Consider the following 228,194-nt stretch of genomic DNA (forward strand, 5'->3'; position numbering starts at 1 on the left):
TTTAATACAGATTCATATTCCAGCGCAAGGGTCGTCTCGGACAGAGGCCCCCGACCGGGTCAGGCGGAGGCCGGACCCGGTCGCGTCGAGCCCTGGTCGCCGGTGAGCGCAGGGACGGTGACCCGGACCAGACTGACCAGCGTGTCGCCGAGCATCCGCTCCAGATGCCCTCGAGGAGCGTCCGCACTGAGCAGCCAGCGCCGGGTCACAGTCGTCGCGAAAGCCGAATAGCCGTGGAGCGCCGTCCTCACGGCCGGGTGCTCACGGACCGCATGCAGCCCGGCAAGCTCGCAGATCTGGTCCACCATACGCTCGATGTAGTCCTCCAGGATCTTCGAGATCTCCTCATCGCGGGACTCACCGACGAAGCCGGAGACGGCAAGCCAGGCGTCCTTGCGAGCGACGACCATGTCGACCCACTCGGCCACGCTGCGGCCGATTCGGTCCTCGACGGTTGCCCCCTCGACGTACGCAGGCATCGGGAGTCGCGGCACGTCGACCAAGCGGCCGATGACGGCGAGGTAGAGATCTCGCTTGGTCGGGAAGTAGTGACTGAGCAAGCCTCGACTGACTCCGCAGGCTCGGGCGAGCTCCGTGGTGGAGACGTCGTCGTAGCGACGCTCAGCGAAGACGTGCGCCGCCGCCGCGACGATCAGGTCGCGCCGTCGGTCGGCCTGCATGCGCACTCGCGGAGTTGCCATCGCCCCATCCTCCCTCAGTCGAGCCAGCCACGCCGTCCCGACACACTTTATCGGCACATTGCCAATTGCTACTGGCAGTTTGCCGATAGTGGCTCTACGCTATCAGGGCCGAAGTGACACGGATCACTTCGAGGACTCGATGATGAGGAGTGGTGGCAATGGCAGACCTCAGCAGACGAAAGCTCTTGATCACGGGCGGAGCGGTAGGCGCCGCCGCGTTGACCGCGCCGCTGTGGACCTGGCCCGTATCGGCGTCGATCGCACGGGTCGGGGCAGGCGCCGACCCGGCGACGGTGTGGGACCCCGAGGCCGACCAGGTGGTCGCCGACCTGATTCAGCACGGCGACGTGGATGCCGTCAACGACGCCCTGCGCGGCTGGACACGCAACGATCAGCCGACCCCGACCTCGCTGCCCAGCGATCTGTACGCCTTCATCGAGTCGGCACGACAGCTTCCGCCATGGGCGAATCAGGCCAAGCTCGCCGACGCCTTCGAGTTCACCGAGCGCTGGGGGCTCTACCTCGGCGTCCTCTACGGGATGAACAGCGGCATGATGTCGACCGCGATCCCCCGCGAGGCACGGGCGGTCTACTACTCCTACGGCGGCAGCGACATGCGCGACCGGATCAAGAAGACCGCCAAGCTGGGCTACGACATCGGCGTCGACGGCCCCTACGGCCCGCGCGGCGAGATGATCGTGACCTGCGTGAAGACGCGCCTGATCCACGCTGCCGTCCGCCACCTCCTCCCCCAGTCGCCGCACTGGGTGGCGGCCGCCGACGAGGAGATCCCGATCAGCCAGCGCGACATCATGGTGACCTGGCACAGCCTGGCCTCCTCGGTGTGGCAGAAGCTCGACGAGTGGGAGGTCGAGCGGCCCGCCGACCTCAGTGAGGGCTACCTACACGTGTGGCAGGTGACGGCTCACATGCTGGGCGTCCGCGACGAGTACATCCCCGCGACCTGGGCCGACGCGCTCAGCCAGCGCGAGCAGGTGCTGGTCCCGCTGCTCGCCCACACCGAGGAGGGCGTCGCGCTCGCCGACATCCTGCTCGACTTCGGCGCCGAGATCGACGGCACCCTCTTCACCCGCCCCGCCCTGGAGTCGATGAGCCGGTTCATGCTCGGCGACCAGGTCGCCGAGTGGCTCGAGCTCCCCCGCCACCCCGCCCTCGACACGACCATCAAGGTCGGCTGGCCCGTGTTCGTCGCCTTCCGCGAGTCCGGCCAGCCACTCTCGCTCGCACCCCCGACCTACTGGATGTTCGACGAGTTCCTCCGCAAGGCCGTGCTGCTCTTCCTCGCTCGCGGCGAGCAGATCAGCATCGAGATCCCCACCGGCAACAACCCCAACTACCCCAGCTGACCGAGGAGCATCATGCACGAGCTCAGCCGACGTAAGTTCCTGATCGCCTCCAGCATCGCCGCCGGGACGGTCGCCTCCCTGGGCGGCCCCATGGCGGCGGCGCGGGCCGCCGTCCCCTGGACCTGGGACCCGGCTCTGTCCGTGGCCGGGACCGGCACCGGCATCGACCCTCAATGGCTGTGGGACGACGAGATCGACCACCTCATGGGCGCCGTCCTCGATCGTGGCGACGTACCCGCCATCAACGCAGCCATCCTCGGCTGGAACCACAACAGCCAGCCGCTCCCCGACGGGCTGCCCGGTGACGTACGTGACTGGATGGCTCGGGCACGCCGCCTGCCCGAGTGGGCGGACATGGCCAAGCTGCGCGCCGCCGCGGCGTTCAACACGTCTAACGGCCTGCTCCTGAACCTCTGCAACGGGCCCGGCGGTGGGATGCTCTCGACCGCGATCCCGCGTGAGGCCAGAGCTGTCTACTACTCCAAGGGCGGGGCGGACATGGAGGACCGGGTCGCCAAGACCAGCATGCTCGGCTTCGCTGTCGGTGACCCCAACGCGTACGAGCCCGACGGCAAGGCCCAGGCGCAGGCCGTCAAGACCCGGATGGTGCACGCGGCCGTACGCAACCTGCTGCCCGAGTCGCCGCACTGGGTCGAGACCAGCGGCGGGCAGCAGATCCCGATCTCGATCGGCGACATCCTGATCACCTGGCACAGCCTGGCGACCTGGACGATGCGCAAGCTCGTCGACTGGGATCTGGACATGACCTCCGCACAGAAGGAGGGTTACCTGCACAACTGGCAGGTCAACGCCTACATGCTCGGTGTCCCCGCCGAGTACATCCCCGCAACCTGGGCAGCCGCGAACCAGCAGTCCGACCAGCTGCTCGACCCGGTCCTGGGCCCGACCTCGGAGGGCGTGGTTCTGACCGACATCTTGCTCGGGCAGCTCGCCGAGCAGACCAGCCCTGGCTCGTTCTCGCGGCCGGCTGTGGACGCTTTGGCCAGGTTCCTGGTCGGGGACCGGGTCGCCGACTGGGACGGCATCGACCGGCATCCGTTCTGGGAGTCGGCGATCCGGACCGCCTGGCCGTGGTTCATCAAGATCCGCCAGGGTGCGGTCAGCCTGCCGTTGGCGCCGGCGCTGGCCTGGACCATCGACGAGGTCGCCCGGCGGTACCTGATGTTCTACCTGACCAAGGGACAGGGCACCGCGATCACCATCCCCGACGGCAACCGCGGCTTCTGACCGTGGAGCAGCTGCGCAGACGCACCTTCCTCGGCTATGTGCTCGCCGCCCCGACGCTCGTCGCGGCGGCCGAGCTCGGCCTGGCCGAGCCCGCCGGGGCGACCAGTCCGGCCACCGACGGCATCCCGTGGCCCGAGCCGACCGAGATCCTCGACCTCAACGACATGATGACGGTCGCCACGATCCCCACGGCGAGCCTGATCACCGTCGAGGTCGGCACCGACGGCACGGTGAGCTTCGCGCTCCCTCGCGCCGAGGTGGGCCAGGGGATCACCACCTCCTCGGCGATGCTGATCGCCGAGGAGCTCGGTGTGCCGCTCGACCGGGTCCATGTCACCCTCGCCGACGCCCGGCCCGAGCTGCTCTTCAACCAGCTCACCGGCGCGTCGAACACCACCATCGCCACCTACATCCCGATCCGGGTCGCCGCGGGAATCGCCCGCGCCCGACTGCTGGCGGCCGCCGCGGCCGAGCTCGGCACCCGCACCGCGGCGCTGACGATCACCGACGGCGTGGTCGTGGGCGGCAGCCGGCGGATCTCGATCGGCGACCTGGCGGCTCGGGCCGCGAGCGTACGCACCGAACAGGTGAACGTGACCCTCAAGCCCGACGCCGACTTCACGGTGATCGGCACTCCGCGCAACCGGGTCGACGCCCGGGCCGCCGTGACGGGGCACAAGAAGTTCACGATGGACCTCGAGGTGCCCGACGCGCTGCCGACGATGGTCTGTCGCCCTCCGACCATCAACGGCACCGTCCGCTCGGTGGCCAACGCCGAGGACGTTCGCACGATGCCCGGCGTCACCGACGTCGTCACGATCTCCACCGGGGTCGCCGTCCGGGCACGCACCTTCGGCCAGTGCATCGACGCGGTTCGGGCGCTGAGGGTGACCTGGGGAGCAGGCACCGCCGAGGGCAAGGACGACGACGCGGTGCTCGAGGAGTTGCGACGCGCCGAGGCGCCGCTGGGGCCGCCACCGCTGACCCCCACGGTGGAGGCCACCTTCACGTTCCGGTTCCGCTCCAACAGCGCCCTCGACACCAACTGCGCCATCGCCGACGTACGTCGCGACCGAGCCGAGATCTGGTCGTCCCTGAAGTCGCCGATCGTCGCCCAGGAGACCATCGCCGCCCGGCTCGGCCTGCCGGTCCCGGCGGTCAAGGTGCACGTCACCGAGGGCGGCGGGTCGTTCGGCCGCCGGCTCTTCTTCGATGCCGCACTGGAGGCGGCCGAGGTCTCCCAGAAGTTGGGCAAGCCGGTCAAGCTCATGTGGCATCGGGCCGACGACTCTCGTCAGGGCCGCGCCCATCCGATGGCGAGGTCACGGGTGCGGGCGGCGTACGCCGGCAGCACGGTGCTCGCCTATCAGCAGTCCCACACCAGCGTCTCGACCGACCTCGGCCATGGCCTCGGAGAGATCATCACGTCGCTCGCCGCGCAGCTGCCGGTGGGTGACCGGGCCTTCTCCGAGGTCTTCTTCCAGCTCTCCCAGAACATGCCCTACAACCTCGGGCCCGCGACCCGGGTGCTCAACGAGACCGACACCGGGTTCAACACCGGCTCGATGCGCAACGTCTACTCCCCCGACATGACCTGTGCCCGCGAGCTGATCGTCGACCGACTCGCCGCCAGGACCGGCAGGGACCCGTACCGCTTCCGGCGCGACCACCTGCGCAACGCCCGCGACCGCGCGGTCCTGGACCGGGTCGCCGAGGCCGGCGAGTGGGGACGTACGCTCCCGAACGGGGTCACCCAGGGCATCGCCTTCCACGGTGAGTACCACTCCACCAGCGCCGTGCTGGTCGAGATCGACTGCCGCGCGGAGACCGTCGACCGCCAGATCCGCGACGCCGTGACCGGCCCTCGGGTCACCAAGGCGGTCATCGCCGTCGACGTCGGCACCGTGGTCAACCCCCGCGGTCTGGAGGCGCAGATGATGGGTTGCCTGATGGACGGTATCGCCCAGACGCTCACCTCCAGCCTGCACCTGCGCGACGGGCACTTCCTCGAGGCGAGCTGGGACAACTACTTCTACACCCGGCAGTGGAACACCCCGCCGGACGTACGCGTCGTCATCGTGCCCGGCTCCGGCGAGCCCGGTGGCGCCGGCGAGCTCGGCGTGGCCGCCTCGATGGCAGCGGTCGCCTGTGCGTACGGCCGGGCGACCGGAACGATGCCCACCGACTTCCCGATCAACCACGACACGCTCGCTTTCGAGCCCAAGCCGACCGTCCCGCCAGTGCCGGCCTCGCCGACCGACGGCCTCGACCACATCGATTGAGAGACTGAATCCACAAGGAGGGCACGTGCCCACCCACACCTTCCGGGTCAACGGCGAGCAGATCAAGGTCGAGGTCCAGGACGACGTACGCCTGCTCTGGGTGCTCCGCGACCTGCTCGGAGTCACCGGTCCCAAGTACGGCTGCGGGATCAACGTATGCAAGGCCTGCACCTCGCACCTCAACGGCCGCGCCTTCAACCCGTGCGCCGTTCCTGTGTCCGACCTGGGACCCGACGACGAGGTCACCACGATCGAGGGGCTCCCCGCGACCGTCGACGAGGGGCCCGACGGACTGCACCCGATGCAGCAGGCATGGCTCGACCACGACGTGGCCCAGTGCGGCTACTGTCAACCGGGCCAGATCATGGCCGCCGTCGACCTGGTGCGGCGGGTCTCGGCGGAGAGGCGCACCGTCACCGACGCCGACCTCGATACGATCCGCAACATCTGCCGCTGCGGCACCTATCCGCGGATTCGCCGGGCGATCGCCGACGGCGCAGCGCGAATGTGACTCCGGATGTGATTGGCGCCACGAAACTGAATCTGTATTAGAATTTCCCCGTGGCATCGAAGTCGGAGAAGACCCGCAAACGCATCCTGGACGCGGCGGCGACCGTGCTCTCGCAGAGAGGGTACGCCGGGATGCGCCTGGGCGAGGTCGCGGACGTGGCCGGAGTCCAGGCACCGGCGATCTACTACTACTTCGCCTCCCGCGACGAGCTGGTCGAGGAGGTCATGTGGGCCGGCGCGCACGACGTCCGCATCCACGTCGAGGAGGTCGTCGCGGCGCTCCCCGACGGGACCGCTCCCCTCGACCGGATCATGACCGCCATCGACGCCCACCTCCGCTACGAGCTGGAGATCTCCGACTACGCGACCGCCTCGATCCGCAACGCCCGGCACGTGCCCGAGGCGCTGCGGGATCGGCCTGCCGCCGAGGAGTCGCTCTACAGCCACTACTGGCGTGACCTCTTCGACGCGGCCAAGAAGGAGGGCGCGATCCGCGACGACCTCGACGCCACGACCTTCCGGATGCTCCTGCTCGGCTCGCTCAACTGGGTCCTCGAGTGGTGGCGGCCCGAGGTCCGCCCTCTCGAGGAGGTGATCGCCGTCGCCCAGGACATGGTGCGACGGACGGTCACCGGCTCCTGATCACAGTCCGAGGTCGCGGCCGACGATCTCTTTCATGATCTCGGTCGTGCCGCCGTAGATGGTGGTGATGCGGGAGTCGAGGTAGTCCTGCGCGATCCGGTACTCGAGCATGTAGCCGTAGCCGCCGTGCAGCTGGACGCAGCGGCCGACGATCTGGACGTACTGCTCGGTGGCCCAGAACTTCGCGGCTGCGGCGTCGACGGCGCTCAGCTCGCCGCGGGAGTGCCGGGCGAGGAGGTCGTCGATGTAGGAGCGGCTGACCCGGACGGCGGTGACCATGTCGGCCAGCTCGAACCGGGTGTTCTGGAACGACCCGATCGGCTTGCCGAAGGCCTGGCGCTCCTTGACGTACGTCAGGGTGCGCTCGAGCACGCCCTCGGAGGCCGCGACCGCGTTGGCGGCGATCGAGATCCGCTCCTGAGGCAGGTTGCGCATCAGGCCGAGGAACCCGCTGCCCTCCTCTCCGAGCAGATTGGCCACCGGGACGCGTACGTCCTCGAAGAAGAGCTCGCTGGTGTCCTGCGCGTGCAGCCCGACCTTCTCCAGGTTGCGGCCGCGCTTGAAGCCCGGGCTGTCGGCCTCGACAACGAGGAGGCTGATGCCCTTGTGAGGGTCCTCGCCCGTGCGCACCGCGGTGACGATCAGGTCGGCGTTCTGTCCGTTGGAGATGAACACCTTGGAGCCGTTGACGACGTAGTCGTCGCCGTCCCTGACCGCCGACGTGCGGATGCCGGAGAGGTCCGAGCCGGTGCCGGGCTCGGTCATCGCGACCGCCACGACCAGCTCGCCGGCGGCGATGCCCGGGAGCCAGCGGCGCTTCTGCTCGTCGTCGGTCAGATCGGTGAAGTAGGGGATCACGATGTCGTTGGAGAGCCCGACGCCGGCGAGGCCGTCGGAGACCGGGTGTCGGGCGAGCTCCTCGCCGAGGATCGCGTTGAAACGGAAGTCGCGGGTGCCTCCCCCGCCGAACTCCTCGGGGATGTTGAAGCCGAGCACGCCGGCCTTCGCGGCCTCGGTGAACAGCCAGCGGTCGACCTTGCCCTCCCTGCTCCAGCGTTCGGCGTTGGGGGCCGCGTGCTTGTCCACGAACGCGCGGACGGTCTCCCGGAACGCCTCGTGGTCCTCTTCGTACAGGTTGCGATCCGTGGGGATGGCACCGCTCATCAGCTACTCCGATCTGCCGTTTTTTAAATCGTATTAGATTTCAAAACTCTGTCAAGAGAGGGCTGCTTGTCGCCGACCACCGCCGAGGCTGTCGGAGACGACACGATCGCGCCGCCGGCCACGTCGACGCTCGCGATGACGGCCCGGCGGGATTAACGTCGAGAACGAGGCGAGGCCGCCCGGCGCGCCCGCGGTCACGACATGCACAGGAGCGCGAGATGGTCGACCAGGACACCTCCGGCGAGGGGCCCGTGCCCACGGGTGAGTGGAAGCAACGCGACTACCACCATCCGGCAGCCGGCTGGGGTGCGGCGACCTCGGTCATGAAGGTGCTCGGCCGCGAGCACGCCATCGCCTCTGGGACCAGGGCGATGTTCAAGATGAACCACGAGAACGACGGGTTCGACTGTCCCGGCTGCGCCTGGCCCGACGACCTGAAGGGGCTCAAGCTCGACCTGTGCGAGAACGGTATGAAGCACGTCGTCTGGGAGATGACGAGCAAGCGCGTCGACCGCGACTTCTTCGCCGCCCACACGGTCTCGGAGCTGGAGACCTGGTCCGACTTCGAGCTCGAGGATCAGGGCCGGCTGACCGAACCCTTGGTCTACGACGAGGCGAGCGACCGCTACGTCCCGGTCAGCTGGGCCGACGCTTTCGCGCTGGTCGGCGAGACCCTGCGCGGGCTCGACGGCCCTGACGAGGCCGCGTTCTACACCTCGGGCCGGCTCGGCAACGAGGCCACGTTCCTCTACCAGCTGTGGGCACGCGAGTTCGGCACCAACAACCTGCCCGACTGCTCCAACATGTGCCACGAAGCCTCGGGGCGAGCCCTCACCGCCGCGCTCGGCACCGGTAAGGGTACCGCGGACCTCGAGGACTGGGAGACCGCCGAGGCGCTCTTCATCCTCGGCGTCAACGCGGCCTCCAACGCGCCCCGGATGCTCACCGCGCTGACCGAGGCGTACGACCGCGGCGCCCAGATCGTGCACATCAACCCGCTGGTCGAGGCGGCCGCCCGCAAGGCGATCATCCCGCACGAGTTCGTCGACATGGCGCTCAACAAGGCCACCCGCACCAGCACCCTCAACCTGCAGGTCCGCCCCGGTGGCGACCTGGCCCTCCTTCGTGGGATGGCCAAGACGCTGCTCGAGGAGCACCGCACCGACCCGAAGGCGCTCGACGTCGAGTTCATCGAGCGATACACCTCGGGTTTCGAGGCCTACCGGTCCCTGGTCGAGACGACCTCCTGGGCCGACCTCACCCACCAGGCCGGGCTCAGCGAGGCCGACATCCGCAAGGCGGCCGCCGTCTACTCCGCCTCCGACCGTACGCTGATCAGCTGGTGCCTCGGCGTGACCCAGCACGAGCACGGCGTCGACACCGTGCGCGAGATCGTCAACGTCCTCCTCCTGCGCGGCAACCTCGGCCGCGAGGGCGCCGGCCCCTCCCCCGTACGCGGCCACAGCAACGTCCAGGGCAACCGCACCTGCGGCATCGACCACAAGCCGTCCGCCGCGTTCCTCGACCGGCTGGGCGAGGTCTGCGACATCACCCCGCCGCGGAAGCGCGGCCTCGACACCGTCGGCGTCATGCGGGCCATGAACGAGGGCGACGTCAAGGTCTTCGTCGGCATGGGCGGCAACTTCGTCATGGCCGCCCCCGACACCGTCTACACCGCCAGCGGCCTGCGCAGCTGCGAGCTGACCGTCCAGGTGAGCACCAAGCTCAACCGCAGCCACCTCGTCCACGGCCGCAAGGCGCTCATCCTCCCCTGCCTGGGCCGCACCGAGAAGGACCACCAGACCGCTGGTCTCCAGGAGACCTCCGTCGAGGACTCGATGAGCATGGTCCACCTCTCACGCGGGATGAAGCGGCCCGCCTCACCCCACCTGCTCTCCGAGCCCGCGATCATCGCCGGAATGGCGCGGGCGACCCTGCCCTCGAGCACCAGCCCGTGGGAGGCGTGGGTCGAGGACTACGACCGGATCCGGGACGTCATGGCCAAGGCCCTGATCGGGTTCGAGGACTTCAACCGCCGGGTCCGCCTCCCGCTGGGGTTCCGGCTCAAGCAGCCCGCCCGCGAGCTGGTCTTCCACACCCCCACCGGCAAGGCGGAGTTCCTGGCGTCGCCGCTGCCGGACGTGATCCCGGCCGACGACGACGTGCTCGTGCTCCAGACGATGCGCTCCCACGACCAGTGGAACACCACGATCTACTCCGACGACGACCGCTATCGGGGCATCAAGAACCTGCGTACGTTGATCCTCATGCACGAGGACGACATGCGCACGCGCGGGATCACGGAGGGCTCGCTGGTCGACATCGTCGCCACCGCCAAGGACGGCAGTGTCCGGTCGCTTCGCGGCTACCGCGCCCTGCGCTACGACCTTCCTCGCGGCAGCGCCGCGGGCTACATGCCGGAGATGAACGTACTGATCGGGGCCAGCGACTACAGCGTCCAGAGCGACCAGCCGCTGATGAAGAACCTCAAGGTCCGGGTCACCCCGAGCAGCAGCTGACGCTCAGTCGACGGGACTCAGCCGACGGGGACGGCCTCGATGCGGTCGGTTCCTGCGTAGATGTTCATCGAGGATCCGCGCAGGAAACCGACCAGGGTCAGGCCGTTGTCGTCGGCCAGGTCGACGGCGAGCGAGGAGGGGGCCGAGACGGCGGCGAGCAGCGGGATGCCGGCCATCACGGCCTTCTGGACGAGCTCGAAGGAGGCCCGGCCGCTCACCATCAGCATGCTGTTGCGCAGCGGTACCAGACCTTCGCGCAGCGCGTGCCCGATGACCTTGTCGACCGCGTTGTGGCGGCCGACGTCCTCGCGTACGCAGAGCAGGTTGCCGTCCGCGTCGAAGAGGCCGGCCGCGTGCAGACCGCCGGTGCTGTCGAAGACACGCTGCGACTCCCGCAGCCGTTCCGGGAGGGTGGTCAGGAGCTCGGGCGTGACGTGGAGGGTGTCCTCGGCGACCGACCAGGCCGAGGAGGTACGCACCGCCTCGAGCGACGCCTTCCCGCACAGCCCGCACGAGGATGTCGTGTAGAAGCTGCGCTCGAGGGAGGCGTCGGGCGGCGGGACGTGCGCTGCCAGGCCGACGTCGACCACGTTGTAGGTGTTGCCGCCGTCGGCGGTGGCGCCGGCGCAGTAGCGGACGCTCGCGACGTCGTCGGCGGAGTGCACGACGCCCTCGCTGACCAGGAAGCCGATGGCCAGGTCGAAGTCGCCCCCGGGGGTGCGCATCGTGACGGTCAGCGGTCGCCCGTTGACCCTGATCTCCATCGGCTCCTCCGCGGCCAGCGTGTCCGGCCGCCGCGAGATGACGCCGTCGCGTACCCGCAGCACGGGCCGTCCAACTGTCACTCTTCCCATGTCAGCTCCTGTGGTGTGGGGTCGGGTCGTGAGGGGTCATGGTGGGCGTGCCTGGCGGCGTGCACGGCTGCGCCGATGAGCAGGATGAGGCCGATCAGGGCCAAGCCCGCTAGGAGTTCAGGGTATGACGCGGACCTCGCCATGACCGCCAGCAGGAGTGGTGCCAGGAAGCCGCTGTGGGCCACGCCCTGGAACAGAGCCGACACCGTCGGCAGCGCGCCGGGCGGGGCGAGGCGCCCGATCTCGGCCAGCCCGGACTCCAGGGTCAGGCCGTAGCCGGCGCCGAGGAAGACCGCCGCGCCGAGGACCAGGAGCGGCGAGACCTCCTCGATGGCGAGGGCGCCGAGCAGGAGCCCGATGACCACGGTGCCCATCGCGACGAGGGTTGCCCGGGCCGTTCCGGGACGGTCGATCTTCGCCGCTAGCGGCTGCACCGCCAGCCCGACCAGCAGCGTGACCGCGGCGACCAGGCCACTGAAGAGCGGCGCGTGGTCGCGGACGCGGTCGAGGACGAACGGCGGGAGGACGACGTAGGAGACCGTGACCGCCGCGAAGATCGCCGGGCTGGCGGGCAGCACGATCCCGACGAAGCGCGGGTGGGTGATGGCCGACCAGCGGTCGCTCGCCGGCGCGACGGGCGGCGGCCCGGGTATCGAGCACATCTCCGGGATGCGGGCGGTCAGCGCGAGCACCAGCAGCGCGAAGCCGCCGTGCACCAGGCACGGGACCACGGACGGCGCCGGGAGCCAGGCGGCGAGGGTGCCCGCGAGCAGCGGCCCGAGGGCGAAGCCGGCGCCGGTGGCGTACACGGCGAAGCGTGCGCCGCGGTCGGCGCCCGGCGAGAGCGCGCGTAGCCACGCGGCACCGGCCGAGACGATCAGCCCGGCCGCGACCCCGGTCGCCAGCCGGCTCGCGACGACGACCTCGGCAGACACCTCGGCCAGGGCCAGGAGGAGGCTCGCGGCGGCGGTGATCGCCAGGGCGATGCGTACGACCCTGCGGTGGCCGAACCTGTCGGCGGTCCGGCAGCCGAGGAGCAGCGCCGGGACCAGACCGGCCAGGTAGACGGTGAACACCTCGACGACCGACATCGTCGACCAGCCCGCCTCGAGCCGGTAGACCACCGACAATGGCGTGAACTGGTTGGCGCCCCAGCCCGCCGCCACCAGCGCGGCCGCGACCAGGACCCGGTCGGTGCGCGCCGCAGGCGCCATGGTCGCCTCAGGCTTTCCCCCGATCGCACTCACCGCGGCCACCGCCCTTGTCCGCTCAGCCGACCGGCAGAGGAACGCTCGCCTCCGCCGTGTAGGCGAAGAACGTCAGCGACTCCTCGAGGTAGAGCTCGATGCCCTCGGCGTCGTGGGAGGTGTAGCCGATGGACAGGTCCATCCCGAGATGGAGCTCGTGGTCGCCACCGCGGGTCGAGACCAGCAGTGCGCCCTCCAGCGCCGGCGCCCAGACGATCTCACCGTCGAGCAGCCGCGCCAGGTGGTGCAGGATCGGGTAGCCGTGGTCGGTCGTCTCCGAGACGGCGGTGTAGGCCTCCGCGGAGAGCAGCAGGTCGTACGGTCCGTCGACACCGGCCAGCCGCAGCGCGCTGACCGCCTTGGCGACCGCGTCGGGCACCTGCCGCGGGTCGGAGGGCAGCGGCACCGGCGTGTTGGAGCTGGCCGGGGCGATGCCGGAGATCCCGGCAGCCGCGGACCCGTGGAAGATCGCCTGGTCCTCGGCGCCGGCGATCGCGGTGGCGGCGTCCTTGACCGGCTGCCAGTCGGAGTCCTGGGCACCGCGCTCGACGTCGTCGACGGCCCCACGGGTGACCCGGAACGGGGCTCGCAGCTCGACGAGGAGCTGAGCCTGCCGCTGACGCGCAACCACCCCGTCGGCCGGCGCCTCGAGGGGCGTGAGGTGACCGGTGCCGACGGCCGCGAGCTCGCTGCCCGACGGGCCGACCACGTCGACGACGCGGCGGCCGGCGATCAGCCGCTTGAACGTACGCCGTGCCTCCTCCTCGATCTGCCCCCAAGCGGACTCGGAGATGGGGGCGAGCTCCCGATGAAGGTTCCTCATGCGTGATCACTCCTTCCGGCGCTGTGCGCCAAGCTTCCGATGCCGAGCGAGCCGTCGACGGCCGGCTCCGGTTCTGGTTCCTCGGGCCGTGCGGTCGGGGCGAGGAACGGATCGGGGTCCTCGAGGAAGGCCGCGGGCGGAACGAAGAAGAGGCATCCGGTGACGGCCGTGGAGAAGTCGAGGATTCGGTCGTGCCGGCCGGGCGTACGCCCCAGAAACATGTTCCGCAGCATCTCCTCGGTCACGCTCGGGTCGGCGGCGTAGCCGATGAAGTACGTCCCGAACTCCCCTGTCCCCACCGCTCCGAACGGCATGTTGTCGCGCACGATCGCGCGTTCGGTGCCGTCGGGATCGGTGATGGTGTTGAGCGCGACGTGGGAGTCGTCGGGCTTGACCGAGTCGGCCAGCTCGATGTCGCTGAGCTTCTTGCGGCCGACGACCAGCTCCTGCTCCTCGACCGTGAGTTTGTCCCAGGCGTCGAGGTCGTGGAGGTACTTCTGGACGATGACGTAGCTGGCGCCTGCGTACGTCTCCTCGGGGTCGGCCCCGTCGTAACCGACCAGCGCTGCCGGACCGGACTCGGCTGCCGCCGTGGGGCTCTCGGTGCCGTCGACGAAGCCGAGCAGGTCACGCTCGTCCCAGTAGCGGAAGCCGTGGACCTCGTCGACGCAGTCGACGAGCCCGTCGAAGAGCACCATCAGCTGGCGGCCGAGCTCGAAACAGAGATCAGGGCGTCCGGCACGTAGGTGGAAGAGCAGGTCGCCGGGCGTGGAGACCGCCACGTGCTTCTCCCCCGCCAGCGGGCGGAACGGGTGCAGCCCGTCCGGGCGCGGAGCGGCGTACAGCCGGTCCCATGCCTCCGCCCCGATGCCGACCACACAGCTGAGCGCCGCCTCCGGGATGCGGAAGCCGATCGCGCGGGTGATCCCGGCGACGTCCGCGAGCGCGTCGCGCGCCTCCTGCTCCTTCCCGTCCCTGACAGTCACGGTGAGGAAGATGGCCGCCTTCGCGGGTGGTGCCAGTACGTCCTGTGCCCGGTCCTGCGGCGTCACCTGGGTCTCCTGCCTTCTCGCATCTCGGTCATCACTGAGGGACGCAGCCGCGGTGGTTGTTCCGTTCCTGGGCCCGCGCCCGGACGCCGGCGTCGCAGCAGAAGCCGCGACCGCTGCGCTTGAGGCAGAGGAGTCCGACGCACCGGCCGTCCTCGACCACGGCGAGCCGGCGGACGCCGAGTGCGGTCATCCATGTCCAGGTCGACCACAGGTCGGCCCCCGAACCGACCGTCCGGCCCGACAGGGTTCCGAGCGCCGTCGCCGGGTCGGCTTCGCGCACCTCGGTGAGGTCCTGGCGCTCGATGACGGTCAGGAGCCTGTCGCCGTCGGTAACCAGCGCGGCATGGACGTGGTCGTCGTGGAAGAACTCGCGTGCGTCACCACCGGTCGCCGTGGCCGGGAGCAGCTTCGGCCGGCGGACCATGGCGTCGGCCACGGTCGCCTCGCCGGGCGCGTACGCGAGCCGTCCGCCGCCGAACTCGACCCCACCCTCGTTGCGGGTGGTCGACTCCTCGATCCTGCTGAGGGGCACCTGTCCTCTTCTCGTTCGCGCTGCCGGTTCTGGTGGACACCACCGTACGCCGCGCTGGCCGTCCTCGGAGCCCGTGACCAGAGTCGCTGTCGGCTCACACACCGACCGCTGTGGCGGGCGACGACGGGTAGCCTGCTGACGTGAGTCGGACGAGTTCGCACACGCCTCTCCCCTCGGCCGCCGGGGTGCGGCTGGCCGGAGCGCTGCTGGCCGGAGCGCTGACTGCCGCGGCCGGCGTACTCCTCCTCGACGCGCAGATCGGCACTCTTCTCGGGGTGGCCGTCGTCCATGCGGCGTTCGTCGCGTCCGGCTGGATCGCGCTGTGGCCGCTCGATGCCGACACGACCCGCGCCAACACCCGCCGCGAGGACTTCCGGCCCGCGACCGAGGAGCTGGTCGTGGTGGCCATCTCGCTGTGCGGGCTGCTCGGGATCGTGATGCTCCTGGTCGTCGGCCACTCCTCCCAGGGACGTCTCGCCGCGGCGGTCGCGCTCGTCGGCGTCTTCCTGGCCTGGGCGAGCCTGCACCTGATGTACGCCGCGCGCTACGCGCACCTCTACTACGACGGCGACGCCGGCGGGATCGACTTCAACTCAGACGACAAGCCCGCCTACCGCGACTTCTTCTACTTCAGCTACAACCTCGGGATGACCTACCAGGTCTCCGACACCTCGGTGACCAGCTCCCGGATCCGCTCCGTCGTGCTGAGGCACACCTTGCTCTCGTACGTCTTCGGTGCGGTGGTGCTGGCGAGCACGATCAACCTGGTGGCCGGGATCGCAGCGGGCTGACGCCCGGCCGCTTCCGCGCGTGGGTCGCCCACAGCTCGGTCGCTGAGGCGACCCGCAGCGCGTAGGCGGCTGCCGCCAGCTCGGCGACGTCCATCGGCTCGGCCAGGGACCGGCCGGTCAGCTCCTGGATCCGGCGCAGCCGGTTGCGCACCGTGTTGGGGTGGCAGTAGAGCAGGGTGGCGGCGCGTTCGGCGGAGCCGGACTGCTCCAGGTACATGTCGAGGGTCTCGAGCAGCAGCTCGCGGTCCTCGGACGGCTGCCGCAGCACCTCCCCCAAGACGTTCTCCGCGAGCCGGCGACCCTCGGCGGGCTCGTAGACGACCAGCGCCGCCAGCGGGCTGTGGTCGAAGGCTCGCAGCCCGGCGTTACCGGGCTCCAGCCCGGCCAGCGCCGCTCGCGCCAGGCGCAGCGCGCGCGGGGTCTCCGGGAGCGAGGCATAGGGCGGGCTCACCCCGGTCCGAGCGTCGGCGAAGCCGCGCAGCGTCTCCAGGACCTCCTCCTCCCGCTCCTCGGAGAACGAGACGATGCCGAGCTGCTGCGCCGGGGTCAGCCGCCATCCGGAGACGAAGCCCTTCTCGGCGAGGCGCTGCTCGACGTTGACCAGGCTCTCCTTGGCCAGCCCGTTGGTCTCGGCCGCGACCACGATCAGCAGCGCGTCGGCAGGGAAGCCGAGCAGCGCCGCCGCCTCCCAAGGACCCGACTCGGGACCGGGACGCCCGGTGAGCACCGCCTCCACGACCGCCGAGCGTCGTCGCTGCTCGGCGAGCATGAGCTCGGCTGTGGTCGCCCGGTAGGCCTCGGTCAGGACGACGGCGTGCTCGTCGGTGAAGCGCCAGATGACGCCGGCGGTGTCGATCAGGGCATCGGTCAGCGCCGGCTGACGGGTGCCCTGGACGTGCTCGACCAGGGCGTCCCAGAGCGCGGCGAAGCAGATCCGGTAGGCCCGCAGCACCTCCGGGAGCGGCACTCCCTGCTTCGCCCGGCGCCGCCCGGTGCGGTCGGAGGCCTCCAGGTCGAGCTGGGCGTGCGGGTCGCCGATCGCTGCGACCACCGAGCGGAGGTTGTGGGCGAAGGAATGCCGCAGCTCGTCGAGGGAGACCAGCCCGCTCTCCCGGTCGCGGTAGTAGGTCGTGATCCGCTCGGCGACCTGCGCGCACGCCTCGTCGGCGAGCCGGGCGATGTTCTGCTCCGCCCAGGCCGCGAGCCGCGCTCGCCCGTCCTGCCCTGTCACATGCCCTCCTTCGCCGGTCCCGGGACCATCCTGTCATCAGTCGTGCCGCCAGTTGACCCGTCGACTCGGCACGGGATCGCCCAGCCACGTACGATCTGCCTACCTACGACTGGGGCCGGAGGTTCCGTGAACGAAATCCAGCTCAGCGACCTGACCCTGGGACGCCATCTCGCCCAGGGCTCCCAGGGCCGCATCATCGAGCTGGCCGACCACCCCGGGACGGTCGCGAAGCTCTACCGCACGCGGGAGCTCGGCCTCGTGGACGGCCGTGCCCTGGCGGAGCTGGTGCGGATCCGCGGGCTCGTCGAGAGCGAGGGTCTGCAGGTGGACCACTTCGCCGCCTGGCCGCACACGGTCGTGCTCGACGGGCTGCGCACCGCCGGCTTCCTGATGCAGCGGGTCCACGAGCCGTTCCTGGCCGGGTTCGGTCCCGCCACCGCGCTCGCGGAGCTGGGTCTGCTCGTGGACACGGGTGACGTACGCAGTCCCGGGATCTACGAGCGGGTGCTGCTGATGCGGGCGCTGGCCGCGGTGATGGACGCGCTGCACCGGCAGGGGCTCGTCCTCGGCGACCTCTCGCCGCGCAACATCGCCTGGTCGGTGTCGCCGATCCCCCGGGTGATGCTGCTCGACTGCGACGGGATCCGGCCGGCCGGCGAGGACGGCGTGCTGCCACCCGCCGACACCCGCGGCTGGGAGGACCCCACCAACCTCGGCATGCCACCGACCGCCGACAGCGACCGCTTCAAGCTGGCCCTCACGATCGCCCGCGTGCTCACCGGCGACCGCAACGCCGCCCCCGCACTCCGGCCCGACCTGACCTTCGCCGGCGAGGCCGGCATCCTGGTCGGTCCGCTGACCCGGCTGATGGACCAGGCCGCCGGCCCTCCCGGGCTGCGCCCGACCGCCTCACAGTGGGCCACCGTCCTGGACGTACGCAGCCCCTGGGCCGGAACCGCCCCGCCGGTGCCTCCGTCGATGCGCTCGCGCGGTCCGTCTCCCAGCGGGGAGATCCTGCGCCCCTTCCGACGCTCGCGCTGATCCCGAGGCCTCAGGTCGCCGACCAGCCGGACCATCGGGTGACCTCGATGACGATCACCGGGCCTGTCGGCGGCTGCACGCGGTAGTCGGCGTACTTCGCGACCAGCGGGTCGAGGTCGTAGGACGCGTGCACCCGGGCGACGCCGTCGGCGCGCACCCACCACAGCTGGGACCAGTCGTCGTCGTAGGCGTCGACCAGGAGCGACACCGCCGGGTTCGCCGCGATGTCCTCGAGCCGCCGCAGCCGGGTGGTCGACTTGGGCTTGTGGTCGACCGCGGTGATGATCACGTCGTCCACCAGGGCGAACACGATCGGCACGATCCGAGGCGCCGCATCGGCCGAGACCGTCGCCAGCCGTGCCACCCGGGCGCCGGCGAACCGCTCCCTGGCCCACTCCTCCTCGTGTCGCACCGTCCGAGCCTATCCGCGTCGGCGAGGGCGGCCTGGAGACGGATACGGTGTCCCGCATGGCTCCCGAACCTCTCCCACGTGCTGCCTGCTGAGGCCGAGGGGCTGCTCACCGTCGACCTGGTCGAGTGGCTCGCCGATCTGGTCGATCCGGCGCTGCTCCGGCAGGAGTCGCCGAAGGCGCGGCTGCAGGGGCTGCGCAGCGCGGTCGTCCACCGGATCGGGGTCAACGAAGCGTCCGCGCTGCTGCACTTCCGCGACGGGCTCGAGCACAACCCGCTGCCCATGCGCGACCAGGACGGGCTGCGGCTGGTGCTGGTCACCAGCCGCGGCGAGGACCTGGCCGTCGACGACGTCGAGTTCGCCGACTGGAGCCGCGACGACGACTGCCAGCGTTGCCGGACCGCACTGGAGAGCTGGGCGCCGCCTGCCTTCGACAACGGTGCACGGATCACGGCCGTCGGCGGTCTGCACATCGCCTACGACCACGCCGACCGCGCCGGCATGGAGCCCGAGGAGCTTCTGGCCCGGCTCCGGCCGGCGGTCGCCGAGGCCAATGCCGCCCTCGCCACCTGGGACGCCTCGACGGTCGGCGCCTACTGGTATCCCGCCACCGAGACCTGGGCCCACGTCATCCCGCTGACCCTGGACCGGCAGCGCGACCCGGTGGCGGGCGTGCTCATCCGCCACCCGGACGGCTACCACCTCGTCACGATCCTGACGCGGCGTACGGCGTTCTGGAACGTGGTCAGCGTCGGCCAGGTCCCGCCGGCATGGCTGGACAACCCCGAGGATCAGTCCTCCGGGTCGTAGCCCAGGTTCGGCGACAGCCAGCGCTCGGCCTCGGTCATCGTCCAGCCCTTGCGACGGGCGTAGTCGGCGACCTGGTCCTGACCGATACGACCGACGACGAAGTACTGCGAGTCGGGGTGGCCGTAGTAGAGGCCCGAGACCGACGCGCCCGGCCACATCGCCATCGACTCGGTGAGCTCGATGCCGGTGTTCGCCTCGACGTCGAGCAGCGACCAGATGGTCTGCTTCTCGGTGTGGTCGGGACAGGCCGGGTAGCCGGGAGCGGGGCGGATGCCGGAGTACTTCTCGGCGATCAGGTCCTCATTGGGAAGCTTGCCCTCGTCGGCGGCGTAGCCCCAGAACTCGGTGCGTACGCGCTCGTGGAGCCGCTCCGCGAAGGCCTCGGCGAGGCGGTCGGCAAGCGCCTCCAGCAGGATCGCGGAGTAGTCGTCGAGGTCGTCCTTGAACGCCTTGACCCGGTCGGGCAGGCCGATCCCGGCGGTCACCGCGAAGGCACCGACGTGGTCTGCTCCCTCGCCGACCGGCGCGACGAAGTCGGCCATCGACTTGTTGGAGATGCCGTCGCGGTGCTGGCCCTGCTGACGCAGCTGGAACAGCGTGGCCCGCTCCTCGGTGCGCGAGTCGTCGGCATAGACGACCACGTCCTCACCGGTCGAGTTGGCCGGGAAGAGGCCGTAGACGCCGCGTGCCTCGAGCCACTTCTCCTCGATGATCTTGTCGAGCATCTCCTGCGCGTCGTCGTAGAGCTTGCGCGCGGTCTCGCCGGTGGCCGGGTTGTTGAGAATGTCGGGGAAGCGCCCCTTCATCTCCCAGGCGTTGAAGAACGGCTGCCAGTCGATGTAGTCCCGCAGCTCGGCGATCGGGTACTCGAGCAACGTGTGCACGCCGGGCTGCGCCGGCTCGGCCGGCAGCAACGAGAAGTCGATCTCGGGCTTGTTGGCCTTCGCCTGGACGTACGTCAGGGAGACCCGCTCGCGCCGTTCGGCGTGGCGCTCGCGCAGCGAGTCGTAGTCGACCTTGACCTCGGCCATCAGCTTCTCGCGCCGGCCGGCGTCGAGGAGGGCCGCCGCGGTCGGCACCGAGCGGGAGGCGTCCTTGACCCAGACGACGGGGCCGTCGTAGGCCTTGTCGATCTTGACCGCGGTGTGGGCCCGCGAGGTGGTGGCTCCGCCGATGAGCAGCGGCAGGTCGAGCCCGACGCGCTGCATCTCGGTCGCGAAGCCGACCATCTCGTCCAGCGACGGCGTGATCAGGCCGGAGAGGCCGATGATGTCGGCGTCGTGCTCCTTGGCGGCGTCGAGGATCTTCTGCGCAGGCACCATCACGCCGAGGTCGATCACCTCGTAGTTGTTGCACTGCAGCACCACGCCGACGATGTTCTTGCCGATGTCGTGGACGTCGCCCTTGACGGTGGCCATCACGATGGTGCCGTTCTTGGTCTCGGCGTCGCCCGGCTTCTTCTCGGCCTCGATGAACGGGATCAGGTAGGCGACCGCCTTCTTCATCACCCGGGCGCTCTTGACCACCTGCGGCAGGAACATCTTGCCGGCACCGAACAGGTCGCCGACGACGTTCATGCCGTCCATCAGCGGACCCTCGATGACCTCGATCGGACGGCCACCACGAGCCGAGATCTCGGCGCGGAGCTCCTCGGTGTCGGCCTCGACGTACGCATCCAGGCCCTTGACCAGCGCATGGGTGATCCGCTCGCCGACCGGCAGCTCGCGCCAGGCCTCGGCCTTGGCCTCCGCCTCGGGTGAGTCCTTGTTGTACTTCGAGGCGATCTCCAGCAGCCGCTCGGCGGCGTCGGCGCGCCGGTTGAGCACGACGTCCTCGATCCGCTCCCGCAGCTCGGGGTCGACCTCGGAGTAGGGCACCAGGGCGCCGGCGTTGACGATGCCCATGTCCAGGCCCGCCTCGATCGCGTGGTAGAGGAAGACCGCGTGGATCGCCTCGCGCACCGGGTTGTTGCCACGGAAGGAGAAGCTCACGTTGGAGATGCCACCGGAGACCTTCGCCCCGGGGAGGTTCTGCTTGATCCAGCGAACGGCCTCGATGAAGTCCACGCCGTACGCCGCGTGCTCCTCGATCCCGGTCGCGACCGCGAACACGTTGGGGTCGAAGATGATGTCGTCGGGCTCGAAGCCGACCTCGTCGACGAGGATCCGGTAGGCCCGCTCGCACACCGCGATCCGGCGCTCGTAGGAGTCGGCCTGGCCGTCCTCGTCGAAGGCCATCACGACCGCGGCGGCGCCGTAGCGCTTGCACAGCTCGGCGTGCTCGACGAAGGACTCCACGCCCTCCTTGAGCGAGATCGAGTTGACGATCGGCTTGCCCTGGACGAGCTTCAAGCCGGCCTCGATGACCTCCCACTTGGAGGAGTCGATCATGATCGGGACCCGGGAGATGTCGGGCTCGGAGGCGACCAGGGTCAGGAACCGGGTCATCGCCGCGACCCCGTCGATCATGCCCTCGTCCATGTTGACGTCGATGACCTGCGCGCCGTTCTCGACCTGCTGCGCGGCCACGGAGAGCGCGGTGTCGAAGTCGCCGGCCTTGATCAGGTTGCGGAACTTCGCCGACCCGGTGATGTTGGTCCGCTCCCCCACGTTGACGAAGAGGCTCTCCTCGGTCACGGTGAACGGCTCCAGGCCGGAGAGCCGCAGCGCGGGCTCGACCTCGGGGACGTCGCGGGGCGCGACCCCCTCGACCTGCTTGGCGATCTCGGCGATGTGGGCCGGCGTGGTGCCGCAGCAGCCGCCGACCAGGTTCACGAACCCGGCGGTGGCGAACTCGTGGACGTGGCCCGCGGTGTCACTCGGGCCTTCGTCGTACTCGCCGAAGGCGTTCGGGAGCCCCGCGTTGGGGTAGCAGGAGACGAAGGCGTCCGCGACGCGGGCGAGCTCGGCGATGTAGGGGCGCATCTCCTGGGCGCCGAGCGCACAGTTGAGGCCGACCAGGAGCGGGTCGGCGTGGCGTACGGAATCCCAGAACGCCTCGGTGACCTGCCCCGACAGGGTGCGGCCGCTGGCGTCGGTGATCGTCCCTGAGATCACGACCGGCCAGCGGCGGCCGTACTCCTCGAAGACCTGCTGGACAGCGAAGATCGCCGCCTTGGCGTTGAGGGTGTCGAAGATCGTCTCGATGAAGATCAGGTCCGAGCCGCCCTCGAGGAGCGCGCGGGTCGCGTCGGCGTAGGCGTCGCGGAGCTGCTCGTAGGTGACGTTGCGGGCGCCGGGGTCGTTCACGTCCGGGCTGATGGAGGCCGTACGCGTCGTCGGGCCGAGCGCGCCGGCGACGTAGCGCGGCTTCTCGGGGGTCGAGTAGATGTCCGCGGCCGCACGAGCCAGGCGCGCCGCCTCGAAGTTGATCTCGTAGGCGAGGTCGGCCAGGTCGTAGTCGCTCAGCGAGACCGCGTTGGCGTTGAAGGTGTTGGTCTCGATGATGTCGGCGCCGGCTTCGAGGTATTCGCGGTGGATGCCCTCGATGATCTGCGGCTGGGTCAGGTTGAGCAGGTCGTTGTTGCCGATGAGGTCGCTGGGCCAGTCCTTGAACCGCTCGCCGCGATAGCCGGCCTCGTCGGGACGGTCACGTTGGATCGCAGTGCCCATCGCACCGTCGAGCACCATGATCCGCTCCTTCAGGGTGGCGGTCAGGGTCTCGGTGACATCAGGGCGCAGACTCACTCTTGTTTCCTCTCCCGGGCGGGCACGGTGGTGTGCACGGCTTTGCCTGAAACACGCTACGGCGTAGGTGCGCGGGCCATGCCATTTCATTCCGAATCCTGACACCGGCAGTCCACCAGGTGGGAATTGAGAAGGTGTACGCAGGGTGAACGACGCCGACTCCCTGGTCCCGGTGACTAGGGTGGAGGTGTGATCGAGATCGAAGAGACCCGCGACCTGGTCGATCCTGTGGTGATCGCCGCGTTCGAGGGCTGGAACGACGCGGCCGATGCCGCCTCCGGCACGGTTGACCATCTGATGGACGTCTGGCACGCGCGGGTGGTGGCCGAGATCGATCCCGAGGACTTCTACGACTACCAGGTCAACCGTCCGGTCACCAGCGCCGACGAGAACGGCTTCCGTTCCATCACCTGGCCCACCACCCAGGTCGCCGTCTGCTCCCCGCCCGACCTGGACCGCGACATCATCCTGGTGCGCGGCATCGAGCCCAACATGCGCTGGAAGCAGTTCGTCAGCGAGATCCTGGAATGCGTCGACGAGCTCGGCGGCCAGCTCGTGGTGACCCTCGGCGCGCTCCTCGCCGACGCCCCGCACACCCGGCCGATCCCGGTCTCCGGCACCGCCACCGAGCCCGACCTCGTCGACCGGCTCAAGCTCGACTCGCCGTCCTACGAGGGGCCGACCGGCATCGTCGGCGTGCTCCAGGAGGCCTGCATCCAGTCCGACATCCCCGCGGTCTCCTACTGGGCCGCCGTCCCCCACTACGTCGCCGCCCCGCCCTGCCCCAAGGCCACCCTCGCGATCATCAACAAGCTCGAGGACCTCCTGCAGTGCTCCATCCCCCTCGGCGACCTCCCCGAGGACGCCCGAGCCTGGGAGCGCGGCGTCAACGACCTCGCCGAGGAGGACGAGGACGTCTCCGACTACGTACGCTCCCTCGAGGAGGCCCGCGACACCGCCGACCTCCCCGAGGCCAGTGGCGACGCGATCGCCCGGGAGTTCGAGCGCTACCTCAAGCGGCGTACTGACGAGTCGTAAGTCCGGGCGCAGGGATACCCGGTTAACCGGGTATCGCTGCGCTTCTCAGGCAATGCAACACCCGAGAAGCGCAGGAAAAGCCCGAGCGGTGTGACGCATGTGGCCCCTGGGGCCGACGGTCAGAGCTTGATGCCCAGCGCGGCGTCGACGATCTTGGCGATCGTCTCGCCGGCGAGAGCGTCGGAGGTCTCGGCGAGACCGCCCTCACCGAGCGTGGCGGCGACCCAGGCGTCGACGGCCTCGACCGCACGCGGGGCGTCGAGGTCGTCAGCCAGGGCACCGAGGACCGTCTCGACGACTGGGGCGGCAGGAGCGCCGCGGCCGAGAGCGACGGCCTTGCGCCATTCGGCGATCTTGTCGACGGCGTCGAAGAGCTTGGCGTCGGTCCACTCCCAGTCGTCACGGTAGTGGTGGCCCAGCAGCACCAGCCGGATCGCCATCGGGTCGATCTCGGAGTTGCGCAGAGCGGAGACGAAGACCAGGTTGCCGCGCGACTTGGACATCTTGTGGCCGTCGTAGGCCACCATCCCGCCGTGGGTGTAGATCTCGGCGAAGTCCTTGCCTGCCGACCGCGCGTGCGAGCCGGACATCTCGTGGTGCGGGAAGACCAGGTCGGAGCCGCCGGCCTGGACGGTGAACCCGGCACCGAGGTGCTCCAGGGCGATCGCGGTGCACTCGATGTGCCAGCCGGGGCGGCCGGGACCGTAGGGCGAGGGCCAGGACGGCTCGCCGGGGCGCTCGGCGCGCCACAGCAGCGGGTCGAGCGGGTCCTTCTTGCCGGCCCGCTCGGGGTCGCCGCCCCGCTCACCGAAGAGCTCCAGCATCTCCGAACGGCCCAGGCGAGACTCCTCGCCGAACGCGTCGTCGACGGCCACCGAGGCGTAGACGTCCTCGTCGACCTTGTAGATCGCGCCGGCCTCCTCGAGCTCGCCGATCAGCGAGACCACCAGCGGGATCGACTCGACCGCGCCGATGTAGTGCTGCGGCGGCACGACCCGCAGCGCCTCCATGTCCTGCCGGAAGAGCTCGGTCTCGCGCTCGGCGAGCGCCTCCCACTCGATCCCGACCTTGTCGGCCCGCTCGAGCAGCGGGTCGTCGACGTCGGTGACGTTCTGGGTGTAGCCGACCTCGTGGCCGGCGTTGAGCCAGGCCCGGTGGAGCAGGTCGAAGGCGACATAGGTGTTGGCGTGGCCCATGTGGGTCGCGTCGTAGGGCGTGATGCCACAGACGTACAGCGAACGCCGCCCCTGACCCTCCGTCGGGACGACCGCGTCCCGCTGATGGTCATAGAGCTGCACCTCGGGCCCGTTGACGGACAGTTCTGGGACTTCGGGTGCAGACCATGCGCGCATGGGTGCAGCCTACTTGGCGGGGACCACGTGTCTCAGAAGGGCGGCCACGGGATGACATGGCGGTCGTACTCCGGCCGCGGGAAGACCCCCTCGGCGAGCAGGGTCTCGCAGCGCCGGCCGAGCGCGTCGACCTCCCGACCCGTCAGGTACGCAGCCAGCTCCCGCCCCAACGCACCGGCGAGCCCCGCGTGGACCGCCCGGATGCCGGAGAGCTCCTCGTCGGAGAAGCCCTGCCCCCGCCATCCCCACAGGATGGTGCGCAGCTTCGGCTCCTCGTGGAAGGTCAGCCCGTGGTCGCAGCCGTAACGCCGCCCACCGGAGACCGGCAGGACGTGGCCGCCCTTGCGGTCGGCGTTGTTGGTGATCGCGTCGAAGACCGCCATCCGTCGCAGACCGGGCGTGTCCTCGTGGGCCAGGGTGACCACCCGGTCCTGGTCATCGAAGCCGTCGAAGACCCGGAGGTAGCCGTCCGGCACCGCCCCCTCCGGCACGATGGTGACCGGCTCGAAGCTCTCGTCGGCGTGGACCCAGCGCTGGATCATGCCCGGGCCGTGCGGCCCGTCGCCGAGCCATGTCTCGGGGACCACAGACCATCCCAGCGTCTCCGAGACGAGGTGGGCGGCGACCTCGCGGTGCGCGAGCTGCCCGTCGGGGAAGTCCCACAGCGGCCGCTCCCCCGCGATCGGCTTGTAGACCACCTCGGTCTCGCCGATGGTGGCCAGGAAAGTCGCGTTCGAGGCCGTCGTCAGCCGCCCGACGAGCTCCATGGCCCCGTCACTTTCCGGGGCGACGATTCGCTCGCTCATCGGCTCAGACCGGGTCGCGCCGCTTGAACCCGTTCGCCCGGACGCACAGGTGTCCCTCGGGGTCGATCGGGCTGCCGCAGAACGGGCAGTTGGGGCGTCCGGCGCCCAGCACCGCCTCGGCCCGCTTGACGAAGGCACGGGCGTTGCGCGGGGCGATCCGGACCAGGAGCACCTCGTCGGGCTCCGGCTCCTCCAGCTCGATCGCCGCCACCGCGTCCTCGTCGACCAGCTGGCCCGACTCGTCGACCTCGGCGATGATCTCGGTCTCGCTGATCGGGAAGACCTCGAGGACGACCTTGTCCTCGTCGGGGTCCCAGGCCAGCGTCATCGTGCCGGCCCGGAACTCCTCCTCGATCGGCTGCTCCAGCGGGCCGTTGTCGTCGAGGTCGTAGGGAGCGATCGCCGGCACCACGGCGGGCGCCGACTTCATCACCTCGTCGAGGAGCTCGTCGAGCCGTTCGGCGAGCACCGTGACCTGCTGCTTCTCCAGGGCCACGGAGACGACTCGCGCTCCCTCACGCGCCTGGAGGAAGAACGTACGCGCCCCGGGCTCGCCGACGGTGCCGACGACGAATCGCTCGGGCGGGTCGAAGGCGTGCATCACAGGCATGGTCAAACCTTATCCAGACCAGGCTCAGGACCCGAGCCACCGCCCACGACGGCGTCGTCGTTGCGCCGCCGCGACGACTTGCGTCCCTTCTTCGCGGCCGGCTTCGGGGCGAGCCAGGACAGATCGCCGGCGTGCGTGTTCGTGGCCAGGACCGAGGGACGGCCCTCGCCGTAGCGGACGACCGAGATCGAGGCGGGGTCTACGTGCAGCCGCTGGAAGAGGTCCAGGTGCATCCCGAGCGCATCGGCCAGGATCGACTTGATCAGATCGCCGTGGCTCACGCACAGCCAGACCGCCGCGTCGCCGTGCGCGGCCGTGACGGCGGCGTCGTGGCGGCGTACGGCCTCGACTCCTCGGGCCTGCATGGCGGCCATCGACTCGCCACCGGGGAAGGTGACCGCGGAGGGCTGGGTCTGCACCGTCTTCCACAGCTTGCGACGCGCCAGCGTGGTGATCTTCTCCCCCTGCCACTCGCCGTAGTCGCACTCGGAGACGCCGTCCTCGACGACGACGGTGGGCTGCTCGGCGCGACCCTCGAGGATCACCGACAGCGTCTGCTGGCAGCGTTCCATCGGACTGGTCACCGCGAGCGCCAGCGGGACCGGCGCGATCCGCTCGGCGGCTCTGCCCGCCTGCTCCACGCCGCGCTCGTCCAGCCTCACCCCGGGAAGCCGGCCGGCCAGGGTGCCGGATGCGTTCGCCGTCGTACGGCCGTGTCTCACCAGGATCATCGTCGCCACGACTCGCGACCCTATCCACACCGGTGAAGCCGGCCCACAATGCCGGGCAGCATGCCCTAACCTGACAACGTGATCGTCGACAGCGCTCTCTACCGCGGCGGTGCGCGCGACAGGATCGACTGCGCACCCCATGACTACGCCACGCTGCGCAGCGGCGTGAAAGACGAGGGCGACTTCGTCTGGCTCGGGCTCTACCAGCCCAGCCAGTACGAGCTCGAGGAGGTCGCCGAGGCCTTCGGGCTGCATCCGCTCGCCGTCGAGGACGCCCTGATTGCCCACCAGCGGCCCAAGCTGGAGCGCTACGAGGGCGGGATGTTCCTGGTCGTCAAGACGCTCTGGTACGTCGACTCCGAGGACGCCGTCGAGACGGGCGAGGTCGCCTTCTTCATCGGCCCCGACTACGTGATCACGGTCCGCCACGGTCGCGGGACCCGGCTCGCGCCGGCCCGTGAGCTGCTGGAGAACAGCGACGAGCAGCTCCTCACCGAGGGGCCCTACTCCGCAGTCCACGCGGTCGTCGACTACATCGTGGACGGCTACGTGGACGTCGCCACCGAGCTCACCAAGGACGTCGACGAGGTCGAGACCTCGGTCTTCTCCGACGAGCGCACCCACGACTCGGCCCGGATCTACCGGCTCCGCCGGGAGATCGCGGAGGTACGCCGCGCGGTGATGCCTCTGCGCGAGCCGGTGCGCCGCTTCGCCAACGGAGAGGGCGGGATCGACCCCGACCTGCGCCCCTACTTCCGCGACGTCCTCGACCACCTCGCCTCCATCGTGGAGTCGATCGAGAACCTCGAGACGTTGCTGTCCTCAGCCTTCGAGGCCCATCTGGCACAGCTCTCGCTGCAGCAGAACGACGACATGCGCAAGATCTCGGCGGGCGCGGCGATGATCGTGGTGCCGACCCTCATCGCCGGGATCTACGGGATGAACTTCACCCACATGCCCGAGCTCGACTGGAGGTTCGGCTACCCGTTCGCGCTGCTGCTGATGGGTGGCGTGATCACCGGGATGTGGATCTTCTTCCGGAAGTCGGGCTGGTTCTGACCGCGTCGCTACCCTCTGCGCCACGGACGGCGCGGCCGTTGCTCTGCGGCCTCGCGTGCGCACTCTCGGAGCTCGTGGGCCACGGCTCGATACACGGTGGCCCACTGCTCCCCCGTGAGTCCGCCGACCTGAAGGTCACTACTTCTCGCGCTCGTGAAGACCTTTGCGTCTTCGACGTACTTCTGGGCTTTCGCCTCGAGCCACGCTACGTGGTGCGGGGTGGTACTCATTGCCGCCAGTGTTTCACGTTTGGCGAAGTTGGCGCCCGAGATCTTACGCCTGCAGACCCGGCTGACTAGTCGAGCTGCTTGACCGGGCGGGCGTCGAGGTGCTCCCGGTCGCACCACAGCGAGAGGTCGTCGGCGAACTCCGACTCGGCCTCGCCGCCCTGCGAGTCGAGCTGCTCGCCCTGGTTCCACTCGGTCAGCATCGCCGCGTCGTCGTAGCCGGCCGGCATCCGCGGGCCCTGGTAGCGGACCGCGACGACCTCCTTCTCGCGTACCGAGATCATCCACGCCCAACCCACGTCGTCGCCCTTGGCCGGCTGCCAGGCGAAGACCAGCGGGCCCCGTTCGCCCTTCGTGGTGACGCAGTGCTTGCGCAGGGTCGGTGCCGAGCACGGCTCGCGGGTCATCCAGGCGGGCGGCGACGGTGCGGCGAGAACGTCGATGTCGGCATCCGGCATACCGGTGAAGTCAGGCGAGGACCGCTGCAGCAACCGGCCGCCGATGGCATCGGGGCCGAACTGCTTGCGGAGCGGGGACCGGATGACGCCCTTGTAGTAGCCGTAGCCACCTCGACCGCCGACGTAGGCCTGGGCGATGCCGTGGTCGGTGTTGCGAACCCGCTCGTACGCCGCAGGGTCGGGCTCGCCGCCCTCCCAGTCGTCGAGTTCCTCACCGAGGGTGAGGGTCGATGCGGTCGCCTGGTAGCGGAGCCGCGGGTCCTCGACGACGGCGACCAGCTTCTCGACGCTGATCGGCATGTCGAGCCTGCGGGGGTCGCCGGTGATGGTGGGTCCGGAGTAGCCGATCGAGGCGGTCTCGCCGCCCTCGCGCATCAGTACGACCCCGACGCCGCCGGGGTCCTCCTCGGGCTCCTCCTCGGTCCAGCGCAGCTGCATCTCGGCGTTCTTCACCTCGGTCGGCAGGTCGACGCAGTGCTGCCCGAGCTCACGCCGGCAGGCGCCCTCCTCGGGCGGCTGAGCCGAGACGGCGACGCTGACCAGGTCGCCGTCGTACTCGCCGTCGGCGCCGTAGCGAAGGTCGCCCGAGACCTGCTCGGACGGCGTCGACTCGTCGGTGTAGGAGGCGGCCCGGCTGGAGGTGTCGGTCGGCAGGTGCTCGAGCGCGACCGCCGCGACGGCGCGGTGTGTGATCCGGCCGGGATCACCGCCGGCGTCGACGGCCTCGCCGGAGCACCCCGAGACTCCGACCAGCACCCCGACGACGCCGACCACGGCGAAAGGCCTCACGACCTTGGCAGTGAGCATCAGTGCAGGAACGTGAACAGCGGTGAGTCGGGCTCGATCCGCTCGATGAGCAGGTCGCTGGCACCCATCCGCTCGAGCAGCCCGTCGAGGCCGTCGGCGGACTCGAGGTCGATGCCGATCAGCGCGGGGCCGTGCTCGCGGTTGGACTTCTTGACGTACTCGAAGACGACGATGTCCTCGCCGTCGGCCAGCACGTCGTCGAGGAAGCCGCGCAGCGCCCCGGGGGCCTGCGGGAAGGAGACCAGGAAGTAGTGGCGCAGGCCCTGGTGGATCAGGGCACGCTCGAGCACGTCGGAGTAGCGGGAGACGTCGTTGTTGCCGCCGGAGAGGACGGCGCCGACACGTGAGGCGCCGCGCAGGTCGATCTGGCTCAGGGCCGCGACCGCGAGCGCGCCGGCGGGCTCGGCGATGATCCCCTCGGTCTGGTAGAGCTCGAGCATCTCCACACAGATGGCGCCGACCGGCACGGAGACGAGCTCGTCGACGTACTCCTTGACGATCGGGTACGTCACCTTCCCCGCGGTCGCGACCGCGGCGCCGTCCACGAACGTGTCGAGCGTGTCCAGCCGGACCGGCTCACCGGCCTCGATCGCAGCCGCCATCGAGGCGGCGCCCGCGGGCTCGACCCCGATGATCCGGGTCTGCGGCCAGACCTCGCGCACCCAGGTCGCCACGCCCGAGGCGAGCCCACCGCCACCGACCGGCAGCAGCAGCACGTCCAGCGGCTCACTGATCTGGGAGGTCAGCTCGTAGCCGACCGTGCCCTGCCCGGCGATCGTGCGCGGGTCGTCGAAGGCGGAGACGTAGGTGGCGCCGAGCCCGCGTCCGAGCTCGTAGGCATAGGCCGAGGCCTCGTCGTAGGTCGACCCGTGCAGGGTGAGCGTCACGTGCGAGCCGCCGAGGGCGGTGATCCGGTCCCGCTTCTGCTTGGGCGTGTTGGTCGGCACCACGATGTGGCCGGGCACCCCGAGGCGGGCACAGGAGATCGCGACACCCTGGGCATGGTTGCCGGCGCTGGCGCACACGACGCCGCGCTCGAGCTCCTCGGGCGTCAGCGAGCTCATCAGGTTGTAGGCGCCCCGGACCTTGTAGGAGCGCCCCAGCTGCAGGTCCTCCCGCTTGAGCAGGACCTCGGCGGCGTACCTCTCCGAGAGTCTGACCGAGCGTTCGACCGCCGTGCGCGTGGCGATCGTGCGCGCGGCGGCCTCCTCGATGGCAGCGGGTGTTACGGCAGGCTTCTTGCCAGACTCAGACACATGCCTGAGTTTGTCACGATCACCACTCGGTGAGCACACCCGCGCCGAGGAGCCCCAGAACCACGAGACCGAGGACGACCCGGTAGATCACGAACGGGGTGTAGGTGTTGTGGGAGAGGTACTTCAGCAGCCACGCGATCACGGCGTAGCCGAGGACGAACGAGACGATCGTGGCGACGATCGTCGGGCCCCAGCCGTAGAGGTTGGCGCCGTGGGCGATCTCGCCCATCTCGAACAGACCGGCCCCGAAGACCGCCGGCAGCGCCAGCAGGAAGGCGTAGCGGGTCACGGTGGCCCGCTCGTAGCCGAGGGCGCGACCCATCGAGATCGTCGCCCCCGAGCGCGAGACCCCGGGGATCAGCGCACAGGCCTGGGCGCAGCCCATCAGGATCGCGTCGCGCCAGGACAGGTCGTCGAACTGCTTGCGGTTCGCGCCGAGCCGGTCGGCAACGCCGAGGACGATGCCCATCACCACGAGCATGGTGCCGACGACGTACAGGCTGCGCAGGTCGTGCTCGATGATGTCCTTCATCACGAATCCGATCACCACGATCGGGATCGACCCGACGATGATGAACCAGCCCATCCGGGCATCGGTGTGGCTGCGCAGCTCGGCGTTGAAGAGGCTCCGGAACCAGGTCACGATGATGTCGCGGATGTTGCGCCACATGTAGAAGACCACGGCCAGCTCGGTGCCGATCTGGATCACGGCGGTGAAGGCCGCTCCGGGGTCTCCCCAGCCGAGCAGCTCGGGAAAGATGCGCAGGTGCGCGCTGGATGAGATGGGCAGGAACTCGGTGAGTGCCTGAAGAATGCCCAGTGCGATCGCCTGCAGATAATCCACGGGCGGAAACTCTAAGGGGCATGTACGCCGCACCCGACCGCTGCCTCCCCGTCGGTGTGTCCGCCGTCACTGCCAGCGTGTCCGGCCAGGGCCCCAAGCAGGGCACGGATAGATTGGTCTCATGCAGAGCCGACTCCTCGGAGCCACTGGGCTGCGAGTCTCGTCTCTCGCCCTGGGCACCATGACCTGGGGCAGCGTGACCGACGAGCACGAGGCCCGTGAGCAGCTGGCCGGTTTCACCGAGGCCGGCGGCACGCTGGTCGACACCGCCGCGGGCTATGGCGACGGTGCCTCGGAGGCGCTGCTCGGCTCGCTCCTCGAGGAGCGTGTCGTGGCTCGTGACGACGTCGTCCTGGCGACCAAGGGCGGCATCACCTGGCGCGGCGGCACGCGGGGCGTGGACACCTCTCGCGGTGGCCTGCTGACCGGCCTCGACGCCTCACTGAAGCGGCTCGGCGTCGACCACGTCGACCTGTGGCAGGTGCACGTCTGGTCCCCTGAGGTGCCGCTCGAGGAGACGCTCACGGCGCTCGACATGGCGCTGAGCAGCGGCCGGGCCGCCTACGTCGGTGTCTCCAACTACAGCGGGTGGCAGACCGCCCAGGCCGCGACCTGGCAGCGGGCCGTCCCAGGGCGGGCGACCCTGGCCTCGACGCAGGTGGAGTACTCGCTGCTGGCCCGCGACATCGAGTACGAGGTGCTGCCGGCCACCGAGGCGCTGGGGATGGGCCTGCTGGCCTGGTCCCCGCTGGCGGGTGGCGTGCTCACCGGGAAGTACCGCACCGGCATCCCGTCCCACTCCCGCGGCGCCGACCCGAACTTCTCGGCGCGTGTCGACGCCTTCGACGACGAGCGCTCCCGCGGGATCGTCACCGCCGTCGCCAAGGCCGCTGAGGGCTTGGAGTGGACGCCACTGCAGGTCTCGCTGGCCTGGGTACGCGACCGGCCCGGCGTCACCGCGCCGATCCTCGGGGCGCGCACCGCGGCTCAGCTCAAGGAGGCGCTGCAGGTCGCCGACCTCACTCTCCCGCCCGAGATCGCGCTCGCTCTCGACGACGTCTCCGCCGTCTGATTCCCGGGACTGAAAACACCACCCCGAGGGAACATCTCTTCAGGCACACTGGTTCTCCTGAGTAGTCCATCAGAAGGAGTGCTGCCTTGGCTCGAGCCGAACGCCGTCCGCCCCGCCCGGGAGTGATGTGGGAGTACGACAAGGTGATCTTCTCGCGTGAGTTCTCCCGCAACATCGTCACCAAGCTCCTCGTCGAGCGCGCCGAGCACGGCGGCTGGGAGCTCGACCGCGTCCGGATCACCGCCGACGGCACCCGCCGGGTGACGCTTCGGCGCAAGATCATCCGGCAGCGGCTGACGGTCTGAGCGCGTCTCCGCGCTCCTCGCGCGTCCAGATAATAGGGTCCTGCGAGTGATCCATCTCGTACGCCACGGCGAAGCCGCCGGCGGGGACACTGTCGACCCCGGCCTCTCCGATTTCGGCCGACGCCAGGTCCAGGCGCTCGCCAACCGACTCGCGTTCCGTCCCGTCCGCCAGGTCCTGCACGGCCCGAGCAGGCGTACGTCCGAGACGGCCACCGTCCTCACCGAGAACCTCGGCGCCGGCGCTGCCGTCTCCGACCTCCTCGCCGACCGCACCCCGGTGCCGTCACCCGCGCGTAGCGGCGACTACCCGACCCACCGTTGGGAGTGGTTCCACGACGTCCCGGAGGCCGAGCGCGACCTCGACGGCGCCGAGCTCACCGCCGCCTGGCACGAGCTCTGGTTCGAGCACCACGACGAGGAGGTCGTGCTGGTCACCCATGCGTTCGTGGTCGCCTGGTTCGTACGCGAGGTGCTCAACGCCCCGCCTGCGACCTGGATGCGGATCGGTCCGATCGGCAACGCGAACCTGACCAGCATCGGACCCAACCTCGCCGGTGAGCCCGTCGTCGAGACGTTCAACGCCGAGGTCATCCTCCCGATCTGACCTATCCGGGCTCATCTGGGCCGATCTGGATAACCGGCGCCCACAAGGCGCCAACAACATGGACATGTCGCCGCGACACGGCCGTCATGGCTGCCCAGCGCTGGCAGGATCCGCCCGTGATCTCGGCACTCGACACCCTGACCCCCGCCCAGCGCGACCTCCTCGACCAGTGGCTCCCCGGAGCCGAGGTGGTCTCCGACCGCAGCGCACTGCACCGCGCCGGCACCACCGCCCTCGTGCTCTCAGCCGGTGACGACCGGTTCCTGGTGAAGACCACGACAGAAGGCGTACGCCACATCGACCGCGAGCTCGCGGCCCACCGCAGCTGGCTGGCCCCCTGGACCGACGCCGGCCGCGCGCCGAGCCTCGTCGAGGCCGACCTGGACGCCCGCATCATCGTGATGACCCACCTCGACGGCGAGCCCGCGAGCACCTCGGCCGCCATCCACGACCCCGAGATCTACCGTCAGGCGGGCGAGCTGCTGGCGACGTTCCACGGCCAGGCCAGCGTCGAGGACGAGGACTACGAGCCGGAGCTCGACGAGCGCGCCCTCGCCTCGCTGGACGGCGCGGGACTCGGGGCCGATCTCACCGAGCGTCTTCGCACCGAGATCACCTCGTGGCCGACGCCGACGACGGTCCTCGTCCCCACCCACGGCGACTGGCAGCCAACCAGCTGGGTCCTCGACGCGGGCACCCTGCGCGTGATCGACTCCGGCCGGTTCGGCTTCCGCCCCGCCCTCTACGACCTCTCCCGGCTCTCCGCGCAGGACTTCCCCCGCAACGACACCTTCGAGAAGGCCTTCCTCGAGGGCTACGGCTCCGACCCCCGCGAGCCCGAGGCCTGGCACCGCCTCCAGATCCGCGACGCCATCTCGGTCGCCGCCTGGGCCCACCGCACCGGCCACGCCGAGGTCGCCACCCTGAGCGAGAACACCCTCACCGCCCTAGTCCCCTGAACCGACGCCGAGTCGGCTCGTCGTAACGAGCCGACTCGGCGCGATCGGCTCCTCAGACCTGGTCGAGGAAGCGGTCCATGACCCGCGCGCCGAACTGGAGCGCGTCGACGGGCACCCGCTCGTCCACGCCGTGGAAGAGCGCGGTGAAGTCAAGCTCCTCGGGCAGTCTCAGCGGCGCGAAGCCGTACGTCCTCATCCCGAGCCGCTTGAAGTGCTTGGCGTCGGTGCCGGCGGACATGAGGTAGGGGGCGACCAGAGCGTCGGGGTCCTCGGCGATCAGCGAGCGCTCCATGGCGGCGACGAGAGCGCCGTCGTAGGGGGTCTCCCAGGGCATCTGGTTCTGGTCGAACTCGATGTCGATCCCCTCGCCGCACAGCTTGCGCAGCGTCTCGAAGAAGTCGTCCTCGAAGCCGGGCAGGAAGCGGCCGTCGACGTGGGCGGTGGCCTCGGTGGGGATCACGTTGACCTTGTAGCCGGCGCTGGTCATCGTCGGGTTTGTCACGTTGCGCAGGGTGGCTCCGATCATCCTGGCGGCCGGGCCGAACTCCTCTACGAGACGCTCGGCGTTCTCCGGGGTCGGCTCCTCCCCCGCGATCTCACCGACCGCCGCGAGCAGCGTCTGCATCGTCGGGGTCAGCTGCACCGGCCACTCGTGGGCGCCGATGCGGGCGATCGCGCCGGAGAGCCTGGTGATCGGGTTGTCGCGGTTGATCATCGAGCCGTGCCCTGCGGTTCCGCGGGCGGTCAGCTTCATCCAGGCCATGCCCTTCTCGGCGGCCTCGATGAGGTAGAGACGGCGTCCCTTCACCGTGGTCGAGAAGCCACCGACCTCACCGACCGCCTCGGTGCAGTGGGCGAGCAGGTCGGGATGGTCCTCGACGAGCACATGGGCGCCCTTCATCCCGCCGGCCTCCTCGTCGGCGGTGAAGGCGAGCGTGATCGGGCGCTCGGGGATCCGCCCGGTGCGCTGGCGCTCCCGGACGACCGCGAGCAGCATCGCGTCGAAGTCCTTCATGTCGACAGCGCCTCGCCCCCAGACGTACCCGTCCTGGATCTCCCCGGAGAACGGGTCGACCTGCCAGTCGTGCGCCGCGGCGGGGACGACGTCGAGGTGACCGTGGAGGAGCAGCCCGTCACCGGAGGACCCGCCCCACTGCGCGACGACCGAGGCCCGCCCGTGCTCCGACTCGTAGATCTCGGAGGAGATGCCGACCTCGTCGAGCTGCGCCGCGACGTACTCGGCCGCCTTCCGCTCCCCCGGGCCCGGGTCGTTTCCGTAGTTGCTGGTGTCGATGCGGATCAGGTCACGGCAGAGGTCGACGACCTCGGTCTCGGCGCTGGTCATACCGCCACCGTATCGACCGCATGCGACAAACCGCCCCCTGACGTCCACCTATGCGCAACCTGAGGATTTCAGTGCGGTTGGATGCGTGGGTTTCCATTGGCGTATGCAGAAGCGTGCCCTCCTCTCCGCTCACCGTGCCGCGGCGCGTCAGTCGGGGCACCGTGACAACTCCTGGGAGTCGCTTCTGGAGGCCGTGCGGATGGAGGTCGACTACGTCGAGTTCGACGTGCACCGCACCCGCGACGGCGAGTTCGTCCTCCACCACGACGGCCACATCCGCGACCGCATCGGCCGCAGGGTGAAGATCGAGGACCGGACGTACGCAGCGCTCTCGAGGCTCGCACCGTTCCGCCTGGTGCGCTACCGGGAGGCGCTCGAGCTGCTCGCTTCCCACGGCAAGCACGCCCACATCGACCTCAAGTTCGCCTCGCCGTCGAACCACCTCGGCCTCCCGCACGAGGTCGACGCCGCCGAGATCGCCCTCGAGGTGATGAACGAGAGCTTCATCGTGACCACGATGGTCGACGAGTCCGTACGCGTCCTGCGCGACTGGGCCGACCTCCGCGCCCCTGAGACGCTCGTCGGCCTCTCCCTCGGTGGCGTCGACTTCCGCCACCACCCGCTCAAGCTCGTCCGCCTCAAGCTCTCGGAGTTCTTCCCCGAGGGCCGCATCCGCCGCTGCCGCTCCAACCTGGTCGTCGTCGAGCACCGCCTCGCCGACGTCTGGCTGCTGCGCTGGGCCCACCGCCGCAACATCAAGGTCCTCGTCTGGACCGTCGACAACCCCGGCCGCCTGCGCCGTTTCGTGCACGACAAGCGCGTCTGGATGGTCACCAGCAACCACCCCGCCCGCGCCCTCCTCCCGGCCTGATCCTGACAGGTAGGTCGAGCGCAGGCTCAGCGCCGCCGGCGCGACTCCTCATCGAGCCGACGAGCCGCCTCCACCTCAGCCGTGCTCGGACTCGGTCCACCCGCATCTCCCAGCGAGTCCAGGCTCCCTGCCTGGGCTCGTTCCTCCTCGACCTTCGTACGTCCGATCGCACCGACGCCGTCATAGGGCACCCCGTCACCGTCGAGATCCGTCGCACCGTCACCGCGTCCCTGGCGCACCGCAAGTACGACACCGGCCCCGAGCGCCACGACGATGGCGAGGAACCCGATCATCACGATCAGAGAGAGCATCGAACCACCTCCACGAGATCGAGGGCTTGTCTCCCTCGCTGCGTCCAGCGTGCCCCACGCCTCCACACGGGTCTACCCGATTCACCCCCGCGCCCCACTGTCATCATTGGCCCATCCCGCCACAGGCCCCCGATTCGGCACCCCGGCCCCCTCCTGATAATGTTCTTCCTGTTGCGCGCGGGTGGCGGAATAGGCAGACGCGCTAGCTTGAGGTGCTAGTCCACGTATTAGTGGGTGGGGGTTCAAGTCCCCCCTCGCGCACAGAGAGAAACCCCAGGGAGACCTGGGGTTTCTCGCATTTCACGAGAACTTATCGCACCCTATGGGGGCACTATGGGGGCACCAGCGGCCACGACCCCTCTCAAATTGTCCCAGCAGCGTAGCCGACCAGATCGAGTTCAGACGCCCTCTACCAGTCAACGTGGCCGCCGCGCGCCTGGACAACACGTCGCGATCCACACCTGTTCATGCTGTCGGAGCGCGGACTCGACGGATCTTGTCGGAGATGCCCTGGCAAGCTCCGCAGAATTCGAGGTGATGCGCTCAGCGATGCCCCTCGCTGCACGCTTCATGGCCAGCACCGTCGACATTGGACGGCTCAAGGATCCGCGCCAGAGCGGCGGACTTCAAGTCCCCTCGCGCAGTTGGCACGCGCGGTGACCGCGCGTTGGGCAACTCTAATTTTAAACTGGAGGAGCAGGCGCGGAGATGTGTCAACCTCCTACTCGACCGCAATGCCCAAGCCGTCGCCTCGTACCCAGCCTGTAGTGACGCCTGAGCCGAAGTGGCGACTGTCGACCATGTCATGACGTCGTCCTCCTTGGGACGGACAGCGTCGAGATCAAGGGCAGCCCCGCTGAATCGAGACTCAGCACGAATGGCGATCTGTCGCTGTACTGCCGTCGTTCGCTGAACTGCATGCGCGCTGGATGGTGCCGATCCAGGCCCGTCTCGCGCTCGCCCGCAAGGCCTGCCGCCTGATCTACCGGGTGCTGGGGACCCAACACCCGACGCACTCGTCCGATGCCGCACGCCGGTCGTCACTGTTGACTGCCCGCCAGGGCCTGCGGACACTTCAGCGAAGTGGCGTTCTGGGCCTTGCCGGACCGACAGACTCGCGCTCTACCAGCCTGACAGGTAGCTGGATGGCCTTCGAGGCGCCGTTGGAGACGCCGGTGATGATGTCGAGTAGCAGTCGGGCGGCTTCGGCTCCCATCGCGTAGTGGTCGACTGAAACCGTAGTCAGCGGGGGGACGACCAGGTCAGCGGTTGGCACGTCGCTGTAGCCCACGACGCTGATGTCGTCAGGGCATCGGACGCCTAGCGCCCGGAGTTCCTTGAGGACACCGAAGGTGACCAGATCGTTGAAGCCCACGATGGCTGTGCAGTCCGTGTCCTGGACGAGTCGGCGAGCAGCTTCCCGGCCACGGTCGGGGTCGATGTGATCGATCGTCGCGATAAGGGACTGGTCAGGCTCGAGTCCGCGGTCGCACAGCGCGTTGCGGTAGCCGCGGAGACGGGCCAGCGACGTGCTGACCTGCGGCGGTCCGGCGACGAGAGCGATGCGGGAGTGTCCGTGTTCGACCAGATGATTGATGATCTGCCGCATTCCCTGGTCATCGTTGCTGACGACCTCGGGCCCGAGTGAGCCCTCTGCAACACGGAGCAGGCTCACCGTCGGTGCGACGTTCGCGAACCGTTCTGGCCCTTCGGGATCCCCCACGATCGACGTCGTCACGATGAGACCGTCGACACGTTGGGCGTGAAGGTTCCGCAGATGTGTCAGCTCGCGTTTGCGGTCGTTGTCGGTGTCAACGACGAGGGTGCTGTATCCGGCGGCCCAGGCGACGTCGTCGATTCCGCGGATCATCGGCGCGAACAGCGGAACCGCCAAGTCGCCGACGACCACGCCGATGGTCGAGCTCTTGGCGCTCGCCAGGCTCCGGGCGGCGGTGTCTGGAAGGTAGTTCAGCTCTTGAGCCGCTGCGGTCACCCTCTCCAGCGTCTCCTGACTGACGAGGCCGCGGGTGCGCTCGTTGAGTGCGCGAGAGGCTGTCGCTGGATGCACCTTCGCCAGTTTGGCGACATCGGCGAGTCGAGCACGCATCTATTCCTCCGAAGGATCATCGACAGCCGGGGCTGCTAGGGGTGGACCAGTGAGAGCGGCTGCAGATCGAGGCCCAATGATGCCTCATCCGCGCGCGGATTGGCGCAAATTTTCACGCCGATGACCTGCCGATTTCAATTCTGACGCATCTGCACGTTGACAGCAAGCGGTTGCAGAGACATGCTTATGCGAGCGCTTGCAGTGACGAAGCGCACACTGACGACTGAGGAGATGGATGTGTCACAGACCGTGGTTGACGACGTCCCGTTGATGCGTGTGTCCGGGGTCAGCAAGGCCTTCGGTGGCACGCAGGCACTGACCGACGTCTCGATGAAGTTCTACGGCGGTGAGGTGCATGCCCTGCTCGGGGAGAACGGCGCTGGCAAGAGCACGCTGATGAAGATCATCGCCGGTGTGTACGCACCTGACGAAGGCGAGCTGGTGGGCTCCCGCGACGGCGAGCTCGACGTCGCGATGGTTTTCCAGGAGCTTTCGGTAATGCCCGAGATGTCGGTGCGCGAGAACATGGAGCTGAGTCGCCGTGCGGCCCGCGGCCTGCTTGTCGATCACAAGGCGCTTGAGCCGGGCTTGGTCGCTGCACTGGGAGCGGCTGGTCTCGGAGGTGTCGACCCGGACATGCCGGTCGAGGCGCTGCCCCTCGCGCAGCGCCAGCTGCTCGAGATCGCGCGTGGGCTCTATGCCGATGCCAATGTGCTGATCCTCGACGAGCCCACCGCGACGTTGTCCGACGTCGAGATCGAGCGGGTACACGAGGTCGTGCGCAAGCTCGTCGCTCAGGGGCACAGCATTGTCTACATCACTCACAGGCTCGGTGAGGTGTTCACACTTGCTGACCGGATCACGGTCATGCGCTCGGGGAAGGTGGTTGCTACCGGGCCTACAGCCGAGTTCACGATGGACGAGGTCGTCACGATGATGCTCGGCCACGAGCACAGCGCCGAGTCCGCCCAACCCATCGCAGGACTGCCGGCAGTCGAGGAACGGCGCGACCTCACCGTGTCCGGCCTCACTGTCCCGCACCATTTCGGAGACGTGACGTTCACCGCCCGGGCCGGGGAGGTCCTCACTCTCTTCGGCCAGATCGGATCGGGCGCGGATCAGGTGATCCGGGCACTGGCGGGGCTGGCGAACGTCTCAACCGGATCGGTGAGCATCGACGGGCAACGCGTTCGGGTTGGTTCCCGCCCCGCATCGCAGGCCGACGGCATCGCGTACGTCTCCGCCGACCGCACCGTAGAGGGCGTGTTCCTGAACTATCCGGTTGCGGGAAACATCAGCTCCGGTGCGCTCCGGAGAACGTCGCGTCGCGGTGTGATCAGCGGCCGCCGCGAGAGGCGACTGGCCAGAGAGCTGGCGACCAAGGTGGCCTTCGACCCTGACCGAATTGCTACCCCGGTCGGCACTCTGAGCGGAGGCAACCAACAGAAGATCGCCATCGCCCGGGCGCTCGCGACCTTGCCCAAGGTCCTGGTTCTCAACGAGCCCACCCGTGGCGTCGACATCGGAGCCCGAGCAGAGATCTACAAAGCGGTACGCGCCCTCGCACACGAGAACGTCGCCGTCATCGTCTACTCCAGCGACATCGTGGAGCTCCGCGAGCTCGGCGATCGCGTGATCACGATGTTCCGCGGGCGTGTAGTTGCAGATCGACCCACCGGCAGCATCACAGACGCACAGCTGCTGGCCGAGATCCTCCATGGAGGCGCAGCATGACCACCCAGTCCGACTCCGCCGTGCTGGCCACCCCAGTCCCTCGACGCCCCAGGTCTCAACGCCCGTCGCACCGTTCGATGAGCGGGCCGGGAGCGATCGGCGCGGTGACCGCGGTCCTGTTCGTGCTCGCGTGCATCTTCGTCTCTGGATTCGCCTCGGCGAACAACCTCCGAGCATTGATGCTCTCCGTCTCGTTGGTCGGCATCGTCGCCGTGGGGCTGAGCCTGATCACCATGGCCGGCCGGATCTTCTCCCTGTCGCTCAGTGCGGTGGTCGCCACCGCGGCGATCATCTTCGCGGCCAACCTGCACCTCGGACCCTGGATCGCGATGGCGCTCGCGGTTGCTTTCGGTGCCGCCACCGGCCTGGCCCAGGGTGTTCTGGTGGGGCTGGCGCACACCAACCCCATCGTCACCACCATCGCAGCCTCGGCGATCATTCTGGGCGTTGCCCAGCTGGTGACCGGCGGGCTCAACATCACGGGCGAAGGCGACGCCTCGGTGTTCGCGACGATGCTCTTCGGCACGTTGCCACTCGAGGTCCTCGTGTTCTTCGCAGTAACCGCCGCGGCGGCACTGCTCTACCGCTACACCAACCTGGGCCGCACGATCACCCTGATCGGGCTCAACGAAAAGGCCGCCGCGGTCGCGGGGCTGCGATCCTGGCCACGCGTGGTCGCGGCATTCATCATCTCCGGGACCCTTGCGGCCCTGGCTGGCGCGCTGTTGGCCGCGGAGTCCGGCCAGGGCAACCTCACCCTGGGAGCAAGCTACGGCTTCGACGCCATCGTCGCCGTCGTCGTCGGCGGGATCAGCGTCAAAGGCGGACTGGGGAACCCGGTCAACGCCGCCGTCGGCGCGTTCCTCGTCGGGCTCTTGGCCAACATGCTCGTCCTGATGGGGCTCTCCTACGAAGACCAGCTGATCTTCCAGGGCGTCTTGGTGCTCGTCGCCGTGGTCGTCACGGGAGCCAGCGCGAAGCCCGCTGCAGCGGGAAGGCGGTAAACCATGATCAACGTCTACTGGAACATTCGTACGTGGCTGGCCGCGGGCGCCGCGCTCGTCGCGCTGCTCATCGCCATCGGCACGACACCGGGCTACACGAACTCCGGCAACTTGTTCGCTCTCGGTCAGAGCTTCTCGACCCTGGCGCTGGTGGCGTGCGGTCTCGCTGCCGTGATGCTCGCCGGCGAGTTCGATCTGTCCATCGCCGGGGTGATACCGCTGGCCGGGCTCATTGCGGTCAAGATCGGACAGAGTTCGGGGATCGCCGTAGGGATCGTCGTGGCCATCCTCGTCTGTGCGCTCGTTGGGGCGCTGAACGGTTACCTCACCTGGCGGTTCGCCATCCCATCGCTCGCCGTCACCGTGGGCACCCTGGTGGCAACCACCGGGATGGGCTACTGGGTGACAGGTGGCGACGTCGTCACGATGTCGAACTATCAGTTCGGCCTCTGGCTCGACGACCCGGTCGCGGCCGTTCTCTCGCCACGCAGCATCGTGGCGCTGGCACTCACCATCCTGCTGCTGCTCACACTTTCCCGGACGTGGTTCGGCATGAACGTACGCGCTATCGGCAGCGACATCGACAGAGCACGGGTCTCCGGACTCCCCACCGGCCGCACTCTGATCGGCGTATTCGTCATCAGCTCCACCTTCGCCGGCGTGGCCGGATCCTTGCAGGCCCTGTCCCTGGCTGCCGGTCAGCCCGGTGGTGACCTGGACTTCCTCCTGCAAGCGGTAACGGCCGCCATCATCGGCGGGGTCGCCCTCACCGGCGGGAAGGGCCGCCTCATCGGCGTCGTCGCCGGAGCCTTCCTGCTCTCCGTGATCAGCAACGTGCTGAGCTTCCACGGTGCTGCCACCGCCGCGGTGCAGCTGGTATCGGGCGTGATCCTGCTCGTCATCCTCCTGCTTGAGGCTCCACTGGACCGGCTCGTCGCCCGACTGGTGAACCGCGTCTCCGATTCCCTGGAAGAGGCCCCGAATGCAATTGCTTGAACGAACCCGAGCCCTCGGGGCGCTGCTCTGCCTCGTGCTGCTGGCCAGTGTCTCCGCCGGTTGCGGCGCCGCTGAGACGCAGGACGACAACCGAAAGCAGGTCGTGCTGCTCACCGTCTCGCAGACGTGCGACTACTGCGCGAAGCACACCGAAGCCTTCAAGGAAGCGATGGCTGAGGAAGGCGTCGACCTGCGCGTCGTCGTCAACGAGTTCAACGCGGCAGAGCAGGCCCAGCAGGTCACCCAGGCGATCAGCACGAATCCGGACGCCATCGTGGTCTGGCCAGCCGACTCACGAGCGATCATTCCGTCGTTGGTCCGGATCAAGCGTTCCGGGATCCCGGTCGTGGTCTCCAACTCCTATCCGCAGACCGAAGACACCAGCCTGTGGACCGCCTACACCGGCCCGAACGACATCGAGAACGGTCGCGCTGCGGCCCGCGCCATGGTCGAGGGCTTCAAGGCCAAGGGCTATGGGGACTCGGGCAACGTCGTCGCGCTGCTCGGACCACTGGGCGCCCCGCCGACCATCGATCGACTCAAGGGTTTCGAAGCCGAGCTGGCTGAGCGCGCACCAAAGATCAAGGTCGTGGCCTCGCAACCGGGTAACTGGGACCAGACCATCTCGACGTCGGCTTCGGCTGCTCTGTTCACCCAGACCCGAAACGACAACATCGTCGGGATGTACTCCGAGGCCGACAACATGATGGCTGGCGCACTGGTGGCGGCGCGACGTCAAGGAATCGACCCCGCCAAGCTGGTCATGGTCGGGCACAACTGCTCGATCGAGGGCTACCGCGCCATCACTGACGGCACCCAGTACGCGACCGTCCTGCAGGACCCGTTCGAGGACGCCGCCCTCGCCGTCGAGGCGACCAGCGCCATCCTCGCCGAGGAGCAAGTCGAGAACGTCCAGTACCTGACCCCGCGTCCGATCGACAAGAACAACATCGACAGCTGCGACCAGGCCGTCGGAAAGTAGGAAGACACATCGTGAAGAACTGGACCGTCGAGCTTCCCGAGACCGTGGTCGTCACCGGCACCGCCAGCGGCCTCGGCAAGGAGATCTCTCGACAGTTGCTGGACTGCCGCGTACGCGTGATCGGTGTCGACGTCGGCCCTGCCGCTGAAGATGCACCAGATGGATACGTTCATGTGCAAGGGAGCGTCAGCGCACAAAGCACCTGGGACACGGTACGCGACCTCCTCGACCCCGATTCGAGTCTCGGCTACGTCGGCTCCGCAGCTGTCCTCAAGGTGGGCACTCTGCTGGATGAGGACATCAGCACCTGGCGCGACAGCTGGGAGACCAACGTCTTCGGCCAGATCCTCGCCCTGCGCACCTTGTTGCCGGTGATGATCGAGGCCCCGCATGCCGCCGTCGTCGCGGTCAGCAGCATCGACGCCGACTTCGGTGAGCAGCAACTGGCTGCGTACGCCTCCAGCAAGGCTGCGGTCAGCGCCGCGCTTCGTACGATCACACTGGACTATGCGCGCACAAAGGTGCAGTTCAACGTCTTGGCGCCTGGTCCTATGCGAGCCGGCCTGTTCGAGCGTCACCTCGCCTCGGCAGGTGACCCTGACAAGTTCTTGGCGACCCGCGAGGCCCGCCAGCCTCGTGGCCGGATCACCGGGGTCGACCAGGTCGCCAACGCAGCGTTGTATCTGCTGAGCCCAGCCTCCTCAGCGCTGCTCGGGACCACAGTCACCGCCGATGGCGGGCTCACCACCGGCTTCGACTTCCGCACCGGAGCCGAAGGCTCCAGCGCCTGACCGTCACCGCCCACGCGACGCAACCTCAGGAGAAACACGCATGTCCCAGACCACCAGCGACACCGACCACGCGAGCATCGTCGCGGCCGAAGAAGCCCGCTATGCGGCCGCCCTCACCGCAGACGCTGACGCCTTCCGCGCAATTGCTCACCCAAGCCTCACCTACGCCCACTCCGATGGCCGCCGAGACACCCTCGAGGAGTACCTCAGCACGCTGGTCAACGGCGACCTCGACTACCACAACATCGAGCATCCGATCACCGAGATCGTGCTGACCGGAGACACCGCCGTCGTCGTCGGTGAGATGCGCGCCCACCTCACCGTCGGGGGCAAGCAGAAGACGATCGACAACACGTGTATCGCCGTATGGATCAAAGAGGGATCACGGTGGCTACTGCTCGCCTACCAGCCCACCCCGCGTCCGACAGGAGCACCGCGATGACCACCACTACGACATCCTCCGAGACCCTCGTCGACACCGTCGTGGCGAGCTTCGAGCAGACCACAGATCCCCGTCTCAAGGAGATCCTCCAGAGCCTCACGCGGCACGCGCACTCCTTTGTCACCGAGGTCGGCCTCACCTTCGAGGAGTGGGAGAGCGCCATCGATTTCCTCACCCGGACCGGGCAGAAGTGCGACGCCGTGCGTCAGGAGTTCATCCTCCTCTCAGACGTACTGGGTCTGTCGATGCAGGTCGAGACCCTCAACGACGTCGAGCTTCCCGACGCCACCGACTCCACAGTCCTTGGCCCGTTCCACATGGTCGATTCACCCGTTCGAGAGCTGGGCGCGAACATCTCGCCTGCCAGCACCGGCCAGAAGTGCGTCATCCACGGCACCATCCGCGATGAACAGGGCCGCCCGGTGCCGCATGCTCGCGTGGACGTCTGGCAGGCCGATGCCCAAGGGTTCTACGACGTACAGCAGCCGGATCTCCAGCCGCAGGGGAACGGCCGTGGCCTTTTCACTGCGGACGACCAGGGCCGCTTCTACTTCGAGTCGATCGTCCCGGCGCACTACCCGATTCCGACCGACGGGCCCGTCGGTGAGCTGCTCGCCGCCACCGGACGCCATGCGTACCGTCCAGCTCACATCCACTTCATCGTCACGGCGCCCGCTCACCGAGAGCTCACGACGCACATCTTCGTAAACGGCACCGATTACCTCGACTCCGACGCGGTGTTCGCGGTCAAGAGCTCACTGGTCCGCGACTTCGTCCCGCGTACGGCGGGCGTCGCCAACCCGTGTGGGGTCGAGGGCGATTTCGTGGAAGCCCAGATCGACATCACGCTCCACCGCGATGACGAGGAGGCCGCGCGCTGATGCGACCCTTCCTCTACGAAGCGCTCCCGATGCGAGTCCGGTTCGCCGAACATGCCGTCGAGTCGCTGCCCGAGGAGCTGGCAGCCGTCGGCGGAACGAAGGCCGTCGTGGTCACCACGCCCGAACAGGTGGCGCTCGGGGAACGAGTCAACGCGATCCTCGGGGCTGCCGGTGGCGGCGTCTACCCCCGGGCGGTCATGCACGTCCCTGCCGACGCTGCACGCGCTGCACGCGCCCACATCGCCGACGTCGGCGCCGACGCGGTCGTCTGCGTCGGCGGAGGATCGACCACTGGCCTCGGGAAGGCGATCGCACTGGAGTCCGACCTGCCGATCATCGCCGTTCCCACCACCTATGCCGGCTCCGAGATGACCCCTATCTGGGGTCTCACCGAAAACTCGGTCAAGCGGACCGGTCGCGACCCTCGAGTCCTGCCCCGCGCCGTGGTGTACGACCCCACCCTCACCGTGGGCCTCCCGGTAGCCGTGTCGGTGACCAGCGGGATCAACGCCGTAGCGCACGCCGTAGAAGGCCTGTACGCCCCGGACACATCCCCGATGCTGTCTCTGATGGCAGCCGAAGGCGTGGCCACCATGCTGCGATCTCTGCCGTCCGTCGCATCGGACCCGACAGACCTCGACGGCAGGTCCGAGGCCCTGTACGCAGCGTGGCTGTGCGGTGCAGTCCTCGGTGCCACGACCATGGGGCTCCATCACAAGCTCTGCCACATCCTCGGCGGCACCTTCGACCTGCCGCATGCCGAGACCCACGCGGTGGTGCTGCCCTACGTCATGGCCTTCAACCTGCCGGCAGCGCCCGATGCCCAGGCTGCGCTGGTGCGGGCCACCGGCTCACCGTCTCCTGCACGCCTGGTCAGGGAGACCGCACTGCAGCTGGGCGTACCGGATTCGCTTGCGGCGATCGGCATGCCCGAGCACGGCATCGGCGAGGTGGTCCGCCAGGCAGCCGACGCGCCATACAGCAATCCACGACCGGTCAGCAAGCGCGACCTGACGATCCTGCTCGAGGCCGCGTACGCCGGCGCTGCCCTTCCCGACATCGCCACAGAGGAGACCCCGTGAATGCAATGACTGGTGCCCTGGGGTCGACGACCCTCAGCGTCCGCAAGGTCGACGGCGTCATCACCCCTTACGTCCACGATCGGCAGGCAGAGCCGATGGGACCCGGAGACATCACCGTACGGATGAGCTACGTGGGAATCTGCGGAACCGACGCGGAGATCCTGCATGGACGGATGCCGGACACATTCCGGATCAACTACCCACACTCGCTCGGCCACGAGTGGTCCGGAACTGTCGAGGCCGTCGGAGCCGAGGTGACACGTTTCCAGCCCGGCGATCGCGTGCTCGGACACGGACACCTCGGCGGCAACGACTGGTTCGGCGTCACCCACGACGGCGCAGCCGCCGAGCGCTTCACCGTTCCCGCGTCCCTGTGCTTCCATGTCCCTGACAACACCAGCATGCTCAGCGCGGCCGTCATCGAACCGTTCGCCTGCGTCCTCCAGGGCCTCACCAGCACCGGAGGGGTGAACGCCGCCGACACCGTACACATCCATGGCCTCGGCGCCATCGGTCTGAACGCGCTCCTGCAGAGTCACCACGCCGGCGCCCAGGTCGTCGTGTTCGACCCGAGCGAGGTCCGACGCAAGCGTGCCCTCGAGCTGGGCGCGATCGCGGCCCTTGACCCAACCGACGGTGACGTACCCGACCTTGCCGCCACCGCTACCGGTCGACCCCACGCAGACCTCGTCGTCGAGGCGTCCGGGAACCCGTTTGCCCAGGCCAACGCGCTCGAGAGCGCCGACAACGGTGGCCGGGTTCTGCTGATGGGTGTCTCCCGTCCGACGGCCGTGCCCGCTAGGCTCGGCCTGATCCAAGAGCGTGACCTCGTGGTCCGCACCTCCGTCGGCGCCCCGGCTTCGATCTGGCCCACAGCAATCCGCTTCGTACGCAACAGCGGGCTCGATCTCTCGTCGATCGTGTCGGAGATCTTCCCGCTCTCCCGCGGCGTCGAAGCGCTCGCCGCCGCCCAGGACACCGCCACCAACGTCAAGGTGATGCTCGCGCCCGACGAATCCGACGGATCCTCGACATCGCAACCCGAACTGTGAATCACGACGAGCAGGAGAGGCTCCCACATCATGGATACAGGACTCAACGACAAGATCGTCGTCATCACCGGCGCTGCCTCCGGGATCGGCGCGGCCAGCGCCAGGGCCTTCGCAGCGGAGGGGGCACGGCTAGCACTTCTCGATCGTGACGAGGGCGGGCTGATCGCCCTCGCTGAACAACTGGCCCCCACCCAGGTGAGCCACGCCGTCGCCGATCTCAGCACGCTCGAGGGCATGACCTCCGGTCTGGACGCGGCGCTCGCCCCCTACGACGGCCATGTCGACGTGCTCTTCAACAATGTCGGTGCCGGCAGCCTCGGTCTCTTCGACACCCTCACCGACCAGGACTGGGTCGACACCCTGCAACTGAACTTCCTCAGCCAGGTGCGCGCGGCCACGCATCTGTTACCGCGCATGCGGGCAGCCGGTTCCGGCGTCATCATCAACAATGCCTCAGACCTCGGGCGCCAGCCCATCGTCGGCGGCCCTGACTACGCCGCATCGAAGGCAGCAGTCCTCTCCTTCACCACCTCGCTCGCGAAGTCCGAAGGACCCCGCATCCGCGTCAACGCGGTCGCAGCAGGGGCAACGATGTCACCGATGTGGTCGATGCCCGGCGGGCTTGCCGACACCTTCGCCGCGATCCACGACGTTCCCCGCGAGGAGTCGATCGAAGCGGAGATGAAGGCACGCAATCTTCCGCTGGCTCGAATCGGCCAGCCCCAGGAGGTCGCCAACGTCGTCGTGTTCCTCGCCTCCGATCTCGCCTCGTACGTGACCTCCAGCGTGTATGGCGTCGACGGCGGATCGATCGGCAACATCGTCTGATCTGGTCGGGTGAATGCCCGTCGCCGGAGGAAGGATTTTGACCTTCGGCGATCAGGCCAGCGTGCGATGCGCGTTCTGATTGACGCACAGCGCACGCTGGCAAGATCTCGGGGCGGTCTAGCGCGCGAGGCGTGCCGAGTGAAAGATCAGCGGGGATGATGCTGCTTGACGAGCTTCGAGAATCGCCGCAGACCGATCGCGTCGGCAGCAGACGTCGATACGGCATTCACGGCGGACATCATCCTGAGCATCGGGCCGCCCATGACATGGACTCGCTGCCGCTTACGGATCGTTGTGAGGATTTCGCGTGCCACTGCCTCGGGCTCTACGAGGGTGACGCCCATCTCGCGCCACATGTCGAAGAATGCGGACTCCGACTCCGTGTTGGCTGGCGCAGGCCCGAAGAACGAAAGCATCACGTTGGTCCCGGCCAGCTCACGGTTGGAGGCTTGCACGTAGCCGGCCAGTGCGCCGCGGGTCGCCGCATAAGCGCTCATGAACGGGAGGCCCACGCGGCCATCCATGGCGCCGCCGAGGTGGACGACGATGCTGTCGCCGGTCTGCTTGCGCAGCCCGGGGAGGAATGCCTGGGTCACGAAGATGGGCCCCTTCACGTTCACCGCGAGTAGCGAGTCGACGTCGGCCGGCGTGTATTCCTCCATGGCTTTGCGCGGTGAGATGCCCGCGAGATTGACCACCGCATCGATCCGGCCGAGGTGATCAAAGGATGAGGCCACCAGCTTTTCGAGGCTCGCCGGATCGGAGACGTCGGTGCGCACGTAGATCGACGAACCGTCGTTCCGGCCGGTCAGCGCCGCAGCATCGTTCTCGCTCCGTGCCGCGAGCACCAGCCGAAAGCCCTCGTCAGCGAGGAGCTTGGCCAATGCGTGCCCAAATCCTCCAGTGACCCCGATGAGGACGGCCGTGGGCGCGTCCGTGCCCCGCTTTGCTCCGGCGCTGTCAGCGCTCATAGGAGTCTTTGTCTTCCTTGCCATTTTGTGTTCCTTCCTTTGAATATTAGGTACTATAAACGTATCTAATTGAGATAAAAAGAGACCCACCCGGCCCTGAGCTTGGTCATCCAGGTGATGAAGCTAGACAGACCTAGCCCTGATTCGGAGCACCACGTCCGCCAGTGATGTCCGCCGCAGCTCCCCCTCGAGGACCTCCGTAGCCTCAGCCCGCAGGTCGCTCATGACTTGCTTGATGTTGCGGCTCACGACACAGTCCCCGTTTTCGGGATAGGTGTGGATAGCAAACGGTTCTGGTGGAATGACGGCAGAGTAGATGTCCAAGAGAGAAATGCTCTCCGGACTTCGAGCCAAGGCATAGCCGCCCGACTTGCCAACAGTCGAATTGACCAGCTTCGCCTTCGAGAGCTTGACCAGGATTCTTTTGATGAAAATAGGGTTCGCATTCACGCTGCCCGCCAGTTGCTCCGACGTGAAGGTTCCCTCGTGGTGTGCGATCGCCGCCAGCACGTGGACAGCGATCGAGAATTGGGTGTTCGCGCCGGGCATATGTAGATACTACATGAGTATCTTGATACTCGCAAACCAGCAGGGCACCTCTGCTCAGTGGCTGAAGGAGACGCCGCCAACCTGGCATCGATGACGCTGCTAGGGGACGGTGTACCCGCCATCAATGACGAGTTCCGCTCCTGTCATGTAGCTCGACTCATCACTGGCGAGGAAGAGCGCGCCATAGGCGATCTCGAGCGGACGTCCCAGGCGCTTCATGGGGGTCGCGCCAACGACACCGGCCGTGATGGATTCGTCCTGGGCCTCGATCATCGGGGTCTCGATGATGCCCGGGTGCAGGGAATTGACCCTGATGCCGTCATCGACGTAGCTGAGCGCCGCGTTCTTGCTCATCAGTCGGATGGCGCCTTTGCTCGCAGTGTAGGCCGCCACGCCGGCGGCTCCAGCGATACCCCAGATCGAGGAGACGTTGATGATCGAGCCCGCACCGGCGGCGCGCATGACAGGGATCACGGCTCGCATACCGAGGAAGGGCCCAGTCTGATTGAGTTGGATGACGCGGTCCCATGCTTCGAGTGGGATCGTGTCGATCGGCTCGTAGCTTCCGACGGTTCCAGCGTTGTTGAGCAGAATGTCGACGCGGTCGCTCTCGGCCACGACGCGGGCAACGAGCGTCTCCCAGCTCCCGAGATCTGTGACGTCATGCTGGATCCAGGTGATGTTGTCGATGTCCGGCGTGTCCGACAAATCGATGTCGGCCGCGTAGACGTGTGCTCCTTCTGTCGCGAAGAGTTCGGCGCTGGCTCGGCCGATGCCGCGGGCAGCGCCCGTGATGATGGCTGTCTTTCCTTTGAGACGCATGCGGTCTTCCTTCGGCATTGGTGGCGTCGCGGCGGATCAAGTCGTGGCGGTGATGCGGTTCCGCTCCGCCAGCGGGAGTGTCGACTTCGTTCTGCCGGGCGCTGGCAGCCCAGCATCAGGCCTGGGCTCGGGTCCTGGCCTTGCTGACGACGTAGTTGAGGACCAGGGCGGCGAGGATGATCCCGCCGTAGAAGGCTTCGATCCAGTAGGACTTGACCTGGGAGAGGACAAGCAGGTTCTGGATCAGGCCTAGGAGGACGACGCCGCTCATGGCTCCGAACATGCTTCCCTTGCCGCCTTCGAGACTGATGCCACCGATGACGGCCGCCGCGAACACCGTGAAGATCAGGTTCTCGCCCTGGTTGGAGGCGACCGAGGCGATGCGTCCGGTCAGCATGAGGCCGGCGAACGCGGCGATCAGTGCGCCGAACACGAACGCCCCGATCGTCAAGCGCCGCGTTCGGATGCCCGCTGCGGCTGCGGCTGCTTCATTGCCGCCCAGGGCGTAGAGGCGGCGCCCAGTGGGGTGGTGCTTCATGAATGCGGCGGCGAGGACGAAAGCGCCGACGAAGATCCAGACCTGGATGGAGAGGCCGAGCGGTTTGGCGGTGCCGAGGAACTTGAATGCGTCAGGCAGGCCCGACAGGGTTTGGCCTCCAGCAAGGCCAACAGTGACACCGCGCATCAAGATCAGAGTCGCCAGGGTCACGATGAAGGCGTTGAGCTTCAGATAAGAGACGATCGCGCCGTTGAAGAGGCCGATCGCTGCTGCGAGTAAGAACATGGCCGGGATCGCGACCCACGGCGAGAATTCGAATCCCCCACCGCCGGCCGCTGACGGGAGGACGAGCCACACAGCGAACATGGGTGCCAGGCCGACGATCGACTCCAGCGAGAGATCGAACTTGCCGGCGATGAGGATCACCGCCTCGGCGAGAACGACCATGCCGAGCACTGCTGAGGTCACCAGCACGTTGTTGACAAGGTTGTTGACGGTCAGGAAGAACGGCGAGAGGAACGATCCGAGGACGATCGTTGCCGCGATTGCCGGGAGCAGGGCGAGCTCACGAGCCGCGCCGCCGAGGTTGAACTTTCGTTCCGAGGCGATTGAGACGGCCTCTTCAGTTGCTGGTGCGGACACGCTGTTGGCTTTCTGAGTCGAGTGCATTGGTGCCGATACAGGGCCGGCGGCCGATCTGTTGTCGATGGTCATGCTGGCTGAGCCTCCGAACCTTGGATTGCGGCAACGAGGTCCCGTTCGTCCCAGCCGCGGGCGAGCTCGGCGTGCAGCCTGCCGCGGTACATCACGGCCGTTCGGTCGCAGATGGCGAGGTCGTCATCGTCGGAACTGACGATCAGGACGGCGCATCCTTGCTTCTGGAGGGACCGAATCGACGTGTAGATGGACTCTTTGGCGGTGACGTCTACGCCGGCGGTGGGGTGGATGAGCACCAGAACCTTCGGGTCGGCTGCGAGGCCCCTGGCGAGGACGACCTTCTGTTGGTTTCCGCCTGAGAGTTCGGAGATCGCCTGCTGCCGACTGGCAGCTTTGATGCTCCAAGCGGCCGAGAGGACATCGAAGCGCTCGCGCCGTTGCCTTTTGCTGATGAGGCGGGACCATGACCGCAGGTCGTCGAGAACGGTGAGGGTCGCGTTTTCCTCGATCGACATGTCAGGTGCGAACCCGTTGTGGTGGCGGTCTTCGGGGACGTAGCCAAGTCCGGCGCGGATCCCGACTCGGATACTTCCAGGGGGAACGCGCACACCGTCGACGGTTACGACGCCGTCTCGGCCGATCTGCCCGACGATGGCTTGGGCGAGTTGAATATGTCCAGCACCTTCAAGACCAGTGAGTCCTACGGACTCGCCAGCCCGAACGGTGAGGGAGACCTTCCGCACCACCGCCCCGATGTCGATTTCGGTGGCTTCGAGGACCGGGTCGCCCACCCGGCGCTCAATCTCTTGCTCCCCGAGGTCCGCCAGCTTGCTGGCCACGGTCTGGCCGTCACCGCCTGCGAGGACATCGACGATGCCCTCCACGGTGAAGTCATCGACTCTGGCTTCCAGAACATCGCGCCCGTCGCGGAGGATGGTGATCGCGTCACAAACTTTGAAGATCTCATCGAGGTGGTGCGAGACGTAGATGACCGTGACTCCACGCTCGCGCGCCCTGTTGATCTGCGCGAAGAGTTCGTTGCAAGCACCGTCGTCGAGGCCGGCCGTTGGCTCGTCGAGCAGCAGAATTCGTGCGCCCCGCGCTAGCGCCCTGCAGACCTCGACGACCTTCTTCTCCAGCGGCTCGAGGTCCTCGACCCGCTCATCGACGATGTGCTCGTAGCCCCACTCTCGGAGCTGGTCAGCGGCGATGCGTCGCATCTCGGGCCAGTCCACCCGACCGAAGGGCTTGGTGGGATATGCGCCGAGACTGATGTTCTCCGCGACGGTCAAGCCGGTGACCAACGTGCTCTGCTGATAGACGCACGCCACGTTGGAGGAGCCAGGTAGATCGGTCTCGCCGCTGGCCGAGCCACGGATCTCCACCGAACCACTGTCGGGCGTGACCAAGCCCGTGAGCACGCTGATGAGCGTGGATTTGCCGGCGCCATTTCGGCCGAGCAGGGCGTGCGACTCCCCTGTCCTGACCTGGAGGTTCACCCCATCGAGGGCACGGGTTGGGCCGAACGACTTTGTGACCCCGGCGACCGAGATCGCGAAATCGGTGTGGTCAGTCACGTCCACTGCCTTTCGATACTTGCTTGGTTTCGATCTGATGACCCGAGAACCGGGAGGCTGCCTCCTACTTGCCCCCCTCTGCATTTCCCCAGAGGGACTTGTCGTCGACGTTCTCGCGCGTGACTACGGGCGACGGCAGCATGTCGGCCAGGTTGCCCTTATACTCGACGATCTCGCTGTTGTGATCGGTCGGACCGGCCTTGTATTCGACGCCGTCGACCGCGTCCTGCATGTACTCGACACCGAACTTGGCGTAGTCGTTGATCGGCTGGGAGATCGTCGCATCCAGGTAGCCGTCGCGGATCGCATCGAGCGCGGGACCTGACCCGTCGATGCCGACCACGACCTTGTGCTTGTCGTCCCCGGCTGGCACCCACTGACCAAGGTTCTTCATGACTGCCGATACCGCCTCGAGCATCACAGAGTCGCTGGCGAGGAAGACTCCATCGATGTCGTTCGTGCTCAGCACTGCCTGTGCCACATCGCCGGCCTTGGCGCTTTCCCACCCCGTGGGTCGAGCGATGATCTTGATGTCGGGATACTTCTCCGACATGCACTCTGAGAAGCCTTGGTTCCGATCAGCGCCGGAGCTTGTGCCCAGATCACCCTGGATCTCGAGGATGGTGCCCTTCCCGCCGAGCGACTTGCCCATCTGCTCACAGACGCTCTTGCCCATCGCTACGTTGTCGGCTCGGATGTTCATGTAGATGTCGCCGCCGTTGGCTGCGGTGTCGACGGTGATGACCGGGACGTTGGCGTTGTTCGCTGCCTCGACGCCGGGCACGATCGCGTCGGAGTCCCGAGGGATGACGAAGATGCCCTTTGCTCCCTGGGTGACCAGGGTCTGGATGTCGGTGATCTGTTTCGCGGTGTCACCGTCGGCGTTCGCGGTCGGCAGCATCGCGAAGCCGGCGTCTTTCCCGCCGGCCTCGACGGTGTCGACGAGGTGAACCGTGAACGGGTTGTCGAGCACGGCAGCGGAGAAGCCAACCTGCAAGCCGTCGCCGGAATCGCCGCCGGAGTCGCTGCCGCAAGCGCTCAGTGCTGAGAGCGCCAGGATGCCCGTGGCGGCCACGGCGAGCCGTCGTCCTGCGGAGGGCGAGAAGAACTTCATGAGCACTGCCTTCGGGGTGTTTGAGGCGGCTCTACGCCGCGATTTCGTTTGGAGTCCCGGCCGCTTCAATGGCTGGGCTTCGTTTCAGGTGCCCGAGATGCGTACTGCAAGGGTTGAGCGATTTGCCGCAACCGCTTGCATTGCAAGAGTGACTCCCGTCACGCTTTGATGTCAAGGGGATGCGAGGTGAAATGTCGTGCGACCCGGCCTTCTACAAGGCAAAACTTTGAGATCGCTCCAGATGCCTGGACGAGCTCGCACTGTCGCCGCGAACGCAAGGCGCCTTGGAATCTGCTCGCTTGAGGCTTACTCTGGTGCGAGCGCTTGCACAACAAGAAAGGCAGCTGCCACATGAACCGAGACCTACTCGCCACCTGTTGGACTTGGGCAGGAGATACCGCCCCGGCCCGTGACGACGAGTCGAGCCCCATCCCGATCGCCGACCGCGTAGCCGCCGTGGCTGCAGCCGGCTGGAAGGGTGTCGGGATCGTCCACGCGGACGTCGTCAAGATCCGGGAGTCGATCGGCCTCCGGAGCCTGCGTTCGATGCTGGATGATCACGGCATCTCCGAGGTGCAGCTGGAGTTCATCTCGAACTGGTGGACCGACGGCGACCTGCGCCGTGAGTCCGACCGGGTCCGCAACGACCTCTTCGATGCCGCAGCCACCCTCGGAACCACGACCATCAAGGTTGGCGCCGGCCTCCAGGCGTTTGGCGAGGACAACCCGATCGACCTCGGCGCGTTCGCCGAGTCCTTCGATGCACTGGCGACCGACGCCGGCAAGCACGGAGTCCGCGTTGCCTTGGAGCCGATGCCGATGGCCAACATCCGCACCATCGCCGAAGGCGCCAAACTGGTGACCGAGGTCGGCAACGCGCACGGCGGCCTCGTCGTCGACACCTGGCATGTCGGCCGCGCCGGTACCTCGTACGCGGACCTGCCGACGCTCCTGCCCATGGACCATGTCTTTGTCGTCGAGCTCGACGACGCGGACGCGGAGGTCAAGGGGAGCCTCTGGGACGACACGATCAACAACCGCCGCATGCCCGGCGACGGCGCGCTCGACACCGCGGGGTTCATCGCCGCAATGCTCAAGGCCGGCTGGGAGGGCGGCTGGGGCGTGGAGATTATTTCCGACGAGCTACGTGCGCTGCCTGTCGGCCAGGGCGTACAGCAGGTGTTCGACAAGACCCAGGCCGCCATCGATCAGGCTCTCGAGCGGATCTGATCGTCTGCTGGTTGGGGTGGAGCCCGCCAGGCTTCACCCCAACCAGATGAAGGACGAGAACGCATCGGACACGGCTGGGGCACACCCCAGTAGTTGGTCTCGAAAGGCTCGCGAGAAGTGGTCTGATCGCCGATCACGCTGGACGGTCAAGAGCGCCAGCGTTGTTGAGCTCAGTGTTCATGCCTGGCGCCAGACCAGTTGCGGGTCAACGCTGACGTACGAAGATGGCCGTGGGGATCGCCGCGACCAGCAGCGCGACCCCGCCGACGGCGAAGCCGAGATGCAGCGCGTTGGTGAATGCCTCCGGAACGGCCTGATCCAGGAGAGGTCGGAGCGCGGCCGAAACCTCAAGACCGGTGCCTTGAGAGGCTGCGTCGACAATGTCGCGTGCGACACCCGGGCCGAGGCCGGCGCCGGCGAGGTCCCTGGTCAGGTTCTGGGGAAACTGAGTCGTCACGAGAGTCCCGAGGACGCTGACCCCGAGCATCGACCCGAACTGGCGAAACGTGTTGACCGTGGCAGAGGCCATGCCTGCCTGCAGGGAGGAGACGCTGTTGACAGCGGCCGCCGTGGAAGGCCCGACAAGGAGTGCAGATCCGATTCCGAGGGAGAGGATGGCGGGCCACATCGCGTCGTACCCATCGACGACGCCCACGCGAAGCAACGCAAGCGAACCCACGCCCATGAGCACCAGGCCGGCGGTGAGAGTCGCGGCGAACCCCAGGGCTCGAACCACGCGCGCTGCAACTGCGCTCACCACAACGTAGCTCAACATCCACGGAAGCATGTGGACGCCGGTGCTCAACGCGTCCAGGTGCGCGACTCGCTGGAGGTAGAGAATCGCCAACAAGGCGATCCCGACGAAGCCGAACATTGCCGAACCTGCAGCAAGTTGGATGGCTGTGTAGGAAGGGCTGCGGAACAACCGGAGGTCGAGCATCGGGTCGCGGTGCCGCAGCTCGACGGCGACGAACGCGGGAAGACTGACCGCCAGGAGCACGTAAGCAGCGATGCTGGGCGCGGTCGCAAAGCCACGCGAGCCGCCCTCGATGATCGCGAACGCCAACGCAGCGGCGGTGACAGTGCCGAGCACGACGCCGACCGGGTCCAGTCTGCGGCTGGGATGCTTGCCTTCATCGATGAAGACGGGGACGAGTACTGCCCCGACCAGCGCGAGGACCACGTTGATCAAGTACGCACTGTGCCAGGAGAAGGTGTCCAAGAGCGCCCCGGAGATCAGGGGGCCGACTGCCAGCCCGATGCCGGCCGTGCTCGCCCACACGCCGATCGCCCGGACCCTCTCATGTTGGTCGGGAAAGGTGTTGCTGACGATCGATAGTCCCGTCGGCATGGCCGCGGCGGCACCCACGCCCATCACGGCCTGCCCTGTGATCAAGACGCCGGCGTTGCCGGCGAGGAAGGCAATCAGGCTCCCGATCCCGACAAGGACGACTCCGGCGAAGTAGGTGCGGCGACGACCGTACAGCTCGCCGAACGTTCCCGCGGACATGAGCAGGCTCACCATCACCAGCGGGAAGGCACTCGACACCCAGATCAGCGTCGGTCCCGAGATGTGCAGATCCTCCTGGATGAAGGACAGTGCCGAGATCGTGGAGGAGACGTTGACGAACGACATCATCACGCCGATGCAAACGACCGCAACACCGATCCACCGGCGCCGCGAGGCAGGGCCGTCCAGGGCGGAGCTCCCGATGTCGGACACCTGACTATTGGAAGGCATAGGCAGGAGCCTATCCTCTGGCTTTGGTGATGCCAAGCCAGGTCTACAATGGTTTCCATGGTCAACGAAACGGTCACCTCGGCCACTGAGTCCGTCGCGGTCATCGAACGACAAGGCGCGTTCGCCGACCGCGACGCCTGGACCGCCGAGGGCATGTGCCGCATGGAGCGCTCTCTCGCCCTGATCGGCACACGTTCTGCCCTTGTGCTGCTCCGCGAGGTCTTCTTGGGCGCGACACGGTTCGAGGACCTCGTCAATCGATCAGGCCTCAGCGAGGCCGTCGCGGCGGGGCGCCTCAAAGAGCTCGTCACACACGGAGTGCTCACCCGCCGCCCGTATCGGGACCCAGGCTCACGAACACGCCAGGAGTACGTCCTGACCGACCTCGGCAGCCGCCTGTTCCCCGTCCTGGTCTCGATGATCGAATGGGGCGAGCTCCTCGACGACGACCACCACACCGGCGTCGAGCTGATCCACAAACAGTGCGGCTCCCCCATCAAGACCGAGATCACCTGCGACAACGACCATCCAGTGACGCTCGGCGACACCGCGGTTCGACTCAAGCGGGAGCCTCGCACTACGCCCAGAACGCGACCGGGCGCGTCACGCGACCCGAGGTAGATCAAGGCACGGGTGTCCTGCCCCCGAGCGAGTCGGTTCGGGGGCAGGACATCTTTATCCAGGCGGTGAGGTCACCGCTCCACGCCGAGGACGTCGGCGTCTGTCGGGGCTACGGTGGCTCGATTGCCTCGGTCGCCGGTCTCGGGAAGCGTGGTGTAGACCGCGAGGCAGATGGCGACGATGACCGTCATGTAGACCGCCACGAGCATCGGGTGCCCGGCTCCGACGAACGAGGCCGCTATGAGCGGCGCGGTACCGCCCAGGGCGGCGATGACGAGCTGGTGCGCGAAGCCGATCCCAGACACCCGGACCGAGGCCGGGAACAGCTCAGCCTGGATCGTCGGATAGACGGCCTGCCATATGCCTAGCACGACCCATCCGGACGCGGCCACCAGAACGTAGATGCCGAAGCCGGGCACGTTGAGCAGGAGAAGCAAGGGGTAGAAGAGTACGACCATGCCGGCGGCGCCGACGATGGGGAAGATCTTTCGTCGCCCGAGCCGGTCCGAGAGTGCACCGCAGATGGGCACGATGATCACCAGCAGTACGAGTCCGATGACGCTGCCGGCGAGGGTAGCGGAGAGATTGCGTCCGGTCGTCAGGTTCGCGTAGGTGGGTAGGAAGGTGGCCCAGGTGTAGTAAGCGACGGCGGGGGCAGACAGCGCCGCGGCCTGGATCAGTGCCTTGGGGTGCTCGCGGAGAAGGCTCTTGAGCTTCGCGGGCGCGGCTTCCTGGTCGACGGCAGCATTCGCCGTGAACTCAGGGGACTCATCCGCACGGGCCCGCAGGATCAGGCCGACCACACCGAGGAGGCCGCCGATCAGGAAGGGGATTCTCCATGCCCAGGTCTCGACCGCACTCGGCGAGAAGGCGGCCGTGACAGCTGCTGCGGACCCGGTCGCAGCGAGGGTCGCCAGGCCGCTGGCCATGTTGGAGAAGGACCCGAACAGGGCCCGCCTGTTCGGCGGCGCGTGCTCGACCATGAAGGCGATCGCACTCTGCTGCTCGGTGCCGGCGGAGATCCCCTGGAGCACGCGCGCCACCAGGAACAGCGCAGGCGCTGCGTACCCGATCGTCGCGAACGGAGGGGTCAGGGCGATGATCAGGGACCCGATGGCCATTCCGGAGATCGCCAGCGTAAGCACGACTCGGCGGCCGTAGCGGTCGGCCAACGGCGAGAGAATGATTCCGCTGAAGGGTCGTACGACGAAGCCGATCGCGTAGGTGAGCAGCGCAGCGACCAGAGACGCGAATGCGGAGTGGCTCGGGAAGATCTGGGCTGAGAAAACAGCCGCCAGCAATCCGTAGATGTACCAGTCGTACCACTCCACGAAGTGGCCGATCGTGCCTGCTATCATGTTGGTCGGTCGCCGGTTTGCCACCGAGACCTCGGGGGCCCCTGCAGGGGCCGATGTGCCGTGCGGGTTCGTCATGAGAAGTCCTCTTTGTGACGGATTGTCGGTTTTTGCGCGCTGACAGTTGGCGGATCAGGGCACACCGAGGCCCGGTTACCGCGCAGGGCGTTCCGTCGGGTGTTGGGTCACCCGAGTGCGGGGCTTCGGATCAGTTGGACGACTGATTCGAAACCCTGTGACAGGACGAGGTTCCTATCGATTCATCGTGGGGCAGTGTTAGTGGCGTGGCTTGACCACTGGCGACCTCCTTGCTCCTGAGTCGGCAGTCCTGCCGCTTCGAGAATGCGATCGAGCAACCTTTGCGTCGCGACGGCCTCGCGCGCGGATGTCAGGGGCGGCTGCCGGTCCGATACGCGGTCCAAGAAGTGGTGCACCGCTTCGGCGAAGCCAAGAGTCTCGGTGGCAGTGGCCCATCCGAAAGCCTCCGAGCTGAGGTCGCGAGTGGTGGTCACGCCGTCGACGGTGACCGCGACCGATTCCGGCGCTCGCACCTCGGCGGACACCCCGGCTCCGTACGCATCGAGCTTCTCGTTCCACGCCCCGGCGGTTCGGGCCGCAACCAGCACACCGGTGTTGCCGGAGTCGAAACGCACCAGCGCGGCGGAACCGTCCTCTTCCCAGGCATCGTCGCCAGCAGCGTGTGCCGACACGTCTACGGGTTCGCCGCCGCAGTACCAGCGCAGCAGATCGACCATGTGGATGGCGTTCTCGAACGTCGCGCGATACTCCGAACCGGGGCGATTCTTCTGGGCGACGCAGAACGCGGCCCCCGCTTCCCCGAACGCTTTTCGGCCGGCGACGTAGGCGGGCGCGTAGCGACGGTTGAAGTCGACCATGAGGATGCGGCCGTACTCGTCGGCCAGGTCGGCCAAGCGCTCCGCCTCGTCGACGGATGGCGCGAGTGGCTTCTCGCAGAACACGTCGAGCCCGTGCCGTAGGCAAGCCTCGACAGCATGCGCATGCTCCGAGCGCGGCGTGAGGACAAACACCGCGTCCAGCTGCTCCCCGGCCAGCATCTCCTCGACGGTCGGGTACACGGCGCTGAACCCCCATCGCCGCGCCAACGGCCCGGGATCCTGTCGACGTGAGACCAGCGCCGCGAGCTCGACGTCGTCGCGGTTGACCAGGGTCGGGAGCTGGGCGATGGAGGCGATGTTGCCGGCGCCGACAACACCCACCCTTGTCCTGGCAGACGCGCTCATCGGGCACCTCCGACGGCCTCGACCTCGGCGAGAGCGGCGCGAACGACCGCCGCGGACCGGGCGAAGCCCACCGCGGGGTCGGGCAGGTCTTGCGGATGCCAGCGGTACTCGTACTCGAGAGACAGCACATCGTCGTAGCCGAGCCTCGCCAGCGTGGCGAGGATGTCGCCCCACGGCACGACACCATCGCCTACGACACGAGAGCGCACCGCGCGCTCGGAGGCCGCGACGCGAGCGGTCTCGGATGCCTGGAACGGCGCGTCCGGGTCGGTGAACACCAGGTCCTTGACGTGCACGTGGCCGACCAGGTCGCCCTGGACACGCAGTGCCTCGTCGAACGGCTCGTCGTGGGTGAAGGTCAGGTTTGCCTGGTCATAGAGCACAAATACCGCGTCGTGGTCGACCTCGCGTACCAACCGAGCAGTCTCACTCGCGGACTGGGTCATCGTCCCGAAGTGGTTCTCGACGCACAGCCGTACCCCGGCCTGGGAGGCCTCTGGACCCAGCGTCCGCAAGGCCTCGCTGAGCCGCTCCCAATGGGCCTGGTGATCTCGGTCCCCGGGATGCCAGGAACCGGCGTAGACGCGGAGCCGGTCCGCACCCACGATCTGGGCGACCTCGATCGCTCCACGGAACTCGTCGACGGCCGATTGCCACACGTTAGCGTCGAGCGCATTGATACCCGTGGTGTAGGGCGTCAGACCGATGATCGGAACACCCAGAGCGTCCGAGGCTCGCTTGGCCTCTTCAGCCGCGCGGCGGTCGCGCAGGGGCAGCCCGGAGCGGTAGTCGTCTTGGTAGATCACCTCGGCGGCGTCGAGTCCGGCGGTCGCGAACAGTTCGATCGCTTCCGTCACGGTCTGCTCCGGGGTGCCCAGGGTATGGCCCGCAAGGCGCATGGTCACTGGTCCTTTCTGGTCAGGTCTTCTGAGGCTGAGGTCCAGTCGGCGGGTCCGACCAGGCGCGGCGGGTTGGCTACCCGGGATCGGTCGACGATCTCCATGAGCAGCCCCCACGGGGTGAGGAAATAGGTCCACCGGTTGCCGGCGACTCGGGGACTGTCGCCAGCCACCTCCTTGCGGTCACCGAGCAGTCGAACACCCGGGATCTCGCGGAGCACCGCGACGGCCTCGTCCACGTCGTCGACGACGAAGCAGAGGTGATGGCCACCGGCGTCGCTGTGTCGCGGGTGCTCCATGCGTCGCTCCGAGGTGGCCCACTCGAACAGCTCCACGTTGAGGTTCGGTGGCATCCGCAGCATCGCGAGCGTGAGGGCCGCGTCCTGGGGAACGTCGAAGTTCTCGGGCATGAACGTTGCGTCCGGCCCGCGGGTCGAGCGGTAGAGCTCCTCTGCTCCCAGCGCCTCGACGAAGAAGCGCACTGCCTCGTCGAGGTCGGGCACCGTGAGAGCGATGTGGTCGGCCCACCGGACTCCGGGGATACGCGGCAGCTCATCGCCGGCACTCTTCGGCGCCGTCATGAGCGCGGCCCGGTCGTGGAAGCGCGAACCTGCAGCTCGGGCTCGAGGACGAGATGCTCGACCGTACCGTTAGTTGCCTTCTTCTCGGCGAGGTCGATCGCGATCCTGCTCATCTCGGCGGTGGGCTGCTGGATCGTCGTGAGCGCGGGGTTGAAGCGTGCCCCCAGCGCCAGGCCATCGAAGCCGATGACCGAGACGTCTCCTGGGATGTGGAAGCCCTGCGCGGTGAGCCCGGAGATGACCCCGAAGGCGGCCATGTCGTTCGCGGCGATGATCGCGGTCGGACGGTCGGACATGGCTGCGAACTGGGCAGCGGCGCGCTCCCCCGCCTCTGTGTCGGAGCCGCTGTCGAGGACGATCGAGTCACCGTCGACCAAGTCATGATAGGCGTCTATACGCTCGTGTGACGTGTAGGTGCCGGAGATTCCGGATACGTAGGCGATCCTCTGATGCCCGAGCGATCGAAGGTGCTCGAAGGCAAGCTCTATGCCGCGGCGGTTGTCCACCGTGACGCTCGGGACGGGCGCATCCTTTTCGAGATGATCGGTGACGACGACTCGGCGCCCGAACTCGAACTGCGTCAGCTTGTCGATGTCGACCCTGGTGGACGGCGCAACGACGCCGAAGGGCGCGTACAGCGACTGCATGGCCTTCAGGTAGCCATCTGCCTGGACCCGGTCACCGTTCGTGACGCAGAGCATGAGCTGGTACCCACGCTCCCCCGCGGCACTAGTCATCGCCTGCGCGAGCTCGGCGTAGAACGGGTTGCTGACGTTCGGCACGATCAGCGGTACGAAGGTGCTCGTCTTGGAGCGCAGCGCCTGAGCGAGCGGGCTCATGGTGTAACCCAGCTCGGCGGCAACGCGCAGCACGTGTTCTCGGGTCTCGGCCCTGACCGCCTCCGGGCGGGAGAAGGCGCGCGAGACGGTCGAGCGGTGCACACCCGCCGCCTTCGCGACGGCGTCGATGCTGAGATCAGCCATGGTTCAGTGCCTTTCGGTTAGCGCGATAGGCACGCCAGATGATCTGCATGACGTCCTCCAGCTCACCCAGGGTCGGTAAGCCACGAAAGTCATCGTCGAGAGTGCGCGCGACGTGCCTTACGAACGGATCGTAAAGAGGGTCGCTGTCCACGTCGATGGAGGCCCGCTCGGTACGGCCGTCCGTCGACGTGAAGATCGCAGCACCATTGGTGTCGATCGAGGCGAACCCGGCCTCGCCGGCCGAGGAGTAGCTGCAGTAGCGCTTGAGGCCGGACTGGGGAAACGCGTAGCCCACCTCGATGACGGCCCCGCGGTCATCTGCCGTGGTCAGCACAAGGGTCGCGTGGTCCTCGACCTTTCCAGCATGGAGGGCATGCGACAACGTCGCGGCACTCAAGGCAGCGGGTTGGCCGCTCGCCTGCAAGAAGAGGTCGACGAAGTGTGGTCCCAGGTTGGCCAGGCAGCCACCGCCGGCGCGGTCAGGGTCGAGCATCCAGGGGTTGCCGTTGTGGTGGTAGCGCTCCGGCGGACCAGCGACGAACGACAACCGTTGATACACCGGTCGCCCTGCCTTTGCGAGCCAGCTGTCGGTCGGTCCGCCCCGCTGGATCAGCGGCACCGTCGCTGGGACACTCGCTTCTTCTGCGGCGCGGCGTACCACCTGGAGCTGCTCGAGCGAGGTACCGAGAGGCTTCTCGACGACGAACGGGATATTCCGCGCGATCAGGGCCTCACACATCTCAACCATGCCGTCGTGGGGGCCGAAGACGTAGGCGAGCTCGATGTCGGGCAGTTCGAGGAGCGTTCGCCAGTCAGCCTCGACCGCGCCTCCCCACAACTCGGCGAGGGCCTTGGCCACGGCAAGGTTGTCGTCGGAGGTCCCGATGACCTGATGCACGTCGGCGATCGCGGCCGCGTACAACGGCACGTGCCAATGCGACGCACCGAGGACGACGGTGCGCGCTCGACGGGGCTGTGCCTCGACGCGGTCCATGGATGTACTCCGTCCTGAAGAATCAGAGCGAACTCAGATTATGAGATCGGTTGCAGAGATCGATTGCAGAAACGTTAAGCAAGGTGCGATGCTCTGTCAACAGGTTGTTTCGGCCAGGTGTACGCCAGAAGGAGTTCGCATGTACCAAAAGCTTCAGACCCTGCGCACGATCGAGGAGTCGGGCGCTGTCCTCATCGTGCGGCTCGACGACGCAGAGGTCGCGGAGCACGTGGCGCATGCCGCGATCGAAGGCGGCTTCCGGGCTCTCGAGATCACCCTGTCGACGCCCGGTGCCATCGACCTCATCAAGCGGCTAACCGCGCAGTACGCGTCGAGCGGCATTGCGATCGGCGCCGGAACCGTGCTGGACGGGCATGCCGCCTACGAGTCGATCAGGGTCGGCGCGAGGTTCCTCGTGAGCCCCCAGCTCAACCCCGAGATGATCCGCGTCGCCAACCGCTACCAGGTCCCGACGATCAGCGGTGCCTTCACCCCGACGGAGCTCGTCGAGTCGGCAGAGGCGGGGGCGGACATCCTCAAGCTCTTCCCGACCGAGAACGCGGGCATCCCCTATGCCAAGGCCGTGCTTGCACCCTTGGCACACCTGCCGATCATGCCGGCCGGCGGGGTGACGACGGAGAATGTCGCTGACTGGTTCGCGGCCGGCGTCGCCGGCGTCGCCGTGGGCGGCGCCGTGACCAAGGCGTGGCAGCCCGATGGCGACTACACCCGGGTCACCACCGCCGCCCGTGACTTCCTCGACGCAGTGCGAGCAGCGCGCCAGTGACCGAGCTGAGCCTGCACATCGTCATCGGGACCGCTGGTTCCGGTAAGTCGACGACCGCGAAGCGCCTCGCTCGCGATCATGCGGCTGCCTACCTGGACAAGGATGCGATGAGCGCCCGCTTCGTCGAGACCATCCTGACCGCCGCCGGCCACGACCCCAACGAGCGAGAGTCGAACGCCCTCTACCGGGAGCACATCCTGCCGCTCGAGTACGACTCACTACTCGATGTCTCCGGCGACAACCTTCGCCTCGGACGACCGGTGGTCATCGATGCGCCGTTCAGTCCCTACCTCGACGACCCCGACTTCATCACCCGCGCAGCGCAACGCTTCGCCTGGCCGCCAGTGCCGGTCGAGGTGGTCCGGGTCCGCACCTCCCCCGCGGCACTTCGACGGCGGCTGCGTGCCCGAGGCCTAGAGCGGGACAGCTGGAAGCTGGACAACTGGGACACGTACTGGTCGGAGCACGGTGAGAGATCCTGTGCCTGGACCGGCGTACGTGTGACCGAAGTCCACAACGACAAGGACGAGACATGAACGGAGTCCTCGCATGATCTCCGGAAGAACGAGTCTGATCGCCCACCTCGGCTATCCAACCGAGACCTTCAAGTCCCCGATGATCTTCAACCCCTTCTTCGAGAAGTCCGGAGTCGACGCGATCGTCGTACCGATGGCGATCAGCGCGGCAGACTTCCCGAGCTTCCTGCCGGAGCTGTGCAAGATCGGCAATCTGCGTGGCGCGCTCGTGACGATGCCGCACAAGAAGAGTGTCCTCGATCTGGCTGACGAGGTGAGCCCGACCGCTCGGATTGCGGGTGCGGCGAACGCCCTGATGCGGCGCGACGACGGCCGCCTCGTTGCCGACATGTTCGACGGAGCAGGATTCGTCAGAGGCGTACGTCGCTCGGGGCGCGAGCTACAGGGCGCGAGCGCGTTGGTCGTCGGCGCGGGTGGCGTCGGATCGGCGATCGCCGCCTCGCTGGCGGCGGCGGGCGTAAACCGGATGGCGCTGGTCGACACCACTCCGGAGATCACCGACTCGCTCGCCGACCGCCTGTCCGACCACTATCCCGGGATCGAGATACGTACGGGGTCGGCCGACCCGGTCGGCTATGACTTGGTCGTGAACGCGACACCTCTCGGCATGAACGAGGGCGACCCACTGCCCATCGACATGGCGCTGCTGGCCCCGACCACGTTCGTCGGCGAGGTCGTGATGAAGACCGAGGTCACCCCGTTCATACGGGCCGCGCGCGAGCGCGGGTGCAGGACCCAGGTCGGCATCGACATGCTGTACGAACAGATCCCGGCCCTCCTGGAATTCTTCGGGTTCAGCACGACCACGCCCGAAGAACTGCGCGGCCTGGCACAGGTCGAGTACTGATCCTCTACGACGCTTCCATCACCCGTGGCGCTCCAAGTGCGCTGTCATCGATCGCCGACCGGATCGACGCATCCACGTCACCGGCGTAGCTCTGACGATACTCACCAGCGGAGATTCCGAAGACGCGACGGAACTCTCGACCGAGGTGACTGGCGTCGTAGTAGTTCCACCGGTGGGCGATGGCAGCGATCGTCAGGTTGGTGTTGAGCAGGTCGTGCCGTACTGCGGCTACCCGTTGTGCGCGGACCACCGACTTCATGGTGTCGCCGGTGAGCTCAAAGGCCCGATGGATGGTACGGGTCGAGACCCGGTGCTCGGCCGCCAAGTCCTCCAGACGGACGGGACCATCCTTGAGCCGCTCAGCGATCGATCGATCCAGCTGGGCCCGCAGCGCCGGGAGGGCGGACTGGTCATTCACGCCAACCCCCTCCGACTGCACGATGCCCGCAATCAGTGCGATCAGCGCCGTCCGTGCTGCCTCCCTCTCCACGGCAGTCATCTCGGGAAGCCCATCCCAGACCTGACCCAAGAAGGTGTGGAAGATGTTGACCAGGGGACGGTCTGACCCCAGGGCCAGCGCCCGCGGGATCGAGGCACTTCCCGCAGCTCTCAAAGCCGGAGCAGGGATCAACAGCGTGCGCTTTCGCAGGCCCTTCGGCACGCTGAAACTGCCCCGACGCACGCCGTCACCGCTCATGATGAGGAGTGCCCCACGGCCGAGCAACGTGTCGGTTCCGTTAACCGAGATCCGCTCCTCACCGGCGCACCCGGCCATCACGACGGCGACGTCCCGGTCAGCGTCTCCATGCATGGCGCTTCGGGGCAGGTAACCATCCATGGGCGGGCAGTCCCAGTCGGTCAGCAGCAGGTCCGCCAGATCGGCCGACCGCACCTTGCCTGCCCCACGGTCGTCGCGAGAGAGCCGAATCCCCATCGGAGCCAGCCGCTCGCGCATGGTCTGCGCCCACAACTCTTCGCGCTCCTCCAGCAGCGCGCGCTGTCCGACCGCCCCATCGACGGAGTATGACGCCGTAATGGTCATAACCACTCCCTGCCTATGTGCCACCAGCCGGTGACTCGGGTGAGACCACGTGCAGGTGTCGTCGCTACCGAGAGGCGCCCATATTGCACGCACGGTCTGTGTCCAGCCAATTTACATGATTGAAACCGACCTCAACTTCAATGTCAATGCCTTAGTGTTCGAATTTGCCCAAGGGACCAGCTCGCCCAGAGGTGTCAGTCAGGTGTGGCTTCAGCGGCGCGCGCTGACCGAGACGTACGGCATCAGCCCGGCCGAGCAGGGACCTCATACTCGGCCGATTACAAACCAGGTCACCTGTGCACGCCCCAGGTCAGAGGGTTCCGCGCGTTCCGTCGTAGCGCTCGCGCGCCGCGAGGACGTCACCCATTCGGCCTTCCAGCAAGCGGATGAGGCTGAGAATGCGCTCCGCCATCTCGCGCCCGAGCGGGGTCAGCTCGTAGTCCACGCGGGGCGGGTTGGTGGGCTGGGCTTCGCGATGCACGAGCCCGTCGCGCTCTAGCGCGTGCAGCGTCTGCGACAGCATCTTCTCGCTCACTCCATCGACCCGGCGGCGCAACTCGTTGAAGCGCAGCGAGCCTTCGTACAACGCTCCCAGGGTCAGTCCGCCCCAGCGACCCGTCACGTGCTCCAGCGCGCCGCGTGAGGGACAGGCCCTGGCGAACACGTTGAACGAGAGGTCCTGGTCCTCCGCGCGCACGTGGGTGTTGTTCATGCCTCGAGCATACTCGACGGCAGCGCTACCCAGAAGATTGCGCTATCTAGTAGTTAGTGCCATCCTCTGGTTACCGCCTTTGAGCAGCATGTGAGCTGCCATTGCCCTGCGGTCTGAACCTTCGTTTGAGGAGCAAGCATGTCCACTCCCGTTGTCTCCGTCGCTTATCACTCCGGCCACGGCCACACCGCCGTCCTCGCCGAGGCCGTCCGGGCAGGTGCCATCGGCGCCGGTGCCGAGGCTCACCTGATCGAGGTGGATGACATCACCGAGGAGCAGTGGACCCTGCTCGACGGCTCGGACGCGATCGTGTTCGGTTCGCCGACCTACATGGGCACCGCCTCCGGCGCCTTCCATGCCTTCGCCGAGGCGAGCGCCCCGCGCTTCCCCACCCAGGCGTGGAAGGACAAGCTGGCCGCCGGGTTCACCAACTCCGGATCCAAGAGCGGCGACAAGCTGCACACTCTGCAGTTCTTCCAGATCCTGGCCGCGCAGCTCGGCATGCACTGGGTCAGCCTCGGCCTGCTTCCCGGCTGGAACAGCTCCACCGCCTCCGAGCACGACCTGAACCGTCTGGGCTTCTCCCTGGGCGCGGCCGCCCAGACCAATGTCGACGAGGGGCCGGAGGGTGTCCACAAGTCCGACGTGGCGACGGCCGAGCACCTGGGCCAGCGGGTCGCCGAGACCGCGAGGATCTTCCTGGCCGGCCGCGCCCAGGTTGCCTGATCGCTTCTGCGCGCTCCAGGTGCGGTGTGCCCAGATGACAAATTCCAAGGGCTGTCAGTGAGAGTCTCGGCAGCCAAGCGGGCACGTGCAGAGCCCGACGAGTCGCCATCCACAACCGTAGGGGCGGCCCCCTCGAGCAGCACGGTCAACTGAATGGCGAGTCCAGGCGGATCAGGAACTCCAGCCTCGGCCGCGAGCTCGGCAAGCGATTGGCGCCCCGCCCCGGCGCCTAGGAGCGCCAGGAAATCTGCGCGTCCCCATGATCCGCGGAAGTCATCTCGACAGCCGAGTTGATGAAGGAGCATCCTCGGTAACCTGACTACTCGACCCTCGCGAAGGATGTCGAAGGTCGCCAGGATCAGCTCCCGCGCGGCGAGGGTGGTGCACGTCGCTCGACCTCACGCCGACCTCCGCGGCGTTCATCTCGCCACGCCGCTCGAGGTGGCCGCAGCCCGTCCGTCCTTCGAGCCGAAGTTGCGGTGGAGCGACGTAGCGCAAGGCTCGAGGACGGGCGGGCCTCCTCGGTGTCCACAGTGCCGAGGTCTTCATCGGCGTGTTCATCGGTGCGGTGACTTTCACCGGCTCGATCGTCCCACTGTTGTCGGTGACGATGCGCTCGTCGGTCTTCGTCAGCGCGGCGTTGCCGCCGTTGGCGGCAGCCACGTCGACGGTCACCGAGCCGTTGCGCGTGGCGGCGACGATCCCCTCGGTGATCAGCTTCGGGGCGGGCGACCCGGGATCATCGCTGTGGTGATGACGATGTCGGCCCACCTAGCTCCCCGTCGTACATCGCCGCGGTGGCAGCCTCCTGCTCGGCGGTCATCTCTCTCGCGTCGCCGTCGGTGCTGACCTCGCCGGCACTGCTCACCGAGATGATCACCGGACCGAGAGCAGGATCCGGTTGCTCAACAATCCCGTAAGGTTCACCCACGCGGCCAACCGGATCGAACGGTTGCCCGCCAACCTCGGGGAGCCGGGAGCGCACCGCCGGCGTTCTGGCAGAAGAAGGCGACGACCAAGACGTCATCGACCAGCTGTGGTCAGGGAATTGAGATGAGTTCTCCGCCGTCGATCGGAATCAGGGCGCCGGTGATATAGCCGGCGCTTGGGCCGGTCAGGAAGGCAACCAACTCGGCGATCTCCTCGACGCTTCCGATCCTGCCGAGCGGATTCACCGGGAGATCATTGCTCTCCAGGTAGTCCAGGACCGGCCGTGCCATCTTGGTATCGACCAAGCCCGGCACCACCGCGTTCACCCGGATCCGGTGTTTCGCCCACTCGAGCGCGCAGGACCGGGTGAGCATCGCCAGTCCCGCCTTGGTGATGTTGTAGGGACTGAGGCCGACGGCCGGATACAGCGCGGCGGTGCTGGCCACGTTCACAATGGCTCCGCCTTCGATCATCAGCTCCCTCGCCCGGCCCGACAAGTACCACGGAGCGGTCAGATTCACCGCGATGACCGCGTCCCAGTCGTCCTTGCTGATGCGCTCAAGCCGTCGTGCCGGCGGCATCACGCCCGCGTTGTTGACCAGGATGTCCAGTCGGCCCCATCGGTCACGGATTCGGTCAATCAGCGCGTCAATGTCAGCGGTGTCTGTGAGGTCCGTCCGCACTGCCATCGCGTCGTCCCCGAGCTCATTTTCGAGTAGCCACAATGGCTCCAGACTGCGTGCCGCGAGCACGACCGCCGCTCCGTCCGCCGCGATACGACGGGCGATCGCCGCCCCGATCCCCCTGCTCGCACCCGTCACCAACGCCACCCGACCGCTCTGCTGCGGTGCATCACCCAACCCGTGTGCCAGGTCTCCTGCAAGCGTGCTCATGTAGAACTCTCCTTCAGACGTAAGTGGATTCCCGGCTGGCGCGTCACTTGCCTATAGCGCAGACAGTGCCGACCAGCGCCAATTCCAGGACCTTGGTGGGACAGGTGCCGTGCGTCGAAGGCGCGCCGCCGTGAGAACGCCGGCACCTGAGTTCCTCGTCCGAAGACCACGGCTCCAGCGGCGGCATACCGCCCGATCTGGCACGTTTTCGAACGGCGCGGGGCTCGACGTCGAACTCCGCCTAGCATCACGCGACCCGAGAGTGACCTGGTCTCCAGCCAGCGCGAACCGACAGGCCGGGCCGCGACCTTGGGGATCGGTGTAGCCGACAACTGCACTGGTTCGGACACAGTGGCTGCCTCCGGGCATCGCTCAGTAACGGTCAAAGGACTGGAAACCTTGCGGAAGACGCATGCTTTCGTTCCACCTACCCATCACGCCCGAGAGCGTTTCGCAGCGACACGGATGATCAGTTTTCCGAAGTTCTCACCCCTCGGCATCCCGGGAAGGCGGCCGGCGCATTCGCCGCTGGTGCATTCGCCGCCGGTGCATATCGACGACGTCTTCGCGGTGCCGCAAAATCTCTGATCTGCACAGACTGTCACGCGGCGGCACGTGGTGCCCCCGTCGCCATCGATCTGGAGTTCACCTGCGCGTGGGCGGACCTGGGCTTCGCGAGCGCCATGGCACCTCTTCGGGTATGAACCAGCGGTGCCACCTCAGTGCTCCTCGGGCGCCGGTTCCAGAACGAAAACCGGGATCTCCCGGTCCGTCTTCTCCTGGTAGTCGGCATAGTCCGGGAACGCCTCGACGGCGCGAGCCCACCAGATGGCCTTCTCGTCCCCGGTCACCTCGCGTGCCACCATGTCCTGGCGTACCGGGCCGTCCTGAAGTTCCACCCGAGGGTTGGCCTTCACGTTGTAGTACCAGACCGGGTGCTTGGGCGCTCCTCCCAAGGAGGCGACGGCGACGTAGGAGCCGTCGTGCTCCACCCGCATGAGCGGGGACTTGCGGATCTTGCCGCTATTCGCGCCCAGGGTGGTCAGGATGATGACAGGCAGGTCCCGCCCTTTCGGACCCATCAGCTCATTCAGCGTCGTTCCTTCCGTACCACCGGAGCTTTCGTACAGCTCCACGTGGTCACGTACCAACTTCATCGCGCTCGGCTCATACTCGCCTTTAAGTGGCATCGCCAATCTCCATACTGTCGAAGAGTCTTCGTTGCGGCGCGCTTCACCGATCGCGCCGGACCTTTGGGGTTGACCTGCAAGTCGCACGAACAAGATGTGCTGACCGTCAGGCCAAACGTACGAGCACCCGGCCCCAGCGACGTAGGTCGAACCCGCCCAACACTGGTACAGAAATGACACGAACCCAGCCCGAGGACCCCGACATCCGCAATCGGGCGACCGAGCCCGTTGGGGCGTCCGTACCTATTTGACGTAGAGCTCCTCGATCTCCGCTGCGTACTTCCTGACAACGCTTCTGCGCTTGACCTTCATCGTGGGGGTGAGCTCCTCGCTCCCCGGCTGCCAGTCCGCGGCGAGGACCCTGAACTTTTTGATCTGCTCCACGCGTGACAGCTGACTGTTGGCTCGCTCGACACCGGCCGCGACCTCGGCGATCGTGACCGGGTCGTCCACCGACCTCCCGCCGGCACCGTCAGGATCTAGCGTGATCAGCGCGACGTTGTATGGCCGGCCGTCACCGATGCACACCGCCTGGCCGATGTAGGGGCTCGAGGACTTCAAGCAACTCTCGATGCTGGCGGGCGACATGTTCTTGCCCGCCGCGTTGATGATGATCTCCTTCTTCCGGTCGATGAGGCGCACGTAGCCGTCCTCGCCGATCGTCCCGATGTCTCCGGTGTGCAGCCAACCGTCGGGATCGAGGGCCTCGGCGGTTTGCTCAGGCTTGTTGCGATAGCCCTTCATGACGGTCGCGCCTCGCACGAGCAGCTCTCCGTCGTCAGCGACCTTGACCTCGAGGCCTGGGATCGGCCGCCCGACCGTGCCTACCCGTATGCGGTCCGGCGCGTTGGCGGTCATGACGCAAGACGCCTCACTCATGGCCCAGTTCTCGCAGAGCTGGATCCCGGCGGCCGCGAAGAATTCGAACACGTCGGGGGGTGTCGGCGCCGACCCGGTGAGGAACCAAGCAGCCTGGTCCAGCCCGAGCTCGCGGCGGATCTTTGACCCGACGATCGCCGATGCGACCTTTGCCTGCAGCTGCAGCGTCAGAGGTGCAGGCTTGCCCGCCTGCACGACGCGAGCGTTCTTGATGCCGATGTCCATCGCCCAGCGCATCAACTTGCCGCCGATGCCTGGCCGTGACTCGAGATCTGCCTCGAGGCCGGCCTTCGCCTTCTCCCACATGCGGGGCACCAGCAGGAACGCCGTCGGTCGAACCTGCTGCGCGATCTTCATCACTGTGCGCGGATCCGCGCACGACGTCACAGTGAAGCCCCATACCGCCAGCGGCGAATAGTGTCCGGCCCACCGATCACCGATGTGCGCAGCAGGCAAGAACGAGATGGTGCGACCACCAGGCGTGACGGGCAACACCTGCTGCAGGGCCCCGATCTTGCTCATCATGTTGGCGTGTGTCAGCTGCACACCCTTGGGTGGGCCCGTCGTTCCGGACGTGTAGATCAGGGTGAGGATGTCGTCGGGGCTGACCGCGGACCACGCCGCCTCGAAGTCGAAGTCCGAATGGCCGTCGCCGAGCTTCTGCACCTGCTCGAGGCTGATCATGCCACTCGGCTCGCCGTCCACCACCACGATGTGGTCGATCGGCGTACCACCGTCGCGCACAGCAGTGAGTTGCTCGACGAAGTCACGCTCGGTGACGACGATCTTGTTGCCGGCGTCAGCGAAGATGTACTCGATCTGGGCCGGGGCGGACGTGTTGTAGACCGAGAACGCGAGAGCACCCAGGTGCATGACAGCGAGGTCCACAACGTGGAACTCGGGGCGGTTCGTGAGCATGATGCCCACGGTGTCTCCGCGCTTGACGCCCAGTGCCGCGAGACCGGCAGCGACCCGTCGAACCTGGTCGGCGAGGGCGCCGTACGTCAACGAGACACTGTCATCGGGAGCGCGAACAGCAACCTGCTCCGCCTGAGCAGCCGCGGTGATCTGGAAAGCCTCACACACCGTCCGCGCTCGCAGCGCACGTTCGAACGCCTCGCCAACGGCAGCATTGGCGGTACTTGTTGCCTGCATGTGGTGCCTACCCTTCAGTTGTCGCCACGGTGCGAGCGCGTGCTCGATCATCAAGCGGTTCCACACACCCGGAAGGAGTGTCGAGTCCAGCCTCGTCTGGACTCGACGCCGGGTACATGTACAAATCCGTCACAGTTCGGGACTGACGTGCCAGCGGCCGCTCGCCGATCCCCGCTAGGGATCGCCGAGCTCGGGGAGCACACGCCGCCCAGTTCTGGCCGCAGCAGGCCACGACCACGACGTCGTCGACCAGCAGCGGTGATGGCGTGGAAGGCGTGGCGGCGTTCCTTCCTGGGGACGGAAGCCGGACGTTCGTGGGGCGCGCGTCCGCATGCCTGAATTGTGGGAGGACTGGGTGGCGGGTTGAGTGTCGCTCTCAGCGAGTTCGACCTGGGAGTGAGACCGAGCTGGGGCGTGTCACTTCTGTACCGATGTTCGGCAGGTTCCGCCTAGGGCGCTGAGCCGCGGGCTCGTACATTGAATGTGACCAACAACACATTCCATCCGAGCGGCTCATAAGTCGAGATCTGGTGGTACGACGCGATCCGCGAGGCCAGTCCGGGCAGCCGAACGGTCGTGACGGTGCTGACGGCATCCCGTTTCCACACTGACAAGTCCATCAAGTAGACGAAGGAGCACACCATGCCGCTGTGGCAGCTGTTGATCCCGGAGAATGCCTTTACCCCCGCGGAAAAGGCTGATCTGGCCGAACGGATCACGAACATCTACTCGTCTGACTTCTCGCGGGAGAACTTCGGCTTCGAGCTGCCGAAGTTCTACACCTCTGTGGTCTTCCACGAGATCAAGGAGGAGAACTACTACGTGGGCGGCGTGCCGCGCAAGAACTTCGTCCAGATCGAGGTCGTCCACATCGCTCGTTCGAACGAAGGGGCTGCCGCCTCCCAGGGCACCACAGTCGAAGAGATCCTCCGGCGGTACTACGAGAACATCAACGGGTTCCTCAAGCCGTACTTCTTCGACCGCGGCTACGAGGTGGAGTTCCATGCCGAGAACGCGCCCTTCGAGAACTGGCGGATCGACGGCATGACGCCGCCGCCCCCCAACTCCGCGGCAGAGGCGCGCTGGTACAAGGAAAACCGGAGCTCGCCGTACGACGCCGTGGACGCGGACGAGGCCGAGCGGCTGATCGCAAGCCGATGAGTGCTTCGGGCTGAAACGTGCTCGCCTGCCTGAAGGGCCAGGTGATCGCATCAACCTGAACCATGACCCGGGGTGCGTGCCGCGACGCGGCACGCACCCCGGCCATCCCCGTGAACCGTTTACAAGACATTGACTGAAATGAGGAGACGATGCGCGAAGACATCGAGTTCGACGCAGAGGGCGTGACGCTGCGTGGCTGGTTCTACCGACCCGACGGTGTGTCTGGTGAGTTGCCGTGCATCATCCTGAGTCGCGGATATTCGTGCACCAAGGAGATGGGTCACTCGCGTGGGCGTCCCAGTAAGAGAAGCCCGATCGGCTTCCGCGGCGTACTCGACGGCACGGTCGAGGCTCGGAGGGTCTTCGACAGCACGGTCACGCTGGACGAGGTCCCTGACGCCTACCGGTCGATGGATGCGCGCGAGAGCCTGAAGGTCCTCGTCACCTTCTGACGCAGTCGCCACCTGTGTGGCAACGCTGTACCGACATCGGGCAATTTTCTATGACTCGATGGGTGCAGAGCGCTTCCAAACTGAGGGCATGACATCAACCAGGATTCCCCGCCTCCGTCAGGCCACTCTCGTTGCGCGCGATCTTGAGGCGGTCGTCGCGGAACTCCGCGAGGCGCTTCCGCTGGGCGATCCGTTCCGCGACCCGGTGGTAGGCCCATTGTTCGGTATCCACAACGCCGTGATGCCGCTCGGCGACACCTTTGTCGAGGTCATCTCTCCGGTCGAGGAGAACACGACTGCTGGTCGGCACCTCGACCGGCTCGGTGGCGATGGCGGGTACATGGTGCTATTTCAAGTCGATGACCTCGCCGTCGCGCGCGCCCGTATCGCCCGGCTCGGCTTTCGGGTCATCTTCGACTACGAGGATGGGGGCGACACGGACGTTCATATCCACCCGAAGGATGTGCCCGGCGCGATCGTCGCGCTCGACCACATGAAGCGGCCGGAATCCTGGCGCTGGGCCGGCCCGGACTGGATCGAGCAGGCTCCGGCGGTGACGGGTCCGGGCAGGGTCACGGGAGCGACCATGACTGCACTTGAGCCGGCGAAGCTCGCAGCCACATGGGCCGCCGCCCTCGGCACTGAAGCGGACGGGGATCGGATCGTTCTCGACGACGGCGAACTGCGCTTCGTGGCCGGTGAGCGAAACGGACTCGCCGCCTTTCACGCCGAGGGTCTGGAAGCCGATGTCACCATCGGCGGAGTCGACTTCGTTCGCGCCTGACGCTTACCGAGTACGCGGCCCGGTCCCACAGCGAGGCGGTGCACCGCTTTCGGTGCGCCTTGTCCTGCACGTCCGTGAGCGGTCTCGGGCGTAGCGGACTCGTTCTGGAGGCCTCCCAACGTGGCACCCGGCCCGGCATGTCGGCTCTTCAGCGGCTCTCGATCTGGCTGGGCGCGAATTCCTCGAGGCGCAAGCGCAGGAGGCCTCGACCTGGGAGCGAGAACGCTATGGCGCATGTCACATCTGTACCAGTGTTCGGCAGGTTCCGCCTAGGTCGCTTACGCCGCGCGCTCGTAGGTTAGATGTGACCGACCGCACATCTACCCGAGCAGCGCACCATTCGAAATCTGGCTACGACGCGATTCGCGGGGCGCGTTCACAGAGCCGAGCGAATCGGGTCGATGCTGACGGCATGCCCTACACACCGACAGGTTCAGCACACTAGAAGAAGGAGCATCTCATGCCGCTGTGGCAGTTTTTGATTCCGGAGAATGCCTGCACCGCCGAAGAGAAGGCCGAGCTGGCCGAAAAGATCACGAACATCTATTCGTCTGACTTCTCGCGGGAGAACTTCGGCTTCGAGCTGCCGAAGTTCTACACCTCTGTGGTCTTCCACGAGATCAAGGAGGAGAACTACTACGTGGGCGGCGTGCCGCGCAAGAACTTCGTCCAGATCGAGGTCGTCCACATCGCTCGTTCGAACGAAGGGGCTGCCGCCTCCCAGGGCACCACAGTCGAAGAGATCCTCCGGCGGTACTACGAGAACATCAACGGGTTCCTCAAGCCGTACTTCTTCGACCGCGGCTACGAGGTGGAGTTCCATGCCGAGAACGCGCCCTTCGAGAACTGGCGGATCGACGGCATGACGCCGCCGCCCCCCAACTCCGCGGCAGAGGCGCGCTGGTACAAGGAAAACCGGAGCTCGCCGTACGACGCCGTGGACGCGGACGAGGCCGAGCGGCTGATCGCAAGCCGATGAGTGCTTCGGGCTGAAACGTGCTCGCCTGCCTGAAGGGCCAGGTGATCGCATCAACCTGAACCATGACCCGGGGTGCGTGCCGCGACGCGGCACGCACCCCGGCCATCCCCGTGAACCGTTTACAAGACATTGACTGAAATGAGGAGACGATGCGCGAAGACATCGAGTTCGACGCTGAGGGCGTGACGCTGCGTGGCTGGTTCTACCGACCCGACGGTGTGTCTGGTGAGTTGCCGTGCATCATCCTGACGCACGGTTTTTCTTGCACCAAGGAGATGGGTCTGGAGCCCTTCGCCGACGCGTTCGCCGATGCCGGTTTCGCCTGTGTGGTCTATGACCACCGGGGGTTCGGTGCCTCGGACACCGCGCCGGGCAAGCCGCGGCAGGAGATCGACCCGTGGGAGCAGATCCACGATACCCAGCACGCCATCACCTACGCGCACGGCCGGCCCGACGTCGACGCGTCCCGGATCGCGGTGTGGGGGTCCAGCTACGCCGGAGGTAATGCATTCGTGGTCGCTGCCATCGACCGGCGCGTCAAGGCCGTGTGCGGTCAGGTGCCAGCGGTCTCGGGGCGTCGCAACTTCGAGGCAGTTGTGCCCAAGGAGTACTGGCAAATGGCGTGGGACGGGCAGGCGGCCGATCGCCTGGCGCGAGCTCGCGGAGAGGCGCCTGCGATGATTCCCGTGGTCACCGCAGACCCGACCGCGCCAGCGGTGATGGCAACGCGCAATGCCTACGAGTACTTCTCGGCCTACGAGGGGACCGGGTGGCGCAACGAGGTGACGCTGCGGTCGACGGAGCAGGGCTACGAGGCAGGAGAGTTCCTCAAGTTCGTCGCTCCCACGCCATTGCTCATGGTGCTTGCCGAGGACGACAATGTGACCCCGGCTGAGTGGGCTAAGGAGGCCTACAACACCGCGGCGGAGCCCAAGAAACTCGTATGGATGCCGGGCGGCCACTTCGACGCCTACACCGGTGAGGGCTTCAAGGTCGCGTCTGCTGCGGCACTTGAGTTCTTCACCGAGCACTTGTCGCACGAGGTCTCGGACTCGGCACTGGTCTGAACAGGGATCCGCCCGGTGCACCCGCACCGGCCATAGGCCTGCCACAGCGGTCAAGGCCAGGACGAAGCCCCTGTTGGTGTGCTGGCGTGACCGCACCTGGTCGCGGACGCTCATGTCGTGCGTATCTGCTGGCGTCCCGCACCCAAGGCTATGGAATGTGCGGCGACGAAGTTGACGCTGACTCAACCGCTGACTCAGCACGCTGGCTCAGCGGTTGATCAGTTGCCTAGCGAGTCGACAGGTGCGATCCGGGTTGCTTCTGCTCGGCGTACGACCCGGCACCCGAGGACCCGACCAGGGCGCCGGTCACGATCAGCAGATCGTTGCCGAGCAAGAAGCCCGAGGCTGCCGCGGCCCAGCCCGAAATAGGAGTTGAGCATCGACACCACAACCGGCATGTCACCACCACCGATGGAAGCGACGAGGTGCCAGCCCAGGGCCAGGATCGTGAGGACCGCGAGCAGGACGTCGGCGCCGGTGCTGTCTTGGGTGTCGAGGGACACGTAGACGATGGTCAGGATCGCGAACAGCACCAGCGAACCAACGTTGACGACGTTCTTGCCCGGCAACATCAACGGCGCGGAGGAGATCTTCGCGGGCAGTTTCAGGTTGGCCACGATCGAGCCGGTGAAGGTGTCCGCACCGATGAAGATGCCGACGATCTCCTCGTCCAGCCGCGGGTTGAGCATCGCGATCAGAATGGCGCCGGGCTGCAGCCGGTCTCGTTGGGCGAGCGTCGGCGCGTTCACCCCGACGACCGACGACCAAGTCATCGGCCAGCAGGTCGCCCAGCTTGGCACCCGCGGCGAAGTACGCTTCGTCGGTGAAACTGGCCGACTCTCCGGCGCCCGACTCGACCACCACCTCGTAGCCGAGCCTCTGCAGCGCGGCGACGGTCGTCGACGTCGCCGCGACCCGCGTCTCGCCCGTCCGCGCCTCCTTGAGCACCCCGACGGGTCACCGCGTCTCCCCGACCTCGAGATGAGTCACGGCGGCCGGGCGTCGGAGGAAGGCAAGCGTCAGGTTGCCATGTCGGATCCTTTCGATGAGACACCCCCCGGCGGGTGATGCCGGGGCGACGCGTCTTGGTCGACTCGCGTCACAAGCTGTCGGGGTTCACATCGCGACACAGTGCTTCTCGTTGCGCCGCTACGCCGAGCCAGGCGCCGATGCGGGGCAGCTCGTAAGCGAAGAAGTACTTCATCGCTGCGATACGTCCCGGTGCCTCGCTGTGGTCGCTGTGCGTCGCAGCCACAGCGAGGTCGAGGTGGATCCAGGCAGCCACGACGTGCCCGAAGCCTTGGAGGTACGGAGTGGCGTTGGCGAGAGCCTCTGACGGGTCACCGGTTGCCCACGCTTGCTCGGTGGCGACCAGCAGGTCGTCCCAGGCACCAGCAAGCGCGTCCGCTTCTGCGCGCAGGCCAATCCGCTCCGCTGCGTCGATCGTGCCACGGACCTCGACCCCCAGCGCGTCGAGATGTGCACCCTTATCCATACGCACCTTGCGACCCAGCAGGTCGAGCCCCTGGATGCCGTGGGTGCCTTCGTGGATCATGTTAAGTCGCTGGTCGCGCCAGTACATCTCCACCGGCCAGTCTCGCGTGTACCCGGCACCACCGAGCACCTGGATCGCGAGGCTGTTTGCCTCCAGGCACCATTCGCTCGGCCAGCTCTTCACGATCGGTGTCAGGATCTCGAGCAGCACGGAGGCTCGCTCTACCTCGGCGGGCGAGCCAGTCGACTGGTCGTCGAGCAGCCGGGCGGCGTAGAGGGCCAAGGCAGTGCCACCCTCGGCGTACGCCTTCTGCGCGAGCAGCATGCGCTTGACGTCGGCGTGCTCGATGATCGGGACCTGGGGTAGCGACGGGTCTTTGCCGGTCGCTGCTCGGGGTCGGCCCTGACGGCGGTCCTTGGCGTATTCGAGGGCCGTCGCGTAGCCGGCCATACCGAGCGAGGACGCGGCCAGCCCGATCTCGATGCGCGCGGCGTTCATCATGTGGAACATCTGGCGCAGACCATCGCCGGGTCGGCCCACGAGGTAGCCAATGGCGCCCTTGCTCCCGCGAGGTGTGTGTGTGCCGTCCCCGAAGGTGAGTGCGGTGTTGGGAGTACCTCGATGGCCGATCTTGTGGTTGAGGCTGACCAGCGTGACGTCGTTGCGTTCGAGCAGTCGAGAGTCCTCGTCCACCAATACCTTGGGAACGATGAAGAGCGAGATGCCCTTGGTGCTGGGATCGACCGATCCGTCTTCACGGGGGATCTTCGCCAGGACCAGATGGATGATGTTCTCGGTCAGGTCGTGCTCGGCCGCTGAGATCCACATCTTGTTGCCGGTGATCCGGTAGCGCGGGCCGAGAGGCTCAGACTCGTGGTCCTGACCGTCCGGCACAGCGCTCGTCGTGATGTCGGCGAGGGAAGAACCCGCCTGCGACTCGGAGAGGCACATCGTGCCTGTCCAGCGGAACGCCAGCTCTGGCACGGCGAACACTCGCTTCTGCGTCTCCGTGCCGTGCTCGATGAGCAACGAGGCGTTGGCGTCGGTCAGCATCGCAGGTGCGAGGTTGTGCCCCGAAGCGCCGAAAATGACCCTCGACGCCAGGTCGAGCGTCCGCGGCAACTGCATGCCGCCGAACTCGACGTCGTGACTGGCCGCAAGGATGCCCAGGTCCCGGTAGGCCTCGAACGCCAGATGGGTCTCCTTCGGGGTCACCACCCCTCCGTCTGCCATGTATGGCTCCTGCTCGTCGCTGATGCGGTACGCAGGCTCGAACCGGTTCGCGGCGACCTCGGAAGCGGCTTGGAGAAGCTCATCGAAAGTCTCACGACCGTGCTCCTCGAACCGGGGCCGGCTGGTGAGCTCGTCCACCTTCAGCCAGTCGTGCAGCAGGAAGTCCAGGGCCGGCAGCAACTTGCGCTGGAGGACCGTCTTGCCCGTGGTCATGCCTCCCCCTTGGCGTCGTACTCGAAATCCATCAGTGGTTCTCCTTCAGTGCGTCGAGGCCCGCGTCGAGCAACGGAGGGATGGATTCGCCGATGCGGTCGAAGCCCTCGCCGACGGTCTGGCCGCGGAGATAGCGGTAGTGGATGCCCTCGAGGATCGCGGCGAGCTTGAAGGCCGCGAGGCCGAGGTAGAATCCGAAGCCGGAGAGGTCGCGGTCGCTGCCACACGAGTACCGCTCGATGATCGCGCGCTCGTCGAGGAAGCCGGGCGCCGCCGACACGTTGGACACCGCGTCGCCCCCGTCACCCGCCTCTGCGTCGAGACGGAAGTAGACGAGCATCAACGCCAGGTCCGTCAGCGGGTCGCCGAGGGTGGCCATCTCCCAGTCGAGAACGGCCGCCACCTGGTCAGCGTCGTCGACCAAGACGTTGTCGAGCCGGTAGTCGCCGTGCACGATGCCGGCGGCGGACTCAGGCGGCACTGACTCCGCGAGGCGCCGGTGGAGCTCCTCCGCGGCGGGCAGGTCACGGGTGTGCGACGCGTCGAGTTGCTTCTTCCAACGGGCGACCTGGCGTCCGAGGAAGCCCTCAGGGCGGCCGAAGTCACCGAGACCGACTGACGCCGGCTCAACCGCGTGCAACGCGACGAGCGTGTCCACGAGGCGTTCGGAGATCCTCCGGGTTCGCTCGGGGCCAAGGGATTGGAGCTCGGCTGCGTGGCGGTACGGCGTACCGGCGCACCGCTCCATGACGTAGAAGTCCGCGCCCAGCACCGCGGGATCGGTGCACATCGCGAAGGTCCGTGGGACCGGCACGCTGGTGTCCTGGAGCGCCGACATGACGCGGTACTCGCGGGCCATGTCGTGGGCGGTCGCGAGCACGTGGCCGAGCGGCGGTCGTCGGACGATCCACTCCTGCGTGCCGTCGGTCACGACGTAGGTCAGGTTGGACCTCCCGCCGGCGATCAGGGTGGCCCGCAGCTCATCTCCTGCGCCGGGGATCTCGCTCGCGAACCACGCTCCGAGGACGTCGAGGTCGAGGCCCCGGGGCACTTCGGCGGTGGTCATCACGGCACCACGAGGGCGAGCATGTCGACCACGCAGGCCGGCTTGTCGCCGCCGTCCCGCTCGAACGTCACTTTGAGGCCCATCTGGTAGCCCAGCGTGATAGGCGTGACCGAGCTCAGCTCCACGCCCGCCCGGACGCGCGAGCCAACCGGCACCGGCGAAGGGAAGCGCACCTTGTCGGCCCCGTAGTTGACGATCATCTTGACGCCCTCGATCTTGTAGACCTGCCAGGTGAGCATCGGCAGCAGGCTCAGCGTGAGGAAGCCGTGCGCGACGGTCGATCCGAACGGCCCCTCGGTCGCCTGCGCCGGGTCGACGTGGATCCATTGGTGGTCACCAGTGGCGTTGGCGAAGGCATCGATCTGCTCCTGGTCGATCCTGTGCCACTCGGAGTGACCGAGGTGGGATCCCACGGCCTTCTCGAGGTCGGCGACGCCGTCGAAGACTCTCATGCCTTCGGCCCTCCTGCGACGTAGAGCACCTGACCCGAAACGAAGCCCGCGCCCTCACTGGCGAAGAACGACACCGCGTGCGCGATGTCGGCGGGCAGGCCGCCGCGCCCGACGGGGATCTCCTTGACCACGAATGCCTTGAACTCGTCGAAAGACACGCCCATCCTCTCCGCGGTGGCCACGGTCATCTCGGTCTCGATGAATCCCGGTGCGATGGCGTTGGCGGTCACGCCGTACTTGCCGAGCTCGATGGCCAGCGTCTTGGTGAAGCCTTGGACCCCGGCCTTGGCTGCGGAGTAGTTGGCCTGGCCGCGGTTGCCGAGCGCGGACGTGCTGGACAGGTTCACGACGCGACCCCAGCCCGCCTTGGTCATGTAGCCCTGGACGGCGCGGGTCATGAGAAAGGCACCGCGCAGGTGGACGTTCATCACCGCGTCCCAGTCGGTCGCGGTCATCTTGAAGAGCAGGTTGTCGCGGATGATGCCAGCGTTGTTGACCAGGACGGTCGGCTCGCCCAGCTCGGCGGCGACCCGCTCGACCGCAGCCTGGACCGCTTCCTCATCGGCGACGTCGACACCGACTGCGAGTGCCCGGCCACCAGCCGCCTCGATCTCCGCCGCGACGGCCTTGCAGGCGGCCTCATCGAGGTCGAGGACGGCGACGGCAAAACCGTCGGCGGCGAGACGCTGCGAGACACCGGCGCCGATGCCGCGGGCGGCCCCGGTCACGATGGCGGTCCGTGTCGTGGTGGTGGTCATGCGGTGACTCCTTGGGAATGAGAGTTGAGTTCAGGTACCAGCTCGGCCAGAGAGGAACGGGTCGACGGATGATCGACATGAAGCAGGGCCCGCAGGCCCGACGCCCGAGCACCCAGCACGTTGGGGTCGGCGTCATCGATGAAGAGCACACGGTCGGCGGGCACGCCGAGCCGGTCCAGCGCCAGTTCGTAGATGGCAACGTCGGGCTTGCGCAGCCCCACCTCACCGGAGATCACGACCGGGTCGAGCAGAGCGTCGATTCGTGCGCGAGGGTAGGTGTTCCCCCAACTGTTGGAGAGCAGGCCGACCCTCAGGCCTGCCGCGCGCAGCTCCTCAACCAGCGCGAACATCGTGGGGTCGGGCCTCATGCCCGCGAAGAGCCGCCCAAGGATCCCGTCCGGGACGACTGCCCGACCGTCGACCGTCCGCAGCTCGGCCGCGAAGAGGGCCTCGAAACCCGGGATCGTGAGCTCCCCCGTCTCCAGCCGGTGGACCGGCGTACCGTCTTCGGCGTCATGGGAGAGCCACGCACGCAACGTACGCGAGAACGACTCGGGATCGATCACGTCCGCGGCCAGCCAGCGGGCGATCGAGTCCTTCACCGGACCCGTGAGCACACCGCCGTAGTCGAAGAGGACCGCATCGATCTCTCGCACCCGGTCACTCCTCCGCGGCCTGAAGACTGACGCCGCCATCGACGACGACGGTCTGACCGGTGAGCCACCCGGCGTCGTCGGAGAGCAGGTGAGCGACGATGCTGCCGATGTCCTCCGGTGCGCCCAGCCGCTTGAGCGGGTACGCCGCGGTGACCTCATCCTCGCGGCCTTCGTACAGCTTGGCGGCGAACCGCGTCTTCACCACGCCTGGCGCGACGCCGTTGACCCGAATGTCCGGGCCGAGCTCGACGGCCATCAGCTCGGTAAGCGAGTTGAGCATCGCCTTGCTGGCGCCGTAGAACCCGATGCCCGGCGCCGTGCGGACGCTAGAGAGGGAGGAGACGTTGACGATGGCGCCGCCGTGCTGCTTCATCCACGCTCGATGGACCTGCTGGACCCAGGCGACGGCCGCGATGCAGTTGACCTCGACGATCTTGCGAGCAGCTGCCAGATCGAGGTCGATGAGCGGCCCGTACACCGGGTTGATCCCGGTGTTGTTGACGAGGAGGTCGATGCTGCCGAAGGTCTCGATCGCCTGTCGCACCGTGTCGGCCTGGTGGTCCGCGTCGTCGGCGCGGCCCGCGACGGCGAGCGCCACGTCCGGACCGCCGAGCTGGACGACGGCCTCGTCGAGAGCCTCCTTCTTGCGCGCGGTGATCACCACGCGAGCGCCGTCGGCAACCAGCCTCTCGGCGATGGCCAGGCCGATGCCTCGACTGGCTCCGGTGACGATCGCTGTCTTTCCGTCAAAGCGCTTGCTCATTTCGTACCCTTTCAGCTCAGTCGCTCGAAGACGGCGGCCATGCCCATGCCACCGGCCATGCACATCGACTCGACGCCGTACTGCTTGTCGTGCCACTGCAGCGAGTTGATGAGGGTGGAGGTGATGCGGGCGCCGGTCATGCCGTACGGGTGGCCGACCGCGATCGCGCCCCCGTTCACGTTCAACTTGTCCAGCGGGATGCCCAGCTGCTGCGCAGATCCGAGCGCCTGGACCGCGAACGCCTCGTTGATCTCGAACAGATCCATGTCATCCAGGGACATGCCTGCGTTGCGCAGCGCGGCCGGGATCGCCTCGACCGGGCCGAGGCCCATGATCTCCGGCGAGAGGCCCGTCACCGCCGTGGAGACGATCCGCGCCAGGGGCGTGAGTCCCAGCTCCTTGGCTCGCGTGTCGCTCATGACGACCAGCGCGGCGGCACCGTCGTTGAGCGGGCAAGCATTCCCCGCCGTCACGGTGCCGTCGGGGCGGAAGACAGGCTTGAGCTGGCTGACGCCCTCGATCGTCGTGCCCGGCCGCGGACCGTCGTCCGCTGAGACGGCGGTTCCGTCCGGAAGGGTGACCGGCGTGATCTCTCGCGCCCAGAAGCCCTCCTCGATCCGCTGCACGGCGAGGTTCTGGCTACGCACCGCGAACTCGTCCTGCTCCTGGCGAGACATGCCGAGAACCTGCGCCACGTTCTCCGCGGTCTGACCCATCGCGATGTACAGGTCGGGCAGCGCACCCGTGGAACGCGGGTCCGCCCACGTCTCAGCACCGCCACCCGCCCGCTTGTCGCTAACCGCATGCGCGTCGGCGAAAGCAGGATTCCGCCCCACGGGGTCGTCCGCCCAGCCATTGGAGTAGCGGCTGACAGTCTCGACACCGGCCGAGATGTAGGCGTGACCCTCGCCCGCCTTGATCGCATGGAACGCCATCCGCGTCGTCTGCAGACTGCTCGAGCAGTACCGGTTGACGGTGACGCCGGGCACGTGGTCCATCCCACTGAGCACGGCGACGGCACGGCCCAGGTTGTTGCCCGACTCCCCCGCCGGCTGACCCACGCCCAGAACCATGTCGACCACCTCGGCCGGGTCGAGCTCCGGCACCTTGGCCAGCGCAGCTCGCACCATCTGGACCGCAAGGTCGTCCGGACGCATGTCCTTCAACGACCCCTTACCCGCCCGGCCGATCGGCGAACGGGCGGTAGAGACGATGACAGCTTCAGGCATGGATGACGACCTTCCTCGGTAACCTAAGCGATCGCTTAGGTTTGATTTCGTACATGATTGAGCCCTCTTCGATGAGCGAGACTCCTGTGAGCTCCGTGGTCCCGAATCAGCGGGAGGCGGCTCTTTCCGGATACCGGATTCGATCAGGATGGATCGGCGACGTGAATCATTCGCTTGCCGACATTGGTGCCGTTCAGAACTCCGATGAGGCCCTCCGGGGCCTTCTCGATGCCTTCCAGGATGTCCTCGGCCACCGTCAGGGAGCCGTCGTCGAGCCACCCCTGCAGCGCCTGGAATCCCTCGTCGAACCGCTCGGCGTAATCGGTGTAGAGGAAGCCGCGCATCGTGATGCTCTTGATGATCAGCGCCCCGGGCACCCCCCGGGCACCTCGCGCGGGGTTGGTCGTGTCGTACTGCGAGACAACGCCGCAGCACACCACACGGCCGCGGTGGGCCATGATTCGGAGGGCGGTGTCCAGCGTCGCGCCGCCGACGTTGTCGAAGTAGACGTCGATGCCATCGGGACAGGCTTCATTCAACGACTTGCGGAAATCGTCGTCGCGATAGCTGACTGCCGCGTCGAACCCGAGCTCGGAGGTGAGCCACTTCTGCTTCTCCGGGCTCCCGCAGATGCCGACGACACGACACCCCTTGAGTTTGGCGATCTGCCCGACGAGTGCGCCGGTGGCGCCGGCGGCGCCCGAGACGACGACGGTCTCCCCCGGCTTTGCCTCACCGACATCGAGCAGGCCGAAGTACGCGGTCACGCCGGTGATGCCCAGCACGCTGAGATAGTAGGAAAGCTTCTTGGTGGGGACGAGCCGATCCAGTTCGCCCGGTTCGACCACGGCGTAGTCCTGCCAGCCGAGATGTCCAGTGACGATGTCACCGGCAGCGAAGTCCTCGCTGCGGCTCTCGACCACTTGACCGATGGCGAACGCGGGTATCGTGTCGCCGACCTGGACGGCACTGCGATACGTGGCGCCCTGGAGCCACGTACGCTGCGCGGCATCGATGGAGATCCACAGCACCCGGCACAAGACCTGCCCCTCCGGCACGTCCGGCAGATCCACGGTCTCCAGCTCGAAATGCGAGGTCTCGAGATGCTCCGTCGGCATCGCCGCGACACGCCACCGGCGGTTCTTCGGCGCGTTCACGAGACCACCACCCCGGGAATCGCCGGCAGGAACTTCCGCAGACCCTCGTAGTGCATGACCTTGAGGCTGTCGAGGTACTCGACGACCTCGACGATCTTGCCGTCGCGACCTCGCACGACGAACACGTACTCGTTCTCGTAGCCCTCACCGGTCGCCCGCACCTTCAAACGCACCCGGATGCGAGCCACGCTCCTGCCGCCCTCGGCGTCGAACTCCTCATGGATGTCCACGTCTGCGCCCACCGTCCTGTCGTAGGCCGCAAAGGACATCTTGTTCAGCGCTACGACAGCCTCCTTGCCCTCGTGGGTGCCGCCGATGCGGCCGAGGGTCACGGGCAGCGTCCAGCTGATGTCGTCGGCGTACAGCTCCTGCATCGCGGCAACATCGCCCAACGCGTGCGCCAGGTCTCCTGCGAGTGTGCTCATGTTCGGGGTTTCTCCTTGTAATCATGGATGGATTCCTGGCCAGCCCAGTGCTCCTTGCTCCGCCTGCGACTGAGCAACCCGCCGCTGGGCCGGCCAGGACGTAGCAAGGCCTGCGGCTTGCTGACTCGAACTTCAGACAGTGCCGGGCAGCGCCGGGTCGGCGACCGCATGGGACAGGTGCTCGAGGAAGAAATCACGGCGGCGCCCGACGGGATCTCGAAGCGGAAGTGAGCGCATTCTCTGGGCTGAACAACTGCCAAAGAGACATCGGGCACTCCTTGTATACGATGGCGGGCGTGCCGTCGGTCACATCTAACGTAAGGTCCCGTGGCCTCAGCGAGTAGGTCGAACCTGCCGAACACCGGTACAGAACAGACACGATGGCGTCGCCCCGGTCAGGGGGTGACGAGAACCTTCAGGCTCTCGCGCGCGTCCATCGACTTGTAGCCGTCGGGGACCTCGTCGAGCCCGATGGTGCGATCGAAGACCTTTCCGGGCTCGACGGTGCCTTCGAGGACGGCGGGCAGCAGCTCGGCCATGTAGGCGCGGCTCGGCGCGGGGCCCCCGTTGAGGGTGATGTTGCCGGCGAAAAGGCTGCCGAAGCCGATCGGGGCCTTCTCGTACTGCGGGACGCCCACACGACTGATCGTGCCTCCGGGGCGGACCACGCCGTACGATTGCTGGTAGGCCGGCATGTGACCTACCGCCTCCAGGACGATCTCGCTGCCATGCCCGCCGGTCAGCTCTCGGACCTTCGCGATGCCCTCCTCGCCGCGCTCGGCGACGACGTCGGTGGCGCCGAACTCGCGGCCGAGGTCGGTGCGTACGCTGTGCCGGCCCATCAGCACGATCTGCTCGGCGCCCAGCTGTTTCGCCGACAGGACGGCGAGCAGCCCCACCGCGCCGTCCCCGATCACCGTGACGGTGCTGCCCGGCTTCACCCCGCCGATCTTCGCGGCGTGGTACCCGGTCCCGTAGACGTCCGACAGCGTCAGCAGCGACGGCATCAGAGCCGAGTCGGGCGCGACGGGCAGCTTGAACAAGGTCCCGTCGGCGAGCGGGACCCGGATCGCCTCAGCCTGACCGCCCTCCTGGGGCAGCGAGTCCCAGAAGGTGCCGTTCTCGCAGGCGGTCTGCAGCCCGGCACGGCAGAACTGACACGTGCCGCAGGAGAACGCGAACGGCGCGACGACCAGGTCGCCCTTGCTCAGCGTCGAGACGTCCGACCCGGTATCCTCGACGATGCCGATGAACTCGTGGCCCATGTGTGCGGGACCCTTCTCGGCGGACATCCAATGGTAAGGGTGCAGGTCGCTGCCGCAGATGCAGCTGGCAGTGATGCGGACGAGGGCGTCGGTCGGAGTCTCGACCTTCGAGTCGCGGACGTCCTCGACGCGGACGTCGCCCGCTGCGTACATCAGGGTGGCGCGCATTGTGCTTCCTTTCTGGGCGGTGGTCCGCCGCAGGTCTCGCGCAATGGCGCGAACTGTTCTCGGTGCGTTCGGGCGGGATTGACTCCTGTACGGCGGACACGCCGGTCAGTGATGTCAGGCGCGCACGAAGTCGACGCCGCCGATGCTGACATCGGCTTCCAGCCCCTCGATGTGAAAAGCCGTGATGTTGTCCCGTTCACCCGTGACGAAGCGGAGCTCGCCACCGTCCACAGCGATCTGGTCGCCGTCGGCTTCCTTGCCGAGAGCGGCTGCCCACGTGGCTGCAAGCTTCGCCGGCTCGCGGGCTGCCACGGTCGCTCCCGTCACCCTGCCCGGACCCTTCACAGCCGGGGCCTGCGCGATCCACTCTGGACCGGCCCAGCGCCATGATTCCGGCAGCTTCATGTGGTCGAGCGTGATGATCGCGCCGGGCACGTCGTTCGGGTGGATGTGGACGTCCGTGTCGCCCTCGACCTCGTAGTCGAAGATGGTCCGAAGGCCGAGCTTCTCGACGCGCGCGCGGGCGACGTCGAGGTCGTCGACCTGGAACATCGCCATGTACGCGCCGTCGCCCCCGAGCCGGTCGAGGTGCCGGCCGGCGGCCGTGTTGGCCTCGACCGGAGAGATGACCTCCACGAAGGTGTCTCCGAGCGGCATGACGGCGTTGTGAATACCGAAGAAGGGGCCGACCACCGGGTCACGGAACGGATCGCCGAGCGGGAGCGCCTTGCGAAGCTCCTCGACGACTGCTTCGAGGTCGCGCGCCACGAGGGTGGCCTGACGGAGGCGGAGCATGCTGGTTGAGGTCATGTCTCTATCCTTGGAGCGCTCTCTACCAATCGAGTAGTCGAAAAGTGCCTATTCCCGGTACAGCGTTGCCAACAGCCGTTCAGCGCAGTAGGAAGCCCGGTATCCGGTACTCGTTGACGCGCAAGAAGCGGGCCTCTCGCCGAACCTCGCGATCCCATCACGCGTCGGCGCGGTGACGGCGCGCTCGACCAGTGCATCGATCATCTCGACCGTGGGCGGGCCCACCCTCGGCAGCGTTGGAAGGTTCATCGATCGCACGTCGGCGCACTCCCTCGGCGATGATCGCGATCTTCCACATACCCAGGACCTCCCAGAAGGTCAGCGCAGTCAGCTCGCGGCCCGAATCGGCAGCGTAGGTGTCGCAAGTCTCACTCCGAGTCGCGAATCCGGGCAGCCGGGACGCCTCGAACAGGTCGGTCGCAGGATCGGACGGCTCGGGCCAGTACGCCAAGGTGGAGCCGAGGTCAGACAACGGATCACCCAAGGTGGACAACTCCGAGTCGAGCGCGGTGCGCATGCCAGCGGTGAACGGGTCGAGGATGACGTTTCGTTTTGTGCAGATCGCCATGCACGCCGGCGAGCGAGGTGGTGGCCGGGACGTGGTGCTCCAACCAAGCCGTGAGCCGGTCCAGGCTCGGAAAATCGCGCGTGCGGTTTGTATCCCGCTGTCGGCTCCACCGCTTCAGCTGCCTTTGGGCGTACGGCGAGTGGGCTGGCGAGGTCGCCCAGGCCGACGGCGTCGAGGTCGACCGCAGCAGGTTGCCCAGGGGCTGTCGGCGGGCGACCCAGCGGCGGACCGCTTCGTCGGTCAGCTGGTGAGATTCGACTGGCCGAGGCCGATGCGCGTGGCGGAGATCGCTCTGGTGACTGTGATGCCTTGGTTTTCCAGGAAGATCCCCAGAGCCGCCGGGTCCAGCGCGGCTGTGCCCCCTTCCCGTGCCCAGTTCGCCGTCATGCTGGTACCACCCGGCCGAGAAGGGAGGCCAGCTCGGTTCGCGTCGTGTCGGCGTTGCGATGGACGATGCCGGCGATGCCGACCCGGGCAGCGGCCGCGATATTCTGCTCGAGGTCGTCGATCATCACGGTCTCCTCAGGTGCCACCCCAAGGTTGTCGCAGGCGATTCGGTACGCCCGACGCGAAGGTTTCCGGATCCCGATCTCTCCCGAGATCGTGACCGCGTCGAACATCGCGTGCAGGTCGAAGCCGGCGTAGCAGTCGTCCCCGAACGAGTTCGACAGTAGACCGACCGGCCGTCCCGCGGAGCGCAGAGACGCTACCAGCTCGATCATCGCCGGATCCGGACGCAACCCGGCCTGCATCCGCCGGATGAGTCCATCCGGTTCGACCTCGATATTGTGAACAGCCAGGATCTCGGAGAACCCCACTTCGAACTCGTCCTGACGGATCCGCCCTTCTTCAAGGGCGATCAGCAGCTCGCCGCCCCGCTCGCCCTTACCGAAAAGCCGCAACATCAACCCCGGATCGCCGTACGCCGCGCCGAAAGCCCGGAAGGCCGACAGCAGGCTGGTCGTCAACACGCCACCGAAGTCGAACATCACTGCCCGTCTCGCCCCAGGCACGACGTCCTCCTCCTGTGTCGCCGATCGCGTGAACTGGTCCATCGTCTCGCCGACCGCTGGCACCGCAGCGGTGCGGCCGAGCACTTCAGCCGATTCCATTCGAAGTTCCCTTCTCTCACCTGGTTGCCGAAGGGCGCGGGTGTTGCCGCGCACACGGTGCTCAGCTTGCGGCGATTGCCTCTCGCATCCGCTTGAGCTCGACCCGGGCGATGGTCCGCTTGTGCACCTCGTCGGGGCCGTCCGCCAGCCGGAGAGTGCGCTGATGAGCCCAGAAGCTGGCCAGCGGGAAGTCGTCTGTCACCCCGCCGCCTCCATGGACCTGGATAGCGCGGTCGATGATCTTCAGCGCCATCTGGGGACCGGCGACCTTGATCGCGGCGATCTCGATACGTGCCTTCCTGTTGCCAACGGTGTCCATGAGCCACGCCGTCTTGAGGGTCAGAAGGCGGACCATCTCGATCTCGATGCGAGCCTCAGCGATCCAGTCCTGAATGTTCGAGCGGCTGGCGATCGGCTCACCGAAGGTGACGCGGCCCTGGGCCCGCTTGATCATCAGGTCAAGCGCGCGCTCGGCCATGCCGATGGAGCGCATGCAGTGATGAATCCGCCCGGGCCCGAGGCGCGCCTGGCCGATCATGAAGCCATCGCCCTCACCCGCCAACAGAGCAGTGAGAGGGACCCGGACATCCTCGAAGAGGATCTCGGCGTGTCCCTCACGATCCAGGTAACCGAAGACCGGAAGCCCACGCACGATCGTGACCCCCGGCGTGCCGACCGGGACGACCATCATCGACTGCTGCCGGTGCGTCGGTGCCTCGACGTCGGTCTTGCCCATCACGATGAGGACCTTGCAATTGGCGTGGAGCGCGTTCGAGGCGAACCACTTGCGCCCGTTGAGGACGTACTCGTCTCCGTCACGCACCATCGAGAGCTCGACATTGGTGGCATCCGAGCTCGCCACATCCGGCTCAGTCATACAGAACGCCGAGGCGATCTCGCCGGCAAGGAGTGGCTTGAGCCACTTCTCCTTGTGCTCCTCGGTGCCGAAGAGTTGCAGCACCTCCATGTTGCCCGTGTCCGGCGCGTTGCAGTTGCACGCCTCCGGGGCGAGCAGCGGGCTGCGGCCCATGATCTCGGCGAGCGGCGCGTAGTCGAGGTTGCTCAAGCCCGGCGAACCCCACGCCTTGTCCTCGTGCGGGTGGAAGAGGTTCCACAAACCACGCTTGCGCGCCTCGGTCTTGAGCTCCTCGAGGATCGGAGGATGGAAGTGGGGATTGCCCGACTCCGCCATCTGTGCGGCATAGATCCCTTCGGCCGGGTAGATGTGCTCGTCCATGAAGGCAAGCAGCTTCTCTTGGTACTCCTTAGAGCGGTCCGAAAAATTGAAGTCCATGGCATTTCCTCGTCTCATCGTTGGGCGAAATCGTGCTGCTACAGCTCGTCGTGGTCATGCGAGCGGTACTGGTGGCGACGGCGACTTGGTCGTTGTCCTTACGCGGTATCCCCATGCCACCCGATGGGAAAAGTGGGCTTCTCCTTAGCGACGAACGCCCTGACCGCCGCCACGTGGTCTTCGGTCAGGCCGGTGGCCTTGTGCAGGGGCACTTCGACGGACATCGAGGTTGTGAGATCCTCGTGCGGGGCGCGAAGGAGGTTCTGCTTCATCCCATCGAGTGCGTGTGAGGGCCCGTTGGCAAGCTGCGCAGCGATCTCGCTGGTGCGCAGTTCCAGCTCCTCCTCAGGCACCACCCAGTTGATCAGGCCCAGGGCGAGGCATTCCTCGCCCCGGATCCGAGGGTTGAGGAACATGAGTTCACGCGCCTTGGCGGGCCCGACCAGCCGGTCGAGCAGCCATGCAACGCCATAGTCGCCGGCCAGCCCGACGGCCCCGAACGCGGTCGCAAACACGGTCCTTGGTGAACCGATGCGCAGGTCCGCGGCGAGCGCGAGGCCGATGCCGGCTCCGGCCACTGCACCAGAGATGGAGGCGAGAACTGGCTTCCGGCATCGGTAGATGCGGCCGACTGTCTCCTCCTGGTCGCGACGCTGCTGCACAACGGCAACCTGGTCGACTTCGGTGGAGCCGGCCCCCTCACCACCTTGCTCATGAAAGTCCTGGACGTCCCCTCCGGAGCAAAATGCGCCGCCGGCGCCAGTGAGAACTATCGCTCCCACATCGAGGGACGCCTCCATGTCCTTCAAAGCGAGGGTGAGTCCCTCGATCATCCCGTCAGAGAGCGCGTTGCGGCGGTCGGGTCGGTTGAGCGTGATGGTGCCGACGCCGTCGGCGATGTCAGTGAGAACGTCGTCGCTGACCACACGGGGGACCTCAGTAACCATTAGCCACCTCCCGCACGCGCCGTGCGGGACCCGCGGGTGACCCCATAAGCCCGCGCACCGCGCGAGCAGAAAGCCACAGAACTGAAGTTGAACTCATCCTCATATAAAGACAGTACCATGTTGTTCTCACGGATGAGCTTGTCGACGGGAATGTGGGTCGTCCTCCTCGTAGACCTGCGTCCGCGCCCTCAGCGCAGCAGGAAGCCCGGCATCCGGTACCCGTTGATGCGCAAGAAGCGGGCGTCTCGCCGAAGCTCGATGTCCGAGCGGTGCTCGAAGCCAAGGGCGTCAGCGACCCGGTTGACCGTGTTGAAGGCGAAGGCCACGTAGACCGCCTCGGCGAGCGCCGCGTCACCGACGCCTGCGGCTCGAGCCGCGGCCACGAGCTCGGATCCCACGCGATCTGGATCCCTTGTCAGTGCGTCAACGAACTCTGCCGCTGCGATCGCACGGACTCCGAAACGACCGTCTCGCCATGATTCGTCGACAGCGAGGCCCAGCGCCGACCCTGCAATGGCACCGTGTGTGCCCACGCAGAAGGCGCATGAGTTCGCCTGCGACACGACCGCGGCGAACAGCTCACGTTCGCCGACGCTCCAACCCGATCGGCCCCGGAGCGCGAGCTGCGTAAGAGCCATGAACGGGCGGCCGAAGAACTCCGCACGACGCATGGAGACCTTTCCCACGTCGTTGATCGGCGACCCCAGCAGGCCGGTGACAGCGAGGAACGCGCGCTGGGCGGGCCGGCGGCCGGTCTCGTAGCTGGCGAGTCTCATCACTGACCCGCTGCCGGCTCGAGCAACGCCAGGCCGGCGGCCAACCGCCGCTGGCCCTCACCAAGCGCCGCGGCCACGGTGAGCTCGAAGATCGCATCGTCGGACAGCCCGTGCGCGCGAAGCGCGGTGATGTCCGCGTCGGTGATGCGATGAGCGTGTTGGCGCACCTTCGCGACGTACTGCGCGAGCACCGGCTCGTCGACCACACCGTCGTACGCACAGCGACGCAGGTGCCCGGACGTGGTCGCCGAGGTGAGGGCCGGGTCGGCCTCGAGGACGGCATCGTAGAGGCGGCGCGCGGCCTCGGCGAGTCGATCGAGACGCCGACTCGGTCGCATGGCCCAGCGCCGCACTCGGGTTCGCTTGCTCATGGTTCTCCTGCTCCTGGATGTTGACGTGGCTGGGCGGCGGAGAACTGCAGGCTTCAGAGCGTGCGGTGCTCAGCGCGAAAGCTTGCGAAACGTCAAGGGCGCGATATCTACCTGAGCCGATTTCAGAGCCACGGCGATCTCTGACGGTATCGGCGCCACCGAGCCGTCGCGCTCGACATACACATGCACCCAGTGACCGAGGGCGGCGCGTCGTGCCTCGCTTCCTGCAAAGGCTGCCAGGACATAGGTGACACTGCTGGTCCCGATAGCGCCGACGGCGAGGCCGATCGATATCTCCTCCCCGTAGCCCACCTCGGATTCGTAGGAACACGCCGACTCGCCGACGACACCGATGACGTCGGCCTCGCGGGGCACCGCTCCCACCTCGTCGAGGAGCCATCCGTTGATCGCCGAGTCGAACCATTGGTAGTAGACAGCGTTGTTCACGTGCCCGTACATGTCGACATCCGACCAACGGACCTGCATCGGGATACGTACCGGGTAGTCCGCGATCCGAAGGCCGGCCGGCTTTCCGGTCGTGGCGTTCATGCGTTCGGCCCCGACGTCGGCGTGCCGATGTATTGAGTTTCCTGATACTCCTCCAGGCCGCAATCGCCGCCTTCGCGCCCCAGCCCCGATTGCTTGACCCCGCCGAACGGTGCGGCCGGGTTCGAGATGATGCCCGTGTTGAGCCCGACCATGCCGAACTCGAGACGATCCGGGAGGCGATGCGCACGAGAGAGGTCTCGGGTGAAGAGATAGGACGCAAGGCCGTACTCGGTGTCGTTGGCGAGCGCGACAGCCTCGTCCTCGCTGTCGAACCTGATCAAAGGGGCCACCGGGCCGAACACCTCTTCGCGTGCGACCCGAGCATCAGCGGAGACCCCCGCCAGAACGGTCGGCGGATAGAAGTATCCGCGGCCAGCCGGGATCTCCCCGCCCACAAGGGTGCTCGCGCCGGAGTCGATGGCGTTACGGACCGAGGAGTGGATCTCCTGTCTACTCCGTTCGGAGATCATCGGCCCGATATCGGTGCCGGGCTCCGCGCCCGCTCCGAGACGGAGCTTCCCGAATCGGTCGGCGAGTCGACGCGCGAACTCGTCGTGGATCCCGTTCTGGACCAGAAACCTGTTCGCTGCTGTGCAGGCTTCGCCCATGTTCCGCAGCTTCGCAGCGACGGCCCCATCCACCGCCTGGTCAATATCGGCGTCGTCGAACACGATGAACGGCGCGTTCCCACCCAGCTCCATCGATGTTCGCAGTACTCGGTCCGCGGACGTACGCAGCAGGTTCTGCCCCACAGCAGTCGATCCGGTGAACGAGACCTTGCGCAGCCGAGGGTCGCGCAGAAGCGGATTCACAACCTCTGAAGCATTCGTTGTCGGAACGACGTTGAGCACTCCGGCTGGCAGGCCGACCTCGTCGAAGACGCTGGTCAGCAGCAAGGTCGTCAGTGGCGTCAACTGGGCGGGTTTGACCACCACGGTGCAGCCGGCCGCCAAGGCCGGACCAATCTTCCTCGTCGCCATCGCCAACGGGAAGTTCCACGGGGTGATCAGCAAACACGGTCCGACAGGTTTCTTCGTCACCATGATGCGCAGCTTTCCGTCGGGAGACGCTGCGTATCTCCCCGAACCCGCGGTGGCCCGGTCGGCGAACCAGCGCAGGAACTCTGCTCCGTAGTCGACCTCCACCTGGGCTTCCCGCAACGGCTTGCCCATCTCGGCGGTGATCAGGCGTGCGAATTCGTCGCGTCGCTCGACGACGAGGTCGAAGGCATTCCGCAGGATGTCGGCCCGGGTGCGGGATGGAGTTGCACCCCAGCTCTCCTGCGCCTCCGCTGCCGCCGCCATCGCGAGCCCCGCATCCACAGCGTCAGAATCGGCGACCTGGGCGATCTCCAACTCGGTGGCGGGATCGCGGACGGAGAACCGTCGGGCTGATTTCGCCGATGTCCAGCGGCCGGCGATGTAAAGGTCGGTCGGTACGGCGCTGGTTGTGAGGCGCGCGGTGAGCGTCACATGTCCTCCTTGGTCAGGTCGATGATCTGTCGTAGCTCGGTGCCAGCGGCGAGCCGCTCCATCGCGTCATTGATGTCCGAGAGTGGGATGGTCGAGCTGATCAGGTGGTCGACCGGGAGCCGCCCGCGGCGCCAGAGGTCGACGAGGAGCGGCAGATCACGCTCCGGTACGGAGGAACCCAGATAGCTGCCGATGATCGTCTTGCCCTCGCCGACGAGTCCCAGAGGTGAGATCGATGCCAGGTCATCGGGAGCGGGAAGTCCCACCGTGACAGTGGTTCCGCCCGGTGCCGTACACGTCACCGCGAGCTCGAACGCCACAGATCTACCGACTGCCTCGACAACAGCGTCAGCACGCAGCTCGCTCGCCGCCTCCTCCGGTGAGTAGACCCCATGCGCACCGAACGCGACTGCCTGATCGCGCTTGGCACTCGATGAGTCGACGGCGTACACCCGGACTCCGGCGAAAGACAGGGCCGTGAGGAGTGCCGCCATCCCCACCCCTCCCAGACCGATCACGGCGATGCTCATCCCGGGCTGCGGTTTCACAGCGTTGATGACCGCGCCCCCACCAGTGAGGACCGCGCAACCGAGCACCGCTGCGACGGAGGGCGGCACATCGTTCTCGACGGGAACTACCGACCGGCGATCAACGACCGCATGGGTGGCGAACGCGGACACGCCGAGGTGATGTCGGACCGGTACCCCCGAGATACTCAGTCGGCTGCCGCCGGAGAGCATCTCGCCGGCGCCATTCGCTGCCGAGCCCCACACACAGGGGGCCTTGCCGTCGGTCAGACACCCCTTGCACTTCCCACAGCGAGGGAGAAACGTAAGGATTACGCGCTGACCGGGTGAAACATCCGCAACGTCCGGTCCCGTTTCGACGACGATGCCGGCCGCCTCGTGCCCCAGCAACATCGGTACCGGTCTCGGCCGCGAGCCGTTGACAACGGAAAGGTCGGAGTGGCAAACGCTGGCCGCCTCGATGCGTACCAGCAGCTCCGACGCCGCCGGCGGCGCGAGCTCCAGCTCACATACATCGATCGGCTCACTCTTCCCATAGGGCCGGTCGGCCCCTACGGTGCGCAGAACAGCACCTCGGATCTTCATTTCTCGAACCTCTCGTGACGTGACGGTCTCCCCCACCCGCTCGGTGCGGGCTCGCTCAGCAGACCGAAGCGGTGCAGGCCGACTGACGACGCCCTGCAAGACGTTCTGATGGATCCGCTGTGCGTTCTCGTGCTCTCCGGAGAGACCACGCCTGCCCTCACCCTTCGTCCGGCGCGATGTCCGCTGCTGTCTGGCCGGTGTCGCGGTACTGGAGTGCGCTCGCGGCGGAGAACTGCAGGCTCCAGAGGTTGCCGTGATGGGGGTACTTCTCGACCATGCTGGTGACGAGGTCCTCGATGCCCTTGGCGACCTCATAGGCAGCAGCGAAGTCCTGGATGTAGGAACGCGTCTGGGCGATCATGGTGTCGACGGCGTAGTCATCACCGTCTGGCCTGCGGTGTCCGGCCACGATCATGCGAGGGTTCAGGCTCTCCACGAGAGCCACGGTCTCGAGCCAGTTCGACCATTCCTCGGGCGTGGAGAGGCCGACCATCGGGTGGATCTCGTTGTAGATGGAGTCACCGGCAACCACGACGTCGATCTCGGGCACGTGCACGATCGAGGTGGGATGGATATCGGCCTGCTTCACCTCGATGATGTTCACCGGTGACCCGTCGACGAACAGGGTCCGTTCCTGGATCGGGTCCGGCAGCGGGCCCGGCGTCACACAGGCGTCGCCGAAGAGCATCGCCCACTGCTGGGTGTGCAGGTCCATCCCGTCCTTGATGGCGTCGACCACGTCGGGCATGGCCACGCACCTTGCGTCCGGGAATCGCTCGAGCAGCGGCCCGAATCCCGCGTAGTGGTCGGCGTGGGCATGGGTGACGTAGATCGTCGTCAACGCCTTGCCGGTACGCTCGATCAGATCCCCGAGCTCTCGGACGTCGTCCTTCAGGTAGAGGGCGTCGATCAGAACCGCCTCGGTCGGACCGCTGATGAGGGTCGCGCTGGTGGGCGGGAACGTACCGGTCGGCATCTCAGGCCAATCGCCCGCTGGGACGTTGGGCCACCGACCGACAAAGGCCGTGGCGCGGATCGGCGGCGCTGCAACTGGTGATCGCTTGTCAAGGTCCACGACGTACGTCCTCCTGGTTCGACTTGTGTTCCGGTCACACCCAACGTACGAAGGTGCGACGTCCGTCACGTAGGTCGAACCCGCCGCACACCGGTACAGAAATGACACGAATCCGCCCAGCACATGGCCGGTCTCAAAGGAGATCTCGTTTCATCACCTTGCCCGTAGGTGTGCGCGGCAACCGCTCTACGAGCCGAATCTCGCGCGGACACTTGTACCCGGCCAAGTGCGTCCTCAGGTGCATGTTGACGGACTTCAGCCACGCACTCTCGTTCTCGGCCGGACGTACGGGCTCGACGAAGGCCACGACGCGCTGACCCAGGTCCGGGTCCTGATGACCGACGACCGCGACGTCGCGGATGTCGTGGTGGGCCATGAGCGCGTTTTCGACCTCGACCAGGTAGACGTTCTCGCCGCCGGTGATGATCATGAATGCGGCTGTGTCGGTCAGGGCCGAGCTGGAGGAGTCGCTGGCCGCCGGGAAGGTCAAGGCGCTGGTGGCGACGTCGGCGCTCGGGATGGGCTTCGACGCGACCCTCGGGTTACGCCCGCCGCGACCAGCACCCGACGACCTCGTCGATTTGTTTACAGGTTGCCCTCTTCGTCCAGGTAACCGAGATCTTCGACTGAGCACCAACTCTGCGGGGACCGCGACTCCTGAGTCTTCTCCGGGTGGTTGTGGTACACGGAGGGGTGTCGGTCTCCCAGTAGATCTCACCGACTTGGCCCGGTCCCAGCTCACACATGTCCTTGTCGAGGACGTGAGGAGTACCGCTGAGTGGCCTACCCACGGATGTCGGGTGGTCCTTCCATTCCTCGGGCGCGAGTAGCAGGGCCAGCCCTCGATGCTCCGTGGCACTCCGGCAGTCGTACACGATGGACCCGAACCACACGGGATGACGACCGACGCCGTGGCCGCGAATGCGATCATTGCGACGACGCGGAAGGGCGCTGCCAGGACTCCGGTGTCAGTCAGTCGCCACTCGTCGACGACTCACGGCTTCGTGAGGTGGTGTTCGATGCACAACGCGTTGCACCACAGCCGGGTCGCCGTATACACCAGGTCCTCGAACTCGCCGCCGTCGTTGAGCACGAAGGTGGAGTACGCGAACCGGCTGATCATGCCCGAGAGCACACGAGAGGCCAACACGGGATCGACGTCGGGATCGGCGAGTCCTCGCTCCTGAAGCTCTTGTATCCCGCGGGCGTTACGTTCGACGAACACCCAGGCGCGTGCACGTCGCAGTTCCCGCACTTTAGGATCGATGTTCGCGACCTGCTCGAGCAGCCTCATGAGGTTCGCGTTGCGACGATAGCTCTTGAGATAGGCACGGTTGCTAGCCTCGATGATCGCTGCCGGATCATCGACACCGTGGACGTGCTCCATCCCCGGATGGAGCATCTCATTCTTCGCCTCCTCCATGACGGCGGCGAAGATCTCTTCTTTGTCTTTGAAGTATGTATAGAAGGTCCCGGTGGAGCACTTGGCTTCGGAAGTGATGTCTGTCAGCCGCGCATCCAGATAGCCGTCGCGCTCGAAGATGAAGCGTGCAGCAGCGACCAGGGCTTGGCGTGTCCGGATCCCTCGGCCCGTCACCGGCGCCTTGCGAGCAATGTCTTCGGTCACCGAGGTCCCTCTCCCTTTCGCAGCGGCCAGGTCGCATCCCTGGCTTCCCGGAGGTCAATGCGTTTAGTTTGCCCTACTGGGGGCGAACCCCGGCGACCACCCCGGCAAGGCACGCCGTGGCACGGGTGCCCGCCTCGGACGATGGACAGGGGCCTGATGAGCCGGCCGGGATGCGGATCGCGGCCTTCGGTTCCGCCGTCTCGCGGGATCAGGCACCGGCCGCCTCGCTCTGGAGGCGTCGCATTCCGCCCAGCCAACGGTCATAGTCAGATCCTTTGCGTCGGTAGTACTCGAGCACCTCTGGATGCGGGAGCACCAGGAACGTCTCCTCCTCGATCGCCGCCAGCGTGATCGCGGCGACATCCTCGGGTTCCAGCACGCTACCGGCTCTAGCCACCACGTTCGCCCCGAGTTGCGACGCCTCGTCCTCTGAGTTGAGCGCGTCATGATGGATGGCGGTGTTGACACCCATAGGGCAGACGCAACTCACCCGGACCCCTTGGTCCCCATGGGTAACCGACAGCCACTCGCTGAAACCGATGGCCGCATGCTTGGTGACCGAGTACGGCCCGGCGCCGATCTGGGTCAGTAGTCCGGCGGCCGAGGCGGTCGACACGAAGTATCCCGATCCGCGTTCGATCCAGCCCGGTAGCAGCAAGCGTGCAGCCCGGACGTGAGCGAGGAGGTTGATGTCAACGATGCGCTGCCACTCCTCGTCGCTCTCGCCAATGCCGGCCTCCCCCATGATCCCTGCGTTGGCGAAGAAGAGGTCCACCGGCCCGAAGTTGCTTTCGGCGGCAGCGATCATCTCTTTCAGCACCGAGATCTGGGATGCATCCCCAACCACGGCGACTCCGCCCACCGCTGCGGCGACCTTGCCGGTGCTTTCGGGATCGAGATCTGCAATCACGACACGAGCGCCCCGCTCAGCGAGCCCGGCAGCAAGTGCCGCCCCAATACCGCCGCCCGCTCCCGTGACGACGGCGACCTTGCCTGCGACATTCATGACAGGCTCCCCACGGCCGAGCGCCGCCCGACGAGGTTCGACAGCCGGCCAACGGCTGCTGCGGCATCGGCGATGATCGTAGACACGACCTCATTCACGGGGGCGACTTCGTGAATGAGCCCCTGCGTCTGCCCCGCCCACCACATCCCGCCCTCCATCTGACCCTGATCCAGCACTTGAGACCTGCCACGGACGCCCGAAGCGAGGGCTGCGACATCAATGAAAGTCGCGCCCGGCCTACTTCCTATCTCCGCAACTTGCTCAGATATGGAGTTCTTCGCCACCCGTGCACTGTTCTTGAACTCACGAAACACCACGACTGTGTCCAGCTCCGTGTTCGCGACGATCTGATCCTTGACGTTGGAATGGGTCGGGGCTTCGTTCGTCGCCATGAAGCGGGTCCCCATGTTGACGGCGTCAGCACCAAGCGCCAGCGCGGCGGCGAGCCCCTCGCCTGTGGCGATGCCGCCGCTGGCGATGACGGGGACCGAGAGCGCACGCACCGCTGCGGGGATGAGCACAAGTCCCGGCACATCGTCCTCGCCGGGATGGCCCGCGCATTCAAAGCCATCGATGCTGATGGCGTCGACACCCTTTCGTTCCGCCGAGAGAGCGTGACATACAGACGTCGCCTTGTGGATGACCTTCACTCCAGCCCCGCGGAAGTCCGGCATGTGCGGCGCGGGGCTCGATCCGGCGGTCTCCACGATAGTGATGCCCGCTTCGATGATCGCGGCCCGGTACTCGTCGTAGGGAACAGGTTTGATGGTTGGCAGGATGGTGAGATTGGCCCCGAACGTCCGATCGGTCAGCTCGCGGGTTCTGCGTATCTCCTCCACAAGGGCCTCCGGCGTGGGTTGCGTGAGCGCTGTAAGGAAGCCCAAGGCGCCGGCGTTGGCGACCGCGGAGATGAGCGGCGCGGTGCCCAGCCCCGTCATCCCGCCGCAGACCACGGGGTGCTCAACGCCGAACAGCTCGGTGAATCGGGTGCGGAACATCATCCTTCCCTTGATTCTCGACGGCCGACAGCCGCTACCGGATGTCGTGAAATCGTTAATCGAAACTGAGTTCACGTTCATGCTACCTCGGCCGATCCACACTTCGCGAGCAGCTTTTGTGGCATGTGCGTCGTCGATCTGGCACAAGCGCCTACGTCGGGACCGCCTCACACGGTCGTGATCCCGGAGACCAGCCACTGGCCATCACGCAGCGCAAGGCTGGCCTCGACCCGGCTGGTGCTGATCGCCGGCACCTTCGACCCCGATCGCGTTGTCGACTGGGCCACGAAGAGCAGCACCACTGCGCGGTTCGCGGTGGCCGTGACAAGAGATGAGCCGGTGACGGTTGCCTTCGAGACGACCTTGCCCTGGGCTGCGGACTGGCGGAGCTTGCCGTCGACCACGCCGGCGTACTCGGTCGCGAACCGGCCCGTTGTGGATGCCTTGGCTTTGGCGAGGTCGGCGTCGAGTCGGCGATAGTCGTAGGACAAGACGGTTGGGACCAGCGTCTTCGCGCTCTTGACGGCCTCCGCTCGCGCTTCCTCCACACGGTCACCGGAGTGGCGTTCTCGCAGCAAGCCGACGTTGAGGGCCACGAGGGCGATAGCGAGGACGGCGATCGCGGTCCACACCCGCCTGAGACCTGCGGACTTCGGGGCCTGTGAGGTGCTCATGAGACGAACTCCATTCCGCTCACCAGCCAACGCTCGTCGGTGCGCTTCAACGTCACCCGAAGGCGATAGCTGCGTTCTTGTGGCCCGGACGAGACAGTGTTCGACACCGTCCCATCGGCGGCGACCATCACGACGGCCTTCTTCTCGGTGATCGAGGAGATCCCGGCCGCGTTCACTGACCCTTTCGAGGTCACCTTGCCCTGGCGTACGCCTTCACGGAAGGCCGTTGCCTGCTTCTCGAACTGGGCACGGAAGCCTGGCGTGGCGTCCTTCATCATCCGGGAGATGTCGTCATCGAGGTTCTCGGCGCTGACGGTCGTCAACGCGACGACGCTCCGCTGCGCGACCGCCACCGCGTCACGCCGTGCCTCGGTGCGCTCACCCTGGCGATGGATAGCGACGACCTGCACCGGCGCCAGGACCAGGAGGGCGACGAGCCCGAGGTAGGCAATGAATCTGAAGGGCGGCGTACCTGGAACCGCGAGGACCCTCTTGAGATGTGGGGCGGCCAAAGCCTCGGTCAGTGTGCTCATTTCTCCTCCGGCAACAGCAGACGTGTCCAGGGCGCACCTGGCGGGATCGAGACGGCATCCCCGACGCGATACGTGCCGCCTTGGGGTGCCTGGAGATATCCGGTGATCGGGTCATAGGTCGCAACACCGCTCGGCGCCGGCGGCGCATCGGCCTTGGGGACGGTACGCTCCGAGCGCGAGCCCGCACCGAAGCGCAACCCGCATCCCGCCGGTGTCGCTGAGCGCTTGGCCGGATCGTTGGGGCACGGCGAGAACCGGGCGCCGCGTACGCCTTCGGTCGTGTTGTCGGCGATGCAGTGCAGCCCGAGCGGTGTGGAGCGCTTGCTGAGGTCTGAGGGGATGCGTCGCTCCGACTTCGGGATGAAGCCGTCGGTGCACGAGGGCGGGTTGTTCACATTGGTGCGTAGGTCGAGCTTGACCGCGCCGGTGTCGGTGTGTGGCAGCAGCGCTCCTTGGACGGCGGCCATCATCACGGGGTAGACGATGAAGGTCTGCTTGAGGTTGGGCAGATAGACGTTGAGGACCTCGGCCGGAGCTGTGAGGTTTGCCAGCAGTGTCGGCAGCGTCGGGGTGATCCCGAGGACGAGGTCATCGACGGTGCCGGCTGCGGCCGGGATGGTGGTCAGCAGACGGCGCAGGTCGGGGTCGCTGGCCTGGAGCTGCCGGGTGGTGGTCGAGAGCGAGGCGAGCGCTGCGCGCTCCTCTGCTGCCAGATCCCTCTGCGTCTCCAGAAACGGCGAGGCGCCCTCGATCAACGACGTCGTCTGGTCGACGTACGCATTGGCGTCCTCGGCGATCGCGTTGGCATCACCCAGGAGCTGACCGATATCGGGGCCGGCCCCACCGAGACCGGTGTTGGCCTGGTCGAGCACGCGGGTGAGGCGGTCGTTCGGCACCGAGTCCAGCGTGCGGTTGAGGCTGGTGAGCACCGGGCCGATCTGCGGCATCTCACGGGTGTCGGCCGCGGTGATGACCGACCCGTCGGCCAAGTAGGGACCGCCGTCGGCGCGCGGCACAAGGTCGACGTACTGCTCACCGATGGCGGAGGTGCTGTGGATGCTGGCGACGACATCTCGCGGGATCTTCGACGCCGTACGCAGGCTCAGGTCGACCTCGGTCCCTTCGGGTGTGAGCCGGACCGACCGCACGAGTCCGATGTCTGCGCCTCGGTAGGTGACGATCGCCCGGGGGTAGAGGCCGCTGATGTCGGCGAAGCGGGCCGTGACCGTGTAGTGACCGGCTCCGAGGACCTGCGGTAGATCGACGTAGCGGATCGCTGCGAAGACCGTCGCCAGCACGCCGATGATGGTGAAGGCGACCAGCTGCTTCCTGACCAGCCGGGACAACATCAGCAGCCTCCGATCAGATCACGGAGGGTTCCGCATTCGGGTTCCGTGGACGAGCTCGACGAGTCATCGCCACCCGGCTGGCCCGTGTCCTGGTTGGCCGGCGACTTCTGGAAGAGACCTTCACCAGCCCCTCCGTTGGCGCCGCCGGGCAGGTTGCCCAGGATGTCGTCGGCCGGAACGTTGGATGCGCCGGACCCCGAGGAAACGCCGGTCCCGGGCAGGTCACCGAGGAACGCCGCGGTGAGGGACGGCACGGAGACGTCGATGGTGGCGAAGAGGTTCACGTAGTCACCGCGGAACGCGTTCTCCGACGTACCGACCGGGAACGGGACGGTGATGAGGTACTTCAGCGCTTCGGGGATGCTGTCGCCAGCCTTCGCGAGCTCGTTCAGGATCGGGCGCATGGACTCGAGGTTGGCCTCCAGCGAGTCGCGGCTGCGCATGATCACCTCGTTGCCGACCTTGCTCAGGTGACCGACAGCCTCGATCGCGTGCACCAGCCGCTCGCGCTCGATCGAGAGTGCCTTCAGCCCGGGGGCCAGGGCGTCGAGCGCATCGGCCACCATCTCGCGTTCTTTGCGCAGCTTGGCGGCAAGGGAGTCGATCTCGGTGAGCGCTGCTATGAAGTCCTGCCTGCGGCGGTCTGCGACCGCCAGCACCTGGTTCAGCTGTCGGATCAGCTGCCGGGTGTCGGGGATGCGCCCGTTGAGAGATCGGGAGAGCTCGCCGGTGATCGTGCTGAGCTGGGACAGACCGCCGTTGTTCAACAGCAGGGACACTCCGGCAAGGATCTGCTCGGTCTCCGGGTAGACACCGGTGTCGGCCTCGGTGAGCTTCGCGCCGTCGGCGAGCTCTCCGACCGGTTGCACGGGTTGCTGGATCTCGACGTACTGCGCGCCGAGCAGCGTCTTCTGGCCGATCAGCAGTCGTACGTTGGTGGGGAGGGGAACCGAGCGCTTGAGGCGCATCGTCACCTTGGCCTTCCAGTTGCTGACCCCGATCCGGGTGACGGTGCCGATCGTGACGTCGTCTGCCATCACCGCCGAGTTGGGCACCAGGTTCTCTACGTTGTCGAACGTCGCGGTGACCGTATAGCCGTCGCCCCCGACCGCGACCTGCCCAGGCAGCGTGTGGGAGTTGGGGCGAAGGTCGCAGCCCGACGTGAGAACGGCGCAAGCAAGGAGAATCAGCACAGTCGCGAGTCGCGGGTTCATCAGTTCTCCCTGTCGGTCTGGCCCAGCTGGGTCAGCTGTGCGAGCAGATCGTCGGGAGCGGGAGTCCGGGGCGACCCGCTCGATGGCGGTCTGGTCCTGTCGGACTTCTCCTCCGGCCCCGTGGCGACATGGAGCGGAAGCTCGCTGAGTCCGAGCGTGGTCAGGAGTGGCTGAACAGCCTGCTGGCACTGTTCCGCCGTCCCGCCGGTGCCGAGGATCCCGCCGCAGAGCAGCTGCGCGACGCCCTGGAGGTTGTTGAGGGTCGCCCTGCCGGTGACCGCCTGGTCGGAGAAGGTGTTGTAGAAGTTGTTCACAGTGTGCGGCGCGACGTGGAGGATTCCGGCCACCTGATCGGAGCGGTTCGAAACCGTCGCAACGAGCTCGTTGAGCTCCTCGACGCTGGTCCCGAGTGCGCGTTCATTGGTGTCGACGTACGTCTGGACCTGCTTCAGCGCGCCTTGGAGCTCACGCAGGCTGCGCGCGATCGCCTTCCTGTTCGCGGCGAGGACGCCGGAGAACTGCGCCAACTGCGTCGTGAACCTGCGTAGCGCCTGATCGTTGGCCACCAGGTTGGCGATGAAGACGTTGAGGTTCGAGATGGTGTCGAAGAGGTCTTGTCGGCCGGCTGCGAGGGTTTCTGCGGCGCGTCGCATCTCCGTGAGGGAGTTGCGCAGCGAGACGTCGGTTCCACCGTCGAGGTTGGCGTCGACACTGGTGAGGATCCGATCGAGCGCGCCGGTCTTGTCGGTTCCTTGCGGCCCGAGCGCCGTCGCCAGATCGGTCAACTGCTTCTTGACCTCGTCGAAGGAGACCGGCACCGCCGTACGGCTCAGCGGGATCGCCGCACCGTCCGCCATCGCGGGGCCACCGGCGTACGCGGGGAAGATCTGCACGAAACGGCCGCTGACCAGGCTGGGCGAGACGATCGCAGCATTCGCCCCCCGCGGGAACCGCTGGTCGGCATCGACGTCCATCTCGACGCGCACCTTCTTGCCTTCAGGATGGATGGCAGCAACCTTGCCCACTGCCACACCGAGCACCTTGACCTCGTCGCCGGGGTACAGCCCTGTCGACGTCGAGAAGTACGCGGTGACTTGGCGCTCGCGTTGTTGCAGGGCAACCAAGGCGCCTGCGGCGACGAGTGCGACCACCACAGCGATGACCACGTTGCGTGTCTGAAGGACGTTCATTGCAACACCTCCGAGAGGACCGGCGTCAGCGAGCTGGGCGCGGTGAGGTTCTGGATGTAAGCGTCGAAGAACGGCCCGCTGGAGAAGGCCTCGCCCAGCTCGTAGGCATAGCTGTAGAGACCAGCGATGGCCGCGTCGACCTGCTCCTTCTTGTCGTTCAGCAGTGCCACCACCTTGTTGAGATGCTTGAGCGCGGGCGGCGTGTCCTTCTGGAGCCGAGCGATGGTGGTCTGGATCTGCTGCGAGAGAGCAGTCGCATCGTGCAGCAGGGCGATGATCAGCTGCTGGTTGGCGTTGAGCTGCTGGAGCAGGTCCCCGCCCGACCCCAGAAGCGTCGTGATGTCCGAGTTCCGCTCGCTGAGTAGCTCGGAGACCGAGGAGGCGCGATCCAGCAGCTGTCGCAGCTGGTCGTCGTGGCCGGAGATCGTCCGCGCGACCCCGGTGACGCCATCGAGAGCCGGCTTGATCTGGTCCTCGGTGCCGGCGAGTGTGCCGGAGGCGGTGTCGAGCGCCTTCGTCAGGGCCTCGGTGTCGATCTGTTCGGAGGTCGTGGTCAGGTCGGCGAGGGCACTGGTGAGCTCGTAGGGCGAGGATGTCCTGGCGACCGGGATCGCCGCTCCGAGCTTGCCGTCCCCCGCGGAGGTGACCTGGAGGCCGGCCCGGCCGAGCAGGGTCAAGGTCACGATCGCTGCCTTCGACTGGCTGCCGAGATGCACCTCCCCAGGGGTGATCTCGAAGTCCACCCTCACCCGCGTCCCATCCAAGGCGATGGTCTTCACCTCACCTACCGTCATCCCGGAGACGAGGACGTCGTCACCCTCCTCCAGGCCGCCGGCGTCTGCAAAGTAGGCGGTGTGCTGATAGCCGCCGGCAACCAGCGGAAGACTGTCCCAGCGGACCAGGACCGCTACGACGAGCGCCAGCGCGAGAGTCGTCACGATCGCGATCCGGATGGGATCGCGCTCTTGGAAGCTCTTCTCCGCGATCATCTCTCGCAGGGACGTCATGGTTGGCACCTCGCTACATCACTGTTGATCCATGGAGTCGTCACAGGCTTTGCCGTCGGGTCCTCCTCCGGCGTGATCCTCAGCTGGAGGCCGCACAGATAGAAGTTGAAGAAGTTGCCGAACGACCCGGTCGGCATGACTGCCTGGTAGTGGCCGGGGAGCTGGTCGAGGATGCTCGCGAGCTGGTCGTCCTTGCGGTCGAGGTTTCCGGTGACCGAGCGCAGGCCGGCCAGGTCTGCCGCGATGGTCTGGTCGGTGCGTGCGAGCAGGTCCTCGCCGGAGACGGCGACGGTGTCGATCTCGCCGAGTGCCGCGAGGACGGTGGGCGCGTCCTTGTTCAACCCCTTGCTGAGGTCCTTGAGCTGGGTGATGACCTGGCTCAGTTCCTCGCGATGCTGGTCGACGGTCCCCAGCACCGCGTTGAGGTTGTCGATCACCCGTCCGACCAGCTCGCCGCGCTCGGCCACGGTCGTGGTGAAGGAGGCGATGGTGGTGACCAGCGAGGTCACCGCTCCGTTCTGTCCCTGGAGCACCCTGATCAGTTGGGCGGAGAGCGCGTTGATCTGTTTGGGGGCCAGTCCGGCGAAGAGGGGCTTGAATCCGTTGAGGAGAGTGTCCAGGTCGAGAGCGGCCGCCGTCCGGCTGGTCGGGATGGTCCGCTTCTCCCCCATCGGTTGCGACGTTCCGTCGGGCTTGGCAAGCTCCAGGTAGCGGTCGCCGATGAGGTTCTTGTATCTGACCGTCGCACGCGTCGTGAGCGTCAGTGGGATATCTGCGGGGACGTCGAACCCGACCCTGACGGTGTTGCGCGCGCCGATCTTCATCGATTCGACCTTGCCCACCGCGACGCTGGCCACCCGGACCTCGTCTCCCTCTTGCAGGCCGGAGACGTCCTCGAACACTGCCGTGTAGGAGGTCATCGAGTCCGGCGAGGAGTCGCTGACGAGGATCGCCAGGTAGGCCGCGATGGCCGCGGACACGGCCGCGAACACGCTCAGCTTCAGGAGTGTCGTCCGATGCTTGGTGCGATAGGTCATCCGAGGTTCACCACCCCGGCCAGCGCTCCGAAGAAGGTCGTACGAAGCTCCTCGCTCGGGGAGGTCGGACCGGTGTGCTGCGGGTCGGTCCCGGTCTGGAGGCGGGGAGCGAGTGAGGCCGCCTCGTCGTTCGTCACCAAGGGCATACCGCGGCACTCCGGTCCGCTCCGGTCTCCGACGACCGGAAGATCGTTGGGGTATGTGTAGGGCTCGCGCGACGGCCTCAGCCGTGTGTAGGTAGAGATGCCCGCGCGTTGACCTCCTACGGCATCCTCAGCCCATCTCTCCGCCACGACCGTGCCCGCGAGCAGGCAGGGAAGCTCCGAGGAATAGTCCGCGGCGAGGTCGGTGACCGGCTGAAGGAGTTCGAGATCGCGCTCGAGGGGCTTGTTGATCTTCGCGAGCAGTGGGCTGGTGTCGTTGCTGAGCCGGGTGGCTTGGTTCGCGGTGAGTGCCAGCTGGCTCTGCTTCTGCGACAGCGTGCGGCTCGTGGTGGTCGCCTGGTCGAGTGTGGCGAGGAGGTCGGGTGCCATCGAGTCGTACTGTCGGGCCACTGGGGCCGCGGTGGCGAGGTCTCTGTCCAGTGCCTTCCGTGAGCCGTTGACGGTGTCCACCCACTGCGAGCCGGAGCCGATCAGCGAGTTGATCTCGTCGCCACGACCGTTGACGCCGCCGGCGAGCGCGGTGAGCGCGTTGTCCACCTTGTCCGGCTGTGCAGCCGCGAGCACACCGTTGAGGTTCGTGAACGCTTCGTTGACCTCGACAGTCACGTCATCGGCCGCGATCGTCGTGTTCTCTCCGATTCGGGGGGACGACGTCTCCGGGCTCGTCAACGAGACGTACTTCGCGCCGAACGCGGTCGGTGGCACGATGGCGGCCGTCGCGTCGCGCCGAACCCAGTGGGCCTGGTCCTGGTCGATCGTGATCCGCAGCCGCGCCCCGTCGGATGTGGGTTCGACCGCGTCGACGCGGCCGATCTTGACGCCCCGCAGCTTGACGTCGGAGCCGGGCTGCATCGCCAGGCCAGCGCGTGGAGCGTCCACGGTGACGGCAACGGAGCGGCGGAAGTCGCCTCGGTAGAGCGCGAGCACCCCTGCGACGACAACGGCGGCAAGACCGATGCACGAGATGCCGTAGATGAGATGGCGTAGGTTCACGAGGTCACCCCGAGATGTGGACCGACGTCCCGCCCCACAGGGCCAGGCCGAAGGCGAGATCGATGATCATGATCAGGACAAGGGAGGTCCGCACGGCGAGCCCGACCGCCCGGCCGACGCCCGCTGGGCCGCCGGTGGCGTCGTAGCCATAGAAGCAGCAGACCGCCATGATGACGACCGCCATGATCGCCACCTTGAGAAGTGCCAGCGCTAGGTCACCTGGCACCAGGAAGGTGCGGAAGTAGTGGTCGTACGTCCCCGCCGCCTGACCGAACCCGATGGTGACCACCAGCCGAGTGGCCGCGAACGTCATCACGACCGCGATGGCGAAGAGCGGAATGACGGCGATCAGTCCGGCGATGATCCGCGTGGTGACCAGGTACGGGATCGACGGGATCGCCATCACCTCCAGCGCATCGATCTCCTCGCTGACCCGCATCGCCCCGAGCTGAGCCGTGAACCCCGCCCCGACAGTCGCCGTCAACGCGATCGCGGACAGGATCGGCGCCGCCTCACGGGTGTTGAAGTAGGCCGAGAAGAACCCGGACAGGACCTCGACCCCGATGTTTCCGAACGTGGTGTACGCCTGAAGACCCACCTCCACGCCGATGAAGGCGGTGAGGAAGGCGACGACCACGACGGTGCCGCCTATGACTGCGAGCGCCCCGGTGCCGAGACTGACCTCGGCGATCAGTCGAAGGATCTCGCGGCGGTGACCGCGCACTGCCCGCGGCACATGGGCGATCGCCTTGCCGTAGAACTCGAACTGCCGCCCGAGCTCGGAGCACCTGCTGGCCGCTGCCCGTGGCAGCTCCGCTATGCGGTCCATGGTCGCCATATCAGTGCGTCCCGTGGATCTGGAAGTAGATCATGGTGATGATGCTGTTCGCCGCGAACAGCAGCATGAAGGCGTACACGACCGTCTGGTTGACCGCCTCGCCCACACCTTTGGGGCCGCCCTTGGCGTTGAGCCCCAGATAGCACCCGGTCAGGCCGGCCAGCAGCCCGAAGACGGCTGCCTTGATCTCCGACGTCACGAAGTCGGCGGTGCCGACAAGAAGCGTGAGGTTGGAGACGAAGAGGCCTGGCGTGGCTCCCTGCAGGACCACCGAGAAGTAGTAACCGCCGGCGAGACCGACGATGGAGACGAAACCGTTGAGCGCGACGGCGACCACCACCGAAGCGACGATCCGCGGTACGGCGAGGCGATGGATGGGGTTGATCCCGAGAGTGACCATCGCATCGATCTCGTCACGGATCTTGCGTGAGCCGAGGTCGGCGCAGATCGCGGTCGCACCGGCGCCTGCCACCACCAGCACGCTCACCATCGGGCCGATCTCACGTACCACGGCGACCGCCGCGCCCGCACCCGCAAGGTCGATCGCACCGATCTGCACCAGCAACTGGTTGACCTGAAAGATGATGATCACGCACAACGGGATCGCGACCAGGATCGCCGGCCCGACCGAGACCGTGGCGATGAACCACGCCTGGTCGACGAACTCCCGGAACTGGAAGCGTTTCAACACCAGTAGCCGCATCACCTCCAGGCAGAACGCATAGAACTTCCCCAGTTTGCCGATGGCTCCTGCCAGCCAGTTGTCCTCCAGGGCGGCCTGTGCGACCCCAGATCTACGGCTCGGAGCGAGAGATGGGCTAGTCATGCGCCCCTCCCCTGGCGCCTGAACCCACGGCGAGAAGCTGCTTGGGTGTCAACACGAGCGACCCACTTCCTGATCGAAAATCGAAACTTCGCTTACGCCGATCGCTTCCGTCGGCCCGACAAACCGGTCACCCTGTGACATCTCGCCCGATCAGCTGGCGGGCAACGATCCACTGCTGCAGCTCGTTCGCACCTTCGAAGATCTCGAGGATCTTGGCGTCCCGATAGAGCTCCTCGAGCCGCACGGACTCGCCCGTCGCGCCGACGCTCTGCGCGAACCCGAGAGCGCCATACACCTGAATCGCATCGCGGACCAGGTCATTGGCGAGCCGGGTCCCGTACGCCTTCGCCATCGCAGCTTCGATGTCGGCGGTCCCGCCCTGGTCCAGGATCATGGCCGCCTTCTGGTACAGCGACCGGGCGCATTCGATCTCGGTCGCATAGCCCGCCATCTTGAACTGCCAGTGCTGCATCGCACCGAGCGGTGCGCCGAAGACGTGGCGCGTTCTGAGCCTGTCGACCGCGAGATCCATGGCGGCCTGCGCGACCCCGACTCCCGCAGCCCCAATGCCGATGCGGCCACGTACGAGTGCCGACAGAGCGACCTTCATCCCCTGGCCAGCACCGAGCAGGACGTTCTTTGCCGGTACCTCGACACGGTCGAAGATGATGTCTGCGGTGATCTGACCTCGATGTCCCATCTTGATGTCGGGCGAGCCGATGGTGACGCCGGGACTGCTCAGGTCGACGAGGAGCATCGTCGCCCGTCGTCCGTCATGGCCGTCCCTGCACAGAACCGACACCCACCCGGCAACCACGCTGTTCGTGATCCAGCGCTTCCGTCCTGTCACCACGAAGCCGGACTCCGTTCGCTCCGCGATGGTCCCGAGACGCTCGGCCGTCAGATCGGAGCTCGTGTCGGGCTCAGTGGTGGCGAACGAGAAGGCCGTCCTGCCAGAGATGAGCTCAGGGATCAACCGAGCGCGCAACTCCGGCGCTGCGTACGAAAGTGTCTGCGGAACCAGGATGCATTGGCCGTCATAGACGCCTGCCATCGATGAGGACTCGTAGGCGATCTCCTCTGCCGCGGTGCACGTAGCAAGCATCGGATAGGAGAGCGGTTCGCCGAACTCCTCCCCGAACGGGAGGGCGAACAGGCCGGCCTCAGCGAGCCCTCCAAACGCCTTCCACGGGAAGCTCGCTGCCGACTCCGTCGATTGTCCGATGGCGCGGGCGTGCGGCGCCAGGACGTCCCGCACGGCCGAACGGGCTCGTTTGCGGATCTCGACAGTCTCCGCGGGGAGCCACGGTTCCCCGGCCATCCGGTCCTGTGTGCGTTCAACGTCTGACATAGAAGCCCCTCACGCTTGATGTCTCGTGACATCCGTCACTAATGTAACATAACTCATGTTACATTCGCGGCACAGCTCGCTACCGGAGCCAGACCCGAATGCGTACGGATCGCGAGAGCGTCAGACCGCCACCGACCGGCCGACAAACGCACGTCGCGCCAACTCATCGCGCGCCTCGTCGTACTCACGGCGTAGCCGGGTGACGACCCCAGCCACCGACGTGATCTCATCGATGACCCCAACGCCCTGGCCGGATCCCCAGATGTCTCGCCATGCCTTGGCGTCCGTAGTACTGCCCGAACCGAAGTCCATGACGCTCGCGTCCGCGGTCGCAAGGTCGTCGGGGTCCAGCCCGGCCGCCTTGATGCTTCCCCGCAGATAGTTGCCGTGCACGCCAGTGAACAGGTTGCTGTAGACGATGTCGGCGGCCGCGCTGGTCACGACCATCTCCTTGTGCGGCGGCACTACGTTCGCCTCGTGGGTGGCCAAGAATGCGCTCCCGACGTACGCGAAGTCGGCGCCAGCCGCTTGAGCAGCGAGGATGGAGGCGCCATGCGCAATGGCCCCTGAGAGCAGGAGAGGGCCATCGAACCAGGCTCGGATCTCACGCAGCAGCGCAAACGGCGACTGGGTGCCCGCGTGACCGCCCGCCCCGGCAGCGACCGCGATCAAACCATCGGCGCCCTTCTCGATCGCCTTGCGAGCAAACCTGTCGTTGATCACGTCGTGCAATACGACTCCACCGTAGGAGTGGACAGCTTCGTTCACATCCTCGCGCGCGCCGAGCGACGTGATCACGATCGGCACCTTGTGCTTCACACAGGTGGCGACGTCCTCCTCGAGCCGAACGTTCGACTTGTGCACGATCTGATTGACGGCGAACGGAGCGACCGGAGTGGACTGCGCCGACGAAAGCCTCGCGCGCTCGTCGTCGATCTGCGATAGCCAGTCGTCGACCTGCGACGCCGGCCGGGCATTGAGCGCCGGGAAGGATCCGATCACGCCGGCGGCACACTGAGCGATGACCAGCTCGGGGGTGGAGGCGATGAACATCGGCGAACCAACCACCGGGAGCGTCAGGTTCTGGCGAAGCACTGCGGGGAGTGACATGGAGACCTTCCTTACGAGATCTGAAATGGGATCGAGACAGGCGTCAACGGTCGCTGAACTGCGCGGAACGCTTCTCGCGGAATGCTCGCGCACCCTCGTTGAAGTCGGGGGCGAGCAGCAGCCCGAGCTGCCCCTCACGCTCACGAGCGAAGGCGCCGGGAAGTGCGGCGAGCGTTGCCTCATTGACTGCGTGCTTGGTGAGCCGAAGCGCGACCTGCGGCCCGTCGGCCAAGCGCTTGACGACGTCTGCAGCGACACGCTCGAAGGCGGAGGCCTCCTCGACATGAGTCACAAGCCCAGCCGCCAGAGCATCTGCGGCACTCAGCCGCTCGGCGAGCAGTGCCATCCGCATCGCTCGAGAGCGACCGACGGAGGCGGCGACCAGGGCCGATGAGCCGCCATCCGGCATGAGCCCGATGCGAGTGAAGGCAAGCATGAAGTAGGCCGAGTGGTCGCACATGATGAGGTCGCCGGCCAGCGCGATCGGCACACCGACGCCGGCGGCCGCGCCGCGCACGAGGGTGACTACGGGCTTGGGTGCCGCCGTCATTGCCTCGACCAACGCATTCGCGGCATCGATGGTGTCCGCGGCAGCGTCCGCCGTCGCCAGGTTTTCAGCAGTCCCGAGGTCAGCACCCGAGCAGAACGCGGGACCCTCGGCGTCCAGCACGATCACCCGCACCTCGTGGTCCCGTGACCCGAGGTCCACCGCCTCTTTGAGAACCGAGAGCTCGTTCGCGGTCAGTGCATTCATGCGATGCGGGCGGTTCATGGTGAGCGTCAGCACGCCATGGGCCAGATCGGTCCTCATAGTCTCTCCTGGTCAAAGATAATACAACATACGTTATGTTTGAGGCCGACCGCTCTCTAAGAGCGACCGGCATGACGCGACCACCCGCGTCCCGGGGATCAGAGCTCAGCAGGCACGCTGACGCTGAGGCGATGTCGCCGTCTTGGACCCTTTCGCGGGAGCCTCGCCTCGAGCCGCCAACTTGAGAAGTACGAATTCCTCGAACTCGTCAAAGATCGTGGCAAAGTCGGCGTCGGTGACAGGGTGACGCATTTGCTGGAGACCGACGAGCAGGGTCGTCGCCATCACGCCGAGGCTCTTCGCCTCCTCGTCGTCGGCAGCCGCCGGCCGCAGGATGTCGCTCAATGCCTCGATCCGCCGCGCGTCGACAAGGCGCTGCACTGCAGCCACCTTCTCGTTCGTAGATGCCCACGATCTGATCGCCGACTCAGCAGCATGCGGCAACGTCGCAGCAAGCTCCTTCGCAAGGTGGATCCGGTCTGCCGGTTCGGGCGGACGCGTGATGATGTTCGCGATGCGCTCGGTCTGGGTCTCTTCCCAGTACTGCAGGAAGTCTTCGGTGAAGCCGTCGAGACTCCCGAAGTAACCGTAGAACGAGCCGGACGTGACCTTGAGGGCGCGACACAGGGCACTGATCTTCAGCCCGCCCGGCCCCTGTTCGCCAAGGATCGACATTGCGCTCTCGAAGTACTCCTCGCGGGTCACGATGCGTCGCATTGATGCCTCCTTGTTGTTGCTCGCCCGAGGTTGGCACACCCCACCCTCCAAGCCTCCCCCGTCACCCTAGTGCGGGAACCGGTCCAGCTAGCGGATCTGGTCGACGAGGGTACGCTTGACGAGCTTTCCGGTCGGCGTGCGCGGCAGCTCCTCGACGAACTCGACGGCACGAGGCGCTTTGAACGCTGAGACCTTCGTCCGCGCGTACGCGATCAGTTCATCGGCGAGATCGGGACCCGCCACGACACCGTCCCTGACCGCGACGACCGCGGTTACCTGCTCCCCCATCACAGGGTCCGGACGCCCGATCACGGCGACGTCATAGACCGCGGGATGCATCGTCAGTGCGTTCTCGATCTCCTGAGGATAGATGTTCACCCCGCCCGAGATGATCATGAATGACGCTCGATCCGTGAGGTAGAGGTAGCCGTCGTCATCGACGAACCCCACGTCGCCGATCGCGGTCCAGTTCTCATGGCGGGGATGTTCCGCCCCGCGGGTCTTGATCGGGTCGTTGTGGTATTCAAAGGGGCGTTCGTCCCGCTCGAAGTAGACCAGCCCGACCTCGCCCGCGGGCAGTTCCGCGCCAGCGTCACCGCAGATATGGATGGTGCCGATGACCGCGCGACCCACCGATCCGGGCTTGGCCAACCACTCAGGTGACGCGATCATGGTCAGACCGCTCATCTCGGTGGAGGAGTAGTACTCGACGAGGATCGGGCCCCACCAGTCGATCATCGCGTGTTTGACTTCGACCGGACACGGGGCCGCCGCGTGGACGGCCATCCGCAAGCTCGAGATGTCGCACGACTTTCGCAGTTCCTCGGGCAGCTGGAGCATCCGGACGAACATCGTCGGCACCACCTGCGTGAGTGTCACCCTGTGGTCTTGAACGGCGCGGAGGAAGGCCTCGGCGTCGAATCTCTCCTGCACGATGACCGTGCCACCATGCGCTTGCACCGCTCCACACCAACGCAACGGCGCGGCGTGGTAGATCGGCGCAGGCGACAGGTACCGGTCATCGGCGCTGAGACCGAGCATCGAGCCCAGCATCGCCGTGAGCGGATCGCCCGGCTGATCGACGGTGATGGGCAGCAGCGGCGGCTTGATCCCCTTGGGACGTCCCGTCGTACCGGACGAGTAGAGCATGTCGCTGCCACGCGGCTGCACGGCAAGAGTGCGATCTCCGGCGTTGGCCAGCAGCGCCTCGAAGCTCTCGTACCCCGACACCTCACCGCCGAACGAGTACGCCGACTCGAGCCCCGACGACCCAGCCAAGACCCAGTCGGCCAGCCCGTCCAGACGCCCGGAGGCGAACAACACCTTCGCACCGCAGTCGTTGACGATGTACGCCGCCTCATCCGCTGCCAGGTGGCAGTTGACCGCGGTCAGATAGAGACCAGAGCGGAGGGCCGCCCAGTAGATGACAAAGCACTCGGGAGCGTTGTCGCTCAACATGGCGATGACGTCACCCTTGCGCAGCCCGAGATCGTGCAGCGCGACTGCCAGTCGGCGGGACTGATCATCGAGCTCACCGTAGGTGAGCGAACGGCCGGACTCGGCCATCACGACGGCCGGCTTCGAAGGGTCGGTCTTGGCGAAGGTTCCGGGATACATGCGATCTCCTCAGTCGTTCTTGACGCGATGATGCGGGATGTTGTGACCTCGCCTACGACTCAGAAGTCGATCGGCATGCGCTTGATGGCGTTCATGAAGTGCCCCACGACGAACTCGGGCTCGCCGACGGTGAGCGTCGGCACGCGGGTGAGAAGCTCGCGGAACAGGTGTCGCATCTGCATGCGGGTCACGTGCTGCCCCAGGCAGTAGTGCACCCCACCACCACCGAGCCCGACGTGTGGGTTCGGGCTGCGCGAGATGTCGAACTCCCACGGGTTCTCGAACACGCGAGCGTCACGATTCGCCGATCCATAGAACATGACGACCTTGTCCCCCGCGAGCACTTGCTGGCCGGCGAGTTCGACGTCGCGTGTGGCGGTGCGGCGAAATGTCATGACCGGCGTCGCCCAGCGGATGAACTCCTCGATGGCACTCGGGATCATCCGATCGAAGTCGGAGAGCAGGAGCGCCTTCTGCTCCGGGAAGTCGGTCAGCGCCTTGACCGCGTGGCTCGTTGTGTTGCGAGTCGTGTCGCTGCCCGCGATCGCGAGCAGGACGAAGTACGACCGGAGCTCCTCGTCATCGAGACGCGTGCCGTCGATCTCTGCCTGGACCAGGGCGGACATCAGGTCGTCCTGCGGCGCTGAGCGGCGGGCGTCGATGAGGTTCTGAGCGATGTCGTGCAGCTCCCCCATGCCGCCGAGCAGACACATGAACGGATCCCGATCACCGATGTACTCCGGGTCGTTGTGGCCGACCATGTCATCGACCGCCACGACCATGCGCTCACGCTCCTCCACAGGCACGCCAACCATCTCGGAGATAGTCCACAGGGGCAGCCGCTTAGCCACCTTCTCGACGAAGTCGCCGGGCCCGGTCTCGAGAAGGTCATCAACGATGGCCACGGCCTGAGATTGGATCTGCTCCCCGATCCGGCGGATCTGTCGAGGGTTGAACGCCGAGGCGACGAGCGCACGAGTACGCCCGTGCTCCGGCTCGTCCATGGTCAGGATCGACTGCGTGTCGCGCAGGATCTGCTCAGGCACGTTCTCGAACATCACACCGCCGAGGTCCGGCGCCGATGAGAACGTCATGTCGTCCTTGCTGACAAGGGTGACTTCCTCGTGACGTACCGCTGCCCAGTAGCCCTCGTCGTCCGGATCGTCCATCAGAGTTCCGTAGGCGGGCGGCTGCCACGACAGGGGTCGCTGCTCTCGAAGCGCCGCGAAGGAGACGTCGCGATCGCGGACGGTCCTCGACCAGAAGGTCTCACTGGAGAGCTCGATCTCGTCGTACTCGGGCTTCAGGGTCTGGCTCGTCATGACAACTCCTCCTGCGGGTCATTGCGCTTGAACTGTAACATAGATTACATTACATTCACCGCACAACAAGGAGGGCTATAGATGACGACCATCAACACCGAGCGGGAGTCCTCCCTCGCCGCCCGCCTGGAGCTGACCCTCGAGGCCAAGCGGGCCCTGGCGGACGGGGTCACCGAGCTGCTGCTGCGCTCCCCCACGTTGCTCCCCGAATGGCAGCCTGGCGCGCACATCGACCTCGTGCTCGACAGCGGGGTCACCCGCTCGTACTCACTCTGCGGAGATCCAGGCGACCGGTATCACTACAAAGTCGCCGTGCTACGCGAGCCAGAGTCCCGAGGCGGATCCGCCTACGTCCACGAGCAGCTGTCGGTGGGCGACATCGTGCGTGTCGACGGACCACGCAACCACTTCGCACTGGTTGAGTCGCCGGAATACCAGTTCATCGCTGGAGGCATCGGAATCACACCGATCATCGCGATGGTGCGCGCAGTCGAATCCGCCGGTGGGTCCTGGGAACTGCTGTACGGGGGTCGCCGACTCGGGTCCATGGCCTACCTCGATGAGCTTCGGTCCTTCGGTGAGCGGGTTCGCATCCAGCCCGAGGACACGGACGGCAGGCTCGATCTCGACGCCTTGCTGCTGCCGCCTCGGGAGAACACGCTCGTCTACGCCTGCGGGCCGGAACCACTTCTCGCGGCCGTCGAAGAGCGATGTGCCGGCTGGCTCGAAGGCAGCCTGCGTACGGAACGCTTCGCCGCCGCCACGGAAGCGATCAGGAAGGATGACCAGCCGTTCGAGGTGGTCTTCTCACGCAGCGGCGTCACGCGAGCCGTTCCCCCTGGCGCGTCGATCCTCGACGTTGCCACCGAAGCCGGCGTCTTCACCCTGCGCAACTGCAGCGAGGGCGTGTGCGGCACCTGCGAAACCTTGGTCCTCGAGGGCGAGCCGGACCACCGTGACTCCGTGCTCACCGATCAGGACCGCGACGAAGGTGCATTCATGCCCTGCGTCTCCCGCTGCGCTTCCGAGCGCCTTGTCATCGATCTGTGAGGACCACCCTATGAAGAAGTCTCTGGCTGGCGCTCGCGTCGCCATCACCGGCGGTGCCCGTGGAATCGGCCTGGCCACCGCGAAGGAGTTCGCAGCACGCGGCGCTCGTGTGGCGATCGGCGACATCGACGCCGAGCTCAGCAGCCGAGCCGCGGCGGAGATCGGCCCAGACGTACAGGGCCTCAGCCTCGATGTCACCGAACGGACCTCGTACGAGGCGTTCTTGGCGGCTGCCATGTCCGAAGGTCCGCTCGACGTGCTCGTGAACAACGCGGGGGTCATGCCGATCGGACCGTTCACCGGGATGGCCCCGGCCACCTATCAGCGCGCTGTGGAGATCAACGTGCTCGGCTACCTGCACGGCATGCATCTGGCCCTTCCGTCGATGAGCGCGCGCGGAAGCGGTCACATCGTCAACGTCGCGTCGACCGCCGGCAAGGCGGCCATACCTGGGGGCCTCGCGTACTGCGCGACCAAGGCCGCCGTCGTCGCCATGACAGAGACGGCGCGCATCGAGTACGCCGGGACCGGAGTCGACTTCACCTGCGTGATGCCGAACTTCACCAACACCGGCCTGATCGACGGCACCGTAGCGACGAAGCTGTTTCCCCCCGTGGAGGCGTCGGACGTGGCAAGACGCATCGTTGAGGCCGTCGCGAGGGGGAAGAAGGACGTCTATGCCCCTGCGATGATCGGCTCGATGCTCGCCGCCCAGCCACTGATGGGGCGCGGTCTGCGCGACTACGTCAATCGCAAGCTCGGCGCCTATGACACCTTCCTGCACTTCGACCCTGAGGCGCGGCGCGCCTACGACGCCCGCGTCGAGCGCTCCTGAGGAGGAGATCGCGATGAAGAACGACACCGCCGGAGCACCGCCCCTAGCTTCCGCACCCATTGCCGCAGAGAGCAGCGCTACCGAGATCGTCGACGGGACAGCCCGGCTGCGCGCCACTTTCGCGACAGGGCGTACCAGGGACATCGGGTGGAGGCTGGAGCAGCTCGCTGCCGTCGAGCGACTTCTGAGCGAGGGCGAGGAGCGAATCGCGGCCGCCCTGGCCATCGACCTCGGCCGGCCGGCGAACGACACCTTCCTCGGGGACATCGCGCCGGCTGCCGCCGAAGCCCGTTATGCCCGCAAGAACCTCCGTTCCTGGAACCGCCCCAAACGGGTTGGAGTTCCACTGAGCCAGCTTCCCGGTCGCGCCTGGTACGACTACGAACCGCTAGGTGTCGTGACGGTGATCGGTCCATGGAACTACCCGGTGCTGCTGACGCTCGCTCCCGCCATCGCCGCGATAGCCGCTGGCAACTGCGTGGTGCTCAAGCCTTCGGAGCACGCGCCCGCGACCGCCGCGGTTCTTGCCGAGCTGGTCACCGAGCATCTCGATCCCGAAGCGATCATGCTGTTCGAGGGCGGCCCAGAGGTCACCCAGACGATCCTGGCCCAAGGATTGGATCACGCGTTCTTCACCGGAGGGCCGGAGATCGGTAAGGCCATCATGGCTGCCGCAGCTCCACATCTGACTCCCGTCACCTTGGAACTCGGCGGCAAGTGCCCCGCGGTGGTCACCACCGACGCGGATCTCGACGTGACCGCGCGACGGATCGCTTGGACAAAGCTCCTCAACTCGGGCCAGACGTGCATCGCGCCGGACTACGTCATGGTCGAGGCCGGCGTGCGGGACGCCTTCGTAGAGAAGCTGACGAACGCGATCGTCGCACTGAGCCCCCAGGGCGACGGGGGCAAGGCCATGCCGATCGTGAGCGCTCGACACGCTCACCGGCTGGCCGCCTTGCTCGATGGCCATGGTGGCTCGACGGCGCTCGGAGGCTCCGCCAGCCCAGATCAGCGCGAGGTCGACCTGACCGTCGTCGTCGACCCCTCACTCGACAGCAAGCTGATGACCGAGGAGATCTTCGGCCCGGTTCTTCCCGTCGTCACGGTGAGCTCGGGTGACGAGGCGATCGAATACATCGCGCGGGGCACGAAGCCGCTCGCGGCGTACTTGTTCTCGCGCTCGCGCGATCTCCAGCGCCGCTTCCGGCGAAAGGTCTCTGCCGGAGCGGTCGTGAGCAATCACGCAGCCGTCCATTTCTTGGTGCCGGCTCTTCCGTTCGGCGGCGTTGGAACCAGCGGGATGGGGTCCTACCACGGCCGCTTCGGCTTCGAGACGTTCAGCCACCGCAAGTCCCATCTGGCTCGGCCGACCCGACCTGATCCGCGGATCGTCTACCCGCCCTACAGCCCGTTCGCGCAGCGCATGCTCCGCAAGATCTTCTGAGGAGACCCAGATCGATGACCACCTTCAAGAACGCTGACGAGGCGAACGACTACATCGGCGGGATCTTTGCGGCTGGATTCGCACACCCGAAGCTCAGCGCCACTCTCGCGCGATCGGGCCTCATCATGCGCATGAACCTCAGCGAGCCAGACACCGTCATCACGGCGGACCTCATCGCCGGCGAACTCGCTTTCGGGCAGGCCGCACCGGAGCCGAACATGACCCTCACCTTGACCTCCGAGACCGCCAACCGATTCTGGCAGGGAAAGGTGAGCCTCCCCCTGGCCATCGCCCGCGGTCAGATCAAGCTGTCTGGCGAACTGCCGCGTCTCGTCGCTCTGCTGCCCAGCGCCAAATCGATGAACGCCGCATACATCGAGCGTCTCGAGGCCGACGGCCGCGAGGACCTGCTCGCATGAACCCGTCCGAGATGAGTTTCTACCAGCCCGACCACGACGCGTTCCGTGTCAGCGTGCGAGAGTTCGTCCAACGCGAGATCAGCCCCTTCTACCTCGAATGGGAAGAGCAGCACCTCGTCGATCGGACAGCCTTCGCAGCGGCCGGCGCGGCCGGGGTGCTCGGCACCCGCGTCGAGGAGGCGTACGGCGGTGGCGGAACCGACGACTACCGATTCCGGTTCATCGTCGCAGAGGAGCTCGCAAGCGCAGGCGCGGCGTCGTACTCCGCAGGCCTCGCGGTTCAGGAGGACATCGTCATCCCGTACGTCATGGAGCTGGGTTCAGAGGAGCAGAAGCGTCGCTGGCTCCCCGGTCTCACCAGCGGGAACCAGCTCGGCGCGATCGCGATGACCGAGCCGGGGGCAGGGTCCGACCTTCAAGGCACTCGTACCACCGCAGTTCGGGATGGCGACGAGTGGCTGATCAGCGGACAGAAGACCTTCATCACGAACGGCATCCAGTCCGACACCATCGTCGTCCTGGCTCGCACAAACCCCGACGCTGGATCGCGTGGCTTCAGCCTGTTCGTCGTCGAAGCCGGTGACTCCGGCTTCAGCCGCGGCCGCAAGCTCGACAAGATCGGCCTGGTTGCACAGGACACCGCGGAGCTCTTCTTCGAGAAGGTCCGAGTCGGTCGCGATCGACTCCTTGGTGAGGAGGGCAACGGTCTTCGATACCTGATGGAGCGGTTGCCGCTGGAACGCCTCTCGATCGCCGTCGCAGCCCTCTGCTCGGCCGAGGCCGCATATGGCTGGGCACGCGACTACGTCTTCGAGCGTCAAGCCTTCTCCCAGGACGTCGGCGACTTCCAGACCGTCCGCTTCACCCTGGCGGAGATCGAGACGGAGCTCGAGGTGACTCGGGCCTACGTCGAGGCTGCCACGCTCAAGCTCAACCGCGGCAGCCTCACCGCTGTCGACGCCGCCAAGGCGAAATGGTGGGCATCCGAGCTTCAACAACGCGTCATCAACCGCTCCCTCCAGCTCTTCGGCGGGTACGGATACATGCTCGAGTACCCCATCGCACGCGCCTACCGCGACGCGCGTATCCAGACGATCTACGGCGGCACGACCGAGATCATGAAGGAGATCATCGGCCGCGACATCGCCGCTCGCGCCAAGAGACGCTGAACATCACCAGCGCCACCTCAGCGCCCAGACCGAAACCAACCGAGACATCGAGAACATCGAGTTCCTGCGCGCCATTGCCGGCCGCGCACACAGCCAATCGGCCCGATCTTGAGGTCCCCAGTCAGCAGCGGTGCGCGGTCGCGGTCCGGGCATCGAATCCCGAATGCCCCCTGAGCCTTCGGCAGGAGGCACAGGCGGTGGTTTCTCGCCTGGCGCGGCTAGGGCCGACGTCGCGCACAACCGACGTCGGCCCTGCGCCCTGGCAAACTGTGCTGGTTAGCGGAAGAGGTCTGCGTGCTCCGTGATCCAGTCAGGAATCGAGCGAGGGGGCCGCCCAAGCACGGCCTCAACGGTCGAGGTCTTCTCGGTGCTGGCGCCCGACGCAAAGGACTCGACGTCGATGCCGAGGAGGAGTCCGACGATCAAGTCGGGTAGTCCGAGTGACAGCAGCAACTCTCGCTGCTCATCAGGAGTTCGATGCGTGTAGTTGACCGTGCGCCCGATCGCCAGCGAAATGTGCTCCGCGATGGCATCCATGCTCAGCCCGTCGGGTCCTGTGAGGTGGTAAGGCCTGCGGACCGGGCCACTCGCTTCACCGCTCAGGATCAGATGGGTTGCCACATCTGCGACATCGCGCACATCGATGAGGTTCGCGGGCCGAGTTCCGGCGGCTCCTCCCCACAGGTTGTTCTTGATGAGGTCCGCCTGAGCGCCGATGACTGCGCTGAAGGTCATGGGTCGCAGCAGGCTGTAACCGATGTCGACCTTGCTGAGGTGGTCTTCTACCTGCAGGTGCCAGTCGATGGGGTGTATGCGGGAAGGCCAGGACCACGTACTCACCTTGACCACATGCTCGACTCCTGCCTTGGCAGCTGCGTCGATGAGCGCTATCTCCTGATGAGCTTGGTCCTCGGAACTACCCAAGGAGATGACCAGCACGCTTGCGCCGTCAACAGCGGACGCGATCGAGCCGGCGTCGGCGTAGTCGATCTGGACGCTCGTGGCCTGGGGGCGGGCGGTGTCCGGATCTGACGGTGTCCTGCTCAGTGAACGTACCGCGGCTCCTGCGTCGGAGAGTCCTTCGACGATCACGCTGCCGACGCGACCTGTCGCGCCGGCGACTGCGACGAGCCCTTGCCCTGATGCTTCATTCATTTCGACATCTGCCTTCTCTTGGTGGTTACGGCTTGGGCTGGGCGCGGAGTGCGCCAAGACCGGCAACAACGGCGGACATGGCTACCGCTGTCGCGAGGACACTGGTGCGTGGGGAAACGTCGCGTCGGATCCCTGAAGCGATGAAAGCGACGGCGTCGACCGCGTCCATCACGACGTTCAGCTTCAAGTACGCCTGGGGATCGGTGACCGTGTCGAGCCGCAGCAGCCCCATCGCCAGAGCGGCGTTGCGGATCGCGAACATCCGCCCGTACGCGACAGCGGGAGTCCCTCGCATCTCCATCCCGAAGACCTGTGCGACGGTGCCGGGAGTTGCCAGATGGCTGGCGGCGACCACGAACCTGCCGGTCGTCAGCAGCTTGAGCCAGACGGACGGCACTATCGGAGCAGTCGGGGAACTCGCCATGCGAGGACTCACTTTCATCGGGTCGGCTGGAGGCGCAAGCACCTGTGACTATAAGAGCACTAGTCACTATGATTGTGCAAGTGAGTAGTGTCCTGCTAGCCTTGGCGCCAGCCAGGCTGCGGAAGGAGTGGCTGTGACCGACGAAGTCGCCCGGTACTGCCCGTACTTCGGTGCCGCGATGGAGACATTGAGCAAGCGGTGGGCCGGGCAAGTGCTTCGCGCACTGGTGCCAGGTCCGATGAGGTTCAACGCGATGGCGTCGGCGATCCCCTCACTCACCGAAAGCACCCTGTCGCAGCGCCTGAAGGAGCTCGAGAGTGCAGGATTGGTCGATCGAGCTGTCTATTGCGAACATCCAGTGCGCGTCGAGTACGCGCTAACCGACAAGGGCCGCGCACTGGGCGATGTGCTCATGCAGTTGAATGGCTGGGCGCTGGAATGGGTGACCCCGACCAACGAGACGGCCGATACGGCGGGGGACGCACCGCCAAGGACATCTTCGTCGACTGGCCTCGTGCAGCCGTGAACCTGCTGCCATCCCTGTAGAAGGGCAGTTCGTCGTCACACTCTCCCCCAGCAACCTTCCTCTGGTGTGAAGAACCCACGACGTTCAGGCATTGTACGACGACGCTGCCATCGCACCCAACGTCGGTAATTCTCCAACGGTCGCCGTTGCGGACCCAGACTCCGCGGAGCGAGCGGAGCCGGCGGTCGTTGCGGCAGGTGCTCACCACATCTCCGACCCCACGCAGATATGCACGCGACTGTTCTTGCCAAGCCAAGCCGCCGGATTCCAAGCCCTCGTCAGGTAGCCTCGACCCGACCCGCCATGACTGAGAAATCGATGGCTCGCCAATCGGGCGGGCAATACGCGTATGAAGAGCTCAAGCGCCGCGTCCTCGAGCTCGAGCTCGAGCCTGGAGCCCGACTCTACGAACCACAGCTCGCCTCGGACCTCGACATCTCGCGAACACCTCTGCGCGAGGCCCTGCGGCGACTGATCGCCGAGAACCTCCTGGAGCAACACGCGACGGGCGGCGTGTTCGTGCCACGGCTCGACGCGCGAGACATCTCAGAGCTCTACGAGGTCCGAGCCGCACTCGAGTCCATGATGGCCGCCACCGCGAGCCGCAAGGCAACGCCGGAGAACGTCGCCGATCTCGACGGCATCGTGGCACGAAACGCCGCTCTGGTGAGCTTCGCCGACGACGCGATGGACCTTGGCAAGACACTGCACGCGAAGATTGGGGCGATCGCAGACAACAGCTGGGCCCTTCGCCTCCATGAGCAGGTGGCGAACCAGATGGCGCGCTACCGCGTGTTCACGAATCACACCCAGGAGCGGCGGGATCAGGCATTGGCCGACCACGGCAAAATCGTCGAGGCCATCCGTGATCGCGACGCTGAACGCGCGGCAGCCATCGCCCACTCACACGTGCTGGACGCGCGGGACGAAGCACTGAGAGCAATCGGCAACGACCTGGCCTGACACTCGCGGTTGCCGCGAGTTAGCGAGAAACCTCAGGCGACTCGCAGGATGCCGAGCCAGAACATCGCCATGCCGCTCCAGCGGCTCGCCGTGCCAAGCTGGCGGCCGAGTCTGTTTCTGCCTACAGCACAAGCTTGAATCCTTCATGGGACGCGTTGAAGCCAAGCTCTGAATAGAATCGATGCGCACGGCCGCGCTGCTTGTCGCTGGTGAGTTGCACCAGCTCACAGCCACGTCGTCGGGCTTCGTCGATGGCCCAGCCGAACACTGCCCGCCCCAGTCCGCTGCCCCTCCAGTCGGCGTGGACCCGCACTGCCTCAATCTGGGCTCGCAACGCGCCGCGGCGCGCGAGACCCGGAATGAAGGACAACTGCATCGTTGCCGCCAGCTGACCGCTGGCGCCTAGCTCTTCTCCGACCAACAGCAGATGTGCGCTGTCGGCGTCGATGGCCTCGAACGCTTGGAAATAGCGCTGTAGATCACGCTCGCCAGCCCCGTCGGCAGGGCCGTCCCGCGTAGCGCCCAGCAGGTCGTCCGCCAACAGCTCCACGATGCCGGGCACATCTTCCGCCACGGCACGCCGCAGAGCCACCGACCGATCTGAGAACTCGAACGTCGCCAGCGCAGTCATTCCCGCATCGTGCCACGCACTTGCCCGGGCTCGTAGCCGGAGTGTCCTCCGGCACCCCGATTGGACCAGACTCACAATCTGTATACTTGTATACAGCGCTAGGAGGTTGGATGAGCACATGGATTGACGCCACGTTCATGCGTGGAGGCACCAGCAAGGGCATGTTTTTCAATGAGGTCGACCTACCCTCGCCCGGTCCGGAGCGCGACCACATCTTCACCAGCGCGCTCGGCTCGCCGGACCCGTTTGGTCGTCAGCTCGACGGGATGGGCGGCGGCATCTCGTCGCTGTCAAAAGTCGTCAGCGTGACCGCTTCCGATCGCCCTGACGCCGACTTGGAGTACACGTTCGGCCAAGTCGCAGTCGACGAGGCAGTCGTCGACTACTCCGGCAACTGCGGCAACCTGTCGTCCGCGGTCGTGCCGTTCGCCCTGCTGGCCGGCATCTACAAAGTCGACCGCGACGGCCCCGCGAGCGTTGTGGTCCACAACACCAACACCGACAAACTCATCGCCATCAAGCTACAAGTCACCGACGGCGTCGCGGCTACCAATGGAGAATTCGTGCTCCCCGGCGTCGCCACCACCGGATCGCCGATCGAGCTGCAGTACCTCAGTCCCGGCGGATCCAAGACCGGCGCTCTACTGCCAACCGGCAATCCCATCGACACTATCGACCTGGGAGACCGCACTATCGAGGCGTCCCTCATCGATGCCGCCAACCCGATGGTGTTCGTCGCCGCAGCAGATCTCGGCCTCAAGGGGTCCGAAATGCCACAGGACCTCGACGCCGACCCGGCCACTATGGCGCTGCTGGACCGCATCCGTCGCGCCGGCGCCGTCGCTATGGGCATGTCCGCCACACCGAAGGATGCCTCACTCGCCGTCCCCAAGGTCGCGATCGTCGCCCCGCCCGCCGACACCACGCTGCTCGACGGCACACACGTCCCAGCCGCCGACTCCGACATCGTCGCACGCACCGTGTCCATGGAACTGGTCCACCGCGCGATCCCCGGCACCGCAGCCCTCTGCGCCGCTACTGCGGCCAATATCCCCGGCACCGTAGTAGAACGACACTCCACCAGCAACGGGAGAGACCTGCGCATCGCCACCCCATCCGGAGTCGTCACGTCGGCCGCCGACGTGACCGTCGAGGATGGCGTCACGACCGTTGTCGGCGCCTCCCTGTTCCGCACCGCACGCGCACTGATGCGCGGCCAGATCGAGGTACTCCCGTGACGGCCGGCCCTGTCGGCTCGCCGGACAGCCCGTATGGCGGCTCCGCCCGCCCGCTCACGGCCGGGGGCGCCGCAGACGCGATCCGGGGCGCGCTAGCGCCCAGTGGCCTACTGCGGGCGGTCATCAACCTCGGAAACCCAGTTCTGGCACAAGGGTCTTCCGCGGCACCCCGTGGCGTCAGCGTTGCAATCGCCCGCCAGATCGCCGCATGGATCGGCGTCCCTCTCGACATGACACTCGTCCCTGCGGCTCGCGACGCCTACGCGGCAATCACAACCGGAGACGTAGATCTCTGCTTCCTTGCGATTGACCCCGTCCGCGAGGACGGGGTCGCGTTCACAGATCCGTACGCCCTCCTCGAAGGCGTGTACATCACCCGCCCCGAATCGGCCCTGACCACCGCACACGACGTCGACTCCCCAGGCGTCCGCGTCGGCGTACGCAGCGGATCGGCCTACGACCTGTACCTGACCCGCACCATCGCCGCGGCCGAAGTTGTCCGCGGACCCGAGGTACCCGACGTTTTCGAGGACGAGCATCTCGAGGTTTGCGCGGGAATCCGTCAACCCATGGCGGCGTACGCCGCCATCCACGGATACCGCGTCCTCGAGCCACCGTTCATGGAGATCCGCCAGGCTGTCGGACTACGCCGCGGCACGCCCGAACACATCGTTACGGCCGTCGCCGACCAGGTCGAACTGCTGAAGTCGTCCGGCTTCATCACTCACGAACTGCAGCGCAGCGGCGCCGAGGCAGCCGTCGCCCCCGCCGCGACCCGACAAGGGCGCTGACCAGGGACATCACCTGCATCATCACCGTTCAGCCCGGCCTCCCGATTGTCGACACCGGTTGACCCACCTGACGTCGCGTGATCTACTTCATACGCAAATCGGAAGTGCACTTCCGATTATAGGAAGTATTAAAGTGCTGAGGCCCTCTGCGGGCGCCCCTCAGGCGCCGCAGCCGTACCGACCGGAGAACCCCATGGAAGACCAGTTCCACCACCTCTCGACCGGCCCGCTATTGCTCATCTGCGCAGGCGCCATCGCCACACTGCTGTTCTTGATCCTCAAGGTCAAGCTGCACGCAGTCGTGGCCCTCACGATCGTGAGCCTGGCGACCGCGTTCGTCGCCCGCATCCCCACCGCCGAGATCATGGATGCGCTCCTCGGCGGCCTCGGCGAGACGCTCGGCGAAATCGCCCTCCTCATCGCCTTTGGCGTGATGTTCGCCCGCCTCATCGAGTTCAGCGGCGGCACGAAAGTGCTCGTAGATGCGCTCGTGAACCGCCTCGGCGAGAAGCGTGCCCCGCTCGCGCTCGGCATCGCCTCGCTGGTCTTCGGCATTCCGATCTTCTTCGACGCCGCGTTCCTGGTCATGCTCCCGCTGTACCTCGGCGTCGCCCGTCGCCTCGGCGGCGGCATCCTGCTCTACGTCCTCGGCCCCACGGCCGCGCTGTCGATGATGCACATGATGATGCCGCCCCACCCCGGCGTCACGACGGCCAGCATCCTCTTGGGAGCCGACATCGGCCTCGTCATGCTGTTCGGCCTTCTCGTGGGCATCATCGGCTGGTTCTTCGGTGGTCATCTCCTCGGCTGCTGGATGGGGCGCCGCCTTGTGCTTCCCATTCCTGAAGCATTCGCCGGTGGCTCCCGGGTAGACGAGCCGTACACGGCGACCGGCGAAACAGCCGGGGCAAGCGGAACATCCACCGATGTCGCGACTCGCGTCGACACCAAGGTCAAAGCACCCAGTGTTCCCACCTTGCTGGCCCTCATCTGCCTACCGCTTGTCCTCATCCTCCTCAACACGGGCTCCACCATGCTCGCCAGGACCGGTGTCTTGGACGAGGACGCAGCCTGGGTTCAGGTGCTGCAGGTCCTGGGATCGACGACCATCGCTCTGCTCATCACAGTGGTCGTCGCCAGCTACGTGTTGGGTACGCGCCGCGGCACCGCCACTGTCCTAATCGAGGACATGCTGGACAGCTCGCTCAAGCCCATCGCCTCGGTCCTGCTCGTTGTCGGCGCAGGCGGCATGTTCGCCGGCGTCCTGGAGGCCAGTGGCATCGACGACGCGCTCGCCAACACGATCGACGCGAGCGGGCTCCCGCTGCCGGCCGCGATGTTCCTCATCTGCGGAATCATGAGCGCCGCCGTCGGCAGCACGACCGTGTCGGTCACCACCGCTGCCGGGTTGATGGGCGCCACCGTCGCCGCGGCCGACCTGAACCCTGTCCAGCTCGCCGCGCTTGTTCTCGTCATGGCCGGCGGCTCCGGAATCCTGCCCCACGTCAACGACGCCGGGTTCTGGCTCATGAGCCGCCTGCTCGGCATGACGGTCACCCAGACCCTCAAGACCTGGACCATCGTCAAGACCATGATCGGCGTCTACGCAGCCATGGCCGCCAGCTTGATCTACATCGTTGCTGGCCTCTGACCCACGCACGACCTGAAGGGAATCCCATGCCTGTTGTCATGATCCACCGGTCCAGCAGCGAAGACGCGACCGCGCTCGCTGCTGCTCAAGGCCTGTCCCGCGAACGCGGCGACGAGCTCCTCATCCTGGCCACCGCGTCGGGAAGCCGCGCCGAAGGAGTTCTCGACCTCGAACAGCGCGCGTTCAACGATCAGCTGCAGTCCCAGCTCAGCTCCGACACCGAGTGGCATGCCGAGCTCATCGCGCCCGGCGAGGACCCCATTGAATCCCTCGTCGCACGCGTCCACGCTCTGCGACCCTCTACGGTCGTGGTCGGCACACGCCACCGCACCGCCGTCGGCAAGCTGCTGTTCGGGCACGACCTACAGCGCCTTCTCATGTATATCGAGGTCCCCATCCTGCTCGTCAAGCCAGCCAAGTGAAGGCACCACCGGACGGGCCACGAGCCCGTCCGGCAGACTGGCGCCGAACAATGGCCTCATGCAGAAGGAGAGTGCGAGCCGATGGCGACCTCGCCAAGCACCGGCGGTTCTCAGACCGTCGACCGCGCACTTGAAGTGCTCCAGCAGATCGTCCAGGACGACGCCCCCGTCCCGCTTGACGAGCTTGCCGGCAGGGTCGGCCTCAGCCGCACCGTCACCTACCGGCTCGTGCGCTCGCTGGAGAACGCCGGCTTCGTCGAACGCGAACCTCGGCTCGGCGGTTACACCGTAGCTGCCACCTTCGTCTCGATGAGCATACGAACCGCTAACCGGTTCAACGTCGGACGACTCATGCGACCGGTCATGGACAAGATCGTGGCCTTCACAGGCGAGACCACGTCCTTCCAGGTCCGCAACGGTATGAAACGAGTGGCCGTCGAGGTCGCCCAAGGCGTCCACACCATCCGCCGCGTCATCCCCGTCGGCGAGGTGCTGCCACTGTGCTCCGGCGAGTCCGGCCGCGTGCTCTGCTCCACCTTGTCCGACGCCGACCTCGACTCGCTCCTGATCGAGGCCGCAGGAACGAGCCACGACATGGCCCACTTTCGCGAAGACACCATCAGCGTTCGCGAGACCGGCTACTTCCTCGCTGTCGGCCTACGTACCCCCGACGTCGGCGCAATCTCCTTCGCAATCCCCGGCCCCGGGCCAGACGGCCTCCTCGGGGCGCTCACCGTTTCCGGTCCCGCTCACCGATGGACCGCCGACGCGATGGCGGCCGCTGCTCCCCAGATCCGAAACGTACTGCAAGCAAGCAACGCCACCACGACTACCTGACCGGTCAGCAACGTACCGCCGACGGGTAGGACCCACCCACAAGGGAACCACCTCATGACGTGCGAGGCCGCAGAAGGCTCGAGGACCACCCGCCATGGCGATGCGGAACGTGGGCCACGTAGTCGGAACCAGCGCTGGCTTCGACCGAAGTCGCCAAGCGCTATCCAAGAACCGTCTGTGCCGAAACGGGCGGACACTCGGTAGACAAGCCGGCGGCCTGAGCAATCTCTGCCGCCTGACGCTGCGCAGCCCGCGCTCGCAGTCGGTCGACCCGTTCGGCTTCGGTCTGACCCCCGAGGTCCAGCGGGAGATCACTGTTGACCTGGTAGCGGTTGCGGTAAGCCACCACGATCTGCACCGCAGCCAACCACGTTCGTCGAGCAGCAGAACTTGTCGGCGGGGTGCCGAGGCGGCGAAGCCAAGCTGGCCTGGCCGTTACGGCCACCTCAGCCTCTACTCCGGCTCCTCCCACGTCTACGACCCTTGGGTCCTCTACGCCCGCGGATTGATCACCGCGCCCAACCTTGTCCTCGCCGGCGTCGTCGGCGCCGGCAAGTCAGCCCTCGCCAAGAGCCTGTACGCCCGTTTGATCCCCTTCGGACGACGCGTGTAACCGACCACTCACGCCGCTCGAGCACACCGCCGTCGACGTCGCTCTCCGCGCAGCCACCAGCACCCGCGGCGTACCTGTCCTCCCCCTCGTCATCGACCGACTCCTCTCCCCCGACCCCGCGACGATCCCGACGGCCGGCTCACTGAGGACGGCCGCCTCGCCGGCCACGGCCTCCGACGCCTAGTAGCCGGTGATCTAGCAGGGCTCTTCGACGGCCCGTCGACGATCCGATTCGACCCGACCCTTCCGATGGTCTCGCTCGACTTATCCCGTGTCACGGAGAACTCGACCCTGATCTCGGTTTTGATGAACTGCGCTTCTGCGTGGATGGAATCAGCGCTGCTCGATCCAGACGGTGGCCAGCGCTGGGTCGTGTACGACGAGGCCTGGCGGCTCATGCAGCACCCTGCTCTCTTACGGCGTATGGACACCCACTGGCGCCTCGCCCGCCACTACGGCATCGCCAACATGCTGATCTTCCACAAGCTCACCGACCTCGACAACGTCGGCGACGCCGGCTCCGCCGCTCGGGCTCTGGCATCGTCGTTGCTGGCCGTCGACGATGATCACGTAGGAACCTCTGTACGAGACACAGAACGATTCGCCCGAGAGCCTCATTGCTCGGCTCGGTCAGTCCTCGCTGCCAGGCACACCTCGAGGCGCTACCCCTATGTACTCGGGGAGAAGTGGCCGCGGGATCGGGCCCTTGTTGCGAAGCCCGGAACCAGCCTCCTCCCACGCATGAGCAAGGGCGCCAACGGAGCGGGAGAGGACGAAGAGGCCGCGGCCGAGCTCGGGGGCGAACCCGAGCTCCGAGTAGACGATGGCCGTCGCACCGTCGATGTTCATCGGGATGGGTCTGGCACGGCCCAAGGACAGTTGTCGCTCGATCTCGAGGCATGCGGCGAGGTGCATACCCACGACCTCACCATCATCGACCGCTTGGCAGACGGCCTCGACCAGCGGATCGCGCCGTGGGTCGACGGGATGGAATCGGTGTCCGAAACCCGGTACGAATCGGCCGGCCGACCTGATATCGCTCAGCGTGCTCGCGACGATCTCCGCCAGATCCTCGCCCTCGATCTGGCGGGCGACGATCTGCTGCAGGATCTCCATGAGCTCCTGTCCGGCGCCACCGTGGACGTCGCCGAGAACGTTGATGGCAGAGGCCATCGCGTTGTTGATACCGACGCCGCAGGTAGCGGCCATGCGCGCGATCGCGATCGAGGGAGCCTGCGGCCCATGGTCGACACCGGCGACCAGGGCTCGTTCCATGAGCCAAGCCTGGTGCGGGCTGGGCAGGTCACCGCGGAGCAGGAGCCAGATCATCTGCGCGAACGACGTCCCGGGAATGAGGTCCTCGATAGCGTAGCCGCGGTAGCGGATGACGCCAGGCGTGATGTCGCTGATGCCGGTCTGCCACCAGCGCGAGGCCGGATCCACCTCGTCGGCTTCAGTGCTCATACTGCCGCCTCCTTGCGCAGGTCGTCGATCTCGCGGTCGTCGTACCCGAGCTCGCGCAGCACCTGCTCGGTGTGCTCGCCCAAGCGAGGAGGCCTGGTCCTGGGGCTGATCGCCCGCCGGTCGACGTGGATGGCGCTCCCCAGAACCGGCAAGGCACCGCCACCGGCCGCAGGCGAGTCGACCCGGGCCACCAGGCCGCGGTCGCGGATCTGAGAGGACTGGAGCGCGGTTCCCACGCTGACGACCGGCGCGGCAGGAACGCCCGTGTGTAGGAGGATGCGGTCCCACTCTGCGGCCGAGCGGGTTCGGAGGGTGTCTTCGAGCTCGGTCTTGAGGAGATCCCGGTGATACTTGCGATCCTCACGCGTGACGAAACGCGGGTCGCTCATCAACTCTTCACGCCCCAAGGCCTTGCACAGCGCGTCGAACTGCTCCTGCTTGTTCGCGGCTATATTCAGCTTTCCGTCGCCGGTGTCGAACGTGCCGGACGGGGCGGAGGTGCGGTTCTCGTTGGCCATGGCGACCGGGGCACGACCGGCAATCATCTGGTCCGAGGCGACCCACCCCATGCACGCGATCGCTGCCTCGAGCATCGACACGTCGAGGTACGCACCTTCTCCCGACCGGTTCCGACGAACGAGCGCCGAGGCGACCCCGAGCGCGGCCATAAGCCCTCCGATGCTGTCGCAGATCGGTGCCCCTACCCGCAGGGGTGCAGTGTCGGGGGTGCCAGTCACGCTCATCAGGCCAGACAGTCCCTGGATGATCTGGTCGTACGCAGGACGATCGCTCATCGGTCCGGACTGGCCGAATCCGGAGACGGCGCAGTAGACGATCTTCGGGTTGATCTCCCGGAGTCGCTCCCAGCCGAACCCGAGACGTTCCATCACTCCAGGACGGAAGTTCTCCAGCACCACGTCGTACTCCTCGACCAGGCGAATGAACACCCCGGCGCCCTTCTCCGACTTCAGGTCGAGGGTGAGGGAGCGCTTGCCGGAGTTCTGTGCGAGGAAGGACACGCCGAGGTCTTCGGCGCTGAGGTCGGGATCGGCGCCGAGGCGGCGCGCGAGGTCACCGCCGCCGGGGATCTCGACCTTCAGCACGTCGGCACCGAGGAGCGCCAGCTGGTAGCCGGCGAACGGGCCCGCGAGGACATTGGTGAGGTCGAGGACGCGAACTCCATCGAGCAGACCGTTCACAGCATGACCTCCACCCGGCCGAGGCCGGCACCCGAGATCTCCTTGGCGGTCTCGACGACCGCCTCGGCGTAGACCGCAATGCGTTCTTCGGTGAATCGGGTCGTCGGGCCGGAGATGGTGAGGGCTGCGAGGACGCGGCCCTCTCGAACGATTGGCGCGGCGACGCTGGACGCGCCCAACTCCCGCTCACCGTGGCTGACCGCCCAGCCCCGGGTAACGGCGTCCTCAACGTCGGCCCGCATCCTTTCGGGCTCAGAGCAGACGCGGTCGATGAGGTCGGGGGCGGCACCGAGCAGGATCTTGGCGGGCGCGCCGTTGCTGAGGGGCATCGGGGTGCCGACATCGACGACGGTGCGTACCGTGCTGGTTCCTTCGTGCTGGGCGATGGACAGGCGGACCTCGTCCTGGCGCACGTAGATGTTGGTGGTCTCTCCACATCGCTCGACGAGGCGGCGCATGCTCGCGTGTGTGGTCTCGTCGACCTCCCACAGCTGGGACGCCAACCGTGCCCAGCGGAGGAATCCGCCCCCCAGGGTGTAGTCACCCTCGCGCAGCGTGGTCACGAGGCCTCGGCTCTCCAGGTTCGCCAGCAGCCGCACAACGGTTGTCTTGGGAAGTTCGACGCGCTCGACCAGGTCTCGTAGGGACAGGGACGGCGTGCGGTGATCGAAGAGCTCGAGCAGGTCGATGGCTCGCCCGATGCTTCTCACGCTGTTGGGATTCTCCACCCTGGTCAGCTCCTTGGAGACGGCTCGCACAGCCGTCCAGTCGTAGGTCCGAACTTCATTCGCTACGTCCTCGTCGGCCGTCTAGGCGTCTGCCGGGCGAGGGTGAGGCGTGCCACAGAGCGTAGAGCAAAAGAAGCCGCAGATCCACCCTGTGGTTTTTCTGGACCGTTCTATGGTTTGCTGTTAGCGTGACGGCCACCACAGCCCCGACACCTTGGAGAAACCCATGTCCACCATCACGCGGGTCCACCGCAGAGCCGCGACGGTTGCCGTCGCGTCCACCGCCCTCCTCATGAGTGCGTGCATGTCGCCCGCCAGCAAGGGCGGCGACGCGGCCAACTACCCGGACAAGACAATCGAGATGATGGTTCCCGCCGCCGCGGGCGGCGGCTGGGACCTCACCGCTCGCAACATGCAGCAGGTCGTGCAGACCGACAAGATCGCCGATGCGAACATCGAGGTCTTCAACCTGGAGGGCGGCGGTGGTGCCACCGGTCTCTCGCAGCTCACCAGCCGCGACAAGAGCGACCCGTACAAGCTGATGATCGGCGGCCTGGTCATGATCGGCGCCCTCGAGCAGGCGAACTCCCCCGTCGCGCTCTCCGATGCGGAGACAATCGCGACACTCACGTCGGAGACGGAGGCATTCGTCGTTCCTGCCGACTCACCGTTCAAGACCATCAACGATGTCGTGGACTCCTACGTAAAGGACCCCTCGTCAGTGACGTTCGGCGGCGGCACTGCGGGCGGCTCGGACCAGATCGTCGCCGGCCTGCTCGCCAAGGCCGCCGGCGGAGATCCCGCCGCACTGAAGTACATCGGCTACTCCGGCGGCGGCGAGGCCACCGCCGGCATCCTGTCCGGCGACGTCGAGGTCGGCGTCTCCGGGCTCTCCGAGTTCGAGAGCCAGATCGAGGCCGGCAAGATGCGCCTGCTGGCCATCTCCTCCGACGAGGACCGCGAGGTTGCCGGCGAGCCCGCCCCGACCCTCGTCGACGCCGGCTACGACGTCGACTTCGTGAACTGGCGCGCCATCTTCGCCCCTCCAGGCCTCTCCGACGCACAGAGCGAAGCCGTTTCCGGCCTCATCGACGAGATCCACTCCAGCCCCCGCTGGGCCGATGTCCTGGAGAAGCAGGGGTGGACCGACGACTACCGCACCGGCGACGAGGCTCAGGAGTTCGTCGACAGCGAGAGCGAGCGCATCGCCGGCGTCATCAAGGAGCTCGGGCTGTGAGCACGGAACTCGCCCAGGACCCCGGCGAGGCGGAGATCGTCGAACGCGGATCCCGCTGGGCACCGGTGGCGCTCTCCGCCGGTCTCCTCGGCTTGGGCGGGGTTCTGCTCTGGCAGGCGCTGATCATCCCGGGCGAGGTCACCGACGCCGCGGGACCGAAACTCATGCCGGTCGTCGTCGCCATCCTCTGGCTGATTCTGTCGACCGTCTATGCAGCCAGCCACCTCCGCGACGCGCTCGCGGGGCGTACCGCCGATGACGTGTCGAGGTTCGACCGCGTTCCGCAGGTCGTCCTCATCATGGCCACCCTCATCGGGTACGCCTTCATCCTCCAGGCCGTGGGCTACCTGATCGCGACGACCGCGTTGGTGTGGACTACCAGCAGGGTCTTCGGCAGCCGCAGCTGGCTTCGTGACCTCGCCGTCGCCGTTGGACTGACGGTCGTCGTCTACTTCGTGTTCAGCCGTGCCCTCGGCATCTACCTGCCACCTGGGGTGCTTCCGCTGTGACCGTCTTCAACGAACTCCTCGGCGGCCTCGCCACAGTCTTCACCCCTGGAAATCTGCTCCTGGCGGCACTAGGCGTCACTCTCGGCACCCTGGTCGGCGTCCTGCCCGGAATCGGCCCGGCCGTCACGATCGCCCTCCTGCTTCCGGTCACCTATCAGTTCGACGATCCGGCCGGCGCCTTCATCCTATTCGCCGGCATCTACTACGGCGCCATGTACGGCGGGTCGACGACCTCCATCCTGCTGAACACCCCAGGTGAGTCCGCCTCGGTCGCCACCGCGATGGAGGGCCACCTCATGGCCAAGGCGGGCAGAGCCAGAGCGGCGTTGGCGACAGCCGCGATCGGATCGTTCGTCGCCGGCACCATCTCGACGATCCTGCTCACCTTCGTGGCCGTCCCCATCGGCAACCTGGCGCAGTCCTTCACTGCAGCCGACTACTTCGCGCTCATGGTCCTGTCCCTCGTGGCCGTGACCTCGCTGGTGGGCCGATCGGTCGTACGCGGTCTGCTGTCCCTGCTGCTCGGTGTCACTGTCGGGCTAATCGGCCTCGACAGCTTGTCCGGACAGGCTCGGATGACGTTCGATTCGCCGTTGCTCTTCGACGGCATCGACGAGGTCATCCTCATCATCGGTCTGTTCGCCATCGGCGAGACACTGCACGTGCTGGTCCGCGGACGCACTCGGCCTGGACAGGTCGCCCGCCTCGACCCGCCCAACAAGGGCGACTTCCTCTGGCTCAGCCGAGAGGACTGGAGGCGCTCGGTCGGTCCGTGGTTCCGCGGTGCCGGCTTCGGGTTCCCGTTCGGCGTGCTTCCCGCCGGCGGTGCCGAACTACCGACGTTCCTGTCGTACACGTACGAGAGAAAGCGCTCGAAGGGCAAAGACGAGTTCGGCAAAGGGGCCATCGAAGGCGTCGCCGGGCCGGAAGCCGCCAACAACGCCTCCTTCTCGGGCGTCCTGGTCCCGCTGCTCACACTTGGCATTCCAACCTCGGCAACAGCAGCCGTCCTGATCGCCGCGTTCCAGATCTTCAACCTGCAGCCCGGTCCGCAGTTGTTCGACGAGTCCCCTGACCTCGTCTGGGCTCTCATCGCCTCGCTCTACATCGGCAACGTCATGTTGTTGGCCCTGAACCTGCCCCTTATCCGGGTGTGGGTGCAGGTCCTCAAGGTGCCCCGCCCGATCCTGTACGCAGGCATCCTGATGTTCGCCACGCTCGGTGTCTACTCCGTCTCCGGCAACCCGGTAGACATCCTCATCGTCTACGCCGTCGGAACCGTCGGCCTCCTCATGCGGCTCTACGACTTCCCTATCGCTCCCGCGATCCTCGGAGCCATCCTGGGACCGAATCTGGAGATCCAGATGCGGCGCGCACTCGTCGGTTCCGACGGCGACTTCTCGGTGTTCTTCACCCGTCCTCTGTCAGCGGGCCTGCTCGCCCTTGCCGTGCTCGCCTTCGTCCTGCCCTACCTACCCCGCATCATCGCTCGCCTGCGTGGCAAGCAGGCCGAGCCCACCAAGTTCAGCCTCGGCGACGAGGACTGAGGAGGAATCATGACGATCCTATGCGCGTACATCCCCGGCCCCCTCGGCCAGCAGGTACTCGACGAGTCCGTCGCCGAGGCCCAGCGCCGCGACACATCACTGACCGTGCTCAACACCACCCGCGGCGACACAGCTGTCGACGAGCACTTCCTCTCCGCGGAGCAAGCCGACCACCTAAAGTCACAACTGACCGACCAGGGCCTCGAGGTCACCGTGCGCAACCACGTCGCCAAAGGCCGCATCTCCGACGAGATCGTCGACCAGGCACAAGAACTGGCCGCAGAGCTCATCGTCATCGGCGTCCGACACCGCACGCCGGTCGGGAAGTTCCTCCTCGGCAGCACCGCCCAAGAAGTCATCCTGGACGCGACCTGCCCAGTCCTGACCGTCAAGACCGCCAGACAGACGACGTGATCCTCGGGCACTGTTGTGCAGGTCGCGCACGTGATGACGCTCGCGGCTAGACCCCGGGTCGTACCCCTCCCCCGATTAGGGCCGAGCGAGCCGAGCGGGTGTCGCAGGGAAACTAGGTGCTCGCGGCAACGAGCTCCGCTGTCTCTATAGCGAGCTCGACGGGACGACCGGCGCATAGCGCGTGGGAGCTCGACCCGGCTTGGGTCAGCACCGTTCGACCGGCCAGATTACCGACAGCAAGACCTCGCCGATCAATCACGCTACGTCCTGCCATGCACACCTCACCTACATGGAATGGACCCAGGACGATGCACGACGCATGCGGCTGATCGATCACAAGGAGCGGGCCCGGGCGAAGCGTCAGGCGCAGCTCGAGGTGATGCACGAGCGGATGGTCGGTGAGGTCGAACAGTTGGTCACGGGCGAAGACTGGCGTCGAGCGCTCGAGTTCGCGACCAAGTTCCGGAGCAGGAGCTTCCACAACGTCCTCCTGATCCACCGGGCACACGAAGAGGCCTACGCGCAGGGGTTGGTGCCGACCCCAACACCGACCTATGTCGCCGGGTACCGCCAATGGCAGACGCTTGGACGGTCAGTGATGAAAGGTCAGCCCGGCACGCAGATCATGGCACCGGTCAAAGTCAGGGTCGCGTCGATGACCCCGCAGGACCCCGGCTCGTGGCGGCGGCTCGCGCGCGGCGAACGTGCCAAGCCTGGAGAGACGACGAGATACAAGATGGCCGGGCTGCGGCCTGCGTACGTCTGGGATATCTCGCAGACCGAGGGCGATCCGATTCCTGAGCCGCCCAGACCGAAGCTGCTCGAGGGTGCTGCTCCTGAGGGGTTGTGGGAGGCGCTGGCCGAGCACATCACCGAGCGTGGGTTCGATCTGCGACTGGTGTCTAACGCAGTTGCGATCGGTGGGACGAACGGGCTGACCGACTTCATGACTCGTTCGGTGTCGGTCCGTGTGGACATGGACGACGCCGCGATGGTCCGCACGCTCGCCCACGAGGCCGGCCACGTCGTGCTGCACTCCCCCGTCGACATGCAGGAGGACGCGGCTCTGCACCGCGGCATCAAGGAGGTCGAGGCCGAGGGCGTTTCGATGATGATCACGGGGGCACACGGGATGGACAGCAGCCAGTACACCGTGCCGTACGTGTCGACCTGGGCCTCGCAGGTACCAGGCACCGATCCGGTGCAGGTCGTTCAAGACACCGCCGCGCGCGTCCGTTTCGCGGCGATCAGCATCCTGAACCATCTCGACACCGAGAAGGTCCCCGACGGTACGCCGCCAGGGCTGGACCGCGATGATCCCAATCGCTCGACGCCGACAGGACGCGACCAAAGCCTCCCGGCGCCCGAGATCACCTCAGTCGAACGGCCGAGGCTGTGATGGACGGCCACTCGAGAACCGGCGTCCCGATCGCCCTTCCCACCGTCCGGATTCAAGTCGACACCGACGGCGCACTCACCGTCACCATCGACAAGGAGCCATACGCGATCCCTCCCGGATTCGACCGTGACAGTGTGCGAGGACTGCTCCGAGACCTAGCTCGTGACCTCGGGCCGATCCGCGTCGAGATCACCGAGTCCAACGGCGAGAAGTACATCGACATCCAAGTACCTGGCGATCACGACCCCGCACCGCCAGACCCTGCGCCCAACCGCCGCCCGGCACCCCCCGGAATCCGCGGACGCTTTGATGCGGGTGAGGACGTTCTGGTTGCGGTCGTGGTGGCGCGGCGAACCGCGGAGCCCGGCGGCACCGTTCCCATTCGAATGCCTCCGGCGTTCCTGCAGAGATACGGCAACGACGTGCTCCTCATCGGACGGGACACGACGGTGTCGGCCGCTCTTGCCGACGGCGGTGAAGGCGTGAGGTCGTGAACCCCAGCCCGCGCCAGGTCGACGACCAGTTGGTCAATCTCGGCCTCATCGTTCTGCTCGGCGGCGCTGTCGTCCTGGGACTGCTCCGACTGGCTGGGTCAATCGCGGCATGGATGACAAGAGCGACCAGACCTCAGCGAGGGCCCGATAGCGCACTCGGCGTGATCGCCACTCCCACTGATCCTGGTGCTGCCCTCGGCGCTCACGGTCTCTCGCCCATCGCCTACTGGGTCGTGGTTGCAGCACTCTTCGCCCTCGTTGGGGCGATCGGTTGGTCAGGCTGGCGGGCGCTCAGCAGCATGAGAGAGACGTCGAGGCGAGACGTACGCCGCGTCGACGGCATCGCGACCCGCCGCGACGTCACGCGCGTCGCCTCTGGGGCCGCTCTCCTCAAGCGCGCTCACAACCTTCGCCCCAGCCTTCCCCAACCAGCTGCCCGCGACGTCGGGTATCTCCTCGGCACCGCCCGAGGACGCGGCGTATGGAGCTCGGTCGAAGACTCCGCACTCGTACTGGGCCCACCTCGCTCCGGCAAGGGCCTTCACCTGGTCGTCAACGCGATCCTCGATGCACCCGGCGCTGTCGTCACCACCGCCACCCGCCCCGACAACATCACCATCACCCTCGAGGCCCGCCGCAAACGCGGACCGGTAGCCATCTTCGACCCCCAGCACCTCGCCGAAGGCCTCCCCAGCGGCCTACGCTGGTCCCCCGTACGCGGCTGCGAAGACCCCCTCACCGCGATGATCCGCGCCAGCGGCCTCGCCTCCGCCACGGGCCTCTCCGCCGGCGGGGTCGAGAGCGGCGGGTTCTGGGAAGGCAAGACCCGTACCGCCCTCCAAGCACTCCTCCACGCCGCGGCGCTCGACCGACGCACCCCTGCCGAGCTTCTCTCCTGGACCCTCGCTCCCTCAGCCGCAGCCGACGCAGTCGCGATCCTCGCAAGCCGCCCCGACGCCGCGACCGGGTGGGCAGAATCGCTGGACTCGATGATCGAATCCGACCCACGTACCCGCGACTCCATCTGGATGGGCGTCTCCCTCGCCCTCTCCGCACTCGCCGACCCACGCGTCCTCGACGCCGTCAGCCCCACCGACGACGAAGCATTCGACCCCACCACGTTCCTCAAGAACAACGGCACCCTCTACCTGCTCGCCACCGGAGCCGGCGCCGGCGCCTCCTGGCCACTCGTCGCCGCACTCATCGAAGACCTGGTTGAGACCGCACGCCATCTCGCCGCCCGCTCCCCCGGCGCCCGCCTAGACCCCCCGCTGCTGCTGGCACTCGACGAGATCGGCAACCTCGCCCCACTCCCCTCACTGCCCACCCTCATGGCCGAAGGCGGCGGAACGGGGATCACCACCATGCCCGTCCTCCAGTCGCTCTCCCAGGCACGCGACAAGTGGGGCGACCACGCCGCCAACGCCATCTGGGACGCCGCCATCGTGAAGATCATCCTCGGCGGCACCGCCGCCGCCCGCGACCTTCAAGACCTCTCCACCCTCATCGGCGAACGCGACGAGCACACCGACACCATCACCATCGGCGACCACGGCTCCCGCGGACTACAACGCTCCACCCGCCGCGTACCCATCCTCCCGCCCGACACCATCCGCACCCTCCCCTTCGGCACCGGCCTCGTCCTGCTCCGATCCACACCACCGATCGTCACCGACCTACGCCGCTGGCCCGACCGCGCCGACGGCCACGAGCTCTCCCGGCTCCGCGCCGCAACCGAGCAGCTACTGGGACACCCTTGACCGTCATGACCGCGCAACTTTCGAGCCGGGACTCCGCCCCCACCGAAACGGCGGCTTCTCAGCATCAACCGGCTGCACATGTGCCGGGTTCATCCAATGCTGGAAGACCCACCAGTCCTCCGGATTCGTCGGCGGCGGCTCACTCGCCGAGATCACCAGACACTGCCACTTCGACTCCCTCCGGGTGCCCAGCGGAGACTCGAGCGTGCGCCTCCATGCCAACAGGAGCCCCGGCTGGCTGTGGATCCCGAACCGACCCGATGAATCCACCCAGACCAGAAACGGTGGCGTACGCCGCAAGTCGACCTCCATCAGCTAGCGAGAATCGACCCCTCGATCAGATCGTATATCGAACACTTGAGCGATCCAGATTTCAGGATCAAGCCCTCCCGTCGCAGCGGGCAGACAACGATCGCAAGACACGCCTGACCATGCGAGGAGGCGTACGGTGAGCACATGTTCGGACGCCGGAATGCTCGGGCCGCAGCCAGATGGATGCGGTTCGCCGAACGCGCGGCGAGCGATGGGCTGACCATCGTCCGCGTCCTCGACGTGTGTCAGGTCGCACGGACCGGAACGAAGGCGGTGGTCACCATCTACGATGATCACCGGGCCCGCGACGCTTGGTTCTGGTGGGACCGGGTCGAGGCTGGCTCCACTCTCGCTGTCGTGTTCTCATCCGGATACGGCCCGCACTCACTCCGTGACGGTGTCATCTTCGTCGGCAACCAGACAACCGGATCCGGAGTGCACGACCGCCTGAGCGGCCCGAAGTGGATCGTGCAGCGGTTCCGCGTGCTGGAGGTCGCCGCCCGCGCCCACTCCGGTGAGGTCGACTGGGCCGCGGTCGCCGCGGAGCTGGACTTCAGCGACCAGGCCCACCTGGTGCGTACGTTCCGGGATGTCGTGGGCGCTCCGCCGGCGACCTACGCCAAGGATCTCTGGCCTCGGGTGAGCCCTTCCAGCGCGTCTGCCGACGGTGAGCCCGGCTCGGCACGGTAGAGCACGATGCGCTGGCTGGTATCGGGCAGCACCATCGCCTCGTACGCCAGGTCCATCCGCCCGGCCGCCGGATGCCGCAGCCGCTTGATGCCGTAGCCGCAGTCCATCACCGGGTGCTCGGCCCACAGCTCGGCGAACAGGTCGCTGCGCTGGACGAGCTCGCCGACCAGGCAGCTGAGGAGTTGGTCGTCGGGGTGCAGACCCGAGGAGTAGCGAAGGAAGCCGACCATCTGCAGCGCGGTGCTCTCGCGGTCGACGAAGAGCTCAGGCCCGCCGGGCTCGAGGAAGAACCGGCGGATCAGGTTGGGGCGCTTGGAACGGCCCACGTACGGGGCGTCGAAGTCCAGTCCGTGGCCATAGAGGTGGTGACCGAGGTCGTTCCAGGCGAGCACATAGTTCGCGTGGTCGATGATGACCGCCGGCCCGGGAAAATCCATCAGCATCGCGACTGCGTTCGGCCGCGGCTCCTCGTTGCGGCCGCTCGCCGAGACGGTCTCGACCGGCCGGGCCAGCCTCCGCAGATGGTCGTGCTCCTCAGCGCTCAGCCGCAGCGCCCGGGCGAGCGCGTCGATCACCGAGTCCGAGGCGTTGTGGTGGTCTGCCTGCTCGAGCCGGGTGTAGTAGGTCGGCGAGACGCCGGCCAGCATCGCCAGCTCCTCACGCCGGAGCCCGGGCACCCGGCGGGCGCCGTAGGACACCAGCCCGGCGTCCTCGGGACTGATCGCCGCCCGGCGGCTGCGCAGGAACTCTCCGAGCTCGGTCGTCATGGTTCCTATAGTGCGGCCGACCGGCGATTTCTTCCTGACCCTGTCAGTGACAGGCACGCGGGTGGGTGGCAGGACAGGTGTCTGGCTGGCCTACGCCATCTGCCCGAGCGTTGGGGTCATGACCACCACTACGCAGGCCGAGCCCATACGCGAGGCCACCATGAGCCGCGGACAGCTGCTTGTGCTTTTGCTGCTGCTCGCCTCCCAGTTCACCATGACCGTCGACTTCTCGATCCTCAACGTGGCACTGCCGACCGTCGGCGAGAGCCTCGGCTTCGCCCAGGCCGACGTGCAGTGGATCGCGACCGCGTTCGCGCTGTGCGCGGCCGGGTTCACGCTGCTCTTCGGCCGGATCGGCGACTACGTCGGCCGGCGGCGAGTCTTCCTGATCGGTATGGTCGCGCTCGGCGCCGCGTCGCTGCTCGGCGGCGTCGCCACCTCACCGGAACTGCTGCTCACGGCCCGGGTCGCCCAGGGTCTCGCGACCGCGGCGGTCACCCCGGCGGCGCTCTCCTTGCTCACCGTCTCGTTCCCGGAGGGGCCGCTGCGTCAGCGTGCCCTGGGCCTGAACAGCGTGGTCATGTCGACCGGGTTCACCGCCGGGGCGGTGCTCGGCGGGGTGCTCACCGATCTGCTGTCGTGGCGTTGGGCGTTCCTGGTCAACGTGCCGGTCGCGTTGCTGGTGGTCGCCGTCGCGCCGTTCGTGCTGCGTGACTCCGCCGACCGGGAGCGGTCGCGGCTCGACCTCCCGGGCGCAGCACTGGTGACGTCCGGGCTGCTCGCGCTGGTCTACGGCGCGACCCGGCTGGGCGAGGCCGGCATCGCCGACGCGTGGGGGCTGGCATCGATCGGCGCCGCGGTGGTGCTGCTGGTCGCGTTCTGGCGGGCCGAGTCCAGGCACCCGCACCCGCTGGTGCCGATCCAGATCCTCACCCGGCGGACCGTCGGCTTCGGCAACATCGCCGGCTTCGCCACCGGCGCCTTCGAGTCGTCGCTGGTCTTCCTGCTGACGATGTATCTCCAGCACGTCCTCGGCCTCGACGCCCTCCAGACCGGGCTGATGCTCGTCGCCTTGGGCCTGGGGGCGATCATCGGCGGATCCGTCGGACCTCGGTTCATCGAGGCCTTCGGCGTACGCAACACCGTGGCGGGCGGACTCGCGATCCAGGCGGTCACCACCGGCGCACTCGTCCTGATCGGGCCCTCGGTCGGCTGGCTGTGGTTCATCGGCGTGATGATCTTCATCGGCGCGATCGGGCACGTCTCCGCGATTGTCGGGTTCATGGTCGCGGCGACCTCCGGGCTCCCCGACCACGAGCAGGGTCTGGCCACCGGGCTGGCGATGATGACCCAGCAGGTCTCGATGGCACTCGGGATCCCGATCATGTCCACCATCGCCACCGCCGCCGGCGGAGTCGCCTCGCTCGGGGCACTCCACGTGGCGATCGCGGTCAACGCTGCCCTGGTCCTGGTCGCGGCGCTGCTGGTCGCCGTCGGGCTGCCGGGGCGCCGGTCCATCCCGCGAACCTCCCCACACTAAGTTGATGAAGTCAGTAGACTTGTACTCATGAGCGCCCCCCTCGTCTACGACTCGCCGTGGCTCTCGACGGCGCCGGGTGGCACCCAGCCGCCTGGCGGGAGCCGAACGCCGGGCCCGCTGATCTGCTGAAACCCGGCTACTGGGCCGACCTGGTCGGGGAGGCCGAGACCGGCCTCCCCGACTTCGTCACGATCGAGGACTCGCTCTCGATCCAGACCGACTCACCGTTCGGCACCGACGACGAGCGCACCGACCGGGTGCGCGGGCGGCTCGACGCGGCCTATCGGCCGGTCTTCGAGGGCCAGCTCGCCTTCCAGGCGAGCTGGCCCTCGAGCCGGTCTTCCCGACCCTGGAGGACTTCGTCGAGAGGTCCTCGGCGCTGGTCGGGTCGCCGCAGCAGGTGATCGAGAAGATCCACCGCTACCACGAGCGCTTCAGGCACCAGGTCGTCCACGTCCAGGCCGACGCCAGCGGCCTGACCGAGCAGCAGCACCGCAACAGCCTGGAGTTCGAAGGATCTTGCTCGCGCCCAGCGCCATCAGATCTGTTCTGAAGCAGAGCAAGCTCGACTGGTCGCTGAAAGCCAGCGAGCGACCGCCACTTCTGACGCATCACCGTGACCGGGCCTGCCGGATCGCCGCCCATGCGCTGGAATCCACCGCGCACCTGACTTCCGAGAACGACGCCGAGCAAGCGGTGTCCTGCGATCGGAAGGTACGTCATGTCGATCCCCACCCAACTCAGCCTGCACGGCTACATCGCGACCACGCCGGAGCTGACCAAGACCCGTGACGGCAGCCCGCGGTTCCACGCACGGATCGGGGTCGAGCAGTTCCGCAAAGAGCTGGACGGATCCTTCACCAAGCTCGATCCCGTCCACTGCGACCTAGTTGCGTACGACACCGCCGCCGAGCGCGCATTCGAGCGCTTCCGTGTCGGGGACTGCTTCGTCGCGGCCGGCTACATCAACGATTACGAAGTCGACCGTGACGGCCAGAAGGTCCCCCTGCAGGAGTTCGTGGCTCGCAGGATCGGCCATGACCTCGCCCGCACTCGCTACGAGATCCATCGCCGCGCGACTGCTGGATCTGACCCCGCACCAGTGTCAGCGTCCGAGTCGATCGACCATGTCATCGGCTTCTAAGGCCCGACGATGGCCACCACGTACGAAGGCGGAGCCACCAGCGAGATCCTCCGGCCGATCAACTGGAACCTGCTCACCACTGAGGAAGCCGAGAGCGAGTGGCTTGATCTGAACGCCTGGGTCGACTGGCTCAGGTACGCCTACGGCCTCCAGCCCGCCATCGTCCCGCCCCTGTGGCACCGGCACGACGAGCTCGTCTGGGAGCTCTCTGCACTCCACACCGCCTGGCTCAACGCGTACGACCCCGACGCACCTCCAGGAGCACCCCTCGCCTGGCACCGCGAGTTCGCAGAGTCCCGCCAGCGGCTGCGTGAGTGGGTCGCCGCCTGCGGAACGCGCAACGACCGGGACCGGCCGACAAGACAGGCCGCATGGCCCGGCGAAGGCCCCGCGGCCACACCGGTCGAACAACCCATCCACGACCGTGAAGCCGACTTCGAACGGTTCGTGCACGAGGACCTCTCGCGGCGCCAGCAGCTCGAGAAGGAAGCACGCAAGGTCGCCGACGAACTCGCCCAGAACCTCGTCGACCGCATGGGCGACGACTCGACCGACCGAACCGGGTGGCAGCTCGGCCGCCCGTAGCCGCCGGCTGCAGGTCCCCACAGTCGTGCCTCGGATGCAGGTCGTCCACAGGCCATTCACCATCACGGTCTCGTCGCGGCCCAGGCAGCGACATTGCACCTAGACAGCACACCCCTGACCCAAGGAGGGAACGATGCTGCTCGCCCACACCGTCACACTCGCCGAAGCCCGCTCCTATCTCATCGCCCTCGACGACACCGCTAGAACAGTAGAGGGCTCCATCGCCTACGAGCGTGTGCTCCTTCGTCTGGACCTCGTGCACGGCGATCAGGCCCCTACCCACGAAGATCTCCCCCGCGCCCTCCCCGCCGACCTGCTCTACCGCCTGGCCGTCAAGGCCATCAAAGAACTCGTACGCCACGGCGTCGACGCTCTCCATGTCGAGCTGCTGCTCGCCGACCTCCTCGACGCACGCGAGACCGACACCGGAGTGAACGGCCACGTTGGGCGGCCCTGATGTACGGCGAGAACGTCGGTAGCCTCCGCAGCGAACTCGCAAACCTGCTGGGCCAGCGCCACGCCAGCCACCAGATCAACCGTGACCTCGCCCGAACACGTTCTGAGCCCGGGACTGCAGAGTCCGCGCTGGACGCCGTTGCCTGATCCTCCGATACCGGCATAGCGTGCTGACCTGGTGCCGTCAGGCCCTGGCCCAAGGCAACCCAAACCCCAAGGCACGCATCAGCGATGCTCTTGAGCCGCCAGACCTTCTCCTGCACTCACTCGAGCGGATCGTGGCCCGGGATCCGGCGCGGCTCCCTACGCTCGAGGAACTGACCACTCGGCATCGTGTCGGCATCGCGGAGTCATGGCGACAGGCCGCCAAGGCAAGCGCTCTCGGCGAGCACGACCTGGGCCCAAGTGCAGGTCGCCTCGACCATCGCGAATGGCTCACCCTGGCCGAAGATGTCGCCGACATCACCCAAGCCGTACTCGTCCTGGACCGCCGCTACCGGCAGCACGTCGATGGGTGGCAGCCTCTCCATGGAACTCGTGACATCGACCGCCGTATCGCCGACTGTGGGACTCATACCCGAGCACGTTTCGAGCGACCGGACTACAACATCGACTGGCGCGGATGGCGCCCGCCCGATCCACAGATCACTGTCGCCGCGGGCCCGATGACCCAGGTCATCGCCGCAGAGCACCGGCTTCTCAACTCGCTCACGGCGATCCCATCGATGACGAACCTTCGGCACGTGTTGATCTCACAACGCGAGCTCTCCCACCTTGCCGCCAACCTGGCGCGCACCTCCGCGCCCGAACAAGCAGCCAGTTTTCGCGCCCGCGAACGGACCTATCGGTCCCTCTGTCGCGCTTCCAGCTCCGCCGCCGGCCTAGCCGGCACCGGAGCAGTCGCCACCCAACACAGCGCCGACGCCACCACCCGCCTCGCCGCGATCCCGCCCGAAACCAGAATCGCCAGGAGCGAGTTCAGGAACCTCAGCAAGCTGTTCCGCCATGTCGACAACACCCTCTGCTCAGCCATCGAGCAGGGCTTCAGCACGCGGCTCTACCTCGTACGCTGCACCCGCCCACGCATCGACACAACCGACGGCCGCCTCGTGCATCAGAGTCGTACGGCCGTCGGCCCGGTCCAACGACGAAGCCACGTGCCCCTCATCACGATTGCCCGACGCGAACTACGCACCGACCCGGTGCCCATGACCGGCCCCGGCGATGCCGCGATCAGACGAGCCGACCTCCGAGCCGCGATCGACCAGCACCGTTCGCGCAGCGACGGAGTGCCCATCTGAACCGTCTGGAAGCTCGATCGCGCTGGTAGATGCCATCGCGTGAATCGGATGACAATCAACAGATTTTTCGAAATCCGCACTGCCCCACCCCGCCCACTATGACGCAACTCGTGATCGATCCGCACGCAATTCCGACTAGTCGCGCTCGTCGCGATCTGACTGCTTGTCTTCGCGCAGGCCGTCGGCGTCGTACGTCCTTGCAAGCGCTTCGAGCAGCGCTCCAGCCCGCGTCCAACGGTCCCGCACAACCTCGGACCAAGACCGGTACTGCGCAGCCAGGTCGCGCTCCTGGGTGCCACCGGAGTAGACGCCCCGCGAAGTGACACCGCGCTGGTTCACGCGAGCTAGGTAAAGACCGCTCTCCAGGTCCTCATCTTGCTCATGCTCCAAGACGGCGCGAACCGCGAGGCACGGCCAGGTCCCGTCTTCGTCAGTCGTGGGCGCCCCGAGCGCCTCGCCGATCACGTGTGACGCGACTCCACTGCGATTGCGCGCGACAAGCTCGGCGCGAGCCGCGTCGACCCAAGCCTGCAGGACCTCGGGGATGGGTCCGTTCTCGTCGTCCCCGCCCGGCAACGGCCCTTCCCAGTCGCGCAGAACGCTGTAGCAGCCCTGGTTGAACTCGTACTCGCCAGTTGCATCGGGCTCGTCTTCACCGCCTTCGTCGGGCTTGTAGACCTGGCACACCATGTTGGCGAACATCGAAGTGTCGCGACCCAGTTCGCGATGCAACGACCTGAGCCCGCGCCCCCGCTCCAGGACGCCGAGGTAGAAGAACTCAAGTGGAGCAAGCGCGCTGTCGGGGACACCGTCCGCTTCCAGCTTGTCGAGGAGCAGGCCGACGGCGTGTCCGAGCATGACGCCGTCGCGGTGTGGGTCCTCGGTTGTGCCGCCCATCGGGAATCGGAGTGCCAGGAGGATGAGTTCGGTCGACACGATTTCGTCCTCGTCACGCGACGCGACCGCGGTGATGGCACTGAACGGTCTGTCGGCCCCGATCAGCTCTGCGCAGACCCTCTCTCGCGTCTCGGGCGTCAGCCCGTATGGACTCACGCGCGACCAGAACAGCGCACGCTGTTCGTGGCTGATCGAGTCGACCAAGTCGATGACTTCACGCGAGAGTCGAGCGCCAAGAAGCAAGCGGGCAGCCTGATTCGGCCGCTTCGCGATTTGTTCAGTCAGCCAGGCGAGATCGACCGCCCTGGCGTATGCGAGGCCGAAAGCAACGGACTCCGCGGCGCTCTCGTTCGTGCCTGGTCCCGGCTCGACGTCCGGAAGGTGCCCGAGTACTGCCTCATCGAAGTCACTGGTGGCGTAAGCGAGAGCCTTCCCAACCATCCGCGGAACCTCGGTGCGACTCGCGAGTTCGATGACGGCGTTGACGCCACCTTCCGCAACGAGTCGTTGAACGGCTTCCTTACGCCGATCTCCCACGGGCTTGTAGACGGCGGCTTCACCGTCTTCACGGTCCTCATAGTCCTGGGCTTCGGCACGCCAACCGAACAGCGCCGCGTCTTCGCCAGCCGTCGGGTCGAATCCATGAGCCTCGAGGAAATCGTCCAAGGCGGCGAGGTCGTCCGCGGGCATCACCCACACCGCGCCTCGGACTCTGCGATGACGTTCGACCTCCTCCGCTATGGTCCTGATAACCTCTGCGTGCTGGTCCTCGTCCATCTCGTCCCAGCGTAGGTCGAGCGCTTCGAGAAGCCGGGTCCGGTTCGAAGTGCCGAGGCGACCAACAAGGCCGACAACGCGCGGCAAGTCGGCCGCGGGCACAACCAGCAGTCGGGTGCAGATCTCCGCGACGGCCTTTTGGAAATCGGCACTGCTCGAGCGGGTCCGAGGAGTGGGCCAGTCGCGGTAGCGCGCTCCCGATCGGATGATTCCAACGCTGTCCTGGTTGACGAGGGCAGTCATGAGCTCGGCCGCGTACTCAGGGACCGCTGCCACTACTGCGTCGAGAACGTTGAGCCGGTTCTCCGCGTTCACGACGCCTTGGGGAAGGATCAGATGCAAGGCGGCTTTCAACGACTTGTCCGGCCGGTTCGCCCAACGACCACCGGGGTCCAGTACGGCGAGACGTGCGAGCGCGACGCAGGCACGAGACAAGTGGGCTGCGGAGAATGCAAGGGTTTCCAGAGCCCACAACAGCGGCGAGTGCGACGAACGGGCGCCGCCGAAGTCATCAGGGGTCTCGGCGAACAGCGCCATGATCGGCGGATCGTCCTGCCGAAGCGACCCCTCGACGGCGTCAAGGAACGCGTCAGGTGATGCCTCAGCCAGCAGTTCGAGCAGGTCAGCAAGGACGAGCCAACGCTGGTTATCAGCGTCACGGAGCAGTTTGCGAACAGCTACCGTTGCGATCGTCTGGCCCGTCGGGCCTCCTGCGATCGTGTCGTCATCGACGAGGGAGCCGAGCACGGCGAGGGAGGTGGCGATGCCACGGCGGATGTGGTTCGAGTACCTACGCTTGGCGCGGTCCTCGTCGAACATCGCCTTTAACCGCCCTTCGCCCGATAGGCCCGCCTCTGGGTTCTCCTCGGTCAGGACCGGAATGACCTGGTCCGCGAAGGTCACGAGATCTGCTGCGCTGACCAGGGACCCGATCGCGTCCCATGCGTCGATCACGTCGATGAAGGACCACCGGTCGTCGGTCACTCGCAGCCCCGGATCCTCGCCAGTCGTCAGTGGTATGAAGAGCTTCGACAGTTCCGGCCACGGAGTTCCTGTCGCAAGCTTGCTGATGACCTCCAGGTCGCCCTCATGACTGGCGCTCCAGCCTCCAGCCAACAGGGCCGCAGCCAGTTGGGGCGCCGCTGGACCGGTCGCCCACCCAGGGCTCTGCCGACCGTGCCGGCTCAGCCGCCGACGGATCGAGCCCAGGTTTCGTCGAGCCGCGATCCCGTATGACTGGGCCTTGTAGAAGTCGATGCCGACCTCCTGCCAGGCTGTAGCCGCAACGTGCGGATCAACCTTGGGGAGTCGCCCCGGCTCCTTGCCGGTGCGGACGGCCTGCGCCAGAACCACATGGTGCCCGGCGTCGACGGCCGCGTCGATCGAATCGGGAAGGAATGTCGGGATCAGGATGTGCGGAGTGGAGTGAACGCTCCACCTGCGCCAGCCGTCGACGTCCTCGATCACGATCGTTCGCTCCCGAAGAGCCTCAAGTTGGTCATTGGACCGGATGGCGGGGTCTGCCAGCGAACCGTCTTCGCCAGCAGCTGGGTCACCGGACGCAGCCGACTTTGGCTCCGCTTCGGGGTCTTGCCCGGGACCGACAGCCATGGCTGCGGCCACGAACGCGATCGCCTCGTCGGCGCTCCGTGCCGAGACGTTGATCACGCCAGGATTCGCGTCGAGCGCGTCGAGGACCCGGATCACGTCGTTGCGACGTCCTGCCACGAGCACTCCGGCAGGAGTCTCCGGCAACGTCTGCTGGGACCACCGCGACAACCAGTCGGTGATTGCCGTATCGCCGAGCGATCGGATTCCAAGGTGCTCCCCGAGCCACGCCTGGACCCCGGGACACGTCTCGAGCCAGATCGCCAACTCGTCGGCGGCGAGAGCGACGATCTCTTTCCAGCCATCGCCTCTCGCCTTCATCTCGTTCGACCACTTCTTGCCGGCGCCCCAACGTCGGCTGGTGACGAACACGAAGGTCGTGCGCGCTCGCTCTTCCGGGGTCGTCTCTGCGGTCCGCTTGTCGTAGTCGTCGATCGCCTTCGACCGGACTCCGCGGTCAGTTCCGCACTCCCAAGCCGAGTCGCCGGCAGGCACGTACGGCGGCGCTCCGCCAGAAACGTTGATGATGCCGTCGAGGCCTGGTAGCGCGACTCCCTCAGCGGCCGGCATGCGAATCCAGTCCGGGCGGACTGTAGCCATGACCAACTTGCGGACGAGCGTCGGCAAATGGGCCTCCGAGTCGCGCTTCCGCGACCAGTCGTCGAGGTCCGTCGATGTCAGGTGGGCACTCATGTCACTCCGATCAGCCCGCGGGGGCTACGCGGTCGTCCATGCTAAGAAGACGGTTTGAGATCCGTATTGCCGTCACTCTTCAGGCCGTCTGCAGTGGGATCATGGAGGTAACCGATGTTCGGGAACGGCGTGTAGTCCCCTGGGTGGTCGTCTGGCTGGTTCCACATGGCGACCAGGTCGATCAAGTAGAGGTATGCCGACCTCGTGACCTGAAGTGCAAGTATTGTTGACTTGACTAGGTCGAGCAGGTCGACTTTGCTGCGCGAGTTCTCCGTAACTCCAGTCGATGACAGTAAAGCAGCATGCACAATCCTGTGGGTTCCAGCGTTGCGCAGCGCCTGCGAAGCGGCATACATCCCGGACGCCTCCATGTCTGAGGCGAGCTCTGCGAGGGCGAGGTTCGGAAGCGACCGCCCGGGCCCTTTCAAGAGGGCGTCACGCAGTTCACCTGACTTCGTGGTCCAGAAGCCACGGAAGGATACTCTCTTCGGCACATCTCCTACGGCGAAGTGCTCGTTGGCGACAACGGCTGTCTTGTCGAGAACGTCGAGTGCTGAGCGCTGTGCAAGCACGAGTTGGGAGTACTGGACTCCGTACAGGGAATGGTCGAGCGTGTCTACGTAGTACCCGGAGTCCTCAGGCTGCTGCGCCAGGCCGTCGCTGAGTTGCGCGATGGCGTCGAACGCAAGTCGACGAGAGACGAGGAAGTCAGACTTGAGGACATTCATAGCGCCGAGGATCGGCGGGTTCATATCCTCGGCGCTTGCACCGTAGAGAACCTCGATGCTGGCGCTGTCCCAGCGTAGTTCGTCCGTGCCGAGGCCCTCGACCGCTGGCGAGAGCGCGAGCCGCAGGTCAGCGACCCAGGATCGGTACTCGGCGTCAACGGCGTCCAGGTCATCAAGGCCGTGCGTCAGGTGCCCTTCGCTCTCGGTTGGGGTGAGCCGATCCCACCGATCGGCAACTGCAACGGAGGCGAAATCAAGTGTTCCTCCGCGGAGTTCCTGAGCCAGAGCGACGTACTTGTCGTGAACGGCCGCGATGTGCCCGGTTTGTCCAATGCCGCTGACGATGCGTGTGTGGAGCAACATCGCTAGGTTTCCGGCGGCGTTGCCGTTTCTGCCGTCCGCCTCGAGCGCACGCAGATAGAAGTCGTATGCCTCGGCCCAGCGTCCGGAGTGGTCGAGAAGATTGCCAAGGTTGCAGTAGGCGGCCGATCGGGTGTGGTTGTCGGCGACTGAGGAGCCGCCGATCTCAAAGTACTCTTGGCGCACACGTTTAAGGTCGGCGCCGGTCTGGATACGAGACTTGATGAGCTCTGGTTCCCAGTTCACCCGAGAGTCGCCGGAGACCGCGTTGGGGAGTTTCATGTCGCACAGCGCGTTGATGGCGTTAGCGATGTTGTATCGGCACTGGTAGTGCAGTGGCTCATGGGGTGCCGTGGCGTACAGGGCTTGCTCAGCGAGCTGCTTGCCATGGCCAATGGCGCCTGTGTCCTCGAGGGCGGTCGCACTATTGATAATGACGGACGATGCAGAGAACAACAGAGCGGCCTTTGACGTCTCTGACTGCGGTGAGGCGATAACTGCCGCCGCGATCTGCGCGGCCTCGGTGAGGCTCGTGGCTGGATCGTCCCTGGCAACGTTGCCGAGCGCCATCAACTTCTCGAGCCAGGAGGCGAACTCGTCGCGTGACTCCATGAGTTGACGATAGAGCTCAGCAGGGGCACGGCGCAGACAATTCAGCGACGAGGCAGGGCTCGCCGTCGATTGTTGACGTTTCTCTCACCCTCGACCAGTCGGCACCAACTCGGCTCCGGGGCATCAGGCGCGCTGTGCCTACGCAAGACTTGCACGCTTCCAACTGCGATCGTGCTACGCCGATCAATGCCGACCGCGACGTCAGTGATGCACAATTGGCAGATGGGCACAATGCGAGTTCGCCTCAGAGACAGTGCAGGGGCCGCGGTGACAACCGTCGACGTGGCCGCAGATACTGAGCGAGTAGAGCACGAAGGTCGTGTATACCTCCGCGGTGGCGGCGGTTCTTCAGTCGGGCCCGACCCCGTCCTGCTCAGTTTTCATGAGGAGTCCGATGAGAAGTGAACCTCGCCGACAGGGCAAAGATCGGCGGTCCGGCCCGCTAGTGCCACGGGACATTGGGGCCGTTGACGTAGTTCAGAGGTTGACGTAGACGTCCGAGACGGCACTTGTGTGGAGGCCCGTGATCAGACGAAGAGCAGGTGGGCGACTCGGCGAAAAGACTCCGCCAATGATCGCCGTTTTAAGGTGCTCACGGACAGCATCAACACTCGCCTTTTCCCACTCGGGGGCGGTCGTGGCGAGGATCACTTCGTCTGCTTGCAGGACGGCTGCCCAACGGACTCGCTTCTGCGCTGCCTTGTTTCGTTCCGCCTTGTTGCCGAGAGTGTTGCTCGTCTTGACCTCGGCAGTTACGAGTACGCCGTCGATGTTGGCGATGAGGTCAGCCTCAGCCAGTGGCTTTGCGGTGTCGGGCCGCAGAAGGTTGAGCTCGGCGCAATCGGCGTACTCATGGGTGCCGTTCGATAGATAGTGAGCCAACCACAGGGGAGCATGACCGTTGTCCTGGAAGAACTTCCGGGCGACTGGGTGGAGGTCGTAGAACCACGTCGGTTCGTCTGAGGGGCTCCGCCACGCATCCACGGTCAGATCGGTGTGGGCGCCGCATCGGCGGCACTCGTTTTGCTGACTAAGGTCGCCTACTGCGACGAAGGCGGCCGTGCCGCATGTCGCGCAACCTAGGATCAGGCCCCGGCGGAGGACGCCCTGCCGGACTAGTCTGTCGACCTGACGTCGCACCCAGTAGTTACCTTGCTCTAGCTCGTCCGGGGTCTCCGCCGGCGCTGGGCTCACGGGCACTGCCGCATCGGGAGTTCCTTCCGCTGCGCGCGCGACTAGGTTCGGGGCGGGACCTGTGCTCGAGCGGTTCCTCTCGTCGGGATCCGTATCTTCTGGCGCCGATTGATCTGAAGGTTCGGGTGATACGTCTACGGTTGTATGCGTTGACTGACGCGGCGGGACGAGAATGCTGCGCATGCCTGTGAAGGTCAGGAAGCCACCGACTCCGGTGAGATACACACCGATCCCGTCTGGGTACGCCTTGTCTGTGGTGGGCCCCTCACGGTTGAATGCGGCTCCCAGGTCGGCAAACCGACCCGAGACGAGATTGATCAACTGGTCCCTTCCGAAGACCATGCGCTGCAGGAGCCAGGCCCGGCGACCCGCGTCCGACCATTCAGCTTCGTAACCGTTCTGGATAGCCATCGCCTTGCACCACTCGCGCATGGCCAGGAAGCGAATCCGGGGCCGAGCCAAGCGTTGCTCGGTGTTAGCCCCGGAGGAGATCCAGTCATAGCGCTTGTTCTCATAGCTGACACCCCTGCTTCCGGACCGGATCCAGGTCTCGAAGGGGTCTAGGTTGGTGACCAGGGCGTGTCCGTCGAGGCCACGCCCAAGAGGCATCTTCTCGCCCGCCATCTTGACGTCGACATGCCAGTTCAAGTCGAAACCCACCAGGTCCGGGTCGGTGGGACGCATAGCGGCTGGAGTGGTTGTCATCGCGGTCGAACCGTCATCACGCAGGACGGGAACAGTTGTCTGGATGGAGAACTCCTCCTTGACTGCCAGGCCGGTCGCGCCTGGGCGACGAAAGTCGAGGTGAAGGTCGCGTATAAGCTGCCTCCGCGGGCGCTCCTTTGCCTTTGGCGCGTCGTCGGTTGCCTCGGGCTCGCCCAGTTCGCCTTGCCACGCGCTGATCTCGATGCGTTCACCGGTGCGGTTCACTGCGGTGCACAGATCGTCCAGGATCTCGGAGTCAGCGGAGACGGTGGTGACGACAGCACGCCGCACTCGTTGAATCCGTTGCCGCAACCTGGAGGCAGCTGCGCGTGCGCGAAGGCCGACGGCATCCGCGGCCGAGGGTGCCCATTTTGAGTGGATCCACATTGTGTTGCCCCACATGCGGTCCCAGATCAGTGCGATCGCGAAGTCATCAGCGGTGTCGCCGACGACAAGGGTCAACTGTTCTGGTGCGTACCTGGTCCGAACAGTGACAAGCCCTCGGGTCGTTTGCGTCCAGGCATACGGGATTGCGCCCATGTCGACCCCGAGCTTCAGCTTGCTTGGGCTGTGCACCATCGAGCTCGGCGGCATCTCGAACCCGAGGCGCTTGTCGAGCACCCTGCTGTAGAACCATGCCGTGAGCTCGTCTGCATCGGCAGGCTGAGTCGGGCTAGTCGCCGGTAGCCTTGGTCTTTCGACCGCACCGGCGATGGCTGCCGCCCAGACGCCCCACGGGCCTCCCAAGTCCGCCGGTGCCGCGACGCAGAACTCGTCAGGCGCATTGAAGGCGGTGATTGGGGTCAAGTGAGACGGATCTTGGAGAAACGTGTTTGATTCGTCGGGTTCGCCCCATGCCGCATCCCAATGAGGGATCTCGGCAGGATCCCTTGGTGATCTGGGTGCCTTGGCATCATGGCTGTCAGCGTCTCGGCGACGATAGACTTGGCAAGCTGCTGCGACGGCGTCACGCGCAGCTTCCGTATGGATGTCGCGTGCCAGTTCATCGCTGGCAGCGTAAGTCAGTGTTTCGAAGTCGACAGAGTTGCCCTCCATGTCGACGAAGCTTTCGCGAGACGATGGGTACGCTGCCAGGAGTTCCGTCCAGGAGACGTTGTGCCCTACGACGTAGTCGGGGTCGTATGCCGTAACCGCTCGTAGAACCGCAACCTTGACTAAACCTGCGTGGTGCGGGACGAGAACGAATCCTGCTCCTCCCCAGAGCTGATTGGCACGCCAGAGCGCTGACTTTGCGAAGAAGTGCCAGTCCTCGGTGTCTGCGGGGAATACTATTGCCACTCTGGGTGCACGCAGGCTGTAAAACGTCTCCGCGTAATCGTAGGTAGGGTCATCGGCGTTCGCGGGCACGCGCTGAAGGTTAGTGCAGGAGAGGAGAAGTCCGAGGGCGCTCGGGCCAATCATCCCCAAGAATGCGCCCGCGACGACGAGTTCGTTCGACCGCCTTGCCACAGCTAACCGAGTTCTGACCGTTGCGCCGCAGTCACCAATTGGGTGTGCCGATAGCACGCGCGACTGTCGACAGGGCGCGTGCCGCCCGTTCGCGGGCTGGGATCTGTGACCGCGTCATATCGCCGCGTATATCCGTTGGCGCGAAGCAACCCGCTCAGCTTCGTGACGGCAGATCCCACTCGCCATGCAGGCCGAGGGAGCGGCGCGGTCGCCCACCCAGCGGTTCCTGCGATCATGGCGAGCACGCTCCCGCTCTACTACTCAGACGCGGGCACCACGTGGTCATGCCGCCGCACCTGTCTCTTGTGGAAGATCTCAACTCCGAGACGAGCAGGAGGATCCATGTCGACGAAGCCATCAACTCCGCGCCCAACTTCGTCTTTCCGTCATGCCCTGCTCACGATCGAAGAGGCCGCGGCCTACCTCAACGTACCGACTCGATGGGTTGCCGAGGCGGTGCGCAGGCGGCGGATCCGCTGTAGCCGGATCGGGAAGCACGTCAGGTTCCGGCCCGAGCATCTCGACGAGCTGATCGCAGCCAGCGAACAGCCAGTCACCGACCCCCGCGCGCCGATCGTCCCGCCGCAACCGGTTCGAACCGGCCGGTCTCGTCTATGAGTCCGTGTTGTCTGGTCAATCGTGCGACAGCCCATCGGTTCAGCACCATGTGCGATACCTCTACGCAGTGATGTTCGACCGATGGTCACCCGACCGCCTGGACATCACGTTGAACTAGGTGCAGCGGCGGGCGGACCTGCTGCCCCTTCAGCACCGTGTCGACGATGTCGGCGATTAGCTCGTCACCCGCCGGCAACAGGTGCCCGTAGGTGTCAATGGTCGTGGTGATGGACTCATGCCCTAAGCGCGCCTGGATATGCGGAAGTGGAGCTCCTCCGGCGATCAGCCAGGACACGTGCGTATGGCGCAGGTCGTGGAACCGGAACGGCGCCATCCCGTCTTCGATCAGCTCCTCCATCAGCGGCTGCCACACCCGGGTGTAGAAGTCGGCGTTATGGATCGGCAGCCCGGTCGGCGAGAGGAACACGAAGTCGTTGGCGGCCTTGCCCTCGATGAGCTTTTCGAGAATCGCCGCGATGCCGGGCGAGATCGAGACCGTACGTCGCGACTTCGGCGTCTTCGGGTTGCCCAGGTAGTGCTCGCGCATCGTGTGCTTGTCCCGAAGCTGCTTCTTCAACCACGAAGGGATCTCGGTCTCACCGTTCTCGCCCACGCGCTTCCACGCCTTGCTCACCCGGATCGTGCGGTTACGCAGGTCGACGTCACTGACCCACAACGCGGTCACCTCGCCGTACCGAAGGCCGGTGCAGGCCGTCACACGGATCAGGTCGGCGGCGTCGTATCCGTAACCAGTCGCCTTCACAGCCACGGTTCCAAATTCGTCCTCGGTCAGGAACCGCAGCTCCGCTTGCGACTGCTTCACCCGTTTCCGTTTAGGTGCAGTCCGAGCGCAGGGATTGATGGTGAGGAAGCCCTGCTCGAGGGCGTAGTTGAAGACGCCGTACATCAGCCCGTGGTAGTTCGCCTTCGTCTTCAACGCGCGATCCCAGTCGATCAACCACGCCTTGATGTCCGGTTCGCCGATCTCGGTGACAGGTCGGGCGAACGGCAGCTCTCCTCGGATCTCTGTTGAGACCAGCGTGCTCACCTGGGACAGGTACCGCTTGCGCTGCCCCGGTGTGATGTCGACGATCTGGCGGACGTACTCGTCACCGATCACCGAGAACGCCGGCGGCTCGACCCGCGGATCGACGCCGTGCGGGCGCACGAAGCCTTCGCCCTTGACCCAGCCTTCGGGCCAGTACTCCCCCGCCAACTCGACCATCTTCTGGAAGCCCTCGGCGCGCGCCACGTTCTGATCGTCACTGCCCGCGCTGAAAGTCTCCGTCTGCCGCTCGCCGTCAGCGCTTCCGCCCAGGCGCCAGACGACTCGCACCGACAGATGCCCGTCCTTGCGTTTGCGGTTCTCCAGCCATGCCATCTCTCGCTACCTCCACCGGTTAGGTGGAGGGGCCATGACGCTAGGTGATGCCCCCGGCGGGGGCATCAAGGCGTACAGAACCGTGCGCAACGGTGAGTAACGGCACCGTTCTCACGCTCAGATCCGTGCGACCACCCTCTGACCTGCAGGAATAGACAGGTTCAAGTCCCCCCTCGCGCACGCATTGGATTGTGGCCCTGACCTGGGAGAACCGGGTCGGGGCCACACTTCGTTTTCGCCTAGTTGGGCACCAGTAGGGCACAACTCTGGGCGGAGTCGAGTACCTCAAGCCCGCACCAGGGCGCGCGCACGCATCCCCTCCCCGATCCACCGCTGTTGTCGACGTCGAAGGTCTCGCCGTCGAGGAGAAGGTGCCCGCCGCGAACAGCCGCGGCGACCTCGCCAACTGGACGAAAGCGTCCAGCGAGCCCGGTTCAGCGAGGGACCCACGGCTGACCACGGCTTCCGGATCCCGCACCCTGAACGGACTTCGGGACGGTCCTCCACGACTCGTCGCCCTTCCACGTGTCGCTTCGCCAGTTTGCAGATGAGCTCACCTGAGTGTGAGGGATCGCTGATTTCGTGGCTTCCTGGGCCGATCAACTGGCGGCTATTCGAAGGTCTGCTGGGTGGCTTACAGCGGATCTGCGTGCGTAGTGACTCGGGGATTCACCAGAGTATCTGGTGAAGGCGGTGCTGAAGGCGCTGGCCGAACCGTAGCCAACTCGTCGGCCGACCTCGACCATCCCTAGGTCATCGTGACGTAGAAGTTCGCGGGCTACCGCCATCCGCCAGGCCATCAAGTACTCCATCGGCGGCATCCCGACTTGACGTGTGAATCGGTCGAAGAAGGCCGATCGGGACAGCGTGGCGACCTTGCTCAATTGCGAGACTGTCCACGGCTTGTCAACGTGCTCGTGCATCTGCTGGACGGCGGGCGCGAGCTTGCGATCTGCCAGTCCTCGGAGCAGACCGGGGGGTGTTTGCGGGGTGACGCTGGTCCGAAGCGCTTCGACGAGGAGGATCTCGACGAGGCGCTTCAGCACCAACTCCCTGCCTGGTCTGTCGGCCAGGGCTTCGTCTGCCACCAGGGAGACGAGTGGTTGAAAGTGCTCGATTCCGCGCACGTGCACGACCGACGGAAGCAATGAGCTCAACAGGGCCGCGTCTGGTGAGTCGAACACGAAGCTGCCGCCCAGGATTCGCACCTCCGGGTCCTGGCCGTCCGTGTAGTCCGCGTCCAGGTCGTCGGCGGTCATCTGTTGAGGGTCCAACAAGATGGGCACCACATCGTGAAGTCCGGTGAGCTCGAATGCCGGGGTCGCCGGCAGGAGTACGAAGTCGCCCCGCTCGAGAACGATCTCCGGCTCGTTCTCCACCGCCAGGCGGCAACTGCCCTCCAGCACGACCGAGAATCCGGGTTGACCAAAGGCTGTGTACCGGACACCCCACGCACCCGCTCCGGAGATGCGCTTGGAGAACACGCCACGAGGACGAAGCATCTGCACAACTTCAGAGAGGGGATCAGTCATCACGGACTCCTGGAAAGCAGACCCGTCCTCGCGTTGAGGAACCGGACTCTTGATAACGGGATACGGACTAGCAACTATAGATCGTCCGGTTAGATCTGCATAGTGTCGTAGCCATGGAAACCATCATGATCACCGGAGCATCCTCCGGGTACGGCCTCGAGACCGCCCGCTACTTCCACACGCAGGGGTGGAACGTCATTGCCACCATGCGCACCCCGCGCGGGGATGTCCTCCCCGCCTCCGACCGCATCACCGTTCTGCAGCTCGACGTGACGGACGCCGACAGCATCGCGTCCGCGTTCGCCGCAGCCGGTCCCATCGACGTCCTGGTCAACAACGCGGGCATCGGATCGATCGGTGTCGTCGAGGCAACCTCCGTCGACCAGGCCCGCGAGTTGTTCGAGACGAACACCTTCGCGGTCATGGCGACGACCAAGGCCGTCATCCCCCAGTTCCGCCAGCGCGGCTCGGGCGTCGTGGTCAACGTCAGCTCCAGCGTCGTCCTGGCCAACATGCCGCTCACGGCGATATACAAGGCGAGCAAGATGGCCACCGAGGGCTTCACGGCCTCGCTAGCGCTCGAGCTGGCGTCCATTGGTGTCCAGGCCAAGCTCGTCCAGCCCGGCTACTGCCCCACCACCCAGTTCACGGCCAACGTCGGAGACATCAGCGAGCTGATCCCCGAGGCGTACGCCGACTTCGCCGGCCCGATCCTGGACGCCTTTAGCGTGCAGGACAACGTCACCACGCCACTCGACGTGGCCGAGGCGATCTGGCGCGCGGTGCACGACACCACCGGCACGCTGCGCTTCCCGGCCGGCCCCGACGCCGTCGCACTCGCTCAGGCGCGCTGACCACTCCACGCCCCCAGGGGCCGGCCGGTCACGGAGCATCGGCCGGCCCTTCAGTTGTCCGCGCCGCACCCTTCCACCCACACGAAAAGGACGAACCATGTCAGATCACAGCGAGAACGTCGTTCGGCAGTACTTCTCCGAGCTCGACCGTGGCCGCGGCACACCGGCCCACATGTGCACCGACGACTTCGTGTTCCACGTAGCCGGCTTCGCCCCCATGGACCTGGCGGCCGCGGTCGAGTTCGGGCAGATCTTCTTTGTCGGCCTGCCCGACCTGATGCACCCCCTCGAGCACGTCATCGCCCAAGGCGACACAGTCGCGTTCCGGTGCAGGTACGAAGGCACCCACACCGCCGCCTTCATGGGCGCCCCTGCGACCGGCAATGCCGTCTCGTTCCAAGGCATCGGATTCATGCGAGTCGCCAGCGACAAGATCGCAGAGTTCTGGGTCTCCCCCGACCGGATGACCATGATGCAGCAAGTCGGACTCCTGCCAAGCGCATGACGCCGCTACCTTCCAGATCGAGCGCGGCCGCGGATCCGACATGAAGAGCAAGGGCGTCCCGCTGAACGAGCTCCGCGCGGGCGTGGCACCACTGGAGCTGTACTTCGACCTGGTCTTCGTGTTCACGATCACCCAGATCACGATCGTGATGGCTCACGATGTCGGAGCCGAGTCCATCCTGCGCGGCACCCTCATCCTTGGTCTGATGTGGACCGGCTGGGCCGGCTACGCGTGGCTCGGCAACATGGCCTCCGCCCACTCCGGCCCGATGCGCAACCTGGTGCTCACGGCCATGGCGGCGATGTTCGTCCTGGCACTCTCGATCCCCGAGGCCTTCCACGACGCCGACGGAGGGCTCGACGGCCCACTGGTCGTGGCTTGCTGCTACCTGATCTTTCGGGCGCTGCACCTGTGGATGTACTGGACGCTCAGCGCAGCCGACCCGCTCATGCGGACGCAACTGACCCGATTTGCCCCCGCCGTCCTGACTGGAACCGTGCTGATGTTCTGCGCCGCGGGCACGCACGGTGCCGCTCAAACGTGGCTGTGGTTCAGTGCTCTGGCCGCCGACTTCGTGGGGCTCGCTGTCGGCGGGGCCCGCGGGTGGCAGCTCCGTTCGACGTCACATTTCAGCGAGCGGCACGGCCAGATCATCATCATCGCCCTAGGCGAATCCATCCTGGCGATCGGAGTAGCCGTGAGGGGCGATGCGATCAGTTGGCCGGTCATCGGGGCCTCCGTGCTCGGGCTCCTGGTGGCCACCGCGTTGTGGTGGATCTACTTCGACATCACCGCGCGCCAGGCCGAGCACCGCCTACAGAGCGAGCCGACCGACACGCGAGCCCGACTAGCGCGCAATGCCTACTCGGTGCTTCATCTCCCGATGGTGCTGGGAATCGTGCTGACCGCGCTCGGGCTGAAGAAAGTGGTGCGATACGCCGGAACCGGCGAGAGCCACACGCTGACAGATCCACTGGATGGCTTCACCCTCCTCGCCCTCCTCGGCGGCATCATTCTGTACCTCTTGGCGCACGCCGCATTCCGGTCAGTGATGAATGTGGGCACCTACCAGGGCCGTCTCTTTGCCGTGGGAGCGCTGACCCTTCTGTGGATCATCGGGCCGCACGTCCCCGGCTACACGACGCTGATCCTGGTGGCCGCAACGATGGCGACAGTCATCACCGCGGAGAGCGTCACGCACGCCGACCAGAGAACACTTCTCGCGGACTCGTGACGCTCTGCATGACGTGAGGTCGAGCTGCCAATCCCGCTCAGTGCCGATGAACACCGCCAGAACTGGGTCGGCGCCAACTCGCCTGGAGCCGCAGTTGCCCTCGTCCTCACAGAATGCGTCGTCGCCCTGCAGCACGTAGTAGTGCAGCCGTGGGATTCCACTCCCCAACGCGATGACGGCTAGCAACGACCGTGGTGCGGATGGGTACTGGGCCCGCTTCCACCTAACTACGCCGCGCAGTTCCCGCCCAGACACGTCCAAGTTAGGCTGACCTAACCAAACCGCTTCGGACCTCTGGAGGACCCGGTGTCCACACCCCGTACGCCGGGTGCGCTGATGCGGCGGTCGCTGCGTCGTCAGCGGCGCGCCGTGCTCGCCTCGTCGGCCTTGATCACGCTGTGGCAGGTGTGCGAGGCGATGGTCACGGTGCTGATCGGCGTGATGATCGACCGGGCGGTGACCACCGGCGACCTGCGCGAGCTGGTGCTGTGGGCGGTGGTCCTGTGCCTGCACTTCCTGGTGCTGAGCCTGTCCTACCGGTTCGGCGCCAGGATCGCCAACCGTGCCGTCCACGTCGAGAGCCACCGGTTGCGCACCGAGGTCTCGGGGCACGTGCTCGACCCGCGCGGCGCGCGGACCGATCGGCTCTCCGGGGACCTGCTGGCGCTGGCCACCGGCGACGCGGACCTGGTCGGCGAGGTCATCCGCCAGGTGGCCCTGTCCACCGCCGGGGCGATCGGGCTGGTGGTGAGCGGCGTGGTGCTCGCCGTCATCGACCCGTGGCTCGCCCTGATCGTCCTGGTCGGCCTACCCCTCGTCCTCGGCGCCACCCACCTGGTCGCGCCGGGCCTGGCCCACCGCAGTGCGCGACGGCAGGAGGCGCTGGGACGTACGACGGGGACAGCCAGCGACCTGATCCGCGGGATCCGGCCGCTCAAGGGCATCGGCGGCGTGGAGGTGGCGCTCGAGCGCTATCGCCGCGAGAGTCGTACGGCCGCCCACACCAGCGTCGCCGCGGCCGGCTGGGCCGGCCTGCTGACCGGCATCACTTCCGCCGGGAGCGGTGTCTTCCTGGCGGTGATCGCGATCGTCGCCGGTCTGCGGACCCTCTCCGGCGACCTGAGCGTCGGCGAGCTGGTGGCGGTCGTCGGGCTGGCACAGTTCGTGGCCGAGCCCATGCGGATGCTCAGCGCCCTGGTCGCCCGGGTCGCGCAGTCCCGCGCCTCGGCGGCAAGGATCGTCGGGTTCCTCTCGACGCCGGCGCTGGTCGTCGAGGGCGATCGACGCGCGCACGGCCACGACCTGGAGCTCGACCATGTCGTCGCCGGCCCGGTCGCCGAGCTCTCGCTCGCGGTACCGCCGGGGCGGCTGGTGGCGCTCGTCGCCGACGACCCGGCGGTGCCGGCCACGCTCCTCTCCCTGCTCCACGGGGAGTCGCTGCCCGAGCGCGGGACCGTCCGGCTCGGCGGCGAGCCCCTCGCCGAGCTCGCGCTCTCCGACGTACGCAACCGGTTGCTCGTCACCGACCACCACGTCGACCTCTTCGAAGGCACCTTGCGGAGCAACGTCGACCCGCTCGACCGCCTCGACGACGACCAGGTCACGGCCGTTCTGGCGGCCGCATCGGCCACCGAGCTGGTGGCGGTCGCGGCCGACGGCCTGGCCACGCACGTGGCAGTCGACGGGCAGAGCCTCTCCGGTGGCCAGCGCCAGCGGCTGGGTCTCGCCCGGGCTCTTGCCGCGGAGGCGCCGGTGCTCGTCCTGCACGACCCCACGACGGCGATCGACGCCGTCACCGAGCAGTACGTCGCAGAAGAGCTGCGCCGCCTCCGGCACGGCCCCGACTCCGACCTCGCCACCCTGCTGTTCACGAGCAGCCCGCTGCTCCTGGCTGCCGCGGACGAGGTCGTCTGGATCCGAGCCGGCCGGGTAGAGGCCCGGGGCACCCACGACGAGCTGGCCGCCCACACCGACTACTGCGCGGCGGTACTGCGATGACCACCCAGACCCCGACGCTGACACGGCTCCCCGTCTCCACACCACGGGAGGCGGCCGGCCTCGCGCGGCACCTGCTCACCCGCCGTCCGCTCCTGCTGGCGGCCTGCCTGGCCGTCTTCGCCCTCGAGGGGCTGGCCGGCCTGGTGGCTCCCTGGATGCTCGGCCGGATGGTCGACCTGGTCCGCGCCGGCTCACCGGAATCCGACATCATCACCGCCGGCGTCTGGATCCTCGGTGCCGCACTCGTCGCAGGGGCGGCCGGGGCGGTCTCGATCCACCTGCTCGCCCGGGTGGCCGAGCCTGCGCTGGCGGAGCTCCGCGAGGAGGTTCTCGACCGGGCCCTGCATCTCGACACCCAGCGGCTCGAGGAGAGCGGCAGCGGCGACCTGGTGTCCCGGGTCGGCGACGACGTACGCCTCATCGGCGGCTCCATGGCCGACGTCGTCCCGCTCATGCTCAACTCGGTGATCGCGATCGTCTTCACGACCGCCGGCCTCATGGCGCTCGACTGGCGCCTCGGGCTCGCCGGCCTGTTCGCCGCGCCGTTCTACGTGATGGCGCTGCGCTGGTACCTCCCCCGCTCGGGTCCCTACTACCGCCGCGAGCGCGAGGCCAACGGCGTGCGCGCCGAGGCGTTCCTGACCGGCGTCCACGGCAACCGGACCCTGCGGGCGTACGGCATCGCCGAGCAGCACCAGGAGAAGGTCCGCGCCGCCTCGTGGACCTCGGCGTCGATCTCGGTCGAGGTGTTCGCCATGCTGATGCGCTTCCTGGGCCGCAACAACCGGGCCGAGCTGATGGGCCTGCTCGCCATCCTCGGCACCGGCTTCTTCCTCGTCCGCGCGGATGCCGCCAGCGTCGGCGCCGTCACCGCTGCCGCCCTCTACTTCCACCGGCTCTTCAACCCGATCGGCGCGGTCATCGCTCTCTTCGACGACGTGCAGTCGGTCGGCGCCTCCCTCGTACGTCTCGCCGGGCTCGCCCTCCTCGAGCGCCCGGCCCCCGCAGCCGCCGACGAGCCGGACGGTTCCGGCATCGTGGTCACCGGCCTGCATCACGAGTACGTGCCGGGCCGGCCGGCTCTCGACCGCGTCGACCTCGCTCTTGCCGACGGGGAGCTGGTCGCGGTGGTCGGCGCCTCGGGTGCGGGCAAGTCGACTCTCGGCGCAGCCGTGGCCGGCCAGCTCACCCCGAGCGCAGGAGACGTCTTGGTGGGCGGGCTCCCGGTCCGCGGCGGCCAGAGCCGGGCTGCCCTGGTCACCCAGGAGGTGCACACCTTCACCGGCAGCGTCCGCGACAACCTCACCCTGGCCGCACCGGACGCGAACGATGCGGTGCTGGAGAAGGCGCTGCGCGAGGTCGAGGCCTGGGCCGAGGTGGCCGCGCTCCTGGACGGGCTCGAGACCCTCGTCGGTGACGGCGCCCACCAGCTGACCCCCGCGCTCGTTCAGAAGCTCGCCCTGGCGCGCGTCCTCCTCGCCGACCCGGTCGCCGTCGTCCTCGACGAGGCGACCGCCGAGGCGGGTTCGAGCGGCGCGCGCGACCTCGAGCGGGCCGCCCTGGCGGTCACCTCCGGGCGTACGTCGCTGGTGATCGCCCACAGACTCACCCAGGCCGAGTCCGCCGACCGGATCGTCGTCATGGAGCACGGCCGGATCGTCGAGACCGGCCCCCATGCCGAGCTCGTCGCGGGCGAGGGCCGCTACTCCCAGCTGTGGTCGGCCTGGCGCGGGCTCTGAAAGCTCGACCGACAACGGCCGTAAGGGACTGGCCGGCGACGTACAATCGCGCTTTGGTGCGAGGCGCCGGCCGAGGTTCCGGCCCCAGTGTGAGGGAGAGGTCAGGATGTTCGGTTCGAAGAAGAAGCTCAACGATCTGATGGCGCAGCTCAGGCCCGACCTGAGTCGGGAATCGCTCGGCGTCGGGCCCGACTTCCCCGGCATCGCCCCGAACCCGCTCCTGAGCAGTGACGCGCGGAAGCGCAATGCGGAACTGCGTGCGGGGGCGCTTGCGCTCGGCGTTCTCGTCGACTGGCGGGAGGTCAACAGCAACCCACGCGTGGTGCTGATGTTCGACGTGGAGACCTCCGACGGCATCTCGTTCCGCGGTGTCGCAGACGAAGACCTCACCATCACCGAGCTCACCCGACTCGCCCCAGGACAGACGTTGCCCGTGCGCTATCGGCCGGTCGTCATGGACCACTACGTCGCCCTTGCCCGGGACGCGGACCCCGCCCACGTGCAGCGGCTCTCTGACGAGATCACGAGCCGCAAGCGGACCTGATTCGAAGCCATTTGGCCGGATCCCATACGACGAGAACCGCTGCGAGTCGCCAGTCCGGCGACGGGGTAACACCAGCCATCGCCGGCACAGGAGCGAGCGAGCCTGTCAGACCCGTCGCTGCACGGCAAGGCGGTCCCGAGCCACCGGAACAGCGGCCGTTCAGGCGTTGGCGGGTTCAGCGTGGATGGTGTCGCGGGTGACCGGCTCACCACAGTGATGGCAGACCAGATCGACCTGGACCGGTTGGCCGCAGGAGTGCCGGCGGGTCAGCGCCGGGGCGTCGACCGCCCACTTGTCGCCCCACTGGGACAGCGCGAGCATGACCGGGAACAGCTCCCTGCCGGCCTCGGTGAAGTGATATTCGTGGCGGGGCGGATGTTCGCTGTACAACCGGCGTTCGATGACGCCCGCCGCCTCCAGCTTGCGCAGTCGGTCGGCGAGGATGTCGCGCGAGGCCCCGGTATAGCCGGCGATCCGGGCGAAGCGGTGAACCCCGTAGCCGATCTCCCGCAGTGCCAGGAGCGACCACCTCTCACCGAGGACGTCGAGGGCGCCGGCGAGCGAGCACGGACGGACCTCCAGGGGCTGCTCGGCCATGCGGATCCCGGGCCGCGTGTCGGAATCGGTCATCTCCCCACGATAAGCCGGTGTGTTGTCTTTTCCAACTCACTGGTCTACGTTGACGGTGTCGGTTGGAAATCACAACACACCCAAGTCAGGAACTTCACGATGACAACAGCTCGCCCCGTGGCACTCGTAACAGGTGCCTCTTCCGGCATCGGCAAGGCAGCGGCGCTCGCGCTGGCCAACGCGGGGTTCGAGGTGATCGGAACCAGCCGTGACATCTCGCGTGCCACTCCCCCGGAGGGAGTGACGTTCCTCGAGCTCGACGTCACCGACGACGCCTCAGCCGCCACTGTGGTCAAGCAGGTGATCCAGCGATTCGGGCAGATCGACGTCCTCGTCAACAACGCCGGAGTCGGGTCGGTCGGCGCGGCCGAGGAAGGTTCCATCACTCAGGCCCAGGAAGTCTTCGACATCAACGTCTTCGGGGTCATGCGCATGGTGAAGGCGGTGCTGCCGCACATGCGGGAGCAGGGGCGCGGCCGGATCATCAACCTCTCCTCCGTGCAGGGATTCATCCCGGCGCCCTACATGGCGGTCTACGGCGCCTCGAAGCACGCGATCGAGGGCTACTCCCAGTCCCTGGACCATGAGATCCGCGAGTACGGCATCCGGTCGCTGCTCGTCGACCCGGCCTACACCAAGACCGGATTCGAGGCGAAGCGCATCCAGCCCGAGGCCCCACTTCAGGTCTACGCACAGCAGCGAGAGACCTTCGATCGCGTGATGGCGGAGGCGTTCAAGGCCGGCGACGACCCTGCTGTCGTCGCCGATGTCATCGCCACGGCGGCGACGGACCCGACGCCGAAGCTGCGCTACACCGCCGGTGTCCTGGCCGGCCGCGCAGGCGTCCTGCGCCGCTTCGCACCCTCCCGGATCTTCGACAGCCAGATCCGCAAGATGAACCACCTCCCTGGCTGACGGCCGGCCACCGACCAGCCCTCCGGCGATATCAGGAGATATCCATGCCAGACCCTTCAGAGTCAGACGCCACGGTTGCGCGCTGGCGTGCCGCCGCCGAAAGCGGTGACGTCGAGGCCGCCGTCACCTGCCTGAGACCCGACATCGTCCTCAGCTCGCCACTCACCGACCAGTTCCGCCTCGAGGGAACCAGTCAGCTACGAGACTTCCTGACCGAGGCGTTCAAGGCCGTCGAGCACATTCGATTCCATACGCAGACCGGCCAGGACGACACGTACGCACTGGTCTACCGGGCGCACGTCGCGGGCCAACCGTTCGAGGAGGCGCAGTTGCTGCGCCTCGACGAGGAGGCACGCATCTCGGAGATCACGCTCTTCGGGCGTCCGATGCCGGCACTCACCGCCCTGATGACCACCCTAGGGCCGGCACTCGCCCGCCAGCAGGGCCGCCGCGGCCTCGCCACGCTCCTTCGGGTCAGCGCCGCACCGATCCACGCGATGGTCACCTCCGGGGACCGGAGCGTGGTTCCCCGGACCCAGCCCCGGAAGCCCTGAGCAGGGCAAGCATCAATCAGAGGACAAACGGGATCACCCAACGCGTGCGCGCCTTGTAGGCCGCCCACTCGGGGTATCGGCTCATGCTCGCCTCCTTGGCCAGCATGTTCGCCGTGAAGACACCGCCCCACACCCAGGCCAGCACGAGGAACGGCAGCCAGTGCCAGACCATCAGCGCGAAGCCGAGGTAGATCATCATCTCGCCGGTGTAGTTCGGGTGCCGTACGAAGCGGAACATCCCATCGGTGATGAGACCGCGCTGGACGCGCAGCGTGAAGAACTTCTGCGCGTCGGCCGCGATCATCACCACTGAGCCCAACACGACAAGGGTGATGCACACCGCGAACCACGGCCTGTCATCTATCGGATAGTCGCCTCCGCGACCGGAGATCAGCAGCCAGCCGAACAGCCAGTACCAACCAAGGACGGCGAGAACGGCGTTCACGGCCCCCAGCACGGTGAGCCGATACTGCCACCCGGGGTCCGGGAACGCCTTGTCCTTGAGGTACCAGACCAGTCCGTACGACCCGTGCAGGGCCAGATAGATCCACGCCGCAGTACTCGCGGCAGCCGGCGTGTGGTCGTTGTAGAGCCACATGAGTGCGCCCAGGTAGGCGAACATCAGGCACTTCTGGAAGTTGATCACAGTCGCGAAGCTGATGACCCGCGGTCCGCCGGGCATGTCGATGACCAACCGCTGCTGCAATCCGCGGACGAATCGTGCGTAGCGCGGCACCGGTCGTGCCACCCCTGCGTCGGTCGGTGTGGGTGGCTCCGTCGTAGCTGACATGCCCGAAACGTACGAACGGAGAGCCTCGCCCCGCGAGAGGTGCCGAGCCCATGTCGGTGTGCGCGCAGCACATCCCGGTCACAGCCGCACCATCGCGGGGCGTCACGGCTGGCGTTGGAGGAAGAGGTCCGCCAGCTCTCGGGCCTCGGCGGTCGCTACTGCTCGGGAGATCGTCTGGACCTCATCTGCACCGCTCTCCTCACGCGGGAGCGTCCATGCCGACCGGATCAGGCGACGGGCTTGGCCCACGGCGTACGGCGGCGCCTTTGCCAGTCGTGAGGCTGTGGATGACGCGCGGGCGGCCAGCTCGTCGTCGTCCACCACGGTCGTGATCAGGCCCCAGTCGCATGCCTCGTCGGCGGACAGGACTCTGCCAGTGAGCGCCAGTTCAAGGGCCCGCTGCTGACCGACTGCTCGAGGCAGAAGCCACGAAAGGCCACAGTCAGGGGTGAGCCCGACACTGGCGTAGGCGGCAAGGTACTTCGATGACCGAGTTCCGATGACCACATCCGCGGACAGCACCATGGCGAGGCCGGCACCAGCAGCGGCGCCCTGGACTGCAGCCACGACGGGCTTGTCCATCTCCGCCAGTCCCTGAAGCGCGCCATCCAGAGTGGCAGCCATCTGTTCGAGGTGTCCGGAGCGATCCTCTGCCGCTGCCATCGAGGCGATGTCACCGCCGGCGCAGAAACGCTGTCCATCGCCAGCGAGCAGCACTACACGGACGGCGTCGTCCGAACGCGCTGACGCGACGGCTTCCGCCAGCGACTCCGCCGTGGGGAGGTCCAAGGCGTTCGACTTGTCTGGACGGGACAGCGTCAGCTGCGCTACGCCATCGGCAACGGTGTAGCGCAGCCCGGGAGTCCCGTGTCGATGCGTCACAGGTCGGCGTCGATCAACGGTGCGGGCGTGATGTGGACTTCGCGTTTCAGGATCTTGCCGGTCGGGCCCTTCGGAAGGACATCGACGACGACAACGTGCCGCGGGTACTTGTACGCCGCGACCCGGTCGCGGACGAACGCCTGTAGCTCTTCGGCGGTCGCGGCGGCGTCGGGCCGCAGTGCGACCGCGGCGGCGACCTCCTCGCCGAGTTCCTCGTGCGGGATGCCGACGACGGCCACTTCGAGCACGGCCGGGTGCTCATGCAGGACCTCTTCGATCTCGCGGGGATAGATGTTGTAGCCACCCCGGATGACCATGTCCTTCTTGCGGTCGACGATGAAGTAGTGGCCATCTGGGTCACGGCGCGCCAGGTCTCCCGTGAAGAACCAGCCGTCTCGGATCGCCTCCGCGGTGGCCTCGGGCTTGGCCCAGTAGCCCTTCATCACGTTGTGGCCACGTACGCAGATCTCGCCCACCTCGCCGTCGGCCACCGGGTGGCCGGCGTCGTCGACCAGCCGCATCTCGACACCTCGGATCGGGGTGCCGACCGACCCGGCCCTGCGCTCAGCCCCGGGATGGTTGAAGCAGGCGATCGGCGAGGTCTCGGACAACCCATAGCCTTCGAGAACGGTGCACTCGAACGCCTCCTCGAAGGCGCGAAGCACCTCCACCGGCATCGCTGCGCCGCCAGTCGCGCAGATCCGCAGTGCCGACAGGTCGTAGGCCGCTCGCTCCGGGTGCCGAGCCAGGGCAGTGAACATCGTCGGGACGCCTTCGAACACGGTCACCCGGTCACGGGCCAGGACCTCCAGGGCCTTGGTGGCGTCGAAGCGTGGGAGAAGGGTCAGTGTGGCGCCGACCTTGACAGCCAGGTTCAGTCCACAGGTCTGGCCGAAGACATGGAACAGTGGCAGACCGCCGAAGACGACGTCGGTGGGCGATGCGGTGAGCAATGACTCAGCGGTGACGTCGATGTTGTGGATCAGGTTGGCGTGCGTGAGCTCGGCGCCCTTGGGCTGGCCGGTGGTTCCCGAGGTGTAGAGGATCACCGCGGTGTCATCGCCGGCGCGGCCAACGACCAGTTCCAGCGGCTCGGTGGAGGCCACGAGGCTCTCGAACTCGTCGTTGGTGACCACGACGGCGGCACCGGCCTCGGTGGCTCCGCGGCGCGCCTCGCCGGCGGTTTCCGGCGCGGACAGGATGAGCTTCGCCCCGGAGTTGCCCAGGTAGTAGGCGACCTCGCGCTCCTTGAGCAGCGGGTTCATCGGGACCACGACGGCACCGAGGTGCAGCACGCCGTAGTAGAGCGCCGCGAACAGCGGCACGTTCGGCAACATCACCCCGACCCGGTCCCCCGCTCTGATCCCTCTTGCGAGGAGGAACCCTGCGGCTCGGGCGCTGAGCACGTCCAGCTCGGCGTAGGTCAGGGTCGCGTCGTCGAGACGGATCGCGACGTTGTCGGGGTGTTGTTGGGTGGTTCGCGTGAGGTTCTCGGCGAGGTTCATGGCTGCTCGTTTCGGTGGCTGGGAGAGCTTTCCGGGCGTGTTCGTGCCGTCGAGTGATGGCTACGCAGGTGCGCGAGCACGAGGGGGGCGACCATGTCTGGGCGTTCAAGGAAGGACCAGTGGCCGGCGTCGGGGATCGTGTGGATCTGCGCCGACGGAAAGGGTTCTCGCTGCCGCTGCGCCTGGACCGCAGGGAGGTAGACGTCCTGCGGGCCCCACACCACCAGGCATGGCAGGTCGCTCGCGCGCAGCGGCTCGACGAGCGCCTCCATCATCGCGGAGGTGGTGGTGCGGTAGAGCCGCAGCACCGCGCGACGGGTCCCCCAGGGCTGGAGGTGGTTGGCGATACGCGCGACCCAGTCGGGGTGCAGGCCCGGGTTGTCGTGGGCCAGCATCTCCCTGACGAACCGGCGTGGCGCGATCCGCTGGAAGATCTCACCCACGACCGGGACGCGCCAGATCTTGGCGACGCGGTGCCAGGTGTAGTCCAGCATGACCCCGGTATTGACCAAGGTGACGCTGGCGACACGGTCGGGATGAGCCGCGGCCCAGGTGAGTGACCAGGGGCCACCGAAGTCATGGGCTACGAGGTGGACGCGCGTCAAGCCCAAGGCATCGATGAGTCCGCCCAGGTGTCGGGCATAGCCCGCGAGCGTGTAGTCCTGATCGGCCCGCTTCTCGGCTCCTCCGAAGCCGGGCATGTCCGGGGCGATGACCTGCGAGAACTCCGCTACTGGTCGCATCAGGTCCAGCCAGTCGGAGCCGGCGCCGGGATTGCCGTGCACGAACACCACGGCCTCGGCTGAGTTGCGGGGACCGCCGCGCAGCACCGGGATGCGGACGTCCCCGACGACGACCTGTTCGGTCCGAAAGCCAGCGGTGCTCGGCTCGGTGAAATCGAGAGATGAAACGGGGTTCACAGTCACGCGAGGCTCCTGTTCGAGATGACGGCTGCGTCGACGCGCGGCCCGGCTGGGATGTCGGTCCTCTGGGTCAGTCCGCGGCGTTGAGGTGGCTGGCCCAGTAGCGGACGTGAGGAAGGTCGTCGTCGAGCCAGTACGCATCGTCCTCGGTGACGACCATCATTTCCTCGAACTTGACCCCGATGTCCCCCTTGCCGATGTGCGGCTCGATCGCCCACAGGCCCGGCTCGCAGGGCGTGTCGGACTCCTCGTTCCAGATCGGAGTGGAGTTCATCGCGGGACGCAGGAGTGACTCGAAGACGTGGCCGGACAGGTAGGCGATCGCCTGGGGGCTGAAGTTCTGCACCCGGAAGGTAGGCAGGCTCACACCGGGGACATTGCCGATCTTGTGCGCGACGACCGAACCCGGGTAGTAGCTGTGGATGTTCTCGTAGCCCTGGTCGGCGATCAGCTCGTCGAGGGCCTTGTAGATGTTGCCCTGGGACTCACCGCGCTTGACCATCTCCAGGATCATCCGACGGTAAGGCTCCAGCGCCATCCTGGCGGTGTGGAACTCCTCGGTCTCGTCGCCGGGCAGGGTGCATGAGTAGCCCATGTCGGAGGCCGCCCGCCCCAGGACCGGGCCGATGTCGAGGATGACCGCGTCTCCCTTCTCGAGCCGGCGGTCGGTCGGCAGGAACTGTTTGCCGAAGTGCGCCATCTTCGGGCTGAGCAACTGCTTGAGCGCGTTGCCGGAAGGCTTCTCGAAGTTACGGAACCGGGTGCGGTCGCCGAACCAGGCGAAGCCGTAGTGGAAGAACCGGCGCACGCCGCGTTCGCGCAGCCAGTCCTCGAGCATGGCCGCGGCTTCCTTCTCGGTGATGCCGACATAGAGCTGTGCCTCGACCGCCGCAGTGGCGTCATAGGCGAGCCGCTGCACGGCCTTGAAATCGGCGAGCTGCGCCGCAGTGAACTGTTCGCGTGACACGGTGTGGTCCCTTCGATCGATGAGGTTGAGTGGTGGTGCTACTTGCCGACAGAGGCCATCCGGCCCGCGGCCCACCGCGCCAGCGACGGGGCGAGGCGGGAGGCGCCGTACATCAGGTGGGCTTCGAGGGCGATGGGGGCGACCGCCTTGTCCTTGTGCACGGCCTTGAGGATGTTCTCGGCGACGCGCTCGGGGGTGTATCCGCGCTTCTCGTAGATCGCGGTGATCTTGGCCCGACGCTGGTCGGTGTTGTTGGCTCCCCGCAGCCTGGTGTTGCGGGTGATCGGGGTGTTGATCACGCCCGGGCAGACCGCGGTCACGCCGATTCGGTACGGTTTCAGCTCGGTCCGCAGGGCCTCCGAGAGGCCGACCACGGCGAACTTGGTGGCGCTGTAGGCACCCAGGTCCGGATTGGCCAGCAGGCCGGCGACGCTGGCGACGTTGGCAATGTGTCCGCCTCGCCCTTGCTCGATCATCGTCGGCAAGAAGGCTTGGCTTCCGTTCACCACGCCCCGGACGTTGATCGACCAGAGCCAGTCCCAGTCTTTGACGGTGGTGTCCAGGAAGCCGCCCATGACGGCGACGCCTGCGTTGTTCACCACCAGGTCGACCGAGTCGAACTGAGCGTAGGCAGCGTGGGCGAACTCGGTCATCTGGGCCTCGTCGGAGACATCGACCCGACGGGTGAGAACAGTGCTGCCGAGGCTGCGAACACGCCCAGCCGTGTCCGCCAAGCCCTCGTCGTTGATGTCGCAGAGCGCAAGCTTGGCCCCGCGGGCCGCGCACAGCAGCGCCAGCGCCTGGCCGATGCCGCTGCCGGCGCCGGTGATCGCGACGGTGCCACCGTCCAGCCGCGCACCGTCGAAGCGCGAGTGAGAAAGAATCATGCAGATGAGTGTGGCGACCGCCACATCTCGAAACTTGACACCAAGCGACACGTTTTTGACAATTGGCGACATGACCACGATTCGTGGGACATCGCTCCAGGGATATCAGGAACTGATCCTCGAGCTCGGTGGCGACCCGAGTGCGGTGCTCGCGGAGGCGCGCATTCCCGCGGCAGCGGTCGGGAGCCACGACGAGTTCATCGACTACCGACGCGTCATCCATGCGCTCGAAGGTGCCGCCGCGGCCACAGGCGCCTCCGATTTCGGACGCCGGCTCGCCCTACGACAGGGCGTGGAGATCCTCGGTCCTGTCGGTGTGGCCGCGCGCACCGCGCCGAACGTGGGAGCAGCACTACGGGCCTTCAACCAGTACATGTCGGTCTACAGCCCCGCCGTTTCCGTCCAGCTCCGCGTCGGAGACGACGGCATGGCCCGGCTCGACTGGGACGTCCGGGCAAACCAGCCGCCACCTCACCGCCAGGGCGCCGAGCTCAGCCTCGGGGTCTCACTGAGGATCATGCGTCTCTTGGCGGGTGAAGACTTCAGCCCGATCGTGGTCCATCTCCGGCATGAACCCCTGAGCCCGCCGGCGGACTACCGCCGCTACTTCGGTTCAACGGTGCGCTTCTCCGAACCCGGATACGGCTTCACCTTTCCAGCCACGGTGCTCGAACGGCGGATCTCCTCCGACAGTGCCGTCCACGCAATGGCCCAGGATTACCTCAACAGCGTGGTCACCACGCTCGACGACAACCTCACACAACCAGTGCGCATGCTGGTCCGCCGGATGCTGCCGACCGGTGGCCTGACCCTCGAGCTGGTCGCCTCGCACCTCGCCGTACACCCGCGCACGCTGCAACGGCAGCTCGCCGTCGAGGGCCGCACCTTCGCCGAGGTCGTCGACGACGTACGCCGCGACGAGGCACAGCACTACCTGCGCCACACGCGCATCCCGTTCGGACAGCTCGCCGGCCTTCTCGGCTACAGCGAACAGAGCGTCCTCTCGCGCTCTTGCCGGCGCTGGTTCGGCACGTCGCCATCGGCCTACCGGCGTAACCCGGAACCGGTGGCCACCGACTAGATGGCGAGCGGAGAACCACTCACCAGGTCATCAGCGGGGACACCGCGTGGCCCGTCAGATGGAGCGGTGCGGAGCCCGGCCGTCGTCAGAGGTCGAGGACGAGACGGTCGCCCTTCGCTCGGGAGACGCAGACCATCATGGAGTCACCGGCAGCGCGATCCTGGTCGTCGAGCACCGAGTCGCGGTGGTCGATCTCCCCCGCCAGCACCTTCGTCTGGCACGTTCCGCAGATCCCCTCCTCGCACGACTTCATCACCGGCACCCCGGCGTCCGCAGCGGCACGAAGGATGGACATGTTCTCGGGGACCCGCAGCGTCCTGCCGGACTGGGCAAGCTCGACCTCGAAGCTGGTTCGTGGCGCGGCATCGAGGTCACTCTTCGGCGCGAACCGCTCCACGTGCAGGGCCCCTCTCGGCCACTCCTGAGAGGCGGTCTCCACGGCCGCAAGGAGCGGCTCCGGCCCGCAGACGTAGATGGCCGTCTTGCGCTGTGGCTTGCCGAGCAGGTCGGGCAGGTCCAGCAGTCCGAACTCGTCCTGGGGACGAACCTTCACCCTGCCCCTATAGGCCCTTTGGAGATCTTCGCGGAACGCCATCGACTCCCGGGTGCGTCCTCCGTAGACCAGGCTCCAGTCTGCCCGGCGAGCGTCGACCGCGGCGATCATCGGCAGGATCGGGGTGATGCCGATCCCGCCTGCGACGAAGAGATAGCGCTTCGACTTCTCCAGCGGGAAGTTGTTACGGGGACCACGAATACGGAGGGTGTCGCCTTCAGCCAGAACGTCGTGTACGTAGCTGGACCCGCCCCGGCTCTCGGGCTCCTGCAGCACTGCCACCTGAAGACTGGAGCGGTCCCCCGGGTCCCCGCACAGCGAGTACTGCCTGACGAGGTCGTCCGTCAGGATCAGATCGATATGCGCTCCCGGGTCCCACTCCGGCAGTGCCCGACCTTCTGGATCACGCAGCGTCAACCGCACAACGCCTTCTGCCATCGCCTCCTTGGCGGCCACTACGAGATCGCGCTCCACCTCGGCGCGAGAGATTCCCATGATCGGTGTTCCTTTTCGTGATGAGTTCATCGGTCTACTTGTGTCGACCGGTCAGGACGGGAAGAGGCGCCCGAAGGTAAGCAGCAGTCGCGGTGATCCGTGCATCTTGATGCGGCCGCGCAGAAGCGCCCAGGGCAGCGCAGACTTCTTGGAAAGGAATCGCATCCACGTCTGGGAGTCAGCGGATATTCGGAGATCGGGATCTCCGTGTAGGCCCTCGGTGATTTCAAGTTCGCGGTCGCGGATATCCACGGTGATCTGTCGCGATTCGGCACCGGTGAAAGTGAGATGGTAGGTCGCGTACATGTCCAGCGCCTTCTCGCGCTGGAAGATCAATGGCATCCCCTGCACGAGGCCCTCGATGTCGGCCGGACGAAGGCTCTGTCCGACCTGCTTCGTCTGCTTGTTCGGGAACGTTTTGGCCACGTGGTTCTCGGCGTCCGAATCGGGGATCACGTAGACGGTCTCCTCCTTGTCCACCAGCGGGCGGACGACGGTGTCCACATGTGCCTTGCGATCGTCCAGCCAGGGACCGAGGACATCCTCGCCCGCCGGGCAGACCGACATGCAGTACGCGGCCTTGTAATTGGCGCCGAAGGAGAGGCTCTGCCACATGGACGCGCTCTCCTGGTCGGTCACCCGCGAGCGGTAGTCGTGACGATCGCGGCTCTCGACGACCTGCTCCGCCCAGTCGCCGAAGCCGCCCATGAACTCGCGGTAGTTGTGCGTGTAGCAGGCGGAGAAGTTGAAGTGGCCATCGGCGGAGATCGCTCCGGTCGGGCACGCGGTCACACACAGCTTGCACTCGACGCACGGGTTGTAGCCGATCGGCCGGGAGACCTCGCCGACCTCGGCATCCACCAGAATGGTGGTCAGCAGGACGAAGCTGCCGAACTTGGGGTGGATGACGTTGCGGTGCAGACCCATCTGGCCGAGCCCGGCAGCTACCGCAACCGGCTTGTGCGAGACGACCCAGGCCTTCGCTGGAAACTTGTCCATCTCCATGGGAAAGCCCATCGCCGGGTTGAGCGCACGCACGCCCACTGCCTCGAGCTGACGTACCACCTGCCGAGCGGCGTCGTTGATGTGGTCGCCCGAGTGATGGAACTCCAGATTGGCCACCGAACGCGAGGGCGTACGAATGTTCTCCCTGTTCATTCGCGTCACCATGCTGATCAGGGTTCGAACGCCAGGCAGCGCGGCCTCGAGTTCTTCCCGCTGGTCGGAGATCTCCGGTCGGTCGATCTCGACGAAACCGACATCGTCCGCGCCCGCGTCGAGGCACAGTTCACGCAACCACGACACATCGAGCGGGTCGGTGGGGCGCACGACACCTTGGTCACCACCACGTTCGCGAATCTTTGCGACGGTGGGATGGTCGTCGAGCTTTTTCTTGCTGGCCAAAGGATGACCCTTTCTGATTTCGCCTGTGCCTCGGGTGCAGCAACGGACGTGTGCGTCTTCCTTCTCGCACACGCGTCGACACCCAGCTCGCGGCGTTCGTCGCGTTCCATGCGCGTATACGGTCGAGTCGGGTCGCTTATCCGCTGCCCGACTTCATCGAGAAACCGATCGGTACCACCGACGATAAACCGATCGGTTTCCTCATGCAAGCCAGCCTCGGGTGTGAGCCGCCACACACGACTCGACGCCACGCGCGCTGGATCCAGCACCAACGAAACCGATCGGTTTCAGATTGGCTGACATCCGGGTAAACTCACCTCATGACCTCAGCGGCAAAGGAGAGCCCGCGAGAGCGGCTGCTGGAAGCGGCGGCCGCTCTCAGCTACCAGGAAGGGGTGGGCGTCGGTATCCAGGCGTTGTGCAGCACGGCCGGCGTCTCGAAACGTTCTCTCTATCAACTCTTCGACAGCAAGGATGAGTTGCTGGCCGCGAGCCTCGAGCGGGGCGCCGCGGCCTACAAAGCATGGCTGCTTCCTGCAGAGAGCGACGACGGGTCACCGCGTGAACGGATTTTGCACGTCTTCGATCGCATGGAGATCGAGTCCGGCACACCAGACTTCCAAGGCTGTCGGTATCTGACCGTCCAGATCGAGCTCAAGAACCCGACTCACCCCGCTAGTCGGGTCGCTCGTGGCGTCAAGCAGGACTTGTCGGAGTTCTTCCGTGCCGAGGTCGAGCGGGGCGGAGCAAGCAACCCCGACCTGCTGGCCCGGCAGCTCATGCTGATCTTCGACGGCGCCAGCGCCCGGGCCGGGATCGGCGTCGACGACCTGACCGGACTCGTCTCCCCCACCGTGAGTGCTCTCCTCGATGCCGAAGGCCTCCGCTGAGGCGTCCTTTCTGGCGGGCTAACGTCGGTCGACGTAGATGACTTCGATGGCGTTGTTGCCGTAGCCCAGGCGGTTCCACGGCGGTACGTCGGGCTGCACGTTCCCGGCCGCGTCGGTCGCTCTGGCTCGAAGGGTGTGCCGGCCGACGCCGATGCCATCCCAGGTGAACCTCCAGTCCTGCCACCCGAAGTCGCCCGGAGCGGCCGGGTCCAGCTTCGCCGGCTGCCAGTCGCCCTCTCCCGTGAGGCTGACCTCGACCTTCGTGACCGGACCGGTTCCTGACCAGGCCTTCCCGCGAACGGTGCAGGTCTCCTGGGTGAGGACCGAGCCAGGTGCGGGCTCGGTGATGCGGGCGCGGACCCGCATGAGGGTGACGGGCTCGTGGGGCCGGTCGAGCCATTCGTAGATGTAGTGGCCGGTCTGGAACTCTCCGGTGTACGGCTCGGTGAGGACATCGAGGCGTTTGAGCCACTTCACGGACGCGACGGCGTACCAGTGCGGGACGATCAGCCGGAACGGGGCGCCGTGGTCACGCCCGAGGGGCTGGCCGTTCATCTCGTACGCGATGAGGATCCCCGCCTCCGGGTCGGTGGCCTGCGACAGTGGCAGCGCGCGGGTGAAGGTGAGGTTGTCCTGGTCGGTCTCCGGAAGGATCGCCTGCAGGTGGTACGGCCCGTGGTCGGCGCCGGTGGCGAGGAGCTCGATCCCGTCGGTCGCCGGCTCGACCTGCGCGAGGACGTCATGGAGCCGGGCTCCGGTCCACCGTGCCGTGGAGACGGCGAAGTCTCCCCAGGGCTCCCCGGTCGGTAGCGGCCTCATCTCCAGGCGGCCGTTGCCGGCGCACTCGAGGGTGACCGTGCGGTCGTATGCGGGCATCGCACGCAGGTCGTCGAGCGTCAGGGTCGTGGGCTTGCCGACCGCGCCGCCGATCTCCAGGGTGCCGGCGTGGTCGGGCACCGCGAAGTTGCTGCGCACGTAGTGGAGCTCGGTCGGGGTGACGTCGGCAGCCAGGGCGGCCGGTGGTGCCTCGGCGTTGTACGGCGCGGGGTTGATCATCACCAGGGCGGCGCGGGCTGCCTCGAGTTCATCGGCAACGGTCATGTTGGTTCAGCCTCCTCGGGGCGGGTGTGGGTCAGAAGTCGGAGTCGGCGAAAGTCGGTTCGCGGCCGTCGTTGAAGGCGCCGATGCCCTCGACGCGGTCGGGGTGGACCGCGGAGCGCCAGTGGGCGTCCATCATGATCGCGATGGCCTCCTCGATCGGCTGCCCCTCCCCCAGGTGCACGGCCCGCTTCACCGCCTGGACCGCGGTCGGCGAGTTGCTGGCGATCTTCTCCGCGATCCCCAGCGCCGCTGACGCGAGGTCACCGGGTTCGTGCAGCTCGTTGACCATGCCCAGCCGGTACGCCTCCGCCGACGGGACCGGGTCGCCGGTCATCAGCATCTGCAGTGCCTTGCCGCGCGGCAGCAGGCGGGGCAGCAGCGCCGGCGAGCCGCCCCCGGCCGCCAGGCCGAGCATCGCCTCGGGCTGACCGAACGTCGCGGCGGTCGAGGCGATGATGAAGTCGGTGCTCTGGGCCAGCTCGCAACCGCCGCCGTACGCGATGCCGTTGACGGCGGCGAAGATCGGCTTGCGCAGCTGGCGCACCGTGTACAGGGTGCGGTCGAAGGCCTGACGCTGGCGCAGCCAGTCCTCCTTGGTCATCGCCTTGCGCTGGCGCAGGTCGCTACCGACCGAGAACGCCCGCTCCCCGGCACCTGTCAGGATGACGACCCGTACGCCGGTTCGCACCGCGATCCCTTCGACGACCTCGGTCAGCAGAGCGCCCATCTCGGTCGTGATCGCGTTGTCGGCATGGGGGCGGTTGAGCGTGACCCGGGCAATGCTCCCGTCGGACAGGTAGTCGAGGAGCACCGACGGTTCGGTCTCCTCGACATCGGCGGCCGGTGGGGCGAAGTCGAGTGCGGCCCAGCGGTCGGTGCTCGAGGTGCTCATCTGCTTCCTCTCTGGGTGGCGGGGTCGTCGGGTTCCAGGTCTGCGAGCCAGCGCAGAGCCCTCAGGCTCGGGGCGAAGCAGTACTCGCCGCCGCGGGTGACCACGAACGGCGGCAGGTCCTGGAGCCGGCGCCGGATCGGTCGTTGCGGGATCGTGAACGTGCCGGCCTCGCCGTGAGGGCCGACCAGAGGGTCCGCCTCGAGCGGGGCGCCGATGAAGATCCCGTCGTTGAGCCATTGGGTCTTCACGAACTCGAACTGTCGCTTCAGGTGTGCACCGGCGAATACGAACATGATGCCGCGCTCGGCCCCGTCGTCCTCGAGCACGTCGTCGGGCAGTGCCGGGCCGTAGCTGGTGCCGCGTCGGATCATCCGGTGCAGCCGCACGTCGACGCTGCCCTCGTGGTCCAAGGCGTCGCGAGGGTTGGCACGGCGCGCATGCGCACCGACCGGGCACTTGAAGCCGCGCGGGTCGTCACCGTAGGCGAAGTCGTTGTTGCGGACCGGGTCGCTCCCGAGCTCCGGGTCGTCGCGTTCCGGCGCGAGCGCGAGCGGGGCGCCGCTCGGCCAGCGGCCGACCATCTTCGCCCCGAGAAGCTCCTCCTCGGCGCGCGACTGCGCCTTCGCACGCAGATAGGACCGGTACGCCGCCACCTTGGTGTGCAGCTTGCGGAACACGACGTACGTGCCGTTGCGTCCCAACACCTCAGGGGACGGCATCGGAGCGAGCTCGCCCGTCTCGTCGGGGTAGCCGAGGATGATCTCCCCGGCTTTGAGCGGGGGCTCGTGCGAGTACGTGGCGGGCCGGCCGCTTCCTTCGACAGCCGGTTGGCCGATGCCGTCCTTGAAGCCGAACGACGTCCGTCCCGTCGCGAGCTGGTAGCAGTCCTGGCGCCAGATGAGCTCGATCCCGGGCAGCTCGGCATGGGCTCGGCGGGCTTGGTCGGCGACAGCCCGGAGCCGGTCCTCGTCCGGGGCGAGCACCGAGATGGCGACGTGGACGTCGGTGCTGCCCAAGGGTTTCTCCCAATGGTCGGGACCACTCTCACCGACGTCACCCAGGATCTCGGCCCGAGCCGCCATGCCCTCCCGAAACTCGGGGACGAAGCTGTCGAGGGACGCCTGCGGCACGCCGAGCGCCTTCAGCCCCTGGTAGGTGAAAGCGACCGTCAGCGACGTATCGCCCGTCTCGCTGGCCTCACCGGCGGCGGTGAGGACCCGGTGCAGCCGCCGGACCAGCTCACGGCCGTCCCGGCGATCGTGGATGCTGAGCAGCAGGTAGACACCCACGTACGGCGAGGGGCGCTCGAACAGCGCACCGGACTGGATGTCGTCGAGCTCGAGGGTCACGTCGTCCATGTCAGTGATGCTCCGGAGGTTCAGGTGGGTCCGGGTTCGCCGCGACCAGGTACGGGAACGTGCTGGTGGCCGGGCGGCTGGCGGAGTCGACGCCGTCACGGATCGTGGGGCCGTGACCTGCGTTGACGAGCTGGGTGAAGAGCGCGTCCATCACGTCGTCGTTCAGGGCCCGGCCTCCGCAGGTCTGATGCGGCTCGCCACGTCGGGCGGCGAGCTCGATCTCGAGGAAGGACCCCTGCTCGGCGTACGGGAAGGTGGGATCGACGACCAGATAGTCGGCGAGGACGAGGTCGGTGAGCGGGTGGCTCCCGTCCTCTCCGAGAGGCCAGTCACGCTTGCCGTCGAGGCAGTCCCAGAACGCGAGGTTGGCATCCAGGCGTGCCCGGAATGCCCCGTAGTACGACTCGCCGAGGTGGAAGGCGTCCTCCATGTTGTAGAGGTCGCGGATCTCCAGATCCCGGTTGACCTGGTCGAAGTCCTTCGGGGCCAGCATCATGTTCTTCACCTCGGGCCGGCCGACCCGTTCGATGCGGACGTTGAACTCGCCCCGGGTCAGGGTCTCGGCGACCACGCCCACGGGCGTCCCGCCTGGAAGGAGACCCGAGTCGAGCTCGACCACGACGCTCAGCACGTTCTTGCCGTCCAGGAAGATCGACCCGTCCTCGGTGAACGCGAGCTTCCGCGTCGCGATCGTGGCCAGCGCGGCGCGGGCATCCATGATGAACGGGTCCCACCGCGCCCCTGCGAAGACATGTACTCCCCCGCCGGCACCTCCAGACTCGTCGTTGACGCGGAAGGTGACCTCCTCGCCGCCCGGAGCCACGCAGCTGCCGTGCTGCTCGTGGTCCGGCCGACCGGTGGCCGGGTCCGTCACATGCTCCGGTGAGTCGAAGACGCAGTCGATGACCATTTCGTCGTCTCTCGGGACGAACACCCCGCTGGTCGAGCCGGCGGCAGGAGCGCTCAGCGGCCGCAGCCGGAAGCGGTAGAGCAACCCCGCCGAGAACAGGTCGGTGGGTTTCGCCATCGGCAGGGTGTTCATCACCAGAACGAGGCGCCCCGGGGAGTCGGGGCTCGGGAACGCGTAGAAGTCGGTGATGTCCGCGATCGGATCGGCCAGGGCGCGCGGCCCAGAGATGTGATCAGACACTGCTGCTCCTCGCCCCGCTCGCGCGGCTAGTCGCCGGCCTCGTCGAGCAAGGGCTGCATCGCTGGGTGCTCGAGGATCTCGCCGGCCTGCGGGTGGTCGAGGACCTGCTGGAAGGCGCTGTTGACACGTTGCGCCTTGCGGATCTCCTTCACCGTGCCGCCGTAGTTGCGGGCGTACGCAGCGGCGCTCTGCTCGGCTCCCAGGACGAACGAGCGCACGGCCGCGACGTCCGGCAGTCCGTCGTACCCCTCGACGTGGCTGAAGATCACGTCGAAGAGGGCCAGCGTCGGACCGGAGGTGAAGAAGTCCTCCATGTAGGCGTCCCAGGGGCCGTCGAAGCTGGTGATGAACGCCAGCCGGGTGTCGTCGTCGAACAGCACGAATCGCGCCTCGTGGATGGTCTGGATCGCCATCCCGTAGTCGCCCGGCCGGTAGCCGGGGGTGTCCTGGAGCGCCAACAGTGCACTGCGCAGGGACGCCGCCTCACCCGGTTTGACTCGGAAGAACAGGCTGAACTCGCTCGTCGGTCCGACGCTCAGCCCGGGCTGCGGGGCGCTGATGTCCGATGTGGTCACGGGTACCTCCGGGTTCCCCTGACTCGCCCACAGCACACCGGACGACCCAGGTATCGAGCTGGAGAGTCCAGCCCTCCGACGCTAGGACGACGTCCGCTCCGCTCACCTCATCCGCTGCGGATGACCCGGATCCGCGGGACGGACTGCGACCGGCGGCTCACTGCGGAAGAAGCCGCAGCTCGCGCGCTCGCCTGACCGCAGCGTTCCGGCGGGTGACACCCAGCTTCCGAAGGATGTTGCGCACGTGGGTACGAATCGTGTTGACGGAGATGTACATGACGCCTGCGATCTCCTCGGTGGTGAGCAGGTTCGCCAGGTGACCCAGGACCTCCAACTCCTTCTCCGTGAGCTCTTCGAACACTGGTACGGGAGCGTGCGCGGGGGCGGGGGTCAGCGCACCCTTCTGGACGGACAACCTCCGTGAAGGCGCCGTCGAGATCTCGAAGAGCCATTCGTGCTCAGCGCTCAGCTGCTTGTCGCGCACGAGCAGCTGCCGCACCACTGAGGGTGCCTCGTGGAACGGGCGTCGCACGCGTTCCTGCGAGGCCAGGGTGAGGGCCTGGTGGAGCGCCGCATGTGCCCGCGCTGATGGTCCGTCGTGGAGCCGACGTGCGCACTCCACCAGCCAGCCGGAGACCTGGACTGGCGCAGCAGCCCGTTTGGACAAGACTGTGGACATCGCGGCGTCGGCGGCATTCGGATCGCCCAGCTGCAGCTGCGCAAGCCCGACCACGAGAGCCGCCTCCGGCTCGCCGTCGAGGCTCTCGACCTCGGCCGCCGCCTCCGGCTCACCAGCGGCGACTCGGACGTGGGCGAGCTCGATGCGCAGCTGCTCACCAAGCCAGCCACGCTCGTCCACGAATCCGGCGGCCGCCTGCTCGAGCCTGCTGAGTGCGCCCAGCCGGTCACCGTGCGCCACCTGGAGGCGCGCCCTGGTCAGAGCCAGGAAGGCGTGCGGAACTGGATCCCGCAGCGGCAGGTCCATCCGCTCGACCGACTGAACGTGATCGGCTGCGGCGTGAAGGTCGTACCGCTCCATCTCCACCCAGCCAAGTGCGACCCGGGCCGCGGCCGACCGGTCTTCTGCGCTCGCACCGCTTCGCTCGGCGGCACCGATCGCTCGAGTCCCGAGCTTCGCAGCCCTGGAGAGCTTGCCCCGGCAGCAGGCGATGACCGCCTGATAGCCCAGACACTCCACCTGAACGGCCTCGGATCCGGCTCCCGCGGCCGCCGCGACGCCGGACTTGAACATCGCGTCGGCCGCGGCCAGCCTTCCCTGGCGCAGGGCCGCGATGCCCTTGCTGAGAATGACGAGAGCGTCGAGCTCGGGATGGGAGCTGCCCTTCGGCCCGCGGTCTGGCGGGCCCAATGCCTGTTCGGCCGCGGTGGCGAGCGACATCGCTTCGATCGGGTTCTCCGACGTCTGCGCGCCGACGGCTTCCAGCACTCGGACCGCGATGTTGGTGGCCCAGGGATGAGAGCCTGTCCGCTCACCCGACTCGGTCTTCACCTGAGCCAGCTCGTCGGCGAAGCCGGTCGTGTCGCCGGCTCCTAGAGCGAGCGTTGCTCTCACGACGGTGGCGGCGGGGTCCTCCAGCTCGGACGGCATCGGCCGCAACGACTGGGTCAAGACACTCGTGCTGTCGTCGAGCAACAGCTGGCCGACTGCCAGGTCGTCGATCACCTCTGCGGCCGCCTCTGCCCAGGCCTCGATAGCCACGAAGTGACTGACGGACGCAGTGATCTGACCGTCGCGGGCGTACCACTCAGCCGCCGTCCGCTGAAGGTGCCTCATCTCATCAGGCGATTCGTAGGCAAGTACGGCGCGGAGGAGATCCCGGAAGAGCGGGTTGTAGCGGTAGCACCCAGGACGCCCGGATACGGGCTCGATGAGCACGTTGTCCCGGGTCAGAAAGTTCAGCGTACGTTCGGCCGTGGGGCCGGCGAGCGCCTCGGCCAGTCCCGGTTGGATCGTGTCGGGAACGCTCGTCGCCAGGAGCAGGGCTCGTACATCTGGGCTCTGGGCGGCCAGCACTTCGCCCACGAGGTACTCCGCGATGTTCCCGGTGTCGCCGACGATCTCCGCGACGGCGTGATCCGGATCCGCCCGCAGCCGAAGGAGCTGTGCGCCGAACCGCAGACCGGCCGCCCATCCCTTCGTCCGAAGGTTGAGCGCGTGCACGGAATCCGGCGTCAGGGTCAGACCCGCCCGCCGGGTCAGCTCACGGGCTTCCTCATCGGTGAAGGCCAGGTCCGACATCCGCACCTCGACGACCGAGGCATCGAGCCGGTACCGATACAGCGGAAGCACCGGATCGGCCCGCGTCGCCATCACCAGGCGGAGACGGTCGCCGGTATGTCGCAACAGGAAGTCCAGATCTTCGGCCACGTCCGCAGAGAGCAGGTCGTATCCGTCCACCACGACCGTCAGTCGTGCCGGGTGGCCGCAGACCGCCTCCGCGACCGTCCGGCGAACCTGGCGGTCGAGCGGGCCCTCGTCCCTGCGGGCCGTATCGGGTGAAACCGCTACGCCCAGGCCTTCGAGGCACCCGAAGAGACCGGGCCAGAACGCAACATCCGTTCCCTCGAAGGTGATCCAAGCTGTGCGATCCCGCTCCCCGCCTGCCGCGACCCAGTCCGCCACCAGGGCCGTCTTCCCGGTTCCGGCCGGCGCGCTGACCAGCACGAACGGGCAGGCGTCACTGCGATCGAGCATCTGTAGGAGGCGGGGTCGCGGCACATGTCCCGAGGGAACCGTCGGGATGCCGAACCAGCCATCGCCGGGGTGAGGTCCCATCTCGTCGACGTGCCTCCTAGATCGAACCAAAGCGCAAGAGCGCCCAACGGATTGAACAGGGGGAACGTCAGTCCCGAGGAACTCTTTACGTTAGTACGACCTCCTGATGCCGTACATAGCCCGTATGTGTCAGCACGCGTGGGTCAGTGCAGCAGGACCTTCATCCAGGTAAGTCCCAGGCCGAGCAGTCCACACGCCCCGGACGCGAACAGGGACCGGGCCCACGAGCGGCCCGTCCGGCGAAGCCAGAACAGCGGGATGAGAACCAAGAGCACGACGCCGGACCACATGGACCAGGCGATGGCACGTCCGTCCTCGACCCACCCGATCGCTCCGAGGAGCAGGATGAGCAGCGGAACGAGCACACCCTCCACGATTCCGATCTCGTGACGCACGCCCGTGATGAGTACGCTGCGCCACGGCGCGACCTCCGACCCCGAGCCGGCCAGGATCGACGCGTAGACGTGCACGGTCCAGATCACGAAGCTGGAGACCACGGCGAAGGCGAGGACTCGGCCGGCAGAGTCGTCGAAGTGTGAGGCCCCGGCGATGATGGCGATGATCGAGACGAGGCCGTAGACGGCACCGGCGACCGCGTTGGGTCCGCGACCGAGCCGTGGCTCCTGTCCCGCTTGCGGCTCGCTGACCTCGCGCCCCACATCCTCGCTGTTCATCGGAGGTCGGCCACCCGGATGCTCTGCACCGTCAGCCCCTCCGCATCCAGCATGCCCACGAGGTCGGCCACGCCGAGACCCGCGCCGGCAGTGGCTCGGAAGACGGTGCACGGCTGCCGCTCCACGGCGTCCGGTTGCAACGCACAACGGAGCACCGGACCCAGCTCGCCTTCGACGGTCAGCTCGAACACGACCCCTGCGTCGGGCCCAGGCTCGCTCATGCGTCACCCCCGGTCGGCTCCTCGTCCGCGGTCCCGGTGATGAGCCGTCGGACCTCCACGACCTCGAGACCGAAGGTCCGAAGTCTCGCGAGGAACCCGTGGAGCTCGGCTTGGTCCCGACACCGGCAGATCAACACGGTTCTCATCTCTCGCGACGAGGACTCGATGTCGACGAGCTGCACCAGGACCTGCTGCGGGACCAGTCCGGCGACCCGTATCTCGAAGGCCTGGGCATCGGCCGCAGCGGCGGCTACCGGCTCCCGCGGATTCTGATCCATGATCTCAACTCGACTTCCCGCGCTCGGTGCCTGGCCGCTACAGCTGAAGCAAGCCTGATGCCGAAGCAGCGACGAGGCGTCGTCCGTGGTGGATGAGGATCACGGACTCGCCGGCGCGGCTACGCGGTCAGCTCGCCTGCGAAGTACGCGAGCGCTGTTGTGGTCTTGGTCTGCTGGTCGCCCGAGATCTCGAGTCCGCGCTTGACCAGAAACGCCTTGAGCTCCGCGGCGACCTGGAAGGCGTTCAGGGGCGCGCATCTGGAGGAGAGCTCGAGGATTCGCGAGCCATCCGGGTAGAGCCACAGCTCGGCGACCAGCCGGCCGGCGTACTCCTCCGGTCTCAGCTTCTGCTTCAGGACGGTGATCGGGCCAAGGCGCACCAGGGCATCGAGCTCGAGGTCCGAAGGGGCGTTGGCCCGGAAGAAGCTCTGCTGCTCCTTCGTGTAGAGCTTGTGGATCGCGCGCGTGCCCGCGGCGACCTCCTTGACGTCGGTGCGGCCAAAGGTCGCCTTCATCGAGGCCGAGCAGACGAAGCCTCCTGGCATCGCATCGACCTCTACGGTCAGGCTCTTGGACTTGCGCGCCGTCGAGACGTCGCTCGGGTTGACGGGCCGCACCTTCACGACGGAGTCGTCGTTCCGTCCCCGGATCCGACGAGCGCGGACAACGACCCCGCGTTGGTTGAGCGCAAGGTCAGCGGTGTCGAAGAAGTACACCTGCCGGATCTGGGCATCCAGCGGATCGAGCCCCAGGGCTGCCACCGCCAGTGGTCGTTCGGCATTCGGCACGGTCATCTTGAGCTCGACGCTGTCGGCCTGCTTGGTCAGCTCGAGCAGCTCACCGAGCTGTTCGGCGGAGAGCAGTCCCGGTGGCTGGGTGCTTGTGGACATGGTCAGTCACGATTCCACCCCGAGAGGGCCGGGGCATCACCCCGGCCGGACGACTGGGTCCAGGAACAGCGCGATGACGATCTCGCTGGCGCGGAGGCCGGTCAGGTGGCCATGGCCTTCGCCTTGAGGGCTGCGAACTCCTCCGGGGTGATCGTCCCGGCATCGAGCAGCTGCTGGGCCTTGGCGATCTCCTCGGCGGGAGATGCGCTGGCGACCGAGCGGATGTAATCGTCCTGTGCCGCCCGGACGTGCTGGACCACCTCGTTCTGGCGCTCCGCCATCCCCTTACCCCGGACGATCAGGTAGATCACGGCGATGAGGAACGGCAGGAAGACGAGACCGATCATCCAGACGGCCTTCATTCCACCGGAGACCGATTTGTCCCGGAAGAGGTCGGTGACGATGTTGAACAGGATCATCAGGTACGCCACGAAGGCGAAGGACACGATGATGAACCAGATGATGTCCCAGAAGCTCATGTGAGAAGTTCTCCTTCATTCGGGATGACGCAGAGAATGCTGGCCAGCACCCGAGGTCAGCTCAGCAGCATGGACCCATGGTTGGCGCTGCAGCATGAGTTCCCTTCACCCGCAACGGGTGAACGTTGGCTCCATTCGGCCTGCAGGAACCGACCTACCCCGCACCAGGCGCTCCTCGGCAGCGATCGAGGAACAAGCGCTACGCGCCTGGTTCGGCACCCCCGACGTCCGAACCGACCAACTCGGGCATGCCGGGCTCCTCGGCGGTGCCGGGGTGCGCAAGGTGCTCGGGCCGAAGCAGATGGGCGAGCCGTTCGGGTGAGATCAGGCCATGCTCGAGGATCAGCTCGGCGACGCCACGACCGCTGCTGAGCGCCTCGCGGGCGATCTCGGTCGCGGCGACGTACCCGATCTCGGGGTTGAGCGCGGTGACGAGCCCGATGGAGCGCTCGACCTGGGCGCGGGTCAGGTCGCTGTTGACCGTGATGCCCCGGACGCAGCGTTCGGCGAGCACGCGGCAGGCGGCGGCCAGGTGGGTGATGCTGCCGACCAATGAGTGCAGGATGACCGGCTCGAACGCGTTGAGCTGGAGCTGGCCCGCCTCGGCGGCCATGGTGACGGTGACGTCGTTGCCGATGACCTCGAACGCGACCTGGTTGACGACCTCCGGGATGACCGGGTTGACCTTGCCCGGCATGATCGAGGAGCCGGCCTGGACCGGCGGCAGGTTGATCTCACCGAGCCCGGCTCGCGGCCCGGAGGAGAGCAGTCGTAGGTCGTTGCAGGTCTTGGACACCTTGACCGCGACCCGCTTGAGCACGCCGGACAGGTGGACGAACGCCCCGCAGTCCTGGGTCGCCTCGATCAGGTCCGGTGCGGTGACCAGCGGCAGACCGGTGATCTCGACCAGGTGACGACGGGCGATCTCTGCATATCCCGCGGGCGCATTGAGCCCGGTGCCGATCGCCGTCGCGCCCAGGTTGATCTCGTGCAGAAGCGTGACGGCCTCCTGCAGCCGGAGCCGGTCCTCGCCCAGCATCACCGCGTAGGTGCGGAACTCCTGGCCGAACGTCATCGGCACGGCGTCCTGGAGCTGCGTACGTCCCATCTTGAGGATGCCGCCGAACTCCTCGGCCTTCGCGGCGAACGCGTCCTCGAGGACGCGCATGGCGTCGGCCAGCGCACCGACCGCGATGATGGTCGCGATGTTGACGGCGGTGGGGTAGGCGTCGTTGGTCGACTGGCTGAGGTTGACGTGCTCGTTGGGGTGGAGCTTGTCGTAGCTGCCCTTGTCGTGACCGAGCAGCTCGAGGGCGCGATTGGCGATGACCTCGTTGGCGTTCATGTTGGTCGACGTGCCCGCGCCACCCTGGATGACGTCGACGACGAACTGATCGTGCAGCTCGCCGGTGCGGATCTCCCGGCACGCGGACGCGATGGCCCGAGCACGCTCGGGGTCGAGGAGGCCGAGCTCGAGGTTGGCGAGCGCGGCGGCCTCCTTGACGGCGGTCAGGGCGTTCACCAGGTGGGGATAGGTGCCGATCGTGGTGCCGGTGATGGCGAAGTTGGCGCGAGCGCGGGCGGTGTGAACACCCCAGTACGCCTCTGCGGGGACGTCGAGATCGCCGAGGAGGTCGTGCTCGCGGCGGGTCGGTCGGGTCATGGCTTCTCTCTCAGGTCGGGGTGGGTCTGGGTGAGCGCGCCGGCGGGGCGCAGGCCGGTCGGAGCGAACGGAGCCAGGACGTCGGGGGCGACCCCGCTGTCGACCAGCAGGGCGAGCAGCGCGGGGAGGCGGGCCCGATCGGCGCCGTCGGCGATCTTGAACGCGAGGCTGCCGCCGTCGGGCAGGGCGGCGACCTGGACCCCTTCGAACCCGTCTTTGGCCAGCAGTCCGGGAACTGCCCGCATCAGGGTGGTGACGTCACGGCGGCTGCCGGCGACCATCTCGGGGTGGCGCCGCATCGCCGCCGCGACCCGCTGCTCGGGGCTGTCGTCCGGCGCGAGCACGAGGCGCTGGACGGCGCGCGCGAGCCCGTGCAGCGAGATCCCGAAGAGCGGGGTGCCGCAGCCGTCTGCGGTTACCGTCGCGGCCCGTTGCCCGGTGAGGTCCTCGACGGTGGCGCGGACGGCGACCTGAAGCGGGTGCATGGGATCGAGGTAGCGATCGTGCGCCCAGCCCGCGGCCGCGCAGGTCACGACCATCGCGGCGTGCTTCCCCGAGCAGTTGTGCGCGAGCCGGCTGGGCAGCCGGTCGGCACGCAGCCATGCCTCGCGCTCGACCGGGTCGTACGGCAGCTCCGACGGGTTCCGCAGCGCGTCGGCATCGAGGCCCGCGGTGGCCAGCAGCCGGGTGGCGGCCGCGAGGTGGAGCGGTTCGCCGGAGTGGCTGGACGCGGCGAGCGCGAGCAGATCGTCGCTGACGTCGAGCCCGGCGCGCACCATCGCCACCGCCTGCATCGGTTTGGCCGCCGACCGCGGGTAGAACGCCGCCTCGATGTCGCCGACCGCGAGGCGTACCCGACCGTCGGGATCGAGGAGGACGGCCGAGCCATGGTGGACGCCCTCGACCATCTCGCCGCGCCAGACCTCGACCAGCGGCTCGTGGGCCGGCACCCGCATCGGAGCCGCGTCGGCAATCAGCGGCGTGAGGTAGGACTGACTCATCGCGCATCCAACGTGGAGGTGTCGATCCGGTCGCGGACCAGGAACCATCCGCCGACCAGCGCCACCAGCAGCACTGGCATCGCGAGCAGCGTGATCCGACCGACGTGGTCGAAGAACATCAGGATCAGGACCAGGGCGAGGAACGCCAGCGCGATGAACTGCGGCACCGGCGACCGCGGCACCCGGAAGGCGGGACGCTCGACCTCGCCGGTGCGACTACGGCGCACGAAGATCGTGTGACTGATCAGGATGATTGCCCAGGTGGCGATGATGCCGACCGACGCCAGGTTGAGGACGATCTCGAACGCCTGGGCGGGCACGACGTAGTTGAGCCCGACACCGAGGACGCAGACGCCGGCCGTCATCAGGATGCCGCCGTAGGGCACCTTGTGCCGGTTCATCGCCGCGGCGAAGCGAGGAGCCGTGCCCGCAGCGGCGAGCGAGCGCAGGATCCGGCCCGTGGAGTAGAGCCCGGAGTTGAGGCTCGACATCGCGGCGGTGAGGACCACCAGGTTCATCACGTCACCCGCTCCCGGCACGCCGACCCGGGACAGCACGGTCACGAACGGGCTCTCGTCAGCGGAGTAGGCCGACCAGGGCAGCAGCATCGCGAGCAGCACGACCGAGCCGACGTAGAAGATGCCGATGCGCCAGATGATCGTGTTGATCGCCCGGGGCATGACGCGGCGCGGGTCCGCGGTCTCACCCGCGGCTACGCCGACCAGCTCGATGGAGGCGTAGGCGAAGACGACGCCCTGGATGACCAGAACCATCGGGAGCATGCCGGCGGGGAACATCCCACCGTGCTCGGTGATCAGCTGGGGTCCGGGGGTGGTGCCGTCGATCGGGTGCCGGGTCACGATGAGCACGATCGCGATCGCCATGAAGACCACCAACGTGGCTACCTTGACCAGTGCGAACCAGAACTCCATCTCGCCGAACAGTCGCACCGAGAGCAGGTTGAGCGTCAGCACTATCACCAGGGCACCCAGGGCAAGCACCCATTGTGGGACCGGCGCGAAGAACGACCAGTAGTGCGCGTAGAGCGCGATCGCGGTGATGTCGGCGATGCCGGTGGTCGACCAGTTCAGGAAGTACATCCAACCGGCGGTGTAGGCGCCCTTCTCGCCGAGGAACTCGCGGGCGTAGGAGACGAAGGCGCCGGAGGACGGGCGGTAGAGGATCAGCTCACCAAGGCAGCGCACGACGATGAACGCGACGAGGCCGCACGCGGCGTACGCGATCGCCAGCGACGGCCCGGCACTGGCCAGGCGTCCGCCGGCGCCGAGGAACAGGCCGGTCCCGATGGCGCCGCCGATCGCGATCATCGTGATGTGGCGCGGCGTCAGGGACTTGCCGTAGCCCTCGTCGCCCGCGTCGGCGGGCTGGGACAGGGCCTCGGTCCCGGTGGAGGTTGGCTGGGTCATCGGTCGGTGTTCCTGTCGGTGGTGGGGTCGCGGACGATGTCCTCGAGCGCGCCGTCGACGTGCTCGAGGTGGGCGCGCATCGCCGCCTCGGCGGTGTCCGAGGACCCGGAGGCGATGGCGTCGACGATCAGGCGGTGCTCGGCGTCGGAGGCCGTACGCCGCGTCTCGTCGAGCTTGTTGAGCAGGGCGGACTGGGTGGCGAGGGCCTCGCGGATCTCCTCGATCACCTTGCCGAAGACCGGGTTGGCAGACGCGCGGGCGATGGCGATGTGGAACAGCGAGTCGAGAGCGACCCAGACCGCACCGTCCTCCTCGCGCTCCATCCGTTCGAGCAGGCTGCGCATCTCGTCGAGGTCGTCACCGCTGTGCCGAGCCGCGGCGTACCCGGCGGCCGGCACCTCGACATGTCGACGTGCCTCCACCAGGTCGCGTGCGGAGTAGCTGCCGAATGTCGGGTTGTCGGCGGCACGGTCGGAGACCACGAACGTGCCCCGCCCCGTCTGCGACTCCGTCATGCCGAGCGCCTGCAACGCCCGCAGCGCCTCGCGGACGACCGGGCGGCTGACCCCCAGGTCGCGGACCAGGGTCGCCTCGGAAGGCAGCCGGGTGCCGACGGGGAAGGTGCCGGACTCGATCTCCGAGCGCAGCTCGGCGAGGACGAGCTCCATGGCGTTGGCACGCCGGATCGGTTTGACTGTTTGCCTGTCTGACAGGTTCATGGCGATGAGTGTGATGGGCGTCACCGGCGGCTGTCAACCCGGCAAGGCTCTGGAACCTCAGATGCGGCTGTAGAACTCGCGGTGGGCGCGGGCGGCGCGAGCCCAGGTGTAGCCGGCGGCGAGATCCCGCCCGCCGGTCGGGTCCGGCGGCGTGTCCAGGATCTTGCCCAGCGCGAGGGAGATCTCTGCCGGCGTCGTGGCGTAGGCGACGGTCTCGCCGAAGACCTCGCGCAGCACGGGCAGGTCGCGGGCGACGACGGGTACGCCCGCGGCCAGGGCCTCCAGGGCCGCGAGCCCGAAACCTTCTTTGGTCGACACCATCGCGAGGGCGCCGGCCTCGGCGACCAGCGATGGGAGCTCGTCCTCCTCGAGCACTCCGGTGATGACGACGGGTACGTCCAGCTCGCGGGCCCGGGCGTCGAACGCCGCCCGGTAGTCGCGGTAGTCGAAGAGGGTCTCCCCGCCGCCGAAGACCAGCGTCAGGTCGGCCTGACTGGGATCGGATGAGCGCAGCGCGGCGTACGCCTCGAGCAGGTCGAGCGATCCCTTGCGTGGCTCGATCCCACCGAGGGCGAGCACGTAGCGACCGAGCCGCGCCCGCCAGGCCTCCCGCCCGGCGGCGTCGGAGGCTCCGGCCGCGAACCGGGCGGCGTCGACGCCGTTGGGGATGACCGTGGGCGTGAACCCCCATCCGTCCGCGACCTCGTCCGCGACCGATTGCGAGACGCAGATCCGGGCGTACGGCTCGACGACGGCCTTCTCGTGGCAGGCGGCGAGCTGCGGGGTGGTGAAGTGGTCGAGGTGGTGGATGGTGCGGATGCAGGGCAGGGCGGCGTTGGCGCTGATGCAGTCCTGGGCGTGCACGATGTCGTAGCCGTCCCGCTGCTGCGCGAAGGCGGCTCGCAGCACGTCGATGGAACGTACGATCCGCTCCCCCACCGACTCATCGTCGCGGGCCTCGAAGGGCACCGCGTGGACCGTGACGGCGGGGTCGACCGGCCGGAAGAACGCGGTGTCGCCGTGGCGGCCGAGGGTCCAGACGTGGACGTCCTCACCGAGCGCCGCCAGTGCCTCGGCCAGCGCCAGAGTGTGCACGACACCGCCGCGGGGCCGGGTGGAGTACGTCAGCAGCGCGATCCTCATCGAGAGGTCCCCGGGAACGTGTACGCCGTCGGGGTCAGCTCCTTGAGGTGATGGAGGACCCGCCGAGACCGGGCGATCTCCGCCTCGACGTCGATCTCCGCGACGGCCAGGCCGCCCTTGGAGGTCGTCCGGGCCAGGATCTCGCCGCCCGGACCGACCACCTTGGCTTGTCCCAGGAACCGCAGCCCACCCATGACCCCGGTCTGGTTGGACGAGACCCACACGACCTGGTTCTCGGCGGCCCGGGCCTGGTCGTAGAGGTCGAAGAGCCGGGACTGGCGGTCCTGCGGGAGCCGCGAGGCGCGGTCGGTGACCGAGGCCGGCCAGGCCGAGAGGCAGGCGATCACCGAGGCGCCGTCGAGGGCGAGGGTGCGAGCCGCCTCCGGGAAGGTCTTGTCGTAGTCGATGAGCATCCCGAGCCGCCCGACCGGGGTGTCGAAGGCCGCGAACCCCTCCCCCGCCGCGTAGACCAGCGACTCGCCGGCGGGCTGGTGCACCTTGCGGTGCCGCCCGAGCACGCCGTCACCGCTGAGACAGACGGCGGAGTTGTAGAGCCGCGCCTGACCGTCGACGACGACCTCCTCGGCATAGCCGAGGCAGACCACCATCTCGCCGGCCATCGCGATCATCCGGCCGATCTCGAAGGAGTCCTCGTTCAGGGCCGGCGGCAACGCGTGCGGGTCGGGGTGACGCAGGTCGGAGAGGTAGCCACCGAGGGTCGCGTCGGGCAGCACCAGGAGGCGTACGTCGTTGCGCCGGGCGTCCTCGACGATCCCCTCGAGCTTGGCGACCGCGCGCGGCAGATCGCGTCCGAAGTGGGCCGCGACCGCCCCGATGCGTACCTTCGACATGCTCCTCAACCTATCCGTCCTCGATCGTGGGTGGACGATGCCTCAGGCGACCGCCGCCGAGGTGTCCAGCGGGCCGGGTGAGCGGCGCCGGGCCAGCTCGGCGGCGGGCTCGACGGTCCGGAGGCCGTTGCCGGTGATGGTGCCCGCGATGTGCTCCGCGTCGGCGGCGATGCCGAGGTAGCGCCCCGAGCCCCAGGTGTGCAGCCAGGGCAGGCCGAGGAAGGAGAGCCCGGGGACCGCGGTGACGCCACGGGTGTGGGTCGGTCGTCCCGTGCCGTCGAAGACACCCACCCGGACCCACCGGTAGTCGGGCCGGTAGCCGATCGCCCAGATCACCGTCGAGACTCCCGCAGCGGCGAGGTCGAGGGCGGTCGGGTCCGACTTCGGCTCCCAGACCGGGCGGTAGGGCTCCGCCGATGGGACATCGAGGTCGCGCGAGGCGATGTGGGCGTCGATGTCGCGGCAGATCGAGCGGTAGACGTCGTCGGCCGAGCCGAGCGCATCCCGCAGCGTCGGCTCGAGCACGACGTCGGTGCCGGCCCCGGAGGCGAGCCGTCCGTAGAGCCGCATGCCCTCGGCCGCGAACTGACGCAGGTCGATGTCGCGTCCGCCGTCGCGGCCGGTGACGTAGTGGTTGGTCTTCTCCCGCGCCGCCAGGCCGCCCGGGTAGCTCGTGACCGGGGTGTCGTAGAGGCCCATCTCGGCCAGCCAGGTCATGCAGTCGCGGCCGCGGTGGAACCGGGCGACCCGTGGCGCGTCGCCGATCGCGAGATGCACCTGGCGTCCCTCCAGGTGCAGGTCCTCGGCGATCTGTGCCCCGGACTGGCCCGAGCCGACCACCAGCACCCCGCCTGAGCGAAGCCGCGAGGCGCTCTTGTAGTCGGCCGAGTGCAGCTGGTCGATGGCGGGGTCGAGCGCGGGCGCCCAGGCTGGGACGACCGGTACGTGGTAGCCGCCGGTGGCGACCACGACGTGCTCGACCTCCCAGGTCTCGGCGCCATCGGGGCTTTCGGCATCGACCAAGAACCCGCCTCCCGCGCGCTGGGTCAGCGACGTCACCCGGGTGTGCTCGCGCAGCGGCGGGCCGAAGGTCGGCGCGTAGCCGGCGAGCCAGGCCACCACCTCGTCGCGGGTCATGAAGCCGTCCGGGTCGGACCCGGCGTACTCGTAGCCGGGCAGGCGGCAGTGCCAGTTGGGCGTCACGAGGGTGAAGTTGTCCCAGCGGGTGTCGGCCCACTCGTGCCCGGCGGTGCCCGCTTCGAGGACCACATGGTCCACCCCGTCACGGACGAGGAACCAGCTCGCGGCCAGGCCGGCCTGCCCGCCGCCGACGATCGCGACGGTGGTGCGGTGGGCAGTCATCGGGACTCCTGCGGGTTCGGGGTGACGGGAAGGGGCGGGTGCATGGCGAGGACGGTGACGCGCTGGTCGGACGCGTACGCCGCAGCCGAGGAACGCAGCTGGTCGGAGGTCGCCATCGCACTGGTGCAGGCGAAGCCGAACTTCGCCCGCACCCGCTCCGAGGCGGTGGCCAGGGCGGTGAGGCTGCGGTCGAGGAAGTCCTCTACGGCGTACGTCCGGCCGGTCACCAGATGGTCGTGCACCACCAGCGAGGGTGAGTAGCAGTCCTCGACCCTGCCGTCGGGCCAGCGCACGGTGAAGGTCATCTCAGGCATGACCCTCACCAACCGGGGAGAGCGGCTCGGCGGTCGCCAGGGTGGAGGGGTACGCCTCGGGCCGGCGGTCACGGAGGTGGAACATCGCCCGGCGCGCCGTCGTCAGGGCGCTGGGCACGTCGAGCTCGGCCACGGCCATGCCGGCCTCGACGCCGGTCGTTGCCAGGATGTCGCCTCCCGGCCCGACCACCTTCGCGTTGGCGACGAAGCGGAGCTTGCCGAAGGTCCCGTGCTGGTTGGAGGCCAGCCAGACCACCTGGTTCTCGAGAGCCCGGGCCGCGTCGAAGAGGTTGAACCGCTTCGTCCACCGGTCGTCCTCGATCGAGGCGCTGGTGGCGGTGCGTGAGGCCGGCCAGGCGGAGATGCAGGCGATGACCTCGGCGCCGTCGACGGCCAGCGCCCGCGCTCCCTCGGGGAACGCCTTGTCGTAGCAGATCATGGTGCCGATCCGGCCGGCCGGCGTGTCCACGCAACCGAACCCGTCCCCGGCCGCGTAGTAGAGGTTCTCGCCGAGCGGCTGGTGCACCTTGCGGTGGGCGCCCAGCACGCCGTCGCCGGTGACGACGGCGGCGGTGTTGTAGCGGTCCGCACCGTCGGACTCGCACAGACCCACGACCACGGTCATGTCCGCGGCCAGCTCGGCGACCCGCCGGAGCTCTGGGCCGTCGATGTCCATCACGGGCGGGAGGTCCTCGGGCGTCTCATCGTGGCTGCCGTCGCGGCCGGCGCCGAGCACGGAGAGGTAGCCGCCGAGGCAGGCTTCGGGGAGGGCGAGCAGACCGACGCCGGCCTGCCGGGCGTCCTCGATGAGCGCGCCGATCTGGGCGAGGTTCTGGTCCACGTCCCGGCCGAAGCCGGCGCAGACGGCGGCCACGGCGGTGCCGGGTTGAGTGCTGGTGGTCATGTCGCTGGTCCTAGTCCGGTGACGGTGTGGTCGATGGCGTCGGTGACGGTGCCGTCCGGCCAGCGCAGGCCGACGCCTGTGCCGGGGACGAGCTCGCCGCAGACGGCGGAGGAGACGAAGCCGGGCAGCCGCACCTCGGTGCGGCCGGGCGCCTCCGCGGTGAGCATCGCGAAGCCCGGGAAGCAGGTGAGCCAGTCCGCGGTCGAGGCGGCGGGTGGGGTGGGGACGGCGGCGACGTCGATGATCGCGCGGCAGCCGCTGGCCTCGGCCAGCATCCCCGCGGTGCCGACCGCTCCGGCCATGCTGACGTCCTTGGCCGCCGTCGGCGTCAGCGAGGGCACGACACCGGACAGCGCCCGCAGCTCGGCCGAGGTGCGGTGCGAGGACGAGTCCCACTGACGGCCGCGGTAGCCGGGCCGCCATCCTCCGCCCAGGTCCGCACTCAGCCGGAGGAGATCACCGGGCGCTCCCCCACCGCCCGGGACCGGCCGCTCGGTGCGTCCCAGAGCGGTCACCGAGAGCGCGGCCGGGACGCCGAGCTGGGTGTGCCCACCGAGGACGGGTACGCCCCACGCCCGCGCGGCCTCGGCCAGACCGCGCACGATCCGGCGGGCGAAGGAGGGGTCGCGGGCTCCGATGGCATCGAGCAGCCCGACCGGCTCCGCGCCCATCGCGGAGAGGTCGTTGACGTTGACCAGGACCGCGCACCACCCGGCCCACTCGGGGTCACGCTCGACCATCGCGGGAAGGATCGCGTCGCAGGCCGCGACCAGGTCGCTTCCCGGGACCGGAGCCCCGTCGTCACCCCGGAATCCGGGTGTCGACTGCCCCACCAGGGCACCGACCAGGTCGCCCAGCGGCGCCTTGGTCGCCTCGGACAGCTGCCGGATGCGTCGGACCGGCCACTCCATCACGACATGGGTCATCTCGTGGAGGTGGACCCGCTCGCGCGGGATCCAGCCGAGCCTGCGGAACAGCCCCTCGTTCCGGGACTGGACCGTGGCGTCGAAGCGGAGCGCACCGGCCTGCTCGGCCGCGGCGCAGGCCGCCCGGACCAGCGCCGCACCGACACCGAGAAGCTGGCGTGCGTCACGCTTGACCGCCAGCCGGCTCCCCCGCCACCAGCCCACATCGCGCTCATCCGGCTGTGCCGGATGGAGACGTACGCCGCCCAGGACCTCACCGTCGTCCGAGCGGGCGAGCAGCACGATCCGCCGAGGGTCGTCGTCGACGTCGTCGAGATCGGAGCCCGCGAAGAGGCCCTGCTCGGTGACGAAGACCTCCCGGCGCAGCCGGAGGTACGCCTCCAGGTCGGCCGCGGTCTCGGCCCGGAACACGGTGTAGCCCTCGAGGCTCGGCGAGCGGCGTACGGCACCAGCGAGGATGACGTCGTCGAGGAGCTCGGTCATGCCGACTCCTCGCCACAGGCACCGAGTGCGGAGCAGGCGCCGCACGAGGCGCAACCGGCGGCCTGGTCCGCGCCGGCCATGCCGGCCCGGCGCAGGAGCGCGGCGACCCGGGAGGTCACCCGGTAGACGTCGGCGTGCGGCGGCGCCTCGACGCCGTCGACGTCCTTGGCGAGGGTGCCTGCCAGCGGACGGTAGGGCACGACGAAGGGATAGACGCCCATCGCGATGAGCTCCTCACAGCCGGCGACGAGCTCGTCGGGATCCTCGCCGAGACCGACCAGGAGGTAGGTCGAGACCTGGTTCCAGCCGAACACCCGCACCGCCTCGGCCCAGGCCGCCCGGTATTCGCTCATCGGCACCGCGCCCTTGCCCGGCATCCAGCGAAGCCGGGCCGACTCGTCGAGCGACTCGACATGGATGCCGATCGAACGGGCACCGGCGTCGTACAGCTCCTGGATCGAGGCGAGGTCACCAGGAGGCTCGCACTGCACCTGGATCGGTAGGTCGGGCACCGCCTCGCGCACCGCGCGCACGCAGCGAGCCAGATGGGTCGCCCCACGGTCACGGCCCCGGGACGTCCCGGTGGTCATCACCATCTGGGTCACCCCGTCGAGCTCGACCGCGGCCTTGGCCACCTCGGCGAGCTGGGCGGGCTGCTTGACCGCGATCGTCGAGCCCTGGCGCAGCGACTCCTCGATCGCGCAGAACCGGCAGCGCTCCTCCACGGCGTAGCGCGCACAGGTCTGCACGACGGTGGTGGCGAGCACGTTGGCCGAGTGCAGGCGGGCGATCTTGTCGTAGCCGACACCGTCGGCGGTCACCAGATCGTAGAAGCGGGGCCGGGCGACGGCCTCGACGCCGAGACCGGTGTCGGCGCCGTCGAGGAGCAGCTTGCCGCCGCGTACGGAATAGGGGCTGCGGGGGTTGAGCGGGATGGCCGCGCCGACCCCGTCCAGGAGGACGTGCCCGTCGTCGCTCGGCCCCGCGCCCGAGCGGCGGGCGACCGGGGCGTCGAGCAGGCGGATCCCCTGGATGGCGACGTCGACGCGGGTGCTGGACGAGATCGGCGAGGTCATGGCCGGGCCCTCAGAGGTTGTAGGTCGAGTTGATGATGGCGCCCTTGCGGGCGTAGTGGATCAGCGCGTCCTGGACGTCGAGCGGATGCGAAGGCACGACGCCCTCGATCAGGTCCTCCTCGCGCAGGCCGTGGAGCCCCATCCCGAAGCGGCAGCAGAAGACGGTGCCGCCCTCCTTGATGAACGTCTCGATGGCGCCGTTGGTGTTGAGCTCTCCGGGGAACCCGGCGTCGCCCATCGTCGGGAAGCCACGGGAGGCCATGCACGCCAGCGTCCCGGGACCGTAGAAGTAGATGGCGGACTCGAAGCCCTTGCGCAGCGCTCGAGTCGCCTGCAGGACGGCGACGAAGCTGACGGAGGACTCGTGCGGGATGCCGTGCACGAGGGTGAAGTACGTCTCTCCCTCCTCGGCCTGGTAGTCGGGGAAGATCTTGGTCGAGCCGTAGATGTTGGTGCCCGGCTGCTGCGAGGGGTGCGGGATCTCGCCGAGCGACTTGGCCATGTTCTCGGCGATCTGGGCGTCGATGTCAGCGGTGTCAGTGGTCACTGGGGTCTCCAAAGAGGTGGGATGGGCGATGCGGGGTGGGGGGCGAGCTCGTCGTCCTTGACGAGTGGCCGGCAGTCGAGCTGCCGGTCTCAGCCGTAGAGGGCTGAGAAGTTGTGGTGGAAGAAGGCGTCGGCGAGCTCGCCGTCGCCGGCCGCGGCGGCGAGCCGGGCATGCTCGCCGGCGAAGTCGCCCCAGGGCGCGTCGGTGGCGAAGAGGATGCGGTCGTGGCCGACGCCACGACGCTCGATCTCCTGGACCAGCCAGGCCGGCGCGAAGCCGATCGCCCAGCTGGTGTCGGTGTAGACCTGCATCCCGGCCTCGATCCAGTCGAAGAGCCGACCACCGATGAGCTTCATGTGGCCGCTCATCCCGCCGCCGAGGTGCACGAGATGGAGACGTACGTCCCGGGCGTAGCGCTCCACGAGCGTGCCGATCTGGTCGACGTCGGAGGCAGCGCCGGGCGAGGTGTGCACGTGCACGGTCAGGTCGTGCTCACGGGCGGCGGCGAAGACCTTGTCGAGCTGCTCGAGGCACTCCGGGTCGGTGGGATGGCCGCCGAGCAGGAAGCTCGTCTTGAGCGCGGCCACTCCCTCCTCACCGGCGAGGGCGAGGGCCGCGTCGTTGCGGGCCGAGTCGGTCGCCTTGGGCGAGACCCACAGGCCGCACCGGATCCGGTCGTCGCTCTGGGCCGCCTCGATGGCCAGATGGTTGAGGGCGAAGGCCGCGTCCGGGTCGGGCACGCCGTAGTTCGGCAGCACCAGCGCCCGCTCGATCCGATCGGCGTCGAGATCGGCGACCAGCTCCTTCACGGTGCCGCGCGCGGTGACGTCGGCAGTGATCGCCGGGCCTCCGTAGAACGGGTACGCCGGCAGCCGGCCGATGTGGCGGTGGGCGTCGTGGAGGGGCTTGGTCATGGCATCAAGCCTTCGGCCCAGCCGTTTCGGACTGGTTACGCCTGGAATACGAAGCACGTTTCGGTTCGTAAGTTCCAGGTAACCCGCCTCACCCGAGTCAGGTGAGGCGGCCTCACGCCGGCGGCGCTGCGATGGTGCGGTGCTGACCTGGCTGCGCGAGCGGATCCCTCTGCCTCGCCACCTCTTCGATCGGCGTACGGCCCGGCGCGATGCCGCTGCCGGCGCCGTGCTCGGCATCGAGTCGGTCCCGGACGGCCTCGCCAGCGGCCTCCTCGCCGGGGTCAACCCGGTCGCCGGGCTCTACGGCTACCTGTTCGGGCTCGCCGGAGGGGCGCTGTTCACCGGGACCGCCGCGATGGCGATCCAGGGCACGGGGGCGATGGCCATCATCGTCGCCGACGTCGACCTCGACGCCTACGACGACCCGGTGCGAGCGCTCGCCACCCTCTCGATCCTCACCGGCGTCGTCATGATCGTCGCCGGCGCTCTCCGCCTGGGCCGGATGCTGCGCTTCGTGTCCAAGTCGGTGATGACGGGGTTCATCTCCGCGGTCGGGATCAGCATCGTGCTCGGCCAGCTCGACAACTTCACCGGCTACGACTCCCACGGAAGCAACCGCGTCACCGCGGCGCTGGATCTGCTCCTGCACCTTCACAGGGTCGACCTCGCGTCCCTGGTCGTCGGCCTCACCACAGTTGCCGGCATTCTCGTCCTGCAGCGCACCCGCCTGGGCGCCACCGGACTGGTGGTGGCGGTCGCCGTTGGTTCCGCGCTGGCTGCCGTGCTCAACGCGCTGGGCAGCGACACCGTGGCGCTGGTCGCCGACGTCGCCGAGGTCCCCGGCTCGCTGCCTCTTCCCGTGTTCCCCGACCTGTCGGCCACGCTCGACCTCCTCCTGCCCGCCGCCGCGCTCGCGTTCGTCGGGCTGGTCCAGGGGGCCGGGGTCTCGGCGGGCTTCCCCAACCCGGACGGCACCACCCGTCCCTCGCGCGACTTCATCGGCCAGGGAGCGGGCAACATCGCCTCCGGCCTCTTCCGCGGCGTACCCGTGGGCGGGTCCATGTCGGCCACCTCGCTGGTCGTCGGCGCGGGCGCCCGGAATCGGTTCGCGCTCCTCGTCGCGGCCGCCGTCATGGCCGCCGTCATCGTTCTGTTCGCCAGGGTCGTCGAGCTCGTCGCCATGCCGGCCCTAGCGGGGCTGCTGATCGTGGTCGGTGTCAGCACCGTCAAGCCGGCCAAGCTGATCGCGGTCGGCAAGACCGGGCCGGTGCCGCTGACAGTGATGCTGACGACGCTGGTGCTCACCCTGCTGATGCCCTTGCAGTACGCCGTGCTGGTCGGGGTCGGGCTGTCGGTGCTGCTCTTCGTGATCGGCCAGTCCTCACGCCTGGTGACGCGCCGGCTGGTGATGGGGGCGGACGACCGGGTCATCGAGACCAACCCTCCGGGGAGCCTCGGCGAACGCGAGGTCGTGGTGCTCCAGCCGTACGGGCCGATCTTCTTCGCCACCGCCAACTCGCTGCGCTCGCAGATGCCGGACCTGACGCCGGCCTCACGCAGGTCCGTGGTGATCCTGCGGCTGCGTGGCGCGGACGACGCCGGCGCCACACTGCTCGAGGTGCTCGGGACGTACGCCGCCGGGCTCGGCGACCTCGGCAGCAGGCTGGTGATCGTCACCGACAACGAACGGCTGGTGCGACAGCTGCAGACCGACGACACGCTCGGCTCGGCAGGCTCGGTCTACCAGGGCACCGCGGTGATCTGGGAGGCCACCCGGGAAGCCTACGAGGATGCCGTCGCCTGGGTGGCGCAGGACGACGATGAGTCCGGCGACCAGGAGCAGCCGTCGGCCGGACGCACCTACCGCGACCCGCACGAGGGCGACTGGCCACCGGACCAGATGGCCCTTTAGTCGTTGTCGGAATCCGCACGTTCACCCCTTTCCGGCGATCACCGACACCCCCCGGTGTACGCACCCTGGGATCGTGACGACCACTGTGGCCCCTGAGCACTCGCGTACGGACTGGCGCGAGCTGATCGCGATCCTGCTGCTGTCCGTGACGGCGATCCTGACCGCCTGGACCGGCTTCCAGGCCAGCAAGTGGAGCGGCGCCATGTCGATCTCCTTCTCGCAGGCATCGACGAACCGGATCGAGGCCGCCCGGTTGGAGTCCACGGCCAACCGCAAGCTATCGGTCCAGGTCTCCCTGTTCGTGCAGTGGCTCGAGGTCTACCAGAGCGGCGACACCGAGCTCACCGAGTTCCTCCAGGCGCGCTTCCCGGAGCCGCTGGCAACGGTCTTCCCGGCCTGGCTCGACACCCAACCGCTCGAGAACACCGACGCCCCCGCCACGCCGTTCGACATGGAGGAGTACGTCATCCCCGAGTCCGTTCAGGCGAGCGAGGCGGACAAGACAGCCGACCGCAAGTTCCGCCAAGCGCTCCGCAACAACCAGCGCGGCGACAACTACACGGTCCTGACCATCGGGTTCGCCTCCGTGCTCTTCTTCGCAGCCCTTTCCGAGCGGATGCGCCGCCGCAGCGCACAGTGGGCGCTGCTCTGTATCGGCGGCGTGGGTTTCGTGGTGTTGGCGGTCATCCTGATGACGTTCCCCAAGATGATCTGACCCCGGTCACCTGAATTAGGTGATTCTTCGCCGCCTTTCGCCATTTACTTTGAGAAGTATCGCGGGAAGTCCGGACGACCATGCCTGGCTCACCGACGGCGCAGTGACGCTCATCAGCACACTCCCCCAGCACGAGCGCACGACGCCGACGTGGCATCTGAGCTCTGACTGAGGGGAGGGATTGTGCAGCGCAGCAGGTCAGCGCCCGCTACAGACTCGACGACAGAAGGACCCGCACCGATGCCGCGCCGTGAGGCGGCGGTGGTGATACCCACGTCGAGGGCAGGTGACGACTCGGCCAGCGCTCCATGGCCTCGCCTCCCGAGGGTCTACGTGCCACGCCAGTCGCTGTGGGCCGACCTCGACCGCTCCGCCGATGCCGCGATCACGCTGCTGATCGCGCCCGCAGGAGCCGGCAAGACCCTGGGGGTCGCCGGATGGCTGCGGCAACAGACCGACGACGGACCTCCACGCGCACAGCGCTGGGTGGACGCCGACGGCACCATGACCCCCGATCAGCTCTCCGGCATGATCGACGAGGCCGCAGAAAGCACGCCCCCACGCATCGTCATCGACGACGCACATCTGCTTCGCGCCGCCACCCACCGGATGCTCAACGAGCGGCTCAACGACGATCCCGACTCCATGCGTCTGGTGATGATCAGCCGCTGGGACCTGCCCTTCACCAGGCTGGTGCCGGAGCTGCTGGGCAACTTCTCGGTCGTACGAGGCAATGTGCTGCAGCTGAGCGACGCCGAGGCCGAGGCGCTCATCGTCGAGCACGCCCGCACCGATTCCAGGCCCGTCATCGACGCCATCGTCCAGCAGGCCCGCGGCTGGTGCGCCGCGGTCGTGCTCGCGGCCCGGTCGGTCCACGCAAGCCCCCCGGGCAGGGCGGGCGAGACCGCTTTCGAGGACGGAACCGTCGGTCTCGGTGACCGGGTGGCGAGCGAGGTGTTCGCGTCGCTGTCCGCCCGCGCGAGGCATCTGCTGCTGTGCACATCCGCCGAGACGGTCGTGACCGCCAGGACCGCCGCCCATCTCTCCCAGGACCCGAGCGCCGGAGAGACGCTGACCGATCTGGAGAGCACCGGGCTGCTGGTGACCCGCGCGGTCCCGCTCGTCCCCGACGCCCACGGTGAGGAGGCCTACCGCATCCACCCGCTGCTCGCCGAGGTCGTACGCCGCCGGCTGGTCGCCGGCGGGGTCGACGTCGCCCGGGCGCAGTCGACCGTGGTGCGTGCTGTCCGGATCGACCGGACGCGCGGTGAGGCGCGGGGCGCGCTGCGACGGCTCGAAGCCGTCGGCGCCCACGAGGAGATGGCGGTCGTGCTCGCCGACGACGGCGTCAAGACGGCGATGCGCGGTGACGGCGACCGCCTCGGCCCCTTCGCACGCAACCTCGCCGAGCACGTAGAGACGACCCCGAGGGCCTGGTTCGCGCTCGCGATCGAGGCCTGGCTCGACGGCGACGTACCCGAGGCCGAGCACTGGCTCGACAGGTGTGTGGCTGAGTCGGTGGCGATGTCGGAGGAGGAGCTCGCCTGCATCGGGCTGATGCGGGCACGACTGGGCCTCGAGCCCCTGCGCGCCGCGGCCGACCGGGCGGCCGAGGTGGTCAGAGGCAGGCACGGCGCCGGCGGCGAGGCCGACGTCCTGCCGCAGCTGCTCACCGAGCTCGGCATCACCCAGAGCTGGCTCGGTCAGCTGCTGGAAGCGGAGCAGAGCCTCACCTCGGCCATCGGGCTGGCCCGCACCTGGGACATGCCGGCTGTCGGGGCCGACGCCTCCAGCCATCTGGCGATGACCGAATACATGCTGGGTCGCGAGGCGGCTTGCGGAGAGATCGCCGACGAGGCCGCCACCCTGCTCGAGCGAGCCGACCGAGGCCGGCCGCCCGGCGCCCGTAGCGACTTCACCCGCACCCGGACGGCGCTGGCCGCAGCCCTGGCGCGCACTGCACGACTCCCCTGGCTCGAGCTGGCGTCCATCCCGGACGCGAAGCTCCATCCCGCGGACCTGTGCACCCGGTTCTGGATGAGGCTCCGGGAGGCACACGTCACCCTGTCCGGCCACTCGGTCGTACGCGCCCGCCAGATCCTCGGCGAGCCGTTGGGCCTGCCCGGGGCCTTCCGGCTGCCGGACCATCTGCAGGTCACTCTGCTGCTCAACCGGGCCGAGCTGGCCGCACTGGCGACCGACCGGCGTTCGCTGAAGTCCGTTGAGGCCGAGCTCACCGAGCGCGGGATGAACGGCGAGGCGGCCCTGGCCAGGGCGCTGCGCGCCGACCTCGACGGAAACCGGCGACTCGCCGCGGACCACTTCGACACGGCCGCCCAGCAGGCGACCTGGTCCCAGCCGATGACCCGAGGGGTCGCGCTCGTCGGGCGCGCGGAGCTGCTCCACGAGCTGGGGGACGTGGACGCGGCGGCCGAAAATCTCCAGCAGGTCGCGATCGAGACCGAGGTGCGCCAGAACGCGATCCCGTTCCTCGGCTGGACCCGGCAGGGGACGCCCGTGCAGACCATGCTGGGACGCTTCCCCGCGCTCCGGCCGCATCGCTGGGTCAGCCGGATCTCGGCCGGCATCGCGGACATGTCCAGCCTGACGACGTACTTCGACCAGGGCACGCCCCGTCCGACCGAGGCGGTCGACGAGGCGGCCGGGCCGCTCCCGGGCCTGAGCGCCAGGGAGCGGGACGTCCTTCGTGAGCTCGCTCGCGGATCGACGTACGCCGACATCAGCGCCGCGCTCTACGTCTCCGAGAACACGGTGAAGACCCACGTCAGCAGCCTGTACGCCAAGCTCGGCGCCTCACGGCGCAGCGAGGCGCTGGCCGTGGCGCGGAGCCTGAACCTCATCTGACGATCTCCGCACGGACCCGGCCGAGGCGATCGAGCTCGCTCTCGGCCGGGTCCGAATCTCAGCTCTTGGCCTCGGAACGGAGCCGGAAGGCCATCGCGATGGCGATGATGCCGACGACGATCAGCCAGATACAGGAGACCACCAGGAGCGCACCCAGCGAGACCTCCGGGTTGATGAGCAGCACGGCACCGGCGAGGACCGTGATGGCTCCAGTGGCGATGTCCCACATACGTCGCCCAGGGGCGGGCCGGAGGACGGCGCCGATGATGTCGACGATGCCTCCGATGACCCACCAGACTCCGAGCAGGATGGTGATGATCAGCAGTGTCTGGACCGGGTCACGCAGGAAGAGCAGGCCCACGACGATCGCCAGCGCCCCTGAGAAGCCGACGACCGCTCGCAGGCCGCCCTCCATGGAGCTGCCGGCCACCGCGGCGATGAGGCGGAACACTCCCGACACGATGATCTGGATCGCGATGATCACCGCCAGGACGACGAGCGTCTGCTTCGGCCAGACCGCCAGGATGACGCCGAGTGCCGTGGTGACCAGCCCGTAGGCCAGGACCAGGCCCCAGTAGTCCCCGAGGCCCTCGAACACGGACCCGGAGCCGACGGGACGGTTCTGAGCCGGCGTGCCCGCGCTCGGATCCGGCCCGGCACCCGAGCTCCGTACGTCGGGGCCCGGATGCTCCGAGCCGGTGACGTCGGGGCCCGGGATGTCGGAGCTGGCCATGTCAGAGCTCGTCACCGCTCGACATCAGCTGCGCGAGCGACCAGATGACGAAGATGTAGAGCGCCAGCATCGCGAGCGCCCACCACGGGTAGTAGGGCATGAACGCGAACGCGGAGACCGAGCCGATGACCGCGATCACGATGCCGGAGATACGTGCCCACGTCTGTCCGAGGAGCAAGCCGATGCCGACTGCTATCGCGATCGCCCCGAGGACGATGTGGATCCAGCCCCAGGCGGTGAGATCGAACTTGTAGACGTAGTCGACGCCCTTGACGTAGACCGTGTCCTCGAACAGGGCAGCGATGCCGGAGAGGATCTGGAAGATGCCTACCGTGGTGAGGATGGTGCCTGCGAAGATCGCGCCCGAGAAGGCGAAGGCGGTCTTGACCGGAGTGTCGTAGCCTCCGCCTCGTGGTGTGGTGGTGCTCATGATGAGTACTCCCTGTGGTCGTGAGCGGTTTCTCGTCGACCGCTTCAGTGGACGAGAAGTTAGGCCGCTTCGGCTCCGGCGGGCTCACCCGCAACGGGCGATCCTCCGGCACCGAAGACGTCGCGCAGTGCTGCTTCCTGGCCATCGGTCAGGTCGGTGAAGATCGGGTCGGACGGCAGTCGTCCTCCGAGCGTGTCCCTGACAGAGTCGACGACGCTGTCCGTGGTCAGCACGAACAGGGCCGAGGTCCCGGGGGTGACCCGGTCCCGGACCCTGTTGATGAAGCCGTCGTCGATCCCGACGGCGCTCAGCGCGTCCGAGATCAGCCCGGTCGCGGTGCCCAGGGCGGCGCCGAGCAACGGGACGAAGAAGATGAAGCCGAGCAGAAGCCCCCAGAAGGAGCCGCCCAACACTCCCCCGCCCACACCCGTCGCCGGATGCAGCTCGATCGTCCTCAGCTTCGTGGTGCTCGACGGCCAGGAGAGCGCCGCGGCGTCGTGGAGGTCGATGAGGCCCTCATCAGCCAGCTCCTCCAGCGCGTGCATGGTCTCCTCGGCGCCCTCAGGAGTGTCGAACCTCCACACGGTCAGAGTTGCTGTCGACATGTCCTCCCCTGCTCCTGGTATCCGTCAGCCGAGCAGTCGCTGCTTGGCGGCTGCGAACTCCTCATCGCTGAGGATCCCCTGGCTGTGCAGCTCACCCAGCTTGGCGAGCTGCCCGGTCAGATCGCTCTGCGCCGGTGCCGCCGGAGCGGGCGGCGCAGCAGGTGGCTGTGGCGGCTGGGCAGCGGCGTACTGCTGTTGCTCGTACGCCTGTGCCTCGGCCTGTTCCTGGGCCTTGGCCGCCTGTCGGCGGTTGACGGCGTTCGAGGTGGCGGTGGCGGTGCCGGCGATGACTGCCGTACGTGCGACGGCGCCGACGAGACCGGGCCGGCCCATGCGTCTGCGCAACATAGCGTTTCTCCTCTCTATCGGGCGGCGGATGCGAAGGCGACGTCGACGTCCTCGGGCGGCACGCGCAGGAACAGCTCGACCTCGGCACCGACGCTCCGGATCTGTCTGACGGCCTCCCGCGCCCAGACCTGCTCGTAGACGACCGCGAGGCCGGCCTGGCCGGGCTCGAGGGCGGTGGCGAACGTCTCGATGTCGGCGTCGCTCAGCAGGTCGTTGGGGTCGATCTGAAGCCCCGACAGCTCCGCAGGCAGACCTTCGGCCTCTTCCAGGTCGAGGGCCCGGAAGCTGCCGCCGGCGTCCTTGGACATCAGCACGCAGTCGATGATCCGGATCACTCCGCTCTCGACCGGTTGCCGCAGCACTGCCGCGAGGTCGCCGAGCTCGACGTCCTCCGACATCGAAAGGAAGAGGATCTCGACCGGGCCGCGTTCCATCGTGCCTCCCACGTATCGCACGCCTGCCGGGCGGCAGGACGATTCCGACGCTAGGACGCGATGCGCCCAAGCTGCTCACCCGCATCGGGTGACTTGGGCCGGTTCATTCCGGCCGGTCCGGGGGCGGTTCCCGGGAAGCGACCACCGCGGCGTGCGTGGACTCCCTCCGGGAGGGGTGACCCGAGGCTCACCCCTTCCGGGCGATCCAGGAACAGGTCCGTCGTAGCAGCCTCACCGATCGTGGCCAGACTCATCGCTCCGTCGTTCAGCGGCTACTCGCCGTCCTGGATCAGGTCCGACGTCCTCGCCGGTCTCACCGTGTGGGCCGTGCTCGTACCGGAGTCGTTGGCGTACGCCACCATCGCCGGCGTGCCGCCGGTCGTGGGCCTCTACGCGGCCGTGCCCGCCCTGGTGCTCTACAGCCTGCTCGGCTCCTCGCGCCACCTGATCGTCGCGCCGATGTCGGCCACCGCGGCACTCTCGGCCGGGATCGTGGCGGACTTCGCGTCCGGTGGGGCCGACGTCGTCGCGCTCACCGTCGGCCTGGCGATCGCGACGGGCATCGTCGCGCTCATCGCCGGCCTGATGCGCCTGGGCTTCCTGGCCGCCTTCATCAGCGAGCCGGTCCTGAGAGGCTTCATCATCGGGCTCGCGCTGACGATCATCATCGGACAGCTGCCGTCGCTGGTGGGCGTGGAGAAGGGCTCGGGCAACTTCTTCGAGAAGACCTGGGACCTGCTGCGCCAGCTGGGTGACATCGATGCCCTGACCATCGCCATCGGGGCCGGCAGCCTCGCCGTCCTGCTCGTGCTCCGGCGGCTGGTGCCACTCCTTCCCGCCTCCCTGATCGTGGCGCTGGTCTGCATCGGGCTCACCGCCCTGCTCGGCCTCGACGAACGCGGTCTCGCCATCGTCGGCCACATCGACGCCGGCCTGCCCGCCATCGGGCTTCCGGACGTGTCGGCTCCCGAGTTCCGCGACCTCCTCGCGGCCGCCGTCGGCGTGATGCTCGTCGGATTCGCCGAGGGCCTGGGCGCCGCGAAGACGTACGCCGCCAAGAGCGGCTACGACATCGACCCGAACCGCGAGCTGCTCGGCCTGGGCGTCTCCAACCTGGGTGCTGGCCTGGCCAGCGGCATGGTGGTCAACGGCTCGCTGTCCAAGACCGCCGTCAACGGCTCGGCCGGGGCGAAGTCACAGCTCTCGGCGGTGACCGCCGCAGTGCTCACGCTGCTCACCCTGTTGTTCATGACCAAGCTCTTCGCCGACCTTCCCGAGGCCACCCTCGCGGCGATCGTGATCGCCGCGGTGATCGAGCTCGTCGACATCTCCGCGCTGCGCCGGCTGTGGCGGGTCCGGACCGGACAGGTCACCAAGATCTACCAGATCAGCGCCCGCGCCGACTTCGTCGGCGCCGTCGCGGCGCTGATCGGCGTGCTCGTCTTCGACACCCTGCCCGGTCTCGTGATCGGCATCGCCGCCTCGGTCGTCCTGCTCATCGCGCGGACCTCGCGGCCGCACATCGCGCCGCTGGCCCCGGTCGAGGGCACCGATGACGACAGTCCGTCCGCGCACCCGGGACTGTGGGTCGACCAGAGTCGCAATCCGGCGTACGCAGGCGTCCCGGGTGTCCTGGTGGTCAGGGTCGAAGCGCCCCTGCTGTTCGTCAACGCCGACTTCGTACGCGAGCGGGTCCGTGAGCTCGCCACGGACGTGCCGGACCTTCGACTGGTCGTGCTGGACGGCCGGGCAACGCCGTCGATCGACGTCACCGCCACCGAGATGCTGACCCAGCTGCGTGCCGATCTACAGCGCCTCGGCGCCGACCTGGCGCTCGCCGGCGACGTGGGCCAGGTGCGCGACGTCCTGACCGAGGCCGCCGAGGAGGGCCCGCCGCTGGTCTACCCGACCGTCGAGGCCGCCCTCGCGACGGCTACCCAGGAGGCGGCTACTGAAGAGCCGCCGTCAGGCGCATGACGTTGTCGACGTACGCGGCCCTGCGTCCGCGCCGCGACCACGCCTCGATGCTGAGCTCGCTCGACCTCTCCCGGTAGTCGTCGAGCACGCTCTGCAGGTCGTCGACCACCTGCTCGCTCTCGAGCAGCACGATGACCTCGTAGTTGAGCGCGAAGGAGCGGTAGTCCATGTTCGAGGAGCCGACGACGGCGATCGTGTCGTCGACAGTGAAGAACTTGGTGTGGAGGACGTACGGCGCCGGGTAGAGCCGGATCCGGACGCCGGCGTCGAGGAGGTCGGCGTAGTAGGAGCGCTGAGCGTGGAAGACCATGAACTGGTCGGCGCCCTCGTTCACGAACAGCTCGACCTCGACACCCCGCTGGGCGGCGGTCGTGACGGCGTAGAGAAGCGACTCGTCCGGCACGAAATAGGGGCTGACCAGGCAGATCCGCGACTGCGCGCCGTAGATCAGCGTGTTGAACAGGCGCAGGTTGTTCTCGGTCACGAACCCGGGACCGCTCGGCACGACCTGGCACGCCACGTTCTCGGCGGCTGGTTCCGTCCGTTGGACCTCCAGAGGCTCGCGCGGAAGGAGCATGTCCCGGATGCTCTCGGCGGTCTCGGCGTACCAGTCGGTCGCGAAGACGACCGCCAGGTCCCGCACCGCCGGCCCCTCGATCCGGATCATCAGATCGACCCACTCGCGCCCCGCCTTGTGGTTCTTCGGCTTGTTGTAGCCGGGCTCGATGAGGTTCTGCGAGCCCGCGAACGCCACCACGCCGTCGACGACGAGGATCTTGCGGTGGTTGCGCAGGTCCGGCCGGCGGAGCTCACCGCGCAGCGGCCGGACCGGCAGCATCGGCGCCCACTTGATGCCGGAGCCTTCGAGCCGCGACAGCATGTCCTGGTGGCCGGGGATGCCGCGCGACCCGAGGTGGTCGAAGAGGAAGCGCACCTCCACCCCGCGGGTGACGGCGTCGACAAGTGCGTCGAAGAATTCGCTGGTGTCCTCGTCCCAGGCCGAGATGTAGAACTCGACGTGCACGAACCACTTGGCGCTGCGTACGACCTCGGTCATCGCCGCGAACGTCCGCGCGTAGTCGGGATGGACCTCGACCCGGTTGTCCCCGGTCAACGGCAGGGATCCCAGGCGCTCGTTGAGTCGCACGGCGCCGACCGAGGGGCCCGCCGGAGCCGTCTGTGCCGCCGGGTCGTACCGGATCTCGGCGCTGACCAGCTCGTTGACCTGCCGCTGCCATGCCCGGCGCTTGCGGCCGACGCTGGTGCTCCCGAAGAGCAGGAACGCGAGCAGACCGAACGCAGGCAGCGCCAGGATGAGGAACAGCCAGGCCAGACCCGTCGACGGCTTCCTGCCACCGGGGATCACACCCAGTGCCACCACACAGATGGTGATGTGGGCGACGACGAGAGCTGCGCTGACCAGGCTCCCGACCCAGGTGGAGGCGTCCATCAGAGCGACCCCACTCCGTCGCCGACCATCTTGACCCCGAGCACGACGAGGAGAACCGTCATGATGGCCGCGTTGTGGGCGATCATCCAGGCTTTGATGCCCTCCAGCAGCCGGGCCGCGCGCTCACCGGCCATCAGGTAGATGCCGAACGGCACCAGCACGCCCAGGCTGGCGACGAGGGTGAAGACGGCCATCGCCACGATCCGCTCGCTGGTCACCGCTGTCGCCGTCGCGATCGTGCTGGCGCCCGAGACCACGAGCAGCAGGTTCTTGGGGTTGACCGATCCCAGGAGTACGCCCGTGCCGAACGCCTTGAACGCGTTGAACTCGTCCAGCGCCGCCATCCACGACGGCGTCGGCGCGGGCTCTCCCTCGTCCGGCCTGCCCTGCCAGCTGCGTACTGCGAGCAGGAGGAGCAACGCTCCGAGGACGATCTTCAGCAGGGCCGCCCAGGTCGGGGTCTCCGCGTCTCCCGATCCGGCCGCACCGACGAGCAGAGCGACGATCGTACCGAGCACGAAGATGCCCGCCAGCCACCCGGCGACGAAGGCCGTCCCGTTCGAGCTGGCGTGGCGGCTGACCAGCATGAGTACCAGTGCGACGATCGGCATGGGGCTGACGAGCACACCCACGGCGATCGGCAGAGACTCGCCTATTGCTTCACCCATGGCCAGACTTCAGCGCAGACCGGCCTCCGCCGGCCTCACCTTCTCCGGGTGAGAAACGTACGCACCTGCTGCACGAACCAGGCGACGACCGGGTCCTCGACGAGCAGCCGGCCGAGCAGCGCACCGCCGACGATGATGCCGCCGAAGCCGATCAGCCACGTCGAGAGCGCGAGGATCACGCCCAGCATGCCGAACTGCTCGGCGTTCGACTCGACGTAGGCAGGCATCAGCCACGCCGAGCCTCGGCTGTAGAGGACCTGCACGACGCCGGTCAACACTGCGCCCGGGAGCAGCAGCAGTCCCCGGGTGCGTCCGAACAGCAGCACCCAGCTGGTCCCCCACCAGACGGCGCACGCGCCCAGGATCTGGAGCAACGGACGGAGCAGGTCCCCCGGGTCGGTGAGCAGGCCGACGACCGTGTTGACCACCCCGAGGCAGGCCAGCCAGGCGACGACCCAGAGCAGACAGCGACGGGCTCCGCGCAGGCCTCCGACGTGCTCCTGCTCCCATACCCGCTCGAGCATCCGCTGGACGGCACGGCCGAAGGATGTCGCCGACACTATCGTGATCGCCAGGCCCAGCGCGCCGGTCTCGGAACGTACCTGGTCCAGGTTGACCTCTCCCGACACCTGGCGTACCGCCTCGTCACCGACGCCGGTGACCTGCGAGACCTGTTCCAGGGCTTGCCCGGTGAGCTGGGGCAGGAAGGCCGCGAGCACGACCAGCATCGGCACCATGGCCAGGAGCGCCTGGGCGGCGATCAGCATGCAACGGTCGATGAACTCGATCCGAATGGTCTCTGTGGCGAGCTTCCGCAGCAGGGGGACGTGGGCGACCAAGGCGTCTACCCGGCCCCGCAGGGCAGCCACATCCACGTGAGCAGTGTTCCCCCGGGCTCGTCTGCTCACCCTCGCCCGTTTCCGGTGACCGCTCCTGGCGCCGGGCCGCTTACGTTGGTCAGACCAACGTCCAGGCCACTCATCTGGAGCCAACGTGAACGGACACCTGATCGGCGTGATGCGCTCATGACCCGGATCCTCATCCGGGTGGGTTCGTCGGTGTCGGACGACGTGATCGAGACGTTCCCCCACCTGACCCGGGCCACGCAGCGGGCGACGACGACCCTGGTCGGTGACCTCGCGGACGCCAAGGAGCTGCAGGGCGTGCTGGACCTACTCAGCTCTCTGGGGGTCGACGTCATCGAGATCGTCACCATCCCCGAGTAGCTCCACCGGGGCGCTTCCCGCGATGAGCGGCATCAGCCAGCGCTTCGCCGGGTCTGCCTCCACGAAGACCGCGCGTACGAACAGGGTGAACGGGACCGCCATCACCGCACCTATCGGGCCCATGATCCAGGACCAGAAGATCAGTGACAGGAACGTCAGCGTCACCGAGAGGCCGACGGCCTCACCGACGACCTTCGGCTGGATCACCGACTGGATCACCACGTTCAAGAGGCAGTAGACGGCGATGACCGCGAGCATGAGCGCGAGGTCGTCGTCCAGCAGCGCGAGGATCGCTGGTGGGATCAGCCCGATCACGAAGCCGATGTTCGGGATGTAGTTGGTCAGGAACGCGAGCAGGCCCCACACCAACGGCGCCGGCACCCCCAGCAGGTAGAGAGCCAGGGTGTCGAGAGCGGCGACGATCAGTCCGAACACCGTCGAGACCAGCAGGTAGCGACGCGTTCCGACCGAGAACGAGGACAGGGCATCTACGAGGCCCGGGCGCCGGCGGCTGACCGAGGCCAGCTGGCGCGGCAGCGCCGTCGCGTCGATGGCCATGAACAGGCACAACGCCAGGATGAAGACCATCGTGGACAGCAGTCCGAACATGCCGTTGAGAGCGCCCGAGACCAGGGACAGCAGCTTCGAGAGGTCGAACGATTCGACGATCTTGAGCACCTCGTCCGTGCCGATGCCGACCCTGGACAGCCAGTCGGTCAGGTCTTCGACGCGCTCCTTGGCGACACCACTGTAGGTGCCCAGCAAGGTGGCGAAGCGAGCCACCGCGAGCACCACGCACACGCCGAGACCGATGATCCCGGCGACCACGGCGATGATGGAGAGGGCGGTGGCGACGCCGGACGGGAGGCGCTGCGCCAGCCAGTTCCGCGCCGGATGGACGACGATGGTCAGCACCATCGCGAGGAACAGCGGCCCGAGGATGCCGCTGGCCGCCTGCAGCCCGGCCACGAGGATGACCACCGCCGCGGATCCCAGCACGACCGCCAGGACCCTGACCTGCGGTTGCCAGCTCGTGGCCGGCTCTTCCGGGCTCTCTGTCCTGAGGCTCACGGCCCCATGGTCTAGCCCGTCCGGCCTGTCGGTCTCACCCGATTGGGGTGAGCGCGACCACCCGACTGTGCGTATCCCCGGCCCCGTATATGGGTCCTTTGACTCCTTACTTCACCGAAGAGTCGCTGATTGGATGGTTGCCGATAAAGACTTATCGGAGACGCGAGGAGCCTTCGTTTGCGTATGCTAGACACCGGTTCTCGCGCCTACGTGGCGCCGACAAGGCTGCGCGTGCCGCGGATACTGCCCACGTTCGTCAGCCGGGCTCGGTTGGTCGAGGACGCCGTCGGGCAGTGCCGGTTCACCCTGGTCTGCGCTCCCGCGGGCTACGGGAAGAGCATGCTCGTGGCCGACTGGGCCACCCGCGCCGCTGCCCGGGAGGAACCGGTGGCCTGGTTGTCGCTGCACCAGCAGGACGACAGGCCGTACGAGTTCTGGTCGGCGCTGATCGAGGCCCTCGTCCTGGCCGGGCTGCCCGGGAGGACCGAACAGCTCGACGGATTGACTCCGCCCGCGCAGGGGACCGAGCCGAGGTTCGTCACGAAGGTGGTCGAGTCGCTCCTGGTCGCCGGGGTGCGCTGGATCGTGCTGGACGACGTACATCTGCTCCACGACGACGACGTGCTGCGCGGGCTCGACATCCTTCTCGCCGAGCTGCCGCCCGAGGTGGGACTGGTGATGGCGTGCCGGTCCGAGCCGTCGCTCACGCTCCACCGGCTGCGGCTCGACGGGTCGCTCTCGGACGTACGCGGCAAGGACCTCGCCTTCACCGACGTCGAGGCGCTGGAGCTGTTCGCGGCCAGCGACCTACCGATGACGGCCGACGCGATCTCGAATCTCGTCGGCCTGACCGAGGGCTGGGCCGCCGCGCTGCGGATGGCGGTGCTCGCGGCCATGGTCGGTGGCGACGACCCTGCCGAGGTCGTCGCGTCCTTCGACGGCGATGTCCGCACGGTGATCGAGTACGTCCTGACCGAGGTCGTCCACCGGCTCGACCCGGAGCTGGTCGAGTTCCTCTACGCGACCTGCGCGCCCCACCATCTGTCCATCGACCTGGCTGCCCAGCTCTCCGGCCGACCCGACGCCGGCGCTCTGCTCGACCGGCTGTGCGCGGCGAACGCGCTCGTCAGCCAGTCGGGCGACTCGGCCTGGTACCGCTACCACGCCTTGCTGCGGAGCTGCCTGCTCGCCGCTCTGGCCCGACGCGACGTCGAGGCTCCGGCACACCAGCACCGGGCCACCGCCGTCTGGCTCGACACGCACGGCGAGCCCGCGACCGCGCTGGGTCATGCGGCGCGGGGCGGGGACCAGGCCCTGCTCGACGCCCTGCTCCGCGCGAACGGGCTCCAGATGATCCTCTCCGGCCGCGGCGATCTCGTACGCGCCGCCCTCGCGTCCCGCGATGGGATCGCCACCGACCATCGGGTCGCAGTCATCACCGCTCTGGCGGCGCTTGATGTCAACGACCTTCCTGCGGCCGACGATGCGCTGAGCGTCGTGCCGGCCGGCGATCCACGATCCGAACCGGCGTACGCAGCGATGGTCGCCGCGGCCGTCGTCCAGCGTGCCCTCGCCGGGGGCGACGTCGTCGGGGCCCTGCAGGACAGCGCCATCCTCGACATCGCCCTGACCGGAGACAGCGACGTCAACCTGGTCCTCCTCGCCCAGCGCGGACCCGCCCGGATGCGCGCCGGCGACTACCTCGGAGCCATCGACGACCTCGAGCAGGCGCTGGTGCTGGCCCGCAGCCGTCGCTACGACCAGGTCGTGCTCGAGACCATGTCACAGCTGTCCGGGATGACCGGCGCGATGTGCGACTTCAACGCGTCCCTCGACTGGTCCGACCAGGCCATCGCGTTCGCCACCCGGCACGGCTGGCGGGACTCGCCACGGCTGGCCTACTCCTACGTCGTGGCCGCATGGACCGCCTTCCAGACCGGAGATTGCCAAAGACAGCTGCAGTACGCCGAGCTCGGCATGCGAGCGCTGGACGGCGTGAACAACGCCGAGGTCGAACTCGGCGTACGCGGCATGCACGCACTGGCGACCTTCGAGGCCACGACGGGACCGGAGCGGGCCGTGGCCGCCGAGGCCTTCCGGCGGATCTGGCAGATCGAGCCCGCCGAACACATCTCTCCCGCCGCGATCAGCGCCGTCACGCCCCAGGAGATCCGGGTGGCCCTCGCCATCGGCAGCGAGGACTGGGCGACGCAGACCGCGGCCCGCGTCCGCGCCCAGATGCCGGGGAGCGCCGAGTGCACGATCCCGGACGCGCAGATCCTCGCCGCCGCCGGACGGACCCGCGACGCGCTGACCGAGCTCGAGCCGGTGCTCGACGGGACCCGCCCGGCCCACGTACCGACGACCGTCGTCTACGCGCAGGTGCTGGCTGCGGCCCTGGAGTCGTCCCTCGGCAACGACGTCCGCGCGTTCGACGTACTCCGGAAGGCGCTCGAGTGGACGGTCCCCAACAACTTCCGCCGGCCGTTCATCGACCTGTGGCCGCATCTGGAGCCGCTGCTGTCGAGGAACCGCTCACGGTTCGGTCCCGCCGAGGGCTTCGTCGCGGCTCTGCTCGCCCATCACGCCGAGCAGGCGGACCGCGCCGCGGGGGTGATCGACACGCTGCTGAGCGCACGCGAGGTCGACGTGCTCCACGACCTCCCCTCGCGGCTGACGATCCCCGAGATCGCGGAGGCCGAAGGGGTCAGCGAGAACACCGTGAAGACCCACGTACGCTCGATCTACCAGAAGCTCGGCGTGAACACGCGCTCGGCGGCGGTGCGTCAGGCACGCGAGCGCGGGCTGATCTGAGACCGCCTGGCCCGCGAGACCTCACCGGACCTCGGGGAGTACCGCGTTCCGTGAGACCGTCGACACCAGCGAGCCGATGGCGATCCCGATCACCAGGTTGATCAGCATCGTGACGAGCTTGGTGTCCAGCCCCGCGTCGGACGTGAACGGCCACAGCGCCGCGATGACGGTGGCCAGGCCGACGATCCAGCCGAAGAATGTCCGCGGCTGCGGTGTGGTCAGGAGGAGGATGTGGGCGACGGCCGTGGCCAGCAACCCGGCAATCGCCGCCCAGACGGCGTACCACCACGTCGAGGCGTCGCCCCAGACCCCGTCGCCCTCGGGCGCGAGGATGGGTATGTCGAAGATGCCGCGGGCGATCACGATGCCGGCGACCGCGAGCAGTGCGGCCACGACCGCGGCGGCGGCGCCACCCGCCCAGAGCCGGCCGGCGTTGACCGTGGGCTGCAGTCGTCGGGTGGGAGGTTGGTTCATCGCCATGATCAGTCTCCGTCGTCAGTCGGTTCTGTGGTCTCGGCGCGGAGGATGTCCTTGAGCTCCTCGGCGACCTCGTCGTCCAGCTCGGCGTAGACGAGCGTTGGGTTTCCGTGCTTCATGGCCGCGGCGACCGCGTCCGGGTCCCCGTCGCTGCTCAGTACGACGAGTGCGGACTTGCCGGGCCCGAGGTGGCCGGCGACCTCGGTGAGCAGCTCGTCACCGATGCCGGCCTGCCTCAGACGTTGAACCGCGGCCGCGGACGCCGCCCCCACAACGGCGCCCGCGACCGGGTTGAACACGAGGATCCCGAGAAGACCACCGAGCAACGAGCCCTTGGCTGCGGCGCCGGTCGTATGGTGGCGAAGATGGCCGATCTGCGGCTCCTCCGCTCCTGGGAACCAGGTGAGCGTGATGGCGTCATGGACGGTGAGCGCACCACGCTCCTGCAGGTCCTGGAGCCAGACCTCGGCGTCTGAAGCGCCCATGATCCGGTCGTAGACCCACGCGGTCAGGCTGGCCATGACGTCACTCGGCGAAGACCTCGCGCAGCGCCTTCTCCTGCTCACTGCTGAGGTTGGTGAAGATCAGCTCGCCCTCGTGGCCCTTCATCGCCTCGTGCACCTTGTCGACCACCGCGTCGGAGGTCATCAGGAACAGTGCCGAGGTGCCGGGGGTGACCTGGTCGCGGACCTTGTTGATGAAGGCGTCGTCGATGCCCACGTCGGTCAACGATCCGGTCAGAGCGCCGGTCGCCGCGCCGACCGCTGCGCCCAGCAGCGGCACGAAGAAGATGAGTCCGAAGAGCATGCCCCAGAACGTGCCGCTCATCGCTCCCATGGCCTTGGTGCTGGTCAGCTGCTTGGTCTTCGGCTTCTTCTTGCCGACCTCCCAGTGCACGGTCGCGGCATCCTCGAGGATGATCAGGTTCTGCCTGACCAGCTCCTCGAGGTTCTTCACAGCTTGGTCTGCGCCTTCGGTTGTGTCGTACTTCCATACCGTCAGGGTCGCCATCTCACGTCCTTGCTGTCGTTGACTGCGTTCGTCATCGACGATCCCGGCGCGGCCGGCGGACAGCCTCACCCGAATTCGGTGAACCAAGGTGCTGAAGTGATTCGTAGCGTGCAGTACGTGAGCAGTCGAGGAAGACCATGACGAGGGTCCTGATCAGGGTGAACGGTGAACTCTCCCGTGAGCTCCAGAAGGCGTTCCCGCAGCTGGCCGTCCAGGCGCATCACGAGCAGTCGACGCTCACCGGCGAGGTCCCCGATCAGGAGGCGCTGCAGGGTGTCCTGCACGCGCTGCGTGCCGATGACATCGACGTCATCGAGGTCGTCACGATTCCCGACTGACAAGATTCCCCGCCGAGTCGGCTCGTCTTGACGAGCCGACTCGGCGGTTCAGTCGAAGATCGTCTCCCAGTCGCGGGCCATGCTGATCACGGTCCAGCCCAGCCGGGCGCCGACGTCGGTGATCGGCTCGGGCTCGGTGAAGGTCTGTGCGGTGCTGACGTAGGAGAACTCGCGCTCGACGTCGTCGTGGTCGACGAGCAGCGCGAGCGTCGGACCATCGCCGGCCGCCGCCCACTCCAGCATCTCCCGGTCGCCGCCGGAGTTGCCGACGGCGAGGATCGGGCGTCGTCCCAGCTGGGTCTGGATGTTCGACACCTTGGCCGTGCCCTCGTTGGCGGCACCGACCAGGCGTCCCGACCGGCTCAGGCGCGGCGGATCCGGGGCGTAGTCGTACTCGATGAGCGTGCCCACCACCGCCTCGGGCGGCACTCCGTAGAGGTCCTGGGTGATGGCGCGGACGAACTCGGTCCCTCCCCCTGTCACGACGGTCACCGAGAAGTCGCGGCGCCGCAGCTCGGCGATGAGTTCGAGCATCGGTACGTAGGTGCAGGTCCGATGCGGTCGCCCGAGGGTCGGGTGGTCGGCGCGAGCCATGAACTCGCGGGTCCGCGCGGTGAAGTCCTGGGGCGGGAGACCGACGAAGAGGCCGGTGAGAGCCATCGCGATCCGCTCCAGCCCGATGTCGCCGATCGCCTGCTGGTCACCCGAGAGCAGGGCCGCGAACTCCGGCTGCTCCTTCACCGACGGGTCGGCCGCCGCGCTGGTGCGCAGCGCGTCGACGAAGAAGTCGAACTGGACGTACGTGGGACGCTCGCACCACAGGGTGCCGTCGTTGTCGAAGCAGGCCATCCGGTCGGCCACGGGCACCTCCTCGGCCGCGTCGAGGAAGGCCATGACGGCGTCGCGGGTGGCACCCGGACGC

223 protein-coding genes, 1 tRNA gene and 2 pseudogenes (1 of these 226 only partly in view) are annotated in these 228,194 nt (G+C 67.3%); 84 read left to right on the plus strand and 142 right to left on the minus strand.

Translation table 11 applies throughout. From position 1 onward, the window contains the following. Positions 1–59 precede the first annotated feature (59 nt). Entirely contained in the window at positions 60–701 is a 642-nt protein-coding gene (locus tag OH802_RS20575) for a TetR/AcrR family transcriptional regulator (protein WP_406021559.1), read from the minus strand. A gap of 158 nt (positions 702–859) precedes the next feature. Here OH802_RS20575 and OH802_RS20580 point away from each other — a divergent pair, with 158 nt between their 5' ends. From OH802_RS20580 to OH802_RS20600, 5 genes are read left to right on the plus strand one after another with little or no spacing between them, the layout of a single operon-like run. Continuing rightward, a complete protein-coding gene (locus tag OH802_RS20580; RefSeq protein ID WP_406021561.1) occupies positions 860–2,068 on the plus strand; it encodes an oxygenase MpaB family protein in 1,209 nt (402 codons plus the stop codon). A 12-nt stretch (positions 2,069–2,080) separates the two neighbouring features. Next, entirely contained in the window at positions 2,081–3,316 is a 1,236-nt protein-coding gene (locus OH802_RS20585) for an oxygenase MpaB family protein (protein ID WP_406021563.1), read from the plus strand. Positions 3,317–3,318: 2 nt separating this feature from the next. Next, positions 3,319–5,598 (plus strand): molybdopterin cofactor-binding domain-containing protein, encoded by a 2,280-nt coding sequence (locus OH802_RS20590; RefSeq protein ID WP_406021565.1) that lies wholly within the window; start codon positions 3,319–3,321, stop codon positions 5,596–5,598. Positions 5,599–5,623: 25 nt separating this feature from the next. Next, positions 5,624–6,109 carry a (2Fe-2S)-binding protein gene (locus tag OH802_RS20595; protein ID WP_406021567.1) on the plus strand — a complete coding sequence of 162 codons (486 nt, stop codon included), beginning with the start codon at positions 5,624–5,626 and terminating at the stop codon, positions 6,107–6,109. A 50-nt stretch (positions 6,110–6,159) separates the two neighbouring features. After that, complete coding sequence (locus OH802_RS20600) at positions 6,160–6,750, plus strand: TetR/AcrR family transcriptional regulator (protein WP_406021569.1); 591 nt, start codon at positions 6,160–6,162, stop codon at positions 6,748–6,750. Here OH802_RS20600 and OH802_RS20605 read toward each other — a convergent pair whose 3' ends face one another. Beyond that, positions 6,751–7,914 (minus strand): acyl-CoA dehydrogenase family protein, encoded by a 1,164-nt coding sequence (locus tag OH802_RS20605; RefSeq protein WP_406021571.1) that lies wholly within the window; start codon positions 7,912–7,914, stop codon positions 6,751–6,753. A 218-nt stretch (positions 7,915–8,132) separates the two neighbouring features. Between OH802_RS20605 and OH802_RS20610 the strand changes: the two genes are divergently transcribed. Beyond that, complete coding sequence (locus OH802_RS20610; RefSeq protein ID WP_406021573.1) at positions 8,133–10,433, plus strand: FdhF/YdeP family oxidoreductase; 2,301 nt, start codon at positions 8,133–8,135, stop codon at positions 10,431–10,433. A 17-nt stretch (positions 10,434–10,450) separates the two neighbouring features. On the opposite strand, the gene fdhD is transcribed toward OH802_RS20610, so the two are convergent. From fdhD to OH802_RS20635, 5 genes are read right to left on the minus strand one after another with little or no spacing between them, the layout of a single operon-like run. Then, positions 10,451–11,287, minus strand: a complete 837-nt coding sequence (gene fdhD, locus OH802_RS20615; protein WP_406021575.1) for a formate dehydrogenase accessory sulfurtransferase FdhD — start codon at positions 11,285–11,287, stop codon at positions 10,451–10,453. After that, positions 11,275–12,534, minus strand: coding sequence for an MFS transporter (locus tag OH802_RS20620; RefSeq protein ID WP_406021577.1), 1,260 nt, complete (start codon positions 12,532–12,534; stop codon positions 11,275–11,277). The genes fdhD and OH802_RS20620 overlap by 13 nt, the downstream gene beginning before the upstream one ends. 22 nt (positions 12,535–12,556) lie before the next feature. Next, positions 12,557–13,357, minus strand: coding sequence for a family 1 encapsulin nanocompartment shell protein (locus tag OH802_RS20625; protein ID WP_406021579.1), 801 nt, complete (start codon positions 13,355–13,357; stop codon positions 12,557–12,559). Then, on the minus strand, positions 13,354–14,409 hold the full coding sequence (locus tag OH802_RS20630; protein WP_406021581.1) for a Dyp-type peroxidase: 1,056 nt from the start codon (positions 14,407–14,409) through the stop codon (positions 13,354–13,356). Before OH802_RS20630 ends, OH802_RS20625 begins: the two co-directional genes overlap by 4 nt. Before the next feature lie 31 nt (positions 14,410–14,440). Continuing rightward, complete coding sequence (locus OH802_RS20635; RefSeq protein ID WP_406021583.1) at positions 14,441–14,941, minus strand: hypothetical protein; 501 nt, start codon at positions 14,939–14,941, stop codon at positions 14,441–14,443. A 140-nt stretch (positions 14,942–15,081) separates the two neighbouring features. On the opposite strand from OH802_RS20635, the gene OH802_RS20640 reads away from it, so the two are divergent. After that, a complete protein-coding gene (locus tag OH802_RS20640) occupies positions 15,082–15,732 on the plus strand; it encodes a DUF1345 domain-containing protein (RefSeq protein WP_331913887.1) in 651 nt (216 codons plus the stop codon). Here OH802_RS20640 and OH802_RS20645 read toward each other — a convergent pair. Then, a complete protein-coding gene (locus OH802_RS20645; RefSeq protein ID WP_406021585.1) occupies positions 15,701–16,963 on the minus strand; it encodes a PucR family transcriptional regulator in 1,263 nt (420 codons plus the stop codon). The genes OH802_RS20640 and OH802_RS20645 overlap by 32 nt on opposite strands. A 126-nt stretch (positions 16,964–17,089) precedes the next feature. Here OH802_RS20645 and OH802_RS20650 point away from each other — a divergent pair, with 126 nt between their 5' ends. After that, complete coding sequence (locus OH802_RS20650; RefSeq protein ID WP_406021587.1) at positions 17,090–18,004, plus strand: hypothetical protein; 915 nt, start codon at positions 17,090–17,092, stop codon at positions 18,002–18,004. A gap of 10 nt (positions 18,005–18,014) precedes the next feature. On the opposite strand, the gene OH802_RS20655 is transcribed toward OH802_RS20650, so the two are convergent. Further along, positions 18,015–18,416, minus strand: coding sequence for a TIGR03668 family PPOX class F420-dependent oxidoreductase (locus OH802_RS20655; protein WP_406021589.1), 402 nt, complete (start codon positions 18,414–18,416; stop codon positions 18,015–18,017). Between the two features lie 78 nt (positions 18,417–18,494). Between OH802_RS20655 and OH802_RS20660 the strand changes: the two genes are divergently transcribed. After that, complete coding sequence (locus OH802_RS20660) at positions 18,495–19,226, plus strand: hypothetical protein (RefSeq protein WP_406021591.1); 732 nt, start codon at positions 18,495–18,497, stop codon at positions 19,224–19,226. Here the strand turns inward: OH802_RS20660 and metH are convergent. Further along, positions 19,208–22,855 (minus strand): methionine synthase, encoded by a 3,648-nt coding sequence (metH, locus tag OH802_RS20665; RefSeq protein ID WP_406029368.1) that lies wholly within the window; start codon positions 22,853–22,855, stop codon positions 19,208–19,210. The two genes, OH802_RS20660 and metH, sit on opposite strands and share 19 nt — an antisense overlap. Before the next feature lie 246 nt (positions 22,856–23,101). Between metH and OH802_RS20670 the strand changes: the two genes are divergently transcribed. Further along, positions 23,102–23,950: a PAC2 family protein gene (locus OH802_RS20670; RefSeq protein ID WP_406021593.1), complete on the plus strand. Its 849-nt coding sequence runs from the start codon at positions 23,102–23,104 to the stop codon at positions 23,948–23,950. A gap of 119 nt (positions 23,951–24,069) precedes the next feature. Here the strand turns inward: OH802_RS20670 and mshC are convergent, their stop codons facing one another. Genes mshC through OH802_RS20690 form a run of 4 tightly spaced genes read right to left on the minus strand, consistent with a single transcriptional unit; the run spans position 24,070 to position 27,458 of the window. Beyond that, on the minus strand, positions 24,070–25,302 hold the full coding sequence (gene mshC, locus OH802_RS20675) for a cysteine--1-D-myo-inosityl 2-amino-2-deoxy-alpha-D-glucopyranoside ligase (protein WP_406021594.1): 1,233 nt from the start codon (positions 25,300–25,302) through the stop codon (positions 24,070–24,072). A 32-nt stretch (positions 25,303–25,334) separates the two neighbouring features. Next, entirely contained in the window at positions 25,335–26,108 is a 774-nt protein-coding gene (locus OH802_RS20680; protein WP_406021596.1) for an SCO1664 family protein, read from the minus strand. Between the two features lie 4 nt (positions 26,109–26,112). After that, positions 26,113–26,718 (minus strand): DUF3090 domain-containing protein, encoded by a 606-nt coding sequence (locus OH802_RS20685; RefSeq protein ID WP_160023889.1) that lies wholly within the window; start codon positions 26,716–26,718, stop codon positions 26,113–26,115. Between the two features lie 2 nt (positions 26,719–26,720). Next, positions 26,721–27,458 (minus strand): histidine phosphatase family protein, encoded by a 738-nt coding sequence (locus OH802_RS20690; protein WP_160023890.1) that lies wholly within the window; start codon positions 27,456–27,458, stop codon positions 26,721–26,723. 69 nt (positions 27,459–27,527) lie between these two features. Here OH802_RS20690 and corA point away from each other — a divergent pair, with 69 nt between their 5' ends. Continuing rightward, entirely contained in the window at positions 27,528–28,508 is a 981-nt protein-coding gene (corA, locus tag OH802_RS20695; RefSeq protein ID WP_406021599.1) for a magnesium/cobalt transporter CorA, read from the plus strand. 295 nt (positions 28,509–28,803) lie between these two features. On the opposite strand, the gene OH802_RS20700 is transcribed toward corA, so the two are convergent. From OH802_RS20700 to OH802_RS20710, 3 genes are read right to left on the minus strand one after another with little or no spacing between them, the layout of a single operon-like run. Further along, entirely contained in the window at positions 28,804–30,000 is a 1,197-nt protein-coding gene (locus tag OH802_RS20700; RefSeq protein WP_406021601.1) for a hypothetical protein, read from the minus strand. Continuing rightward, positions 30,000–31,256 carry a threonine ammonia-lyase IlvA gene (gene ilvA / locus OH802_RS20705; protein ID WP_406021603.1) on the minus strand — a complete coding sequence of 419 codons (1,257 nt, stop codon included), beginning with the start codon at positions 31,254–31,256 and terminating at the stop codon, positions 30,000–30,002. The genes OH802_RS20700 and ilvA overlap by 1 nt, the downstream gene beginning before the upstream one ends. 19 nt (positions 31,257–31,275) lie before the next feature. Beyond that, positions 31,276–32,100, minus strand: coding sequence for an undecaprenyl-diphosphate phosphatase (locus OH802_RS20710; RefSeq protein WP_406021605.1), 825 nt, complete (start codon positions 32,098–32,100; stop codon positions 31,276–31,278). A gap of 121 nt (positions 32,101–32,221) precedes the next feature. Here OH802_RS20710 and OH802_RS20715 point away from each other — a divergent pair, with 121 nt between their 5' ends. The 4 genes from OH802_RS20715 (at position 32,222) to OH802_RS20730 (ending at position 35,040) form a co-directional block, all read left to right on the plus strand. Then, the gene (locus OH802_RS20715) at positions 32,222–33,172 is read left to right on the plus strand and encodes an aldo/keto reductase (protein ID WP_355229341.1); all 951 of its coding nucleotides are present in this window, start codon (positions 32,222–32,224) and stop codon (positions 33,170–33,172) included. Positions 33,173–33,297: 125 nt separating this feature from the next. After that, positions 33,298–33,477, plus strand: coding sequence for a DUF5703 family protein (locus OH802_RS20720; RefSeq protein ID WP_160028907.1), 180 nt, complete (start codon positions 33,298–33,300; stop codon positions 33,475–33,477). Positions 33,478–33,523: 46 nt separating this feature from the next. Next, positions 33,524–34,081 (plus strand): histidine phosphatase family protein, encoded by a 558-nt coding sequence (locus OH802_RS20725; protein ID WP_406021607.1) that lies wholly within the window; start codon positions 33,524–33,526, stop codon positions 34,079–34,081. 116 nt (positions 34,082–34,197) lie between these two features. Next, positions 34,198–35,040 carry a phosphotransferase family protein gene (locus tag OH802_RS20730; RefSeq protein WP_406021609.1) on the plus strand — a complete coding sequence of 281 codons (843 nt, stop codon included), beginning with the start codon at positions 34,198–34,200 and terminating at the stop codon, positions 35,038–35,040. A gap of 52 nt (positions 35,041–35,092) precedes the next feature. On the opposite strand, the gene OH802_RS20735 is transcribed toward OH802_RS20730, so the two are convergent. Beyond that, positions 35,093–36,385, minus strand: a complete 1,293-nt coding sequence (locus OH802_RS20735; protein ID WP_406021611.1) for a M20/M25/M40 family metallo-hydrolase — start codon at positions 36,383–36,385, stop codon at positions 35,093–35,095. A 103-nt stretch (positions 36,386–36,488) separates the two neighbouring features. On the opposite strand from OH802_RS20735, the gene OH802_RS20740 reads away from it, so the two are divergent. After that, the gene (locus OH802_RS20740; protein WP_406021613.1) at positions 36,489–37,256 is read left to right on the plus strand and encodes a glycerophosphodiester phosphodiesterase; all 768 of its coding nucleotides are present in this window, start codon (positions 36,489–36,491) and stop codon (positions 37,254–37,256) included. Between the two features lie 26 nt (positions 37,257–37,282). Here the strand turns inward: OH802_RS20740 and OH802_RS20745 are convergent, their stop codons facing one another. Continuing rightward, positions 37,283–37,567 (minus strand): hypothetical protein, encoded by a 285-nt coding sequence (locus OH802_RS20745; RefSeq protein ID WP_406021615.1) that lies wholly within the window; start codon positions 37,565–37,567, stop codon positions 37,283–37,285. 175 nt (positions 37,568–37,742) lie between these two features. Between OH802_RS20745 and OH802_RS20750 the strand changes: the two genes are divergently transcribed. Continuing rightward, a tRNA-Leu gene (locus tag OH802_RS20750) sits at positions 37,743–37,828 on the plus strand. Between the two features lie 814 nt (positions 37,829–38,642). Here OH802_RS20750 and OH802_RS20755 read toward each other — a convergent pair. Continuing rightward, positions 38,643–39,674 carry a LacI family DNA-binding transcriptional regulator gene (locus OH802_RS20755; protein WP_406021617.1) on the minus strand — a complete coding sequence of 344 codons (1,032 nt, stop codon included), beginning with the start codon at positions 39,672–39,674 and terminating at the stop codon, positions 38,643–38,645. Between the two features lie 330 nt (positions 39,675–40,004). Here OH802_RS20755 and OH802_RS20760 point away from each other — a divergent pair, with 330 nt between their 5' ends. The 10 genes from OH802_RS20760 to OH802_RS20805 are packed head-to-tail and all read left to right on the plus strand — an operon-like array spanning position 40,005 to position 49,466. Next, positions 40,005–41,408 (plus strand): sugar ABC transporter ATP-binding protein, encoded by a 1,404-nt coding sequence (locus tag OH802_RS20760; protein ID WP_406021619.1) that lies wholly within the window; start codon positions 40,005–40,007, stop codon positions 41,406–41,408. After that, positions 41,405–42,412, plus strand: a complete 1,008-nt coding sequence (locus OH802_RS20765; RefSeq protein ID WP_406021621.1) for an ABC transporter permease — start codon at positions 41,405–41,407, stop codon at positions 42,410–42,412. Before OH802_RS20760 ends, OH802_RS20765 begins: the two co-directional genes overlap by 4 nt. A gap of 3 nt (positions 42,413–42,415) precedes the next feature. Then, positions 42,416–43,408, plus strand: coding sequence for an ABC transporter permease (locus OH802_RS20770; RefSeq protein ID WP_406021623.1), 993 nt, complete (start codon positions 42,416–42,418; stop codon positions 43,406–43,408). Further along, on the plus strand, positions 43,395–44,390 hold the full coding sequence (locus tag OH802_RS20775) for a sugar ABC transporter substrate-binding protein (protein WP_406021625.1): 996 nt from the start codon (positions 43,395–43,397) through the stop codon (positions 44,388–44,390). Before OH802_RS20770 ends, OH802_RS20775 begins: the two co-directional genes overlap by 14 nt. An 11-nt stretch (positions 44,391–44,401) precedes the next feature. Then, complete coding sequence (locus OH802_RS20780) at positions 44,402–45,181, plus strand: SDR family NAD(P)-dependent oxidoreductase (protein ID WP_406021627.1); 780 nt, start codon at positions 44,402–44,404, stop codon at positions 45,179–45,181. A gap of 40 nt (positions 45,182–45,221) precedes the next feature. Continuing rightward, positions 45,222–45,623, plus strand: coding sequence for a nuclear transport factor 2 family protein (locus OH802_RS20785; RefSeq protein ID WP_406021629.1), 402 nt, complete (start codon positions 45,222–45,224; stop codon positions 45,621–45,623). Next, the gene (locus OH802_RS20790) at positions 45,620–46,504 is read left to right on the plus strand and encodes a dioxygenase (RefSeq protein WP_406021631.1); all 885 of its coding nucleotides are present in this window, start codon (positions 45,620–45,622) and stop codon (positions 46,502–46,504) included. Before OH802_RS20785 ends, OH802_RS20790 begins: the two co-directional genes overlap by 4 nt. Continuing rightward, the gene (locus tag OH802_RS20795; RefSeq protein WP_406021633.1) at positions 46,504–47,586 is read left to right on the plus strand and encodes a maleylacetate reductase; all 1,083 of its coding nucleotides are present in this window, start codon (positions 46,504–46,506) and stop codon (positions 47,584–47,586) included. Before OH802_RS20790 ends, OH802_RS20795 begins: the two co-directional genes overlap by 1 nt. Positions 47,587–47,591: 5 nt before the next feature. Further along, a complete protein-coding gene (locus OH802_RS20800; RefSeq protein WP_406029370.1) occupies positions 47,592–48,638 on the plus strand; it encodes a zinc-binding dehydrogenase in 1,047 nt (348 codons plus the stop codon). A gap of 30 nt (positions 48,639–48,668) precedes the next feature. Next, on the plus strand, positions 48,669–49,466 hold the full coding sequence (locus OH802_RS20805; protein WP_406021635.1) for an SDR family NAD(P)-dependent oxidoreductase: 798 nt from the start codon (positions 48,669–48,671) through the stop codon (positions 49,464–49,466). A gap of 146 nt (positions 49,467–49,612) precedes the next feature. Here OH802_RS20805 and OH802_RS20810 read toward each other — a convergent pair whose 3' ends face one another. The 6 genes from OH802_RS20810 to OH802_RS20835 all read right to left on the minus strand — a co-directional run bounded on the left by OH802_RS20810 (position 49,613) and on the right by OH802_RS20835 (position 55,616). Further along, positions 49,613–50,350 carry an SDR family NAD(P)-dependent oxidoreductase gene (locus OH802_RS20810; RefSeq protein ID WP_406021637.1) on the minus strand — a complete coding sequence of 246 codons (738 nt, stop codon included), beginning with the start codon at positions 50,348–50,350 and terminating at the stop codon, positions 49,613–49,615. A gap of 210 nt (positions 50,351–50,560) precedes the next feature. Then, positions 50,561–50,986 carry an RrF2 family transcriptional regulator gene (locus OH802_RS20815; RefSeq protein WP_406021639.1) on the minus strand — a complete coding sequence of 142 codons (426 nt, stop codon included), beginning with the start codon at positions 50,984–50,986 and terminating at the stop codon, positions 50,561–50,563. Between the two features lie 99 nt (positions 50,987–51,085). Continuing rightward, entirely contained in the window at positions 51,086–51,808 is a 723-nt protein-coding gene (locus OH802_RS20820; RefSeq protein WP_406021641.1) for an SDR family NAD(P)-dependent oxidoreductase, read from the minus strand. Between the two features lie 115 nt (positions 51,809–51,923). Then, the gene (locus tag OH802_RS20825; RefSeq protein ID WP_406021642.1) at positions 51,924–53,021 is read right to left on the minus strand and encodes an ABC transporter permease; all 1,098 of its coding nucleotides are present in this window, start codon (positions 53,019–53,021) and stop codon (positions 51,924–51,926) included. Continuing rightward, complete coding sequence (locus OH802_RS20830) at positions 53,018–54,541, minus strand: sugar ABC transporter ATP-binding protein (protein ID WP_406021644.1); 1,524 nt, start codon at positions 54,539–54,541, stop codon at positions 53,018–53,020. Before OH802_RS20830 ends, OH802_RS20825 begins: the two co-directional genes overlap by 4 nt. Before the next feature lie 64 nt (positions 54,542–54,605). Next, complete coding sequence (locus OH802_RS20835) at positions 54,606–55,616, minus strand: sugar ABC transporter substrate-binding protein (RefSeq protein WP_406021646.1); 1,011 nt, start codon at positions 55,614–55,616, stop codon at positions 54,606–54,608. A 390-nt stretch (positions 55,617–56,006) separates the two neighbouring features. Between OH802_RS20835 and OH802_RS20840 the strand changes: the two genes are divergently transcribed. After that, positions 56,007–56,885 (plus strand): sugar phosphate isomerase/epimerase family protein, encoded by an 879-nt coding sequence (locus OH802_RS20840; protein ID WP_406021648.1) that lies wholly within the window; start codon positions 56,007–56,009, stop codon positions 56,883–56,885. A 205-nt stretch (positions 56,886–57,090) separates the two neighbouring features. Here OH802_RS20840 and OH802_RS20845 read toward each other — a convergent pair whose 3' ends face one another. Continuing rightward, positions 57,091–58,608, minus strand: a complete 1,518-nt coding sequence (locus OH802_RS20845; RefSeq protein WP_406021650.1) for an MFS transporter — start codon at positions 58,606–58,608, stop codon at positions 57,091–57,093. Positions 58,609–58,683: 75 nt separating this feature from the next. Here OH802_RS20845 and OH802_RS20850 point away from each other — a divergent pair, with 75 nt between their 5' ends. After that, a complete protein-coding gene (locus tag OH802_RS20850; RefSeq protein ID WP_406021652.1) occupies positions 58,684–59,247 on the plus strand; it encodes a winged helix-turn-helix transcriptional regulator in 564 nt (187 codons plus the stop codon). A 71-nt stretch (positions 59,248–59,318) separates the two neighbouring features. Here the strand turns inward: OH802_RS20850 and OH802_RS20855 are convergent, their stop codons facing one another. The 6 genes from OH802_RS20855 to OH802_RS20880 form a co-directional block, all read right to left on the minus strand. Next, complete coding sequence (locus OH802_RS20855) at positions 59,319–60,680, minus strand: MFS transporter (RefSeq protein ID WP_406021654.1); 1,362 nt, start codon at positions 60,678–60,680, stop codon at positions 59,319–59,321. Positions 60,681–60,862: 182 nt separating this feature from the next. After that, entirely contained in the window at positions 60,863–61,864 is a 1,002-nt protein-coding gene (locus tag OH802_RS20860) for a Gfo/Idh/MocA family protein (protein ID WP_406021656.1), read from the minus strand. Then, a complete protein-coding gene (locus OH802_RS20865; RefSeq protein WP_406021658.1) occupies positions 61,861–62,721 on the minus strand; it encodes a sugar phosphate isomerase/epimerase family protein in 861 nt (286 codons plus the stop codon). Before OH802_RS20865 ends, OH802_RS20860 begins: the two co-directional genes overlap by 4 nt. A 44-nt stretch (positions 62,722–62,765) precedes the next feature. Continuing rightward, a complete protein-coding gene (locus OH802_RS20870) occupies positions 62,766–63,344 on the minus strand; it encodes a VOC family protein (protein WP_406021660.1) in 579 nt (192 codons plus the stop codon). Continuing rightward, positions 63,341–64,327: a LacI family DNA-binding transcriptional regulator gene (locus tag OH802_RS20875; protein WP_406021662.1), complete on the minus strand. Its 987-nt coding sequence runs from the start codon at positions 64,325–64,327 to the stop codon at positions 63,341–63,343. Before OH802_RS20875 ends, OH802_RS20870 begins: the two co-directional genes overlap by 4 nt. Further along, positions 64,320–65,321 (minus strand): Gfo/Idh/MocA family protein, encoded by a 1,002-nt coding sequence (locus OH802_RS20880; RefSeq protein WP_406021664.1) that lies wholly within the window; start codon positions 65,319–65,321, stop codon positions 64,320–64,322. The genes OH802_RS20875 and OH802_RS20880 overlap by 8 nt, the downstream gene beginning before the upstream one ends. 139 nt (positions 65,322–65,460) lie before the next feature. Between OH802_RS20880 and OH802_RS20885 the strand changes: the two genes are divergently transcribed. Genes OH802_RS20885 through OH802_RS20895 form a run of 3 tightly spaced genes read left to right on the plus strand, consistent with a single transcriptional unit; the run spans position 65,461 to position 67,491 of the window. Next, positions 65,461–66,108, plus strand: coding sequence for a bifunctional 4-hydroxy-2-oxoglutarate aldolase/2-dehydro-3-deoxy-phosphogluconate aldolase (locus OH802_RS20885; protein ID WP_406021666.1), 648 nt, complete (start codon positions 65,461–65,463; stop codon positions 66,106–66,108). Next, complete coding sequence (locus OH802_RS20890) at positions 66,105–66,644, plus strand: AAA family ATPase (RefSeq protein WP_406021668.1); 540 nt, start codon at positions 66,105–66,107, stop codon at positions 66,642–66,644. The genes OH802_RS20885 and OH802_RS20890 overlap by 4 nt, the downstream gene beginning before the upstream one ends. A gap of 13 nt (positions 66,645–66,657) precedes the next feature. Further along, complete coding sequence (locus tag OH802_RS20895; protein ID WP_406021670.1) at positions 66,658–67,491, plus strand: shikimate dehydrogenase family protein; 834 nt, start codon at positions 66,658–66,660, stop codon at positions 67,489–67,491. Between the two features lie 4 nt (positions 67,492–67,495). Here the strand turns inward: OH802_RS20895 and OH802_RS20900 are convergent, their stop codons facing one another. Both OH802_RS20900 and OH802_RS20905 read right to left on the minus strand, forming a co-directional pair. Further along, on the minus strand, positions 67,496–68,533 hold the full coding sequence (locus tag OH802_RS20900) for a helix-turn-helix domain-containing protein (protein ID WP_406021672.1): 1,038 nt from the start codon (positions 68,531–68,533) through the stop codon (positions 67,496–67,498). 310 nt (positions 68,534–68,843) lie between these two features. Beyond that, entirely contained in the window at positions 68,844–69,245 is a 402-nt protein-coding gene (locus tag OH802_RS20905; protein WP_406021674.1) for a winged helix-turn-helix transcriptional regulator, read from the minus strand. Between the two features lie 138 nt (positions 69,246–69,383). Here OH802_RS20905 and OH802_RS20910 point away from each other — a divergent pair, with 138 nt between their 5' ends. Next, positions 69,384–69,971 carry a flavodoxin family protein gene (locus tag OH802_RS20910; protein WP_406021676.1) on the plus strand — a complete coding sequence of 196 codons (588 nt, stop codon included), beginning with the start codon at positions 69,384–69,386 and terminating at the stop codon, positions 69,969–69,971. Positions 69,972–70,244: 273 nt separating this feature from the next. On the opposite strand, the gene OH802_RS20915 is transcribed toward OH802_RS20910, so the two are convergent. The 4 genes from OH802_RS20915 to OH802_RS20930 all read right to left on the minus strand — a co-directional run bounded on the left by OH802_RS20915 (position 70,245) and on the right by OH802_RS20930 (position 75,069). Next, positions 70,245–70,742, minus strand: a complete 498-nt coding sequence (locus OH802_RS20915) for a hypothetical protein (RefSeq protein WP_406021678.1) — start codon at positions 70,740–70,742, stop codon at positions 70,245–70,247. Positions 70,743–71,011: 269 nt separating this feature from the next. Further along, positions 71,012–71,794, minus strand: a complete 783-nt coding sequence (locus OH802_RS20920) for an SDR family NAD(P)-dependent oxidoreductase (RefSeq protein WP_406021680.1) — start codon at positions 71,792–71,794, stop codon at positions 71,012–71,014. A gap of 719 nt (positions 71,795–72,513) precedes the next feature. Next, on the minus strand, positions 72,514–72,984 hold the full coding sequence (locus OH802_RS20925) for a nitroreductase family deazaflavin-dependent oxidoreductase (protein WP_406029372.1): 471 nt from the start codon (positions 72,982–72,984) through the stop codon (positions 72,514–72,516). Positions 72,985–73,227: 243 nt separating this feature from the next. Further along, a complete protein-coding gene (locus tag OH802_RS20930) occupies positions 73,228–75,069 on the minus strand; it encodes an AMP-dependent synthetase/ligase (RefSeq protein WP_406021682.1) in 1,842 nt (613 codons plus the stop codon). 591 nt (positions 75,070–75,660) lie between these two features. Between OH802_RS20930 and OH802_RS20935 the strand changes: the two genes are divergently transcribed. The 5 genes from OH802_RS20935 to OH802_RS20955 all read left to right on the plus strand — a co-directional run bounded on the left by OH802_RS20935 (position 75,661) and on the right by OH802_RS20955 (position 79,461). Further along, positions 75,661–76,179, plus strand: a complete 519-nt coding sequence (locus OH802_RS20935) for a tautomerase family protein (protein ID WP_406021684.1) — start codon at positions 75,661–75,663, stop codon at positions 76,177–76,179. 149 nt (positions 76,180–76,328) lie between these two features. Beyond that, the gene (locus OH802_RS20940) at positions 76,329–76,631 is read left to right on the plus strand and encodes a hypothetical protein (RefSeq protein WP_406021686.1); all 303 of its coding nucleotides are present in this window, start codon (positions 76,329–76,331) and stop codon (positions 76,629–76,631) included. Positions 76,632–76,719: 88 nt separating this feature from the next. Then, a complete protein-coding gene (locus OH802_RS20945) occupies positions 76,720–77,415 on the plus strand; it encodes a VOC family protein (RefSeq protein WP_406021688.1) in 696 nt (231 codons plus the stop codon). A 460-nt stretch (positions 77,416–77,875) separates the two neighbouring features. Next, the gene (locus OH802_RS20950) at positions 77,876–78,394 is read left to right on the plus strand and encodes a tautomerase family protein (protein ID WP_406021690.1); all 519 of its coding nucleotides are present in this window, start codon (positions 77,876–77,878) and stop codon (positions 78,392–78,394) included. A gap of 149 nt (positions 78,395–78,543) precedes the next feature. Beyond that, complete coding sequence (locus OH802_RS20955; protein WP_406021692.1) at positions 78,544–79,461, plus strand: alpha/beta hydrolase; 918 nt, start codon at positions 78,544–78,546, stop codon at positions 79,459–79,461. A 277-nt stretch (positions 79,462–79,738) separates the two neighbouring features. On the opposite strand, the pseudogene OH802_RS20960 reads toward OH802_RS20955, so the two are convergent. The 44 genes and pseudogenes from OH802_RS20960 to OH802_RS21175 form a co-directional block, all read right to left on the minus strand. Then, positions 79,739–80,168: pseudogene (locus OH802_RS20960) on the minus strand (NAD(P)(+) transhydrogenase (Re/Si-specific) subunit beta); the annotation flags it as partial. A 136-nt stretch (positions 80,169–80,304) separates the two neighbouring features. Further along, positions 80,305–80,409 (minus strand): annotated as a pseudogene (locus OH802_RS20965) (hypothetical protein); the annotation flags it as partial. 151 nt (positions 80,410–80,560) lie between these two features. Then, a complete protein-coding gene (locus OH802_RS20970; RefSeq protein WP_406021694.1) occupies positions 80,561–82,402 on the minus strand; it encodes an acyl-CoA dehydrogenase in 1,842 nt (613 codons plus the stop codon). Between the two features lie 31 nt (positions 82,403–82,433). Beyond that, entirely contained in the window at positions 82,434–83,468 is a 1,035-nt protein-coding gene (locus OH802_RS20975) for a phosphotransferase family protein (protein WP_406021696.1), read from the minus strand. Beyond that, positions 83,468–83,920 (minus strand): MaoC family dehydratase, encoded by a 453-nt coding sequence (locus OH802_RS20980; protein ID WP_406021698.1) that lies wholly within the window; start codon positions 83,918–83,920, stop codon positions 83,468–83,470. The genes OH802_RS20975 and OH802_RS20980 overlap by 1 nt, the downstream gene beginning before the upstream one ends. Further along, positions 83,917–84,678 (minus strand): 3-oxoacyl-ACP reductase FabG, encoded by a 762-nt coding sequence (fabG, locus tag OH802_RS20985; RefSeq protein WP_406021700.1) that lies wholly within the window; start codon positions 84,676–84,678, stop codon positions 83,917–83,919. Before fabG ends, OH802_RS20980 begins: the two co-directional genes overlap by 4 nt. Continuing rightward, positions 84,675–85,334 (minus strand): HAD family hydrolase, encoded by a 660-nt coding sequence (locus OH802_RS20990; RefSeq protein ID WP_406021702.1) that lies wholly within the window; start codon positions 85,332–85,334, stop codon positions 84,675–84,677. Before OH802_RS20990 ends, fabG begins: the two co-directional genes overlap by 4 nt. 4 nt (positions 85,335–85,338) lie before the next feature. Then, complete coding sequence (locus OH802_RS20995) at positions 85,339–86,097, minus strand: SDR family oxidoreductase (RefSeq protein ID WP_406021704.1); 759 nt, start codon at positions 86,095–86,097, stop codon at positions 85,339–85,341. Positions 86,098–86,108: 11 nt separating this feature from the next. Beyond that, positions 86,109–87,326, minus strand: a complete 1,218-nt coding sequence (locus OH802_RS21000; RefSeq protein ID WP_406021706.1) for an acetyl-CoA C-acetyltransferase — start codon at positions 87,324–87,326, stop codon at positions 86,109–86,111. Between the two features lie 143 nt (positions 87,327–87,469). Then, positions 87,470–88,483: an NADP-dependent oxidoreductase gene (locus OH802_RS21005; RefSeq protein WP_406021708.1), complete on the minus strand. Its 1,014-nt coding sequence runs from the start codon at positions 88,481–88,483 to the stop codon at positions 87,470–87,472. Further along, positions 88,480–88,908, minus strand: a complete 429-nt coding sequence (locus OH802_RS21010; protein WP_406021710.1) for a nuclear transport factor 2 family protein — start codon at positions 88,906–88,908, stop codon at positions 88,480–88,482. Before OH802_RS21010 ends, OH802_RS21005 begins: the two co-directional genes overlap by 4 nt. Positions 88,909–89,303: 395 nt before the next feature. Continuing rightward, positions 89,304–90,341 carry an alcohol dehydrogenase catalytic domain-containing protein gene (locus OH802_RS21015; protein WP_406021712.1) on the minus strand — a complete coding sequence of 346 codons (1,038 nt, stop codon included), beginning with the start codon at positions 90,339–90,341 and terminating at the stop codon, positions 89,304–89,306. Positions 90,342–90,455: 114 nt separating this feature from the next. Further along, entirely contained in the window at positions 90,456–91,151 is a 696-nt protein-coding gene (locus tag OH802_RS21020; RefSeq protein ID WP_406021714.1) for a VOC family protein, read from the minus strand. Positions 91,152–91,308: 157 nt separating this feature from the next. Then, complete coding sequence (locus OH802_RS21025) at positions 91,309–91,719, minus strand: hypothetical protein (protein ID WP_406021716.1); 411 nt, start codon at positions 91,717–91,719, stop codon at positions 91,309–91,311. Between the two features lie 240 nt (positions 91,720–91,959). Further along, on the minus strand, positions 91,960–92,106 hold the full coding sequence (locus OH802_RS21030; RefSeq protein ID WP_406021718.1) for a hypothetical protein: 147 nt from the start codon (positions 92,104–92,106) through the stop codon (positions 91,960–91,962). Next, complete coding sequence (locus OH802_RS21035; RefSeq protein WP_406021720.1) at positions 92,103–92,831, minus strand: HAD family hydrolase; 729 nt, start codon at positions 92,829–92,831, stop codon at positions 92,103–92,105. The genes OH802_RS21030 and OH802_RS21035 overlap by 4 nt, the downstream gene beginning before the upstream one ends. A gap of 61 nt (positions 92,832–92,892) precedes the next feature. Beyond that, a complete protein-coding gene (locus tag OH802_RS21040) occupies positions 92,893–94,143 on the minus strand; it encodes an acyl-CoA dehydrogenase family protein (RefSeq protein ID WP_406021722.1) in 1,251 nt (416 codons plus the stop codon). Positions 94,144–94,223: 80 nt separating this feature from the next. Next, a complete protein-coding gene (locus OH802_RS21045) occupies positions 94,224–95,051 on the minus strand; it encodes an enoyl-CoA hydratase/isomerase family protein (protein WP_406021724.1) in 828 nt (275 codons plus the stop codon). A gap of 209 nt (positions 95,052–95,260) precedes the next feature. Next, positions 95,261–95,848 (minus strand): carboxymuconolactone decarboxylase family protein, encoded by a 588-nt coding sequence (locus OH802_RS21050; protein WP_406021726.1) that lies wholly within the window; start codon positions 95,846–95,848, stop codon positions 95,261–95,263. After that, positions 95,848–96,219, minus strand: coding sequence for a hypothetical protein (locus tag OH802_RS21055; RefSeq protein ID WP_406021728.1), 372 nt, complete (start codon positions 96,217–96,219; stop codon positions 95,848–95,850). The genes OH802_RS21050 and OH802_RS21055 overlap by 1 nt, the downstream gene beginning before the upstream one ends. A 69-nt stretch (positions 96,220–96,288) precedes the next feature. Beyond that, entirely contained in the window at positions 96,289–96,768 is a 480-nt protein-coding gene (locus OH802_RS21060; RefSeq protein ID WP_406021730.1) for an acyl-CoA thioesterase, read from the minus strand. Then, complete coding sequence (locus tag OH802_RS21065; protein ID WP_406021732.1) at positions 96,765–98,240, minus strand: NAD-dependent succinate-semialdehyde dehydrogenase; 1,476 nt, start codon at positions 98,238–98,240, stop codon at positions 96,765–96,767. Before OH802_RS21065 ends, OH802_RS21060 begins: the two co-directional genes overlap by 4 nt. After that, the gene (locus tag OH802_RS21070; protein ID WP_406021734.1) at positions 98,237–99,352 is read right to left on the minus strand and encodes an alcohol dehydrogenase catalytic domain-containing protein; all 1,116 of its coding nucleotides are present in this window, start codon (positions 99,350–99,352) and stop codon (positions 98,237–98,239) included. Before OH802_RS21070 ends, OH802_RS21065 begins: the two co-directional genes overlap by 4 nt. A 157-nt stretch (positions 99,353–99,509) precedes the next feature. Then, positions 99,510–100,328, minus strand: a complete 819-nt coding sequence (locus tag OH802_RS21075; RefSeq protein ID WP_406021736.1) for an MBL fold metallo-hydrolase — start codon at positions 100,326–100,328, stop codon at positions 99,510–99,512. 232 nt (positions 100,329–100,560) lie between these two features. Next, entirely contained in the window at positions 100,561–100,857 is a 297-nt protein-coding gene (locus tag OH802_RS21080; protein ID WP_406021738.1) for an AMP-binding enzyme, read from the minus strand. Positions 100,858–101,421: 564 nt separating this feature from the next. Continuing rightward, a complete protein-coding gene (locus OH802_RS21085) occupies positions 101,422–102,054 on the minus strand; it encodes a TetR/AcrR family transcriptional regulator (RefSeq protein WP_406021740.1) in 633 nt (210 codons plus the stop codon). 208 nt (positions 102,055–102,262) lie between these two features. Next, positions 102,263–103,060 (minus strand): SDR family oxidoreductase, encoded by a 798-nt coding sequence (locus OH802_RS21090; protein ID WP_406021742.1) that lies wholly within the window; start codon positions 103,058–103,060, stop codon positions 102,263–102,265. Then, entirely contained in the window at positions 103,057–104,139 is a 1,083-nt protein-coding gene (locus tag OH802_RS21095) for an NAD(P)H-dependent flavin oxidoreductase (protein ID WP_406021744.1), read from the minus strand. Before OH802_RS21095 ends, OH802_RS21090 begins: the two co-directional genes overlap by 4 nt. 86 nt (positions 104,140–104,225) lie before the next feature. Continuing rightward, positions 104,226–104,732, minus strand: a complete 507-nt coding sequence (locus OH802_RS21100; protein ID WP_406021746.1) for a hypothetical protein — start codon at positions 104,730–104,732, stop codon at positions 104,226–104,228. Beyond that, positions 104,729–105,265, minus strand: a complete 537-nt coding sequence (locus tag OH802_RS21105) for a hypothetical protein (RefSeq protein ID WP_406021748.1) — start codon at positions 105,263–105,265, stop codon at positions 104,729–104,731. The genes OH802_RS21100 and OH802_RS21105 overlap by 4 nt, the downstream gene beginning before the upstream one ends. Beyond that, positions 105,262–106,614, minus strand: coding sequence for an MCE family protein (locus tag OH802_RS21110; RefSeq protein WP_406021750.1), 1,353 nt, complete (start codon positions 106,612–106,614; stop codon positions 105,262–105,264). The genes OH802_RS21105 and OH802_RS21110 overlap by 4 nt, the downstream gene beginning before the upstream one ends. Beyond that, complete coding sequence (locus OH802_RS21115) at positions 106,614–107,828, minus strand: MCE family protein (RefSeq protein ID WP_406021752.1); 1,215 nt, start codon at positions 107,826–107,828, stop codon at positions 106,614–106,616. The genes OH802_RS21110 and OH802_RS21115 overlap by 1 nt, the downstream gene beginning before the upstream one ends. Next, the gene (locus OH802_RS21120) at positions 107,828–109,018 is read right to left on the minus strand and encodes an MCE family protein (protein ID WP_406021754.1); all 1,191 of its coding nucleotides are present in this window, start codon (positions 109,016–109,018) and stop codon (positions 107,828–107,830) included. Before OH802_RS21120 ends, OH802_RS21115 begins: the two co-directional genes overlap by 1 nt. Beyond that, positions 109,015–110,025: an MCE family protein gene (locus OH802_RS21125; RefSeq protein ID WP_406021756.1), complete on the minus strand. Its 1,011-nt coding sequence runs from the start codon at positions 110,023–110,025 to the stop codon at positions 109,015–109,017. Before OH802_RS21125 ends, OH802_RS21120 begins: the two co-directional genes overlap by 4 nt. After that, a complete protein-coding gene (locus OH802_RS21130; protein ID WP_406021758.1) occupies positions 110,022–111,062 on the minus strand; it encodes an MCE family protein in 1,041 nt (346 codons plus the stop codon). The genes OH802_RS21125 and OH802_RS21130 overlap by 4 nt, the downstream gene beginning before the upstream one ends. After that, positions 111,059–112,219: an MCE family protein gene (locus OH802_RS21135; protein ID WP_406021760.1), complete on the minus strand. Its 1,161-nt coding sequence runs from the start codon at positions 112,217–112,219 to the stop codon at positions 111,059–111,061. The genes OH802_RS21130 and OH802_RS21135 overlap by 4 nt, the downstream gene beginning before the upstream one ends. A 4-nt stretch (positions 112,220–112,223) precedes the next feature. Beyond that, positions 112,224–113,057 carry an MlaE family ABC transporter permease gene (locus OH802_RS21140; RefSeq protein WP_406021762.1) on the minus strand — a complete coding sequence of 278 codons (834 nt, stop codon included), beginning with the start codon at positions 113,055–113,057 and terminating at the stop codon, positions 112,224–112,226. A gap of 1 nt (position 113,058) precedes the next feature. Then, positions 113,059–113,760: an MlaE family ABC transporter permease gene (locus OH802_RS21145; protein ID WP_406029374.1), complete on the minus strand. Its 702-nt coding sequence runs from the start codon at positions 113,758–113,760 to the stop codon at positions 113,059–113,061. A gap of 250 nt (positions 113,761–114,010) precedes the next feature. Further along, positions 114,011–115,234 carry an acyl-CoA dehydrogenase family protein gene (locus OH802_RS21150; RefSeq protein ID WP_406021764.1) on the minus strand — a complete coding sequence of 408 codons (1,224 nt, stop codon included), beginning with the start codon at positions 115,232–115,234 and terminating at the stop codon, positions 114,011–114,013. 120 nt (positions 115,235–115,354) lie between these two features. After that, positions 115,355–116,344: an NAD(P)H-dependent flavin oxidoreductase gene (locus tag OH802_RS21155; protein WP_406021766.1), complete on the minus strand. Its 990-nt coding sequence runs from the start codon at positions 116,342–116,344 to the stop codon at positions 115,355–115,357. Between the two features lie 43 nt (positions 116,345–116,387). Then, positions 116,388–117,155: an enoyl-CoA hydratase-related protein gene (locus OH802_RS21160; protein ID WP_406021768.1), complete on the minus strand. Its 768-nt coding sequence runs from the start codon at positions 117,153–117,155 to the stop codon at positions 116,388–116,390. Between the two features lie 105 nt (positions 117,156–117,260). Then, positions 117,261–117,872: a TetR/AcrR family transcriptional regulator gene (locus tag OH802_RS21165; RefSeq protein WP_406021770.1), complete on the minus strand. Its 612-nt coding sequence runs from the start codon at positions 117,870–117,872 to the stop codon at positions 117,261–117,263. Positions 117,873–117,959: 87 nt separating this feature from the next. Beyond that, the gene (locus tag OH802_RS21170; RefSeq protein WP_406021772.1) at positions 117,960–119,438 is read right to left on the minus strand and encodes an acyl-CoA synthetase; all 1,479 of its coding nucleotides are present in this window, start codon (positions 119,436–119,438) and stop codon (positions 117,960–117,962) included. Positions 119,439–119,548: 110 nt separating this feature from the next. Continuing rightward, positions 119,549–120,811: a cytochrome P450 gene (locus tag OH802_RS21175; protein ID WP_406021774.1), complete on the minus strand. Its 1,263-nt coding sequence runs from the start codon at positions 120,809–120,811 to the stop codon at positions 119,549–119,551. 81 nt (positions 120,812–120,892) lie between these two features. Here OH802_RS21175 and OH802_RS21180 point away from each other — a divergent pair, with 81 nt between their 5' ends. Genes OH802_RS21180 through OH802_RS21200 form a run of 5 tightly spaced genes read left to right on the plus strand, consistent with a single transcriptional unit; the run spans position 120,893 to position 125,731 of the window. Next, complete coding sequence (locus tag OH802_RS21180) at positions 120,893–121,861, plus strand: PDR/VanB family oxidoreductase (RefSeq protein WP_406021776.1); 969 nt, start codon at positions 120,893–120,895, stop codon at positions 121,859–121,861. Positions 121,862–121,871: 10 nt separating this feature from the next. Beyond that, on the plus strand, positions 121,872–122,696 hold the full coding sequence (locus OH802_RS21185) for an SDR family oxidoreductase (protein WP_406021778.1): 825 nt from the start codon (positions 121,872–121,874) through the stop codon (positions 122,694–122,696). 13 nt (positions 122,697–122,709) lie between these two features. Then, positions 122,710–124,143 (plus strand): aldehyde dehydrogenase family protein, encoded by a 1,434-nt coding sequence (locus OH802_RS21190; RefSeq protein ID WP_406021780.1) that lies wholly within the window; start codon positions 122,710–122,712, stop codon positions 124,141–124,143. Positions 124,144–124,157: 14 nt separating this feature from the next. Continuing rightward, positions 124,158–124,562: a sterol carrier protein gene (locus tag OH802_RS21195; RefSeq protein ID WP_406021782.1), complete on the plus strand. Its 405-nt coding sequence runs from the start codon at positions 124,158–124,160 to the stop codon at positions 124,560–124,562. Beyond that, positions 124,559–125,731, plus strand: a complete 1,173-nt coding sequence (locus tag OH802_RS21200; RefSeq protein ID WP_406021784.1) for an acyl-CoA dehydrogenase family protein — start codon at positions 124,559–124,561, stop codon at positions 125,729–125,731. Before OH802_RS21195 ends, OH802_RS21200 begins: the two co-directional genes overlap by 4 nt. 276 nt (positions 125,732–126,007) lie before the next feature. Here OH802_RS21200 and OH802_RS21205 read toward each other — a convergent pair whose 3' ends face one another. After that, positions 126,008–126,886 carry an NAD(P)H-binding protein gene (locus OH802_RS21205; protein WP_406021786.1) on the minus strand — a complete coding sequence of 293 codons (879 nt, stop codon included), beginning with the start codon at positions 126,884–126,886 and terminating at the stop codon, positions 126,008–126,010. Positions 126,887–126,911: 25 nt separating this feature from the next. Beyond that, complete coding sequence (locus OH802_RS21210; protein WP_406021788.1) at positions 126,912–127,310, minus strand: hypothetical protein; 399 nt, start codon at positions 127,308–127,310, stop codon at positions 126,912–126,914. A 133-nt stretch (positions 127,311–127,443) separates the two neighbouring features. Between OH802_RS21210 and OH802_RS21215 the strand changes: the two genes are divergently transcribed. Together OH802_RS21215 and OH802_RS21220 are read left to right on the plus strand one after the other, a co-directional pair. Then, positions 127,444–127,836, plus strand: a complete 393-nt coding sequence (locus OH802_RS21215; RefSeq protein ID WP_406021790.1) for a winged helix-turn-helix transcriptional regulator — start codon at positions 127,444–127,446, stop codon at positions 127,834–127,836. A gap of 303 nt (positions 127,837–128,139) precedes the next feature. Next, positions 128,140–128,799: a GntR family transcriptional regulator gene (locus tag OH802_RS21220; protein WP_406021792.1), complete on the plus strand. Its 660-nt coding sequence runs from the start codon at positions 128,140–128,142 to the stop codon at positions 128,797–128,799. Positions 128,800–128,920: 121 nt separating this feature from the next. Here OH802_RS21220 and OH802_RS21225 read toward each other — a convergent pair whose 3' ends face one another. Then, positions 128,921–129,430, minus strand: coding sequence for a GNAT family N-acetyltransferase (locus OH802_RS21225; protein WP_406021794.1), 510 nt, complete (start codon positions 129,428–129,430; stop codon positions 128,921–128,923). A gap of 110 nt (positions 129,431–129,540) precedes the next feature. Between OH802_RS21225 and OH802_RS21230 the strand changes: the two genes are divergently transcribed. From OH802_RS21230 to OH802_RS21255, 6 genes are all read left to right on the plus strand, one after another. Then, a complete protein-coding gene (locus OH802_RS21230) occupies positions 129,541–130,668 on the plus strand; it encodes a PrpF domain-containing protein (protein WP_406021796.1) in 1,128 nt (375 codons plus the stop codon). Continuing rightward, positions 130,665–131,459: a transporter substrate-binding domain-containing protein gene (locus OH802_RS21235; RefSeq protein ID WP_406021798.1), complete on the plus strand. Its 795-nt coding sequence runs from the start codon at positions 130,665–130,667 to the stop codon at positions 131,457–131,459. The genes OH802_RS21230 and OH802_RS21235 overlap by 4 nt, the downstream gene beginning before the upstream one ends. 193 nt (positions 131,460–131,652) lie before the next feature. Next, positions 131,653–133,110 carry a GntP family permease gene (locus OH802_RS21240; RefSeq protein WP_406021800.1) on the plus strand — a complete coding sequence of 486 codons (1,458 nt, stop codon included), beginning with the start codon at positions 131,653–131,655 and terminating at the stop codon, positions 133,108–133,110. Between the two features lie 26 nt (positions 133,111–133,136). After that, positions 133,137–133,532, plus strand: coding sequence for a universal stress protein (locus OH802_RS21245; protein WP_406021802.1), 396 nt, complete (start codon positions 133,137–133,139; stop codon positions 133,530–133,532). A gap of 81 nt (positions 133,533–133,613) precedes the next feature. Next, a complete protein-coding gene (locus OH802_RS21250; RefSeq protein ID WP_406021804.1) occupies positions 133,614–134,369 on the plus strand; it encodes an IclR family transcriptional regulator in 756 nt (251 codons plus the stop codon). A gap of 94 nt (positions 134,370–134,463) precedes the next feature. Continuing rightward, complete coding sequence (locus OH802_RS21255) at positions 134,464–134,982, plus strand: hypothetical protein (RefSeq protein WP_406021805.1); 519 nt, start codon at positions 134,464–134,466, stop codon at positions 134,980–134,982. A gap of 414 nt (positions 134,983–135,396) precedes the next feature. Here OH802_RS21255 and OH802_RS21260 read toward each other — a convergent pair whose 3' ends face one another. From OH802_RS21260 to OH802_RS21275, 4 genes are read right to left on the minus strand one after another with little or no spacing between them, the layout of a single operon-like run. Next, a complete protein-coding gene (locus OH802_RS21260; protein WP_406021807.1) occupies positions 135,397–135,552 on the minus strand; it encodes a hypothetical protein in 156 nt (51 codons plus the stop codon). Positions 135,553–135,612: 60 nt separating this feature from the next. Then, positions 135,613–136,446 (minus strand): citryl-CoA lyase, encoded by an 834-nt coding sequence (locus OH802_RS21265; protein ID WP_406021809.1) that lies wholly within the window; start codon positions 136,444–136,446, stop codon positions 135,613–135,615. After that, a complete protein-coding gene (locus tag OH802_RS21270) occupies positions 136,443–137,645 on the minus strand; it encodes a CaiB/BaiF CoA transferase family protein (RefSeq protein WP_406021811.1) in 1,203 nt (400 codons plus the stop codon). Before OH802_RS21270 ends, OH802_RS21265 begins: the two co-directional genes overlap by 4 nt. After that, positions 137,642–138,355 carry an IclR family transcriptional regulator gene (locus tag OH802_RS21275; protein WP_406021812.1) on the minus strand — a complete coding sequence of 238 codons (714 nt, stop codon included), beginning with the start codon at positions 138,353–138,355 and terminating at the stop codon, positions 137,642–137,644. The genes OH802_RS21270 and OH802_RS21275 overlap by 4 nt, the downstream gene beginning before the upstream one ends. A gap of 244 nt (positions 138,356–138,599) precedes the next feature. On the opposite strand from OH802_RS21275, the gene OH802_RS21280 reads away from it, so the two are divergent. The 8 genes from OH802_RS21280 (at position 138,600) to OH802_RS21315 (ending at position 146,735) form a co-directional block, all read left to right on the plus strand. Further along, entirely contained in the window at positions 138,600–139,610 is a 1,011-nt protein-coding gene (locus OH802_RS21280; RefSeq protein WP_406021814.1) for a Bug family tripartite tricarboxylate transporter substrate binding protein, read from the plus strand. After that, positions 139,607–140,119, plus strand: a complete 513-nt coding sequence (locus OH802_RS21285; RefSeq protein WP_406021816.1) for a tripartite tricarboxylate transporter TctB family protein — start codon at positions 139,607–139,609, stop codon at positions 140,117–140,119. Before OH802_RS21280 ends, OH802_RS21285 begins: the two co-directional genes overlap by 4 nt. Continuing rightward, positions 140,116–141,666: a tripartite tricarboxylate transporter permease gene (locus OH802_RS21290; protein WP_406021818.1), complete on the plus strand. Its 1,551-nt coding sequence runs from the start codon at positions 140,116–140,118 to the stop codon at positions 141,664–141,666. The genes OH802_RS21285 and OH802_RS21290 overlap by 4 nt, the downstream gene beginning before the upstream one ends. 9 nt (positions 141,667–141,675) lie before the next feature. Further along, positions 141,676–142,080 (plus strand): universal stress protein, encoded by a 405-nt coding sequence (locus OH802_RS21295; protein WP_406021820.1) that lies wholly within the window; start codon positions 141,676–141,678, stop codon positions 142,078–142,080. A gap of 199 nt (positions 142,081–142,279) precedes the next feature. Further along, on the plus strand, positions 142,280–143,479 hold the full coding sequence (locus OH802_RS21300; RefSeq protein ID WP_406021822.1) for an ArdC family protein: 1,200 nt from the start codon (positions 142,280–142,282) through the stop codon (positions 143,477–143,479). Further along, positions 143,479–143,973 (plus strand): hypothetical protein, encoded by a 495-nt coding sequence (locus OH802_RS21305; protein WP_406021823.1) that lies wholly within the window; start codon positions 143,479–143,481, stop codon positions 143,971–143,973. The genes OH802_RS21300 and OH802_RS21305 overlap by 1 nt, the downstream gene beginning before the upstream one ends. A 299-nt stretch (positions 143,974–144,272) precedes the next feature. Beyond that, positions 144,273–145,733, plus strand: a complete 1,461-nt coding sequence (locus OH802_RS21310; protein WP_406021825.1) for a type IV secretory system conjugative DNA transfer family protein — start codon at positions 144,273–144,275, stop codon at positions 145,731–145,733. A 456-nt stretch (positions 145,734–146,189) separates the two neighbouring features. Next, on the plus strand, positions 146,190–146,735 hold the full coding sequence (locus OH802_RS21315) for a helix-turn-helix domain-containing protein (protein WP_406021827.1): 546 nt from the start codon (positions 146,190–146,192) through the stop codon (positions 146,733–146,735). Here the strand turns inward: OH802_RS21315 and OH802_RS21320 are convergent. Further along, positions 146,660–147,502 (minus strand): helix-turn-helix transcriptional regulator, encoded by an 843-nt coding sequence (locus OH802_RS21320; RefSeq protein WP_406021829.1) that lies wholly within the window; start codon positions 147,500–147,502, stop codon positions 146,660–146,662. The two genes, OH802_RS21315 and OH802_RS21320, sit on opposite strands and share 76 nt — an antisense overlap. A 118-nt stretch (positions 147,503–147,620) precedes the next feature. On the opposite strand from OH802_RS21320, the gene OH802_RS21325 reads away from it, so the two are divergent. The 7 genes from OH802_RS21325 to OH802_RS21355 all read left to right on the plus strand — a co-directional run bounded on the left by OH802_RS21325 (position 147,621) and on the right by OH802_RS21355 (position 152,528). Further along, positions 147,621–149,042, plus strand: a complete 1,422-nt coding sequence (locus tag OH802_RS21325; RefSeq protein WP_406021831.1) for an MFS transporter — start codon at positions 147,621–147,623, stop codon at positions 149,040–149,042. A 56-nt stretch (positions 149,043–149,098) separates the two neighbouring features. Then, on the plus strand, positions 149,099–149,446 hold the full coding sequence (locus OH802_RS21330; protein WP_406021833.1) for a hypothetical protein: 348 nt from the start codon (positions 149,099–149,101) through the stop codon (positions 149,444–149,446). Beyond that, complete coding sequence (locus tag OH802_RS21335) at positions 149,443–149,595, plus strand: hypothetical protein (RefSeq protein ID WP_406021835.1); 153 nt, start codon at positions 149,443–149,445, stop codon at positions 149,593–149,595. The genes OH802_RS21330 and OH802_RS21335 overlap by 4 nt, the downstream gene beginning before the upstream one ends. Positions 149,596–149,763: 168 nt before the next feature. After that, positions 149,764–150,186: a single-stranded DNA-binding protein gene (locus OH802_RS21340; RefSeq protein WP_406021837.1), complete on the plus strand. Its 423-nt coding sequence runs from the start codon at positions 149,764–149,766 to the stop codon at positions 150,184–150,186. 9 nt (positions 150,187–150,195) lie between these two features. Then, the gene (locus OH802_RS21345; protein WP_406021839.1) at positions 150,196–150,771 is read left to right on the plus strand and encodes a hypothetical protein; all 576 of its coding nucleotides are present in this window, start codon (positions 150,196–150,198) and stop codon (positions 150,769–150,771) included. A 133-nt stretch (positions 150,772–150,904) separates the two neighbouring features. Further along, positions 150,905–151,228 (plus strand): hypothetical protein, encoded by a 324-nt coding sequence (locus OH802_RS21350; protein ID WP_406021841.1) that lies wholly within the window; start codon positions 150,905–150,907, stop codon positions 151,226–151,228. A 166-nt stretch (positions 151,229–151,394) separates the two neighbouring features. Continuing rightward, positions 151,395–152,528 (plus strand): hypothetical protein, encoded by a 1,134-nt coding sequence (locus OH802_RS21355; protein ID WP_406021843.1) that lies wholly within the window; start codon positions 151,395–151,397, stop codon positions 152,526–152,528. A 135-nt stretch (positions 152,529–152,663) separates the two neighbouring features. On the opposite strand, the gene OH802_RS21360 is transcribed toward OH802_RS21355, so the two are convergent. From OH802_RS21360 to OH802_RS21370, 3 genes are all read right to left on the minus strand, one after another. Next, a complete protein-coding gene (locus tag OH802_RS21360) occupies positions 152,664–156,503 on the minus strand; it encodes a hypothetical protein (protein ID WP_406021845.1) in 3,840 nt (1,279 codons plus the stop codon). A 41-nt stretch (positions 156,504–156,544) separates the two neighbouring features. Beyond that, complete coding sequence (locus OH802_RS21365) at positions 156,545–158,203, minus strand: LA2681 family HEPN domain-containing protein (protein ID WP_406021847.1); 1,659 nt, start codon at positions 158,201–158,203, stop codon at positions 156,545–156,547. A gap of 477 nt (positions 158,204–158,680) precedes the next feature. Continuing rightward, positions 158,681–161,470, minus strand: coding sequence for a hypothetical protein (locus OH802_RS21370; protein ID WP_406021849.1), 2,790 nt, complete (start codon positions 161,468–161,470; stop codon positions 158,681–158,683). Positions 161,471–161,914: 444 nt separating this feature from the next. Here OH802_RS21370 and OH802_RS21375 point away from each other — a divergent pair, with 444 nt between their 5' ends. Next, positions 161,915–162,190, plus strand: a complete 276-nt coding sequence (locus OH802_RS21375) for a helix-turn-helix domain-containing protein (RefSeq protein WP_406021851.1) — start codon at positions 161,915–161,917, stop codon at positions 162,188–162,190. 85 nt (positions 162,191–162,275) lie between these two features. Here OH802_RS21375 and OH802_RS21380 read toward each other — a convergent pair whose 3' ends face one another. Together OH802_RS21380 and OH802_RS21385 are read right to left on the minus strand one after the other, a co-directional pair. Next, positions 162,276–163,571: a tyrosine-type recombinase/integrase gene (locus OH802_RS21380; RefSeq protein ID WP_406021853.1), complete on the minus strand. Its 1,296-nt coding sequence runs from the start codon at positions 163,569–163,571 to the stop codon at positions 162,276–162,278. Between the two features lie 599 nt (positions 163,572–164,170). After that, a complete protein-coding gene (locus tag OH802_RS21385) occupies positions 164,171–165,103 on the minus strand; it encodes a cupin domain-containing protein (RefSeq protein ID WP_406021855.1) in 933 nt (310 codons plus the stop codon). 113 nt (positions 165,104–165,216) lie between these two features. Here OH802_RS21385 and OH802_RS21390 point away from each other — a divergent pair, with 113 nt between their 5' ends. The 6 genes from OH802_RS21390 (at position 165,217) to OH802_RS21415 (ending at position 171,977) form a co-directional block, all read left to right on the plus strand. Next, positions 165,217–165,957 (plus strand): SDR family NAD(P)-dependent oxidoreductase, encoded by a 741-nt coding sequence (locus tag OH802_RS21390; RefSeq protein WP_406021857.1) that lies wholly within the window; start codon positions 165,217–165,219, stop codon positions 165,955–165,957. A gap of 97 nt (positions 165,958–166,054) precedes the next feature. Further along, the gene (locus OH802_RS21395) at positions 166,055–166,462 is read left to right on the plus strand and encodes an ester cyclase (protein WP_406021859.1); all 408 of its coding nucleotides are present in this window, start codon (positions 166,055–166,057) and stop codon (positions 166,460–166,462) included. A 118-nt stretch (positions 166,463–166,580) separates the two neighbouring features. Beyond that, entirely contained in the window at positions 166,581–167,696 is a 1,116-nt protein-coding gene (locus OH802_RS21400; RefSeq protein ID WP_406021861.1) for a low temperature requirement protein A, read from the plus strand. Positions 167,697–168,002: 306 nt separating this feature from the next. After that, entirely contained in the window at positions 168,003–169,694 is a 1,692-nt protein-coding gene (locus OH802_RS21405) for an ABC transporter ATP-binding protein (RefSeq protein ID WP_406021863.1), read from the plus strand. After that, positions 169,691–171,433, plus strand: a complete 1,743-nt coding sequence (locus OH802_RS21410) for an ABC transporter ATP-binding protein (RefSeq protein ID WP_406021865.1) — start codon at positions 169,691–169,693, stop codon at positions 171,431–171,433. Before OH802_RS21405 ends, OH802_RS21410 begins: the two co-directional genes overlap by 4 nt. 106 nt (positions 171,434–171,539) lie before the next feature. Then, positions 171,540–171,977, plus strand: coding sequence for a hypothetical protein (locus OH802_RS21415; protein ID WP_406021867.1), 438 nt, complete (start codon positions 171,540–171,542; stop codon positions 171,975–171,977). 159 nt (positions 171,978–172,136) lie between these two features. Here the strand turns inward: OH802_RS21415 and OH802_RS21420 are convergent, their stop codons facing one another. Next, positions 172,137–172,607, minus strand: coding sequence for a winged helix-turn-helix transcriptional regulator (locus OH802_RS21420; protein ID WP_406021869.1), 471 nt, complete (start codon positions 172,605–172,607; stop codon positions 172,137–172,139). A gap of 117 nt (positions 172,608–172,724) precedes the next feature. On the opposite strand from OH802_RS21420, the gene OH802_RS21425 reads away from it, so the two are divergent. Both OH802_RS21425 and OH802_RS21430 read left to right on the plus strand, forming a co-directional pair. After that, positions 172,725–173,522: an oxidoreductase gene (locus tag OH802_RS21425; protein ID WP_406021871.1), complete on the plus strand. Its 798-nt coding sequence runs from the start codon at positions 172,725–172,727 to the stop codon at positions 173,520–173,522. A 44-nt stretch (positions 173,523–173,566) separates the two neighbouring features. Beyond that, complete coding sequence (locus tag OH802_RS21430; protein WP_406021873.1) at positions 173,567–174,076, plus strand: nuclear transport factor 2 family protein; 510 nt, start codon at positions 173,567–173,569, stop codon at positions 174,074–174,076. Between the two features lie 16 nt (positions 174,077–174,092). Here OH802_RS21430 and OH802_RS21435 read toward each other — a convergent pair whose 3' ends face one another. From OH802_RS21435 to OH802_RS21460, 6 genes are all read right to left on the minus strand, one after another. Continuing rightward, positions 174,093–174,866: a methyltransferase family protein gene (locus OH802_RS21435; protein ID WP_406021875.1), complete on the minus strand. Its 774-nt coding sequence runs from the start codon at positions 174,864–174,866 to the stop codon at positions 174,093–174,095. 102 nt (positions 174,867–174,968) lie between these two features. After that, positions 174,969–175,655, minus strand: coding sequence for an enoyl-CoA hydratase/isomerase family protein (locus OH802_RS21440; protein ID WP_406021877.1), 687 nt, complete (start codon positions 175,653–175,655; stop codon positions 174,969–174,971). 89 nt (positions 175,656–175,744) lie between these two features. Continuing rightward, positions 175,745–177,253 (minus strand): long-chain-fatty-acid--CoA ligase, encoded by a 1,509-nt coding sequence (locus OH802_RS21445; protein ID WP_406021879.1) that lies wholly within the window; start codon positions 177,251–177,253, stop codon positions 175,745–175,747. Continuing rightward, on the minus strand, positions 177,250–178,179 hold the full coding sequence (locus tag OH802_RS21450) for an alpha/beta fold hydrolase (protein ID WP_406021881.1): 930 nt from the start codon (positions 178,177–178,179) through the stop codon (positions 177,250–177,252). The genes OH802_RS21445 and OH802_RS21450 overlap by 4 nt, the downstream gene beginning before the upstream one ends. A 67-nt stretch (positions 178,180–178,246) precedes the next feature. Then, entirely contained in the window at positions 178,247–179,143 is an 897-nt protein-coding gene (locus tag OH802_RS21455; RefSeq protein WP_406021883.1) for a M24 family metallopeptidase, read from the minus strand. Between the two features lie 38 nt (positions 179,144–179,181). After that, positions 179,182–180,030, minus strand: a complete 849-nt coding sequence (locus OH802_RS21460; RefSeq protein ID WP_406021885.1) for an SDR family NAD(P)-dependent oxidoreductase — start codon at positions 180,028–180,030, stop codon at positions 179,182–179,184. A gap of 70 nt (positions 180,031–180,100) precedes the next feature. Between OH802_RS21460 and OH802_RS21465 the strand changes: the two genes are divergently transcribed. Beyond that, positions 180,101–181,111, plus strand: a complete 1,011-nt coding sequence (locus OH802_RS21465) for an AraC family transcriptional regulator (RefSeq protein ID WP_406021887.1) — start codon at positions 180,101–180,103, stop codon at positions 181,109–181,111. Positions 181,112–181,196: 85 nt separating this feature from the next. On the opposite strand, the gene OH802_RS21470 is transcribed toward OH802_RS21465, so the two are convergent. Beyond that, positions 181,197–182,159 (minus strand): PDR/VanB family oxidoreductase, encoded by a 963-nt coding sequence (locus OH802_RS21470; RefSeq protein ID WP_406021889.1) that lies wholly within the window; start codon positions 182,157–182,159, stop codon positions 181,197–181,199. A gap of 51 nt (positions 182,160–182,210) precedes the next feature. Further along, complete coding sequence (locus OH802_RS21475) at positions 182,211–183,563, minus strand: SCP2 sterol-binding domain-containing protein (RefSeq protein WP_406021890.1); 1,353 nt, start codon at positions 183,561–183,563, stop codon at positions 182,211–182,213. A gap of 320 nt (positions 183,564–183,883) precedes the next feature. Here OH802_RS21475 and OH802_RS21480 point away from each other — a divergent pair, with 320 nt between their 5' ends. After that, complete coding sequence (locus OH802_RS21480) at positions 183,884–184,453, plus strand: TetR/AcrR family transcriptional regulator (RefSeq protein ID WP_406021892.1); 570 nt, start codon at positions 183,884–183,886, stop codon at positions 184,451–184,453. An 18-nt stretch (positions 184,454–184,471) separates the two neighbouring features. On the opposite strand, the gene OH802_RS21485 is transcribed toward OH802_RS21480, so the two are convergent. The 24 genes from OH802_RS21485 to OH802_RS21600 form a co-directional block, all read right to left on the minus strand. Further along, positions 184,472–185,554: a sulfite oxidase gene (locus tag OH802_RS21485; protein ID WP_406021894.1), complete on the minus strand. Its 1,083-nt coding sequence runs from the start codon at positions 185,552–185,554 to the stop codon at positions 184,472–184,474. Positions 185,555–185,585: 31 nt separating this feature from the next. Further along, positions 185,586–186,446 (minus strand): enoyl-CoA hydratase/isomerase family protein, encoded by an 861-nt coding sequence (locus OH802_RS21490; RefSeq protein ID WP_406021896.1) that lies wholly within the window; start codon positions 186,444–186,446, stop codon positions 185,586–185,588. Continuing rightward, positions 186,443–187,804 (minus strand): Dyp-type peroxidase, encoded by a 1,362-nt coding sequence (locus tag OH802_RS21495; protein WP_406021898.1) that lies wholly within the window; start codon positions 187,802–187,804, stop codon positions 186,443–186,445. The genes OH802_RS21490 and OH802_RS21495 overlap by 4 nt, the downstream gene beginning before the upstream one ends. 1 nt (position 187,805) lies before the next feature. Then, the gene (locus OH802_RS21500; protein WP_406021900.1) at positions 187,806–188,954 is read right to left on the minus strand and encodes a DUF4331 family protein; all 1,149 of its coding nucleotides are present in this window, start codon (positions 188,952–188,954) and stop codon (positions 187,806–187,808) included. Positions 188,955–188,980: 26 nt separating this feature from the next. After that, complete coding sequence (locus OH802_RS21505) at positions 188,981–189,529, minus strand: hypothetical protein (protein ID WP_406021902.1); 549 nt, start codon at positions 189,527–189,529, stop codon at positions 188,981–188,983. Positions 189,530–189,686: 157 nt separating this feature from the next. Further along, complete coding sequence (locus tag OH802_RS21510; RefSeq protein WP_406021904.1) at positions 189,687–192,245, minus strand: LuxR C-terminal-related transcriptional regulator; 2,559 nt, start codon at positions 192,243–192,245, stop codon at positions 189,687–189,689. Between the two features lie 224 nt (positions 192,246–192,469). Beyond that, complete coding sequence (locus tag OH802_RS21515; RefSeq protein WP_406021906.1) at positions 192,470–193,000, minus strand: hypothetical protein; 531 nt, start codon at positions 192,998–193,000, stop codon at positions 192,470–192,472. Next, positions 192,997–193,221 carry a hypothetical protein gene (locus tag OH802_RS21520; protein WP_406021908.1) on the minus strand — a complete coding sequence of 75 codons (225 nt, stop codon included), beginning with the start codon at positions 193,219–193,221 and terminating at the stop codon, positions 192,997–192,999. The genes OH802_RS21515 and OH802_RS21520 overlap by 4 nt, the downstream gene beginning before the upstream one ends. Beyond that, positions 193,218–193,499 (minus strand): hypothetical protein, encoded by a 282-nt coding sequence (locus OH802_RS21525; RefSeq protein ID WP_406021910.1) that lies wholly within the window; start codon positions 193,497–193,499, stop codon positions 193,218–193,220. The genes OH802_RS21520 and OH802_RS21525 overlap by 4 nt, the downstream gene beginning before the upstream one ends. Before the next feature lie 119 nt (positions 193,500–193,618). Further along, positions 193,619–194,389: a hypothetical protein gene (locus OH802_RS21530; RefSeq protein WP_406021912.1), complete on the minus strand. Its 771-nt coding sequence runs from the start codon at positions 194,387–194,389 to the stop codon at positions 193,619–193,621. Between the two features lie 101 nt (positions 194,390–194,490). Then, positions 194,491–194,868 carry an SHOCT domain-containing protein gene (locus OH802_RS21535; RefSeq protein ID WP_406021916.1) on the minus strand — a complete coding sequence of 126 codons (378 nt, stop codon included), beginning with the start codon at positions 194,866–194,868 and terminating at the stop codon, positions 194,491–194,493. Positions 194,869–195,067: 199 nt separating this feature from the next. Continuing rightward, positions 195,068–196,531 carry an aspartate ammonia-lyase gene (locus tag OH802_RS21540; protein WP_406021918.1) on the minus strand — a complete coding sequence of 488 codons (1,464 nt, stop codon included), beginning with the start codon at positions 196,529–196,531 and terminating at the stop codon, positions 195,068–195,070. Then, positions 196,528–197,532, minus strand: coding sequence for an asparaginase (locus OH802_RS21545; protein ID WP_406021920.1), 1,005 nt, complete (start codon positions 197,530–197,532; stop codon positions 196,528–196,530). The genes OH802_RS21540 and OH802_RS21545 overlap by 4 nt, the downstream gene beginning before the upstream one ends. Then, positions 197,529–198,959: an amino acid permease gene (locus OH802_RS21550; protein ID WP_406021922.1), complete on the minus strand. Its 1,431-nt coding sequence runs from the start codon at positions 198,957–198,959 to the stop codon at positions 197,529–197,531. The genes OH802_RS21545 and OH802_RS21550 overlap by 4 nt, the downstream gene beginning before the upstream one ends. After that, the gene (locus tag OH802_RS21555) at positions 198,956–199,678 is read right to left on the minus strand and encodes a FadR/GntR family transcriptional regulator (RefSeq protein WP_355017118.1); all 723 of its coding nucleotides are present in this window, start codon (positions 199,676–199,678) and stop codon (positions 198,956–198,958) included. The genes OH802_RS21550 and OH802_RS21555 overlap by 4 nt, the downstream gene beginning before the upstream one ends. A gap of 57 nt (positions 199,679–199,735) precedes the next feature. Continuing rightward, positions 199,736–200,821, minus strand: coding sequence for an MSMEG_0565 family glycosyltransferase (locus OH802_RS21560; RefSeq protein ID WP_406021924.1), 1,086 nt, complete (start codon positions 200,819–200,821; stop codon positions 199,736–199,738). Further along, complete coding sequence (locus tag OH802_RS21565) at positions 200,818–201,672, minus strand: carbon-nitrogen hydrolase family protein (RefSeq protein WP_406021926.1); 855 nt, start codon at positions 201,670–201,672, stop codon at positions 200,818–200,820. The genes OH802_RS21560 and OH802_RS21565 overlap by 4 nt, the downstream gene beginning before the upstream one ends. Positions 201,673–201,714: 42 nt before the next feature. Then, complete coding sequence (locus tag OH802_RS21570; protein ID WP_406021928.1) at positions 201,715–203,034, minus strand: MSMEG_0569 family flavin-dependent oxidoreductase; 1,320 nt, start codon at positions 203,032–203,034, stop codon at positions 201,715–201,717. Further along, the gene (locus tag OH802_RS21575; protein ID WP_406021930.1) at positions 203,031–203,348 is read right to left on the minus strand and encodes an MSMEG_0570 family nitrogen starvation response protein; all 318 of its coding nucleotides are present in this window, start codon (positions 203,346–203,348) and stop codon (positions 203,031–203,033) included. Before OH802_RS21575 ends, OH802_RS21570 begins: the two co-directional genes overlap by 4 nt. After that, on the minus strand, positions 203,341–204,252 hold the full coding sequence (locus OH802_RS21580; protein ID WP_406021932.1) for a carbon-nitrogen hydrolase family protein: 912 nt from the start codon (positions 204,250–204,252) through the stop codon (positions 203,341–203,343). Before OH802_RS21580 ends, OH802_RS21575 begins: the two co-directional genes overlap by 8 nt. Next, on the minus strand, positions 204,249–205,661 hold the full coding sequence (locus OH802_RS21585; RefSeq protein WP_406021934.1) for an MSMEG_0567/sll0787 family protein: 1,413 nt from the start codon (positions 205,659–205,661) through the stop codon (positions 204,249–204,251). The genes OH802_RS21580 and OH802_RS21585 overlap by 4 nt, the downstream gene beginning before the upstream one ends. Continuing rightward, positions 205,658–206,737, minus strand: coding sequence for an MSMEG_0568 family radical SAM protein (locus OH802_RS21590; protein WP_406021936.1), 1,080 nt, complete (start codon positions 206,735–206,737; stop codon positions 205,658–205,660). The genes OH802_RS21585 and OH802_RS21590 overlap by 4 nt, the downstream gene beginning before the upstream one ends. 10 nt (positions 206,738–206,747) lie before the next feature. Continuing rightward, complete coding sequence (locus OH802_RS21595) at positions 206,748–207,284, minus strand: MSMEG_0572/Sll0783 family nitrogen starvation response protein (protein ID WP_229787631.1); 537 nt, start codon at positions 207,282–207,284, stop codon at positions 206,748–206,750. 89 nt (positions 207,285–207,373) lie between these two features. Then, positions 207,374–208,198 carry an amidohydrolase family protein gene (locus OH802_RS21600; protein WP_406021939.1) on the minus strand — a complete coding sequence of 275 codons (825 nt, stop codon included), beginning with the start codon at positions 208,196–208,198 and terminating at the stop codon, positions 207,374–207,376. Positions 208,199–208,337: 139 nt separating this feature from the next. On the opposite strand from OH802_RS21600, the gene OH802_RS21605 reads away from it, so the two are divergent. The 3 genes from OH802_RS21605 to OH802_RS21615 all read left to right on the plus strand — a co-directional run bounded on the left by OH802_RS21605 (position 208,338) and on the right by OH802_RS21615 (position 213,690). Then, positions 208,338–210,110, plus strand: coding sequence for a SulP family inorganic anion transporter (locus OH802_RS21605; RefSeq protein WP_406021940.1), 1,773 nt, complete (start codon positions 208,338–208,340; stop codon positions 210,108–210,110). Between the two features lie 73 nt (positions 210,111–210,183). Then, complete coding sequence (locus tag OH802_RS21610; protein ID WP_406021942.1) at positions 210,184–210,825, plus strand: hypothetical protein; 642 nt, start codon at positions 210,184–210,186, stop codon at positions 210,823–210,825. Between the two features lie 333 nt (positions 210,826–211,158). Then, the gene (locus OH802_RS21615; protein ID WP_406021944.1) at positions 211,159–213,690 is read left to right on the plus strand and encodes a LuxR C-terminal-related transcriptional regulator; all 2,532 of its coding nucleotides are present in this window, start codon (positions 211,159–211,161) and stop codon (positions 213,688–213,690) included. A 58-nt stretch (positions 213,691–213,748) separates the two neighbouring features. On the opposite strand, the gene OH802_RS21620 is transcribed toward OH802_RS21615, so the two are convergent. Genes OH802_RS21620 through OH802_RS21640 form a run of 5 tightly spaced genes read right to left on the minus strand, consistent with a single transcriptional unit; the run spans position 213,749 to position 216,240 of the window. After that, positions 213,749–214,423, minus strand: a complete 675-nt coding sequence (locus tag OH802_RS21620) for an HdeD family acid-resistance protein (RefSeq protein ID WP_406021946.1) — start codon at positions 214,421–214,423, stop codon at positions 213,749–213,751. Between the two features lies 1 nt (position 214,424). Further along, on the minus strand, positions 214,425–214,853 hold the full coding sequence (locus OH802_RS21625; protein WP_406021948.1) for a hypothetical protein: 429 nt from the start codon (positions 214,851–214,853) through the stop codon (positions 214,425–214,427). 59 nt (positions 214,854–214,912) lie between these two features. Beyond that, positions 214,913–215,458, minus strand: a complete 546-nt coding sequence (locus OH802_RS21630) for a DUF1269 domain-containing protein (RefSeq protein ID WP_406021950.1) — start codon at positions 215,456–215,458, stop codon at positions 214,913–214,915. Positions 215,459–215,482: 24 nt separating this feature from the next. After that, the gene (locus tag OH802_RS21635; protein ID WP_406021952.1) at positions 215,483–215,806 is read right to left on the minus strand and encodes an SHOCT domain-containing protein; all 324 of its coding nucleotides are present in this window, start codon (positions 215,804–215,806) and stop codon (positions 215,483–215,485) included. A gap of 14 nt (positions 215,807–215,820) precedes the next feature. Beyond that, complete coding sequence (locus tag OH802_RS21640) at positions 215,821–216,240, minus strand: DUF6325 family protein (RefSeq protein WP_406021954.1); 420 nt, start codon at positions 216,238–216,240, stop codon at positions 215,821–215,823. A 240-nt stretch (positions 216,241–216,480) separates the two neighbouring features. On the opposite strand from OH802_RS21640, the gene OH802_RS21645 reads away from it, so the two are divergent. Then, positions 216,481–218,217 (plus strand): SulP family inorganic anion transporter, encoded by a 1,737-nt coding sequence (locus tag OH802_RS21645; RefSeq protein ID WP_406021956.1) that lies wholly within the window; start codon positions 216,481–216,483, stop codon positions 218,215–218,217. On the opposite strand, the gene cls is transcribed toward OH802_RS21645, so the two are convergent. From cls to OH802_RS21660, 3 genes are read right to left on the minus strand one after another with little or no spacing between them, the layout of a single operon-like run. Continuing rightward, positions 218,189–219,667, minus strand: coding sequence for a cardiolipin synthase (cls, locus tag OH802_RS21650; RefSeq protein WP_406021958.1), 1,479 nt, complete (start codon positions 219,665–219,667; stop codon positions 218,189–218,191). The genes OH802_RS21645 and cls overlap by 29 nt on opposite strands. Beyond that, positions 219,667–220,335 (minus strand): GAP family protein, encoded by a 669-nt coding sequence (locus OH802_RS21655; protein ID WP_406021960.1) that lies wholly within the window; start codon positions 220,333–220,335, stop codon positions 219,667–219,669. The genes cls and OH802_RS21655 overlap by 1 nt, the downstream gene beginning before the upstream one ends. Positions 220,336–220,370: 35 nt before the next feature. Next, a complete protein-coding gene (locus OH802_RS21660; protein ID WP_406021962.1) occupies positions 220,371–221,210 on the minus strand; it encodes a YhjD/YihY/BrkB family envelope integrity protein in 840 nt (279 codons plus the stop codon). A gap of 150 nt (positions 221,211–221,360) precedes the next feature. Here OH802_RS21660 and OH802_RS21665 point away from each other — a divergent pair, with 150 nt between their 5' ends. Then, positions 221,361–221,561 (plus strand): hypothetical protein, encoded by a 201-nt coding sequence (locus tag OH802_RS21665; RefSeq protein WP_091047354.1) that lies wholly within the window; start codon positions 221,361–221,363, stop codon positions 221,559–221,561. On the opposite strand, the gene OH802_RS21670 is transcribed toward OH802_RS21665, so the two are convergent. Further along, entirely contained in the window at positions 221,508–222,632 is a 1,125-nt protein-coding gene (locus OH802_RS21670) for an AI-2E family transporter (RefSeq protein ID WP_406021964.1), read from the minus strand. The two genes, OH802_RS21665 and OH802_RS21670, sit on opposite strands and share 54 nt — an antisense overlap. Before the next feature lie 231 nt (positions 222,633–222,863). Between OH802_RS21670 and OH802_RS21675 the strand changes: the two genes are divergently transcribed. Beyond that, the gene (locus OH802_RS21675; RefSeq protein WP_406021966.1) at positions 222,864–225,446 is read left to right on the plus strand and encodes a LuxR C-terminal-related transcriptional regulator; all 2,583 of its coding nucleotides are present in this window, start codon (positions 222,864–222,866) and stop codon (positions 225,444–225,446) included. Positions 225,447–225,467: 21 nt separating this feature from the next. Here OH802_RS21675 and OH802_RS21680 read toward each other — a convergent pair whose 3' ends face one another. From OH802_RS21680 to OH802_RS21690, 3 genes are read right to left on the minus strand one after another with little or no spacing between them, the layout of a single operon-like run. Then, complete coding sequence (locus OH802_RS21680) at positions 225,468–225,926, minus strand: DUF6069 family protein (protein WP_406021968.1); 459 nt, start codon at positions 225,924–225,926, stop codon at positions 225,468–225,470. A 2-nt stretch (positions 225,927–225,928) separates the two neighbouring features. Beyond that, a complete protein-coding gene (locus OH802_RS21685) occupies positions 225,929–226,444 on the minus strand; it encodes a DUF1269 domain-containing protein (RefSeq protein ID WP_406021970.1) in 516 nt (171 codons plus the stop codon). A gap of 4 nt (positions 226,445–226,448) precedes the next feature. Next, a complete protein-coding gene (locus tag OH802_RS21690; RefSeq protein WP_406021972.1) occupies positions 226,449–226,934 on the minus strand; it encodes a DUF1269 domain-containing protein in 486 nt (161 codons plus the stop codon). A 137-nt stretch (positions 226,935–227,071) separates the two neighbouring features. On the opposite strand from OH802_RS21690, the gene OH802_RS21695 reads away from it, so the two are divergent. After that, complete coding sequence (locus OH802_RS21695) at positions 227,072–227,272, plus strand: hypothetical protein (protein WP_160023944.1); 201 nt, start codon at positions 227,072–227,074, stop codon at positions 227,270–227,272. Positions 227,273–227,320: 48 nt separating this feature from the next. On the opposite strand, the gene OH802_RS21700 is transcribed toward OH802_RS21695, so the two are convergent. Next, a protein-coding gene (locus tag OH802_RS21700; protein WP_406021974.1) for an HAD family hydrolase crosses the window boundary here: on the minus strand, positions 227,321–228,194 show its 3' portion. 26 nt of this gene lie beyond the right edge of the window; only the last 874 of its 900 coding nucleotides appear in the window; its start codon lies beyond the right edge, outside the window; its stop codon occupies positions 227,321–227,323.

The sequence above is a fragment of the Nocardioides sp. NBC_00850 genome, from assembly GCF_045207335.1.
Lineage (GTDB): Bacteria > Actinomycetota > Actinomycetes > Propionibacteriales > Nocardioidaceae > Nocardioides.

Excerpts from the sequence above, each read along its gene's own strand:
- OH802_RS21050 (WP_406021726.1), bottom strand. The coding sequence starts at position 95,848 with ATGAGACTCGCCAGCTACGAGACCGGCCGCCGGCCCGCCCAGCGCGCG.
- OH802_RS20760 (WP_406021619.1), top strand. The coding sequence starts at position 40,005 with ATGAAGTTCTACGGCGGTGAGGTGCATGCCCTGCTCGGGGAGAACGGC.
- OH802_RS21510 (WP_406021904.1), bottom strand. The coding sequence starts at position 192,245 with ATGCTCGATCGCAGTGACGCCTGCCCGTTCGTGCTGGTCAGCGCGCCG.
- OH802_RS20765 (WP_406021621.1), top strand. The coding sequence starts at position 41,405 with ATGACCACCCAGTCCGACTCCGCCGTGCTGGCCACCCCAGTCCCTCGA.
- OH802_RS21245 (WP_406021802.1), top strand. The coding sequence starts at position 133,137 with ATGCCTGTTGTCATGATCCACCGGTCCAGCAGCGAAGACGCGACCGCG.
- OH802_RS20740 (WP_406021613.1), top strand. The coding sequence starts at position 36,489 with ATGCAGAAGCGTGCCCTCCTCTCCGCTCACCGTGCCGCGGCGCGTCAG.
- OH802_RS21380 (WP_406021853.1), bottom strand. The coding sequence starts at position 163,571 with ATGGCATGGCTGGAGAACCGCAAACGCAAGGACGGGCATCTGTCGGTG.
- OH802_RS20950 (WP_406021690.1), top strand. The coding sequence starts at position 77,876 with ATGCCGCTGTGGCAGTTTTTGATTCCGGAGAATGCCTGCACCGCCGAA.
- OH802_RS21550 (WP_406021922.1), bottom strand. The coding sequence starts at position 198,959 with ATGACCCAGCCAACCTCCACCGGGACCGAGGCCCTGTCCCAGCCCGCC.
- OH802_RS20925 (WP_406029372.1), bottom strand. The coding sequence starts at position 72,984 with ATGCCACTTAAAGGCGAGTATGAGCCGAGCGCGATGAAGTTGGTACGT.
- OH802_RS21255 (WP_406021805.1), top strand. The coding sequence starts at position 134,464 with ATGGCGATGCGGAACGTGGGCCACGTAGTCGGAACCAGCGCTGGCTTC.
- OH802_RS21430 (WP_406021873.1), top strand. The coding sequence starts at position 173,567 with ATGCCAGACCCTTCAGAGTCAGACGCCACGGTTGCGCGCTGGCGTGCC.
- OH802_RS21630 (WP_406021950.1), bottom strand. The coding sequence starts at position 215,458 with ATGTCGACAGCAACTCTGACCGTGTGGAGGTTCGACACTCCTGAGGGC.
- OH802_RS21025 (WP_406021716.1), bottom strand. The coding sequence starts at position 91,719 with ATGGCGATCTGCACAAAACGAAACGTCATCCTCGACCCGTTCACCGCT.
- OH802_RS21655 (WP_406021960.1), bottom strand. The coding sequence starts at position 220,335 with ATGGGTGAAGCAATAGGCGAGTCTCTGCCGATCGCCGTGGGTGTGCTC.
- OH802_RS20800 (WP_406029370.1), top strand. The coding sequence starts at position 47,592 with ATGACTGGTGCCCTGGGGTCGACGACCCTCAGCGTCCGCAAGGTCGAC.
- OH802_RS21480 (WP_406021892.1), top strand. The coding sequence starts at position 183,884 with ATGACCTCAGCGGCAAAGGAGAGCCCGCGAGAGCGGCTGCTGGAAGCG.
- OH802_RS21385 (WP_406021855.1), bottom strand. The coding sequence starts at position 165,103 with ATGACTGATCCCCTCTCTGAAGTTGTGCAGATGCTTCGTCCTCGTGGC.
- OH802_RS21465 (WP_406021887.1), top strand. The coding sequence starts at position 180,101 with ATGACCACGATTCGTGGGACATCGCTCCAGGGATATCAGGAACTGATC.
- OH802_RS21090 (WP_406021742.1), bottom strand. The coding sequence starts at position 103,060 with ATGAATGTCGCAGGCAAGGTCGCCGTCGTCACGGGAGCGGGCGGCGGT.
- OH802_RS21140 (WP_406021762.1), bottom strand. The coding sequence starts at position 113,057 with ATGGCGACCATGGACCGCATAGCGGAGCTGCCACGGGCAGCGGCCAGC.
- OH802_RS20920 (WP_406021680.1), bottom strand. The coding sequence starts at position 71,794 with ATGAGCACGCTTGCAGGAGACCTGGCACACGGGTTGGGTGATGCACCG.
- OH802_RS21340 (WP_406021837.1), top strand. The coding sequence starts at position 149,764 with ATGTCGATCCCCACCCAACTCAGCCTGCACGGCTACATCGCGACCACG.
- OH802_RS21695 (WP_160023944.1), top strand. The coding sequence starts at position 227,072 with ATGACGAGGGTCCTGATCAGGGTGAACGGTGAACTCTCCCGTGAGCTC.
- OH802_RS21190 (WP_406021780.1), top strand. The coding sequence starts at position 122,710 with ATGAAGAACGACACCGCCGGAGCACCGCCCCTAGCTTCCGCACCCATT.
- OH802_RS21570 (WP_406021928.1), bottom strand. The coding sequence starts at position 203,034 with ATGACTGCCCACCGCACCACCGTCGCGATCGTCGGCGGCGGGCAGGCC.
- OH802_RS20770 (WP_406021623.1), top strand. The coding sequence starts at position 42,416 with ATGATCAACGTCTACTGGAACATTCGTACGTGGCTGGCCGCGGGCGCC.
- OH802_RS21580 (WP_406021932.1), bottom strand. The coding sequence starts at position 204,252 with ATGACCACCAGCACTCAACCCGGCACCGCCGTGGCCGCCGTCTGCGCC.
- OH802_RS20975 (WP_406021696.1), bottom strand. The coding sequence starts at position 83,468 with ATGACCACCGCCGAAGTGCCCCGGGGCCTCGACCTCGACGTCCTCGGA.
- OH802_RS20885 (WP_406021666.1), top strand. The coding sequence starts at position 65,461 with ATGTACCAAAAGCTTCAGACCCTGCGCACGATCGAGGAGTCGGGCGCT.
- metH (WP_406029368.1), bottom strand. The coding sequence starts at position 22,855 with ATGGTGCTCGACGGTGCGATGGGCACTGCGATCCAACGTGACCGTCCC.
- OH802_RS21305 (WP_406021823.1), top strand. The coding sequence starts at position 143,479 with ATGGACGGCCACTCGAGAACCGGCGTCCCGATCGCCCTTCCCACCGTC.
- OH802_RS20625 (WP_406021579.1), bottom strand. The coding sequence starts at position 13,357 with ATGAGGAACCTTCATCGGGAGCTCGCCCCCATCTCCGAGTCCGCTTGG.
- OH802_RS21055 (WP_406021728.1), bottom strand. The coding sequence starts at position 96,219 with ATGAGCAAGCGAACCCGAGTGCGGCGCTGGGCCATGCGACCGAGTCGG.
- OH802_RS21200 (WP_406021784.1), top strand. The coding sequence starts at position 124,559 with ATGAACCCGTCCGAGATGAGTTTCTACCAGCCCGACCACGACGCGTTC.
- OH802_RS20875 (WP_406021662.1), bottom strand. The coding sequence starts at position 64,327 with ATGGCTGATCTCAGCATCGACGCCGTCGCGAAGGCGGCGGGTGTGCAC.
- OH802_RS20935 (WP_406021684.1), top strand. The coding sequence starts at position 75,661 with ATGCCGCTGTGGCAGCTGTTGATCCCGGAGAATGCCTTTACCCCCGCG.
- OH802_RS21035 (WP_406021720.1), bottom strand. The coding sequence starts at position 92,831 with ATGGAATCGGCTGAAGTGCTCGGCCGCACCGCTGCGGTGCCAGCGGTC.
- OH802_RS21640 (WP_406021954.1), bottom strand. The coding sequence starts at position 216,240 with ATGGAACGCGGCCCGGTCGAGATCCTCTTCCTTTCGATGTCGGAGGAC.
- OH802_RS20870 (WP_406021660.1), bottom strand. The coding sequence starts at position 63,344 with ATGACGGCGCCGAAGAGTGCCGGCGATGAGCTGCCGCGTATCCCCGGA.
- OH802_RS21145 (WP_406029374.1), bottom strand. The coding sequence starts at position 113,760 with ATGCGGCTACTGGTGTTGAAACGCTTCCAGTTCCGGGAGTTCGTCGAC.
- OH802_RS21295 (WP_406021820.1), top strand. The coding sequence starts at position 141,676 with ATGACGATCCTATGCGCGTACATCCCCGGCCCCCTCGGCCAGCAGGTA.
- OH802_RS20775 (WP_406021625.1), top strand. The coding sequence starts at position 43,395 with ATGCAATTGCTTGAACGAACCCGAGCCCTCGGGGCGCTGCTCTGCCTC.
- OH802_RS21520 (WP_406021908.1), bottom strand. The coding sequence starts at position 193,221 with ATGAGCGAGCCTGGGCCCGACGCAGGGGTCGTGTTCGAGCTGACCGTC.
- OH802_RS21490 (WP_406021896.1), bottom strand. The coding sequence starts at position 186,446 with ATGAGCACCTCGAGCACCGACCGCTGGGCCGCACTCGACTTCGCCCCA.
- fabG (WP_406021700.1), bottom strand. The coding sequence starts at position 84,678 with ATGACCACCACCACGACACGGACCGCCATCGTGACCGGGGCCGCCCGC.
- OH802_RS21170 (WP_406021772.1), bottom strand. The coding sequence starts at position 119,438 with ATGGCCGAGTCCGGCCGTTCGCTCACCTACGGTGAGCTCGATGATCAG.
- OH802_RS20700 (WP_406021601.1), bottom strand. The coding sequence starts at position 30,000 with ATGCTCACTGCCAAGGTCGTGAGGCCTTTCGCCGTGGTCGGCGTCGTC.
- OH802_RS20940 (WP_406021686.1), top strand. The coding sequence starts at position 76,329 with ATGCGCGAAGACATCGAGTTCGACGCAGAGGGCGTGACGCTGCGTGGC.
- OH802_RS20820 (WP_406021641.1), bottom strand. The coding sequence starts at position 51,808 with ATGCGTCTCAAAGGAAAGACAGCCATCATCACGGGCGCTGCCCGCGGC.
- OH802_RS20840 (WP_406021648.1), top strand. The coding sequence starts at position 56,007 with ATGAACCGAGACCTACTCGCCACCTGTTGGACTTGGGCAGGAGATACC.
- OH802_RS20755 (WP_406021617.1), bottom strand. The coding sequence starts at position 39,674 with ATGCGTGCTCGACTCGCCGATGTCGCCAAACTGGCGAAGGTGCATCCA.
- OH802_RS21390 (WP_406021857.1), top strand. The coding sequence starts at position 165,217 with ATGGAAACCATCATGATCACCGGAGCATCCTCCGGGTACGGCCTCGAG.
- OH802_RS21545 (WP_406021920.1), bottom strand. The coding sequence starts at position 197,532 with ATGAGTCAGTCCTACCTCACGCCGCTGATTGCCGACGCGGCTCCGATG.
- OH802_RS20995 (WP_406021704.1), bottom strand. The coding sequence starts at position 86,097 with ATGAGCAAGCGCTTTGACGGAAAGACAGCGATCGTCACCGGAGCCAGT.
- fdhD (WP_406021575.1), bottom strand. The coding sequence starts at position 11,287 with ATGGGAAGAGTGACAGTTGGACGGCCCGTGCTGCGGGTACGCGACGGC.
- OH802_RS20720 (WP_160028907.1), top strand. The coding sequence starts at position 33,298 with ATGTGGGAGTACGACAAGGTGATCTTCTCGCGTGAGTTCTCCCGCAAC.
- OH802_RS21540 (WP_406021918.1), bottom strand. The coding sequence starts at position 196,531 with ATGACCCGACCGACCCGCCGCGAGCACGACCTCCTCGGCGATCTCGAC.
- OH802_RS20825 (WP_406021642.1), bottom strand. The coding sequence starts at position 53,021 with ATGACCATCGACAACAGATCGGCCGCCGGCCCTGTATCGGCACCAATG.
- OH802_RS21460 (WP_406021885.1), bottom strand. The coding sequence starts at position 180,030 with ATGATTCTTTCTCACTCGCGCTTCGACGGTGCGCGGCTGGACGGTGGC.
- OH802_RS21575 (WP_406021930.1), bottom strand. The coding sequence starts at position 203,348 with ATGCCTGAGATGACCTTCACCGTGCGCTGGCCCGACGGCAGGGTCGAG.
- OH802_RS21495 (WP_406021898.1), bottom strand. The coding sequence starts at position 187,804 with ATGGACGACGTGACCCTCGAGCTCGACGACATCCAGTCCGGTGCGCTG.
- OH802_RS20855 (WP_406021654.1), bottom strand. The coding sequence starts at position 60,680 with ATGACGAACCCGCACGGCACATCGGCCCCTGCAGGGGCCCCCGAGGTC.
- OH802_RS21180 (WP_406021776.1), top strand. The coding sequence starts at position 120,893 with ATGACGACCATCAACACCGAGCGGGAGTCCTCCCTCGCCGCCCGCCTG.
- OH802_RS21625 (WP_406021948.1), bottom strand. The coding sequence starts at position 214,853 with ATGAGCACCACCACACCACGAGGCGGAGGCTACGACACTCCGGTCAAG.
- OH802_RS21040 (WP_406021722.1), bottom strand. The coding sequence starts at position 94,143 with ATGAGACGAGGAAATGCCATGGACTTCAATTTTTCGGACCGCTCTAAG.
- OH802_RS21585 (WP_406021934.1), bottom strand. The coding sequence starts at position 205,661 with ATGACCGAGCTCCTCGACGACGTCATCCTCGCTGGTGCCGTACGCCGC.
- OH802_RS21075 (WP_406021736.1), bottom strand. The coding sequence starts at position 100,328 with ATGCCGACCGGTACGTTCCCGCCCACCAGCGCGACCCTCATCAGCGGT.
- OH802_RS21280 (WP_406021814.1), top strand. The coding sequence starts at position 138,600 with ATGTCCACCATCACGCGGGTCCACCGCAGAGCCGCGACGGTTGCCGTC.
- OH802_RS21095 (WP_406021744.1), bottom strand. The coding sequence starts at position 104,139 with ATGAACGTGAACTCAGTTTCGATTAACGATTTCACGACATCCGGTAGC.
- OH802_RS21175 (WP_406021774.1), bottom strand. The coding sequence starts at position 120,811 with ATGACGAGCCAGACCCTGAAGCCCGAGTACGACGAGATCGAGCTCTCC.
- OH802_RS21600 (WP_406021939.1), bottom strand. The coding sequence starts at position 208,198 with ATGACCAAGCCCCTCCACGACGCCCACCGCCACATCGGCCGGCTGCCG.
- OH802_RS21310 (WP_406021825.1), top strand. The coding sequence starts at position 144,273 with ATGAGAGAGACGTCGAGGCGAGACGTACGCCGCGTCGACGGCATCGCG.
- OH802_RS20970 (WP_406021694.1), bottom strand. The coding sequence starts at position 82,402 with ATGACCACGGGCAAGACGGTCCTCCAGCGCAAGTTGCTGCCGGCCCTG.
- OH802_RS21685 (WP_406021970.1), bottom strand. The coding sequence starts at position 226,444 with ATGGCCAGCCTGACCGCGTGGGTCTACGACCGGATCATGGGCGCTTCA.
- OH802_RS21350 (WP_406021841.1), top strand. The coding sequence starts at position 150,905 with ATGCTGCTCGCCCACACCGTCACACTCGCCGAAGCCCGCTCCTATCTC.
- OH802_RS21445 (WP_406021879.1), bottom strand. The coding sequence starts at position 177,253 with ATGAACCTCGCCGAGAACCTCACGCGAACCACCCAACAACACCCCGAC.
- OH802_RS21060 (WP_406021730.1), bottom strand. The coding sequence starts at position 96,768 with ATGAACGCCACGACCGGAAAGCCGGCCGGCCTTCGGATCGCGGACTAC.
- OH802_RS21010 (WP_406021710.1), bottom strand. The coding sequence starts at position 88,908 with ATGAGCACACTCGCAGGAGACCTGGCGCACGCGTTGGGCGATGTTGCC.
- OH802_RS20715 (WP_355229341.1), top strand. The coding sequence starts at position 32,222 with ATGCAGAGCCGACTCCTCGGAGCCACTGGGCTGCGAGTCTCGTCTCTC.
- OH802_RS21365 (WP_406021847.1), bottom strand. The coding sequence starts at position 158,203 with ATGGAGTCACGCGACGAGTTCGCCTCCTGGCTCGAGAAGTTGATGGCG.
- OH802_RS21205 (WP_406021786.1), bottom strand. The coding sequence starts at position 126,886 with ATGAATGAAGCATCAGGGCAAGGGCTCGTCGCAGTCGCCGGCGCGACA.
- OH802_RS20945 (WP_406021688.1), top strand. The coding sequence starts at position 76,720 with ATGACATCAACCAGGATTCCCCGCCTCCGTCAGGCCACTCTCGTTGCG.
- OH802_RS21020 (WP_406021714.1), bottom strand. The coding sequence starts at position 91,151 with ATGACCTCAACCAGCATGCTCCGCCTCCGTCAGGCCACCCTCGTGGCG.
- OH802_RS21515 (WP_406021906.1), bottom strand. The coding sequence starts at position 193,000 with ATGAACAGCGAGGATGTGGGGCGCGAGGTCAGCGAGCCGCAAGCGGGA.
- OH802_RS21420 (WP_406021869.1), bottom strand. The coding sequence starts at position 172,607 with ATGACCGATTCCGACACGCGGCCCGGGATCCGCATGGCCGAGCAGCCC.
- OH802_RS21195 (WP_406021782.1), top strand. The coding sequence starts at position 124,158 with ATGACCACCTTCAAGAACGCTGACGAGGCGAACGACTACATCGGCGGG.
- OH802_RS21375 (WP_406021851.1), top strand. The coding sequence starts at position 161,915 with ATGTCGACGAAGCCATCAACTCCGCGCCCAACTTCGTCTTTCCGTCAT.
- OH802_RS21565 (WP_406021926.1), bottom strand. The coding sequence starts at position 201,672 with ATGTCGAAGGTACGCATCGGGGCGGTCGCGGCCCACTTCGGACGCGAT.
- OH802_RS20795 (WP_406021633.1), top strand. The coding sequence starts at position 46,504 with ATGCGACCCTTCCTCTACGAAGCGCTCCCGATGCGAGTCCGGTTCGCC.
- OH802_RS20580 (WP_406021561.1), top strand. The coding sequence starts at position 860 with ATGGCAGACCTCAGCAGACGAAAGCTCTTGATCACGGGCGGAGCGGTA.
- OH802_RS21325 (WP_406021831.1), top strand. The coding sequence starts at position 147,621 with ATGACCACCACTACGCAGGCCGAGCCCATACGCGAGGCCACCATGAGC.
- OH802_RS20680 (WP_406021596.1), bottom strand. The coding sequence starts at position 26,108 with ATGAGCGAGCGAATCGTCGCCCCGGAAAGTGACGGGGCCATGGAGCTC.
- OH802_RS21535 (WP_406021916.1), bottom strand. The coding sequence starts at position 194,868 with ATGAGCTTCTGGGACATCATCTGGTTCATCATCGTGTCCTTCGCCTTC.
- OH802_RS21150 (WP_406021764.1), bottom strand. The coding sequence starts at position 115,234 with ATGTCAGACGTTGAACGCACACAGGACCGGATGGCCGGGGAACCGTGG.
- OH802_RS20575 (WP_406021559.1), bottom strand. The coding sequence starts at position 701 with ATGGCAACTCCGCGAGTGCGCATGCAGGCCGACCGACGGCGCGACCTG.
- OH802_RS20585 (WP_406021563.1), top strand. The coding sequence starts at position 2,081 with ATGCACGAGCTCAGCCGACGTAAGTTCCTGATCGCCTCCAGCATCGCC.
- OH802_RS21315 (WP_406021827.1), top strand. The coding sequence starts at position 146,190 with ATGTTCGGACGCCGGAATGCTCGGGCCGCAGCCAGATGGATGCGGTTC.
- OH802_RS21130 (WP_406021758.1), bottom strand. The coding sequence starts at position 111,062 with ATGACCTATCGCACCAAGCATCGGACGACACTCCTGAAGCTGAGCGTG.
- OH802_RS21185 (WP_406021778.1), top strand. The coding sequence starts at position 121,872 with ATGAAGAAGTCTCTGGCTGGCGCTCGCGTCGCCATCACCGGCGGTGCC.
- OH802_RS20785 (WP_406021629.1), top strand. The coding sequence starts at position 45,222 with ATGTCCCAGACCACCAGCGACACCGACCACGCGAGCATCGTCGCGGCC.
- OH802_RS21530 (WP_406021912.1), bottom strand. The coding sequence starts at position 194,389 with ATGTCCACAAGCACCCAGCCACCGGGACTGCTCTCCGCCGAACAGCTC.
- OH802_RS20900 (WP_406021672.1), bottom strand. The coding sequence starts at position 68,533 with ATGACCATTACGGCGTCATACTCCGTCGATGGGGCGGTCGGACAGCGC.
- OH802_RS21395 (WP_406021859.1), top strand. The coding sequence starts at position 166,055 with ATGTCAGATCACAGCGAGAACGTCGTTCGGCAGTACTTCTCCGAGCTC.
- OH802_RS20805 (WP_406021635.1), top strand. The coding sequence starts at position 48,669 with ATGGATACAGGACTCAACGACAAGATCGTCGTCATCACCGGCGCTGCC.
- OH802_RS20980 (WP_406021698.1), bottom strand. The coding sequence starts at position 83,920 with ATGAGAGTCTTCGACGGCGTCGCCGACCTCGAGAAGGCCGTGGGATCC.
- OH802_RS21525 (WP_406021910.1), bottom strand. The coding sequence starts at position 193,499 with ATGGATCAGAATCCGCGGGAGCCGGTAGCCGCCGCTGCGGCCGATGCC.
- OH802_RS20850 (WP_406021652.1), top strand. The coding sequence starts at position 58,684 with ATGGTCAACGAAACGGTCACCTCGGCCACTGAGTCCGTCGCGGTCATC.
- OH802_RS21125 (WP_406021756.1), bottom strand. The coding sequence starts at position 110,025 with ATGACGTCCCTGCGAGAGATGATCGCGGAGAAGAGCTTCCAAGAGCGC.
- OH802_RS20955 (WP_406021692.1), top strand. The coding sequence starts at position 78,544 with ATGCGCGAAGACATCGAGTTCGACGCTGAGGGCGTGACGCTGCGTGGC.
- OH802_RS20790 (WP_406021631.1), top strand. The coding sequence starts at position 45,620 with ATGACCACCACTACGACATCCTCCGAGACCCTCGTCGACACCGTCGTG.
- OH802_RS21080 (WP_406021738.1), bottom strand. The coding sequence starts at position 100,857 with ATGATCATCACCGGCGGCGAGAACGTCTACCTGGTCGAGGTCGAAAAC.
- OH802_RS21485 (WP_406021894.1), bottom strand. The coding sequence starts at position 185,554 with ATGACCGTTGCCGATGAACTCGAGGCAGCCCGCGCCGCCCTGGTGATG.
- OH802_RS21220 (WP_406021792.1), top strand. The coding sequence starts at position 128,140 with ATGACTGAGAAATCGATGGCTCGCCAATCGGGCGGGCAATACGCGTAT.
- OH802_RS21210 (WP_406021788.1), bottom strand. The coding sequence starts at position 127,310 with ATGGCGAGTTCCCCGACTGCTCCGATAGTGCCGTCCGTCTGGCTCAAG.
- OH802_RS20745 (WP_406021615.1), bottom strand. The coding sequence starts at position 37,567 with ATGCTCTCTCTGATCGTGATGATCGGGTTCCTCGCCATCGTCGTGGCG.
- OH802_RS21590 (WP_406021936.1), bottom strand. The coding sequence starts at position 206,737 with ATGACCTCGCCGATCTCGTCCAGCACCCGCGTCGACGTCGCCATCCAG.
- OH802_RS20905 (WP_406021674.1), bottom strand. The coding sequence starts at position 69,245 with ATGAACAACACCCACGTGCGCGCGGAGGACCAGGACCTCTCGTTCAAC.
- OH802_RS21320 (WP_406021829.1), bottom strand. The coding sequence starts at position 147,502 with ATGACGACCGAGCTCGGAGAGTTCCTGCGCAGCCGCCGGGCGGCGATC.
- OH802_RS21000 (WP_406021706.1), bottom strand. The coding sequence starts at position 87,326 with ATGCCTGAAGCTGTCATCGTCTCTACCGCCCGTTCGCCGATCGGCCGG.
- OH802_RS20605 (WP_406021571.1), bottom strand. The coding sequence starts at position 7,914 with ATGAGCGGTGCCATCCCCACGGATCGCAACCTGTACGAAGAGGACCAC.
- OH802_RS21680 (WP_406021968.1), bottom strand. The coding sequence starts at position 225,926 with ATGGCGATGAACCAACCTCCCACCCGACGACTGCAGCCCACGGTCAAC.
- mshC (WP_406021594.1), bottom strand. The coding sequence starts at position 25,302 with ATGCGCGCATGGTCTGCACCCGAAGTCCCAGAACTGTCCGTCAACGGG.
- OH802_RS21345 (WP_406021839.1), top strand. The coding sequence starts at position 150,196 with ATGGCCACCACGTACGAAGGCGGAGCCACCAGCGAGATCCTCCGGCCG.
- OH802_RS21690 (WP_406021972.1), bottom strand. The coding sequence starts at position 226,934 with ATGGCGACCCTGACGGTATGGAAGTACGACACAACCGAAGGCGCAGAC.
- cls (WP_406021958.1), bottom strand. The coding sequence starts at position 219,667 with ATGGACGCCTCCACCTGGGTCGGGAGCCTGGTCAGCGCAGCTCTCGTC.
- OH802_RS20610 (WP_406021573.1), top strand. The coding sequence starts at position 8,133 with ATGGTCGACCAGGACACCTCCGGCGAGGGGCCCGTGCCCACGGGTGAG.
- OH802_RS21250 (WP_406021804.1), top strand. The coding sequence starts at position 133,614 with ATGGCGACCTCGCCAAGCACCGGCGGTTCTCAGACCGTCGACCGCGCA.
- OH802_RS21120 (WP_406021754.1), bottom strand. The coding sequence starts at position 109,018 with ATGAACGTCCTTCAGACACGCAACGTGGTCATCGCTGTGGTGGTCGCA.
- OH802_RS21225 (WP_406021794.1), bottom strand. The coding sequence starts at position 129,430 with ATGACTGCGCTGGCGACGTTCGAGTTCTCAGATCGGTCGGTGGCTCTG.
- OH802_RS20895 (WP_406021670.1), top strand. The coding sequence starts at position 66,658 with ATGATCTCCGGAAGAACGAGTCTGATCGCCCACCTCGGCTATCCAACC.
- OH802_RS20685 (WP_160023889.1), bottom strand. The coding sequence starts at position 26,718 with ATGCCTGTGATGCACGCCTTCGACCCGCCCGAGCGATTCGTCGTCGGC.
- OH802_RS21155 (WP_406021766.1), bottom strand. The coding sequence starts at position 116,344 with ATGTCACTCCCCGCAGTGCTTCGCCAGAACCTGACGCTCCCGGTGGTT.
- OH802_RS21240 (WP_406021800.1), top strand. The coding sequence starts at position 131,653 with ATGGAAGACCAGTTCCACCACCTCTCGACCGGCCCGCTATTGCTCATC.
- OH802_RS20930 (WP_406021682.1), bottom strand. The coding sequence starts at position 75,069 with ATGATCGAGCACGCGCTCGCACCGTGGCGACAACTGAAGGGTAGGCAC.
- OH802_RS20735 (WP_406021611.1), bottom strand. The coding sequence starts at position 36,385 with ATGACCAGCGCCGAGACCGAGGTCGTCGACCTCTGCCGTGACCTGATC.
- OH802_RS20910 (WP_406021676.1), top strand. The coding sequence starts at position 69,384 with ATGTCCACTCCCGTTGTCTCCGTCGCTTATCACTCCGGCCACGGCCAC.
- OH802_RS21620 (WP_406021946.1), bottom strand. The coding sequence starts at position 214,423 with ATGGCCAGCTCCGACATCCCGGGCCCCGACGTCACCGGCTCGGAGCAT.
- OH802_RS21560 (WP_406021924.1), bottom strand. The coding sequence starts at position 200,821 with ATGAGGATCGCGCTGCTGACGTACTCCACCCGGCCCCGCGGCGGTGTC.
- OH802_RS21100 (WP_406021746.1), bottom strand. The coding sequence starts at position 104,732 with ATGAGCACCTCACAGGCCCCGAAGTCCGCAGGTCTCAGGCGGGTGTGG.
- OH802_RS21015 (WP_406021712.1), bottom strand. The coding sequence starts at position 90,341 with ATGCGCGCCACCCTGATGTACGCAGCGGGCGACGTCCGCGTCGAGGAC.
- OH802_RS21115 (WP_406021752.1), bottom strand. The coding sequence starts at position 107,828 with ATGAACCCGCGACTCGCGACTGTGCTGATTCTCCTTGCTTGCGCCGTT.
- OH802_RS21635 (WP_406021952.1), bottom strand. The coding sequence starts at position 215,806 with ATGTTGCGCAGACGCATGGGCCGGCCCGGTCTCGTCGGCGCCGTCGCA.
- OH802_RS21265 (WP_406021809.1), bottom strand. The coding sequence starts at position 136,446 with ATGAGCACTGAAGCCGACGAGGTGGATCCGGCCTCGCGCTGGTGGCAG.
- OH802_RS21030 (WP_406021718.1), bottom strand. The coding sequence starts at position 92,106 with ATGACGGCGAACTGGGCACGGGAAGGGGGCACAGCCGCGCTGGACCCG.
- OH802_RS21105 (WP_406021748.1), bottom strand. The coding sequence starts at position 105,265 with ATGAGCACACTGACCGAGGCTTTGGCCGCCCCACATCTCAAGAGGGTC.
- OH802_RS21435 (WP_406021875.1), bottom strand. The coding sequence starts at position 174,866 with ATGTCAGCTACGACGGAGCCACCCACACCGACCGACGCAGGGGTGGCA.
- OH802_RS20860 (WP_406021656.1), bottom strand. The coding sequence starts at position 61,864 with ATGAGCGCGTCTGCCAGGACAAGGGTGGGTGTTGTCGGCGCCGGCAAC.
- OH802_RS21230 (WP_406021796.1), top strand. The coding sequence starts at position 129,541 with ATGAGCACATGGATTGACGCCACGTTCATGCGTGGAGGCACCAGCAAG.
- OH802_RS21415 (WP_406021867.1), top strand. The coding sequence starts at position 171,540 with ATGTTCGGTTCGAAGAAGAAGCTCAACGATCTGATGGCGCAGCTCAGG.
- OH802_RS21160 (WP_406021768.1), bottom strand. The coding sequence starts at position 117,155 with ATGAGGACCGATCTGGCCCATGGCGTGCTGACGCTCACCATGAACCGC.
- OH802_RS21555 (WP_355017118.1), bottom strand. The coding sequence starts at position 199,678 with ATGAACCTGTCAGACAGGCAAACAGTCAAACCGATCCGGCGTGCCAAC.
- OH802_RS21665 (WP_091047354.1), top strand. The coding sequence starts at position 221,361 with ATGACCCGGATCCTCATCCGGGTGGGTTCGTCGGTGTCGGACGACGTG.
- OH802_RS21410 (WP_406021865.1), top strand. The coding sequence starts at position 169,691 with ATGACCACCCAGACCCCGACGCTGACACGGCTCCCCGTCTCCACACCA.
- OH802_RS21070 (WP_406021734.1), bottom strand. The coding sequence starts at position 99,352 with ATGAAGATCCGAGGTGCTGTTCTGCGCACCGTAGGGGCCGACCGGCCC.
- OH802_RS21470 (WP_406021889.1), bottom strand. The coding sequence starts at position 182,159 with ATGGGAATCTCTCGCGCCGAGGTGGAGCGCGATCTCGTAGTGGCCGCC.
- OH802_RS21110 (WP_406021750.1), bottom strand. The coding sequence starts at position 106,614 with ATGTTGTCCCGGCTGGTCAGGAAGCAGCTGGTCGCCTTCACCATCATC.
- OH802_RS21165 (WP_406021770.1), bottom strand. The coding sequence starts at position 117,872 with ATGCGACGCATCGTGACCCGCGAGGAGTACTTCGAGAGCGCAATGTCG.
- OH802_RS20815 (WP_406021639.1), bottom strand. The coding sequence starts at position 50,986 with ATGCCCGGCGCGAACACCCAATTCTCGATCGCTGTCCACGTGCTGGCG.
- OH802_RS20880 (WP_406021664.1), bottom strand. The coding sequence starts at position 65,321 with ATGGACCGCGTCGAGGCACAGCCCCGTCGAGCGCGCACCGTCGTCCTC.
- OH802_RS21360 (WP_406021845.1), bottom strand. The coding sequence starts at position 156,503 with ATGAGTGCCCACCTGACATCGACGGACCTCGACGACTGGTCGCGGAAG.